Origin of the sequence: Lentzea sp. NPDC051213, assembly GCF_044455585.1 — a bacterium.
Classification (GTDB): Bacteria; Actinomycetota; Actinomycetes; order Mycobacteriales; family Pseudonocardiaceae; genus Lentzea.
Map to the genome: position 1 here is coordinate 509,030 of NZ_JBITEX010000003.1, position 230,686 is coordinate 739,715.

General features: G+C 69.1%; 185 protein-coding genes and 1 pseudogene (2 of these 186 cut by a window edge). 92 read left to right on the top strand and 94 right to left on the bottom strand.

The annotated features are described in order from the left end of the window. The 4 genes in view from sbnB to ACIA8G_RS15580 are tightly spaced (each overlapping or abutting the next) and all read left to right on the top strand, a layout consistent with a single transcriptional unit that may run on beyond the window. On the top strand, positions 1–659 hold the 3' portion of the coding sequence (gene sbnB, locus ACIA8G_RS15565) for a 2,3-diaminopropionate biosynthesis protein SbnB (RefSeq protein ID WP_396419114.1). 370 nt of this gene lie to the left of the window's left edge; the window shows 659 of its 1,029 coding nt (coding positions 371–1,029); its start codon lies off the left edge, out of view; it ends in the stop codon at positions 657–659. Further along, complete coding sequence (locus ACIA8G_RS15570; RefSeq protein ID WP_396419115.1) at positions 656–1,033, top strand: 3-hydroxyacyl-ACP dehydratase FabZ family protein; 378 nt, start codon at positions 656–658, stop codon at positions 1,031–1,033. Before sbnB ends, ACIA8G_RS15570 begins: the two co-directional genes overlap by 4 nt. After that, positions 1,030–1,488, top strand: a complete 459-nt coding sequence (locus ACIA8G_RS15575; protein WP_396419116.1) for a 3-hydroxyacyl-ACP dehydratase FabZ family protein — start codon at positions 1,030–1,032, stop codon at positions 1,486–1,488. The genes ACIA8G_RS15570 and ACIA8G_RS15575 overlap by 4 nt, the downstream gene beginning before the upstream one ends. Further along, the gene (locus tag ACIA8G_RS15580; RefSeq protein ID WP_396419117.1) at positions 1,482–2,708 is read left to right on the top strand and encodes an alpha/beta hydrolase family protein; all 1,227 of its coding nucleotides are present in this window, start codon (positions 1,482–1,484) and stop codon (positions 2,706–2,708) included. The genes ACIA8G_RS15575 and ACIA8G_RS15580 overlap by 7 nt, the downstream gene beginning before the upstream one ends. An 84-nt stretch (positions 2,709–2,792) precedes the next feature. Here ACIA8G_RS15580 and ACIA8G_RS15585 read toward each other — a convergent pair whose 3' ends face one another. The 8 genes from ACIA8G_RS15585 to ACIA8G_RS15620 form a co-directional block, all read right to left on the bottom strand. After that, on the bottom strand, positions 2,793–3,410 hold the full coding sequence (locus tag ACIA8G_RS15585; RefSeq protein WP_396419118.1) for a hypothetical protein: 618 nt from the start codon (positions 3,408–3,410) through the stop codon (positions 2,793–2,795). A gap of 202 nt (positions 3,411–3,612) precedes the next feature. After that, the gene (locus ACIA8G_RS15590) at positions 3,613–4,833 is read right to left on the bottom strand and encodes an MFS transporter (RefSeq protein ID WP_396419119.1); all 1,221 of its coding nucleotides are present in this window, start codon (positions 4,831–4,833) and stop codon (positions 3,613–3,615) included. Beyond that, positions 4,830–5,789: an ornithine carbamoyltransferase gene (locus ACIA8G_RS15595; protein ID WP_396419120.1), complete on the bottom strand. Its 960-nt coding sequence runs from the start codon at positions 5,787–5,789 to the stop codon at positions 4,830–4,832. Before ACIA8G_RS15595 ends, ACIA8G_RS15590 begins: the two co-directional genes overlap by 4 nt. Next, a complete protein-coding gene (locus ACIA8G_RS15600) occupies positions 5,777–12,997 on the bottom strand; it encodes an amino acid adenylation domain-containing protein (protein WP_396419121.1) in 7,221 nt (2,406 codons plus the stop codon). The genes ACIA8G_RS15595 and ACIA8G_RS15600 overlap by 13 nt, the downstream gene beginning before the upstream one ends. Beyond that, positions 12,994–17,853: an amino acid adenylation domain-containing protein gene (locus tag ACIA8G_RS15605; protein ID WP_396419122.1), complete on the bottom strand. Its 4,860-nt coding sequence runs from the start codon at positions 17,851–17,853 to the stop codon at positions 12,994–12,996. Before ACIA8G_RS15605 ends, ACIA8G_RS15600 begins: the two co-directional genes overlap by 4 nt. Continuing rightward, on the bottom strand, positions 17,850–18,065 hold the full coding sequence (locus ACIA8G_RS15610; RefSeq protein ID WP_396419123.1) for an MbtH family protein: 216 nt from the start codon (positions 18,063–18,065) through the stop codon (positions 17,850–17,852). The genes ACIA8G_RS15605 and ACIA8G_RS15610 overlap by 4 nt, the downstream gene beginning before the upstream one ends. A gap of 25 nt (positions 18,066–18,090) precedes the next feature. Further along, a complete protein-coding gene (locus ACIA8G_RS15615; RefSeq protein ID WP_396419124.1) occupies positions 18,091–19,479 on the bottom strand; it encodes a condensation domain-containing protein in 1,389 nt (462 codons plus the stop codon). 80 nt (positions 19,480–19,559) lie between these two features. Then, positions 19,560–19,730, bottom strand: coding sequence for a hypothetical protein (locus ACIA8G_RS15620; RefSeq protein ID WP_396419125.1), 171 nt, complete (start codon positions 19,728–19,730; stop codon positions 19,560–19,562). Positions 19,731–19,817: 87 nt separating this feature from the next. Between ACIA8G_RS15620 and ACIA8G_RS15625 the strand changes: the two genes are divergently transcribed. The 5 genes from ACIA8G_RS15625 (at position 19,818) to ACIA8G_RS15645 (ending at position 29,480) form a co-directional block, all read left to right on the top strand. Next, positions 19,818–20,813: a TauD/TfdA family dioxygenase gene (locus ACIA8G_RS15625; protein WP_396419127.1), complete on the top strand. Its 996-nt coding sequence runs from the start codon at positions 19,818–19,820 to the stop codon at positions 20,811–20,813. Between the two features lie 86 nt (positions 20,814–20,899). Further along, entirely contained in the window at positions 20,900–21,028 is a 129-nt protein-coding gene (locus ACIA8G_RS15630) for a hypothetical protein (RefSeq protein ID WP_396419128.1), read from the top strand. Positions 21,029–21,533: 505 nt separating this feature from the next. Further along, positions 21,534–24,017: a LuxR C-terminal-related transcriptional regulator gene (locus ACIA8G_RS15635; RefSeq protein ID WP_396419129.1), complete on the top strand. Its 2,484-nt coding sequence runs from the start codon at positions 21,534–21,536 to the stop codon at positions 24,015–24,017. Between the two features lie 59 nt (positions 24,018–24,076). Beyond that, positions 24,077–26,800: an AAA family ATPase gene (locus ACIA8G_RS15640; protein ID WP_396419130.1), complete on the top strand. Its 2,724-nt coding sequence runs from the start codon at positions 24,077–24,079 to the stop codon at positions 26,798–26,800. After that, positions 26,784–29,480, top strand: coding sequence for an AAA family ATPase (locus tag ACIA8G_RS15645; protein ID WP_396419131.1), 2,697 nt, complete (start codon positions 26,784–26,786; stop codon positions 29,478–29,480). The genes ACIA8G_RS15640 and ACIA8G_RS15645 overlap by 17 nt, the downstream gene beginning before the upstream one ends. A 75-nt stretch (positions 29,481–29,555) precedes the next feature. Here ACIA8G_RS15645 and ACIA8G_RS15650 read toward each other — a convergent pair whose 3' ends face one another. Further along, complete coding sequence (locus ACIA8G_RS15650; protein ID WP_396419133.1) at positions 29,556–29,996, bottom strand: hypothetical protein; 441 nt, start codon at positions 29,994–29,996, stop codon at positions 29,556–29,558. Between the two features lie 416 nt (positions 29,997–30,412). Here ACIA8G_RS15650 and ACIA8G_RS15655 point away from each other — a divergent pair, with 416 nt between their 5' ends. The 5 genes from ACIA8G_RS15655 (at position 30,413) to ACIA8G_RS15675 (ending at position 37,120) form a co-directional block, all read left to right on the top strand. Further along, positions 30,413–32,683 carry a nitrate- and nitrite sensing domain-containing protein gene (locus tag ACIA8G_RS15655; protein WP_396419134.1) on the top strand — a complete coding sequence of 757 codons (2,271 nt, stop codon included), beginning with the start codon at positions 30,413–30,415 and terminating at the stop codon, positions 32,681–32,683. Continuing rightward, positions 32,680–33,108 (top strand): roadblock/LC7 domain-containing protein, encoded by a 429-nt coding sequence (locus tag ACIA8G_RS15660; protein ID WP_396419135.1) that lies wholly within the window; start codon positions 32,680–32,682, stop codon positions 33,106–33,108. Before ACIA8G_RS15655 ends, ACIA8G_RS15660 begins: the two co-directional genes overlap by 4 nt. Then, positions 33,105–33,551, top strand: coding sequence for a DUF742 domain-containing protein (locus tag ACIA8G_RS15665; RefSeq protein WP_396419137.1), 447 nt, complete (start codon positions 33,105–33,107; stop codon positions 33,549–33,551). The genes ACIA8G_RS15660 and ACIA8G_RS15665 overlap by 4 nt, the downstream gene beginning before the upstream one ends. Further along, entirely contained in the window at positions 33,535–34,119 is a 585-nt protein-coding gene (locus tag ACIA8G_RS15670) for a GTP-binding protein (RefSeq protein ID WP_396419139.1), read from the top strand. The genes ACIA8G_RS15665 and ACIA8G_RS15670 overlap by 17 nt, the downstream gene beginning before the upstream one ends. Positions 34,120–34,405: 286 nt before the next feature. Further along, a complete protein-coding gene (locus ACIA8G_RS15675) occupies positions 34,406–37,120 on the top strand; it encodes an XRE family transcriptional regulator (RefSeq protein WP_396419140.1) in 2,715 nt (904 codons plus the stop codon). Positions 37,121–37,136: 16 nt separating this feature from the next. Here the strand turns inward: ACIA8G_RS15675 and ACIA8G_RS15680 are convergent, their stop codons facing one another. Continuing rightward, positions 37,137–37,580 carry a winged helix-turn-helix transcriptional regulator gene (locus tag ACIA8G_RS15680; RefSeq protein WP_396419142.1) on the bottom strand — a complete coding sequence of 148 codons (444 nt, stop codon included), beginning with the start codon at positions 37,578–37,580 and terminating at the stop codon, positions 37,137–37,139. A gap of 116 nt (positions 37,581–37,696) precedes the next feature. On the opposite strand from ACIA8G_RS15680, the gene ACIA8G_RS15685 reads away from it, so the two are divergent. Continuing rightward, a complete protein-coding gene (locus ACIA8G_RS15685; protein WP_396419143.1) occupies positions 37,697–38,524 on the top strand; it encodes an enoyl-CoA hydratase/isomerase family protein in 828 nt (275 codons plus the stop codon). Between the two features lie 17 nt (positions 38,525–38,541). On the opposite strand, the gene ACIA8G_RS15690 is transcribed toward ACIA8G_RS15685, so the two are convergent. Then, positions 38,542–39,033: a DUF4262 domain-containing protein gene (locus ACIA8G_RS15690; RefSeq protein ID WP_396419144.1), complete on the bottom strand. Its 492-nt coding sequence runs from the start codon at positions 39,031–39,033 to the stop codon at positions 38,542–38,544. An 83-nt stretch (positions 39,034–39,116) separates the two neighbouring features. Continuing rightward, positions 39,117–39,488, bottom strand: a complete 372-nt coding sequence (locus tag ACIA8G_RS15695) for a VOC family protein (protein WP_396419145.1) — start codon at positions 39,486–39,488, stop codon at positions 39,117–39,119. Positions 39,489–39,547: 59 nt separating this feature from the next. Between ACIA8G_RS15695 and ACIA8G_RS15700 the strand changes: the two genes are divergently transcribed. After that, positions 39,548–39,997: a MarR family winged helix-turn-helix transcriptional regulator gene (locus ACIA8G_RS15700; protein ID WP_396419146.1), complete on the top strand. Its 450-nt coding sequence runs from the start codon at positions 39,548–39,550 to the stop codon at positions 39,995–39,997. Here the strand turns inward: ACIA8G_RS15700 and ACIA8G_RS15705 are convergent. Beyond that, positions 39,994–40,785: a GNAT family N-acetyltransferase gene (locus ACIA8G_RS15705; protein ID WP_396419148.1), complete on the bottom strand. Its 792-nt coding sequence runs from the start codon at positions 40,783–40,785 to the stop codon at positions 39,994–39,996. The two genes, ACIA8G_RS15700 and ACIA8G_RS15705, sit on opposite strands and share 4 nt — an antisense overlap. A 77-nt stretch (positions 40,786–40,862) precedes the next feature. Between ACIA8G_RS15705 and ACIA8G_RS15710 the strand changes: the two genes are divergently transcribed. Together ACIA8G_RS15710 and ACIA8G_RS15715 are read left to right on the top strand one after the other, a co-directional pair. After that, the gene (locus ACIA8G_RS15710; RefSeq protein ID WP_396419149.1) at positions 40,863–41,786 is read left to right on the top strand and encodes an RNA polymerase sigma factor; all 924 of its coding nucleotides are present in this window, start codon (positions 40,863–40,865) and stop codon (positions 41,784–41,786) included. Positions 41,787–41,873: 87 nt separating this feature from the next. Continuing rightward, positions 41,874–42,743 carry an alpha/beta fold hydrolase gene (locus ACIA8G_RS15715; protein WP_396419151.1) on the top strand — a complete coding sequence of 290 codons (870 nt, stop codon included), beginning with the start codon at positions 41,874–41,876 and terminating at the stop codon, positions 42,741–42,743. Between the two features lie 75 nt (positions 42,744–42,818). Here the strand turns inward: ACIA8G_RS15715 and ACIA8G_RS15720 are convergent, their stop codons facing one another. The 5 genes from ACIA8G_RS15720 to ACIA8G_RS15740 form a co-directional block, all read right to left on the bottom strand. Beyond that, the gene (locus tag ACIA8G_RS15720) at positions 42,819–44,744 is read right to left on the bottom strand and encodes a PIG-L family deacetylase (RefSeq protein WP_396419152.1); all 1,926 of its coding nucleotides are present in this window, start codon (positions 44,742–44,744) and stop codon (positions 42,819–42,821) included. A 151-nt stretch (positions 44,745–44,895) separates the two neighbouring features. Next, on the bottom strand, positions 44,896–45,765 hold the full coding sequence (locus ACIA8G_RS15725) for a tachylectin-related carbohydrate-binding protein (protein ID WP_396419153.1): 870 nt from the start codon (positions 45,763–45,765) through the stop codon (positions 44,896–44,898). A 14-nt stretch (positions 45,766–45,779) separates the two neighbouring features. Next, a complete protein-coding gene (locus ACIA8G_RS15730) occupies positions 45,780–47,147 on the bottom strand; it encodes a hypothetical protein (protein WP_396419155.1) in 1,368 nt (455 codons plus the stop codon). Positions 47,148–47,166: 19 nt separating this feature from the next. Continuing rightward, complete coding sequence (locus tag ACIA8G_RS15735) at positions 47,167–48,210, bottom strand: hypothetical protein (RefSeq protein ID WP_396419156.1); 1,044 nt, start codon at positions 48,208–48,210, stop codon at positions 47,167–47,169. Between the two features lie 259 nt (positions 48,211–48,469). Then, complete coding sequence (locus ACIA8G_RS15740) at positions 48,470–49,945, bottom strand: alpha/beta fold hydrolase (protein WP_396419157.1); 1,476 nt, start codon at positions 49,943–49,945, stop codon at positions 48,470–48,472. A gap of 140 nt (positions 49,946–50,085) precedes the next feature. On the opposite strand from ACIA8G_RS15740, the gene ACIA8G_RS15745 reads away from it, so the two are divergent. Then, positions 50,086–50,355: a hypothetical protein gene (locus tag ACIA8G_RS15745; RefSeq protein ID WP_396419158.1), complete on the top strand. Its 270-nt coding sequence runs from the start codon at positions 50,086–50,088 to the stop codon at positions 50,353–50,355. 43 nt (positions 50,356–50,398) lie between these two features. After that, positions 50,399–51,772, top strand: a complete 1,374-nt coding sequence (locus ACIA8G_RS15750) for a PLP-dependent aminotransferase family protein (protein ID WP_396419159.1) — start codon at positions 50,399–50,401, stop codon at positions 51,770–51,772. Here ACIA8G_RS15750 and ACIA8G_RS15755 read toward each other — a convergent pair. The 7 genes from ACIA8G_RS15755 to ACIA8G_RS15785 form a co-directional block, all read right to left on the bottom strand. Further along, positions 51,769–52,644: a hypothetical protein gene (locus ACIA8G_RS15755; protein WP_396419160.1), complete on the bottom strand. Its 876-nt coding sequence runs from the start codon at positions 52,642–52,644 to the stop codon at positions 51,769–51,771. The genes ACIA8G_RS15750 and ACIA8G_RS15755 overlap by 4 nt on opposite strands. Beyond that, positions 52,641–53,807 (bottom strand): FHA domain-containing serine/threonine-protein kinase, encoded by a 1,167-nt coding sequence (locus ACIA8G_RS15760; RefSeq protein ID WP_396419161.1) that lies wholly within the window; start codon positions 53,805–53,807, stop codon positions 52,641–52,643. The genes ACIA8G_RS15755 and ACIA8G_RS15760 overlap by 4 nt, the downstream gene beginning before the upstream one ends. A 4-nt stretch (positions 53,808–53,811) precedes the next feature. Further along, positions 53,812–57,264 carry a protein kinase gene (locus tag ACIA8G_RS15765; protein ID WP_396419162.1) on the bottom strand — a complete coding sequence of 1,151 codons (3,453 nt, stop codon included), beginning with the start codon at positions 57,262–57,264 and terminating at the stop codon, positions 53,812–53,814. Then, complete coding sequence (locus ACIA8G_RS15770; RefSeq protein WP_396419163.1) at positions 57,264–57,941, bottom strand: DUF7019 family protein; 678 nt, start codon at positions 57,939–57,941, stop codon at positions 57,264–57,266. Before ACIA8G_RS15770 ends, ACIA8G_RS15765 begins: the two co-directional genes overlap by 1 nt. Before the next feature lie 86 nt (positions 57,942–58,027). Further along, complete coding sequence (locus tag ACIA8G_RS15775) at positions 58,028–60,112, bottom strand: M6 family metalloprotease domain-containing protein (protein WP_396419164.1); 2,085 nt, start codon at positions 60,110–60,112, stop codon at positions 58,028–58,030. A 77-nt stretch (positions 60,113–60,189) separates the two neighbouring features. Then, the gene (locus ACIA8G_RS15780) at positions 60,190–61,521 is read right to left on the bottom strand and encodes a sensor histidine kinase (protein WP_396419165.1); all 1,332 of its coding nucleotides are present in this window, start codon (positions 61,519–61,521) and stop codon (positions 60,190–60,192) included. Between the two features lie 8 nt (positions 61,522–61,529). Beyond that, entirely contained in the window at positions 61,530–62,198 is a 669-nt protein-coding gene (locus tag ACIA8G_RS15785; protein WP_396419166.1) for a response regulator transcription factor, read from the bottom strand. 157 nt (positions 62,199–62,355) lie between these two features. On the opposite strand from ACIA8G_RS15785, the gene ACIA8G_RS15790 reads away from it, so the two are divergent. Beyond that, entirely contained in the window at positions 62,356–63,573 is a 1,218-nt protein-coding gene (locus tag ACIA8G_RS15790; protein ID WP_396419167.1) for a glycosyltransferase, read from the top strand. Continuing rightward, positions 63,570–65,594 (top strand): ArnT family glycosyltransferase, encoded by a 2,025-nt coding sequence (locus ACIA8G_RS15795; RefSeq protein ID WP_396419168.1) that lies wholly within the window; start codon positions 63,570–63,572, stop codon positions 65,592–65,594. The genes ACIA8G_RS15790 and ACIA8G_RS15795 overlap by 4 nt, the downstream gene beginning before the upstream one ends. Positions 65,595–65,634: 40 nt before the next feature. Here ACIA8G_RS15795 and ACIA8G_RS15800 read toward each other — a convergent pair whose 3' ends face one another. The 4 genes from ACIA8G_RS15800 to ACIA8G_RS15815 are packed head-to-tail and all read right to left on the bottom strand — an operon-like array spanning position 65,635 to position 69,803. Continuing rightward, entirely contained in the window at positions 65,635–66,039 is a 405-nt protein-coding gene (locus ACIA8G_RS15800) for a hypothetical protein (protein WP_396419169.1), read from the bottom strand. A 17-nt stretch (positions 66,040–66,056) separates the two neighbouring features. Continuing rightward, a complete protein-coding gene (locus tag ACIA8G_RS15805) occupies positions 66,057–66,836 on the bottom strand; it encodes a hypothetical protein (RefSeq protein ID WP_396419170.1) in 780 nt (259 codons plus the stop codon). Between the two features lie 35 nt (positions 66,837–66,871). Then, on the bottom strand, positions 66,872–67,012 hold the full coding sequence (locus ACIA8G_RS15810; protein ID WP_396419172.1) for a hypothetical protein: 141 nt from the start codon (positions 67,010–67,012) through the stop codon (positions 66,872–66,874). Between the two features lie 10 nt (positions 67,013–67,022). Further along, entirely contained in the window at positions 67,023–69,803 is a 2,781-nt protein-coding gene (locus tag ACIA8G_RS15815) for a hypothetical protein (protein ID WP_396419173.1), read from the bottom strand. A 112-nt stretch (positions 69,804–69,915) separates the two neighbouring features. On the opposite strand from ACIA8G_RS15815, the gene ACIA8G_RS15820 reads away from it, so the two are divergent. Both ACIA8G_RS15820 and ACIA8G_RS15825 read left to right on the top strand, forming a co-directional pair. Then, complete coding sequence (locus tag ACIA8G_RS15820; protein ID WP_396419174.1) at positions 69,916–71,226, top strand: DUF2252 domain-containing protein; 1,311 nt, start codon at positions 69,916–69,918, stop codon at positions 71,224–71,226. 117 nt (positions 71,227–71,343) lie between these two features. Beyond that, positions 71,344–71,949, top strand: a complete 606-nt coding sequence (locus tag ACIA8G_RS15825) for a DsbA family protein (RefSeq protein ID WP_396419175.1) — start codon at positions 71,344–71,346, stop codon at positions 71,947–71,949. Between the two features lie 7 nt (positions 71,950–71,956). Here ACIA8G_RS15825 and ACIA8G_RS15830 read toward each other — a convergent pair whose 3' ends face one another. After that, the gene (locus tag ACIA8G_RS15830; protein ID WP_396419176.1) at positions 71,957–72,838 is read right to left on the bottom strand and encodes a diguanylate cyclase; all 882 of its coding nucleotides are present in this window, start codon (positions 72,836–72,838) and stop codon (positions 71,957–71,959) included. 273 nt (positions 72,839–73,111) lie between these two features. On the opposite strand from ACIA8G_RS15830, the gene ACIA8G_RS15835 reads away from it, so the two are divergent. The 4 genes from ACIA8G_RS15835 (at position 73,112) to ACIA8G_RS15850 (ending at position 77,040) form a co-directional block, all read left to right on the top strand. Further along, positions 73,112–73,819, top strand: coding sequence for a hypothetical protein (locus ACIA8G_RS15835; protein ID WP_396419177.1), 708 nt, complete (start codon positions 73,112–73,114; stop codon positions 73,817–73,819). 70 nt (positions 73,820–73,889) lie between these two features. Beyond that, a complete protein-coding gene (locus tag ACIA8G_RS15840; protein ID WP_396419178.1) occupies positions 73,890–74,447 on the top strand; it encodes a hypothetical protein in 558 nt (185 codons plus the stop codon). Next, complete coding sequence (locus ACIA8G_RS15845; protein WP_396419179.1) at positions 74,434–75,648, top strand: MAB_1171c family putative transporter; 1,215 nt, start codon at positions 74,434–74,436, stop codon at positions 75,646–75,648. The genes ACIA8G_RS15840 and ACIA8G_RS15845 overlap by 14 nt, the downstream gene beginning before the upstream one ends. Beyond that, the gene (locus tag ACIA8G_RS15850; RefSeq protein WP_396419180.1) at positions 75,649–77,040 is read left to right on the top strand and encodes an NAD(P)/FAD-dependent oxidoreductase; all 1,392 of its coding nucleotides are present in this window, start codon (positions 75,649–75,651) and stop codon (positions 77,038–77,040) included. Here ACIA8G_RS15850 and ACIA8G_RS15855 read toward each other — a convergent pair. Continuing rightward, positions 77,018–77,497, bottom strand: coding sequence for a VOC family protein (locus tag ACIA8G_RS15855; protein ID WP_396419181.1), 480 nt, complete (start codon positions 77,495–77,497; stop codon positions 77,018–77,020). The two genes, ACIA8G_RS15850 and ACIA8G_RS15855, sit on opposite strands and share 23 nt — an antisense overlap. 84 nt (positions 77,498–77,581) lie before the next feature. On the opposite strand from ACIA8G_RS15855, the gene ACIA8G_RS15860 reads away from it, so the two are divergent. Beyond that, the gene (locus ACIA8G_RS15860; protein WP_396419182.1) at positions 77,582–78,535 is read left to right on the top strand and encodes a helix-turn-helix transcriptional regulator; all 954 of its coding nucleotides are present in this window, start codon (positions 77,582–77,584) and stop codon (positions 78,533–78,535) included. A 731-nt stretch (positions 78,536–79,266) separates the two neighbouring features. Here the strand turns inward: ACIA8G_RS15860 and ACIA8G_RS15865 are convergent. Next, positions 79,267–79,755 (bottom strand): DUF4262 domain-containing protein, encoded by a 489-nt coding sequence (locus ACIA8G_RS15865; RefSeq protein WP_396419183.1) that lies wholly within the window; start codon positions 79,753–79,755, stop codon positions 79,267–79,269. Between the two features lie 143 nt (positions 79,756–79,898). Here ACIA8G_RS15865 and ACIA8G_RS15870 point away from each other — a divergent pair, with 143 nt between their 5' ends. Then, a complete protein-coding gene (locus ACIA8G_RS15870; RefSeq protein WP_396419184.1) occupies positions 79,899–82,970 on the top strand; it encodes a hypothetical protein in 3,072 nt (1,023 codons plus the stop codon). After that, positions 82,971–86,105, top strand: a complete 3,135-nt coding sequence (locus ACIA8G_RS15875) for a TIR domain-containing protein (protein WP_396419185.1) — start codon at positions 82,971–82,973, stop codon at positions 86,103–86,105. It begins immediately after the preceding gene. Between the two features lie 56 nt (positions 86,106–86,161). Here the strand turns inward: ACIA8G_RS15875 and ACIA8G_RS15880 are convergent, their stop codons facing one another. Beyond that, positions 86,162–92,380, bottom strand: a complete 6,219-nt coding sequence (locus ACIA8G_RS15880) for an SdrD B-like domain-containing protein (RefSeq protein WP_396419186.1) — start codon at positions 92,378–92,380, stop codon at positions 86,162–86,164. A 425-nt stretch (positions 92,381–92,805) separates the two neighbouring features. Between ACIA8G_RS15880 and ACIA8G_RS15885 the strand changes: the two genes are divergently transcribed. Genes ACIA8G_RS15885 through ACIA8G_RS15895 form a run of 3 tightly spaced genes read left to right on the top strand, consistent with a single transcriptional unit; the run spans position 92,806 to position 95,222 of the window. Beyond that, positions 92,806–93,315: an RNA polymerase sigma factor gene (locus tag ACIA8G_RS15885; protein WP_396419188.1), complete on the top strand. Its 510-nt coding sequence runs from the start codon at positions 92,806–92,808 to the stop codon at positions 93,313–93,315. Then, positions 93,308–94,360, top strand: coding sequence for a hypothetical protein (locus ACIA8G_RS15890; protein WP_396419189.1), 1,053 nt, complete (start codon positions 93,308–93,310; stop codon positions 94,358–94,360). Before ACIA8G_RS15885 ends, ACIA8G_RS15890 begins: the two co-directional genes overlap by 8 nt. 58 nt (positions 94,361–94,418) lie before the next feature. Beyond that, positions 94,419–95,222, top strand: a complete 804-nt coding sequence (locus ACIA8G_RS15895; protein ID WP_396419191.1) for an SAM-dependent methyltransferase — start codon at positions 94,419–94,421, stop codon at positions 95,220–95,222. 7 nt (positions 95,223–95,229) lie between these two features. On the opposite strand, the gene ACIA8G_RS15900 is transcribed toward ACIA8G_RS15895, so the two are convergent. Continuing rightward, the gene (locus ACIA8G_RS15900) at positions 95,230–96,840 is read right to left on the bottom strand and encodes a ricin-type beta-trefoil lectin domain protein (protein ID WP_396419192.1); all 1,611 of its coding nucleotides are present in this window, start codon (positions 96,838–96,840) and stop codon (positions 95,230–95,232) included. A 162-nt stretch (positions 96,841–97,002) separates the two neighbouring features. On the opposite strand from ACIA8G_RS15900, the gene ACIA8G_RS15905 reads away from it, so the two are divergent. The 7 genes from ACIA8G_RS15905 (at position 97,003) to ACIA8G_RS15935 (ending at position 105,246) form a co-directional block, all read left to right on the top strand. Next, positions 97,003–97,509 carry a SigE family RNA polymerase sigma factor gene (locus ACIA8G_RS15905; RefSeq protein ID WP_396419193.1) on the top strand — a complete coding sequence of 169 codons (507 nt, stop codon included), beginning with the start codon at positions 97,003–97,005 and terminating at the stop codon, positions 97,507–97,509. Next, positions 97,506–98,429, top strand: coding sequence for an LCP family protein (locus tag ACIA8G_RS15910; protein ID WP_396419195.1), 924 nt, complete (start codon positions 97,506–97,508; stop codon positions 98,427–98,429). The genes ACIA8G_RS15905 and ACIA8G_RS15910 overlap by 4 nt, the downstream gene beginning before the upstream one ends. Positions 98,430–98,515: 86 nt before the next feature. Further along, positions 98,516–101,284: an AAA family ATPase gene (locus ACIA8G_RS15915; RefSeq protein WP_396419196.1), complete on the top strand. Its 2,769-nt coding sequence runs from the start codon at positions 98,516–98,518 to the stop codon at positions 101,282–101,284. A 143-nt stretch (positions 101,285–101,427) separates the two neighbouring features. After that, positions 101,428–102,351 carry a hypothetical protein gene (locus ACIA8G_RS15920; RefSeq protein WP_396419197.1) on the top strand — a complete coding sequence of 308 codons (924 nt, stop codon included), beginning with the start codon at positions 101,428–101,430 and terminating at the stop codon, positions 102,349–102,351. 63 nt (positions 102,352–102,414) lie between these two features. Continuing rightward, positions 102,415–102,936, top strand: coding sequence for a TetR family transcriptional regulator (locus ACIA8G_RS15925; RefSeq protein WP_396419198.1), 522 nt, complete (start codon positions 102,415–102,417; stop codon positions 102,934–102,936). Between the two features lie 28 nt (positions 102,937–102,964). Further along, positions 102,965–104,050 carry a nucleotide disphospho-sugar-binding domain-containing protein gene (locus tag ACIA8G_RS15930; RefSeq protein ID WP_396419199.1) on the top strand — a complete coding sequence of 362 codons (1,086 nt, stop codon included), beginning with the start codon at positions 102,965–102,967 and terminating at the stop codon, positions 104,048–104,050. Between the two features lie 50 nt (positions 104,051–104,100). Further along, entirely contained in the window at positions 104,101–105,246 is a 1,146-nt protein-coding gene (locus ACIA8G_RS15935) for a glycosyltransferase (protein ID WP_396419201.1), read from the top strand. Between the two features lie 22 nt (positions 105,247–105,268). Here the strand turns inward: ACIA8G_RS15935 and ACIA8G_RS15940 are convergent, their stop codons facing one another. The 6 genes from ACIA8G_RS15940 to ACIA8G_RS15965 form a co-directional block, all read right to left on the bottom strand. Beyond that, complete coding sequence (locus ACIA8G_RS15940; RefSeq protein ID WP_396419202.1) at positions 105,269–105,652, bottom strand: STAS domain-containing protein; 384 nt, start codon at positions 105,650–105,652, stop codon at positions 105,269–105,271. Positions 105,653–105,752: 100 nt separating this feature from the next. Further along, positions 105,753–106,121 carry a response regulator transcription factor gene (locus tag ACIA8G_RS15945; protein WP_396419203.1) on the bottom strand — a complete coding sequence of 123 codons (369 nt, stop codon included), beginning with the start codon at positions 106,119–106,121 and terminating at the stop codon, positions 105,753–105,755. After that, a complete protein-coding gene (locus ACIA8G_RS15950) occupies positions 106,118–107,131 on the bottom strand; it encodes a PAS domain S-box protein (protein WP_396419205.1) in 1,014 nt (337 codons plus the stop codon). The genes ACIA8G_RS15945 and ACIA8G_RS15950 overlap by 4 nt, the downstream gene beginning before the upstream one ends. Positions 107,132–107,147: 16 nt before the next feature. Further along, positions 107,148–107,516 (bottom strand): ATP-binding protein, encoded by a 369-nt coding sequence (locus ACIA8G_RS15955; RefSeq protein WP_396419206.1) that lies wholly within the window; start codon positions 107,514–107,516, stop codon positions 107,148–107,150. 70 nt (positions 107,517–107,586) lie between these two features. After that, positions 107,587–108,207, bottom strand: coding sequence for a response regulator (locus tag ACIA8G_RS15960; protein WP_396419207.1), 621 nt, complete (start codon positions 108,205–108,207; stop codon positions 107,587–107,589). Positions 108,208–108,212: 5 nt separating this feature from the next. Further along, the gene (locus ACIA8G_RS15965; RefSeq protein WP_396419208.1) at positions 108,213–109,220 is read right to left on the bottom strand and encodes an FAD-binding oxidoreductase; all 1,008 of its coding nucleotides are present in this window, start codon (positions 109,218–109,220) and stop codon (positions 108,213–108,215) included. A gap of 70 nt (positions 109,221–109,290) precedes the next feature. On the opposite strand from ACIA8G_RS15965, the gene ACIA8G_RS15970 reads away from it, so the two are divergent. Continuing rightward, positions 109,291–110,163 carry a LysR family transcriptional regulator gene (locus ACIA8G_RS15970; RefSeq protein ID WP_396419209.1) on the top strand — a complete coding sequence of 291 codons (873 nt, stop codon included), beginning with the start codon at positions 109,291–109,293 and terminating at the stop codon, positions 110,161–110,163. 205 nt (positions 110,164–110,368) lie between these two features. Beyond that, complete coding sequence (gene tuf / locus ACIA8G_RS15975) at positions 110,369–111,550, top strand: elongation factor Tu (protein ID WP_396419211.1); 1,182 nt, start codon at positions 110,369–110,371, stop codon at positions 111,548–111,550. A gap of 78 nt (positions 111,551–111,628) precedes the next feature. Here the strand turns inward: tuf and ACIA8G_RS15980 are convergent, their stop codons facing one another. The 9 genes from ACIA8G_RS15980 to ACIA8G_RS16020 are packed head-to-tail and all read right to left on the bottom strand — an operon-like array spanning position 111,629 to position 118,591. Further along, on the bottom strand, positions 111,629–112,048 hold the full coding sequence (locus tag ACIA8G_RS15980; protein WP_396419212.1) for a hypothetical protein: 420 nt from the start codon (positions 112,046–112,048) through the stop codon (positions 111,629–111,631). Between the two features lie 29 nt (positions 112,049–112,077). After that, entirely contained in the window at positions 112,078–112,665 is a 588-nt protein-coding gene (locus ACIA8G_RS15985) for a DUF6766 family protein (RefSeq protein ID WP_396419213.1), read from the bottom strand. A 29-nt stretch (positions 112,666–112,694) separates the two neighbouring features. Then, positions 112,695–113,645 carry a TIGR03557 family F420-dependent LLM class oxidoreductase gene (locus tag ACIA8G_RS15990; protein WP_396419214.1) on the bottom strand — a complete coding sequence of 317 codons (951 nt, stop codon included), beginning with the start codon at positions 113,643–113,645 and terminating at the stop codon, positions 112,695–112,697. Beyond that, entirely contained in the window at positions 113,642–115,399 is a 1,758-nt protein-coding gene (locus ACIA8G_RS15995; RefSeq protein ID WP_396419215.1) for a thiamine pyrophosphate-requiring protein, read from the bottom strand. The genes ACIA8G_RS15990 and ACIA8G_RS15995 overlap by 4 nt, the downstream gene beginning before the upstream one ends. Then, positions 115,396–116,118 carry a metallophosphoesterase gene (locus ACIA8G_RS16000; RefSeq protein WP_396419216.1) on the bottom strand — a complete coding sequence of 241 codons (723 nt, stop codon included), beginning with the start codon at positions 116,116–116,118 and terminating at the stop codon, positions 115,396–115,398. Before ACIA8G_RS16000 ends, ACIA8G_RS15995 begins: the two co-directional genes overlap by 4 nt. Then, entirely contained in the window at positions 116,115–116,363 is a 249-nt protein-coding gene (locus ACIA8G_RS16005; RefSeq protein ID WP_396419217.1) for a BON domain-containing protein, read from the bottom strand. The genes ACIA8G_RS16000 and ACIA8G_RS16005 overlap by 4 nt, the downstream gene beginning before the upstream one ends. Beyond that, complete coding sequence (locus ACIA8G_RS16010; RefSeq protein ID WP_396419218.1) at positions 116,326–116,916, bottom strand: nucleotidyltransferase family protein; 591 nt, start codon at positions 116,914–116,916, stop codon at positions 116,326–116,328. Before ACIA8G_RS16010 ends, ACIA8G_RS16005 begins: the two co-directional genes overlap by 38 nt. A gap of 36 nt (positions 116,917–116,952) precedes the next feature. Next, positions 116,953–117,459, bottom strand: a complete 507-nt coding sequence (locus tag ACIA8G_RS16015) for a GNAT family N-acetyltransferase (protein WP_396419219.1) — start codon at positions 117,457–117,459, stop codon at positions 116,953–116,955. Positions 117,460–117,475: 16 nt separating this feature from the next. Continuing rightward, positions 117,476–118,591, bottom strand: a complete 1,116-nt coding sequence (locus ACIA8G_RS16020; protein ID WP_396419220.1) for an RNA-guided endonuclease InsQ/TnpB family protein — start codon at positions 118,589–118,591, stop codon at positions 117,476–117,478. 283 nt (positions 118,592–118,874) lie between these two features. Between ACIA8G_RS16020 and ACIA8G_RS16025 the strand changes: the two genes are divergently transcribed. After that, positions 118,875–119,108, top strand: coding sequence for a zinc-ribbon domain-containing protein (locus tag ACIA8G_RS16025; RefSeq protein ID WP_396419221.1), 234 nt, complete (start codon positions 118,875–118,877; stop codon positions 119,106–119,108). 61 nt (positions 119,109–119,169) lie between these two features. Here ACIA8G_RS16025 and ACIA8G_RS16030 read toward each other — a convergent pair whose 3' ends face one another. After that, positions 119,170–119,754 (bottom strand): DUF998 domain-containing protein, encoded by a 585-nt coding sequence (locus ACIA8G_RS16030; protein WP_396419222.1) that lies wholly within the window; start codon positions 119,752–119,754, stop codon positions 119,170–119,172. A gap of 132 nt (positions 119,755–119,886) precedes the next feature. Here ACIA8G_RS16030 and ACIA8G_RS16035 point away from each other — a divergent pair, with 132 nt between their 5' ends. Together ACIA8G_RS16035 and ACIA8G_RS16040 are read left to right on the top strand one after the other, a co-directional pair. Further along, complete coding sequence (locus tag ACIA8G_RS16035; RefSeq protein ID WP_396419223.1) at positions 119,887–120,570, top strand: SRPBCC domain-containing protein; 684 nt, start codon at positions 119,887–119,889, stop codon at positions 120,568–120,570. Beyond that, positions 120,567–121,394: an alpha/beta fold hydrolase gene (locus ACIA8G_RS16040; RefSeq protein ID WP_396419224.1), complete on the top strand. Its 828-nt coding sequence runs from the start codon at positions 120,567–120,569 to the stop codon at positions 121,392–121,394. Before ACIA8G_RS16035 ends, ACIA8G_RS16040 begins: the two co-directional genes overlap by 4 nt. Here the strand turns inward: ACIA8G_RS16040 and ACIA8G_RS16045 are convergent. From ACIA8G_RS16045 to ACIA8G_RS16055, 3 genes are read right to left on the bottom strand one after another with little or no spacing between them, the layout of a single operon-like run. Next, positions 121,304–122,509 (bottom strand): MFS transporter, encoded by a 1,206-nt coding sequence (locus tag ACIA8G_RS16045; RefSeq protein ID WP_396419225.1) that lies wholly within the window; start codon positions 122,507–122,509, stop codon positions 121,304–121,306. The two genes, ACIA8G_RS16040 and ACIA8G_RS16045, sit on opposite strands and share 91 nt — an antisense overlap. A 28-nt stretch (positions 122,510–122,537) precedes the next feature. Further along, entirely contained in the window at positions 122,538–123,116 is a 579-nt protein-coding gene (locus tag ACIA8G_RS16050) for a Pr6Pr family membrane protein (RefSeq protein WP_396419227.1), read from the bottom strand. Positions 123,117–123,139: 23 nt separating this feature from the next. Then, a complete protein-coding gene (locus ACIA8G_RS16055; protein WP_396419228.1) occupies positions 123,140–123,538 on the bottom strand; it encodes a DUF2000 family protein in 399 nt (132 codons plus the stop codon). Positions 123,539–123,587: 49 nt separating this feature from the next. Here ACIA8G_RS16055 and ACIA8G_RS16060 point away from each other — a divergent pair, with 49 nt between their 5' ends. Together ACIA8G_RS16060 and ACIA8G_RS16065 are read left to right on the top strand one after the other, a co-directional pair. Continuing rightward, positions 123,588–124,349: a helix-turn-helix domain-containing protein gene (locus ACIA8G_RS16060; RefSeq protein WP_396419229.1), complete on the top strand. Its 762-nt coding sequence runs from the start codon at positions 123,588–123,590 to the stop codon at positions 124,347–124,349. A 4-nt stretch (positions 124,350–124,353) separates the two neighbouring features. Further along, positions 124,354–126,951: a BTAD domain-containing putative transcriptional regulator gene (locus ACIA8G_RS16065; protein WP_396419231.1), complete on the top strand. Its 2,598-nt coding sequence runs from the start codon at positions 124,354–124,356 to the stop codon at positions 126,949–126,951. Here the strand turns inward: ACIA8G_RS16065 and ACIA8G_RS16070 are convergent. Genes ACIA8G_RS16070 through ACIA8G_RS16080 form a run of 3 tightly spaced genes read right to left on the bottom strand, consistent with a single transcriptional unit; the run spans position 126,920 to position 129,296 of the window. Beyond that, entirely contained in the window at positions 126,920–127,942 is a 1,023-nt protein-coding gene (locus ACIA8G_RS16070) for an FAD-dependent monooxygenase (RefSeq protein ID WP_396419233.1), read from the bottom strand. The genes ACIA8G_RS16065 and ACIA8G_RS16070 overlap by 32 nt on opposite strands. A gap of 42 nt (positions 127,943–127,984) precedes the next feature. Then, a complete protein-coding gene (locus tag ACIA8G_RS16075; RefSeq protein ID WP_396419235.1) occupies positions 127,985–128,587 on the bottom strand; it encodes a DUF305 domain-containing protein in 603 nt (200 codons plus the stop codon). A 4-nt stretch (positions 128,588–128,591) separates the two neighbouring features. After that, a complete protein-coding gene (locus ACIA8G_RS16080) occupies positions 128,592–129,296 on the bottom strand; it encodes a lytic polysaccharide monooxygenase (RefSeq protein WP_396419236.1) in 705 nt (234 codons plus the stop codon). A gap of 341 nt (positions 129,297–129,637) precedes the next feature. Between ACIA8G_RS16080 and ACIA8G_RS16085 the strand changes: the two genes are divergently transcribed. Continuing rightward, positions 129,638–130,180: a DUF305 domain-containing protein gene (locus ACIA8G_RS16085; protein WP_396419237.1), complete on the top strand. Its 543-nt coding sequence runs from the start codon at positions 129,638–129,640 to the stop codon at positions 130,178–130,180. Positions 130,181–130,239: 59 nt separating this feature from the next. After that, positions 130,240–131,187, top strand: a complete 948-nt coding sequence (gene pip, locus ACIA8G_RS16090) for a prolyl aminopeptidase (protein WP_396419238.1) — start codon at positions 130,240–130,242, stop codon at positions 131,185–131,187. Here the strand turns inward: pip and ACIA8G_RS16095 are convergent. The 5 genes from ACIA8G_RS16095 to ACIA8G_RS16115 all read right to left on the bottom strand — a co-directional run bounded on the left by ACIA8G_RS16095 (position 131,184) and on the right by ACIA8G_RS16115 (position 139,275). Continuing rightward, positions 131,184–132,710: a tannase/feruloyl esterase family alpha/beta hydrolase gene (locus tag ACIA8G_RS16095; protein ID WP_396419239.1), complete on the bottom strand. Its 1,527-nt coding sequence runs from the start codon at positions 132,708–132,710 to the stop codon at positions 131,184–131,186. The two genes, pip and ACIA8G_RS16095, sit on opposite strands and share 4 nt — an antisense overlap. 46 nt (positions 132,711–132,756) lie before the next feature. Further along, positions 132,757–134,730 (bottom strand): amino acid transporter, encoded by a 1,974-nt coding sequence (locus ACIA8G_RS16100; RefSeq protein ID WP_396419240.1) that lies wholly within the window; start codon positions 134,728–134,730, stop codon positions 132,757–132,759. 27 nt (positions 134,731–134,757) lie between these two features. Then, positions 134,758–136,887: a diguanylate cyclase gene (locus ACIA8G_RS16105; protein ID WP_396419241.1), complete on the bottom strand. Its 2,130-nt coding sequence runs from the start codon at positions 136,885–136,887 to the stop codon at positions 134,758–134,760. 106 nt (positions 136,888–136,993) lie between these two features. Next, the gene (locus ACIA8G_RS16110) at positions 136,994–138,823 is read right to left on the bottom strand and encodes a molybdopterin cofactor-binding domain-containing protein (RefSeq protein ID WP_396419242.1); all 1,830 of its coding nucleotides are present in this window, start codon (positions 138,821–138,823) and stop codon (positions 136,994–136,996) included. Further along, positions 138,820–139,275, bottom strand: a complete 456-nt coding sequence (locus ACIA8G_RS16115) for a (2Fe-2S)-binding protein (protein ID WP_396419669.1) — start codon at positions 139,273–139,275, stop codon at positions 138,820–138,822. The genes ACIA8G_RS16110 and ACIA8G_RS16115 overlap by 4 nt, the downstream gene beginning before the upstream one ends. 80 nt (positions 139,276–139,355) lie before the next feature. Here ACIA8G_RS16115 and ACIA8G_RS16120 point away from each other — a divergent pair, with 80 nt between their 5' ends. The 9 genes from ACIA8G_RS16120 to cobF all read left to right on the top strand — a co-directional run bounded on the left by ACIA8G_RS16120 (position 139,356) and on the right by cobF (position 152,005). Then, entirely contained in the window at positions 139,356–142,034 is a 2,679-nt protein-coding gene (locus tag ACIA8G_RS16120) for a BTAD domain-containing putative transcriptional regulator (protein ID WP_396419243.1), read from the top strand. 258 nt (positions 142,035–142,292) lie between these two features. Further along, positions 142,293–142,955: a DUF2306 domain-containing protein gene (locus tag ACIA8G_RS16125; protein WP_396419244.1), complete on the top strand. Its 663-nt coding sequence runs from the start codon at positions 142,293–142,295 to the stop codon at positions 142,953–142,955. Positions 142,956–142,981: 26 nt separating this feature from the next. Beyond that, on the top strand, positions 142,982–143,617 hold the full coding sequence (locus ACIA8G_RS16130) for a peptidylprolyl isomerase (RefSeq protein ID WP_396419245.1): 636 nt from the start codon (positions 142,982–142,984) through the stop codon (positions 143,615–143,617). 507 nt (positions 143,618–144,124) lie between these two features. After that, positions 144,125–145,252, top strand: coding sequence for a GNAT family N-acetyltransferase (locus tag ACIA8G_RS16135; RefSeq protein ID WP_396419246.1), 1,128 nt, complete (start codon positions 144,125–144,127; stop codon positions 145,250–145,252). Beyond that, positions 145,249–146,388, top strand: coding sequence for a hypothetical protein (locus ACIA8G_RS16140; protein WP_396419247.1), 1,140 nt, complete (start codon positions 145,249–145,251; stop codon positions 146,386–146,388). The genes ACIA8G_RS16135 and ACIA8G_RS16140 overlap by 4 nt, the downstream gene beginning before the upstream one ends. Next, complete coding sequence (locus tag ACIA8G_RS16145) at positions 146,385–148,865, top strand: acyl-CoA reductase (protein ID WP_396419248.1); 2,481 nt, start codon at positions 146,385–146,387, stop codon at positions 148,863–148,865. The genes ACIA8G_RS16140 and ACIA8G_RS16145 overlap by 4 nt, the downstream gene beginning before the upstream one ends. A gap of 2 nt (positions 148,866–148,867) precedes the next feature. Next, on the top strand, positions 148,868–150,091 hold the full coding sequence (locus ACIA8G_RS16150) for a phenylacetate--CoA ligase family protein (protein WP_396419249.1): 1,224 nt from the start codon (positions 148,868–148,870) through the stop codon (positions 150,089–150,091). Further along, positions 150,085–151,248 carry an MFS transporter gene (locus ACIA8G_RS16155; protein WP_396419250.1) on the top strand — a complete coding sequence of 388 codons (1,164 nt, stop codon included), beginning with the start codon at positions 150,085–150,087 and terminating at the stop codon, positions 151,246–151,248. Before ACIA8G_RS16150 ends, ACIA8G_RS16155 begins: the two co-directional genes overlap by 7 nt. A 13-nt stretch (positions 151,249–151,261) precedes the next feature. Continuing rightward, entirely contained in the window at positions 151,262–152,005 is a 744-nt protein-coding gene (cobF, locus tag ACIA8G_RS16160) for a precorrin-6A synthase (deacetylating) (RefSeq protein ID WP_396419251.1), read from the top strand. A gap of 31 nt (positions 152,006–152,036) precedes the next feature. Here the strand turns inward: cobF and ACIA8G_RS16165 are convergent, their stop codons facing one another. Further along, the gene (locus ACIA8G_RS16165; RefSeq protein WP_396419252.1) at positions 152,037–152,564 is read right to left on the bottom strand and encodes a TetR family transcriptional regulator; all 528 of its coding nucleotides are present in this window, start codon (positions 152,562–152,564) and stop codon (positions 152,037–152,039) included. Between the two features lie 114 nt (positions 152,565–152,678). Here ACIA8G_RS16165 and ACIA8G_RS16170 point away from each other — a divergent pair, with 114 nt between their 5' ends. From ACIA8G_RS16170 to ACIA8G_RS16180, 3 genes are all read left to right on the top strand, one after another. Next, positions 152,679–153,494 carry an oxidoreductase gene (locus ACIA8G_RS16170; protein ID WP_396419253.1) on the top strand — a complete coding sequence of 272 codons (816 nt, stop codon included), beginning with the start codon at positions 152,679–152,681 and terminating at the stop codon, positions 153,492–153,494. A gap of 59 nt (positions 153,495–153,553) precedes the next feature. After that, positions 153,554–154,444, top strand: a complete 891-nt coding sequence (locus ACIA8G_RS16175) for a helix-turn-helix domain-containing protein (RefSeq protein WP_396419254.1) — start codon at positions 153,554–153,556, stop codon at positions 154,442–154,444. A gap of 177 nt (positions 154,445–154,621) precedes the next feature. Beyond that, on the top strand, positions 154,622–156,397 hold the full coding sequence (locus ACIA8G_RS16180; protein WP_396419255.1) for an alpha/beta hydrolase: 1,776 nt from the start codon (positions 154,622–154,624) through the stop codon (positions 156,395–156,397). Positions 156,398–156,450: 53 nt separating this feature from the next. Here ACIA8G_RS16180 and ACIA8G_RS16185 read toward each other — a convergent pair whose 3' ends face one another. The 3 genes from ACIA8G_RS16185 to ACIA8G_RS16195 form a co-directional block, all read right to left on the bottom strand. Beyond that, complete coding sequence (locus tag ACIA8G_RS16185) at positions 156,451–157,146, bottom strand: PP2C family protein-serine/threonine phosphatase (protein WP_396419256.1); 696 nt, start codon at positions 157,144–157,146, stop codon at positions 156,451–156,453. Positions 157,147–157,248: 102 nt separating this feature from the next. Beyond that, complete coding sequence (locus tag ACIA8G_RS16190; RefSeq protein ID WP_396419257.1) at positions 157,249–158,121, bottom strand: DNA-3-methyladenine glycosylase family protein; 873 nt, start codon at positions 158,119–158,121, stop codon at positions 157,249–157,251. A gap of 293 nt (positions 158,122–158,414) precedes the next feature. Next, positions 158,415–159,128 (bottom strand): response regulator, encoded by a 714-nt coding sequence (locus tag ACIA8G_RS16195; RefSeq protein ID WP_396419258.1) that lies wholly within the window; start codon positions 159,126–159,128, stop codon positions 158,415–158,417. 204 nt (positions 159,129–159,332) lie between these two features. On the opposite strand from ACIA8G_RS16195, the gene ACIA8G_RS16200 reads away from it, so the two are divergent. Then, positions 159,333–161,741, top strand: a complete 2,409-nt coding sequence (locus ACIA8G_RS16200; protein WP_396419259.1) for an ATP-binding protein — start codon at positions 159,333–159,335, stop codon at positions 161,739–161,741. A gap of 238 nt (positions 161,742–161,979) precedes the next feature. Then, entirely contained in the window at positions 161,980–163,596 is a 1,617-nt protein-coding gene (locus ACIA8G_RS16205) for a glycosyl hydrolase family 18 protein (protein WP_396419260.1), read from the top strand. A gap of 71 nt (positions 163,597–163,667) precedes the next feature. Here ACIA8G_RS16205 and ACIA8G_RS16210 read toward each other — a convergent pair whose 3' ends face one another. The 5 genes from ACIA8G_RS16210 to ACIA8G_RS16230 form a co-directional block, all read right to left on the bottom strand. Continuing rightward, on the bottom strand, positions 163,668–164,750 hold the full coding sequence (locus ACIA8G_RS16210) for a serine hydrolase domain-containing protein (protein WP_396419261.1): 1,083 nt from the start codon (positions 164,748–164,750) through the stop codon (positions 163,668–163,670). 2 nt (positions 164,751–164,752) lie between these two features. Then, entirely contained in the window at positions 164,753–165,850 is a 1,098-nt protein-coding gene (locus ACIA8G_RS16215; RefSeq protein ID WP_396419262.1) for a serine hydrolase domain-containing protein, read from the bottom strand. Positions 165,851–165,927: 77 nt separating this feature from the next. Then, a complete protein-coding gene (locus tag ACIA8G_RS16220) occupies positions 165,928–167,004 on the bottom strand; it encodes a serine hydrolase domain-containing protein (RefSeq protein WP_396419263.1) in 1,077 nt (358 codons plus the stop codon). 54 nt (positions 167,005–167,058) lie between these two features. Next, entirely contained in the window at positions 167,059–168,150 is a 1,092-nt protein-coding gene (locus ACIA8G_RS16225) for a serine hydrolase domain-containing protein (protein WP_396419264.1), read from the bottom strand. A 73-nt stretch (positions 168,151–168,223) separates the two neighbouring features. Further along, entirely contained in the window at positions 168,224–169,504 is a 1,281-nt protein-coding gene (locus ACIA8G_RS16230) for a M14 family zinc carboxypeptidase (RefSeq protein ID WP_396419265.1), read from the bottom strand. 225 nt (positions 169,505–169,729) lie between these two features. Between ACIA8G_RS16230 and ACIA8G_RS16235 the strand changes: the two genes are divergently transcribed. Continuing rightward, entirely contained in the window at positions 169,730–169,867 is a 138-nt protein-coding gene (locus tag ACIA8G_RS16235) for a hypothetical protein (RefSeq protein WP_396419266.1), read from the top strand. 18 nt (positions 169,868–169,885) lie between these two features. Then, positions 169,886–170,650: an alpha/beta fold hydrolase gene (locus tag ACIA8G_RS16240; protein WP_396419267.1), complete on the top strand. Its 765-nt coding sequence runs from the start codon at positions 169,886–169,888 to the stop codon at positions 170,648–170,650. On the opposite strand, the gene ACIA8G_RS16245 is transcribed toward ACIA8G_RS16240, so the two are convergent. Together ACIA8G_RS16245 and ACIA8G_RS16250 are read right to left on the bottom strand one after the other, a co-directional pair. Continuing rightward, entirely contained in the window at positions 170,632–172,812 is a 2,181-nt protein-coding gene (locus ACIA8G_RS16245) for an ATP-dependent RecD-like DNA helicase (protein ID WP_396419268.1), read from the bottom strand. The genes ACIA8G_RS16240 and ACIA8G_RS16245 overlap by 19 nt on opposite strands. Before the next feature lie 10 nt (positions 172,813–172,822). Beyond that, a complete protein-coding gene (locus ACIA8G_RS16250) occupies positions 172,823–173,794 on the bottom strand; it encodes a carboxyl transferase domain-containing protein (protein ID WP_396419269.1) in 972 nt (323 codons plus the stop codon). 145 nt (positions 173,795–173,939) lie between these two features. Between ACIA8G_RS16250 and ACIA8G_RS16255 the strand changes: the two genes are divergently transcribed. From ACIA8G_RS16255 to ACIA8G_RS16275, 5 genes are all read left to right on the top strand, one after another. Then, positions 173,940–174,614 (top strand): response regulator transcription factor, encoded by a 675-nt coding sequence (locus ACIA8G_RS16255; protein ID WP_396419270.1) that lies wholly within the window; start codon positions 173,940–173,942, stop codon positions 174,612–174,614. Positions 174,615–174,637: 23 nt separating this feature from the next. Next, positions 174,638–175,609: an ATP-binding protein gene (locus tag ACIA8G_RS16260; protein WP_396419670.1), complete on the top strand. Its 972-nt coding sequence runs from the start codon at positions 174,638–174,640 to the stop codon at positions 175,607–175,609. 443 nt (positions 175,610–176,052) lie between these two features. Continuing rightward, entirely contained in the window at positions 176,053–177,504 is a 1,452-nt protein-coding gene (locus tag ACIA8G_RS16265; protein ID WP_396419272.1) for a DUF4153 domain-containing protein, read from the top strand. 100 nt (positions 177,505–177,604) lie between these two features. Next, entirely contained in the window at positions 177,605–181,354 is a 3,750-nt protein-coding gene (locus ACIA8G_RS16270) for a Pls/PosA family non-ribosomal peptide synthetase (protein ID WP_396419273.1), read from the top strand. Next, positions 181,351–182,547, top strand: a complete 1,197-nt coding sequence (locus ACIA8G_RS16275; RefSeq protein WP_396419275.1) for a M1 family metallopeptidase — start codon at positions 181,351–181,353, stop codon at positions 182,545–182,547. Before ACIA8G_RS16270 ends, ACIA8G_RS16275 begins: the two co-directional genes overlap by 4 nt. Here ACIA8G_RS16275 and ACIA8G_RS16280 read toward each other — a convergent pair whose 3' ends face one another. Continuing rightward, entirely contained in the window at positions 182,548–182,904 is a 357-nt protein-coding gene (locus ACIA8G_RS16280; protein WP_396419276.1) for an Imm8 family immunity protein, read from the bottom strand. Between the two features lie 68 nt (positions 182,905–182,972). Between ACIA8G_RS16280 and ACIA8G_RS16285 the strand changes: the two genes are divergently transcribed. The 3 genes from ACIA8G_RS16285 (at position 182,973) to ACIA8G_RS16295 (ending at position 185,864) form a co-directional block, all read left to right on the top strand. After that, positions 182,973–184,055, top strand: coding sequence for a mechanosensitive ion channel family protein (locus ACIA8G_RS16285; protein ID WP_396419277.1), 1,083 nt, complete (start codon positions 182,973–182,975; stop codon positions 184,053–184,055). Positions 184,056–184,141: 86 nt separating this feature from the next. Beyond that, positions 184,142–185,488 carry an MFS transporter gene (locus tag ACIA8G_RS16290; protein ID WP_396419278.1) on the top strand — a complete coding sequence of 449 codons (1,347 nt, stop codon included), beginning with the start codon at positions 184,142–184,144 and terminating at the stop codon, positions 185,486–185,488. 100 nt (positions 185,489–185,588) lie between these two features. After that, entirely contained in the window at positions 185,589–185,864 is a 276-nt protein-coding gene (locus ACIA8G_RS16295; RefSeq protein ID WP_396419279.1) for a hypothetical protein, read from the top strand. Positions 185,865–185,915: 51 nt separating this feature from the next. On the opposite strand, the gene ACIA8G_RS16300 is transcribed toward ACIA8G_RS16295, so the two are convergent. Both ACIA8G_RS16300 and ACIA8G_RS16305 read right to left on the bottom strand, forming a co-directional pair. Next, positions 185,916–189,149, bottom strand: a complete 3,234-nt coding sequence (locus ACIA8G_RS16300; protein WP_396419281.1) for a S8 family serine peptidase — start codon at positions 189,147–189,149, stop codon at positions 185,916–185,918. Between the two features lie 250 nt (positions 189,150–189,399). Then, positions 189,400–189,918 carry a hypothetical protein gene (locus ACIA8G_RS16305; protein WP_396419282.1) on the bottom strand — a complete coding sequence of 173 codons (519 nt, stop codon included), beginning with the start codon at positions 189,916–189,918 and terminating at the stop codon, positions 189,400–189,402. A gap of 100 nt (positions 189,919–190,018) precedes the next feature. Between ACIA8G_RS16305 and ACIA8G_RS16310 the strand changes: the two genes are divergently transcribed. Then, entirely contained in the window at positions 190,019–190,708 is a 690-nt protein-coding gene (locus ACIA8G_RS16310) for a hypothetical protein (RefSeq protein ID WP_396419284.1), read from the top strand. A 279-nt stretch (positions 190,709–190,987) separates the two neighbouring features. On the opposite strand, the gene ACIA8G_RS16315 is transcribed toward ACIA8G_RS16310, so the two are convergent. Continuing rightward, positions 190,988–191,407 (bottom strand): cupin domain-containing protein, encoded by a 420-nt coding sequence (locus ACIA8G_RS16315; RefSeq protein ID WP_396419285.1) that lies wholly within the window; start codon positions 191,405–191,407, stop codon positions 190,988–190,990. A gap of 71 nt (positions 191,408–191,478) precedes the next feature. On the opposite strand from ACIA8G_RS16315, the gene ACIA8G_RS16320 reads away from it, so the two are divergent. The 4 genes from ACIA8G_RS16320 (at position 191,479) to ACIA8G_RS16335 (ending at position 195,015) form a co-directional block, all read left to right on the top strand. After that, positions 191,479–193,134: an FAD-binding dehydrogenase gene (locus ACIA8G_RS16320; RefSeq protein WP_396419286.1), complete on the top strand. Its 1,656-nt coding sequence runs from the start codon at positions 191,479–191,481 to the stop codon at positions 193,132–193,134. A 93-nt stretch (positions 193,135–193,227) separates the two neighbouring features. Next, positions 193,228–194,007: a S1 family peptidase gene (locus ACIA8G_RS16325; RefSeq protein WP_396419287.1), complete on the top strand. Its 780-nt coding sequence runs from the start codon at positions 193,228–193,230 to the stop codon at positions 194,005–194,007. Between the two features lie 55 nt (positions 194,008–194,062). Continuing rightward, the gene (locus tag ACIA8G_RS16330) at positions 194,063–194,551 is read left to right on the top strand and encodes an NADPH-dependent FMN reductase (protein ID WP_396419288.1); all 489 of its coding nucleotides are present in this window, start codon (positions 194,063–194,065) and stop codon (positions 194,549–194,551) included. Continuing rightward, on the top strand, positions 194,548–195,015 hold the full coding sequence (locus ACIA8G_RS16335; RefSeq protein ID WP_396419289.1) for a flavin reductase family protein: 468 nt from the start codon (positions 194,548–194,550) through the stop codon (positions 195,013–195,015). The genes ACIA8G_RS16330 and ACIA8G_RS16335 overlap by 4 nt, the downstream gene beginning before the upstream one ends. Here ACIA8G_RS16335 and ACIA8G_RS16340 read toward each other — a convergent pair. Beyond that, positions 194,997–196,433 carry a tryptophanase gene (locus ACIA8G_RS16340; protein ID WP_396419290.1) on the bottom strand — a complete coding sequence of 479 codons (1,437 nt, stop codon included), beginning with the start codon at positions 196,431–196,433 and terminating at the stop codon, positions 194,997–194,999. The genes ACIA8G_RS16335 and ACIA8G_RS16340 overlap by 19 nt on opposite strands. 68 nt (positions 196,434–196,501) lie before the next feature. After that, positions 196,502–198,193, bottom strand: coding sequence for an FAD/NAD(P)-binding protein (locus tag ACIA8G_RS16345; protein WP_396419291.1), 1,692 nt, complete (start codon positions 198,191–198,193; stop codon positions 196,502–196,504). Between the two features lie 190 nt (positions 198,194–198,383). On the opposite strand from ACIA8G_RS16345, the gene ACIA8G_RS16350 reads away from it, so the two are divergent. From ACIA8G_RS16350 to ACIA8G_RS16365, 4 genes are all read left to right on the top strand, one after another. Next, positions 198,384–199,481: an LLM class flavin-dependent oxidoreductase gene (locus tag ACIA8G_RS16350; RefSeq protein ID WP_396419292.1), complete on the top strand. Its 1,098-nt coding sequence runs from the start codon at positions 198,384–198,386 to the stop codon at positions 199,479–199,481. Continuing rightward, positions 199,478–199,945, top strand: a complete 468-nt coding sequence (locus tag ACIA8G_RS16355; RefSeq protein WP_396419293.1) for a GNAT family N-acetyltransferase — start codon at positions 199,478–199,480, stop codon at positions 199,943–199,945. The genes ACIA8G_RS16350 and ACIA8G_RS16355 overlap by 4 nt, the downstream gene beginning before the upstream one ends. A 253-nt stretch (positions 199,946–200,198) precedes the next feature. After that, on the top strand, positions 200,199–202,232 hold the full coding sequence (locus ACIA8G_RS16360) for a putative bifunctional diguanylate cyclase/phosphodiesterase (protein ID WP_396419294.1): 2,034 nt from the start codon (positions 200,199–200,201) through the stop codon (positions 202,230–202,232). Positions 202,233–202,298: 66 nt separating this feature from the next. Next, positions 202,299–203,132, top strand: coding sequence for a S1C family serine protease (locus tag ACIA8G_RS16365; protein ID WP_396419295.1), 834 nt, complete (start codon positions 202,299–202,301; stop codon positions 203,130–203,132). On the opposite strand, the gene ACIA8G_RS16370 is transcribed toward ACIA8G_RS16365, so the two are convergent. The 4 genes from ACIA8G_RS16370 to ACIA8G_RS16385 all read right to left on the bottom strand — a co-directional run bounded on the left by ACIA8G_RS16370 (position 203,129) and on the right by ACIA8G_RS16385 (position 206,500). After that, the gene (locus ACIA8G_RS16370; RefSeq protein ID WP_396419296.1) at positions 203,129–203,530 is read right to left on the bottom strand and encodes a type II toxin-antitoxin system VapC family toxin; all 402 of its coding nucleotides are present in this window, start codon (positions 203,528–203,530) and stop codon (positions 203,129–203,131) included. The genes ACIA8G_RS16365 and ACIA8G_RS16370 overlap by 4 nt on opposite strands. Further along, positions 203,527–203,748 (bottom strand): hypothetical protein, encoded by a 222-nt coding sequence (locus ACIA8G_RS16375; protein WP_396419297.1) that lies wholly within the window; start codon positions 203,746–203,748, stop codon positions 203,527–203,529. Before ACIA8G_RS16375 ends, ACIA8G_RS16370 begins: the two co-directional genes overlap by 4 nt. A 211-nt stretch (positions 203,749–203,959) precedes the next feature. Further along, a complete protein-coding gene (locus ACIA8G_RS16380) occupies positions 203,960–205,192 on the bottom strand; it encodes a class I SAM-dependent methyltransferase (RefSeq protein WP_396419298.1) in 1,233 nt (410 codons plus the stop codon). Next, positions 205,193–206,500 (bottom strand): FAD-binding oxidoreductase, encoded by a 1,308-nt coding sequence (locus ACIA8G_RS16385; protein ID WP_396419299.1) that lies wholly within the window; start codon positions 206,498–206,500, stop codon positions 205,193–205,195. 113 nt (positions 206,501–206,613) lie between these two features. Between ACIA8G_RS16385 and ACIA8G_RS16390 the strand changes: the two genes are divergently transcribed. Further along, positions 206,614–208,143, top strand: coding sequence for an acyl-CoA dehydrogenase family protein (locus ACIA8G_RS16390; RefSeq protein ID WP_396419300.1), 1,530 nt, complete (start codon positions 206,614–206,616; stop codon positions 208,141–208,143). Here the strand turns inward: ACIA8G_RS16390 and ACIA8G_RS16395 are convergent. The 5 genes from ACIA8G_RS16395 to ACIA8G_RS16415 all read right to left on the bottom strand — a co-directional run bounded on the left by ACIA8G_RS16395 (position 208,140) and on the right by ACIA8G_RS16415 (position 216,594). Beyond that, positions 208,140–210,584 carry a hypothetical protein gene (locus ACIA8G_RS16395; RefSeq protein WP_396419301.1) on the bottom strand — a complete coding sequence of 815 codons (2,445 nt, stop codon included), beginning with the start codon at positions 210,582–210,584 and terminating at the stop codon, positions 208,140–208,142. The genes ACIA8G_RS16390 and ACIA8G_RS16395 overlap by 4 nt on opposite strands. Positions 210,585–211,007: 423 nt before the next feature. Then, the gene (locus ACIA8G_RS16400; protein WP_396419302.1) at positions 211,008–212,159 is read right to left on the bottom strand and encodes an acyl-CoA dehydrogenase family protein; all 1,152 of its coding nucleotides are present in this window, start codon (positions 212,157–212,159) and stop codon (positions 211,008–211,010) included. Between the two features lie 5 nt (positions 212,160–212,164). After that, positions 212,165–214,078 (bottom strand): acetyl/propionyl/methylcrotonyl-CoA carboxylase subunit alpha, encoded by a 1,914-nt coding sequence (locus ACIA8G_RS16405; protein WP_396419671.1) that lies wholly within the window; start codon positions 214,076–214,078, stop codon positions 212,165–212,167. 2 nt (positions 214,079–214,080) lie between these two features. Next, on the bottom strand, positions 214,081–215,670 hold the full coding sequence (locus ACIA8G_RS16410) for a carboxyl transferase domain-containing protein (protein ID WP_396419303.1): 1,590 nt from the start codon (positions 215,668–215,670) through the stop codon (positions 214,081–214,083). A 138-nt stretch (positions 215,671–215,808) separates the two neighbouring features. Next, a complete protein-coding gene (locus ACIA8G_RS16415) occupies positions 215,809–216,594 on the bottom strand; it encodes an SGNH/GDSL hydrolase family protein (protein ID WP_396419304.1) in 786 nt (261 codons plus the stop codon). Positions 216,595–216,758: 164 nt separating this feature from the next. On the opposite strand from ACIA8G_RS16415, the gene ACIA8G_RS16420 reads away from it, so the two are divergent. Next, the gene (locus tag ACIA8G_RS16420; RefSeq protein ID WP_396419305.1) at positions 216,759–217,334 is read left to right on the top strand and encodes a TetR/AcrR family transcriptional regulator; all 576 of its coding nucleotides are present in this window, start codon (positions 216,759–216,761) and stop codon (positions 217,332–217,334) included. Between the two features lie 84 nt (positions 217,335–217,418). Next, positions 217,419–217,883, top strand: a pseudogene (locus ACIA8G_RS16425) (hypothetical protein); the annotation flags it as partial. Between the two features lie 1,354 nt (positions 217,884–219,237). Here the strand turns inward: ACIA8G_RS16425 and ACIA8G_RS16430 are convergent. The 4 genes from ACIA8G_RS16430 to ACIA8G_RS16445 all read right to left on the bottom strand — a co-directional run bounded on the left by ACIA8G_RS16430 (position 219,238) and on the right by ACIA8G_RS16445 (position 222,855). Further along, positions 219,238–220,302, bottom strand: a complete 1,065-nt coding sequence (locus tag ACIA8G_RS16430; protein WP_396419306.1) for an acyltransferase family protein — start codon at positions 220,300–220,302, stop codon at positions 219,238–219,240. Continuing rightward, positions 220,299–221,003: an alpha/beta hydrolase gene (locus ACIA8G_RS16435; RefSeq protein ID WP_396419307.1), complete on the bottom strand. Its 705-nt coding sequence runs from the start codon at positions 221,001–221,003 to the stop codon at positions 220,299–220,301. The genes ACIA8G_RS16430 and ACIA8G_RS16435 overlap by 4 nt, the downstream gene beginning before the upstream one ends. Before the next feature lie 62 nt (positions 221,004–221,065). Beyond that, a complete protein-coding gene (locus ACIA8G_RS16440; RefSeq protein WP_396419308.1) occupies positions 221,066–221,719 on the bottom strand; it encodes a response regulator in 654 nt (217 codons plus the stop codon). Further along, positions 221,716–222,855 (bottom strand): sensor histidine kinase, encoded by a 1,140-nt coding sequence (locus tag ACIA8G_RS16445; protein ID WP_396419309.1) that lies wholly within the window; start codon positions 222,853–222,855, stop codon positions 221,716–221,718. The genes ACIA8G_RS16440 and ACIA8G_RS16445 overlap by 4 nt, the downstream gene beginning before the upstream one ends. Positions 222,856–222,975: 120 nt before the next feature. Here ACIA8G_RS16445 and ACIA8G_RS16450 point away from each other — a divergent pair, with 120 nt between their 5' ends. After that, the gene (locus ACIA8G_RS16450; RefSeq protein ID WP_396419310.1) at positions 222,976–223,482 is read left to right on the top strand and encodes a hypothetical protein; all 507 of its coding nucleotides are present in this window, start codon (positions 222,976–222,978) and stop codon (positions 223,480–223,482) included. Here ACIA8G_RS16450 and ACIA8G_RS16455 read toward each other — a convergent pair. Then, complete coding sequence (locus tag ACIA8G_RS16455) at positions 223,454–224,566, bottom strand: erythromycin esterase family protein (RefSeq protein WP_396419311.1); 1,113 nt, start codon at positions 224,564–224,566, stop codon at positions 223,454–223,456. The genes ACIA8G_RS16450 and ACIA8G_RS16455 overlap by 29 nt on opposite strands. 79 nt (positions 224,567–224,645) lie before the next feature. Here ACIA8G_RS16455 and ACIA8G_RS16460 point away from each other — a divergent pair, with 79 nt between their 5' ends. Both ACIA8G_RS16460 and ACIA8G_RS16465 read left to right on the top strand, forming a co-directional pair. Continuing rightward, positions 224,646–225,347: a TioE family transcriptional regulator gene (locus ACIA8G_RS16460; RefSeq protein ID WP_396419312.1), complete on the top strand. Its 702-nt coding sequence runs from the start codon at positions 224,646–224,648 to the stop codon at positions 225,345–225,347. Between the two features lie 4 nt (positions 225,348–225,351). Continuing rightward, a complete protein-coding gene (locus ACIA8G_RS16465; RefSeq protein ID WP_396419313.1) occupies positions 225,352–226,359 on the top strand; it encodes a Gfo/Idh/MocA family oxidoreductase in 1,008 nt (335 codons plus the stop codon). A gap of 66 nt (positions 226,360–226,425) precedes the next feature. On the opposite strand, the gene ACIA8G_RS16470 is transcribed toward ACIA8G_RS16465, so the two are convergent. Next, positions 226,426–227,103 (bottom strand): NUDIX domain-containing protein, encoded by a 678-nt coding sequence (locus ACIA8G_RS16470; protein WP_396419314.1) that lies wholly within the window; start codon positions 227,101–227,103, stop codon positions 226,426–226,428. Positions 227,104–227,152: 49 nt separating this feature from the next. Here ACIA8G_RS16470 and ACIA8G_RS16475 point away from each other — a divergent pair, with 49 nt between their 5' ends. Both ACIA8G_RS16475 and ACIA8G_RS16480 read left to right on the top strand, forming a co-directional pair. Then, the gene (locus ACIA8G_RS16475; RefSeq protein WP_396419315.1) at positions 227,153–228,100 is read left to right on the top strand and encodes an SPFH domain-containing protein; all 948 of its coding nucleotides are present in this window, start codon (positions 227,153–227,155) and stop codon (positions 228,098–228,100) included. After that, the gene (locus ACIA8G_RS16480; protein WP_396419316.1) at positions 228,097–228,948 is read left to right on the top strand and encodes a hypothetical protein; all 852 of its coding nucleotides are present in this window, start codon (positions 228,097–228,099) and stop codon (positions 228,946–228,948) included. The genes ACIA8G_RS16475 and ACIA8G_RS16480 overlap by 4 nt, the downstream gene beginning before the upstream one ends. On the opposite strand, the gene ACIA8G_RS16485 is transcribed toward ACIA8G_RS16480, so the two are convergent. Continuing rightward, on the bottom strand, positions 228,880–230,157 hold the full coding sequence (locus ACIA8G_RS16485) for an MFS transporter (protein WP_396419317.1): 1,278 nt from the start codon (positions 230,155–230,157) through the stop codon (positions 228,880–228,882). The genes ACIA8G_RS16480 and ACIA8G_RS16485 overlap by 69 nt on opposite strands. An 87-nt stretch (positions 230,158–230,244) precedes the next feature. Between ACIA8G_RS16485 and ACIA8G_RS16490 the strand changes: the two genes are divergently transcribed. Then, positions 230,245–230,686, top strand: partial view of an SGNH/GDSL hydrolase family protein gene (locus ACIA8G_RS16490; protein ID WP_396419319.1) — the 5' portion only. It continues 440 nt past the right edge of the window; 442 of the gene's 882 nt are visible here — the first part of the coding sequence; its start codon is at positions 230,245–230,247; its stop codon lies beyond the right edge, outside the window.

Sequence of the window (230,686 nt, forward strand, 5' to 3'; positions counted from 1 at the left end):
CGGCGGCCCTGGCGGCCGACCGGCTGGCCAAGGGGCGGGTCCGCCCGGCACGGGTCGGGTTCATCGGGACCGGGCTCATCGCGCGCTACATCCACACCTACCTCACCGGGACCGGGTGGGACTTCGACGAGGTCGGCGTGCACGACCTGTCGATCGAGCACGCGACCGGGTTCAAGTCCTATGTGGAGGGTTCCGGCGGCCGGGCGCGGGTCCGCGGCAGCGCCGAGGAGCTGATCCGCGAGTCCGACCTGGTGGTGTTCGCGACCGTCGCGGGCACGCCGCACGTGCACGAACCGGCGTGGTTCGAGCACAACCCGCTCGTGCTGAACGTGTCGCTGCGGGACCTGGCCCCGGAGGTCATCCTGTCGGCGGTCAACATCGTGGACGACGTGGACCACTGCCTGAAGGCCGACACGTCGCCGCACCTGGCCGAGCAGCAGGTGGGCCACCGGGAGTTCCTGCACGGCACGCTCTACGACGTGCTGACCGGCGCGGTCGACGTGCCGGCCGATCGGCCGGTGGTGTTCTCCCCGTTCGGTCTGGGAGTGCTCGACCTCGCCGTGGGCAAGCACGTCTACGACGAGATCGTCGCGGCCGGTGAGCTGCAGGTCGTGCCGGACTTCTTCTCCGAACTGCACCGCTACGGGTCGCCACGATGACCGGCATCGTCCTCGGCGAGGTCGTCGCGACCACCGCGACGACCGGGCCGTCGACCGCCACCGTCAGCATCGGCGCCGACGAACCCGTTCTGGCGGGCCACTTCCCGGACTTCCCGATCTTCCCCGGCGTCTGCGTCGTCGAGTGCGTGCACCGCGGCGCCCGGTTGACCGCTCCCGCCGAAGCCGGGCGCGTCAGGCTCGTCGCGATGGAGTCGGTGCGCTGGCTCGCCCCGGTGTTCCCCGGCGACACGCTGACCATCACGGTGGACTGGCGCGGGGAAGACCCCACGTGGTGGTGCACCGGGCAGGCGAGCACGGCAAGCGGGGTCGCGGCCGTGGTCCGGCTGCGCTACCAGGCCGGAGCGGCCCGGTGATCGACGTGACGGACATCAGGACGTTGCTGCCGCACCGCTACCCGATGCTGCTGGTCGACCGGGTGACCGAGCTGGTCGCGGGCAGCCGGATCACCGCGATCAAAGCGGTGACGTGCAACGAACCCTGGTACGCCAGGCTGACGAACGACGACGACCACGGATACCCGGAGATGCTCCTGGTCGAGTCCTGGATGCAGGCCGCCGGTCTGCTGATCCTGCTGGCACCCGGCCGGTCCACCACGCCCGGCGAGGTGATGCTGGCCGGGAGGCTGTCCGGCGTCGAGTTCCACCGGCAGGTGCTCCCCGGCGACGTGCTCAGGCACGACGTCCGGATGGTCAAGGACCTGGCGCACACCGTGATGGTGGAAGGAGAGTGCACGGTCGACGGCGCGCCGGTGCTCACGGTGTCCAGGGCACTGCTCGCATTCCGCCCAGAAGGAGCCGTCCAGTGGTAACGCGGGACATCACGTTCGTCAGCGGTGAGCTCACTCTGCAGGGCACGGTCCACCTCCCGGCCGAATCAGCCAGCCGCCCCGGCGTCGTGCTGGTGCACGGCTCCGGACAAGGGCTGGGCTCGCAGTTCCGCGCCGAGGCCGAAGCCTTCGCGAACGCGGGCATCGCCACCCTCGTCTACGACAAGCGGACGACCGGCTACTCCTCCACCGGCCGCGACTACTCGCTGCTGGCCGGCGATGCGCTCGCCGCCGTCCGGGCACTGGCCGCGCAACCCGGGGTCGACCCGGCGAAGGTCGGTCTGTGGGGGTTCTCCGAGGGCGGCTGGGTGGCGCCCCTCGCCGCGTCCCGTTCGGCGGACGTCGCGTTCGTGGTGACGGTCGGCGCGAACGGCCTCACGCCGAGCAGGCAGCAGGCCTGGGCCACCGAGTCGTACCTGCGCCGGCACGGGATCACCGGATCGATGCTCAAGGCCATCGCGGACACCGGCATGCGGCAGATCGTCGCCGCCGGGCTGTTCCCCGAGGCGCACTACGACACGGTGCCGGTGCTCGAGCGGGTGCGGCAGCCGGTGCTGGCGATCTGGGGCGAGCTGGACCGCCTCACCCCGCCGGGGGAAAGCCTGGACATCTTCCGCCAGGCCTTCGAACGCAGCGGCAACAAGCGGTGCACGCTCCGCACGCTCCCCGGTGCGGAACACGCCGCGCACCTCACCACCGACGGCTACGACCGCCTGCCCGAGTTCGCCCCCGGCTACCTCGACCTGGTCACCTCGTGGATCACCGACGGGGCCACCGGCGCCACCACCGACCCCCCTGCCCACCAGGACGTCCGGAGCAAGCCCGTCGCCGGGGTGGCGTGGTGGGAGTCCGGTCCGGCCCAGATCGGCGCCCTGGCACTGTTCGTGGTCGCTTTCGCCGTCGGTGGCGTCCGCGGGCCCGGCCGCTGGGGTGCCCGTTTCGGGCTGGCCGCCGTGCTCGGCTGGGCCGGCTACTTCTTCAAGCTGACCACCACCGAGAACCCGGCCCTCGGCCCGGTCGTCGGCGGCCGTTCGGTGCCCTGGCTCGTTCTCCAGCTGCTGTCGGCAGGCGTGCCCGCGGCGACCGTGCTGACCGTGCTCCGCGGCCGCGGCACGCGGACCGGGCTCCGGATCCGCCTGCTCACCTTCGCCGGCGCCGCGTTCGTGCCTTGGGCTTCCTACTGGGGCCTGCTGAAGCGCTGACGGGGCTTTGGTTTGGCGCGAAAAGCACGTTCGGGCCACTAGACGGCCCGAACGTGCTTCTCGCGCCAAGAAAGGCATGTCCTGTCAGCCGCCGATCGCGGCGAGCACGAGGGTCGTGACCGCCGCGGCGGACAGCAGCAGGCTGATCTGGGGCTGGTGCCAGGTGGCAGGGGTCCGGGTCTGACGCGGCCGACGCGTCTCAGGCACCCCGAACCACAGGCGGACCTTGGCGAGCAGGGTGGGCATCGCGGGCAACGAGCCGGCGACCGCGACGGCCACGACGACGGCGGGCGAGTAGCCGGACAGTGACGTGAACGCCTGGCTGACGGCCACGTGCAGGCCCGCCATCGAGACGACACCCGCGGCCGTGCACACGACGACGGACTGCCCGGTCGTGGTCCTCGTGGTGTCCATGGTGCGGAGCTGAGCACCAGGCCTGCGGGCCAGCTTGGCGAGCTTCACGCTCTCCCGCCTCAGCCGGAACAGCGAGTGGTCGACCCCGACCGCCGTGCCGACCCCGAGCATCACCAGAGCCACGCCGGTCGCGGACGGCAGGACCAGCGCCAGCACCGCCGACAGACCCACGGCCGATCTGAGCGTGGACAACCCCACGGGTGCGGGCAGGCCCGCCGTGATCACCGCCCCGAACGTGCACAGGACGATCGCCAGCCAACCAGGTGTGTCGAGAAGCGCGGTGCTCATCCCCGACCTTCCGTTCGACGGTTCGTTGCCTGTCCAATGGTGGTCGGGCCGGCCCCACCGGTCAGTGGTGGACGCACCCCTGTCGAGGTAGGGCTTGCCCTACGCCCGTTGTGGCACCTCGAAAAACGAGGGTGAACAGCACGGAAGCCGGGAGGGTGTGGACGTCACCTCCCGGCTTCCCGGTTCTCGCTCACCGTGCCCTTCAGCCGGCGGGCGACCGCACGCTGGGACTGGCCGTCGCGGCCCCGGTCAGCAGCAGCATCAGGCCGCCGATCGCCAGCACCGTCGTGGTGACCCCGAGCGACTCCAGGGCGAAGCCGCCCAGCAGCGAGCCGAACGCGAGCGGGCCGTAGGACAGCAGGGAGACCACGCTGGTCACCCTGCCGAGCAGCTCGTCCGGCACGATCCGGACCAGGTGAGCGCCGACGGCCACCGTCCACACCGCACCGACGTACGAGGTCGCCCCGTACAGGAAACCCAGCGCCACGGCGTTGTGGGTGAACGCGATGAACGGGACCAGCAGCGCCCACGCCAGGTTCGCGCCGATCACCAGGCGCGGCAGGGCGATCCGGCGGATCCACCAGGTCGCGTTCAACGCACCGAACACCCCGCAGACGCCCGAGACCGTGAAGATGACCGCCGCGGCCACCTCCGAGCCGCCGTCCTGTCTGACGATGACGAGCAGCGCCAGGAACATGACCTGGAACAGCAGGTTGCTCACCGCGATCAGCCCGGCGCAGGCCCTGGCGAACTTCTGCCGCCACAGCCATCTGACGCCCTCCGCCAGTTCGGCGAACACCCGCCGCCGCCCGGTGGCTCGTGGGGCCTGGAGCTTCTTCTTGATCAGCAGCACGGTGCCGAGCGAGAACACGTGCGCGACCGAGGTGAACAGGAACGGCGCCCACTGGGCGAGGCCGGCCAGGACTCCGGCGACGGGCTGGCCGAGCATGCCCGACGCCCGCTCGCGGGCCTCGTTGCGCGAACTCGCCAGGTTTAGCTGGTCCTCGTCCACCACGCTGCGCAGCGCGGCCCGTTCGGCGATCCGGTACACCACCGTGAGACTGCCCTCGACGAAGGCCACGACGGCCAGGTGCCAGAGCCCGAACCCGCCGAACAGCACCACGACCGGGATGCTGCCGACCGCCAGCACCCGCCCCAGGTCGCACACGACCATGAGCCTGCGCCGGTCGAACCGGTCGACGACGATCCCGGCGGGCAGCTGGACCACCACGTAGGGCAGTTGCGCGGCGAAGGCGACCAGGCCCGCCAGCGGCGCGGACCCGGTGGCCCACAACACGATCAGCGGGTACGCGAAGGTGCTGACGCGGGAACCGAGGAACGAGATCCCCGCGCCGCTCCACAGCAGCAGGAAGTCCTTGTTCCCCCGAAGGCTGACCGCCTGCCGGCCCGTCTCGGTCGTCACGCGCCGAAACCGCCTCTTCCTGCCTGGCACCAGTCCAGTACCGCCATGGCGCTGTGCAACTTGTTCGTCGCCTGCGCGAAGGCGATGCTGGCGGGTCCGTCGAGGACATCTGCCGTGACCTCCTCACCCCGGTGGGCGGGCAGGTCGTGCATGAACACCGCCCGCGGACTGGACTCCCAGAGCCCGGAGTGCACCTGGAACGGCGCGAAGATCGTGCGCCAGTCCGCGTCCGGCTTCGTGGTGCCGGTCGTCTGCCACCTGGAGGTGTAGACGACGTCGAACCCGCGGGGCAGGTTCGCCATGTCGTGCCGTTCGACCACCGAGGAGTCGTAGCGCTTCGACTGATCCGCGACGACGTCGTGGAACTGCTCCGCGAGCCCGTAACCGGGCGGGGTGCGCAGTTCCAGCTCCACACCGCGGAACCGGCTCAGTGCGAGGGCGAGGGCGGAGGCGGTGTTGTTGCCCTCACCCACGTAGAGGACGCGCAGTCCCTCGATCCGGCCGAAGTGGCGCAGCAGGGTGGTGAGGTCGGTGAGCGCCTGGGTCGGGTGCTCCTCGACGTTCATCGCGTTGACCACCGCCATGTCCGGCTGTGCGGCGAGTTCCGCCAACCGGTCGGCGGTCAGCACCGTGCGCGCGACCAGGACGTCCAGCATGCCCGCGAGCACCTGTCCGGTGTCCGCCAGGTTTTCCCCGGTGTTCGTCTGCAGATCCCCCGGCCCGTAGGTGATCACGCGGGCGCCCAGCCGCAGCGCGCCGCTGGAGAACGCGGTGCGCGTGCGGGTCGAGGTCTTCTCGAAGAAGACGCCCACGATGTCGCCGGCCAGCGGCAGGGAGGACGGCCGCCGGTCCCGCGCGAAGTCGACCCCGCGTTCGAGGATGTACGCCAGGTCCACATCGGACAGGTCGTTGATCGACAGCAGGTGTCGTGCCCGCGCCGTTTTCAGTGCGTCCACCGGATTCCCTCCTCGGTCATGACGGTGTCGATCAGCTCGGCCAGCTCGGCGGCCCTGGAGGGCTGGAGGATCCCGTCGTGATCGCCCGCCACCCGGTGCACCCGCAGACCGCCGGCGGCCAGTTCGTGCCAGCGGGCCAGGTACGTCGCGTAGGACTGGTCCCGCAGGACCCCGTGCTTCTCGTGCGCGCACTCGTCGGTGACCACCAGGTGCACCGGGGTCGTGATGCTCGGGTAGCGGTAGGTGTACATCGCCGCGGTCAGCATCCGCGTCCGGTCGACCTGGCGCCGGATGGTGTCCACATCGGACTCGGCTGGTGACAGGCCCGCGATCGCGAGCAGTCCGGCGAACTCGTCGTCCGCCGGCGGGACGCCCTGATCGAACAGTTCGGCCAGTCGTTCGGTCAGCCAGTCCTTCCGCACCGGGCTGACCGCCGTCGCCGGGTCACCGATCGGGTCGATCAGGACGACAGCCGTCGCGGGCGTTCCGGCGGCGGCCAGCTGCCTGCCCATCTCCCAGGCGAGCGTGGCACCGGAAGACCAGCCCAGCAGGAAGAACGGGCCCTCCGCGGACATCTCGCGCAGGTATCGCGCGCTCAGCTCGCCGAGGTCGACCGGACGGTCACCGATCGACGCGGGCGCCTCGAACACCGCCACCGAACCGTCCGTGCCGATGTGGTCGGCCAGCGGCACTAACCAGTGCCCGCTGCCGCCCTGCGGATGCGCGCAGTACAGCGCGGGCCGGTTCCCCTTCGGCCTGAGCCACGCGAGCGCCCGTTCGCCCGCCGGGTTCGGCCCGGCAGCAAGCAGACCGGCCAGACCGGCGATCGTGCGGTGCTCGAAGACGTCCCGCACCGACACGGCGAAGCCGCCGGAGCGCAGCGCCGACACCAGGTTCAGCGTGCGGATCGAGTCGCCGCCGAGAGCGAAGAAGTCGTCCTCGACACCGATCTCGCCGAGACCGAGCACCTTGCTCCAGACCTCTGCCAGCCGGGCTTCGGTCTCGCTGCGCGGCGCGACAGGCGCGGTGGCCGCCACCGAGGCGCGGTCCGGGGCGGGCAGTGCCTTGCGGTCCACCTTCCCGTTGGGCGTCAACGGCAGCGCGTCCAACACGACCAGCGCGGAGGGCACGAGGTGGTCGGGCAGGATCGCGCCGATGTGCTCGCGGACGGAGCCGGTGTCGATGTCGCCGACGACGTAGCCGACGAGCCTGGCCTGGTCCACCTTGGCCGCGGCGTCCCGGACACCGGGAGCGCCCATCAACGCGGCCTCCAGCTCCCCCAGCTCGATCCGCTGGCCGCGGATCTTGACCTGGTTGTCCCGTCGCCCGACGAACTCCAGCTGGCCGTCCGGGCGGTGCCGGACCCGATCACCGGTCCGGTAGAGCAGGTGGCCGGGGTCGGCCGAGAACGGGTCGACGACGAACGCGCGCGCCGTCCGCTCCGGGTCGTGCAGATACCCGTGGCCCACCCCCGCACCGCCGACGTGCAGCTCACCGAGGATGCCGACCGGCACCGGCTGCCGATGGACGTCCAGCACGTACAGCCTGGTGTTGCGGATGGCCTTGCCGATCGGCACCAGCGGCCGGTCGAACGCGGTCCCGCTGGTGAGGAAGGCGTGCGTCACGTCGTCCGAGCACTCCGTCGGACCGTAGGCGTTGACCATTTCGACACAGGGGAACCGGGCGAACCACCGCACGCAGAGCTCGGGCGGCAGGGCCTCACCGGTCACCAGCAGCCAGCGCAGCCCGGCCAGGTCCGGGACGGGGACACCGGCGTCCCAGCCGTCCAGCGCGGCCCGCAGCAGCGACGGCACGACCTCGAGGATCGACACCCGCTCGTGCTCGACCCGCGAGAACAGCTCGGCCGGGTCGGCTGCGTGCACCTTGCTCACCACGCGCACCTGGCCGCCGACGATCAACGGCGCCAGCATCTGCCACACCGAGACGTCGAAGGTCAGCGGGGCGTTCTGCACCACCACGTCGCACTCGCCCATGTCGAGGTCCTCGACCTTGGCGAGCAGGTGGTTCACCATGCCGCGCCGGTGCACCATCGCGCCCTTCGGCAGTCCGGTAGATCCGGACGTGTAGATCACGTACGCCAGGCCCAGCTCCCCGTCGGGCGGCGACTGGGGCACCCACTCGTCGTGCGGGTGCTCAGCCTCGCCGAGCACCCGCACGCGGACCGCCAGGCCGGCGGTCGCTGCCACGGCGTGCTCGCGGTGATCCGGGCCCACTAACAGGATCCCCGCGCCACTGCCGGACAGCAGCTTGGCCGTGCGCCCGACCGGCACCGCCGGGTCGAGCGGGAGATATGCGTGACCGGCGCCCATCACGCCGAGCACGGCCGCGACGAACCGGGCGCCGGGGTCGTCGAGGATCGCGACCAGCGAGCCGGGCTCGTCACCGGTCAGGCACTCCGACACCGCGCTCGCCCGCCGAGCCAGCTCCTCGTAGGTCAGCCGGTGGGTCTCGTCGACGACGGCGACGGCGTTCGGCGTCACACGCACGAACTCGCGGAACCGCTCGACCACGCCCTCGTCGGACAGCGGCCGTTCGGTGCGGTTCCACTCGGTCAGCAGCGTGCGGCGCTCCGCCTCCGGCAGGAACGTGACGTGCGCGTCCCCGTCGAGGTCGAGGATCATCGCCTCCAGCACCGACCGGTACATCGCGATCAGCCGCTCGCCGTTCTCCTTGGTGAGCACCTCGGTGTTGGTGTGCAACAGGATCACGTCGCTCATCGCGGCGATGGTGAGCGCGAACTCGTTGGGGCTGTCGTCGATCACCGACTCCGGGTCGACATGACCGGTGTCGATCACGTGGAAGTCCAGGTAGATGAAGAACGTGTCGATCAGCCGTTCCGCCGCGCCGGCCTCGCGGTGGATCTCGGGCAGCGGGAAACGCCGGTGCGGCCACAGCCCGACGTGCCCGGCGAAGGTCTCCTGGACCAGCTCGCGCCAGGTGCCCGCCGACCGCGTGAACGGGAACGGCACGGTGTTCAGGTACATGCCGTGCACCCGGTCCGCGCCGAGGATCTCCGGTCGCGCGTCGCACACGAGACCGGTGAACATCGTTGCCTCGTCGGTGAGCGTGCTCATCACCTTGAGGTAGGCGGAGTGCAGCACGCTCTTGAGCGAGACGTCGGCCTTCTTCGCCACCGCGCGCAGGTCGCCCATGATGTCCGCGCAGGGAAGTTCCAACCGGTAGGACTCGCGCGGCACGCCTTCACCGCGCCACGCCGACGGCAGCTCGAACTTCGGGTGCCTCGCGACGATGTCGCGCCAGTACTCCCTGGACTCGGTGGACTCCAGCGACTCCAGCTCGGCGGCGACGTAGTCCGCGAACCGCACCTCGGGCATCGGCGGGGCCTCCACCTGCCCGCCGGCGCGGATCTGGTGGTAGGCGGTCAAAAGCTCCATCAGCAGCGAGTGGTAACTCCAGCCCTCCAGGATCACGTGGCACTCGGTGATGGAGATCCACCAGCCGTCGTCGACCACGTGCACGAAGTACCGCAGCAGCGGCGGTGCCGCGACGTCGAACAGCGTCGCGCGCTCCTGCGCGGTGAACTCGTGGAGCACGGCGGTTTGCGCAGCAGTGTCCATGCCGCGCAAGTCGCGCGAGCCGATCGGCATCTCGGCGGTGGCGTGCACCAGCTGCATCGGCACCGAGTACCCGATGGCGTCCAACGAGGTCCGCAAGATCTCGTGCCGCTCGACCAGGCTCGCCGACGCGTCCCGCAGGGCCTGCTCGGAGAACGGGTGTTCGTCGGTGATCTTGAAGGAGCAGACGTTGTGGTAGATGTTGTCCGAGCCGCCCACGAGCATCTCGACCAGCATCCCCGCCTGCACCTTCGACAGCGGGTACGCGTCCACCACGCCGGGTCCGACCAGGGCGCGATCGGCCTGAGAGATCAGCTCGAACGGCTGGACCAGTCGCGTGGCGGGCGCCGGATTCGTTTCCCCGTCGACGAACTCGGCGAGCCGGGCGATCGTCCGGTGCTCGAAGACGTCCCGCACCGCGACGGTGAAGCCGTTCACCTTCAGCATGCCGACGAGCGCCACGGCGCGGATCGAGTCGCCGCCGAGGTCGAAGAACCCGTCGTGGACGCCGAGCGTGTCGATGCCGAGCACCTCGCGCCACACGGCCGCGATCCTCGTCTCGGTCACCGTGCGCGGCGCGACGACCTCGACGTCGGAGCGGATCGCGGACTCGTCCGGCGACGGCAGCGCGCGCTGGTCGAGCTTTCCGTTGGTGGTGAGGGGGAACTTCGCCATCGACACGAACGCCGAGGGCACCATGTAGTCCGGCAGGGTGCGGCCCAGCAGCGTGCGCAGCTCGCCGGGGTCGATCACGGCCGCCCCGGCGGGCACGAGGTAGGCCACCAGTCGCTTGTCGCCCGGCTCGTCCTCCCGCAGCACCACGACCGCGTCGCGCACCGACGGGTGCTCCGCCAACGCCGAGACGATCTCGCCCAGCTCGATCCGGAAACCGCGCAGCTTGACCTGGTGGTCGATCCGGCCGAGGAACTGGAGGCTGCCGTCGGGCATCCTGCGGGCCAGGTCGCCGCTGCGGTAGAACCGCTCCTCGTCGAGGACACCGGTCACGAACCGCTGTTCGGTCAGCTCGGGCCGGTTGAGGTAGCCGCGGGTGACGCCAGGACCGCCGACGTACATCTCGCCGGGCAGGCCGATGGGCACCAGTTCGCGGTGCTGGTCGAGCAGGAGGATGCGGGTGTCGTCGAGCGGGTACCCGATCGGGTTGCCCGCGCCCGGCGCGAAATCGCCCTCCACCAGGCGGTGGAACGTGGAGTGGACGGTCGTCTCGGTGATGCCGTACATGTTGATCAGTTCCGGTTCGGCGCACCCGAACCGGTCGACCCACGGCGCCAGGTCGGACAGCTCGAGCTTCTCGCCCGCGAAGACCACGGCTCGCAGCGCGAGTCCGGCGAGCCGCGGATCGTCGAGTCCGGCGGCGGTCACCAGCGACCGGAACGCCGACGGCGTCTGGGACAGGATGGTCACCCGGTTGGCGACGAGCAGGTCGATGAAGTCGTCGGGCGACCGCGACACGTCGAACGGCACGACGACGAGCCGGCCGCCGTGCAGGAGCGCGCCCCACATCTCCCACACCGACACGTCGAACGCGTAGGAGTGGAACATCGACCAGACGTCGTTCCCGTCGAAGCCGTAGTGCCGCCGCGACGAGGTGAACAGGCGCAGGACGTTGCCGTTGGTCACGCAGACGCCCTTGGGACGTCCGGTCGAGCCGGACGTGTAGATCACGTAGGCCAGGTCGCCCGGTGAGCCCGCCGGCTCGGGGTCGGTCTCGGGCAGCGCCTCGAGGACCCGCGCGTCGTCGTCCAGCACCACCACGGTGCCCGCGTGGATGTCCCGCACCATGTCCAGGTGCCGGGACGTGGTCACGACGACGGACGCGGCCGCGTCGGAGACCATGAACCGCAACCGGTCGGCCGGGTAGGCCGGGTCCAGCGGCAGGTAGCCCGCCCCCGACTTGGTCACGCCGACCAACGCCGGCACCAGGTCGTCGCCGCGTTCCAGGCAGACCCCGACGAGCGATTCGGCGCCCACGCCCAGGGCGCGGAGGTGGTGGGCCAGGCGGTTGGCCCGTCCGTTCAGCTCGGCGTAGGTCAGCTCCGCGGTACCGCACACCACGGCGACCGCGTCCGGCGTCCGGGAGACCTGCTCCTCGAACACCGCGCGCACGGGGCGGTTCGGTCCGGCGACCTGGTCCACCGGTTCGCCGGTGAGGACCTCGAACTCCTCGTCCAGCAGGAAGTCCAGCTCGCGCACGGACGTGCCGGGGTCCGCCGCGATGCTGTCCAGCAGGCGGGTGAAGTGCTCAGCCAGCCTGCGTACCGTGGCGGCGTCGAACAGGTCGGTGGAGTACTCGATCTGACCGCCGAGCCCGCCGTCGGGCAACTCGGCGATCTGCATCGCCAGGTCGAACTTGGCCACCTGCCGGGAGAGGTCGACGTGGTCGATGCGCAGACCCGCCACCTCGACGCCGTTGGCGGGCACGCCGTGCATGGTGAACGCGACCTGGAACAGCGGGGTGACCGACATGTCGCGCTCCGGCTGGATCTCGTCGACCAGGCGGGCGAACGGCACCGCCTGGTGGTCGAACGCCTCCAGGACGTTGATCCGGTTGCGCACCAGCATGTCCTGGAAGGACGGGGATCCCTCGATCCGCATCCGGAGCACCAGGTTGTTGATCACGTAGCCGAGCATCCTGGTCAGATCGGGATGTGTGCGGCCGGACGCGACGGTGCCCACGGCGACGTCGTCCTGACCGGTGTACCGCGCCAGCAGGCACTGAAAAGCCGTCAGCAGCACCATGAACGGCGTCGCGTTGTGCTCCTTCGCGAGCACGTCGAGCGCCCCGACCGTCTCGGACCGGACGCTGAACGGGACCGCGGCGCCGTGCCAGCGGCGCACCGCGGGCCGCGGCCGGTCCGTCGGCAGGTCGAGCCGGGGCAGGTCGGCCAGCGCGTTGCGCCACCACCACAGGTGGTGCTCCAGCGCGTTGTCGGACTGCCATTCCTGTTGCCACGCGGCGTAATCCGCGTACTGCACCGTGACGGCGGGCAGCGGCGAGGGCCTGCCGGCCGTGAACGCGGCGTAGAGCGCGCCCAGCTCGGTCAGCAGCACTTCCTGGGAGATCGCGTCCGACGCGATGTGGTGGAAGACCGCGACCATCAGGTGCTCGGTGGCACCGATTCGCAGCAGGGTGATGCGCAGCGGGAGGTCGTGTTCCAGGTTGAACGGGATCAGCGCGTCCTGCTCGGCCCTCGCCGTGGCGGCGGCCTCACGCTCCTCCGGCGGCAGGTCGCCGAACTCGACGACCGTCCACAGAGGAGGCTCCGGGGGCAGGACCACCTGGGTGGGCTCACCGCCGACGACCTCGTAGCGGGTGCGCAGGATCTCGTGCCTGGCGACCAGCTCGCCCCAGACCCGCCGCAGCGCCGGCTCGTCCAGCGGCCCGCGCAGCCGCAACACCAGGGGCACCAGGTACTCCGGGCCCTCCGGGTCGAGCTGGTTGAGGAACCACAGCTGGCGTTGCCCGAAGGACAGGGGCAGCGGCCGGTCCCGATCGGCCCGGCCGATCGAGACCCTGTTGCCGATCAGCCCTCCGGCCATCCGCAAGCGGATGAGCTCTTCGCGGAACGCCTCAGTCCCCTGCCCTGCGCTCATGTCTGCCATCCCTCGGTCCGCATCGTCTCGGCCATCACGTCGGCCGCGCTGAGCCGGTCGACGTCAGCCCTGATCTCGTTCTCGACCGCGCTCGCCAGACCGGCGATGGTCGGCTGGTCGAACAGCACCCGGATGCCGATCTCGACGCCGAACCTCTCCTGGATCGTGGAGACGACCCTCGTCGCGGAGATCGAGTGCCCGCCGAGCTCGAAGAAGTTGTCGTGCACGCCCACCTCGGCGTGCAGCACCTCAGACCAGATGTCCGTGATCGCGCGCTCCAGCACGGTTCGAGGCGCCTCGCCACCTCCGTCAGCCCGTGTGCCTGCCGTGGGCAACGCCCGGTGGTCGACCTTCCCGTTGGCGGTCAGCGGCAGCGACTCCAGCGGCACGAACACGTCCGGGACCTGGTGCCGCGGCATGGACTCCACGAGCGACTCGCGCAGCCCGGACACGCCGTCCCCCACGTAGTAGGCGACCAGCCGGTCCTCGCGCAGCACGACCACGGCCTCCCGGACGTCCGGGTGCGCCAGCACGGCCGCCTCGACCTCGCCGAGCTCGACCCGGTAGCCGCGGATCTTCACCTGGTCGTCCGCGCGGCCGCGGAACTCGACCGCGCCGGTCCCGGTCACCCGGCCGAGGTCACCCGTGCGGTAGAGCCGCGCGCCGGGCGGTCCGTACGGGTCGGGAACGAACTTCTCCGCGGTCAGCGCCGAGTTGCCCACGTAGCCTCTGGCCACGCCGACACCGCCGACGTAGATCTCCCCGAGGGCGCCGATCGGTGCCGGGTTCAGGTGCTCGTCCAGCACGTACATCGTCGTGTTCGGGATCGGCCGCCCGATCGACAGGAACTCACCGCTCCACGGCTCGCCGGCGTGGAACACCGAGTTGCCGACGGTGATCTCGGTGGGGCCGTACTCGCCAGCGAACCGGGCGTCCGGCTGACCGGTCACCTCGCGCCAGCGGTCGGCCATCGCCGCGGGCACCCGATCGCCCGCCGCGATGACCAGGCCCGCCAGCGGACTCGGCGCGCGAGCCGCCAACTGGTGCGACACCAGCTCCAGCTGGGCGGGCGCCATCTTCATGAAGCTGAACGGGCCGGCGTCGGCCAGCATCGCCCCCAGCTTGGTGAGGTCGACGTCCTGCGGGAGCAGGTGCACGGGCTGACCGGTGATCAGCGGCGTGTACAGGTTCGGCATGCCCAGGTCGTAGGCGATCGACGAGAACACCGGCGCGCCACCGGTTCCGTGCGCGGCGTAGGCGTCGACCGTCCACAGGAGATAGTTCGCCAGCCCGAGGTGGGTCACCGCGACGCCCTTCGGACGACCGGTCGAACCCGAGGTGTAGATGACGTACGCGAGCCGGTCCAGGTCGTCGGGCACCGGCGGCGCCGTACCGGACGCGGTGGCGATCTCCGCGTGGTCGCCGTCGACCAGGACCGTCGCGCCCGTGAAACCGCCGGCCAGCACGGCGAGCCGCGTGTCCGTGAGGAGAACCTCGGCTCGAGAGTCGGCCAGCACCAGTGCCACCCGGTCGGCCGGGAACGACGGGTCCAGCGGCACGAACGCCGCACCGGCCTTCCACACGCCGAGCAGGCAGGCCACCAGGTCGACGCTCCGGTCGAGCAGGACGCCGACCACCGACTCCGGCCCGGCCCCGCGGGCGCGCAGCACGGTGGCGAACCGGTTCGCGCGCTCGTCCAGCTCCGCGTACGTCGTCGGGTGGGTGGTCACCAGCGCGACCGCGTCCGGCCGCCGGGCCGCCTGCGCCTCGAACAACCGGTGCACGGGCAGGTCCGCGACAGGACCGGCCGTGTCGTTCCACTCCCGCACCAGCAGGTCGTGCTCAGCGGGCGTCGTGATCTCCACCGCCGACACCGGGCTGTCCGGTGCTGCGGTGAGGGTTTCGGCCAGGCGGACGAAGTTCGCCGCCATCCGCTCGACCGTGGCCTCGTCGAACAGCGCGGTCGCGTACTCGAAGACGCCCTGCAGGCTGCCGTCGCCGTGCTTGCGCATGATCAGCGTGAGGTCGGTCTTCGCGGTCGTCCAGATCGCCCGCATCGTCTCGGTGTCGACGGAGTCGGAGTTGGTCGACGACAGCGCCTCGTCGTGCAGGTCGAAGATGACCTGGTACAGCGGAGTCCTGGACAGGTCCCGGTCGACGCGCGCCTGTTCGACGAGCCGCTCGAACGGGATGTCGGAGTGCGCGAACGCGGCCAGGCAGGTGGCCCGGACCGCCGCCAGCGCCTCGGTGAACGTCTGCTCCGGGCGCACCGCGGCACGCAGCACCAGCGAGTTGAGGAAGAAGCCCACGACCTCGCCGACCTCGGGGCGGGTGCGCCCCTCGATCGGCGTGCCGACCGCGACGTCCCAGCCGCGGCTGTAGCGGGCCAGCAACACGTGGAAGACGGTCAGCAGGGCCATGAACGGGGTCGCGCCCTGCTGCCTGCCCTGCTCGACGAGCGCCTTCGCCGTCGCGGGCGGCACCGTGAACTCCAGCGCGGCGCCCCGCGAGTCCCGTTCCGCCGCACGCGGGCGGTCGACGGGCAGCTCCAACGGCCGCAGGCCGTCCAGGGCGGTCTTCCAGTATTCGGACTGGGTGGCGAACACGTCGTCGGTCAGCGCCTGCCGTTGCCAGATCGCGTGATCGGCGTACTGGATCGACGGCGCGGGCAGCTCCTCGCCCGCGCACAGCCGCCCGAACTCCTCGGCCAGCACGACCACGGACCGGCCGTCGCACGCGATGTGGTGCGCCGTCACCAGCAGGGTGCCAGCGCCGCCGGGCCCGCGGACGAGCAGCGCCCGCCACACCGGGCCGTGCTCCAGGTCGAAGCCCAGCGCCAGTTCCGCGCGGAACAGGGCGACCGGATCCCCCTCGACGGTGCGCAGGTCGACCGGCGTGGGCGGATCGATGACCTGGTAGGGCTCACCGTCCTCCAGCACGTACCGGGTCCGCAGCACCTCGTGCCGGGAGGCCAGGGCGTCCAACGCCTTCCGCACGGTCGCCTCGTCGGTCTCGGCGGCCACGTCCAGGAAGAGCGGGACGGTGTACTCCGGATCGCCCTGCCGGAGCTTCTCCAGGAACCACAGGCGTTGCTGCCCGAAGGACAGCGGCACGCGCGGGCCTCGCGGCCGCGCGACCGGGGGCGGCGCCGCACTGTCCTGTTCGGACAGAAGCCGCGCCTGCGCGCGCACGGTGGTGGAGGCGAAGAGGGTGGCCATCTCGACGCGGCGGCCGGAGATCGCGCGGAGCCGTTCGGCGAGCTGGGTGATCAGCAGGGAATGCCCGCCCAGCTGGAAGAAGTCGTCGTCGAGACCGATCCGGTCGGCGGCGAGCAGCTCGGACCAGATGTCGGCGACCATCCGCTCGGGAACCGTGGCCGGCCGCACGTAGGCGAGTCCGCGGACGTTCTCGGTGATGTCGAGCGCTCGCAGCGCGGTGCGGTCCACCTTGCCGCTCACCGTGAGCGGCAGGGTCGCGACGAGCATGAACACGGTCGGGACCAGGTACTCCGGGAGGCGCTTGCGCAGGAACGCGCGCAGCTCGGCTGTGCCGACCTCGTCGTCGGCGACGACGTAGGCGACGAGCCGCTTGCTGCCCTGGTTGTCCGGCACCCCGAGCACGACGCAGGCGTGCACACCGGGGTGCGCCTGCACCGCGATCTCGATCTCGGCGGGCTCGATCCGGACACCGTTGATCTTGAGCTGGTCGTCGAGGCGCCCCAGGTACTCCAGCACGCCGTCCGACCGCCACCGCGCTCGGTCGCCGGTGCGGTAGAGCCGGGAGCCGGGCGGGCCGATCGGGTCGGGCACGAACTTCTCCGCGGTCATCGCGGGCCTGCCGAGGTACCCCATCGCGACCCCCGCGCCGCCGAGGTGCAGCTCGCCGGGCACGCCGATGGGCGCGAACTCCCCGTTGTCGTCCAGCACCAGGACGTGGGCGCCGGTGATCGGCTTGCCGATGGGCACCGGCCCGGAGGTCTGCGCGGGATCGCACCGGTGCGCGGTCACGTCGATGGCGCATTCGGTGGGGCCGTAGGTGTTCCACGTCTCGACCGGGAGCTGGGCCCAGAGCTGCTGGAGCAGCTCGGCGTGCAGCGCCTCGCCCGCCGAGAACAGCAGCCGCAACGACGTGCAGTCGCGCAGAGCGGGTTCGGCGACCAGCAGCCGCAGCACCGAGGGCACCACCTGCAACACGGTCACCCGGTGCCGCACGACCGCCGCGAGCATCATGGCCGGGTCGCGTTCGGCGCCGACGGGCGCCAGCACGACGGTGCCGCCGCTCACCAGTGGCGCGAAGACCTCCCACGCCGCGGCGTCGAAGCTCAGGTTGGTCTTCTGCAGGATCCGGTCCGCCGCCGACAGCCCGTGCGTGCCGACCGTCCAGCCGACCCGGTTCGCGATGCCCGCGTGGGTGATCACGACGCCCTTGGGCTTGCCGGTGGAACCGGAGGTGTAGATGACGTAGGCCGCGTCACCCGCGGTGGCCGCGCTCGCCGCCACCTCGCCTGATTCATCCACAAAGGACTGAAGTGACTGCGCGGTGAGCACCAGCTCGCAGCCGGTGTCGGCCAGGATGGCGGCGAACCGCTCCTCCGGGTGCTCGGGGTCGAGCGGGACGTACGCGGCGCCCGCCTTCCAGATGCCCAGCAGCGCCACCACGAGGTCGGCACCTCGGCGCATGCGGACGCCGACGATCGAACCCACGCCGTGACCGTTGGCGCGCAACGCGGCGGCGAGCAGTCCGGATCGGCGGTCCAGCGCGGCGTAGGTGATCTCGTGCCGGTCGTCGAGCACCGCCACCGCGTCCGGGGTCGTCCTCGCCTGCTCGGCGAAGAGGTCGGGCAAAGTGGGGTTCACGCGCTTTCCATTCCGACTCGTCGGCGCAGGCTCGACGGCCTCAGGTCCGTCCACTCCCGCGAGATGCGGTCGAGGCAGTCCTCGCGGTTCGCGGGCGCTCCGTCGGCCGCCCAGCCCGCCGGTGGTTCGCGGTCGGCCGGCCAGATCGAGTACTGCTCCTCGTCGTTCACCACGACCCGGTAAGCCGGACCGCTGCCGTCTTCGTCAGTCATGAACCCCTTGTCCTTCCTGGAGTTGTCAGCGGCCGGTCGCGAAAGCCAGCAGACGGGCGCGTTCGGACTCGTCCGTCAGCGGGACGTCCACCACGCGCTGGTCCGGGTCGGCCGCGGCCGCGCGGAGCAGCCGCACGAAGTGGTCCGAAAGCCTGCGGATCGTGGCCTCGTCGAAGAGATCGATGTCGTACTTGAAGTCACAGCGCACCGACGAGACGGTGCGGACGACCTCGAGGGTCAGGTCGAACTGGCCTTCCTGCTGGCCGACACCGATGGTGGACAGCCACAGTCCCGCGTAGTCCATCTCGAACCCGTGGCCTCCCGCGGCCATCTCCATCAGCGACTTGGCGCGACCGACCGAGACCATGCTCACCATCACCTGGAACAACGGGCTCGTACCGGGCAGCCGGGGCAGGCCGAGTGCCTTCGGCAGCAGGGCGAACGGGTAGTCCACGTGCGCCATGCCCGCGACCAGCTGGCGGTTCACCTCCGCGGTGACGTCGCTGAACGTCGTCCCCGCCGCACAACGCGCGCGCAACGGGATCGTGTTGGTGTAGAAGCCGGGAACGCCCTTGCGGTCGAACCCGAATGTCGACGTGGCCGCGCAGCCGAGCAGGAAGTCCTGTTGGTGCGTGTGGCGGTAGAGCAGCGTCTGGAACACCGCGAGCAGGTGCCGCACCGGGGTCACCCGGTTCGCGCGGGCCGCGGGGACGAGCCCCACCACCACGTCGTCGGGCAGCATGATGTCGACCGACGCGCCCCGGAACCGCTGCCGCGCCGGACGCGGCCGGTCGGTCGGCAGGTCCAGCAGGGTCGGCGCGCCCGCGCAGACGTCCCTCCAGTGGCCCACCAGCACGTCGGCCCGAGGCGAGTCGAGCAGCTTGCGTTCCCTGGCGACGAAGTCGGCGTAGGTGAGGGTGAGCGGCGGCCAGTCGGGCCGTCCGCCGGCCAACAGGGCCTGGTAGGCGTCGAGAATGTCCTGGAGCACCACCACGAGCGACGGGAGGTCCATCGCGATGTGGTGCGACACGAACACCAGCGCGGCGTTGTCGGCCGCCACCCGCAGCAGCACGAGCCGGCACGGCGCGCCCGCCTGGAGCCGGAACGGCCGGGCGACCTCGTCGCGGACGAGCCGCACCAACTCCTCGTCGTCGATGCCCGGCACGTCGCGCACCTCGAGGCCGAACGGCCCGGTGTCGCTGATGATCCGGCGCGGCAGGCCCTCGACCTCGGTGAAGACCGAGCGCAGGACACCGTGCCGCTCGGCCGCCATCGCCGTCGCCCGCGCGAGGGTCGGCACGTCGATCCGGGTGTGCACCCGCATCGGCCACGCGACGTTGTAGACCGCGCTCTCGGGCGCCATGCGATGGATGAACCACAGCGCTTCCTGTCCGACGGACAACGCGCATTCCACGATGACAACCTCCGGGTGGAAGTGCCGAACCCGTTACGACACAAGTGCTCCGTCGCAACGAGTTCGGCGGTTCAGCGTCCTCAGCCGTTGTTGTTCACGTTGTTGACGTTGTTGTTCAGGTTGTTGTTGTTGACGTTGTTGTTCATGCGATTCACCACCTTGGGGGCGTTGTGCGAGACCCCGGAAGCCTTCGCGAAGTCTCGGATCAGCCAGGCGGTAACAACGATCTCCGGCACCAGCCGGGAGCACATCGCCCATCGTGCTACTCCGGATTACGCCCACGTCCTTGACAACATGGGCGATGTGGCACGCGGCGGCCCTGTCCACTCTGGACGACCATGACGACTCAACTGAACGTCGGCAGCACGCTGCTCGATGACGTGAACCCCGTGGTGCTGAACAAGAGCGATCGGCAGGCCGTCCGACGGCTCGCGGCAGACCTCACCCTCGACCCGGACGCGGCGATCGACACGACGGAGTGGATGGACCAGGCGCGCGAGTTGTCCAATCAGCTGCCGCTGGGGCTGCGCGAGTCCCTGCGCCGCTTCCGCCGCGACCCCGGCAGGGAAGGCGTCCTGCTCGTCCGGGGGCTGCCGGTCATGGGGCCGAACGCCGTCCCGACCCCGAACGTCGCGGGCTCGGTGCAGCGCAGGCCGACCGAACCGGCCGGCGCCCTGGTGCTGGCGTGCATGCAGGTCGGCGACGTGGTCTCGTTCCGCCAGGAGAAGGGCGGCGCGCTGGTCCACGACGTCGTCCCGGTCCCCGGCCAGGAGGACTTCCAGGGGAACGCGGGGTCGGTCACCCTCAAGATGCACACCGAGAACGCGTTCCACGAGCACACCCCGGACTACGTCGCGCTGCTCTGCCTGCGCAACGACCACGACAACGTCGCGGGACTGCGCACCTCGTGTGTCCGGCGGGCGGTCGAGCTGCTGCCCAGGCAGATCCGCGAGGTGCTCGGCCAGCCCCGGTTCGTGACCAGCCCGCCGCCGTCCTTCGGCAACACCGTCAGTTTCGCGGGACCGCGCCCGGTGCTCGAAGGCGATCCTGAAGACCCGAACATCCGGGTCGACTTCTCGGCGACCGACCCGGTGGACGTGGTGGCGGCGACCGCCCTCGACCAACTGCGCGAGGCCTTCGACCAGGTGCGGCGCACGTTCATCCTGCAGCCGGGCGACCTCGCGATCGTGGACAACCGGCTCTCCCTGCACGGCAGGACCTCGTTCCACCCCCGCTACGACGGGGAGGACCGCTGGTTGCAGCGCGTGTACATCCAGCTCGACCCCAGGAGGTCACGGGTCGCCCGCGCCGGAGGCGGGAACATCCTGACCTGACTCCTGCCTGCGCAGGAGTCGACGGCGCCGCCGGACGGTGGCGGCGCTGGCGGGCGCGGCACGGTGGCCGGCGCCGCGCAGCACCCGTGCGTGGCTTCCGCTCCGATCCTGTCGGTCACCTGTCGGTGACCCGCCACCCCGCGCACGCCACCGACGACAGCGGCCAGGGCCTGATGGGGCGGCTCTCCGTGCCCTGCGAGCACCGGACGTCCTGATCAAGCCCTCACCGGACCGCCCGCGCGCGGATCGGCCGAATTCCGTGCGGCAGCGCCGATTCGGTGACAAGGCCGCTGATCCGGTAGTGCCCCGATCGACTGGGCAACTAAGACTTCCCGCGTATTGAGACGAAAGGCGTCACGACCGCGCATTCGACCACAGCAATAGAACCTGAATGCATTTCATGTTAGCTGATAGATTTCGAAAACGGTTTCATTCCCGCTCGAGGCCATGGTGAGTAGAATCTTTGCGCTGTTCGCGCCACGTACCGCACAAGAAACTTGACGAGTCAAGATTCGTCCAGGCGGAACGAGTGGTGCCGACACGGGGCCCCTGTTGACATAGGCCCGACATGGTCCCGACATGGTTCCGCAGAAGGAATCGTCTATCCCGACGATAGAATCAATTTTCACCGGACGAATGCGCGAATAGCCGCTAGTGTAGTTGTCACTGCGAGGCCGCCGCATAGCAGTTTGTTCGCATTGTGTCTGTTGGAGGCTGGCCGTGTCCGTCGCACCGATTGGCCGAGGCAATGAGCTAGAGGTGCTGGCTGATCGGATGGCGTCTGTTCGGGAGGGCCACGCGCAGGCGGTGGTGGTCCGCGGCCCGGCCGGGATCGGGAAGGCCGCCCTGCTCGACGCGGTCCTCGCCGGACCGTGGTGCGACGACGCGATGGTGCTGCGCACGATGTGCGAGCGGACCGGTTCCCAATGCTCGACGGTGCGCGCGCTCTTCGCGCCGCTCGGGCTGCCGTCGTCGGTGCTCACACCCGACTCGCTGCACCAGTTGACGGTCAACCTCCTGAAGGACCGTCCGCTGGTCATCGTGCTGGACGAGGCGCAGCGGTGCGACACGCGTTCGCTGCGCTGGGTGGAACTCCTGCTGCGGCTGTCGGTCAACCTGCCCCTGCTGCTCCTGCTGTCGGAGCGCACCGGCGAGCCTGTCAGGGGCGAGGCGGTGCGGGCGGAGATCGCCGCGCACGAGCGGTACACCACCCTCGACCTGGCGCCGTTGCCCTCCGGTGCCGAGCTCGGTCCCAGGTCCGGGTTCAGCCAGGCCGTGGCGAGGGCGATCACCGTGCTCGGCACCGCGGAGCCGGAACTGGTCGGCGCACTGGCGGGTGTCCCCGACCAGCAGGTCGCCGCCGCGATCGACGACCTGCGCGCGAACAGGCTGCTGACGATGAAGGGGCAGGCCACCGACGCCTCGGCCCTCGACGGGTTGTCCTCGGACGAGCTGGCCGACCTGAGGACCCGCGCCGCCCGGCTGCTCAACGACGCCGGGTACCCCGCGGGGCGGGTCGCGGACCAGCTGGTGTCGCTGCCGTTGATCGGCGAGCGGTGGATGATCGACACGCTGCGGGACGCCGCGCACCGGGCGTGCGCGCGCGACGCGGCGCGTTACCTGCTGCCGGTGCTGGCCGCGGAGCCGCTCGACGTCGACGTCCGGGTCGAGCTGGCCGACGCGCTCTGCCAGTCGGCTCCCCCGTCGGCGCTGCCGCTGTTGAGGGAGACGCTGGGGATGACGTCGGACGTCCGCGTCCGCGCGAGGGTCGCGCTCAGGTTCGCCCAGGCCTCGATCACCGTCCAGCGCGCGCAGGAGGGGTTCGACGTCCTCAACGGGGTGCTGAAGGAGCTGGAAAGCGAACTCGGGGACGCGCCCGGCTCGGCGGACCGGGACCTGCTCATGCTGGTCTGGACCGCGCTCCTGCTCACCGGCATGGCGGAGAAGTCCACCTTCGCCGCGGTCCAGGCCCTGCGCATCCAGGCACCCGCGGGCGACACGCCGGCCGAGCGTCGACTGCTCGGCGTGCTCGCCCTGGCCTCCGCGAGCGGCGGCGGATCCGTCGAGTCGACGGTGGCGCACGCGCGGCAGGCACTGCGGCTGCGCCAGGTGGAGCTCGACGGGTTGTCGTTCCTCACCTCGGCCGAGGTGCTCCTGCTCGCCGGCGAGTTCGCCGAGGCTCTCGACGCTCTCGACCTGGTGGTCAACGCCTGCAGGCGGCTCGGGGAGGCGTCGTTGCACTACGCGGCGCTGGCGTTGCGGTCGGCCGCGTGGGCGGACGTGGGCGGACTCAACGAGGGCGCGGTGGACGCGCGGGTCGCGGTGCGGATGGCCGGCCGGGAGGACTGGGAAGGCCACGCGGCGAGACCGCGGATCGCACTGGCGTCCATCCTGGTCAAGCAGAACGACGCCGAAGGGGCCAGGGCGGTGCTGCCACGACTGGGCCAGCTCGTCAGCTACTCGCCGTGGTTCTGGATGGCCAGGGCGGAGATCGCCGTGGCGGAAGGCGACCAGGAGGGCGCGCTGGAGGACCTGCTGGCGTGCGGCCGCATGCTGGACGAGGCGGGCATCGTCAACCCGCTGCTCGCGCCGTGGCGGCTGGACGCCGTCTGCCTGCTGATGGAGTCGGACCAGCCTCAGCGAGCGATGGCGATCGCCGAGCAGTGCGAGGAACTCACCCGGTCCTGGAGCACGACGCAGAGCGTCGCGCGCGCCCTGCTGGCGCGCGGAGTGGCGACACCGGGACGCCGGGGCATCGCCCTGCTGGAAGAAGCGGTCGAGCTGCTGGACACCTCGCCCGCCCGGCTGCTGCACGCCAGGTCGGAGTACCTGTTGGGCCGGGCGCGGTTGGGGCTCGACGACGTCAAGGGCGCCCGTCTGCACCTGCGCCGGGCCGTCGACTCGGCGGCGCGCTGCGGCTACCGGCGCCTCGCCGTCGTCGCCCGCGACCACCTCGTCCTGGCGGGCGGGCGGATGGGGCCGTTCGCCGTCGCACGGGTGGACGCGTTGACGGAGAGCGAGCGGAAGGTGGCCGTGATGGCGGCGAACGGCATGTCCAACCGGGAGATCGCCGAGTCGTTGGTGATCTCGGTCCGCACGGTGGAGACCCACCTGACCGGCACCTACCGCAAGCTCGGGGTGGCCGGGCGCGCACATCTGAAAGCGGCACTGCGGATGGATCCGGTGGATCGATTATCCCCGTGAGGAGGTCTGCCAGATCGGGCAGGACAACGCTGTCTGCCGAAACCTTCGAGGGGGTCGTCGTGAGTCCGAAGTCGCCTGGTCGTCAACTTCCGCGGTTGGGTGCCGATCACCAGCTCGTCGAGCGGGACACCGAGCTGGCGGTCCTGCGCCGCGCGGTGTCGGACGCGTTGTCCGGCGAGGCTTCCGCGGTCGTCATCAGAGGACGGACCGGTCTCGGCCGAAGCGCGCTGATCAGGTGGGCGGGCGCGCACGCACGGCACAGCGGATGCCGCGTGGCCGTCGGGCACTGCTCGTGGACGGAGACCGAACAGGGCTTCGGCCTGGTCGCGCAGCTGGATCCTGGTGCCCCGGCGCCCACCGAGTCGATCCCGGTGCTGTGCCGGAACTTCCTCGACCGCAACGAGGACCGGCCGCTGCTGCTCCTGGTCGACGACGTGCAGTGGATCGACGAGGAGTCCGAGCACTGGCTCCAGGTGCTGCTGCGGAACCTGGCGGGCACCCCGCTGGCCCTGGTGCTCACCACCAGCGAACCGTTGCGGCACACCTGGGACCAGGTCTTCCGCTCGAACACCTCGGTACCGGTGCGGGTGGTCGACCTCGCCCCGCTGCGCGCGGACGGCGTGCGGACCCTCATCGAGCAACGCCAGGGCGAGCCCGTCCCAGAGTGGTTCGCCGAGGGGGCCGTGGACGCGACCGGCGGCAACCCGTGGGTGCTGCACGCGGCGCTCGACGACGTCGTCCGCGCCGGGCTGTCGCCGCTGACCGACCACGTCGACGAGTTGACCACCCGTGCCGACGAGGCCAGGGGCGACCAGATCGCGCACCTGGTCGACGGGCTGCCCGGCGAGGTGGTCGAGATGCTCCGCGCGATCGCCGTGTGCGGCCAGGACGTCGGGTTCGAGCTGGTCTGCTCGCTCGCCGGGCTGCGGGAGGTGCCTCCCGCGGTGGCGCTCGGCAGGCTGGTCGACGCGGGGATCGTGACCGACGAGCGGGCGCCGCGGATGGTCGACGCCATCGGCGTGAAGCGGGTGCTCGCCGGGATGAGCGTCCGCCGGCGCGAAGACCTGTACGCCAAGGCCGCGGAACTCGGCTACCGCACCGGGATCGCCGACGTGGGTCTGGCCAGGATGCTGCTCGGCGCGCGTCGCGTCGGCGCGGACTGGGCGGTGTGGGCGCTGTGGTGCGAAGCCGGTCGGAGCGCGTCGCGTGGCGACCACCGCGCCGCCTCCGCACTGCTGGCCAGGGCCCTGCGCGAACCGATGGACGACCTGCGCCGGGTGCGGCTGCAGATCGAGCTGGCCGTGGCCGAGGTCTTCGGACTCCCGGACTCCAGTGACCGCAGGCTCGTCGGCGTGCTCGGGACGGTCGGCGCGCAGGCCGCGCGGCACCGGCTGCACGCCGCGGACCTGTTGCTGGGCAGAGGAGATGTCGACGCGCTCCAGCGCGCGGTCATCAAGGTGTGCGACCGGCCGGGCATCACCGAGTCCGAGCGCGCTTCACTGAACTCCCTGTACTGGCTGGCCGAGGACGCCCCGCACGACGCGCCCGAGATGAGGCAGCCCGCGGTCCGCGAACTGCCGGAGCACCCGTCGGATCCGGACCGGGCGGGCGTGGCGGCCTGGGAGGTGCTGGTCAAGGGCAGGGACCTGGTGGGCGCGCGGGCGTTGGCGTTGGCGGCGCTGACCGACCGGCGGCCCGACCGGCTCGTCCTGCCGCGGCTCCAGGCCTGCCGGACGTTGGTGCTGACCGACGACGTGCGGATGGCGGCGGCCGGACTGGAGACGGTGATCGCCGACGCGCGCAGCCGCGGTGCCCACGTGCTGACCGCGACCACGCTCGTGCGGCGCGCGGAACTGCACTCGCGGCTCGGGTTGCTGGACCAGGCGACGGCCGACCTGGAGGAGGCGCTCGCGATGGTGCCGCTGCACAGCTGGCACCCCATGAGACAACCGTTGATCGTGTCGGCGCGGGCCATGGTGCACCTCGAGCACGGGAGGTGGGACCTCGCCGAACAGGTCGTCGACATGTCGTGGCCGGGCGGGGTCGAGCGCGGGTCGGCGTGGATCCGGCTGCTGTTCGTCAAGGGCCTGGTGTGCCTGCACGCGGGTGAGCCCCGGCTCGCGCTGGAGCACTTCCACGAGTGCGGGCGCAGGCTGCGGGCGCGGCAGTGGGTGAACCCCGCGCTGGCGGCGTGGCGGTCCCAGGCCGCCCTCGCGCACCAGGCGTGCGGCGAGACCGAGGAGGCGATCAGGCTGGTCGACGAGGAACTCGGCCTCGCCGAGCGCTGGGGTGCGCCGAGCGTGGTCGGCGCCTCGCTGATGTGGGCCGGGATGGTCATGGAAGGCGCGGACGCGGATCGGAACACCGCGCGGGCCGTGCGGGTCCTGCGCGGTGCCCCGTGGCGCCTGAGGTACGCGGAGGCAGTCGTCGAGCTGGCCGAGCTCAAGCTCAAGACCGGGATGACGGCGGACGTCGTGCCGTTGCTGCGGAAGGTGACGGAGCTCGCGGCGGTCCACGGCGTGCGGCCGCTCGGCTGCCGGGCGCACGAGTTGAGCACCAGGATCATGTCGGTGCTGTCCCCGTCCGAGCGACGGGTCGCCGGGCTGGTCACCCGAGGCCTGTCCAACTCGGACATCGCGCTCGGGCTCGCCGTGACCAGACGCACGGTCGAGGCACACCTGACCAGCATCTACCGCAAGATCGGCGTCGCCGGGAGAGCCGAGCTGGGTCCGGCGCTGGACCTGGTGGGCGAAGGGGGTGATCTGGATGCTGTTGGAGCGTGAAGCCGAGTTCGACCAGGTCGAAGAAGCCCTGCACCAGGCCATCGCGAGCAGCGGATCCCTGCTGGTGATCGGCGGCCCGCTCGGCAACGGCAAGTCGTCGTTGCTGGCTGCCCTGCCCGATCTGGCGGCGGAGCACGGGGTGCGGACGCTGTCGGCGAGCGCGTCGGCGTTGGAGAGCGACGACGAGTTCGGGTTGGTCCGCAGGCTGCTCGGCGTGGCGGCGCCCGCCGACGACCCGCTGAGCCTGGAGAGGCGGGTGCGCGAGTGCACCGCCGCGCAACCGCTGATGCTGCTGGTCGACGACCTCCAGTGGGCGGACGAGGTGTCGCTGCGATGGCTGGGCAGCCGGGCCAGACGGCTGCACGGCTTGCGGCTGCTGGTGGTCGTCTCCATCAGGGAAGGTGACCTCGGCGCGGAGGTCCCGCTGGTCAGGGACCTGGTCGCCGCGGCGTCGAGCGTGCTGCGGCCCCCACCGCTGTCGGTGAGGGCGATCAGGACGCTCGTGCGCGAGCACTTCGGCGAACCGGGGGACGAGGAGTTCGTGCTGGCCTGCCACGAGAGCACCGGTGGCAACCCGATGCTCCTGTGGTCGGTGCTGCAGGACCTGGTCGACCGAGGGTGCCGGCCGCTGGCGGACAGCGCGGGCAAGGCCCGCACAGCGCGTCCGCTGTCGCTGTGCGACTGGTTGGACCCGTGCCTGCGCGCGCAGCCGTACTCGGTGCGCGCCCTCGCCAAGGCGATCGCGGTGCTGGGCGACGGCGCGGACGAGGACCTGGCCATCCGGCTCGCGGGCCTCGACCCCGTTGGAGCCGTGGAGGCGTTGCGCTCCCTGCGCAGGCTGGGACTGCTCGCCGCCGACTGGTCGCCAGGATCGATGCTGCGCTCCGTGCGGGACGCGGTGCAGCGGTCGATGGCGGTCGACGAACGCGAGCGCATCCACGCGGGTGCGGCGAAACTGCTGCACGAGCACGGTTTCCCGGCCGAACAGGTCGCGGCACAGCTGCTGGTGGTCACCGCGCCCCAGGGTCCCTACGCGATCGACGTCCTGCGTTCTGCGGCGGACACGGCACTGCGCAGGCGGGCGCCCGAGTCGGCCGCCCGCTACCTGCGGCGCGCGTTGCTGGACAGCTCCGTCGACGGCGAGGACCGCGGCAGGCTGCTGGTCGAGCTGGCCACGGCGACCCGCGGCATCGACACCGCCGCGTCCGTCCGGCACATCTCCCAGGCCGTCCCGCTGCTGAGATCACTCCGCGAGCGCGCGGCCGCGGTGGTCCGGCTGGCACCGTCGGTGCTCGGCGCGGCCACCCGGCCGGTGCGGGACCTGATCCGGGACCTCTCGGACGAGCTGGGCGTCCCGGCCGGGTTGGTGGGCGTGGACCGCGATCTCGCGCACCGGCTGGAGGCACGGGTCCGGCACGCGGACGTCGGCCACCGGATCGGCCTGGAGGGAGCGGTCGAGCGCCTGCGCGGACTCGGCCACGTGCCGAGCGTGGAAAGCGGGGGCGAACGGGAGCTGCTCACCGTGCTCCTGCACGCGACCACGATCGCGATGCGGGCGAAGGCGTCCGACGTGGCCGCCCTGGGCGAGACGATCCTGGCCCACGAGCCCGCCTCCCTGGCCCACGTCTACACCGCGATGCCGCTCCTGGTCACCACCCTGGCGACGGCCGACTCGCTGACCGAGCTGTCCTCGTGGCTGGACGTGGCAGAGGAGCACGCGCGGGAGCAGGGCGCGACGACCGAGCGGAACTTCATCGGTCTCGAGCAGTCGTTCGTGCTGATGCACTCCGGCCGGATCGAGGAGGCCAGGGCGCGCGCGGTCGAGTCGCTCGAACCGGACGCGTTCGACTGGGACATGGCGGGCCCGCTGGCCATGATCACGCTGGGCTCGGTGGCGCTGGAGACCCGTGACGAGTTGCTGTGCGAGCGGCTGCTGGCCCGCTACGACGAGGCGGCCACCGCTGACCACAGCCTGTCGGCGGTGATGCGGATGGTGAGCGGATCGGTGGTCGCGGCCCGCGGCGACACCGCGACCGCCCTCGAGCAGTTCCTCGACTGCGGCAGGCAGCTGGACCTCGCGGGCTGGTCCAACCCCACGCTGTTCCCGTGGCGGGCCTGGGCCGTCGGGCTGCACGAGAAGCTGGGCGACGTCGACGCGGCCATCGATCTGGCCGAGGAGGAGTACGGGCGGGCGTACGCCTGGGGTGCCCCGGCCGCGAAGGGGCGCGCGCTGCGCGTGCTCGGGAGGCTGATCGGCGGCGGTCGTGGCGTCGCGATGCTGCGCGAGGCGGTGGACGTGCTGGAGCAGTCGGCCAACACGGCCGAGCTCGCCAAGTCGCTGATGTCACTGGGCAGGCTGCTCAGCGAGACCGACCGCCGCAGCGCCGAGGAGTACCTGGCGCGCGGCCACCGCCTGGCGACGGTGGCCGGGCTGATCGACCAGACCGCGGCCGAGTCCGCGGACGCCCCGAGCCCGCACCCCGTCGCCGCGACCTCGGGGTTGACCAAGACCGAGCTGAGGGTGGCGAAGCTCGCCGCCGAGGGGCGCACGAACCTGGAGATCGCCACGCGGTACGGGGTGAGCCTGCGGTCCGTGGAGAAGCACCTCACGAACCTGTACCGGAAACTGGCCATCCGCGGCCGGGCGGATCTCGCGGAGGTCATCGGCCTGACCGGCTGACCGGGCGGTGATCACGCTCGGGCCCGGCCGCGGCCCGAGCACCGGCAAGATCGTCCACTCCGGACACGGCGACCTTCAGATTCCTTTTGGGACGGCGAGGATCCGGCGCGTGGTCGCCACCACGGTGCAGACCGACGGGAGCACGTGCCTCGGTCCCGGTTCCTTGACCCATCGCCAATCCGTGCCCGGAGTCGGGATCACTGTGTGAGTACCTGCGCGCTGCACGCCGGGCAGATCGATGGCCAGGCCTGGCGTGGCCGGCTGGGTGAGGAAGGTCCAGAGCGTGCCGTCGGGGTTCGCGATGACGGGGCCCGAGAGCATGGCGATGCCGAGTTGGGTGTGGACCTGGGTGGCGAGAGGGGCGGGCATGACGATCGCGTCGAGGGTTCGCCCCAGCGCGATGGCGAGGTGTCGCTCGTGGATCGAGATGCTCACCGGCCAGCCGAACCGCTCCTCGTAGTGCATGCGGGCCGTCGCGAGGTCCAGGAGCCATTGAGGCAATGCGGAAGTCTTCATTTTTCACACACCTGCCGGGTCGCAGCGATGTCATGTTCAGGTATAAGCGACAGGACCCGGCAATGGCGAAAAGGGGCGGTAAAGAACTGCGCGCTTCTGCGACCGGGCTTCGGTGAATAGTCGCACCGGCGCGACGGCGCGGTATGTCGGAGATGGTGACGTGCGGTTTACATTCCTTCACATGGTATTAACTCGAACCGCTGTCACCGATAGTGATGGTGCGATCACCCTGACCTGGGGTTACGCCGAACGGTAGCCGATCGCCGTCACCAGGGGTAATAGATGGGCGGGCTGGTCCACCGTTCGTCGTATTGACAGTGTTTTGACCTCGTGCAACGTTATCGCGTGCCCAGGCGGGGGCAATGGCCGGGAATCGTTTTCGTGGGCGGATGTCGATTCCACAATCGGAGGACGCTGTGAACGCACGCCACCAGTCAGCGTCCGGCATCGGCGCACCTGCCGAACTCTTCAAGCGGTTGATCACGCCGCGGACGATTCGCCACCGGTTGACTCAGATCCTCCTGGTGTCGTTGGCGCTCGTGCTGGCCCTGCTCGGCGTGACGATGGTCGGTCAGTTCGCCGACTACTCCGCCGCCTCCAACACTCAGAAGGCTGTTTCGCTCGCGCTGACCGTGCAGGACGTGGCGCATGAACTGCAACGCGAGCGCGGACTCACCAACGGCATGCTCGGCGGCGAGTCCCGCTACGCCGCGACGATGGGTCCCCAGCGGGAAGCGACCGACAAAGCGTTGGGAACGTTGAACAACGCCGTCGCGGACGACAGCACGCCCGGTGCACCCGCGGTGCGCGCCGCGCTCGATCGGCTCAACCTCCTGGTCACGACCAGGCAGAACGTGGACGCGGGTCGTGCTGACAAAGCCGCCACGTTTCAGTGGTACACCGCCGGAATCGCCGCGCTGAACGAGGTCGAACCCGGTCTCGACCAGGCGCGCGACTCGGACCTCAGGCGCGGCTTGCAGGCGCTCGGTGCGCTTGGCGCGGCCAAGGAGGCCACCGCGCAGGAACGCGGATTCCTCAACGGTGTCTTCGCCGCGGGCCGTTTCGGTGCGGGCGAGTACATCCGCTTCACCGAGATCCGCGCGGCCAAGCAGGTCGCGCTCGCGGCGTTCCAGCGCGACGCCGGCGTGGCCAGGCGGGCCCAGTTGGACGGCAGTCTGAAGACCGAACTCGCTCTGAAAGCCGCCGACTCCGAGACAAAAGCCGTCGCGTCGGCGCAGGGGCCGATCGCCGAGCGCGTCGATCCTGTCGAGTGGTGGACGCAGATGACCTCGGTCGTCGACCAGATGCGGGAGGTGCAACGCGCGGTCGGCGAGGATCTCCGGCAGCGCGCGGCCGGCCTGCGCGACGACGCGACCGGTGCGTTGGTCGTGTTCCTGATCCTGGCCGTGCTCGCGATCTGTCTCGAGGTGGCGTTGGTGGTCGGCAGTCTGCGGTCGATCGTCCGGCCGCTGGCCGTACTCGCCGCGGAGGCGCACGACATCGCTGCCCGGCGGCTGCCGGACTCGGTGGCCAGCTGGCACGCGCCGGGCGCGAGTACGCCCGCTCCGCCGGAACCGGTGCGCGCGCCTGCCCGTGCCGGGGATGAGATCGCGTCGGTCGCGCATGCTCTGGATCGGGTGCAGAGCACGGCTTTCGAACTGGCCGGCGAGCAGGCCCTGTTGCGCCGCAACACCACCGAGTCGCTGGCCAACCTGGGCAGGCGCAACCAGAACCTGGTCCGCCGACAGCTCGGCTTCATCAGCGAGTTCGAGCGCGAGGAGCTCGACCCAGCGGCGCTCGCGAACCTGTTCGAGCTGGACCACCTCGCCACCCGCATGCGCCGCAACGCCGAGAGCCTGCTCGTGCTCGTCGGCGAGCAGAGCCCGCGGCGGTGGGCCGAACCGCTCGCCATCACCGACGTCATCCGTGCCGGACTGTCCGAAGTGGAGGATTACCGGCGGGTTGCGCTGCGCCGCGTGGACACCGTGCACGTGACCGGCGCGGTGGTCAGCGAACTGGCGCACATGCTGGCCGAGCTGATCGAGAACGCGCTCGCGTTCTCGCCGCCGGACCTCGAGGTGGAGATCCACGGCCGGCGCCTGGGCGACCAGTACATGCTCGCGGTCGTCGACCACGGCGTGGGCATGTCGCGGGAGCAGCTGGCCAAGGCCAACGCCCGGCTGCGCGGCGAGGAGGACTTCATCGTCGCGCCGACCCGGTTCCTCGGCCACTACGTGGTCGGCAGGCTGGCCGAGCGGCTCGGCATCGAGGTCGAGCTGACCGTGTCCCCGGTCAGCGGAATCGTCGGCCGGCTCCTGCTTCCCGCGGAAATCCTCGCCGACAAACCTGTGGTCGCACCAGCGGTCGTACCGGCGCAGGCACCGGCCGAACCGACCGGGGAGATCAGGTGGCCGGTGGTCGAAGCGGACGTCCCCACCACCAACGGCACCGCCACCGCGGTGCTGCAGCGACCACCACGCGTCGAGACCCCCGAGCCCAGCCGGACCACGCGCAACGGCCTGGTGAAACGCAACCCCAGGAACAAGACCATCGAAGCCAGGCCGAACCCGCCCCGCCCGGCCCACGTCGCGGTGGAGGAGCGGTCGCCCGAGGAGGTCCGCACGATGCTGACCCGGTTCCGCTCGGCACATCAGCGCGGCACCGACGAGATCGAGGAGTCCCCGTGACGGCCGACGTTCGGCAGAAAGACCCGCAGACCTTCAACTGGATGATGGTCAACTTCGTGCGGAGCACCGACGGCGTGCGCGACGCCGTCGCGGTGTCGTCCGACGGGCTGCTGATCGCCATGTCCGACGGTCTGACCCGCGACGCGGCCGATCGGCTGGCCGCGATGGTGTCCGGGCTGGTCAGCCTGTCGCGCAGCGCGGCGCGCAGCTACGACTTCGACGGCCTGAAGCTCGTCATGATCGAGATGCAGCGAGGTTTCCTGCTGGTGTCGGCGATCGCGGACGGCAGCAGCGTCGGCGTGATCGCGGACGCTTCCTGCGACATCGGCCTGGTCGGCTACGAGATCGCGGTGCTCGCCGAACGCGCGGGCACGTTGCTCAACCCGGCGCTGATCACAGAACTACGAGAAACCCTGCGGCGATGAACTTCGAAGACCCACACCGGCTCCCGGATCCCAGGATGATCCCGGCGAGCCGACCGCAGTCCTGGTTCGAACCGGCCGCCGACGCGCCTGCGGACCCGCGCCAGATCAGGGAGTCCGAAGTGGACGAACTGGTGGTGCGGCCGTTCATCGTCACCAGCGGGCGGACCCGGCCGGTGCGCGACGACCTGCGGATCGAGACGTTGGTGCAGGCGCAACCGGCCGCGTTGTCCGCCCCACTGCAGTTCGAAGAGCGCGCGATCGTCCGCCTTTGCCAGCGGCCGCTGTCGACCGCGGAGATCGCGTCGGCGCTGGGGGTGCCGATCGGGGTCGCGCGAGTGGTCATCGGTGACCTGGCCACGGCCAGGCACGTGTCGATCGCGGAGTCCGGTGAGCTGCCGCTCGCCACCATCGAAAGGATGCGCGACCTTGTCCGGGCGCTCTGACCCCTCACGCGGCCCCTCCTCGGCGAAGATCGTCATCTCCGGCGGGTTCGGGGTCGGCAAGACCACCTTCATCGGCGCGATCTCCGAGATCGAGCCGCTGGTCACCGAAGCGGCGATGACCGAGGTCGCGGTCGGCGTCGACGACTCCGGCGCGTTGCCGGACAAGCACACCACCACGGTCGCGCTGGACTTCGGCCGGATCACGCTGGACGAGTCGCTGATCCTGTACCTGTTCGGCACACCGGGCCAGGACCGCTTCGTGTTCCTGTGGGACGACCTGGTCGACGGCGCGCTGGGCGCGATCGTGCTGGTGGACACCCGCCGCGTCGAGGACTGCTACCCGGTGCTGGACTACTTCGAGGTGCACGGCACGCCGTTCATCGTCGCGGTCAACCATTTCGACCAGGCCCAGATGTTCGACCTCGACGAGGTGCGCGAGGCATTGGGCGTGGATCAGCACATTCCACTTGTCGCTTGCGACGCGCGAGACCGCGAGTCGGTCAAGGAAGTCCTCGTCGCGGTGATCGAGCAGGTGTTGCTGCAACGGTTGAGCGGCGCCAGGGCATAGGCGTTTCGGCGTTGGCGGGGCGAAGCCCCCACCCCAGTCGGGGGCTTCGCCGCCTGTCCCCCCGGATCCCCGGCGGGGGCGCGAGGCCGTTCACTCGGAAGGCCCGGCGATGAGAGTGCGCTGAAAGCCGGGCAGCACGAAATGCCGGGCGCAGCGCTCCTGTCCGGCTTCGATGACACCCCCAATGCTGGCCATCGAAGCCGGACGTGTGGTGTATAGCGTGGTTGTGTTGTCAGGCGCCGGAGAGCGACGCACCTGACAACTCGATCCGAGGGGAAGACGTCAGGTGCCAAGACCAGAGCGACCGCTGGAGCTCGATGGGACCCCTCTTGTCGAGTTCGCCGTTGACCTGCGGCTTTTGCGTCAGGACGCGGGCGGCCCGTCCTACCGCGAGCTCGGGAAGCGCGGCGGCTACTCCGCGACGACGCTCGCCGAGGCCGCGGGCGGGCGCCGGTTCCCCACTCTGGAGGTCACGCTCGCCTACGTCCGCGCGTGCGGCGGCGACATCGAACTCTGGGAGCAGCGGTGGCACTCTCTCGCGGCCGAACTCAATGCGACGGTCGCTATCGAGCCGGACGTCGCCGAGCCGGACGATGACGACGAGGCGCCCTATGTCGGGTTGTCCGCCTATCGCGCCGAGGACGCGTCACGGTTCTTCGGCCGGGAACGCCTTGTCGAAGATCTCCTCACTCGTGTGCAACGGCAGAAATTCGTCGCGGTGTTCGGCCCGTCCGGGTCGGGAAAGTCGTCGTTGATTCGCGCGGGACTTCTTCCGCAGCTGCCGGCGCACATTCTTCTGACGCCGGGCGAACATCCGTTGCAACTGGTGCCCGGTTTCCCGGCCGACCAGGAGACCGTGATCGTGGTCGACCAGTTCGAAGAGGTCTTCACCCTCTGCCAGGACCCGGACGAACGGTCTCAGTTCATCGCCGAACTGCTCAGTCGCAGAGCGGTGCTCAGCGTGCGGGCGGACTTCTACACGCACTGCTGCATGATCCCCGAGCTGGCGGCCGCGCTGCAGGACGCCCAGTTCACCGTCGGCCCGATGACGGCCGAGGAGCTGCGCCAGGCGATCACGTTGCCCGCGATGAAGGCGAACTGCACGGTCGAGGGCAACCTCGCCGCCACGCTCGTCGCGCACGCCCACGGCCGGGCGGGTGTGCTGCCGCTGCTGTCGCACGCGTTGCTGGAGACCTGGCGTCGTCGCAGCGGAAATCGGCTCACGCTCACCGGATTCCAGGCCGTCGGCGGCATCGACGGGGCGCTCGCGAAGACGGCCGAGGCGGTCTACGGCTCGTTCGACGCACGCCAGCAGGACCGCGCGCGGGACCTCTTCCGGCGCCTGGCCGTGCTGGGCGAGAGCACCGAGGACACCAAACGCCGCATCTCCCCCGCTGAGCTCGACGACGACCAGGACACCGCCGTGGTGCTGGAGAAGTGCACCGCCGCACGGCTCGTCGTGCGCGACACGGAGAGCATCGAGATCACCCACGAGGCGCTGATCCGCACGTGGCCACGGTTGCGGGAATGGCTGAGCAGCGACCGCGACGGGCAGCGCGTGCACCGGGAGCTGACCCACGCCACCGAGGTGTGGGAACAACTCGACCGCGACCGCAGCGCGCTGTACCGGGGAGCCCGGCTGGCGATCGCCCGCGAGTGGGCCACCCGATCTCAGGCGCTCACGGCTCGCGAACGGGCGTTCGTCGAGGCCAGCACCGATGCCGAAGCCGAGGAACACGTGCTCGCCCGGCGCCGGGCGAAACGCCTCACCTACCTGGTCGGCGTGCTCGCGGTGCTGTTGACCGTCTCGGCGGCGACGACGATCTACGCCGTGCGGGCGCGCAACGAGATCACGTCGCAACGCAACAGCGCGATCGCCCAGAACCTCGCGTCCGAGGCGGTGGTGGAGCACCGCGCGAACCCGTCGCTCGGGCTGCAACTCGGCCTCGTCGCGCACAACCTCGCCGCGACCCGCAAGACCCGTGACGGCGTGCTGAGCACCCTGGCCACCGTCGTGACCGCTCACGACGAGGCGGTCTACGCGGCGACGTTCAGCAAGGACGGCACGCTGGCGACGGCGGGCCGCGACCGGCTGATCCACCTGTGGAACGTCGACGACCGGCGCAAACCGGCGCGGCTCGGCACCCTCACCGGCCACACCGGCGCCGTACGCGCCCTGTCCTACCGCCCGGACGGAAAGGTCCTCGCGTCCAGCGGCGACGACGGCACCGTGCGGCTGTGGAGCGAGCAGCAGCAGATCGCCGTGCTGACCGGCGAGGGGGCTGTCCGCGCGGTCTCGTTCAGCCCGGACGGGCGCACTGTCGCGGTCGGCTCCAGCACGGGCGTGGTGCGGCTGTGGAACGTCAGCGACCCGCGCAACCCCGTCGAGACCGCCGTGCTGCGGGGCCACACGGACGCGGTGCGCGGGGTGGCGTTCAGCCCCGACGGCAGGACGCTCGCCACCGGGAGCGACGACCACAGCGTGCGGCTGTGGCAGGACGGCGCCGAGATCGCGACGCTGTCGGGCAACCGGATCGACGTGTACGACCTGACGTTCAGCCCGGACGGGCGCACGCTCGCGGTCGGCAGCGGCAACGACAAACCCGTGCGGCTGTGGGACGTCTCCGACCCCCGCAAGCCTTCCGAGCATCCCGCGCTCATCGGCCACGAGGACGTCGTCGGCAGCGTCGCGTTCAGCACCGACGGGCGCACGCTCGCGTCCGGCAGTGACGACCGCACGGTGCGACTGTGGGACGTCAGCGATCCCCGGCACGTCACCGAGATCGCCACCCTGACCGGAGCCGCCATCGCCGTCGCCGACATCGCGTTCAGCCCGGACGGCCGGACGCTGGTGTGGACCATGTTCGATCCGACCATGCGGCTGCTGAACGCGAACCTCGACGCCGCGATCGCCGAAGCCTGCGACTCGGCGGGGCCGCGCCTCACCGAGGACGAGTGGCGCCGGCACGTTCCGGACGTCCCGTACACCCCACCCTGCTGACCGGCCCGCCAGGTCCCTACTCGGGAGCGGCGAAGACGACCTCGCTGACCGGCACCTCGTTGCCGGCGTCGTCCAGGAACGCCACGCGCACCGGCCGATCTCCGTGGCGCGTGCGCCGCAACGCCGATGGTCCAGAGGGCCGCGGCAGGTTGCTGTCACCCCACTGCTGGAAGGCGGCCAGCACGATCAGGAGGTTCTTCCCCGCGGCCGTCAGGTGGTAGCTGTCCCTGGGCCTGCTGCCCGCCTCCTGGTAGGTGCGGGTGTCGATGACGTCCGCGTCGATCAACGACTTCAGCCGTGCGCTGAGCAGGTTCGGCGCGATCCCGAGCGCCTCGCGGATCTCGCTGAACCGGTGATGACCTCGGAAGATCTCCCGAATGATCAGGAGCGACCAGCGTTCGCCGAGGATCCCGACACTCCGCTCGATCGAGCACGCAGGCTCGTCGGAATAGACCCTCATGCCGCTCATCCTAGCCGAACTTGTGAACTGAAACTCAGCAATCATCACTCCTATCTGAGTTGTGTTTATATATCCAGACTGTAGAGTGGAGACTCAACCGGAACGGAAGTAGGACCATGAGCCAAGACGCCGTCCACGTGCAGGAGATCTCGCCCGCGTACTGGCAGGTGACCTTCGACAACCCGCCGCTCAACGTCGTCGACACCGCCTTCCTCGCCGGCCTGCGCGAGGTCGTGGACCGCATGGAGGCGAGCGACGAGGTCCGCGTCATCGTGTTCGACAGCGCCATCGACGACTTCTTCCTCGCGCACTTCGACATGACGGGCCAATCCGTGCCCGCCGCACGCGAGATCGGCCCGTCCGGCCTGCCCGGCATGACCGACCTGTTCACCCGCCTCGCGTCCGCGCCGGTCCTGTCGATCGCGAAGATCCGCGGCCGGGCCCGCGGCGCGGGCAGCGAGTTCGCCCTCGCGTGCGACCTCCGCTTCGCCAGCGAGGAGAACGCCGTGCTGAGCCAGCCCGAGGTCGGGGCAGGCGTCATCCCCGGCGGAGGCGGCGTGGAACGCCTGGCACACCTGGTCGGCCGCGCACGCGCGCTGGAGATCATCATCGGCGCGGACGACTTCGACGCGCGGACCGCGGAGCGCTACGGATACATCAACCGCGCGGTCCCCGACGCCGAGCTGGACGCGTTCGTCGACGCGTTCGCCCGCCGAGTCGCCTCCTTCGACAAGCGGCCCGTGGCCTCCGCCAAGCAGCTCACCGACCGGGTGACGCTGCCCGCGACCGAACACCTGCTGGAGAGCCAGACCGCCTTCGGCAGGGCGCTGGCCTGGCCGGAGACGCAGCAGCGCGTGGCCAAGCTGTTCAAGAAGGGCATGCAGCAGCCCGGCGACCTCGAGATCCGCTTCGGTCACCACCTCGCTGACCTTCTCGAGGACTGAGGGCTGGCCGCGCCCTCTCAGGCAGTCGGTGGGTCGGCGGTGTGGCGCGACCGCATCCCGAGGACCGGCTGCCCACCTCGGCCGCCGCGATAGCCGCGGTCCCACGGCCACCGACCCCGATCGTCCGCGTGCACCAGTTGCAGAGCACGCAGTTCGGTGCCGTAGAGCTCGACCGCCATCCGCAGATGCGCGGAGGGCTCGGACAACTCGACGTACTCGATGAGCGGCCCGCCGATCAGTTCGACCTGCACGCCCGCCGCCGGCACGTCGGCGTGCAGCAGGTGGGCCGCGACGGCGTTCAGCAGTTCTTGTGACCGGTCGAGCGCGAGGCCCGTCACCACCAACTCCGGCCTGCCGTGCGCGGTGAGGCCCACCGTGTAGGCCCACGGCGGATGCACCCGATCTCGTTCAACTCCTTGTACCGCCCAGCCGCACTTGCGGATGACCGCGCGCAGATTTTCGAGGTAGTCGCTCAGTTCGGCGGTGGGATGGTCGCAGGCCCAGCACATGGTTCCTCCTCGGCATCGTGGATGTGACACCACTATGCCGACGAGCACCGACAAGATCGTCCACTGCGGACACCGGCCAGACCTCAAGCCTTGTCGTGGATGGTGATCGCGTACCCGTCCGGGTCGGAGAAGGCGAACGTGCGACCGAACGGCCCGTCGAACGGCGCCGTCACGATCGGGACGCCGTCGATGACCAACTGGTCGTGCAGGGCTTGCGCGTCGTTGGCGTGCAACCACAATGCGACCCCCACGCCCGGACGTGGGTGCACCGCGTCCAGGTCCACCCCCGGCAGTGGCTCCCGCACCGCGAACGAGATCGGCGCGGTGTCGAACACCACCGCACCGGGCGGGTTGGCGGGCAGCCTGTGCAACCCGAGGTGAGCCTCGTAGAACGAGGCCGCGCGCTCGAGGTCGCGCACCTGCAGGGCGAGGAAATCTGGTCCGGTCACAGTCATGTCGTCCTCCACTCGGATGTCAATGTACTGACATCCGAACGGTATGTCATCATGCTGACATGGGTCAAGGCGAGATGGTCGGTCCGCTGGACAAGGCAGTCGGTTACACGTTGAAGCGAGCGGCTGTCGCGCTGCGCACCGCCATGGACGCCGCCCTGCGTCCGCTGGATCTGACCGTGCCCCAGTACTCCTGTCTCGAAGTGCTCTCACAACAACCGGGACTGTCCAACGCGGAGCTGGCGCGGGCCGTGTTCGTCACCCGCCAGTCGATGAACCTGGTGCTGCGCGGACTGCAGGACCGCGGACTGGTCACCCGGCCGGCGACCGCGCCGCACGGCAGGGCCCTGCCCAGCGAGCTCACCGTCGCCGGCCGCGCGCAGCTACGCGCCGCCAGCAGCGTCGTGCGTGCGGTCGAACAGCGGATGCTCACGCCGTTCTCCACAGCCCAGCAAGACCGGCTGCTGCACGATCTCGCCGTCTGCGTCGACGCGCTCGCTCCCCACGACTAGAGCCCTTTCTCCGTCCACCGCCAGTCCTGCCGCTGATACAGGTCCTGCAGCCCGGCTCGCCGCAGGTTGTTCAACGACCTGTTGCTCTGCCCCGGCTCGGGCACACCGGTCTCCGCGACGACCCATCGGCAGCCGGCCTCGTGCGCGGCCTGCGCGCGGGCCGCGATCAAGGCCGACTGGGCGCCGCGACCGCGGTACTCGGGCAGCGTGCCGCCCGTGTTGATGGAGCCGACGTCGCCGTGCACGAGCAGGTTGCCGCCCGCGACCATGGTGTCGCCGTCCCACGCGGCGAAGCCGTGGAAGTCCGGGTTCGAGACGCTGTTCGCGACCATCTCCGACAGCGGTGTGCCTGGGGCGCCGAAGCTCTTGAGGATCACCTCACCCCACTCAGCGGCGTCGCTCTCGGCGACTCGGGTGATGCGGAAGTCGGTCTTGGCGATCTTGACGTCGCTGGTCGCGCACCCCAGCTTCACGATCGAGCCGGCCTCCTCGAGGCCCACCTCGGCTGCGAGATCGGTGAACGAGTCGGGAAGGACGTGCGGCGCGAACTGCAGGACCGCCGTCGTCGCGTCGCAGGACCGGTAGAAGTCGAGGATGCGCTCGACCAGCTCCGGCGTGACGGTCTCGGTGAACCCCAGCGCCTTGCTCCAGTACGAGATGGGGTCGTGGCGCATGTGCAGGGCGACGCCGCCCGCGAGCCGGACCGCGGTCACGCCGAGAGACTCGGGCGCGGCGGCTTCGTACTGGTACATGAACTCCGCTTCGGCGGATTCGCTTTTCTGCTGCATGCCCATCCCGATGCGAGGCGCGGCTCGGAAGTTCGAACCTGGGGAAGTGTCGTGGCTCACATTCGTACACTCGTGCTGTGCACGCCAGCGAGGGGCTTCCGGACGCCGAGTTGACGCTGTGCGCGCAGGCAGGTGATGTCGCCGCTCTGGGCGTGCTGCTCCAACGGCACCAGGCAGGCATGAAGGCCGTGGCGCTGACGGTGCTGGGGCACCGGCCTGAGGCGGACGACGCGGTGCAGGACGCCGCGCTGACGGCCCTGCGTCGCATCGGGGACGTGCGTGACCCCGCGGCGGTGGGCGCGTGGTTGCGGGCGATCGTGCGCAACTCGTGCCGGATGCGGTTGCGCAGCGGCATCGACTCCGGAATCCCGTTGTCCGACACCTTGATCTCGGCGGAGCCGAGCCCGGACCAGGTCGTCGAGACGCACGCGCTGCAGGACTGGATCTGGACCGCGATGGGAGAGCTCTCCTCTCCACTCCGCAAGGTGCTGATGCTGCGGCACTTCAGCGGGGTGACCGCGTACGAGCACATCGCCGAGGCGTGCGAACTGCCCGTCGGCACCGTCCGGAGCAGGCTCAACCAGGCGCGGACCAAGATGGCCGCGGCCTTGCTCGCCACCGCCGACAGCACGCACGACAGCGCTGCCGATCTGAACGGGGCGACGCGTCGCGAGGCAGTGGAGACCCTGGCCGCGGCGGAGGCAGGGCGGTTCCACGAGGTGGCCGCCGAACGGTGGTCCTCCCGGTTCAAGATGGTCGGCGGGCGCGGCCAGCAGTACGGACTCGATCAGACTCTCGCCGCGATGGACCGCGACCTCGAAGCGGGCGTGCGGCAACGGCCCGTCAACACGATCGCCGGGCGCGACGTCGCCATCTGGGAGATGGACCTGATCAGCCCGCCGGACGATCCGGAGCACTGCCCTCCGTCCGTGGTGTGGCTGATGACCATCGGGGACGGCCAGGTCCAGCGACTGCGCCTGTTCCACCCCGACCGAGGGTGACCTGGATCACCACGCCGAGTTCGAACTTCGTCCCCTGCTCCGCATCTCGTCTGTGTCGCAACGGCACTGACGAAATCGGAGACGATCGTGAACGCACTGACGCCGGGACCGCACTCCGTCGACATCGACGGCGTGTCCCTGAGCTACCACGTGGCGGGAAGTGGCCCGGTGTGCCTCGTACACCCCGGCGGCCCGGGATTCGTCTGGCAGTACCTCCAGATGCCGGCCGTGGAGAAGCACCTGACCACGGTCTACATCGAACCGTTCGGCACCGGCGAGTCGGGCCGGCTCGACACCCACCCGCACGGCTACACGCGTGACCGCTACACCAGGGCGGTGGCCGGCCTGATCGACCACCTCGGTCTGCCCAAGGTCCACCTGCTGGGCCATTCCCACGGCGGTTTCGTCGCCCAGCACTGCGCCCTGCACCTCGCCGACCGGCTGGCCGGGTTGGTGCTCTACGAGAGCGCTCCCGCAGTCGGCCAGGAGCACTTCGCGGAGGCCAGCCGCAACCTGACCGACTTCGTTGAACGGCACGCCGCGACCGACGTTCTCGAGGCCTGGCAGTCGGTGGGCGGTGTGGCGAGCGACGACCAGTTCACCGCTGTGGCGCGCCGTCTGCTGCCGGCCTACTTCGCGGACTACCAGGGGCGCGCCGAGGAGTTCGCCGATTTCGCGGCCGGGGTCGCCGGCACCTTCATCTCGGGGCTCGATGAGCTGGGCGTGCCGACTCAGATCGATGATCGCGAGGTGTTGGGGTCGATCGACGTGCCCACTCTCGTTGTGGTGGGGCGGCACGACTTCATCTGCGGGCCTCGGTGGGGGACGGAGTTGCACGAACGCATTCCCGGGTCGCGGTTGGTCGTGCTGGAGGAGAGCGGGCACTTCGGGCACATCGAGCAGCCCGACGAGTTCGCCCGTGCTGTGGCCGACTTCGTGCTCGCCACGCCGGCGTAGACAGACGGCGCGAAAAGCACGTTCGTGCCACTAGACGGCCCGAACGTGCTTTTCGCGCCAAAACGGCCGCGGGCGTTAGTTGCCCGCCTGCTGCCAGTCGCCGAACGGACTGGTGGCCCCAGGCGTGGACTGCTTGCGCTCGTAAAGCACGGCATCCCCGCCAACGATCAGCACGCGCACGTTGCCCATAGCGTCGCGCACAGCGGCCGGACCGACCTCGGCGTAGCCGCCCAGGTCCTCCCACGGCGAGAACGTGTTGCCGTTGGTCTGCCGCGCCACGCTGATGCCGTAGTCGTCGTTGCGCGCGAAGGCGAGCACTCGGCCGGTGGCCCCACCGGACGTCACCGCCGCGACCGGGCCGACGCCGCCCTGGCCGCCGAGGTGCGCGATCGCGCCGAACGTGCCGTTGCTGGTGAGTTCGGCGATCGTGCCCACGGCGCCGTCGCCGTGCTCGCGGACCAGGGTGCGCACCTTGTCGCCGTCCAGCGCGATGCCGGGCGCGTGCGTGCTCTCTGACGTGATCGGCTTGAACTCGACCCCGGCCCCGTTGTTCTGGTGCCAGTGGTTGAGCTTGCCGTTGGCGTCGGTGAACAGGTGCATCCTGCCGGTCGACGAGGTGAAGCCGACGGGCGGCGACAGGTTGATGCTGCCGTCGCCGGGCAACGCCTCCCAGGCGCTGAACGATCCGTTGCTCTCCTGCCAGGCGTTGCTCACGCCGTTGGACTGGTTGATCGCGAACAGCTCCAGCCCGCCGGTGCCGTTGAGCACGAGGCCCGGCGTGCCGTATGCGGGGTTGGCGCCGTCCGGGTTGCCCACGTTGACCCAGGTGCCGAAACCGCCGCCCGGTGCGGACTGGCCGGCGGTGAGGATCGAGCCGCTGTCGAGGTCCAGCACGGCGACCTGCACGCGGCCGGATCCGTTGAGCGCCACCGCGACGCCCGGTGCGAACGTGCCGCCGCGCAGCATCTCCGGGCCGACCCAGGCGCCGTTGTTGGCCTGGTGCCACCACATCAGCGAGTCGCCCGCCGCGACGAACGCGTGCAGCGTGCCGGTGCCGTCGACGATCGCCCACGGCGCGGCGACCGGCCAGCGGTGGTAGTTGCGGAAGACGTGCTCGTCGAACGCGTCCCCGGTGTTCGGGTCGAGCTCGGCGTACGCGCTGTAGGCCGCGGCCTTCGGGCCGAGCAGAGCGTCCGGCACGTTCTTGGGCGCCGCGCCGATGTTGTAGCAGCGGTACCGGGTGAGCAGGACGAACCCGCGCCCGTTGGTTCCCTCGTAGGTCTTGACGGCCTTCGTCGCGAACTTCGCCGCGTGGATGTGGTCGGTGTGTTCGGTGGGTTCGCCGGGCAGGGCGAGGAGCGGCTGCGGGTCCTGGATGCGGATCACGGTGGGCTGGTACTCGTCGAGCAGCCCGACCAGGACGTTGTGCACGTCCGCCTGGTTGTACCACTGAGCGTCCTCGACCGGGCCGCCCGTGGGCAGGATCGCCGGGCAGGCGAAGTTCGGGTCGTTCCAGAGGTTCGCCAACGCCGTCGGGTTCGCCGGGCTACCGCCGTCCGGCAGGTTCAGGTAGATGAGCTGCACGTTCGGCGCACCGACCAGCGTGGCCACCTCGATGACCATCGTGGCGACTTCCTTGGTCTCGCGGTGCCACTCGTTGGGCTGGCCCGCGAGCGACGCGTACGCGGAGCGCTGTCCCTCCCGCAGACGCGCCGACAACTCCTCGGGAGTCAGAGGCGGAATCTTGGAACCGTCGTCCTCGTCACTGGTCAGGACGATCGTCCGGGCCGGCTGTCCAGAAAGGATGGACGGCTGGATGTCCGGGTTGACGAACAGAAGATCGTCGTCGGAGTGAGCGACGATCGTGACGAAGCTTCCCCCGGTGGGCAGGCTGCGGGCCCCGGCCGGCGCGGCGAACGCGACGCCGCTTCTGGCCAATGCGGTTGCGGCGGCGGCAGTGGCTCCTGCGGCCAGCACTGTACGTCTGCTGACGTGAGTCATAGCGAATCCCCCAGATTCGTTTTGTGTTCAGCACTCCTCATGACGTGCAGCACCGGGGGAGGTTGCGCCTAGGTCCAGACCACTCGCAGGGGATGCGCAAAAGGTCCCGCCGTGGACAGGCTCCACGGCGGGACCGGATGGCGCAACCGAGTTAGTTCTTCTTCACCTGGTTGAGTCGGGTGATGACGGCACCGCCGTCCTGCGGGCCGAAGGAGTTGCAGGCGGTGTCCCAGGGGAACCGGCTGCAGGCGTTGGACTGCACGACGACATCCTGCTCGGAGTTCCACCCGCTGCCGATGCTCTTCCCGGCGGTGGACTTCCACACCTTGGTGACCGGGTTGTAGCTCCACCAGAGCAGGTTGCCGTTGTTGGCGTTGACGGAGTAGAACACCTCGCCACCGGGCGAGCTGAAGTTCTTCATGTTCTGCCAGCCGGTGAGGACCTGGGCGGTGGGCTTGACCCACTTCGCGGTGGCGTTGGTCCAGAAGTCGATGTGGTAGCGCCACAACGCACCGGCGGCGGTGCGTGCGTACACCACGCCGCGACTGGTCGCGATGATCGCGTTGTACTGGGTGAGCCCGGTGTCCAGCAGAGCATCCTGCACGGCCCACTGGTGGGTCGCGAAGTTGTAGTAGTGCGCCTTGAGGTTGCCGGCGGCGTCCAGCGTGTAGATGACACCGTCCTCGTCGACCGAGATCCGGTACCGGGTGTTCGCCGCGGAGTAGGCCCACCCCTGCCCGAGGACCTTGTACTCACCTGCCCCCGCGATGTCGTCCCAGTTGGTTCCGTTGTAGTGCAACAGTCTCAGCTCACCACCGGTGGTGATGCTGAACATCCATCCGCTGGGGCCGGCGAGCACGCGGCCCTGCCAGCCGGCACCGACCTGGTAGCTCTCCCCCCAGGCGAAGGTGCCGGTGGCCGGTGTCGAGTGTTCGAACAGGTACAGATCGCCGGCCGTGTCGCACGGGTAGACCGGAGCGAGGCCGTAGCGGGCCGACAACGTGGTGCTGGGTCCTGGCATCTTTCACTCCCCCCTCAGAGGTTCAGCATGTTCGTGCACGCGTCGACGATCAGGCGCTCGGTCGACCCCGGTGCGGCGGCGCCGCTCGGGGTGAACTTCAGCGGTGCGGGCCAGGCGTAGAAGGTCGTCCACGAGCCAGGGCCGGACATCGTCGAGTCGTCGGTCCAGCCGGCCTCGTAACCGAAGTGCTGCGACTCGCCGGACTGCAGGACGCCGTTGCCCGCGACGTAACCCTCGCACTCGTTGGCGTAGCCCATGATCCAGAGCCAGCCCGGGGTCTGGGCCTGCAACTTCACCTCGTACTCCGAGAGGACCTCGTGCGCGAGCGCGAGGATGTTGAGACCGCCCAGGTTCCAGCGCTGGATGGGCATCGGGAGCACGCGGTCCAGGCCGTCGCCGTGGATGTAGTCGAGCATGCGCTCGGCGTGGCGGAACGCGAAGTCGTCGTTCGGGAAGTCGTCGAGCCGCTGGCTGTAGGCGTTGCGGGCGCGGATCACCGCGGCCGGGTCGCCGAGGTCCACGGACAGCGGGAGGTTGAGCTCGCTGTAGAAGGTGGTCATCGGGCCGTTGACGGCGTTCCAGCCGCCGGAGTTGACCATCTGCACCACCGCGTTGCCCAGGGTGGTGCCGAGGTTGGTGACCTGGCTCGCCTGGTGCGGGTCGTTGGGTTCCTGGTCGCCCGCGGCGCCCTGGAAGAACAGCGCCTGCACGCCGAGCGCGTTGCTCACCACATCTGTTGCGGCACCGGGGAAGTCGCTGCAGAAGACGCGGTCGTTGCCCCGCGACACGGGGTGGCACGCGTATCCGAAAAGGACGGTGAACAGGCTGTTGTTGCTCGTGCGGCGGGCGATCAGCGCGGAGATCGTGGTGAGGGTGTGCGGTTCCTCCGCCCGGTTGTGGCCGATCGTCGTGCTGCCTTCCTTGTACCACAAGGTGACCGGCGTGCGGGCCATCGCGAGGGTCTGCTGCACGAGGGCGATCATCTGGTTCATGAACACCGTGGTCGTGCCCTCGATCGCGCTGATGTCCGCGGCCGAGAGGCCCATCATCACGTACGGGTCCGGCCGCGTCGTGCCGATCATCGGGCCGGAGTGGGTGTGGCTGACGATGATCAGGAAGTTGCCGTTGTTGTTGCCCACCAACGGCACCACCGCTGACCTGATCGCCCAGTGGACGTATCTCGGGATGCTGACGACGTCGATGCGCAGCATCACCTTGGGGCCCGCGCCGTCGTCGATGACGACGCACTGGGCCCGCAGCCTGCGGTCCACCTGGCCCTGGTTGCCGCGCGGCGCGCCGGCGTAGCCGCCCATCCAGAGACTGGGGTAGGTCGGCCAGGTCGGGGTGTAGTCCAAAGTCTTGACGGCCATGGAGAAAGGCATCGCGGGTTTCCTCCGGCGCTCAGGCGGTCTCGACGAACGCGACGCAGGTCGGCGTGTTCGAGTTGGGGGTCGACAGCGAGTTGTCCGGCTTACCGGTCGAGGTGTCCGCGGATGTGGCCTTGCGGTTCTTCTTGTCCAGCACGAACGCGCGGCCGCCGTCCTTGCTCATCGCGAGCGGGCCGTTCGCCTTGCCGTTGACCTCTTTCGTCCTCACCTTGTTGGAGTTGACGTTCACCGTCACCAGCTGGGAGTCCGTGTTGCGGCCGGTGTAGAGGCTCACCACCGCGAACGTCCCGTTCGGGTGCACCGCCAGACCACCGGGGATGCCCTCCAGCGGGGTCGAACCCGACTTGCTGCCACGCAGGTCGAACGTGATCAGCTCCCGCGGTGCCGCGACGTACAGGCTCTTGCCCTTGGGATCGACGGCGAGCTGCAGCGTCCGGCTCTCCGTCTTGAACCCGCCCGACACCGCGTTCCTCGCGGTGTCGACGATCGTGATGCCCTTGCCCCGCTCGTCCCCGACGAACAGCTGCGTGCCGTCCGGCGTCAGCGCCAGCGTGTGCGGCAGCAGACCAGCCTGGATCCGGGCGCGCACCTCACCGCTCGCGGCGTCCACGACGGCCACGTGCCCGCGGGAGCCACCCCCACCGCTCGACCCGGTCGCGACGTACACGACCTTGCCGTCGGGCGAGACGACAACGTCGTTGGCGAACCCGCCGACCGCGATCTCTCCGGTCACCCTCGCGCCGTCCACGTCCACGACGCTCAGGCCCGGCCCGAAGATCGTTGCCACGTAAGCCCTCAGCCCGTCCGGCGAGCCCGTGATCCCGTTGGGCTGGCCGTTGACGGCGACGACCGTCGGTGTACCGGTCAGGCCGGGGTCGGCCAGCTGCAGGATCCCGTTGCCCAGCGGGTCGACGCTGCCGATCAGAAGCTTCTTGCGGCCGGCCGCCGCGACGGCGGCTCCGGCGAACAGGCTCTGACCGACGATGCCTGCCGCGGCACCGCCAAGTGCGGCCGTCAGAAGCGTTCGTCGGGATAGAGGTCGGTACTCAGATGTCATGTCGTCGGCCCCCTCTGGTCCAGCTCGACTGGTTGAGGCTTCGACAAACTGGGCCTGTTCGTTATCACTACGAGTGACCATATCCAGGCCTGTGACTAAGTTGAGACCTTTCATAGACGATGGATACGCACAGTGCACGTGGCGTCACCTGGCGCGTTTGACCAGCGCTTCTATTCCATGCCAGGGAAGGGACTTTGTGCTCTGTCAGCTTCGCGTTGTCTGATGTACACGCGCGCGATGGCTACCCATAGTGATGGTCTCACACCTGACCCGGGCAGGTACCGGCGGAGGTCTCTCCGGTCCGGAAGAACCGGACAGCCTTCTCGCCGCAATCGATGCCCCACAACGAGCCGTGCGTGCTGTCGACCACGGTCAGCAGCGCACCACCGATCCGCCGCCGCATCTGCTCCGCCCAGACGTGCGGCGTGGTGGTCTCGTACCGGTGGCCGACGAGCTGCAGCGGGCTGGACGTCCGCTTCAGCTGCCACGGCTGCGCCGGCAACGGCCAGCCCGCGCACCAGTTGCCGTACCCGGCACCGTTGCGGAAGAACGGGTACGTCTCCTGCCGGTGCTGCACCTGACGCCACGCCTCGTCGACGTCCGGAGCCTTGCCCTGGTCGTTGCACACCACGGCGCGCTGCATCAGCAGGCCGCCATGCGGCACCGGTCGCAGGCCGAAGCCCTCGTTCTCCGGTTCATCACCGGTCAGCGGCGGCACACCACCGTTCTGGAGCGCCACGATCGACTCGGCCACCTGCTGCCAGTGCACCCGCTTGTACGACAGCATCGCGCGCACCGAGCCGCCGGTGTACCTGCGCGGCTGCCCGCCGGGCGGCGTGACCGTGACCGGCTCGCGGTCGAGTTTCGCGACCAGGTCGCCGATCGACCTCGTCACCGCCTGCGGGGTGGCGCCGAGGCGGAACGCCGCGTCCCGCTCGGCGAGCCAGCCGGCGAGCACCTCGTAGTCGGCCTGCTTGGCGGCGGCCGCCCCGAGGTTCATCGTCTCCAGCGTGAAGTCCGGCGGCATCACCGAGTCGAGCACCATCCGGTCGACGCGATCGCTGTGGTGACTGCGGTAGACGGCACCCAGCGCGGTGCCCCAGGAGATGCCGTAGAAGCTGATCTTCCGCTCGCCCAGCGCGGCGCGGATGAGGTCCATGTCGTCGGCGACGGTCCTGGTCGACAGGCTCGCCAGCAGTTCGCGGTCGTAGCCGACGCACCGGGCGTTCGTGCGCGCGTTGCGCTCGTAGTCCTGCCGGAACTGCTCGGCCGGGCTCGCCTGCGGGTCGGGCTCGGGGCCGTCCTCGGGCGTGGCATCGCACTCCACGCCACCGCTGAACCCGACCGCGCGCGGATCGAACCCGATGAGGTCGTGATCGACACCCAGATCGGCGAGCTTCGTCTGCATCATGTTGAGCGGCATGGCGATGCCCTGGTTGCCGGGGCCGCCGGGATTCATCAGCAGCACGCCGCGCCGCTTCGCCGGATCGGTGGCCCTGATGCGGCTGATGGCGAGGTCGATGGTGCGACCGTGCGGGCGGGCGTGGTCGATCGGCACGGTGACCTCGGCGCACTCGGTGCGGTTGTCGTCCGGGTACCAGTTCTGGTGGACCTGCCGGCACAGCTGCCAGTTCAACGTGGACGGTGCGGCGGTGGCCTGCCCGGTGGTGACGAGGGGGACGACGAGCGCCGCTACGGCTGCGCAGCGGCCCACGACCTGGAGTGAGTTCGACATCGGCCTTCTTCCGGAATCTGGCTGGCACCCGAAAGAGCAGGAAGATGATCTGTGCGCGCGGATCATGCGCGTGGATGATCCGGAGGTACGACCGGAGGTTGACCCAAGACCGCGGCCGCCGGGCTGAAGCGGAGGTAGCCGTGTTCCGCACGCTGTGGATCGTCGTGTTCACCCCGATCCTCATCGGACTGCTGGCCGCCGGGATCTTCGGCCACCCGGTGTTCCTCCTGGTGTTCGTGATCTGGCTCGGCGTGGTGGCCTGCGTGCTGCGGGCCGAAGCGCTCAACGCCAGGGCACGAGCCACACAGGCCCCCAGCCCCGGCCTGCTCGGGGCGCGGGCCGGGTGGCTGCTCCTCGCGCTCGTGCTCATCTTCGGCAGCGCCGGTCTGATCCGGGTGGTGCTGGGCTAGCGCCGGCCTGTCACAAACCGGTGATCAACGTGGTCTTAGTGGCATGACCAGTGTGGATCTGCACCTGGACGTCCGCGCACCGGGTTTGCTGGCCGGGCTGATCGAGGCGCTGCGCGACGCGGTGCGCACCGGCCGGCTCGCGCCGGGCAGCACGCTGCCCTCCAGCCGCCGGCTCGCCGAGGACCTCGGCGTGGCCCGCAACACCGTGGTCGCCGCCTACAAGGAGCTGACCGACGAAGGCTGGCTGACCGCCCGGCAGGGGGCGGCCACCCAGGTCGCGGACCGGGGCAGGGCCGTGACCGAGCACCGGCCGCCCGTCGCGAGACCTGTGCCCGGCGATCGGCCGCTGCACGACCTGCGACCCGGTTTCCCGGACATGTCGTCGTTCCCGCGCGCCGAGTGGGTCAGGGCCACCCGCCGGGCGATCGAACGGGCGCCCGGTAGCGCGTTCGCGGAGACTCCCCCTGCTGGGCGGATCGAGCTGCGCCGGGCGCTCGCCGACTACCTCGCCCGCGCCAGGGGTGTGTACGCCGCGCCGGAGCGGATCGTGATCTCTTCTGGGGCGTCCCACGGTCTCGCGCTGCTGGCCGCCGCCTTGCGGGCTCGGCAGGTCGAGACCGTCGCGGTGGAGGCCTACGGCCTGCCCCTGCACCGCGACCTGCTCGCCAGGGCCGGTCTGCGGACCCCTCCTGTGCCGCTGGACCAGCACGGCGCCCGGATCGATCGCCTGGCCGGCGGTGCCGTGCTGCTGACACCGGCGCACCAGTTCCCGACGGGCGTCGCCCTGGACGCGCGGCGGCGGGCCACCGTGGTCGACTGGGCCACCTCGACCGGCGGCCTGATCATCGAGAACGACTACGACGGCGAGTTCCGCTACGACCGCAAGCCGGTCGGGGCGTTGCAGGGACTCGATCCTGACCACGTCGTCTACCTCGGCACGGCGAGCAAGGCGATCGCGCCCGGCCTGCGCATCGGCTGGATCGTCGTGCCGGAGGCGATGATCGGCACGGTGCACCGGGTGCTCAGCGCCACGGGCGTGACCGGGGTGCTGGAGCAGCTCACCCTGGCCGAACTGCTCGACACGGGCGCTTACGACAAGCACGTGCGGGTGATGAGGAACCGGTACCGGGCGCGCCGGGACGACCTCTTCGCCATGATCGACGGCTTTGACAACGGGGTGCGCCTGCACGGGATCGCGGCCGGGTTGCACGCCCTCGTCGAACTGCCCAGGAACACCGAGAGGTCCACAGTGGACAGCGCGGTCGCCAGGCGCCTGGCGGTGCACGGGCTGGAGCCGTACCGGCATCCGGCGGTGCCACGCGACCGGGACGCCATCGTCGTCGGGTTCGGCAGCCCGACGTCCAGCGGCTGGCCGGGCGCACTCGACGCGCTGCGCCGCGTGCTGCCAGGCGGCTAACCGGTCAGCGTCCGCACCGCCGTCTCCGCCATCGTCCGCGCCTGGTCGGTGGTCGCGCCCTCGTTCTTCAGCTCGACCTGGGCACCTGCCCAGAAGTCGTTGTCGCGCACCGCACTCACGGCCGCTCGCGCACCGAACGCGTCCTGGGCGGTGCATTGCGCGGCAAATCCGGCGGCAGCGGTGGTGTGCCCGCAGTACATGCTCGTGTAGTCACGGGCGTTGCGGCGCAGCTCCTGCAACCGCGGACGCCACTGGAAGGGGTCCAGCGGCGGGCGGGCGAAGGTCACCTGGAGCCGGGTGCCGCCCTCGGACCACGTGCAGCTGCCCGGCAGGTCCCCCGGCCTGATGCCGGCGAACGCCGGGCGGAGCCGGTCGCACGAGAACGGCGTCGTGTCCGAGGGCAGCAGTGGCGACACCTCCGCCGTCACCAGGTACCGCGGCTCGTCGCAGTTCAGCGCGACCACCGAGCCGGAGACGCCAGGGCCCTGGTACTCCAGCGAGAACCGGCCGTCGGAGGCGGAGCTGTTGCTGCCGACGCGCCAGCCGCGTTCGCCGATCATCTTCTCGACGGAGGCCCTCAGGCCGGGCAACGAGGAGACCTTGCCCGCCGCCACGATCCGGTCCACGTCGGGGTCCGGCATGGCCAGCGTCGACTCACCAGGGGGAACCTCCACGCCGGATCCCGCGGGCAGCACCGACGCCGAGGCTTCTGTCACCTCACCGGGCAGCAGGAGGTCGAAACTCAGTGTGGCGACAGGCTTTCCCGACGACGCGATCGACGCGACCTTGCGGCAGTCGGGGGAACTCACCCTGGAATCAGATTGTCCACAAGAGACGACGAACAGGACCAGAACGACCACGACGAGCTTCACGAGACGCACCACCGATCCTGGTTCAGCAACCCCGCCAGCTCTGCGGCGGTGGCGGGTCCCGCACCGGAGGACTCGTCGAGCACGCGGTCGATCACGCCGGCAAGCGACTCCGGCACGGTCGCCAGGCGCTCCCGCACGGGCACCGGTCGCTCGCGCAGCACGACGGCGACCGGATCGACTCCAGGCGGGAAGTCGCGCGGCGCCGAGCCGGTGAGCATCCAGTACAGGCAGGCGGTGATCGCCCACAGGTCCACGTCGGGCCGCGCGTACTTGTAGTCGAGCAGCTGGCGTCGTGGCATGAAGGCGAGGCTGCCGTCGACCGCGCCGGTGAACGTGTGTCCCGACAGACCGGCCTGGTCGAAGGCCTTGGCCAGGCCGAAGTCCGCGATCTTCAGCAAGCCCGCCGCAGTGAGGAGGAGGTTCTGCGGCTTGAGGTCCCGGTGCACCAACCCGCGGGAGACCGTCTGACCACCATCCGCGAGACGCACCGGAATCTCGGCCGTGTGCGCATGACCGAGACCCTCCAACGCCTGCAGGGTCAACTCGACCGCCCTGGGCACCGGCAAAGTGCCGAGCTCCGCGACGCTGCCGCCCCGGCAGTACTCGCTCGAGTAGCCGAGCTGTCCGTTGTGGACAGAGCTGTCGTGGAACCGGACGATGTTCGGGTGCACGAGCGCCCTGGTGCACTCCATCTCGCGCACGAACGCGGTCCGCGCGGCGGGATCGACCTGTGCGGTCAGGGTTTTGAACGCGACGAGCTCACCGGACGCCGAGTGCCGGGCGAGGTGGACGACACCCTGCCCGCCGCGGCCGAGTTCCCGCGCGATCTCGAGACCGGGCGGCGACACCACGTCCGGATCCGAGTACACGGCGACGCGCAGGACCACGTCGCCGACGCGCAACCGATCACCGTGGACCAGCTCCCGGTCACCGTGCTCAGGCCCGAGCCGGATGTCGTTGAGGCGCGTGCCGTTGCGGCTGCCAAGATCGCGGACGTGCACCTTCGGCGGCCTGATCTCGACGACGCAATGTCGGCGGGAGACCTTCTTCTCCTCGACCGGAACCTGGACGTCGCAGGCCGACGACCGGCCGATCACGCACGACGCGCGATCGGTGAACACGTGCTCCACCTGACCGCTGGACAGGGTGACGGACCACGCCATCGGATCACCCGGCCGGCGGGAAGTCGAAGTCCCAGGCCAGTTCCCACACGTGCTTGCCGCTGCCGAGATCGGTGGTGACGAGGATGTTGCCGCTGCGGCTCAGCACCGCCTGGTCGATGCGCTCGCCGTGGCCGGGCAACGTGCGCAGGCACTGCCCCGTCCGCACGTCGAACACCCTGATCACGCGGTCCATCCCGGCACCGACGGCGAACGTCCCGTCGGCGCTCAGCGCGAGCGCGCTGGGCTCGCTGCCCATCGCCAGCGTCTGAACCCGTTGGCCGGTCAGGGGTTCCCAGACCACCATCCCGTCGCGTTCAGGCGTCATCGCGAGCCTGCCACCCTCGCTCAATCCGATCGGAGATCGACCGCTGAACGCCATGCCCGCGCAGTCCACCGCGTACAGGAACTCACCGGACTCCACGTCCCACACGGTCGTGCGCAGGCTGGTCGCGAGGATCAGGACGCGACCGTCCGAACCGAAGAACGGCAACTCACCGCCATCGCGCGGCGACAGGGTCCACTTCGGCTGCTCCGAGGCCACCTCGCGCAGCTGAACCTCACCCTCGTAGGTGCCGCCGCAGGCGACTGAGGCGGCGTAACGGCCGTCGGGGCTCAGCGCGATCGCGCGCACCTGGACATCGTGTGCGGGAATCGTGGCCAGGAGCCCGCCCGACGGCATCTCCCGCAGCCGCAGGGTGCCGGTCTCATCCCCGATCATGATCCGGTCACCGGACAGCGCGTAGGCGGTGATCTTGCCGAAGTCGTCGGTGAAGAGCTTCTTGCTCCCGTCCACCAGGCTGAGCCGCCGGATGGTGCCGGCGTTGGTCAGCACGACCACCCGCAGCCCGTCCGGGGTGAACTCCACGCGGTGCGCCATTCCGCTCTCACCCCGGTCGAACGTGTACGTCCGCTCCGCGCTCTCGATGTCCCAGATGTCCACGTGACCGGTCCACCTGCCGGTCGCCGCGTAGACGCCGTCCCACCGCACCGCCGCGCTGGCGGGCTGGGTGAACTCGCCGTGGCCTTCCACGTGGTAGAGCGGCCACACACCGATGAAACCAGCGCGACGTCCGTGCACGCCGATCTCGGCCCACGCCCGGCGCAGCTCAGGGCTGCGCGAGTAGCCGGGCAGGGTCCGAATCTCCCGCAGCACCTCGCCCGCGGCCGCGAACTCCTGCCGTTCGACGTGCCCGCGGCACTTCTCGGCGAGCCTGCCGAACGCGTCCTCCGCGCGCTCGAGTTCCTGTGCCGCACGGGGTTTCACGTAGCACCACGGCGCCCGGTAGCCGGGCACGGGCAGCGAGCGCAGGGACAGCGTGCCGTCGCGCCGGGCGAACACCACGACCCTGCCGTCCGAACTCGCCGCGACCGACATCCGGTAGCTGCCGTGCTCGAGCGTGCGCAGGCACTGCCCGGTGCGCGCGTCCCACACCTGGACCGGGTCGTCGGCCTCGCCGACCGTGATGAACGTCGTGCCTGCCACCACGAGCTTTCTCGACCATGCCAGGTGGTGCCGCGGCACCTCGGTCTGCACGACACCGCGCTGTGCGTCCCACAACACCAGCGGTCCCTGCGACCACACCGCCACGGCGTAGCGGCCGTCGGAGGAGACCGCACCCGCGTCCCGGAGGTTCACGACCTGCGGCACCGAGCCGCGCCCGCTGGCCACCGGAGCTTCCAGCTCGCGGCTGACGCCTCCGCGCACGGACCACGTGCGCACGCTGCCCGCCTGTTCGGAGTACCCGACCGAGGCGGAGACCACCTGCTGGCGGTCCTGGCTGATCGCCACCGACGTGACGGGGCCGAGATGCGCGGCCCAGGAGAAGAACTCGCGCGTCAGCTCGTCCGTCCACATGCGAACGTAGCCGTTGGCGTGGCCCGTCACGACGTCCTCGCCGTCCCGGCTGATCGCCACCGCGCTGAGCTGCGAATCGTTCAGGGACAAGGTCTTCCGCCGCTTGCGCCGCTCGAGGTCCCACAACTCCAGACCGGACGACCGGGCCACCACGGCGCGCGTGCCGGCGTCGTTCATCGCCATGCGCTTGATCGTGTCGCCGCGCCGGGTCAAGGTGCGCAACGGTTTTCTGGTCTCGCCGGGACTCCACAGCAGGAGCCGGCCCTTGCCGTCACCGGTCAGCACGACCTGTCCGGAGCGGCTGACCGCGACCGTCAGGAGCTCACGAACACGGGTGTCGATGTCGGCGCGCAGCTGCGGCGGCCGGGTCGCCAGCTCTGCCAGCGCCGCGGCCACATCCGCGGACTCCGGCTCGGCGGCCACGGCCTCCCGCAGCAGTCCGGCGGCCTGTTCGTCGTCGTGGCGTTCGAGGTGCACAGCGCCCAGCTGCAGCGCACCCCAGCCCGCCGGGGCCGTGGGTTCGGCCGCCCGCACCGCCTCCAGCTCGGCGACCACCTTCTCCCCGGTGTCGCTGCCGGACCGCCAGCGGTGCAGCGCCTGGTTGTAGACCGACGGCAGGTGGTGCGGATCGGCACCGACCGCCTGCTGCCACAACCGGTCCGCCTCCTCGGCCCGGCCGAGGTCCAGCAACGACAACGCGTGGTTGGACAGGCCGTCCGAGAGCAACCTGGCCGCTTTCGGCACCGGGCGCGAGTGGTCCGCGCCGAGCAGCTCACGGTGGATCTCCCGCAGCAGTTCCGCGACCACGCCCAGATCACCGGGACGGTCAGCAGGGTCTTCGGCGAAGCAGTCACGCAGGAGATCCACAACGGCGGGCGGGATGTCTCCGCCGTTCGCGAGGAACTCCTCCATCGCCCGGCCCGCGGCCGGACCGAACCTGCTCAGGCGGCGGCCGGCGAACATCTCCAGCACCGTCACCGCCCACGACCACACGTCGGTCGCGGTCGTCAGTCGCATGCCGCCGGCGAACTGCTCCGGTGAGCAGTAGGCCTCGGTCATCCCGGCGGCCGTGACGGTCGGCGGCACGTCCGGAGGTCGCTGCTCGTCGGCGAAAGCCTTGGCCAGGCCGAAATCGGTGACCTTCGCGGTGCCGTCCGGTTCGAGCATCACGTTGGCGGGCTTGACATCCTGATGCACGAGGCCGATCGCGTGCGCGTGGGCGAGACCCCACGCCGTCTGGACAGCGACGTCGAGCACTCGTTCCACGGTGTTCAGCTGTCCGCCGCGCACCGCCTCCCGCAGACTGCCGCCGTCGACCCATTCCGCGAACACCCTGGGCACGCCGTCGATCGTGCGGACGTACGCACAGCTCACCGTGTGCGGATGCAGTCCGAGCCCCACCCACGCACCGGCCTCGCCCTCGAACCTGGCCCGCCCGGCCGGGGTGCGGACCTGCTCGGGGCGTGGCGTCTTCACCGCGAGATCAACCTGCCACCCGAGATGGCGCACGCGGTGCACCACGCCCATGCCGCCGCTGTGCACGACGTCGCGCACCTCGTACAGGCCCAGCACGACGTCGCCCGGCTCCCAGCCGGCGCTCATCACTCAGCCAGAGCCACGAAGATCGGGCTGCCGAGCAACACCTTCATGCCCGGCTTCGGATCCAGTTCGGGATAGGGGCTCGGTCCGTGCGCGAGGCGCTTGGCCACGAACTCCAGCTCCTGCTCCGCCCCGCGCACCGTGCGGTTCGCCATGTGCACCGAACCGAGCGCGTTCGGCGGCAGCTCACCGCTCTCCGCGAGGACCGCGTCGAGTCCGGCGAGCAGGCCCGGCATCGACGACGGCGCGAAGACCACGTTCTGCTCCGGCTGGCCCTTGGTGCCGAGGACGTGCCCGGTCGCGCCGCCGAGGCCGAGCACGGTGTTCTCCGTGGCGCCGCTGAAGAAGACGACCGACGCGTCGCCCACGGGGCCCCAGCGCAACTTCATCCGGCCGCGGAAGTACTGGCCGGGCTCATCGACGGTGCCCACGTCGTAGTGGTCGTCGAGGTCGCGCACGACCCGCTCCAGCCTGGCCACCCGCTCGGACGCGGGTGTCTCGACCTTCCGCTTGGCGCTCACGACCTTGAGGCTCAGGCCGACCTCGCTGCTGCGCTTGCGCGCGAACGCCGGATCGACCTGTTCCAGCATCATGCCGACCTTGGCGTCGCTGATGTAGACGTAGTACCGCAGCGCCACAGCGCTACCCCCTCCGAACCGGCGGCGAAGCCCTTCCGTCACCGCAGGTTACTGAACGTGGCGGCTTCGCGCGGGAGTTCGGCACGGACGGTGGTCGCCGGCCCGGGAAAGGGCCGGCGACCTGACCCTTACCTCCCCATCACCGTGCAGGTGGAGGTCGCGGTCCTGCCCGGGTTGCTCTCCGACGTGGCCGTCAGCGTCACCTTCGCCGTCAACGGACCGCCGGTGCGCTGGGCGTGCACCGGCACGGTCACCTGGGCACCGAACTTGGCCGTGGCGAGCGCGTTGGGCACCGACACGGTCCAGCCGTTCTCCGCCTTCGCCGTCACCCGGTACACGTCACCGTCGACGTACTGGGTGACGGGCTCCGGGTGCTGTCCGCCGGGGGTGGCGGCGCGACCGGTGTTGATCACCGGGAAACGGCAGGTGGCGATCCCGTCCGGACCGGTGCCGGCCGTGGCCGGGTTGACCCGCACACCGCGCTGCTGCGGGCCCGCGCCGTCGAGCGACCGGATGGCCACCGTGTAGGACAGGACACCGCGGGAGTCGCGCTGCACGTCGAGGATGTAGAAGTGCAGCCGGTTGGCCTGGTCGACGAACTCGTACTCGCTGCCGGAGTTCGTGCCCGCGTGGAACAACGCGTCCGACAGCTGCCGGTAGTCGCCGATCGTGATGGGCACCTTGGTGCCGTCGGGCAGGACGTAGTCGGTCATGGCGATGTCCTGCGGGTTGGCGTCGACGACCCACGTGAACGGCGCCGCGTCCTGGTTCTTCGTCTTGGCCAGCAACACACCGGCGTCGGGCGTGAACGAGTCCGCGCCCATCCTGTCCACGACTTCGAGCGTGTAGTTGTTGTAGCCGCCGCCGTCGCAGAACGGGTTGGTCGAGACGTTGCACGCGGGCGTCTTGTCACCGGTGCCGAGCGCCAGGTTGATGCCCGTCAGGCCGGTCGTGCCGGGGTTGACCTCGCGGGCGGTGATCTTCGCGATGACCATGCCGGACTGGGGCAGGGCCTCCCGCGACAGGCGCAGCACGTTGCGCTCGTCGACGATGCCGAGCTTGATCTTGTTGCGCAGGGTCTGCTGCGCGCCCAGCGACGCACCGCCGGTGGCGGGAATCGTCCAGCGCGAGTGCGGGCCACCGGGACCGTTGAACGAACCACGCGACAGCATGTCCCACGGTCCGCTGTAGTCACGGCGCGGCGGGCTGCCGTACGGGTTGTTGTAGTTGTCGCCGATGCCGAGGATGTGGCTCAGTTCGTGCGCGTACACGCCCTGGCCAGAGCTCTCGGCCTGGGTGGACGAGCCACCGCCCGCGTTGGGCCAGATGGAAGAGCCCGCGGCCCACGAGGTCCAGTCGACGTAACGGGTGCGCGACCAGTTCGGCAGTGCGGGGTCCGGTGGCCCGAAGGCGTCGGTGACGTCCTCCTTGGTCCGGAACTTCATCATCCCGAACTCCTGCCAGGTACCGGACTCGTCCTGGCCCGCGGACAGGTAATAGATGAAGTCGTACCCGTTGGGCACCTCGCCACCGACGTCGGCGACCCACGCGGCCCTGCCGTCGGTGCGGATGTTGCGGTTGCACGAGTCACCGGCCGGGCACCCGGTGCCGCCCTGGAACTCCATGGCGTACTCGTGGTCCTTGCCCGGCATCGTGTACGGGCCGAACGCCTTCAGGTCGACGCCGTAGCGCCCGCCGGAGGTCTCCATCCAGTACTCGTGCACGGTGTGGCCGCGGTTGAGGCCGTTCGGCTTGTTCAGGAAGTCCTGGTAGAACTGCGCGACCTGAGCGCGCGGGACCCCGCTGGCCTCCGCGCTGGGGTTGCCGAACACCGTCGAGTTCTTCGGCTGCGTCACGACGAACGGCTGGTTCGGGTAGTCCAGGAGCACCAGCGCGCCCTTGAAGGTGCGCACCGAACCGCGGCCCGCAGGGTCGGCCCAGTTGGTTCCGGGGATCTTCTTGTAGTCCTGTTCCCACGTCATGTGGTCGGGGTTGACCCAGTTCTGCGGGTCGACGGGGCCGGGGAACCCGGCCTGCGCCGCCACGCGGGCGGAGTCTCTGGACTGTTGCCACGGCTGCTGCTGGGGCCAGTGGTCGAACTGCCAGTGGTGTGACGGCTCGTCAGGAGCGGCGGCGGAGTTGCCGGCGGTGAGCATCGCGACCGAGAACAGCGCGGTGATCAGCAGGGTAGAGCGCCGATGTATGCGGTCCATGGCACCACCGTGGTGCAGAGCCACCCGCGCCAGCCACCGTCGATCGGGCCGCTCGAACCCGTTGCCAGTTAACGGAATTAGGCGAGGGGCAGCTCGACCCGCACGGAGGCTCCGCGCGGACGTGCCAGGAACCGCACCGTTCCGTCGTGCACCGCGACCACGTCCGCCACGATCGCCAGTCCCAGCCCGGAGCCGGGCAGGGCACGGGCGGCGGGCGCGCGCCAGAACCGTTCGAACGCCGTCTCGCGGAACTCCGCCGGCAGGCCTGGTCCCTCGTCGCTCACGGTCAGCCACCCCGGCCGGGAGCGCACGGTGATGGTGGAGCCGGCCGGTGCGAACTTCACCGCGTTGTCCAGCAGGTTCAGCACACTGCGTTCCAGCGCGCCCGCGTCGCCGACCGTCTGCCACGGCACGGCTTCGACGTCGAAGACGTGGTCGTGGGCCCGGCTGCGGGCGCGGCGGACGGCGCGATCGATCACCGCGGCGACGTCGAGCGGAACGCTGGCCAGTTCGCGGTCGTCGCGGGCCAGCACCACCAGTTCGGTGATCAGGTCGCCGAACTCCCGGCTCTGGGCCTGGAGGCGGTCGAGGACCTCGGCGCGCTGGGGCAGCGGGCGGCCGGTGCGTTCGCTCAACGCCAGCAGGTCGATGTTGGTGCGCAAGCTCGTCAACGGAGTGCGCAGCTCGTGCGCGGCGTCGTTGACCAGATCTCGTTGGCGCCGGCGGGATTCGGCCAGTGCGGCGGTCATCGACGTGAACGCGCGGCCCAGCCGGCCCACCTCGTCCTGGCCGGACACGGTGACCGGCGTGGTGAGGTCCTCGGTGCGGGCGATGTGCTCAGCGGTCTCGGTGAGGCGCTCCATCGGCGCCAGGGCGCGGCGCGTCAGGAGCAGTCCTGCCGCCACTGCCAGCACACCGCCGAGCACGGACAAGCCGATGAGGAGGTTGGCCAGGTTCGCCATCGTGCCGTCGATCTCGGCGAGGCTGCGGCTGAGCACAAGGATCTCGCCGTTGTCCATCGGTTGCAGCAGAACCCGCACGGCCTTGCCCGATGCGGTCACGCCGTCGCGGAACGTCGTGGTGCTCACCCGGTCGTCAGGATCGGTGACGACCGGGTCGACACCGGGCGGGGCACAGGTGCTGCCGTCGATCCGGTACAGCTGGATGCCCTGCAGGAACGGCTGCAGTTCCTCGCTGGACGTGCCGGTGGCGCAGGTCAGCCGGAACCCCCGCCTCCCGCCGTCCGGGGGTGGCGGGAAAACGCGCGGCGGCAGGTTCGCCTGCAGCGACTGGTCCAGCTGGGTGCGCAGGTTGTGCGAGGTGCTCAGCCAGGTGACGACGCTGATCCCGGCGATCGTCGCGGCGACGACGCACGCGGTGATGAACGCGAGCCGGGTCCTCAGCAGCACCGGGCCCTTCACAGCGCGGCCTCGCGCAGGATGAAGCCCACACCCCGGACGGTGTGCAGCAGACGGGAACGGCCACCCGCCTCGGTTTTGCGGCGCAGGTAGCCGATGTACACGTCGAGGTTGTTGGTGCCCTGGTCGTGGCCCCACACGGCGTGTTTGAGGTGCAGCTTGGTCAGCACGCGGTCCGGTGCGGCCAGGAAGACCGCGAGCAGGTCGAACTCGGTGGGCGTCAGGTCGAGGCGGCCACCGGCCCTGGTGACCTCGCGGGCCCGCGGGTCCAGCGACAGGTCGGCGTAGCGGTAGAACCGGGGCAGCTCCGGGTGCCGGTTCTGCTTCAGCAACGCGCGGACGCGGGCCAGGAGCTCCTCCAGCGCGAACGGCTTGACCAGGTAGTCGTCGGCACCGGCGTCCAGACCGGTGACCCTGTCGCCCAGCGCGTCCCGTGCGGTGAGCATCAGCACCGGCAGCCGTTCGCCGGACGCACGCATCCGCCGGCAGGCCTCCGAGCCGTCCACGCCCGGCATCATCAGGTCGAGGATCGCCAGATCCACCCCGGTCAGTTTCCGCAACGCCTCCGCGCCGTCCGCGGCGGTGGTCACCTCGTAGCCCTCGAACTCCAGGCTGCGCCGCAGACTGTCCCGCACGTCCGGGTCGTCGTCCACCACGAGCAGTCGCATGCCGGCGACCGTAGCGCCGCTACCTGTGTGAATGCTGTGTCAACATCCTGGCTCTCACAAAACTCTCAGGGCAAGCCAAGGTCCCTCTCACGACCACCTCAGCACTCTCGGTACCAGAGCGGTCACACATCTGTGTCCACTGTGGAACGGAGAGCACATGGCGGTGAGAACCGCGCAAGCCACGGGGACGGTGGACATCATGATCCCCGTCTACAACGAGGAACGTGCACTGCCCGGCTGCGTCGAGGTGCTGCACGATTTTCTCAGGAAGCAGTTCCCGTTCGACTGGTCGATCGTGGTCGTCGACAACGCCAGCACCGATGGCACGCTGGAGGTGGCCAACGACCTGGCCAAGCGGTACGAGCGGGTACGCGTGCACCACCTCGACCGCAAGGGCCGCGGGCTCGCGTTGCGAGAGTCGTGGGGCGCCAGTGACGCGGCCGTCGTCGTGTACATGGACGTCGATCTGTCCACCGGGCTGGACGGGCTGCTGCCGCTGGTCGCGCCGCTGCTCAACGGGCACTCGGACCTGGCGATCGGCTCCCGGCTGGCGCCGGGCTCGCGGACGGTGCGCGGGCCGCGCCGAGAGCTCGTGTCACGCGCCTACAACGCGTTGATCCGGCTCACGCACGGCGCGCGGTTCAGCGATGCCCAGTGCGGCTTCAAGGCCGCGCGCACCGAGGTCGTCCGGCCGTTGCTGGGCCAGGCCCGCGACGAGGCCTGGTTCTTCGACACCGAGCTGCTGCTTCTGGCCGAGCACAACGGTTTGCGCGTGCACGAGGTGCCGGTGGACTGGGTCGAGGACGTGGACAGCCGGGTCGATGTGGTCGGCACCGCCATCGACGACATCAAGGGGCTGATCCGGGTTGCCAGAGCGAAGGCGAACGGCACCGCGCGCGTACTCGGCCTGCCCCAGCGGCCACAACCGAAGGCCATCCACCCCGACGCGGTGCTGAGCCGCAGCGAGGGCGGGCTGTCCTGGCAGGTGCTGTCGTTCGCGGTGATCGGCGTGCTCTCCACGCTCGCGAACCTGGCTCTGTACGGCGTTTTCCGGCAGTGGTGGCCGGTGCTGGTGGCCAACCTCGCCGCGCTGGTGATCACCACGCTCTTCAACACGGAGGCCAACCGCCGCTTCACCTTCACGGCCCGCAACACCTCCCGCGGCAAATCACATCTGCAGGGATTGGTGGTGTTCGGCCTCTACTACGCCTTCACCTCGGCCGCGTTGCTCGTACTGCACGCGGTTTCCCCCGACCCGCCCCGCACCCTGGAGCTGGTGGTGCTGCTCGGCTCGTCGGCCCTCGGCACGGTGGGGCGCTTCTTCCTGTTGCGGAGCTGGGTGTTCCGCCGGGACAACCGAAAGGACCAGGAATGACCGCCACTGCCGAAGTGGCCGCCGTCGCCGGCGCGTCAGCACAACCGGCACGGCCCGCCCGCTGGCCCGCCTGGGCACTCGTGGCGATCTGCGTGGTGGCAGGCGCGCTCTACGTGTGGGCGATCGGCGCCGGCCAGGCCGGCAACGCCTACTACTCGGCCGCCGCGAAGTCCATGTCGACGAGCTTCACCAACTTCCTGTTCGGCTCGTTCGACCCGGCCGGCGTGGTGACCGTCGACAAGCCGCCGATGGCGTTGTGGCCGCAGGCGATCTCGGTCTGGATCTTCGGGTTCCACGGCTGGGCGGTGTTGCTGCCGCAGGTGATCGAGGGCGTCGCGGCGGTGTTCCTGTTGCACCGCACCGTCCGGCTGTGGGCGGACGAGAAGGTGGCGCTGCTCGCCGCCCTGATCTTCGCGCTGACGCCGATCACGGTGGCGATCAACCGGGACAACAACCCCGACACGTTGCTCGTGCTTCTGCTCGTCGCCGCGGCCTACGCGTTCACCCGGTCGGTCAAGGCGACGGAGAGCAGGCCGCGGACGAAGTGGCTGCTGTGGTGCGCGTTCTTCATCGGCTGCGGGTTCCTCACGAAGATGCTCCAGGCGTGGATCGTGGTGCCCGGCTTCGCGCTGGCGTACCTGGTCGGCACTTCCGCACCGATCAAGCGGCGGATCCTGGACCTGCTGGCGGCGGGTGGCGTGCTGGTGGCGTCGTCGTTCTGGTGGGTGGCGCTGCACGCGTGGTGGCCGGGCTCCAAGCCGTACATCGGCGGCAGCGCGGACGGCGGCGCGTGGGACCTGATCATCGGCTACAACGGGCTCGGCCGGGTCTTCGGTGGCATGGGCAACCGGGGCTCGGGGGGTCAGCCTCCGCCAGGGGTGGAGATGGAGTTCGCCGGCCCCAGGGGCGGTGCGATGTTCGGCGGAGAACCCAGCGCTACCCGCATGTTCGACGCCTCGGTCGGCGGCCAGATCTCGTGGCTGCTGCCGTTGTGCCTGCTGGTGCTGGTGGCGGTCTCGGTCGCGGGCATGCTTCGTTGGCGTGCCAAGCTTCCTGGCAACCCGGCTGAGCGCGCGGGCTGGTTCATGTGGGGCGGCTGGCTGCTGGTGACGGCGGTGGTGTTCAGCTTCGCGCAGGGCATCTTCCACCCGTACTACACGACGATGCTCGCTCCGGCGGTCGCCGCGATCAGCGCCGCGGGTCTGATGATGTTCTGGCGGGCCAAGAGCTTCGTCCGGTTCCTGCTGCCGCTGGCGATCGCGATCACCGCGGCGTGGGCGTACGTCCTGATCTCGCGCGACACGTCGTGGCACGGGTGGACGCGGTGGGCGGTCGTGGGAGTCGCGGCGGCGGCGATCATCGCGTTGCTGGTGGGACTGCGCCGGGCCGGGCTGGTGGCCGCGGTGGTCGCGATGCTGCTGACGCCCGCGGTGTGGTCGACGGCGACCGCGGCGACGGCCAGCACCAACGGCGTGATGCCCGCGGCCGGACCCGCGATGCGGGATGGTGGCATGGGGTTCTACCGCGCCGGCCAGCCGCCAGGCGGAAACGGCCAGATGCCCCAGGGACAGCTGCCTCCAGGACCGAACGGCACGCAGCCGACCCGTCCGCAGATCGGGATGATGGGAGGCCCCGGCGGTGGCAACCGCGACGTGCTCACCGACGAGCAGCGGCGAATCCTCGACTACGCCAAGGCGAACAGCGGCGGCGCCGAGATCACCCTCGCCGTCGCGGGCTCCGCGCAGGGCGCGGCCCCGTACATCATGCGGTCCGACGAGGTCGTGATCGGCATGGGCGGGTTCTCCGGCTCGGACAACGCCCCGTCGGTGGACCAGCTCCAGGCGTGGGTCACCGAGGGCAAGCTGAAGTTCGTGCTCAGCGGCGGTGAGCGCGGTGGTGGTCCTGGCGGCGGCCGGGACGACAACGGGCGGCAGGCGTGGATCGGGCAGCACTGCTCCACTGTGGACCCGAGCGCGTACGGTGGCGGATCCACCCAGGCGCTGTTGGAGTGCAAGTCCTGAGAAAGCGGTGGTGGGCCGGGATTTCCGGCCCACCACGGGCTCAGCAGGACTGGTGCCGGACGTGCGCGTCCTCGTAGGTGGAGATCTTCTTGTACTGCCCGGCGGACAGGCTGAAGTCCCGCCACTGCCAGAAGCCCGGCGGCACCCACGCCGCGATCCTCCCGGAAGCGTTGCACGGCACCCAGAAGCCGTCCCAGTCCTCGCCTCGCGGGGTCTCGTCTCCCGGCGCCAGGTACATCCAGCGCGAGTCCGGCTTCGGGCCGGTGTCGCCCCAGTCCTTGATCGCCCAGAGGTGGTTGTTGCTCTCGTTCATGACCGAGCCGCAGATGTTGCCGATGCAGCCACCCATGGTCTCGAAGTCACCCGCCGGAGCGGCCTGCGCCATCCCGGCGGTCGACATCAGCGCGGCCGCCGCGAGTCCCAGTGCGGCAAGAGTTCGTTTCATCGCTTTCCTCCCCTTGGTCATGGCACGAGTGCCCATGCCTGCTGTGCGCTGGCTTTGCAGAACGCGAGCCAGCGGCTCTGCGTGGTGATCACGCCGTCGGAACCGGCCCGCGCGAGAGCCGCGGAGGAGTCGCGCTGGGTCTGCGGGCCCCAGTCACCGTCGATTCCCGTGGAGTAGCCCCAGATGTACTGGCACGCGGCCTGGACGAAGAGCGTCTGGGTGGCCGAGGACGTGTTGTAGCTGGAGTCGCCGCTGCCCGACACCGCGTTGTCGATGTGCACGTGGTTGTGGTGTTCGGCGTTGTCCAGGTACGAGATGACGTGCCGGAAGTGGTAATGCAGGCTCGCGAGCGTGCCCCAGTAGCGGATGCGGGCGACGCGCAGGGCATCGCCGGAGGAGTTCCGCCACTGGTCGTAGCGGCCGTTGAAGGCGGTGAACATCGCGCCCGTGTCGCGGTTCGTGATGAGCATGCGCGCGAGGTCGAACGCGCGGCCCTCACCGTGCATGCCGGGCTTGTTGACGTACGCGCCGTAGGAGTAGATCTTGTGCGGCGCGGTCCAGTGCTGCGGCGTCCAGTTGCGCCAGTGGACGTGCCACGTCTCCAGGCGCGAGTAGAAGCCGGGCTCGTAGCGGAACGACGTCGCGGCGCCGTTCACCTCGTAGAAGGTCGGTTGCGAGTTGATCTCGCTCTGGGTGACCAGGGTCGCCGCGGTGGCGCGGCCGGTGCCGAGCAGAACCGCCGCTGAGCCCGCCGCCGCTGCGGCGAGGATGCTCCGGCGCGACATGGATCCGTTCATGCCCAGCAGTTTTCAGCCGGGCACGAACGGAATCCCTAGTCCTGCGACCAGTCTTCGGCCGCGGGGACGCTGACCGGCGTCTCCTCGACGCAGGCCGGCTCTTCGTGCTCCGCCTCGTCCACGAGCCCGAGCATGCGATGCACCTGTTCCCTGCTTGCACCGAACATGAAGCACATGCCGTTGACGCTAGGCGCGACCGCGGGCCTGGGCTTCTCGATTCCTGCTCGCTATGCGCGCGCCGAGGCCGAACGCCACCAGCAACGCGCCGGCCAGGCCGATCCCGAGCAGTGACGCACCGGTCTTGGCCAGCACGACCTTCGGGGTCGGCTGCGCCGGACCGGCGGGACCGGTGGGAGCGGTGGGAGCGGCGGGGTTGTGGGGCGCACCCGGTTCACCTGGCTCACCCGGTTCGCCAGGGGTCGGCGGCCACGGCTCCTTCGTCTCGTCCGGCTCCAGGCGGATGTCCCGGGACATCCCGCCACCACCGACGACCTTGATCTCTCCCTGGGACGAGTCGGAGTACTTCCACTTCCCGTCGATCGACGCCTTGTACGGACCGGCAGGCACGCGCGGGATCGTCAGCTGACCGTTGGCATCCGGCACCCCATCGGCGACGACGGCGTTGCCGAACCAGTTGCGGAGCACCATCCGGACGTTCGGCACTCCTTCGCCCTCGTCGACCCGGTAGTTCTGGTTCTTGTCGTGGTAGAGCCGGACGTTCACCGAGCCGAACCCACCGGGCACGCTCGCCCAGGCCCTCCCGACGGGGAGGTCGTAGTTGCGGTCGACGTCAGGGCCGAACCGGCAGTACACCTGCACCTCGCCGAACTGGAGCGCCCCCTGGGGAACCTCCTCGACGACGGTGATCGTCTTCGTCTCACCGATGTCCACGGTCACGCCGCCGGCCGCCGGAGCGAGGTCGCCCCACTTCGGCCCCACGCCCAGGTAGCTCTTGTCGTACACCCAGCAGGCGGCCGTGATGCCGGCGATCGGGCGGTCACCCGTGTTGGTCAGCTTCACCGTGAGCCTGGCGGACTCACCAGGCTCGTAGGAGGCCTTGTCGAACGTCGTCGTCGCCTGGAGCACCGCGGCGGTCGACCGTTCGGCCCGCACCGAGAGATCCACTCCGGCGGGCGTCACGAGCACGCTGCGCACCGAGGTGTCGCTGTCGGGCACCTTCCACCCGTAGATCGTGTAGTTGAGGACCCATCGACCACCCGGCGCGTCCTCGAACACGAACCGGCCCTCCGCGTCCGTGACGCGCGTCGCCGCGTACCGCGGAACGGCACGGGAGATCCTGACCTCGGCCCCTGCCAGCGCCTCACCGGGATCCTGCTGCCCGTTGTGGTTCTTGTCGCCGTACAGAACGCCGCGCACGTCACCCACGACGAACGTGATCGTGGTGCTGCCGGAGAACCAGTCCTCCCTGTTGTCCTTCCTGCCGGCGTACTCCAGGTAGTGCTCGAGCTTCAGCGTCTGCGGTTCGGGCCGCCAGTCGTTGATCGGGCTCACCGCGACCACCGTCCGCGTCTCACCCGGTTCCAGCCGCAGGCCGGGGCCACCGGGCTTGAGGGGGCCGTAGTCGGTGATGTCCTCCCTCGGGTTGCCGATCAGCGCCCACGGCAGGCGCACCCGTTCCGCGGCCTGCTCCCCCGCGTTCGTGATCGTGAACTTCATCCGCATGGTCTCGTGCGACTGGTAGTTCGGCTTGTCGAACTCGAGGGTCGTCCGCAGGGCCGCCTTGGAGGTCGGCGCCGGGTACATGAAGTACGTCGTGGTGGAACCCGGCGCGTAGACGTACACCTCGTACGGAGCGCCGCCGACGGTGAAGGACCACGGGCTGGACGGCACGGCGTGATACGAGCCGACCGGCACGTCCTTGAACGCGACCACGCCGTCCGATCCGCTGACGACGCTGGCGACGTCGGTGCCGCTGACCGGATCGCGCAGGGTGACCGTCGTGCCGCTGATCGCCTCACCGTCGTCGAACTCGCGGTTCTTGTTCTTGTCGTCGACGAGGACCATCGTCTTGCCGCCCTTGCCGCCGGTCACCTTCACACGGGCGGAGACGGACACGCCGTAGTTGTCGGCGGCATCCGGTGCGAAGTTGCACAGGAGCAGGGCCTCACCCCAGTCGCGAGCACCCACCGGCACGGTCTCGTTGATCACGATCGTCCGCTGCTCTCCCACCGCGAGCGTCACCCCGCCGCCGCGCAGGACGTCCCACTCGGGCCCGTGGCCGAGGTGGTGCCCGACCCCGGTCTGGGTGCAGTCCGCCTGGATGCCAGTGATCGGGTGACCACCGGTGTTGGTGAGCGTGACCGTGATCCGCGCGGTGGCCGGGTAGGCGTAGCCGGCCTGGTCGAACGACGCGGTCGCGGTGAAGAGCTCGGCGTACGGCCGCTGACCGGGAACCGTCAGTTCCGCGGTCTGGTTCGCCTCAACGGTGACGTGCGCACCGCCGGACGGGATGTGTGCTTTCCAGCCGTCGGGCAGTTCGTAGTACAGCCGGTACCTGCCGACCGGGATGCCGGTCAAGGACGCGCGGCCGGACACGTCGGTGAACTTCGTGTGGTCTCCGCGGGAGTCGAGCAGCGAGACCTTCGCGTCCTTCAACGCCTCGCCCAGGTCGAGCGTGCCGTTGCGGTTGGCGTCGGCGAAGACCACGGCGTTGACGTTGCCGGTCTGGGCCACGGCTTCGGTCCTGGCGGGTGGCGCGGTGGTGGACGGCGGTGCCGGTTGCGAGGTCGGCGCCGGTGGCTCCGATGGTGGTAGAGGTGGTTCTGACGTCGGAGGTGGTGGTGTCGTGGTCTCCGTTGGTGGCGGCGACGCCGATGTGGACGGAGGAGCCGGCGGATCGGTCTCCTGGGCCAGTGCGGTCGTGGCGATGCCGCCGAGCGCGAGCATCGCGGCTGTGGTCAGCGCACCCAGTCCGAGCAGGGCGCGGCCGACTGTTCTGTTGGACAAAGTTGATCCCCCATGTATCAACGGCAGTCTTCCTGCCGATTTCCCAATGCACCGCCTTCCCGGTTTGTTGAGTTCTCCGGCCGCCGTGGCCGGATCAGAGGTGAGGGGTCTCATGACCGATCGCGGGGACCGCATCGTGAGCGTGCTCGAGGACGCCTTCGCCGGGCTGATGAAGGCCGACCCGGCCGCGTTCCGGCACAAGTTCCGCAAGATGGCGGCCGAACCGTTCACGTTCTACCGGGGCAGCGCGTGCCTCTTCTACGCCGACATGGCCGAACTGCCGGACGAGTGGACCGATGAGCGGACCAGCCGCATCTGGATCCAGGGCGACCTGCACGCGCAGAACTTCGGCACGTACATGGACTCCGAGGGCACGCTGGTGTTCGACGTCAACGACTTCGACGAGGCGTACCTCGGCTCGTTCACGTGGGACGTCCGCCGGTTCGCGGCGAGCATGGCCCTGCTCGGCTGGCGCAAGGCGTTGCCGGACAGCGCGATCATCGACCTGATCCGCACCTACGTGGCGGCCTACGTCGGCCAGGTCCGCTCGTTCGCCGAGCGCCCCGGCGACGAACTCTTCAGCCTGCGCCTGGACAACACCGAGGGCGCGCTGCACCGCGTGCTGCAACGGGCGCGGCTGGCCACCCGGATCGGCCTGCTGGAAGAGAAGACCGTCATCGTCGACTACGAGCGCACGTTCCGCCACGACCGCGAGGGCATCCACGACCTGTCGCCGTCGGAGCGCGAGGCGGTGGGGCGGGCGTTCGAGTCCTATCTGGACACCATTCCCAAGGGCAAGCGGGCCAGCAGCCGCACCTACGCCGTCAAGGACGTGGTGGGACGCAGCGGGTTCGGCATCGGCTCAGCCGGTCTGCACGCGTACAACATCCTCGTCGAGGGCCGCTCCCAGGCGCTGGAGAACGACGTGGTGCTGTCCATGAAGCAGGCCAACGTCGCCGCGCCCAGCCGCATCGTGGCCGACTCGCGCATCCGGTCGTACTTCACCGACCACGGCCACCGGACGGCCGTCTCGCAGCGGGCCCTGCAGGCGCACGCCGACCCGTGGCTCGGGCACACCGAGATCGACGGTGTCGGCTACGTCGTGGCCGAGCTGTCGCCGTACGAGGCGGATCTCGACTGGTCCGACCTGACCGAGCCCGCGGACATGCTGCCGGTGCTCGGCTACCTCGGGCGCGCCACGGCGAAGATGCACTGCGTCGCCGACGAGGACTCCGCGCAGACCCTGGTCGACTTCCAGTGCGAGGAGGCGATCGCGGCGGTCATCGGGGGCCGGGAGGCCGCGTTCGCGGACTCGATCGTGGAGTTCGCGCTGGAGTACGCGCAGCAGACGCGCGAGGACCACCGGCTGTTCGTGGACGCGTTCCGGGAGGGGCGGATCAAGGGGGTCGGCTCGACCGCGTGAGGCTGGCCTGGGACCACGCCGAGCGGTGGCCGGCCCAGCAGGCCATCACGATCTTCACCCACCGTTGATCCTGGTCACAGCGGAAATATCTGGCCAGCCCGACAGTTTGTACTGGTCGTGAAGCTCGTCTACGTCTTCGACGCGTACTGCGGCTGGTCGCACGCCTTCTCCGGCACCCTCCAGGCCGTCACCGCCCGCCACCCCGACCTGCCGGTCGAGGTGATCTCCGGCGGCCTGTTCACCGGCCAGCGGCGGGTGCCGATCCGCGAGTTCGGGTTCATCAAGGACGCGAACGTCCAGGTCACCGCGCGGACCGGGGCGCGCTTCGGCGAGGCCTTCGACCGCCTGCTGGACGAGGGCTCGTTCGTCATGGACTCCGAGGCCGCCGCGCGGGGCCTGATCGCGCTGCGCCAGGCCGCGCCCGCACGAGCCGCGGAGCTCGCCGTCGCGATGCAGAACGCGTTCTTCCACAACGGTTCGAGTCTGTCCGATCCGGACACCTACCGGGCGATCGCTACCGACTTCGGCCTCGACGCCGACGCGGTCGTGGCCGCGTTCGAGAGTGGACGGCCGGAAGAGGACTTCCAGCGCGCTGCCCGGCTCGGCGTGAGCGGCTTCCCCACGCTGATCGCCGTGCGCGGCTCCGACATGTTCGCGCTCGCGCGTGGACACGCCACCGCCGACGAGGTCGAGGAGCGTCTGACGGCCCTGAGCCAGCGGTAGCCGGCTGTCAGTGCGCCAGGCCGTGGTGGCGGCTGGTCCACGCGGCCACGGCCGGCAGCACGTCGTTGATCCACTCGCGGGCCGCGGCGGTGAGCTCGTAGCGCGCGGCGCGGCGGAGCACAAACCCGTTGTCCTGCAAGCGCTCCAGAGTGCGGTACACCTTCGGGCCGAGGGCAGGGACGAGCTCCTCCACCGCCTTGGCACCCTCGGACAGGGCGACCAGGACGTGCGGCAGCAGGTCGTTGCTCATCAGGTCCTGCAACGTGAGCAGGTGCTTGAGGGCCGAGGTGTCCGTGTTGCGCTCGGCCGCGAACGCGCTGTGGTCGTGCACCTGGACGCGCGCACGGCCGTTGCGCTTCGCGCGCTGCAACGCCGCGTCGGTCTCGCGGACGAGGTCGATGAGCGTGTCTTCGCCGCCGGGGACGTGCGCCGCTACGCCGATGGACGCGGTCTGGCCGTAGAGGGTGAGGCCGTAGCCGTCGTTCGTGGTGACCTCGGTCTGCAACGCGCGGATGCCGCGCAACATCCGTTCGGCAACGACAGCCGCCTCGCCTGCGGTGGTTCGCGGCAGCAGCACGAGGAACTCGTCACCGCCGTACCGGCACACGAGGTCTGCCGAGCGCGTGTGCTTCGCGAGCACTTCGGACACATCCGTCAGCACGACATCGCCCGCGGGGTGACCGTATTCATCGTTGATCTTCTTGAAGCGGTCCAGGTCGATCATGAGGAGCGCGACCTGCTCCCACCGGCGTTGCGCACGGCGGTACACGGCGGGTGCCTGGTCGTCCCAGCCCCAACGGCCGAGAAGACCCGTCAGGCGGTCCGTCGCCCACGCGCCTACTGGCTGCGCGCAGGAACCGCAGCGTGAGGGAGCGCTCTCATCGTGCACGTGAAGAGAGCGGGCTGCACCATCATGGTTCACCGGAAGCCCCATCCGCACAGTCGTCATGAGTCCCCCCAGACTTCAGCTCTGACTGGCCCGAGCTGCCCCTTTCAACTGAGGTGACGTCGTTCGGGTCAAACGCGACACAACAGTGGAAGCGGCGGACTGTGATCATAGGGCTACACACAGGTGGATTCAACCCCTGTGATGCCATATGCTCTGCGGGTTCCACAACAGTGGAATGATCGCTGGCCAGGGGTCGCTCAGCGGAGGTGTGGCGTGAGGCCGTTCGCCGAGGTGCTCAACGAGCTGTGCAACAACCCGCCCAACCGCCAGGGCAAGGTGACCAACGTAGCGCTTGCCGCCGCGGTCAAGGAGCGGGGCGGCGACATCGGGCACGGCTACATCTCGCAACTGCGGCTCGGGGTCAAGGACAACCCGACCTGCCAGGCGATCGTCGACCTCGCCGGCGCTTTAGGTGTGCACCCCGCCGTCTTCCTCGGTGGCCGGGGCGAGGTCCATCCCGGTGAGCGGCCTGGTTGGCGCGCGCACGCGGTGAGCACGCTCTTCGAAGCGGTGCACCCGCCGGACCGCGGGCCGTGGTCCCCGGAGGAGGTCGCGGCCTCGATCAGCTCGTCCGGGCAGTACGGCAGCATCTCCGCGAGCTACATCCGCGAGCTGATCAGCGCTACCAGCGACAACCCGCGCCTCAAGCACATCCTCGGGCTGGCCGACCACTTCGGCGCCGACCCCGCCTACTTCTTCGACGACGACCTGGCCGCACGGGTCGACTCGGAGCTGACCGACTTCCTGGCGCTGCGCGAGCTCGGTGTGGTCGAGTTCGTCACCCGTCTGGCCGAACGCACGGGTCAACTCTCCCCACAGGCCAGGGCCGCTGCGGTAGAAGGGTTCCGGCAGGCCCTGGAGGTCGGCGAGGGCTGGACGTTCCCGATGAAGGGCCGACGAACGCCCCCGGATCAGACGTGACGCCGGTGTGAAGATCTCTGTCTGGTCCGCCCCGAGAGACGCCACAGCAGACATCGAGAGGAGGCGACGGGTGAACCGCAGGAAACTGCGCAAGCTGGTCGACGAGGCCGCCCGTGACCTCGACCTGCCGCCCGACGCCACGCACAAGGACGCGAGCCGCCGCGTGTGCGAGCTGATGAGCGAACGGCTGGGGCGCCCGGTCGACGTCCGCTTCGCCGCCATCACGAACGCGGTCTGCCTCAGCGGCGCGACGGCGTTGCTCGAGAACGGCACCTACCTCGTCATCTGCGCAGACTCTCCGTCCTGGTACCACCGTCTGCACGTGCTGCTGCACGAGTTCGCCCACGTGTTGCTGGAGCACCAGCCCGTGGCGCTGAGCCGCAGCGAGGGCATGCGCAAGCTCGCGCCGCACCTGTTGCCTAGGATGGCGCAGATCATCGCCGGGCGGACGACGCTGACCGAGGACGAGGAGCGCGATGCCGAGAACCTCGCCGACCACCTGCTGGAGATCCTGACCGAACACCGGGTGTGGGCCGACACGGCCGCCACCGAGGCTGCGCCGCACGTGCGGCGCGTCGCCGAGTCTCTCGAAGGAAGATCACGCTGGGTGCGACGTGGCGATCTTTAACCTGATCTACCTCTCGTGCGGCATCGTCGGCCTGCTCCTCCTCGCGTACAAGATCCGGGCACTGCGCTCGAGCTGGGGCAGTCCGCGCGTCGTCGCGTTGATCTCGACCGTGTTCTTCTCGGCGTTCGCCGTGCTCTTCGCCGCCCCCGCGAACATCACCTGGATCAACTGGGTGAGCGGGATGCCGAACTTCGCCGCGTTGATCGTTTATAGCCTCGTGGTCTGCTTCGCCGGCGCCGCGTTCGCGTTGGTGCTGTACTGGCGGTACCCGCCGGAGCAGGCGTGGCACCGCGTCCGGCTGATCATCATCAGCTACGGCTCGATCGTCGCGGCGATGATCGTGCTGTTCTTCAAGTCCGAGGTCGGGGAAGAACGCCAGGTCGACTTCGACACCTTCTACGCCACGCAGCCCACGGTGGCGGTGTTCCTGTTCATCTACCTCGTCGCCACGATGGTCGGCTGCGGCGGACAGGCCTACCACTGCTGGCAGGGCGCACGGGACGAGGCGATCTCCGCACGGCCGTGGCTCGCGCGCGGCCTGCGCTGGTACTGCTTCGCCGGGCTCTTCCCGGTGGCGTTCGCGGTCATCAAGCTCTTCGTGCTGCTGATGGACTGGGTCGGTGAGCGCAGCTTCGACGTGCTCAGCATGACCGCGCCGCTGATGGCGTCGCTCTCGATCTTCCCCCTCGTGATCGCGATGGCGCTGCCGGTGTTCGGGCCGCGCCGGCCGTCACCATCGCTGTGGGTGCGGCGCTGGCGGACGTACTTCGCGCTGCGGCCGTTGCACCGGGCGTTGGTGCACGTGAACCCCGGCATCGTGCTGATCGCGCCGGGCAAGTTCCTCAACCCGCACCACCGGGTGCGCCGGCAGATCATCGAGCTCAACGACTGGCGCTGGGCGCTCACGCCGTACTTCGACCTGTCCGTCGGCGAGACCGCGACCTCCCTCGCGCGCCAGGCCGCGCTGCCCAAGGACGAGCTCGCCGCCGTCGTGGAGGCCGCCCAGCTGCGGGCCGCCGGGTCCGGTGGACGCCGCAAGCCCGCCAAGCGCCGGCCGGCCGCGGAGATCGTCGACGGCACCGACCTCGCCACCGAACACGACAGGTGGGTGCGGATCTCGCGGGCGTTCCAGCACTCGCCGATCGTCGTCGCCGCCATCTCCGACGCCGCACGCGTGGACGCAGCAGGGGGAAAAGAGTAGATGGCACCCACACACGCCGTTGTCCTCGGTGGAGGACTCTCGGGCATGCTGGCGGCCTCTGTCCTCGTCAGACACGTGGACGAGGTCACCGTCGTGGAGCGCGACAAGTTGCCGGACGGCCCCTCGCCGCGATCCGGTGTGCCGCAGGCGAAGCACGCGCACCTGCTGATGTCGGGCGGGGCACGGGCGATCGAGACGGTGCTGCCGGGAACGATGGACGCGCTGGTCGCCGCCGGTGCGCACCGGATCGGCGTGCCGAACGACCTGGTGTCGCTGAGCGCGCAGGGATGGGTGCCGCGGTTCCCCGAGATGCAGTTCATCGTCTCCTGCAGTCGTGGCCTGCTGGACTGGGTCGTGCGCAGCCAGGCGTTGCGGGACAACAAGATCTCGGTGCTGACCGGTACCGAGCCGGTGTCGCTGCTCGGTGATCGGCACGCGGTCACCGGGGTCCTTGTCGAGGACCGCGTGTCCCGCGAGCAGATCTCGCTGGAGGCCGACCTCGTGATCGACGCAACCGGGCGGAACTCCCGGTTGCCCGCCTGGCTCACCGACCTCGGCCTGCCCGAGGTCCACTCCGAGAGCGTCGACTCCGGACTCGCCTACGCCACGCGGATCTTCCGCGCGCCGTCCTCCGCGTCCTCCGGCTTTCCGATCGTCAACGTGCAGGCGAACCCCCGTGACCCGCATCCGGGCTGCACGGCGACCCTGCTGCCCATCGAGGACGGCCGGTGGCTGGTCACGCTGTCCGGCACCCGTGGCGGCGAGCCCACGACGGACGAGTCGGAGTTCGTCGCCTTCGCCCGCTCGGTCCGCAACCCGGTCGTCGGTGAGCTGATCTCGCAGGCCGAGCCGCTGTCGCCGGTGTACGGCTCGCACAGCACCGCGAACCGGCGGATGTTCTTCGAGCGCTTGAAGTCCTGGCCGTCCGGCATTCTCGCGCTGGGCGACTCGGTGGCCACCTACAACCCCGTGTACGGGCACGGGATGTCGATCGCCGCGCAGAGCGCCCTCGTGCTGGACGCCGAACTGCGGTCCGGCCTGGTCGCCGAGACCGCCCAGCGGGTGCAGCGCGGCATCGCGAAGGTGGTCGACGGCGCCTGGGCCATGGCCACCAACCAGGACATCCTGTATCCGGGCGCGGTCGGCAAGCCGTTGCCGCTGACCGGGCGGGTGCTGCAGCGCTACGTGGACAGGCTGGTGCGCACCGCGACGACCGAGGCGCCGGTGACCAGGGCGTTCCTCGACGCGTTCACCCTGTCCGGCCCGATGGCCCGGCTGGTCAGCCCGGCCGTGATGTGGGCGACCATGCGTGGGCCGCGGCGTTCGGTGTCGCCGGAGCCCACGCTGACCGCGGCCGAGCGGGAGCGGGTCACCGGATCGACGTCGGCGTGAAGTCCGCGCTCTGCACGTAGTCCATGGCCTTGGCGAACGCCGGGTCCGCGAGCCTGGCGTTCAGCTCGTCCTCGGTCGGCTCGGCGACGCGCTGGTGGATCCACCACAGGTTGCCGAACGGATCTTCGAAGCGGCTGACCCGGTCGCCCCAGAACAACTCGGTCGGCTCGGTGATGACCTTCGCGTTGCGAGCCGTGGCGCGCTTGAGGATCTCGGCGTCGTCGGCGACGTAAAGGCGGAGGAACGACGGCGTGTCCGGCCAGTTCGGCTTGTCGAAAAGCATGACGACCGAGTCACCGATGCGAACCTCGGCGTGACCGATGGCCGGCGCCTCACCGACGCGGCCGAGATCGGTCGCGTCGAAGACCTCGACGATGAAGTCGATCAGCTCGGCCGTGTGGCCGTTGGTGATCAGCCACGGCGTGACGGTGTGGTAGCCCTCGGGCACGACGTTCATCGGGTCCATCCCCTCGTTGGTTGAGACGACCGTATTCCGGATGTAGGACAATATCGGTCCTAGTTCTGAACTAGATTTGCCGGCATGAGTGATGCGGCCCGGTTGTTGCGTCTGCTGTCGCTGCTGCAGACACCCCGCGAGTGGCCAGGCAGCGAACTGGCGGCCCGCCTGGAGGTGACCCCGCGGACGGTGCGCCGCGACATCGACCGGCTGCGCGACCTCGGCTACCCCGTCGAGGCCACGATGGGCATGCTCGGCGGATACCGCCTGGTCGCGGGCAAGGCCCTGCCGCCCCTGCTGCTGGACGACGAGGAAGCCGTCGCCATCGTGGTCGGCCTGCGCACAGCAGCACGACAACCGGTGGCAGGCATCGCCGAGGCCTCATCGCGAGCGCTGGCGAAACTGCAGCAGGTGCTACCGCCCCGCCTGGCGCGCCGCGTCTCGTCGCTGACCTCGGCCACCGCACCCGGCGCTGCCTCGTTCGCCTCCCTGGTCGACCCGGCTCAGCTCACCGTGGTCGCCGGAGCCGTGCACAGCCGCGAACGGGTGCGGTTCTCGTACGTGGCCCATGAGGGTGTCGTCTCCAAGCGGCACGTCGAGCCTGTTCAGTTGGTAGCGCTCGGCCGGCGCTGGTACCTCCTCGCTTTCGACCTGGAACGGGATGACTGGCGGATCTTCCGGCTGGACCGGGTCTCCTCGGCGCTGGCTACGGGTGCGCGGTTCACGCCCCGCGTGCCGCCTGGCGGGGATGCTGCGGAGTACGTGACGCAGAAGATGTACGACGCGGCGCCTACCTATCGGGCTCGCGCGACGTTGCGGCTGCCGGTGGGGCTGGCTCGGGCTCGTCTTGCGGACTTCGCTGGGGAGTTGGAGGCCGTTGACGATGAGTCGTGTCGGTGGCACAGCGTTGAGGACACGGTTGATTACCTCGCTTTTCGGCTCACCTTGCTGGGGTGTGAGTTCACCGTGGATGGGCCGGTTGAGTTGGTTGAGCATTTGCGGGGGCTTGGGGAGCGGATTTCGCGGTCGGTGGGGTAGCGGCGGCTCGGGCGCGGTTGACGGGGTAGCTGGCGGGCACGGTTGGTGGGGTGGCGGCGGGCTTGGGCGGCGGCTGGTGGGCTAGTGGCGGACTCGGGCGGCCGGTGGGCTAGCGGTGCGTTGGGGCGCGGCCGGTGGGGTAGCCGGCGGACTCGGGGGCAGTCGGTCGGGTAGCCGGCAGGCTCGGGCGCAGCCAGTCGGGTAGCCGGCGGACTCGGGCGCAGCCGGTCGGGTAGCCGGCGGACTCGGACGCAGCCGGTCGGGTAGCCGGCGGACTCGGACGCAGCCGGTCGGGTAGCCGGCGGACTCGGACGCAGCCGGTCGGGTAGCCGGCGGACTCGGGCACGGCCGGTGAGCTAGCCATGCGCTGGGACGCGGCCGGTGCGGTAGCCGGCGGACTCGGGCACGGCCGGTGAGCTAGCCATGCGCTGGGACGCGGCCGGTGCGGTAGCCGGCGGACTCGGGCGCAGCCAGTCGGATAGCCGGCGGACTCGGGCGCGGCCGGTGAGCTAGCCATGCGCTGGGACGCGGCCGGTGCGGTAGCCGGCGGACTCGGGCGCAGCCGGTCGGATAGCCGGCGGACTCCGGCACAGCCGGTGGGCTAGCGGTGCGCTGGGGCGGGGCTGCTCGAGGCTCGGGCCACCAGTTCGGGACGCGGGCCCGCCAAGGCGCCACCCACCCCAAGCGCACCGGCCTCTACGCACCCCAGCAAGAACCACCGCAGCACCCGCTCACCCACCACCCCGACTAGGCGGACGAGCTCTAACCCCCAACACCGGCTGCCCTCCCACCACCCCGGAGTACTCGCGATCCCAAGGCCACCGCCCCTCCAAATCCGAATGCACCAACTGCAACGCCGAAATCCGCTCCCCGAACAACCGCGCAGCCACCAACAGGTGAGCCCAAGGCCGCGCCACCGCCACAACCTCCAACAGCGGCCCACCCGCCAGCGCAAAACGCTGCCCCGGCGACGGCAGGCAGCGGTGGGCGAAGTGCTCGGCCGCGTCGTCCAGCAGCCGACCCGCCTCGAGCGGCGCCATGCCCGTCACCACGAGCTCCGGCAGGCCGCGCGGCGACAGACCCACGGTGTACGCCCAGGGCGGATGGGCTCGGTCTCGTTCTATCGCCTGCACCGCCCAGCCTCGGGCGTCGATGCAGCGGCGCAGGGTCGTCAGGTGGTCTTCCATGCGGCTCGCGGGGTGGTCGCAGTCCCAGCACATCGCGGTCTCCTCAGATCGAACGTGATGGGTCCAGTGTGGCGAGAAGCACCGACAAGATCGTTTGGGCAGTTCGTGGACAGAAAGTGGACAAACGATCTGACGGCCGTCTGGATCGTTAATCTGCGACGCACGGAGGATCGTCCATGCGCCAACGAACGCTTCTCATCACGTTGGCCGTTGTCGCACTCATCGCGGCCGCGGGCATCGTGGTCGTGCTTGTGCCAGATGACGCTGCGGCACAACGGCAGCAGCCGGGTTTCACCGTGTCCTTCGCAGCGGCGGAGGGGGCGTTCAGCGAGGACGAGAGCGAGCGGAACGACCAGATCAGGGACTGGGCCCGCATCGGGCTCGCCTCGCACCTCGAGCTGGACACCGACCGCCTGCGCGACGCCACGTACGACACGTTTCCCATCAGGGACAACGGGTTCGCCGACCTCGCACGGCAGCCGACCGGGCCGGGACGGGCGCTGGCCGACGGCGACACGCTGCACCTTCTCGTGCCCCGCGATGATGTCAACGACAAGCGCACCGCCGGACTGCTGCTGGACCAGCACCGCACCGACACGGGCACCGATCCGGAACGCGTGCAGGTCCACCGATACGAAATCCGCAGCGGCACCATCGACATCATTGATGGCGATCCCCAGAGCACCAACGACTTCCGCGCGCAGAGCGGGTACGTCAACTCACGCATCAACGACGCGAACGCACTCGCCACATTCCTCGCGACCGCGAAACACCTGTCCACACTGGAGATTCGCGACGGCGAGGTGTGGGCGGGCGGCTGGAACTGGGCGGGACCGGAACTCACCGCAGACGACGTCTCTGTGCTGCAACGCGCCTACACGAAGCACGAACAGCCGGCGTTCTCCCTGGACCCGCCGGACGACGACCCGACAGAGCAAGACGTACGCGCGGTCCTCAAGAACATCGCACCGGAGATCACAGAACGGCTCCTCGCCGGGGAGATCGACCCGCAACTGGTCGAGCTGGCCATCTTCGGCCAGGCGACACCGGAGGAACTACGAGGTCTCCCCACAGACCGCACGGACCTGTGGACGATGTTCAACCTGCTGCGCGGCCGCCCGCTGTACAACATGGCCCGCTACGAAGGCGGCATCGCCGGCACCGAAGTCGGCATGACGCTCTTCTACACCGACCTGATCGCCAAGCAGTGGGTCGACGGCGTCGGTGACGGTGTGCCGACCATCAGCGGGTTCCTGCCGGACAGCAAGGCGGTCACCCCGCCGAGCCACTGCGCCAAGGAGCCCGGCGCCGAAAGCGGGCGGTTGTGGTTCGGGCAGAACGACTCCGCGTTCGGATTCACGAACGACAAGGCCCACCTCGGTGCCCAGTCGACGCGGCTGTTCTCGCGATCGGACGGCGAGGTGGGCGAGGTCGAGCCGACCTACGCGTTCGGCAGGGGGCTCCGGTGGTGGGACCAGCACTACCAGGCCGTCGCCGACTACGAGCCGCAGTACGCGCGGCTCGACCAGATCATGCGCTGGAGCGGCGCGCTGGAGTGGTTGACCGGCAAGGGAAAGCAACTCCCGCTGACCACGCCGCGCAGCGATCTGAAGTTCGCCGAGTGGTACAAGAGCCGCGATGATCTCAAGGAACGCGGCGACATCCGACCGGTGCAGCCCCCGTCGGCCACGCAGGAAGCCGTCCTGACCAAACCGTCGAAAGCCTTCCAGAACTGCGGCTTCTACGGCGTCCGCGGCGGGGTCTCGCTCGGCGACCGGATCGCCCGCATCGGCGACGGCTTCAAGGCCGACCTGCCGGAACCCGTGCGCCGCGCCGGGCCGAAGGACACGAACTCGGTCCTGAGCAACGGCAACGGCAAGATCACGGACGTCACCGTCGAACTCTCCCCTGCTGGCCGGCGCCAGGTCGTCGACAGCGTCGAACGCACCCTCAGCACCGCCAACGGAACAGCCGAGGTCCGCACGGCCGCGACCGGCCGCCAGGTGATCCCGCTCGGCGAACTGAAGGTGCTGCAACCAGCGACCTCACTGCGCCAGCTCGCCACCACCCTCAAGGCGGAGAAGGGAAGGATCGACTACCAGGTCGACTACCAGGGCCAGCGCCTCGGCACGCTCGTCGCCGACAAGACCCGGTCGTTCATCTCGCTCAGTTGGGCGGCAGGCCCGCTCCAGCGGATGATCAAAGCGCTGCAGCCGGTGCAGAAGGGCAAGGACTTCAAGGACCACGTCTTCTACAGCCAGCGCGACGCGAACGGCCTGGTGCAGCACCGCATCGGTGGCGCGGACGAGCCGTGGCTCGTGTTCGGGCCGGACGGCCCGGCCGGCGAAGGCCTCGCGCTGAGGGTCGGGGTGCCGAACGCCCAGGGCCCCACCGGTCACCTGCTGGCGAAGCTCGCGCCCCGAGGGCCTCCGACCGGCGGGTACATGACGATCGCCGCCGCTCCGGACGGGCCACCGGTCGTGCAGTTCGGCAACACCCCGCCGAGCGGCAGCCAGTACCAGGTCCGCACCCCTGACGGACGCACGTCCGCCCTGTACGTCCACGACGGCAAAGCCACCGTCGCCAGCGCCGATCCCCTGCTGGGCCACAACGGATCGGTCGAAGGCGCCGCCATGCTCCGCGACATCGCGGACGTGCTGGCCAAACCCGGCGAGACCGACGCACTGCTCACCGCCGTCCGGTTCGGCGACGTCGGCGCCATGATCGGCAAGCAGGAGATCTTCCTGAGCCCACCGGGACACCAGTGGTCGACCAGGGTCCTCGAAGCGCTGAACGGCGAGACGTCCGTGTCCATGCGCATCACCGACGGCAAGGCGATCCACGTCGACAAATCGCCGCTGCACCGCGTCAGCACCCAGCAGCTCACGCTGGGCGAGGTGCTGAACTCCCCCGGCACCACGTTCTACGTCAACGAGAGCTTCCTGGCCTCACTGCCCACAAAGGACGGCCCGGTCGTCGCCGACGCACTCCCCCAGAACCTGACCGTCACGGTCCGCGAGGTCACCAAGGAGAACCGGCAGGCAGTTCCCGCTGACGTACAACAGCACCGCGGCGCGGACTGGATGCGGATCGACACGGCACCGCGGATCGGCACGCCCACCGGGCTCAACATCGTGATCACCCTTCCCTCCGCACCCCCCAGCGGCACGAAGAGCCCGGCGAACCCTGCCGCGCGCATCGTGCTGATCTGCCCGGAGGACGACGGCGCGAACGGCTGCGGGGACTGAGTGGAGATCGAACCGGGCACGCCCCTCGCGAACGCGATCCTCCGGGCTCAGGCCGCCGTCCGCCGCGGCAACGTGCACGGGACCGACCACTGGTACTCGGTGGCCGCCAAGATCAGCCTGATCGTCGCCTACGACCACTGCGCCGCCCTGCTCGGCCTGGGCGCGCTCGCACTGGCCGCCCAGCGCTGCGACGAGTACCTGGTCGTCGCGCCGAACATCGAGCTGAGGGTGCTCAGGGCCCAGATCCGCAGCGCCGCGACGGATCACGCCAGAGCCGAGCTGGACGTGCGGGAGCTGCGCAAGGAGGAGCTCACCGAACTGCAGCAGGCGATCCTCGCGCGGGTCGCCGCGCTGGCCGCCGCCGACCGCTACGACCACCCCACCGCGGAAAGCGAGCTGGACGCCGCCGAACGCCACTTCCGCCGCTCCGGTCACCCCGAGTTCCTGGAGCACATCGGCAACGACCGGCTGCTCCTCGACGTGCGCAGGGGCGCCCAGTTCCCGAAGATCGACGGCCAGGCACCGCGCACCCCGGCCCAGTTCCTCCAGCGAGCCGCGGCCCTGCGCCGGGAGCTGCGGTACGAGGAAGCACTCGCGCTGATGGTCCGCTGCGTCACCGGCTACGAGATCGAACCCGCCCTGCGGTTCGCGGTCCTGTACGAGCTGACAGTCCTGCTGGTGATGACCAGGCAACCGGGCGCGGCCCGCAAGCTCTTCCCGTTGCTGGTCGCCGCAGCGGGTCCCGAGGCGCTGTCACGGCTCCCCGACGCCACCCAGACGCTCAGCCCCGAACGCCGCCTGCACCACGTCCGCCGCCTGGTCGCGGACGACCGGCTGATCGAGGCGGAAGGCCTGCTGGAGGAGGGCGGCACCGCGCTGTGGCACCTGACCGCGGCGGAACTCGCCTACGCCAAGGGATTGCTCGAAGAGGCCCTCCGCCACTTCCACGAGGCCGTGCTCCGCACGGACCACGCCGAGCTGAAAGCGCTGGCACTGCGCAAACTCGGCGACACCTACGCCGACGCCGGCCACGCGGACGAGGCCGCCCGGCACTGGGCCGAGTCCCACCACATCGAAGAAGACGTTGCCGACCAACAGGAAACGCCCGGCACCAAGATCAGGATGCTGCGTGCAGCACGCGACGAGCACGACGGCCGGGTGCTGGCCGCGGTCCGCCGCGTCGAACGCGAAGGCAGGAAAGCGCTGGCCGGCCTGGTCGTCGCGGTCGAGGCGGCCCGTGGCGCGTCGATCCTGGACGAACCTCGCGACCTCCCCCGCTTCACCGATCTGCCGGCGGCACAACGGTGGCTCGGCAAGGTGACCGCGCAGCTACCGCGCGACCAGGTCGTGTGGATGATGCACGCCACCCCGGACCAGCTGCACCACGTGATCATCGGCCGCCGGGTCGTGCACTTCGCGACCGACGTCCACATCAGCGCGCTCACCGAGACGATCCAGCGGCTCAAGGCGTGGAACCCGCGACACGACCCGGCGATCCTGGGCAGACTCCTCGTCGAGCTCACCGGGCTGGTCGCGCTGGCGGACGTCATCGGGGCCCTCCCGCAGAAGACCACCCGGATCGCCGTCGTGGCAGGCGATCTGCTCGCGGACATCCCCCTCGCCGGCCTGCCGGTGCCCGGCACGAGACTGCACCTCGGCCAGACGCACGCGCTGTCCAGCCTGCCCTGCCTGTCCGCGCTACCACCGCTCAAACGCCGCTCCCGCAGGCAACGCGGCGACAACACGGCGATCTTCACCCCGGACCCGTCGCTGCTCGCGGCCAGGGCACCGGGCGCGAAGTTCACCGAGGTCACCGACCTCGAGCGGGAGCTCAAAGAGCATCGCTACCAACGCATCCGCATCGTCGCCCACGGCAGCCACGACCGCATGCACCCCGAGCGGTCCTGGCTGCGCTTCGGCAACGAGCGGGTGACCGCGGAAGCGCTGGGAACCATGGACTTCAGCGCGTGCGGCACGGTGGTGCTCGGTTCCTGCGAGTCCGGCATGGCGCAGCCGAGAGGCCGCGACGAGCAGGTCGGCATCGTCCGCGCGGTCATCACCGCCGGCGCCTCGTCCGTCCTCGCTGCCCGCTGGCTGGCCGAGCAGGAGGTCGCCGCGCTCGTCCTCGACGCCTTCGACCGCCACCTCGCCAAATTCCCCAGAGACCGCGCACTGCAGCTCGCACTGAGGGAGGTCGCCGACCGGCACCCCGCCGACTGGGCGTGCTGGTCCCTCTACGGCGATGCAGGCGTTCAGACCAAAGCGGGCCCGCTCCGCAGAAGACTCAGGAAGAACGGAGAACCCGTGCCGCTCGAGACCCGCCCCAAGGTGTTCCTGTCGTTCGCCGGCAAGGACCGCCCGCACGCCGAGCAGCTGCGTGCCGAGCTGGAGGCACGCAGCGTCAACGCCTATCTCGACGAGAACGAGATAGCGCCGGGCGAGAACGTGGTCAGCGCCATCAACGAAGCGCTGGCAACGTCGGACTACTACGTGCTGCTGTGGTCGGCGAACACCCCGCAGCGCGAGTGGGTGACCAAGGAGTGGACCGCGGCGTTCAACCTGGAGATGACCCGCCGCCGCGCCTTCCTGTTCATCGTCCGGCTCGACGAGGAACCGCTGCCGCCGCTGCTCTCACCCCGCAAGCACATCGACCTGCTGGACGCGGCCGACCGCCTGGTCGCGACCTGGCGCGCGGACCGCAAGTCGGAACTGCCGGTGTTCCCGCAACCCGTGCCGCCGACGCCGACCGGCCCGACCGTCGCGATCTCGGTGCGCAGCCACGACCTCGGCGTCACGCACGTCGTCATGACACCGCTGCACCTGACCGGAGCCGCGCTGTACCGGGCGGTGTTCGCCGCGATGCAGCTGCCGAGCGAGCAGTCCACCTTCGACGGCGCGATCGGGATGCGGTTCTCCTACGAGCTGTACCAGCAGAACGAGTCGATCCCGGACGACCAGTCCACTGTGGAGCTGACCTCGGACGTCGTGGACATCGCGGTCCGCGTCGAGTCGTTCGGCCCGCGCGGACCGTACAACAACAAGGAGTTCCTTCCCGACGAGGAGGCACAGGGGGCTCTCGACGTCGACCAGCAACGAATGCTTCTGGTCGCTGCCTTCCGCCATCTCCTTCCGTAGCAAGGGAAAGCACGACCCCGGCGGCGAACGCCGGGGCCGTGCTCCCGCTACTCGAATCAGACCCTGCGACGACGCCCCATCAGGAGCAGGAACGCGCCGCCGATCAGCAGAGCCAGACCGGCACCGAGCCAGCCCCAGACCGACGCACCCGTGGCGGCGAGCGGCGGCTTGGGCAGCAGACCCGCGTCGAGCGTCAGGTCCGCCCGCTTGTTCGGGCCGAGCTTGACGACGTGGGTGCATCCGGTCGCCGGGTCGGCGTCGGAGTCCTTCCCGTCGTCACCGGCGTTCGGCCTGGTCAGCTTGCGACCGGCGACGAGACCCGACTGCGGATCGGCGTTGAAGCAGACCTTGTACTCACCGTCGGGCAGATCGGTGAACAGGTACTTGCCGTCCTTGTCGGTCTTGCTCTGCGCCACCGGCTTGCCGGCGCCGTCCTGCAGGAACACCGGCAGATCCGGCACGCCGGGCTCGCCGGGATCCTGCCCCCCGTTGGAGTTGTTGTCGTACCAGACGAAATCACCAACGCGGTTGGTCGGCGGCACCAGACCCAGGTCGAGGGTCGGGTTGTCCCGCTTGCCCACGCCCACGGTGACCGGTGGCGTGCAACCACTTGCGGGGTCGACGTCCGAGTCCTTCGCGTCGTCGCCGGTGTTCGGCTTCGTCGCGACCCAGCCGGCCTGCTGGCCCGGCAGGGCACCCATCTCGAAGCAGACCCTGTAGGTCCCGTCCGGGATGTTCGGGAACTCGTACTTGCCGTCCTTGTCGGTCTTCACCGGATCGCCGACGGGCTTGCCCTTCTCGTCGACCAGCTTCACCGGCACACCGGGCACGCCGGGCTCGCCCGGATCCTGCACGCCGTTGCGGTTGGTGTCGGACCACACGAAGTCACCGATGCGGTTCGGCGGTGCGACCAGACCCGCGTCCATCGTGTAGTCACGGCGCTTGCCCACGCCCACGGTCACGGGCAACGTGCACCCGGTCGCCGGATCGGCATCGGAGTCCTTCGCCTCATCGCCCGAGTTCTGCTTGGTGAGCGTGTAGTCCGCCACCGCCGCAGGCAGGTTCTTGATGTCGAAGCACACCTTGTACGTGCCGTCCAGCAGGCCGTCGGTGAAGTAGTACTTCCCGTCCGGGCTGGTCTTCTTCGTGCCCAGCTCCTTGCCCTGGGCGTCGAACAGCTTGACGGTCACGCCCTCGACGGGCTTCTCGCCCTCGTCCTGCAGACCGTTCTTGTTCGCGTCGATCCACACGAAGTCACCGACACCGTTGGCCGGCGGGTGAATGCCGGCGTCCACGGTCAGGTTCTCGCGCTTGCCGACACCGAGCTCCACCTCGGGGGCGCAGCCGGTGGCCGGGTCGGCGTCCGAGTCCTTGCCGTCGTCGCCGACGTTCGGCGTCGTGTACACGAAGTCCTTCACCGCGTCCGGCATCGGTCCGAAGCACACCGTGTACTTGCCGTCCGGCAGGTCCGGGAACTCGTACTTGCCGTTCGGGTCGGTGATCGTGGTCTTGTCACCGGCCTTCACGGGAACGCCGGGGACGCCGGGCTCGCCGTCGTCCTGGACGCCGTTCTTGTTGTCGTCACGCCACACCAGGTCGCCGAGCTTGTTCGGCGGGGACACCAGACCCAGGTCCAGGGTCAGGTCTTCCCGCTTTCCGGTGCCCAGCGTGGTCTCCGCCGTGCAGCCGTCGGCGCCCGCGTCGGAGTCCTTCGCGTCGTCACCACCGGCGTTCTGCAGCGTGACCTTGTAGTCCTTCACCACCGCGGGCAGGTTCGCGAGGTCGAAGCACACCTTGTAAGTGCCGTTCGGCAGGTCGTTGAACAGGTACTTGCCCTCGGCGTTGGTCGTGGTGGTGGCGCCCGTGTTCAGCTTGGCCGTCACGCCCGCGACCGGGATGTCCGACGCGTCCTGCAGACCGTCCTTGTTGACGTCGACCCACACGTAGTCGCCGAGGCGGTTCACCGGCGAGATCAGACCCATGTCGATGGTCGGATCCTCCGGCTTGTCCACGTTCAGCTCGACCTCCGGCGCGCAACCCGTTGCCACGTCGGCATCCGAGTCCCTCGCGTCGTCGCCACCCTCGTTCGGCTTGGTGACCTGGTAGTCCGCGACCGGCCCCGGCAGAGCGGCGAGGTCGAAGCACACCTTGTACTTGCCGTCCGGCAGGTTCGGGAACTCGTACTTGCCGTTCGGGTCGGTGGTCGTGGTCTTGTCACCAACCTTCACGGTGACCCCGGGAACACCGGGCTCGTTCGGGTCCTGGACGCCGTTCTTGTTCTCGTCGAGCCACACCGTGTCGCCGAGCTTGTTCGGCGGCCTGATGCCGAGGTCCAGCGTGAGGTCCTCGCGCTTGCCCGCACCGAGCGACGTCGGCGGCGCGCAGCCCTCGGCGTTCGCGTCGGAGTCCTTCGCGTCGTCACCGCCCGCGTCGGGACGGGTGACCAGGTAGGACTGGTACGGCGCCGGCATGTTCTTGATGTCGAAGCACACCGTGTACGTGCCGTCCGGGAGGTCCGGGAACTCGTACTTGCCGTTCTCGCCGGTGGTCGTGGTCTTGTCACCGACCTTGACGGTCACGCCCGGCACGCCCGGCTCGTCACCGTCCTGGACCCCGTTGCGGTTGATGTCGACCCAGACGTAGTCGCCCAACTTGTTCGGCGGGGAGACGAGACCCAGGTCCAGCGTCAGGTCGACGCGCTTTCCGGTGCCCAGCGTGGTTTCCGCCGTGCAGCCGTCCGCACCCGCGTCGGAGTCCTTCGCGTCGTCGTTACCGGCGTTCTGCGTGGTGACCTTGTAGCCCTTCACCGCCGCAGGCAGGTTCGCGATGTCGAAGCACACCTTGTAGGTGCCGTCGAGCAGGTTGTCGAAGAGGTACTTGCCCTGCGCGTCCGTCGTCGTGGTCGCGCCGGTGGACAGCGTCGCCTTGACGCCCTCGACCGGGATGTCCGACGCGTCCTGCAGACCGTCCTTGTTGACGTCGATCCACACGTAGTCACCGAGGCGGTTGACCGGCGGGATCAGGCCGAGGTCGATCGTCAGGTCCTCCGGCCGGTCCACGTCGAGCTTCGTCGGCGGGGCGCACCAGGTGTCGGCGGCCGCGTCCGAGTCCTTCGCGTCGTCGGAACCGGCGTTCGGGGTGGTCGGGATGTAGTCCGCGACCGGCGTGGGCAGGTTCGTCTTGTCGAAGCAGACCGTGTACTCGCCATCGGGCAGCTTGTCGAAGAGGTACTTGCCGTCGGCACCCGTCTTGGTGGTCAGGTCACCGGCCTTCACGGTCACCCCGGCCACCGGCAGTTCGCCGTCGTCCTGCTGACCGTTCTTGTTGACGTCGATCCACACGTAGTCGCCGAGCCTGTTCGGCGGCCGGATGCCCGCGTCCAGCGTCAGGTCCTCGCGCTTGTCGGGGCCCAACGTCGTGGTGTGCGTGCACTTCGTCGCCGGATCGGCGTCGGAGTCCTTGTCGTCGGCGCCCGCGTTCAGGCGCGTCAGCAGGTAGCCCGCGTACTCGGCCGGTGCGGTCGAGATGTCGAAGCACACCTGGTAGGTGCCGTTGGGCAGCTGGTCGAACAGGTACTTGCCGTCCGCTCCCGTCGGCTTCGGCTGGCCCACCTGCGTGCCCGCGCCGTCCTTCAGCGTGACGGTCACGCCGGGCACACCCGGTTCGTCGCCGTCCTGCAGGCCGTTGCGGTTGGTGTCCTTCCAGACGAGGTCGCCGAGCCTGTTGTTCGGCGGCACGAGGCCCGCGTCGAGCGTCAGGTCCTCGCGTTTGGCGGCGCCCAACGTCGTCGTCGCGGTGCAGCCGTCGACGGCATCCGCGTCCGAGTCCTTCGTGTCGTCGCCGGCGTCCTTGCCGGTGAAGACGTACCCGGCGTACTGCGCGGGCAACGTCGACAGGTCGAAGCAGACCTTGTAGACACCGTCGTCGAGCTGGTCGAACAGGTACTTGCCCTGCGCGTCCGTCAGCTTCGGCTGGCCGACCTGCGTGCCGTCACCCTTCTTCAGCACCACGGTCACGCCGGGAACACCCAGCTCGCCGGTGTCCTGCAGACCGTTCTTGTCGGTGTCGACCCACACGAAGTCGCCGAGCCTGTTGGTGACCTTCGCGACGATGCCGGCGTCGACGGTGTGGTCGACCGAACCCGGCTTGCCGATGGTCACCTGGGCCTTGCCCGCGGCGTCCACATTGGAGTCGATGACCCGGTCGGGGCCCGCCTCCTTGGTCGTCCACTTCAGATCGGCCTGGTTCGGAGCACCCGGCAAGGTGGCCGCGTTCACCCCGGTCAGGTCGAAGGTCAGGTTGTAACAGGTGTCCGGCTTCAGGCCATCGGCCGTCCCGAAGTAGTACTCGCCCTTGGCGTTCGTGGTCTTCGGCTGCAGCGCGGCTCCACCGCCGGTGCACGGCGTCGCCGTCACCTTCACGCCGGGGATCGCGGGCTCGTTGCCGTCCTGCGTGCCGTCACCATCGGTGTCGAACCAGGCGCGGTTGCCGAGCTGGACGGGCGCCAGGTCGCACAGCGCCTCGAGGTCGGCGAGACCGTTCGCCTTGCCCCAGCCCTCGGTGTTCTGGTTGGAGATCTCGTACGAGTTGGAGTGCTGGGCGTTCTCCATCGTGCCGTCGGCGCGGTTGAACCAGCCGACACCACCCGTGACGATGGTCAGCGGGTCCATGATGATCGCCGGCATCCGGTCGGCGGACTTCACCAGCGCGGTCGCGCCCTGCGACGTTTCGTGGTGCGGGTTGTAGTCGGCCGTGCCACCCCAGAACTCGCCCGGGTAGTACTCGATGACGTCCGCGGCCTCGTTGCCGGAGTTGCCGTTGGTGCGGTTGTTCGGGCAACCGCCGGTGCCCTCCCAGTTGTAGGTGTTGCCGGACTTGCAGGCGCGGTTGAGGTCACCGCCGCTGAAGCCCTCCCAGCCCTTGTTCGGCTCCTGGCCGTTCGGCGCGGGCATCTCGAAACCGGTCATGTCACCGAAGCGGTCGCGGAAGTCGAGCACCAGGTCGCCGTTGGCCTCGACCTCGATGTCGGTGAGCAACGCCATCGGCCGGGCCGCGCAGTTCGGGCAGTCCTGGTTGCCCTTGAGGATCTGGGCCCAGCTGTCGTTCCACGGCAGCCACTTGTTGCTGCCCGGCACCAGGTTCGACGCGTAGCCGCGCGGGAAGTTCAGCGACTTGTTGACGGCCGCGGCACCGAACGCGCCGTTCTGGAACGGGTAGACGACGGCCTTCATGTCGTTGGCGTTGTTGGAACTCTGCGCGGAGCAGACGCCGCCGAGGTAGATGACGCCGTCGCGCACCGCCAGAGCGCCCGGCCGCCAGTCGCCCGCGTTCGCGCACGCGCCGGCCGGCGTGGCGTAGGAAGCCTTCGGCGCGGCCGCCGTCGCCTGGGTGGCGTCGTAGACGTAGAGCTTCTTGTCGGCCATGTTGACGACGTAGAGCTCGCTGCCGTCCTCGGACAGGTCCAGGTCACCGAGCGACTCGGTGCCGGGAACGCTGTAGAACGGCCCGTCGAAGTTCGTGTTCATGTTGTGCGGCTTGGTACCGGCGTCCGGCACCTTGGTGAACAGCGACGCCGAGCCACCGGTGGACGGCGTCACGTAGATCGCGCCCTGACCCTCGGGACCGTAGGCGGCGAGCCGCTTGGCGAACGCGCCCGCGAAGATCCGCTTGTCCTGCTTGCGGTACGCGAGACCGAACACCGTGCCGATGTCGCTCTGCTTGAGCAGCTGCGTCGGCGCCGGCGCCTTCTGCCGCGCGGTGAACGGGAACGAGATCAGCGAGCGCGCGTTGTTGTCGGCGCCCGGCTTGACCGCGTTGCGCTGGCAGGCCGTGATGAGCGTCGGGGTGGACTGGCAGTAGTCGGCCGGGTTCCACAGCGCCGTCGTGACGCTCACGTTCTTGTTGCCGGAGACGTCCACGAACATCGTGTTGCTCTCGAGGCCGGTACCCGCGGGGGCGGGCTTGAGCACGCTGCCGGCCGGAGGGTTCACCTGCACGCGGTACTTGCCACCGCTCACCGGGCCGAGCCCCACGGTCACGTTGCCGTCCGCACCGGTCGTGCCGGTCGCGGACTGGCCCGCGGGGTCGGTCACGACGACGGAGGCACCGGCCACGCCGACTTCGAGCGCGGCCTCGTACGTGCCGTTCGCGTTGACGTCACGGATGACTTTCACGGTCAGCGAACCGTCGCCTGGACCGGCTTGCGCCGCTGGGATCACCACGGCGGACGATGCGGCCACGAGCGCGGCGAGCGCGGCGGCGAGCGGGCGTTTCACGAAATCGCTCCTAGGCAGCAGGTCGGGGGGCACACTGCGGGAATCTGGAAAGTGCCACCGTTTCCGCAGGTCCGCCCGTCGTTGACCACGCTCGGGCATCCACTTGTCGCTCTTCTCGGTGAACTTGCCGCCCGTACCCGGCCGCCTGATATCCGTTTTCTGTTGCGGTCCGTAGACCGTTCTCCCCATGTCGGGTGTATTGCGCTTCACGATCGTGAATTCGCGTTTAGACCAGGACGTTGCGGAGAGCGACTGTCCACTGAGGAGGTTCGCTCCACCGGGTCATCTCTGATCGCGCAGGTCACGGCTTGACCTTTCGGCTGATGACTCTGAACGGGTGAATCCCCACTTCGGACTCAGCTTTTCCTGGTTTCAGCGCCTGTAACCGGTGAAGGTCGCCTGCGGGCGCTTAAGGACACGAGCGGATGCTGAAGGGAAGACCGTTGAGCACACCGGAGCCGGTCGACGACCAGGGCTTCGCCGACTTCTTCCGCAGCTGCCTGCCCGTGCTGACCAGGACGCTCGCGGCGCTGACCGGCGACACCCGCGTGGTCGAGGACGTGGCGCAGGAGGCGTTGCTGATCGCACGCCACCGGTGGGACGACATCCGCTCGTACGACAAACCTGAGGCGTGGGTGCTGAAGGTGGCACTGAGGCTGATGCGCCGCTGGCAGCAGCGCCACCAGTGCGAGACGCCCCTGGTCGCGGTGCCCGCGGTCGATGCGCTCGACCAGGTGCACGAGGTGGAGGCGGTGCACTCCGCCCTGCGGCAGCTCTCCCCCAGGCACAGCGAGGTCGTGGCGCTGCACCACCTGCTCGGCTACTCGATCAGCGAGATCGCGTCCGTGCTGATGGTCGGCGAGTCGACCGTGCGCACGCACCTCACCCGTGGCCGCGCCGAGCTGCGGCGGATCCTGGGAGGCAGTGATGACTGAGAGGACCGACCGGCTGCTGGCCCGGTTCGAACTCGACGAGGCGGTCGAACGGCTCTACCGCGCGGGCGAGGCCGCCGAACGGGCCGGAGACCTGCGCGAGGCGGCCGTGCGGTTCCGGGTCGTCGCCGACCAGCGCCTCGGTGACGCGGCCGTACGGCTGGCGCGCGTGCTGTTCGCACTCGGCGAGAACACCGAGGCCGCACGGTGGTGCCGGCTCGCCGTGGCCGACGGGTTCCCCGAGGCCGACGAGCTGATCCAGGAGAACTCCGAGGCCAGGCAACGGTTTCTGGAGCACGCGGCCAGGGTGATGGTCGGTGCGCCGACCTTCGACTGGCTGCCCGCGGAGGCGCCGTCCGAACGCATCGCCGCGGAACGAGTGCAGGCGCGCACACGGGCGTTGCGCGAGCTGGACCGGCGCTACGGCGGGATCGCCTGCCACGCCTCGGTGCTGGAGCACCTCGCCGCCGTCGAACCGCAGATCGTCATCGGGGACGCCCCGACCTGGACAGCGGTCGCGGAGGTGCACGAACTGGCGGGCTGGACCGCGTTCGACAGCGGGCTGCCCGGCGTGGCGCTGCCGCACTTCTCGCGGGCCCTGACGCTGGCGAGGCAGGCGGAGAACGAGTCGCTGATCGCCTCCGTGCTGACACGGGCCGGACGAATGTTCCTGCACCACAACGCACCTCAGGAAGCGCTGAAAGCGTTCCAGCTCGGTTTCGTGGCCGCGCACAACTCGTGGACAGACCAGCGCGACCTGACCGATCCCGCGCGGGCAATCGCGTCACTCACAACAAAAGTTGAGACATATGGCGAGGAACGCGTGCGTGCCCGCACGATCGCGTTGACCGTGCTGGCCCGCAACCACCTCGCGATCGGTGACACGGCCACTGCCGGCGAGTGCGCCGGCGAAGCCGTGGCAGCGGCGAAGAACCTGCGTTCGGTGCGCGCCGACGACCAGCTGCGGTGGCTGGACCACGAAGCCCGCGTCGCCGGCGCGTCCGGGCTGGTAGAGCAGATCTCGGCCCGTTTCGCGCGCTGTGACTGACGTTTTCACCCGATCCGGGCCGATACACGCGTGCGCGCAAACGGGTAGGTTCTCCGGCATGGCCGAGCCTTTTTCGTGGGTCCCCACAGGAATCAACACGGATGTGCCCAGCGCGGCACGGGTCTACGACTTCCTGCTGGGAGGTGGCCACAACTTCGCGTCGGACCGCATGGTCGGCGAGAAGGTGCTGCAGGTGCTGAAGGACGGCCGCGCGATCGCGTCGTCGAACAGGTCGTTCATGCGCCGCGCGGTCCTGCTGATGATGGAGCAGGGCATCACCCAGTTCCTCGACCTCGGCTCGGGCATCCCGACGGTCGGCAACGTCCACGAGATCGTGCAGCAGGAAAACCCCGACGCACGCGTCGTGTACGTCGACTACGACGAGGTGGCGGTCTCGCACAGCCAGCTCATCCTGGAAGGCAACGACAACGCAGGCGTCGTGCAGGCGGACATGTGCCGGCCGGACGACGTCCTGTCCGACCCGGTCGTGAAGGACCTGATCGACTTCTCCAAGCCCGTCGGCCTGCTCATGGTCGCCGTGCTGCACTTCGTCTCGGACGAGAAGGGCCCGGCCGAGGTCGTCGCCCGCTACCGCGACGCCATGCCGGCCGGCAGCCTGATCGCGCTGTCGCACCTGACCGCGGACTTCAAGCCGCAGGAGATGGGCGCCGTCGTCGAGGCCATGAAGCACAGCCGAGACCCGATGTACTTCCGCTCGCACGCGGACTTCGAGCCCATGTTCGCGGGCATGGAGGTGCTCCAGCCGGGCGTCGTCGCGGCACCGAAGTGGCACCCCGAGCTCGGCCCGGCCGGAGAAGGCGGCCCCGAGGACGTGTACGTCGGGGTCGGCCGGAAGCTCTAGCCCTGCGCTAGCGGAACTTCCAGACCTGGGCTGCGGACGCGTTACAGCTCCAGATGTTCAGACGCGTTCCCGGCGTGCTCGACGCGCCGGGGTTGTCCAGGCACAGCCCCGACTGCGGGTTCTGCACCGTGCCGTCCGGACGCACGCGCCATTGCTGCGCACCGGTCCCGTTGCACTCCCACAGCTGAACGATCGTGCCGTTGACGGTGCCGCTCTTGTCGACGTCCAGGCACTTGCCGGAGATCGCGATGGTGCCGTCCGCGACGACGCGCCACTTCTGCGCATAGGAGTTGTTGCACTCCCAGATCTGCACCGGGTTGCCGTTGTCGCTGCCGCCGCCGTTGTTGTCCAGGCAGAGGTTCGACGGCAGCTCGACGGAACCGGCACCGGAGGGAAACCGCTCGGTCGGCAGCGCCGGCGTGTTCGAGTGGTAGAAGTCGATGGCCAGGTAGTTCGCGGTCTTGCGGGCCGCGGGCTCGCAGAAGCGGCGGGCGCGGTCGGCGGCCTTCGAGTTGTCCGTCGCGACGGTGCCTGACATCGGGACGTCGCGGAAGTGGTTCATGACGAAGAGCGGGCGGAAGCCGGCTTCCGTTGCGGTGAGCGGCTTCTCGCCCCAGCGGGAGTAGCAGGACCAGTCGGAGGCGCCCGCACCGGAGCCCATCGACCAGTAGTTCTCGACGGTCCAGTCCTTCTGGTACAGCACGCCCGAGTTCTCGCGGCCGTCCTTGCTGTGGTCGGTGAAGATGAGCAAACGCTTGCCACTGGCCCTCATCTGCGACAACGTCGGCCAGCCGTTCTCCCGCACGCCCTCGGCGCGGTAGAGCACGTCGTTCAGACCGCTGACCTTGGCGAGCTCGGCTCGCAGCACGTCGGCGGAGACGTAGTCCTCCAGGAAGACCGTGACGACCTCGGTCGGGCGTGACTTCAGGAAGTCGACGATGCGCTTGATGTCGACGTTGAGAGCGACGGGCTTGCTGACGGCGGTACAGCTGTTGTGGCAGAGGATCGCGCCGTCGGACGTCTGGTGGATGTCGAGCATGAAGCCGCGGACGCCGTCGCCCAGCTGTTGCACGATGCCGCGGGACTGGTTCGGGGCGATGTTGCCGAAGGTGAAGCCACCGTCGACGCCGTTCGCGTAGGCGTTGTGGGAGGTCAGGAACGTCATCTGGTCCAGGCGCGGGTCGCTCGGGGCCGGGACGCGGACGGGGTTCACCGGCGTGAGGAACCAGGTGTCGTTGCCGGTGCCGACGCGGACCTGGTCGGTGCCGGAGGCGATCAGGTAGCGGGACGAGCCGGGGTCCTTCAGCCGGTAGCGGTCCTGGTCGTCGAGGGTGGCGACCCACTGGGCGTCCGCGCTCGAGCAGCTGACCATCTGGGCGGCGTCGCCGGAGCGGCCGAGGCACTGGCCGCCCTCGGACAGCGTGCTGCCGTTCCAGGTGAACTGCTGGCGGTCCTCGTTGCCCTTGGGGCGGTGCTGGACCACGGAGGAGCCGGAGACGGCCGCGTTCTGGCCGGTCACGGCACTTTGCAGGTAGTACGAGCCGTTGGGTGCCGCCTGGGCGTCGACAGGGACGACGACCAGCAGCGACAACAGCGCGAGTGCAGGGATGATGCGCATGGGGTGCAGGCTCGCGGATCAACGTGAACGTGAAAAGGCTTCACACGGAATTCCGTCCGAACCGAGACATCTGTGGGCCAGGCCACACAAGCCGATGCAGCGGATCGAGGGGTCGCGGGGGTTTCCCGGACCGCCAACGACCACGGACACGAAGGGGGCGGCGTGGGGTTCGACCAGTTCGTCGCTGACCGGCTCGACCGGCTGCTGAGGTACGCCACCGCGCTCACCTGCGACAAACATCTGGCGCAGGACATCGTGCAGAACGTCCTTCTGCGCGCGCAGGGCAAGTGGGGACGCATCGGGGAGATGGACGTCCCCTATCTCTACGTGAAGCGCATGGTGACCAACGACTACCTGTCGTGGCGGCATCGCAGGGCCGCGCGGGAGATCGCCGTGGAACGCAGCGAGCTCGCCAAGCACGTGCCGTCCACGGCTGATCCGGCCGACGCGCACGCCGAACGAGAGGCCATGCGCGCACGCATCGCTGTCCTGCCGCGCAAGCAACGTGCCGCATTGGTGCTGCGGTTCTACGAGGACTGCTCCGACGCGGAGATCGCACAGGTGCTCGGCTGCACGGAATCGACCGTGCGCAGCCAACTCTCTCGCGCGCTGCAGACGTTGCGCGCCCACGAAATCGCCCGATCCGCCGCCCTGGGGGTGCACTCATGAACGACCTCATCCGCTCGGCCATCGCAGCGGAGGCCGAGGAGCGCGTCGACTCCCGGACCGTGCTGGCCGAACTGCACAAGCGCAATGCCCGCAAGCCGTTCGGCATGATCATCGGCGTCGCGACGCTGACCGTGGCCGCCGCTGCGGCGGCATTCATCGTCCCGACGGCCATCAAGAAGACCGAGGCCGCGCCGCCGGCGACGAGCCCGACAGCGCCGAGCACCGCGCAGAACGTGCTGCTCCTGGGTCTCGACGAGGTCGGCAACACGGACTCGATCGTGTACGCGCGATTCAGGGAGGACGGCACCGTGAGCGCCGTGTCGCTGCCGCGCGACGTGCTGGTCGGCCAGGAGAAGATCAACAGCCTGTTCCTGGCGGACCCGAAGAAGCTGACCAGCGCCGTCGAAGCGCTGACCGACACGAAGGTGGACCACTACGCCGCGATCAAGATGTCCGAGTTCGGCCGGCTCTCGTCGGCCGTGGGCGGTGTCGAGGTCTGTTTGAAAGCCGCCACCGAGGACGACATCAGCGGTGTGAACCTGCCTGCGGGCAAGTCGATCCTCCAGGGCAAGGACGCACTCGCGTTCCTGCGCCAGCGCCGCAACCTGCCCAACGGTGACCTGGACCGGATCAAGCGACTGCACGCGGTCCTCAGCGGGATCGCCGCGAAGGTCACCAAGGACAACGCGCTCCCTCTCGCACGCGAGATCAGCAGGTCGATCAGCGTCGACCAGGGGTGGGACGTGCTGGAGTTCGCCCAGCGGTTCCAGGGCCCGGTCAAGATCCGGACGACGATCATGCCGGTCGGCACCCCCAAGGACATGAACCCTCCCTACGAAGTCAGCCCTGGGACGGGGAAGACGTACGTCGGGAAGCAGTTCGCCGACCCGACGCCCACCGAGACCGGGTGCGTGAACTGACGTTCACACCAATGGAGCATCAAGTCGCCCCTTTGGACAGCCGATGACCAGCATGTAGCCCGCCGAATGGCCGCTACGATCACTCCGTGCGCGAACCCCTTGAGCGAGACCACGAGATCGCGCACATTCGTGAAGCTCTGGACGCGGCCACCCGTGGTGAGGGTCGTGTCGTCGTCATCGAGGGCCGTGCCGGGATAGGCAAGACCAGGCTCGTGCGCGAGTGCCGTGAGCTGGCCAAGGAGCGCGGGTTCGGGCGACTTCAAGCTGTCGGCGACGCCCTGGAGAGCGCCATGGCGTGGGGCGTCGTCCGGCAGATGGTCGAGCGCTCGGTCACGCGGTACTCCGGCGAGATCAGGGAGAAGATCCTGGCCGGGCCGTCCGGGGCCGCGCTCAAGGCCCTGGACGACGCCGCGCTCGACCCCAGCGAGGCCGAGCTCGCCCGCACGCTGCACTCGTTGTGGTGGGTCGCGGTGGATCTCTCCTCCACCCGCCCGCTGCTGATCACGGTGGACGACGCGCACTGGGCGGACCTGTCGTCGTTGCAGTTCCTCGTCTACCTGTCCCGCCGGATCGCCGACCTGCCGATCGCGCTGGTCGTCGCGACCCGGCCACCCGCGGACAACTTCGGGCCGCTCGCGCAGCTCAGCGTGTCCGCGGACCGGTTGATGCCCCGCCCGCTCACCCCGGAGGCGATCCAGGCCCTGGTGGGCGGGCATCCCGAGGTGATCGCCGCGCTGCACGCGGCCAGCGGCGGCAACCCGTTCCTGACCGGGGTCCTGGTCGACGAGCTGCGGGCGCTCGGGCTGCCGCTGGACGAGCCCGCGACGGCCGAGCGGATCAGCGGGCTCGGGCCCAGCACCGTCTTCCGGGCCACGCTCGGCCGGCTGCCCGCGCCCGCCGTGGCGCTCGCGGGTGCGGTCGCCGTGCTCGGGTCGCACGCCGATCCGTGGCAGGCCGCCGCGCTGGCCGACGTCGCCGACCTACCGGCCGCCGTCGAGGCGCTGGTCGCGGCGAACGTGCTCGTCACCAGTGAGTACCTGGAGTTCGTGCATCCCGTGGTGCACGAGGCGGTGCTGACCGGCCTCGGACCGATCGCGCGCGCCTCGTTGCACGCGCGCGCTGCGACTTCCTTGTGGGAGGCGCACGCACCGGCGGATCGAGTGGCCGCGCATCTCGTGCACGCTCCTAAAGGGACCCTGCCGAACGCCGCGGAGGTGCTGCGCAAGGCCGCTTCCGCACTGCTCGCCGCCGGTGATGCCACGACCGCGGCGGCGCATCTGGCGCGAGCCGTGGACGAGCGCCCGGACGACGCCGGGTTGCGGGCGGAGCTGGGGCGGGCGTTGCTGCGGACCGGGGACGCGGTGAACGCGCACCGGCATCTGAAGGCGGCCGCGGTCGGGTTGCCGGACGCGGAACTCGTGGCGGCGGCCGCGTCGGCGACGGCGGTGATCGAGGGACCGGCGGCGGCGATCGACGAGCTGACCGAGGCCATCGCGGCCCGGCCGGACGGCGAGTCGCGGCTGCACCTGGAGGCACGGCTGGCGGTGTTCCGCTCGTTCCTGCCGGAGCAGCGGCCCACGGCGTCGCTGCACCTCAGCGGCTACGCGGGTCTGGCGGGCGGCACACCGGACGAACGCACGTTGCTCGGCCTCGTCGCGCAGATGGGGCGCTACGAGGTGTGGCCGCACGACGAGGTGGCCGCGACGGCGACGCGCGCGCTCGCGAACGGTGCGTACCTCGACGACGCGACGGGCAGCACGGACGCGATGGTGGCGTGGCTGGTCGCGTTGCTCGCGCTGATGGCCGCGGACGGCGTGGACACCGCACGGCGCGAGATCGACCGCGCCCGGCTGAAGGTGCGGGCGCACGGCTCGCCGGTCGAGTTCGCCATGGTCACCAACGCCTCGCAGTTCCTGAACTGGCGCTGCGGCAACATGCAGGTGGTCGAGGCCGAGGCGGAGGGCGCGCTCGCGGCCATCGCCCAGGAGGACCCGGTGTCGCAGGTGATCGGCCTGCGCGCGACCTCGACGCACTTCGCCGCCTATTCGGCGCTGGAACGCGGTGACGTCGCCGCGGCGCAGGCGGCGATGGACGCGTTCGACCTCGCGCACGCCGGGTCGCCGCCGATGATGCCGACGATCTGGCTGCACGAGGTGCGGGGCCTGATCGCGCTGGCCCGCGGAGACGCGGCACAGGCGCTGATCGAGGCCCACCGGCAGCGGGACGCGATGGCCGCGGTGCAGGTCGACCCGCCGACGATCCCGTGGCGCGGGGTGGCCGTGCGGGCGTTGCTGCTGCTCGGCGAACCGGCCGGGGAGCTGGCCGCGGAACAACTCGACGTGGCGCGCAAGTGGGGTGCCGCGACCGAGGTGGGCGCCGCGTTGCGCCTGCTCGCGCACACCTCCGCCGGGTCACGGCTGGAGCTGCTGACCGAGTCGGTGTCGGTGCTGGAGGGGTCACCGTCCCGGCTGGAGCTCGCCCGGTCGCTGGTGGACCTCGGCGAGACGCTGCGGGTGGCACGGCGGCGGACGGACGCGCGGGAACCGTTGCACCGAGCCATCGAGCTGGCCGCGCAGTGCGGCTCGACCGCGCTGCGAACGCGCGCTGTCGAGGCGTTGGAGGCCCTGGGCGACCGGCCGCGGCGGCAGATCGTGATGGGTGCCGAGATCGCGGGTACGGGGTCGCTGACCGCGTCCGAACGGCGGGTGGCCGACCTGGCCGCGGCCGGGAGGGCGAACCGGGAGATCGCGCAGGAGCTGTTCGTGACGCCGAAGACCGTGGAGAATCACCTCGGCCGGATCTACACGAAGCTCGGAATCGCAGGTAGACGGGATCTCGCTCGCGTTCTTGCCTAGTACAGATGCGGGTGGGGGTGGTCCTGATACACCCATCTTTCGCGGTTTCGAGTTGAGGGATCTCCCCTCATGCGTCTGGGGGTCTGCCTCGGCGAATCTTGTGTCACCACAGGGGAACACAAGATCTCGAAGGGGAAACCGAAATGATCCGCAACGCTCTGATCGCCGCCGCCGCTCTCACCGCCGTAGTCGCCCCCGCCACCGCGATGGCTGACCCGATCGTCGGCACCCCGGCACCGTGCGTCACCGCTTCCGACCTCACCGGCCCGGACTTCAACGTCCGCAAGTGCGGCGTGAGCGATGTGGACCAGTTCCGCGTCAACCTGGACAACAACGGCAACGCCTACTGCGGCCCGACCTCGCTGTACAACGTCCTGCACTACTGGGGCCACGTGAAGGGCGCGCCGATCGGCTGGGGGCCCACGAGGGTCAGTGACATCGACCCGCAGAAGCAGAGCGACTACGACCTCAACACCGCAGCCATCGGCAAGATCGGCTTCGACGCCAAGTACAACGGCGCCACCAACCTGACGAACCTGCGCACCGCGTGGGACATCGCCACCCAGCCCGCCCGTGACGCCGGCTGGCAGACCTCCCGGGGTGTCGTCAGCACGCTCGAGAACCCGGACTTCGCCGGTGACCTCGCCCGCAAGCTGAACGAGGGTCCCCTGCAGCTCGTGTACGGCCGCTACAAGGACGCTCCCGCCCCCTACTCGTTGCAGCGCAGCGGTGGCCACATCGTCACGGTCGTGTCCGCCACCGGCTCGTTCGGCGGCAACGTCATCAAGCTGAAGCTGGCCGACCCGGGCCGCGCGGCTGACCACAACAAGACCGCCGACTACCTGCTGACCCAGTCCGACTACGAGGCGCTCGACGTCACGCTGACCAAGCGCGTGTTCCAGCAGTACTCGCCGAGCAAGGACGACGAGAACACCGCCGAGGACGAGTCGATGGAGCCGGGCACCTACAAGTGGGTGACGCGCTGGGAGCTGACCGGCACGCGCTACGTCAGCGACACGACCCGTCAGATGGTCGAGGGCTTCAACTGGTTCGACATGGCCAAGTGATCACTGGTTCTTCCGGGGCCGCACCCTTCAGGGGTGCGGCCCCTTCGCCATAGCCTGATCACCATGGCCAGCCGCGACCGGGAAGAAACCCGCCGCCGGTTGCTCGACGCCGCGTTCGTGGAGTTCGCGGCCTACGGGTTCGGCGGCGCGCGCATGGAACGCATCGCCCGCATCGCCGGGTGCAGCGCCGGTCTCGCCTACACCTACTACGGCGGCAAGGACGCGCTGTTCGATGCCGTGCAGTGCGAGGTGGTGGACGCGGCGTTCGTGGAGTTCGACGCTCACGACCTGCCCGAGTACGCGGCCCGGTTGTACGACCGGCAGCACCGGCATCCTGAACTCGCCCGGCTCGCCACGTGGCACCAGCTGGAGCGGCCGGGCCGGGTCAGCCGGGCCGCCGAGGTCGAGGCGATCCGCCGGGCACAGCGGCAGGGGCTGGTGTCCACGTGCTTCACCGCGGAGCAGGTGCTCGCGCTGGTGCTGGCGATCGCATCGATGTGGTCCAACGCGCCGGACGACGGCTCGGACCACGTGGCGCGGCGGCGGACCGTCGAGGACGCGGTGCGGCGGCTGGTCGGGCCCTGACTCAGCCGGCTGCGGTTAGCCTGGCTGTATGCGCGTTCTCGTCGTTGCCGCACCGTTGCTGGGTCACGTCTTCCCGTTGATGCCGCTGGCCCTGGCCCTGCGCGAGGCCGGCCACGAGGTCGTGGTCGCGACCGGCGGCGAGGCACTGCGGGTCCGCGACTCCGGTCTGCACGTCGAGGAAGTGGTCCCCGCGGACGTCCGGTTCGGACCGATCGCGCTGCGCATCATGGTCACGCATCCGTTGGTGGCCAAGAGGGAGCTGCGCGGGAGCGGCAGGCTCGACTTCGTGTCCCGGCTCTTCGGCACGGTCGGGAACGCGATGACCGAGCCGCTGCAAGCCCTTGCCAGGCGGTGGAAGCCGGACGTCGTCGTGCACGAACCGCTGGCCGCCGCCGGGTCCGCGTTGAACGTGCCGTCGATCGTGCACGACGTGTCCTTGTTCGACGGACTGGAGCTCACCGCCGCCGTCGGGGCTCGGATGAAGGCCGAAGTGCGTTCCCCCGCAACGGTTCTGCGCACCGCTCCGCCGACGCTGGCGGAGTTCCCCGGAGGGCGGCTCATGCGGTTCGTCGCCTACAGCGGTGACGGCGAGGTGCCTGCGTGGCTCGCCGAACCGTCCGGCCGGCCGCGCATCCTGGTCAGCCGCAGCACGGCACCCGGTCCCGGTGCGGGCCGGATGATGGCGGCGGTCGCGAAGGCGGCGGACCGCGTCGACGCCGAGTTCGTGCTGGTGCGGCCGGCACGGACGGAAGGCCTGCCGGACAACGTCAGGACGGTCGGGTGGGTGCCGATTCCGCGCGTGCTGCCGTTCTGCGACGGCATCGTGCACCACGGCGGCGCCGGCACGGTGCTCGGCGCCTTGGCCGCCGGCGTGCCGCAGCTCGTCGAACCGGGCCCCGGTGACCGGACGGTGCACGCGAACGCGATCACCGGGCGGGGCGCGGGGCTGAAGGCGGGGCCGCGGGAGATCACGCCGGAACTGCTCACCCGGCTGATCGAGGACTCGAAGCTGCAGCGGGCCGCCGGTGAGCTGTGCGAGGAGATCGCCGAGATGCCGGCACCGGCGGACATCGCCGCTCAGTGGGAAAGCCTCGTCTCCGCCGAGATCGAGTAGGCCACTCGATATTTGCCCCACCGTAATAGAGCAACACCTAATGTGTTCGCGTGCGCATTCTCTTCTCGAGCTTAGGCTCGCACGGACACACATACCCCTTACTCCCGCTCGCGATCGCCGCCCGCGAGCAGGGACACGACGTTCTCTACGCCGTCGACCCCGGATTTCACCAGACCGTGGCAGAGCTGGGTTTCACGGTGGTCGATGCGGGCCTGAGCATCTGGGCGGCGTTCCGCCAGGCCAACGAATTGCACGGCACACCCGAGTTTCGACGCGAGATGTTGCGGCAAACGGCGGTCGACGCCTTCGGTTCCGTGCTGCCGAGGGCCTACCTGACCGACCTGGAACCGGTGCTGGAACACGACAAGCCCGACCTCGTCGTGTTTGAGATCATCAACCCCGGCGCGGGTCTCGCCGCCATGAGGGCGGGGATTCCGGCGGTGTGCCACGGTTTCGGCAAGATGGACGAGACCCTTGTCCCCGAGGCCATGAGCGACCTGTTCCTGGAGTACGTGACGGAACTCGGTATTACCTTGCCTGATGGGCATCATTATGGACTCGGATCACCTTATCTCGACGTCTTCCCACCGTCTTTGCAGGATCTGAGCTATCTCGCGGACGTCGATCGGATTCCGATGCGGCCGATACCGTTCGCCGAACCGGGCGAATTGCCCGAATGGGTGGCCGGGCACGCGAAGCCGCTGGTGTATCTGACGTTCGGCACGGCTTTCGCCAATCCCGACGTGCTGGGGACGGCGATCGCCGGGCTGGCCCACCTGGACGCCGAGGTGCTGGTCGCCACCGGGCCGCAGGTCGAGCCGTCCGCGCTGACCGACGTGCCGGGCAACGTGCACGTGCTGCCGTGGGTGCCTCAGGCGGATCTGCTCGCGCACGCAGATCTCGTCGTGCACCACGGCGGCGCCGGCACCACGGTGAGCTCGATGGCGGTCGGCCTGCCTCAGCTGGTCCTGCCTCAGGGGGCCGACCAGTTCCGCAACGCCGAGATCGTGGCGAACGCCGGACTTGGCGCCCAGCTCGTCGGCGAGGAGTTCACGCCGGACGCCGTCCACGAGGTGACGCGGAAGCTGCTGCAGGACAACGACGTGCACCGCGCGGTGGCGGGCATCGCCGCGGAGATCGCGGAGATGCCACACCCGGACGACGTCGTGCCGAAGCTCGTCGAGCTGGCCGGGTGAGAACCCGACCGGTGCCCGGTGACTACTCGCTGGGCACCGGTTTCAGCGCCGACACCGCCTCGTCCACCGAGTCGTGCAGGGACAGCACGTCGACCACTCCCGTCACCTGCAGTGGTCGCTTGACCGCGCGATGTGGTGCCACGACGTGGAAATCCGTGCCGTACTCGCCTGCGAGCTCGTGGGCCGTGATCAGCGTGGAGATGCCGGTCGAGCCGAAGAAGCTGACCCCGGTGAGGTCGGCGACCACGGCGGGACTGGGGGATTCGAAGCCGAGACGCAATGCGTCCAGCACGATGTCCGCGGTGTCGACGTCCATCTCGCCTTCCACCGCGACCACCACCACCCCGGCGAACTCTCTAGCACGCACGGTGAGCAGTGGAGACTCCTTGAACCGATCTTCGTTCACCAGTACTCCCCGGTGGCCGAAGCACATGTAGCTCGGACTCCGAGCACACTGCTGAACCCGGCTACCCACGACGTTACGACCGTTGCTTCCACACCACAACCTATTGCCCGCCCAAACGACGGACGGCGGCGACCAGCTCGGTGTTGCGGGCGCCTTTGGCCAGGTAGTCCATGACGCCGGCCCGGCGCATCTCGTCGACCGCGCCCGCGTCGGTGTAGGCGGAGAACGCCAGGATGCGTGTGCCGGGCGTCCGCTGCAGGATCTCGGTCGCCGCGTGCGAACCGCCGCCGTGCGGCATCCGCACGTCGAGCACCACCACCGTCGGAGCGTGCCGTTCGGCCAGTTCAACGGCCTCACGGGCGTCCGCGGCGACCGCGACCACCTCCATGTCGGGTTCGTCGTCGAGCACGTCGCGCAGGACGTCCCTGATCAGGGGATCGTCGTCGGCGATCAGCACCCGGAGGATCACGGCCGCACGTCCGGGAGCCAGAACTCGACCACCGTGCCGCCGCTCTCCTGTCTCATGACGGTGCACCAGCCGCCCGCAGCCTCCGCCCGTTCCCGCATCTCGATCAGGCCGAAGTGACCGGCGTTCGGGTCGAGATCGGGCAGGCCCACGCCGTCGTCGGTCACCCGCACCAGGAACCCGCGGTCCACTGTGGACAGCGTGGCGGTGACGGTCGTCGCCCGAGCGTGCTTGCGGACGTTGGTGAGCGCTTCCTGGCAGATGCGGAAGATCGTCACGGCCGCGTCGTTCGAGGGCTCGCGCTGGAGCGTGTTGCGCACCTCGCCCGACATGGCGGTGTCGGAGAGGTAGGCGACCAATGACTCCGTGAGCCCCTGGCGTTCGATGCCGGGCGGACGGACGCGGAACACCAGGTTGCGCAGCCTGCCGATGGCGTCGCGCACGGCGTCGTCGAGCTGCTCGACGGCCTCGCGGTGCTCCTCCGGGAGCTTGCGGGCGAGCAGCTGCAGCCGCATGTCGACGGCGACCATGGCCTGGATCGTGTCGTCGTGGACGTCCCACGCGATTCGCTGGCGTTCCTGCTCCTGCGCCTCGACGAGGTGCGCGAGCAGCCGGCGCCGATCGATGAGCTGCTGCTCGGCGCGCCGCCGTTCGGTCATGTCCCTGGTGACCTTGCCGAACCCGCGCAGCTCGCCGTCCTCGCCGCGCAGGGCCGTGATGATCACGTTCGCCCAGAACCGGGTGCCGTCCTTGCGGACCCGCCAGCCCTCGTCCTCGAGCGTGCCCTCCGCCCGCGCGACCCGCAGCTCCCAGTCCGGTTTGCCCGACTGCACGTCCTCCGGCGGGTAGAACGTGGAGAAGTGCCGCCCGATGATCTCGTCGGCGGTGTAGCCCTTGATGCGCTCGGCACCGGCGTTCCAGCTCACGATGTGCCCGCCGGGGTCGAGCATGAAGATCCCGTAGTCGCGGACACCCTGAACGAGCAGCCGGAACAGTTCCTCGCTCTCCTGCACGGCGTCATCATGACCGCTACGCCGTCAGCTCACACCAGACGACCTTCTGACCATCGCGTTCGGCGACGCCCCAGCGGGATCCGAGCTGGGCGACGAGCAGGAGTCCCCAGCTGCCGGCCCGCGGCGCCGGGTGGGCGTCGTCGTCGACGACCTCGACCAGCACCTGCCCCTCACCGCCGAGGATGCGCACGAGCGGACGCCCGCTGCCGTGGCAGACGGCGTTGGTGGCGAGTTCGCTGACGACCTGCACGACGTCCTCGTGGTTGCCGCGGTAGGCACAGGTGACGGTGGCGCGGCGAGCGAAGTCGCGGGCGAGTGCCACGCCGCCACGCCGGTCCTCGTCAGGGAGGGAGAACACGGCTTCGGTGAGCGAACTCGTGGCCACTGAATCACAGTGCAGCAGCGACGTGGATCGGTGCAGACGCAGGTGACTCAGGCCGTCTGGTGCAGTTGCATCAGTCGAGCAGGCCCTCGCGCCGGGCGATGGACACCGCCTCGAGCTTCGACCGCGCACCCAGCTTGTCCAGCACGCGCTGCACGTGGTTGCGTGCGGTGTTGCGGGCGACGCCGAGCCGCGTCGAGATCTGGTCGGTGCCCGCGCCGTCCGCGAGCAGCAGCAACGTCTCCTGCTCGCGCGCGGTCAGCGTGGCACCGGTGAGCTTGACCCGTCCGGTCAGCCGGTCCAGCACGCCGGCCAGCAGCTTCGGATCGAACACCGACTCGCCGGCCGCGACCTTGAGGACCGCGTCGACCAGCTCGTCGAGGCGCGCCGACTTGAGGATCAGCCCGGCACCACCGGTCTCGGCGACGCGGGCGGCGATCGACGCGGTCGCCTCGCCGGTCAGCACCAGCACCCTGGCGCCACCCGCGACGAGTTCCGGGATCAGCGCGGTGCCGTCGCCGTCAGGAAGCCTGCGGTCGAGGAGGACGACATCGGGCTCGCCACGGCGACTCTCCACGAGCGCCGCCGCGACGGTGGCCGCGCGGGCGATCACCTCGATCCCGGCACGTTCCAGCGCCAGCCCGATCGCCTCGGCCACCATGTCGTGGTCCTCCACGAGAACCACTCTGGTCATACCGATCAGCCTACGGCGTACACGAAGTTCTGCGACTTGCCGACCACAAATGGCCGCACCACGTCGAACACCTCTTCGTGCTGCTCGCGCACGTGCAGCCGGGGTGAGATCAACTTGAGCAGGTGGGTGGCGTCGATCTTCAGGGCACCGCCGAGCGGGACCAGGCCGAGGAAGATCGGCACGCTCGAGTTCGCGGCCGTTTCCCGGACGCGGTGCAGCACGTCCAGCGGCAGGTCGTTCAGCAGGACGTTGTCGCCCTGGTAGGTGTGCGGCGGCAGCGGGGCGCCGACGGCCTGCCCGAACGGCTTGGCGCTGAGCTCGTCGGTCAGCCTCGGCGCCACGCGGAGGTGGTCGACGCTGAACGGGCGGGTGCTCGCGTACGTCAGCCGCACGATGTCGTGGCCGGGGAAGGAAATGGTGGTGAGCGACGTCGTAACGTGGTCCGGCAGGTCCCACCTGTGGAACGCGTCGAACACAGCTTCCGCGTGCCGGGCGTCGAAATGCATCTCGCCGCTGTGCACCTGGCCGACCTCGAGGAGCTCGAACTCCAGCGCGGTGACGACATCCCCGACCTTCTCCGTGGTGCGGACGCGGTCCTTCGCGAAGCCGAACTCGCGGGCCAGCACGCTGTAGCCGCCGCCGAGCGTGTAGCCGACGACGCCGACGTCCGACGCGTCACCGCTGAGCGGGGCGAGACCGTGTGGCGCGGCCTTGTCGATGACCTGCTGCCAGACCGCGCCCGCCCCGGCCCTCGCGATTCTGGTGACCGGGTCGACGTGGACCTCGTTCATGCGCCTGGTGGAGATGAGGACGCCGGTGGCCGGGGTGGTGAGGCCGTGGCCGGTGGCCTGAACGGTGTGGTCCAGGCCGTGGGTTTCGGCGTACCGCAGGGCTTCTTCGACGTCCTGCGCGCTCTCCACCGCGAAGATCACCTGCGGCTCGTGCTTCAGGCTGGTCTGGAAGCCGCTGCGTTCGTCGTCGTAACCGGAGTCGCCGGGGTGGAAGATCTGCATGCCTTCAGCCTGGTCTTGCTGCGGTTATAAGTCCAAGATCTGGTTCTGCTGCTGGCTATAATCGTTGGTTATGGAGCTTCGCCAGCTGGAGTACTTTGTCGCGGTCGCCGAGGAGGCCTCGTTCACACGGGCGGCGGAACGGGTCCACGTCGCGCAACCCGGTGTGAGCGCGCAGATCCGGCGACTCGAGCGGGAGCTCGGGCACGACCTGCTGGACCGGTCGGGGCGCACGGTAACGCTGACCGACGTGGGCGCGGCGGTGCTGCCGTTGGCGCGGGCGGCGCTGGCCTCGGTGGAGTCGGCCAGGCGGACCGTGGAGGAGCTGGCCGGACTTGTGCGCGGCGTCGTGCGCGTCGGCATGGTGGTGTCGTGCGGGATCATGGACCTGCCCGAGCTGCTGTCGGCGTTTCACTCTTCGCATCCCGATGTGGAGATCACGCTGGTGGAGGCCAACTCCGACTCGCTGGTGTCCTCCCTTGTGGACGGTCAGCTGGACTTCGCCCTGGTCGGGTATTCCGGCGACGTGCCTGCCGGGCTGTCGGTCCGGGTGCTGGCCGACGAACCGCTCGTGGCCGCGGTCGCCGCTCCGGATCCTTGGTGTGACAGGGAATCCGTCACGGTGGAGGAGCTGCTCACGCGCGGGTTGATCAGCCTGCCGCCCGGTACCGGCCTGCGCGGGGCGCTGGACGCGGCCTGTGGCACGCGGCGGCCGCGGATCGCCTTCGAGGCGTCCGCGCCACCGATGGTGATCACGCTGGCGCAGCGCGGGCTCGGTCCCGCGATCCTGGCCGAGTCGATGACCGCCGGCCTGCACGCGGTGCGGATCACCGACCCGTCACCGCGGAGCAGGCTGTCGTTCGCGTGGCGGACCGATGCCCCGCACAGCCCGGCCGCGCGGGCGCTGATCCGGCTCGCGGAAAACCACGTGACAGCGAATCGGTAGCTCTGTCACGATCATGAGCATGTTCCTGACGGCTGAGCACAACACGTTCGCAGGTGTTCCTGCGGGCGCGCTCGCCGTTGCCTCGGCACAGCTGGCCGGCGCCCGACTCTGACCCTTCTCCAGTCCATCCTTCAGGACCGCTGGAGGAGGGTTGTAGCGGTTCATCGGTTCTGAACCTCCAGCTGTTATTCCGAGGATTAGGGCAATGAAGCAAGAGTTCGTGCGCGCCAAGCCGCACCTCAACATCGGCACCATGGGGCACGTCGACCACGGCAAGACCACGCTGACCGCCGCGATCACCAAGGTGCTGTCGGAGATGGACCCCTCCGGCACCACCTACACGGCGTTCGACCGCATCGACCGCGCGCCGGAAGAGGCGGCCCGAGGCATCACCATCAACATCGCGCACGTCGAGTACGAGACGCCCACGCGTCACTACGCGCACGTCGACATGCCCGGCCACGCCGACTACGTGAAGAACATGATCACGGGGGCGGCGCAGCTGGACGGTGCGATCCTGGTGGTGTCCGCCGAGGACGGCACGATGCCGCAGACGCGTGAGCACGTGGTGCTGGCGCACCGCGTGGGCGTGCCGTACGTGGTGGTGGCGCTGAACAAGGCCGACGCGGTGAGCGACCCGGAGCTGCTCGACCTGGTGGAGCTGGAGATCCGCGACCTGCTGTCCAGGTACGGCTTCGACGGCGACGCCACGCCGGTGGTCCGGGTGTCCGGCCTGCGCGCGCTGCAGGGCGACCCGGAGTGGACCGCGTCGGTGGTGTCGTTGCTGGAGGCCGTGGACACGCACGTTCCGGTGCCGTCGCGTGACCTGGACGGCCCGTTCCTGATGCCGATCGAGAACGTCATGACCATCACCGGTCGCGGCACCGTCGTGACCGGCGCGGTGGAGCGCGGCGTGCTCGGCCTCGGCGACACGGTCGAGGTGCTCGGTCTCGGTTCGGCCGTGACGTCCGTCGCCACCGGCATCGAGACGTTCGGCAAGCCCATGCAGCAGGCCCAGGCGGGAGACAACGCCGCGGTGCTGCTGCGGGGCGTGAAGCGCGGCGAGGTCCGGCGCGGCCAGGTCCTGGCCCTGCCGGGCAGCGTGGCGCCGCACACCCGGTTCCGCGCGAAGGTGTACCTGCTCTCGCACGCCGAGGGCGGCCGGCACACCGGAATCGCGTCGAACTACCGCCCGCAGTTCCACTTCCGCACCGGCGACGTCGTCGGAGTGGTGGAGCTCGACAGGACGCTGGCCATGCCAGGTGACACCGTCGAGGTCACGGTGGAGCTGGGCAAGGCGGTGGCGATGGACACCGGGCTCGGTTTCGCGATTCGCGAGGGCGGCAAGACCGTGGGTGCCGGCACGGTCGGCGAGATCCTCGCTTAGGGCGGCGGTGACGACCCGAGAAGGTGGTCGCGCTGCCTTGGAGAGCGCGGCGGGACGGCTTGTCCCGCCGCGCTTTCGTCATGCCACTAGCTGTTCTCGCAGATACGCGTTGTCGTGGGTTGCGATCGAGCGGGTCAGGTAGAGCTCGTCGAGCGGCCGGACGAGCATGAGCAGTTCGCGGGCCGCCTTGGTGGGCAAGGTGAGCAGAGCACAGCGCAGAATCGCGCGGTTCCAGTCCGGTTCCTCGTACTCACAACAGGGACAGAGCCCGTAGTCGAAGTCGTTGCCGGCGATCGCACGGATCGGTCCGTGCACGAACCTGGTCCAGGCGGCGAGTGCCCGGGCGATCGCGCCGGGGTGGAAGTGGGTGCGTTCGAACGTGGCGATGGCACGTGAGGTGGGTGCGGAAACCCCGGCTACTCGGGGAATCGGCCGTCCGGGCGTTCGCTGCCGCAGCGGCAGACGGGCGCGGACCTGATCCGGGCGCCTACGCGGCATGGCCCTTTCTGGTCGTCATGGCAACGACCCTAGCCCGACCTGTCACCCACCGGCTTCGATTCGGGCGAACCGCGCTGCCGCAGGTGCACGCTGAGAATCGCCATCGAGGCGATGGCGAGGAACTCCGACTGCCAGTTCTGCAACGAGCGGTTCCAGAAGTCCGCGCTCAGGAAGTACCCGCCCAGGCTGGTCTGCTCCGCCAGCGGATCAGCGTTGTTGGCGTACCAGCCCGCGATCCACTGCATCGTCCACGAGAACAGGAACAACGAGAGCATCGCCAGGCCGAGCGAGTTCTCGTACAGCCAGTGATGTGTGCGCTTCGGCCGCAGACCGGCGTCCTCCACGCGCTTCGACTCCGGTGAGCCGCGCTCGACCAGCCAGACGGTGGCGGTGACGTACAGGAAGAACTGCAGGTACTCCGACTGCCAGTTCTCCACGACGTCGACCAGGAAGTCGGCGGAGAACAAGTACGAACCGAGGGACAGCAACGGCTGACCCAACGCGGCCTGACGCTCGTTGTAGTCGGCATGCCCGGCGAAGAACTGGCCCACCAGCGCCGCGAGGAAGAGCCCACCGAAGACGAGCGTCAGGCTGTGCTCGCGCAGGAATCTCCTCATAGGACCGAATTCCCTGCGCACACCAGGAACTAAACATCGATCAACGGCACGACTTCCTTCGCCCAGAACTCGAAGAACTCCCGCTGGGACGGCCCGATCTGCTGCACGTAGACCTCGTCGAACCCGGCCTCGGCGAACTCCTTGATCTTCTCCGCGTACGGCTCCGGATCGGGCCCGCACGGGATCGATTCGCGGATCATGTCCGGGGTGACGAGCGATGAGGCCTGTTCGAAGTGGCGCGGGGTCGGCAGCACCTGGGCGAGCTCGCCCGGCAGGCCGTCGTTGGGCCACAGGCGATGCGCCGTCGCGACGGCGTCCTCTTCGGACTCCGCGTAGCAGACCTTCAGCCCGCTCTGCGCCGGGCCGCGGCCGCCTGCCGAGCGGTACTGCCGCACCAGGTCCTTGGCCGGACCGACGCAGATGTACCCGTCGCCGGACCGGGCCGCCAGCCGGACCGCCTTGGGGCCGAACGCGGACACGTAGATCGGCACCGGCCGTTCGGGCAGGGTGTAGATGCGGGCGTTCTCGACGGTGTAGTGCTTGCCGTGGTGGGTGACCTCGACGCCCTCGTGCAGCGTGCGGATGAGGCCGATCGCCTCCTCGAGCATCTCGAGCCGTACGTCGGCGGACGGCCAGTGCGTGCCGAGCACGTGTTCGTTCAACGCCTCGCCGCTGCCCACGCCGAGCACGAAGCGGCCTTCGCACTGGACGGCCGCCGTGGCCGCGGCCTGGGCGATCACCGCCGGGTGGATGCGGACGGTCGGGCACGTCACGGCTGTGGTGATCGGCAGGGAAACCCTCTCGGACAACGCGCCGATCGTGCCCCAGACGAAGGGCGACTGGCCCTGCTCGTCGTTCCACGGGTGGTAGTGGTCGGAGATCCACAGCGCCTCGAAGCCGTGCTCGTCGGCCATGTGCGCGTTGCGGATCAGGTCGCGCGGTCCGTGTTCTTCCGAGGAAAGGAAAAAGCCCAGCTTCACGGCAGCAACTCCTGGATCTTGGTCTGCAGGCCGCGGCGCAGCACGCCCCACGCGTCGGGATCGCCGCGCAGCACCGCCTCGGTCATGTCCTTGATCTGGTCGAACGTCGCGTGCGGCGGGATCGGCGGCACGTTCGGGTCGCAGCACACGTCGAGGACCACGGCGCCGGGCGACGCCAGAGCCGTCTCCCACGCCGGCCCCAGCTGGTCGGGCGAGTCGACCTCGATGCCCTGCAGGCCGATCGAGCGCGCGTACGCCGCGTACGACACGTCCGGCAGCTTCTGCGAGGGCTCGAACTTCGGCGCGCCGCCCATCGCGCGCAGCTCCCACGTGACCTGGTTCAGGTCGTTGTTGTGGAACACGCAGATCACGCAACGGATGTTGTACTGCCGCAACGTGAGCAACTCCGCCATGCCGTTCATCTGCATCGCGCCGTCGCCGACCAGCGCGATCAACGGGCGGTCGCCGTGCGCGAACGCGGCCCCGAGCGCGTACGGAACAGCGCACCCCATCGTGGCGAGAGTTCCGCTCAACGAAGACCGCACACCACCCCGGATGCGCAGCAGCCGCGCGTACCAGTTCGTCGCGGAACCCGAGTCGGCGGTGACGATCGCGTTGGCGGGCAGGCGTTTCGACAGCTCGGAGACGATCCGCATCGGGTTGACCGGGTCGGCGGGTACGAGCGCCTGCCGCTCCACGACCTCCCACCAGCGTTCGACGTTGCCCTCCACGGTGGACCGCCACGAGCGGTCGCTCTTGCGCTCCAGCAGCGGGATCAGCGCGCGCAACGTCTCCCGCGCGTCACCGACGAGGTTGACCTCCGTCGGGTAGCGCATGCCGATCGCACGGCCGTCGACGTCGATCTGCACGCCGCGCGCGGCACCGAACTTCGGCAGGAACTGCGAGTACGGGAAGTTCGAGCCGACGATCAGCAACCGGTCGCAGTCCCGCATCAGCTCGTACGAGGGCCGGGTGCCCAGCAGGCCGATCGACCCGGTCACGAACGGCAGGTCGTCGGGCAGCACGTCCTTTCCCAGCAACGCTTTCGCCACACCGGCACCAAGAAGATCAGCGACCTCGACCACTTCCGCGGCGGCGTCACGCGCGCCCTGGCCGATCAGGATCGCCACCCGGGAACCGGTGTTCAGCACCTCGGCCGCCCGCCGCACCTCGTCGTCCGCCGGGACGACGCGGGAGGACGGGCGCGACGGCGGGCTCGACGGGATGTACTTGAACTCGTGCTTGGGCGGCTCGTACTCCTGCTCCTGCACGTCGTTGGGGATGATCAGCACGGCCGGCGCGCGATCGGCCGCCGCCGTGCGCATCGCCCGGTCCAGCGCGTTCGGCAGCTGCGCCGGCACGTTCACGTCGACCAGGTAGGAGGCGACATCGCGGAACAACGAGTGCAGGTCGACTTCCTGCTGGTAGCTGCCGCCCTGCGCGGTGCGCGCGGTCTGGCCGACGATCGCGACGACCGGGACGTGGTCGAGCTTCGCGTCGTACAGGCCGTTCAGCAGGTGGATCGCGCCAGGTCCGGAGGTCGCGAGGCACACGCCCACGTCGGAGCTGAACTTCGCGTAGCCGACGGCGGCGAACGCGGCCATCTCCTCGTGCCGCGTCTGCACGAACTTCGGGTCGTTGTCCGCGTTGCCGAACGCCGCCACGATTCCGTTGATGCCGTCGCCGGGGTACGCGAAGACCTGCCGCACACCCCAGTCGCGCAACCGCTCCACGATGAAGTCGCCGACGGTCACGACGCGCTCCCTTCCAGCACGTACACCGTGTAGGCGGAGCGGATGATCGGCTGGGCGACGTTGCGCACCCGCACCCCGCCCGGCGTCATGCCCTGCTCGGTACCGAAGTGCGCGTGCCCGTGCACCGCGAGATCGGTGCCGGTGGCGTCGATGGCCTCGCCGAGCAGGTAGGAGCCGAGGAACGGGTAGATCTCCGGCGGCTCACCGCGCAACGTGTCCGGCACCGGCGCGTAGTGCGTCAGCGCGACCTTCACATCAGTGTCCAGTTCGGACAGTGCGCTCTCCAGCGACAGCGCGATGTCGCACGTGTGCTGGATGAACGCCTTCATCTCCCGCTCACCGAACGCGCTTCCGCACTTGCCGGCGAACCCGCCGCCGAACCCCTTCACACCCGCGATGCCGATCGAACAGCCGTGCGCGCGATGGGTGAACGTCGTGCCTTCCAGCACATGAATACCCTTGTCCTCCAGGGTCTTCGTGACCTCGAGGGGCTTGTCGTCGTGGTGGTCGTGGTTGCCGAGCACGGCGACGACCGGCACCGGGAGGTCTGCGAACTCGTCGGCGACGACGGCTGCCTCGGCGACCGTGCCGTGCCGGGTCAGGTCACCGGCCAGGAGCAGGATGTCGGCGTGCTCGCCGACCTTCTCCAGCGCGGGACGGAGATGACCGCGCATGTCCTCGCCGAGATGGATGTCCCCGACCGCGGCGACGCGGATCATCGCAGGTCCTCCTCACCGTCGGGCTCGCCCACCGGGGTGACCCGGACGTCGTTGAAGATCGTGAGCTCAGGCGCGGCCTCGTGCAGGACCTCTTCCAGGGCCGCACGGCGGTTCTCGCAGGCGACCTGGCCGGACAGCATCACGTGATCACCTCGCACGGTGACCCGGACGCCGAGTTCGGCGGTCCGCGGGTCCTCGGCCACCGCCCTACGCAGATTTGCTGCCAGGTACTGCTCGGAACTCATGGCCCCTCCCGATGATGTCCAGTCGTTCGATGAGCACCAGGAACGCCTCGGCGTACGGCGAGTGCTTGGTCTCCTCGCGCACGTGTTCCCAGTCGATCTGCTCGCGCAGCGCACGCGCGAACGGCAGCAGCTCGCTGAAGTCGCAGCGGTGCCCGTCCAGCACGAGCAGTTTGCTGATCAGCACGAACGTCGCGGGCATGACCGGCAGCATCACCGAACCGACCGGCATCTCCTCGGCCATCGCCAGGATCTCGTCGGTGACAACGCGTTCGTTCGGCCGGAACAGCAGGTCCACCAGCGAGTCGCCGTCGTAGACCTTGAGCAGCCAGTCCTCCGGGGGTTCCGCGGCACGCAGTCCGCGCGCCACGAGCACCCGCACGGCTTCGGCCGCGTCCTGCTCGCGCACGAGAAGATCGACGTCGTGCTCACTCGCCGGGCCACCACGCGCGTAGCCCGCGCATCCGCCCGTCAACGCGAACGGGATCTCCGCGCTGCGCAGGGCGTTGGCGACCTTGGTCAACGTACGCAGCAGCTCGTCCTGCACGTCGCTCATGCGCCACTGGTTACCCCGCGACGAGAGCCGTGAACCTCACGCCGGATCAGTGGCCAGCCGCGCGTGGCGTTCGGTGTCGAAGCGCTCGCCGTCGTAGAGGAGCCTGGCGCGTTCGAGGCCCTCGGCCACGAACCCCGCGCCGACCGCCACGCGACAGGAGGCCGGGTTGTCCACCCGGTGCGCGAGCTCCAGGCGGAACAGGCCGAGCTCGGTGAACGCCCACTCGCTGATCTCCCGGCAGGCACGCGTGGCCAGGCCCTTGCCGCGCGACTCCTCCCTCATCCAGTAGGAGATCCAGCCGGTGAGGTGACGGCGATCCACACTCGACACCGCGATGTTGCCGACCGGCGCGCCGCCGGCCAGGACGGCGAAGGAGTACGCCGTGTCCTCGGCCCGCCGCAGCGCCATCAGCTCGATCCAGTCCGCGGCGGCGTCGAGCGAGTCGAGGACGGAGGCGAACTGGCGGTCCATCATCGGCTCGCCGGCCGCGGCCAGCACGATCGGTGCGTCGTCCGGCCGCCACGGCCTCAGCAGGTTGTCCACCTGTCCACCCTGTCAACTACCCAGCCCTGAAGGGCTGGGCTTGCGTTCTCCGTGCCGCCACTGGGTGTGGCGTGCGGGCCACATCTACCTGTTGCCAGACAACAGGATCGGGCACGTTGACGTGTACCCACGCCGACCGTGCGCGATCTCTCACGTTCACAGCGGCGACGACATCGGCGGGTCCAGCGAGACCACACCGGCGACACAGAAAGGAGTCCCTTGTGGGACGGTTGGAGCGTTCGGTATGGCGACATCGTGGACACATCTGCGACGTGTAGCGCGCGTCCACTTCCAGCAACGGGACACCGGCCCGCCTCGCCTTGTAGGCGATGTGCGTGCCGAGCTGGCGGAAGGGCCAGGTGGTGAGGGTGGCTCGCTGGTGCCGGTGGAGCCGTACCCGATCGCGAATGCCGTCGAGCTGTTCGAGGGCGATTCCGCGGCCGGTGCGTTCGGCAACAGCCACAACCTGTTTGCTGATCTTGTGGTTCACGTGCGTCGCGTGACGGGCCTCCATACGGGCCCGGCGCTTGAGCCGACGGGTCGCGGACTTCGTGTTCTTCGCCTGGAGCTCGGCGCGTTTGCGGGCGTGCCAGCGGCGATACCGCGACAACCGGCGGCCCTGGTAGTTGTCGCCGTCGCTGGTAGTGGCGAGGTTGACGATGCCCCGGTCCACACCTATCCAGTCCACCGGCTCGAACCGTTCCCGCTCGGGAATCTCGCAGGTGGCGAGCAGGAACCAGGTGCCGTTCTCGCACACCAGGTCGGACTCGCCCCGCCGGTGCTCACGCATCGTCTTGAGCTGGCCGGGGTGGCCGGTGAACGGGATACCCCTCAGCCGACCATACACCGTCCAGATCGACACGGTCCGCGCGTCATGCTGCCAGGACAGACAGCGGTCATCGAACGGCTGCGCCGCCGCCGGGCGGAACCCGATCGGTGTCGACTCCGCCTTGGCCTTGCGTTTCCCGGCCAAGTTTCCCGCGCGGATGTTCGCGCGCAGCGTGGTGTGAGCATCCACCACCTTCTTGATCACGTGCTGGGCCACCTGCGCGCCCAAGCCACATGCTTTCAACTCGCCGTAGGTGTGCCTGCGCAACGCGTATTCACGAAACACCTGCTGGTCGAACGCCACCTGCTACACCCAGTCCGCGGCGCAATTGCAGGCGCGCAGGGTCGCCGCCAACGCCGCCGCCTGCGCGACGGTCGGCAGCAGCTTCACCCGTACCACCAGCTTCACAACCACGATGATACCGAACACATGTGCGAACCAACCCGGCTGGGGAGCGATCAGCGCATTCCTCCGGGCCATGAACGACCGGGTTCCAGAGACATGACATCTGCTGAAGATGGTGGACCGACTGCAACTCAGATCAGGCCTGAGACGTCATAGGGTCAGCCAATCCTCAGGAGCGCAGATGGTGATCTTCGGCTGGCGTACGACGATCCAGCAGCTGATGATGCTGACCTTGACGTGCGGGCACTGCCACCACCAGGCCGCGCACAGCCTGGTCAAGCGGTACACGAAGCCCACGATCTTCTTCATCCCGCTGTTCACGATCAGCCGCAAGTACGGGCTGCAGTGCACGTTCTGCGGCGTCGCCTACGACATCAGCACCGTGCACGCGAGGCAGCTCGGCGCTCACGTCTGAGCGCAGGCGGCACAACCGGGCGCGTCCTCGTCGGTGGTGACGCGCCCGCACTCCGGGCAGATCAGTTCGAGCAGGCAGGCCGGTTCAGCCTCAGGGACACGAGCGACGTCCACGTCCAGCCGATCGTCGCGACCACGTAGAGCAGCACCGTTCCGGAGGGGTTGCCGAGGAACGCCATCGGCACCACCAGGAGCACGCCGGTCAGGGCGCTCACCACCGCCAGCCATCCTCCGAGCCTACGCGCGAAGACGAAGCAGGCCCCGATCCAGCCGATCATCGCGAGCCCGAACGCGACCGCGTGCAGCAGGCCGTGCCACGACAACGACGTGGGCGGGGCGTCGGGTGTACCGACGGGAAAGCCCAAGGCAGGATCGGCGACGAACACCCCGCCGAGGATCATCCCCACACCCATCAGGCCGATCAGCCGCGCTCCCCACTTCGAGAACCGCGCCATGCCCGTGGCTGCGATGACGAACAGCGCGCCGCTGACGATGAAGTTCGCGATCTGGATCCAGCCGAGCGAACCGAGGCTGAGCATGCTGAACGGGTGGCGTGAGAGGTCGAAGCCCTCGCGGGTGAACGCCTGGGCGTACCCGACGACGAGGTAGAGCGGGCCGGCGACGACGCCACAGGCGATGCGGGACATGGGTTCCTCCTCAGTTGTCGATGGCGAGAACGGAACCACCGACAACTTTTTTTGTCAAGACTAGAAGCACTGTCTTGACGAATAGACTCGTCGGCGCCAGGATGGGAGCATGCAACGCCGGGAGGAGACCTGATGGGCCACGCGTTCGAAAGCACCGACGAGATCGAGACACCCGCGTCCGTCGAGGACGTCTGGGAGGCCATCGCGACCGGGCCTGGCATCGACTCGTGGTTCATGGGCCGCAACGAGGTGGCGAACGGCCAGGTCAAGCTCGCGTTCGGCGGCTACGAGCCGACCTCGAGCATCACCGCGTGGGACCCGCCGCTGCACTTCGCGCACGACAGCGGCAAGGCGCCGGACGGCCGGTTCATCGCCTACGAGTTCCTCGTCGAGGGCCGCGAGCACAGCAGCACCGTGCTGCGGATGGTGACGAGCGGCTTCCTGCCCGGCGACGACTGGGCCGACGAGTTCGAGGCGATGACGCTGGGCGGCGCGCTGTTCCGGCGCACGCTGGCCGAGTACCTGGGCCACTTCGCCGGCCGCACGGCCCGGCCGCTCACGGTCTTCGGCCCGATGGTCGACGACTGGGACGCGGCGTGGAAGAAGCTCGAAGCGGCACTGCCCGAGGTCCTGCCGGGCGCCGTCGAGTACCACCGCAACGCCCACACCCTCGGTCTGCGCACCGAACGGGGCATGTACCGCTTCATGCGCGGGTTCTTCGGCCCGATGATCGCCGCGCACCACGTCTTCGACGGCGACGAGTCCGAACAGGACTGGCAGCGCTGGCTCGACATCACCCTGGGAGAGACGAAATGACGCGCTTCACGACCTCTGCCGACGGCACCGAGATCGCGTACTCGATCACCGGTTCCGGCCCCGCGCTGATCCTCGTGGACGGCGCGCTCTGCCACCGGAAGTTCGGCCCGACGACCGAGCTGGCGTCCGTGCTGGACAAGAACTTCACCGTCTACACCTACGACCGGCGCGGCCGCGGCGAGACCGGCGACGGCGCCACGCCGTGGGCCCTGGAGCGCGAGGTCGAGGACATCGACGCGGTGATCAAGGAGGCCGGCGGCTCCGCGTTCGTCTTCGGCGTGTCCTCGGGCGCGGTCCTGGCGATGGAGGCGGCCTCCCGGCTGCCGGGCATCACCCGGCTCGCGCTCTACGAGGCACCGTTCGTCGTGGACGGCACGTACAAGCCGCGCCCGGCCGACGTCGTGCAGACGATGGACGGCCTGCTCGCCCGCGGTGACAGGTCCGGGATGCTGGCCCTGTTCATGAAGATCGTCGGCGCGCCCGCCATCGGCACCGCGATCATGAAGCTGACCCCGGTGTGGAAGAAGCTGAAGCTGGTCGCGCACACGCTGCCGTGGGATCTCCGCATCCTCGGTTCCGACGGCCGCGGCGAGCCGTTGCCGGCCGATCGCTGGACCGTGAAGGTGCCGACGCTCGCGATGGACGGCGGCAAGTCGCCCGAGTACCTCCGCAACGCCATGAAGAACGTCGCGGAGGTGCTGGGCCCGGACACCGAGTACCGGACGCTGCCCGGTCAGACGCACATGTACAAGTCGTCGGTCATGGCGCCGGAGCTGGTGGAGTTCTTCTCGCGAGCCCAGCGCACCGCGGGTCCCATCGCGTAGCCGGCCACGACGAACAGCCCGCCGACCAAGGCCCAGCCGAGCGCACCCCAGCCGAGCACGACGGTGGTGAGCAGGGCAGGGCCGACCATGCGGGCGACCGCCGTGCCGGTCGCGAAGAACCCCTGGTACTGGCCCTGCCGGTCGGCGGGCGCGAGGGTGAAGCTGATCTCCCACGCGCCGGAGGCGAGCATCATCTCGCCGAGCACCTGCAACGCGGCGGCGGCGATCAGCAACGCCGCCGCCGGCCACGCTCCGAAGCTGAACGCCGTGGCCGCGAAGACCGCGCACGAGGCGAGCATGATCAGCCCGGCGTGCCTGACGAGCCTGGACGCCTGGCCAAGACCGTTGGCGCGCTTGGCGATCCGCACCTGGAACAGCACGACGGCCGCGGTGTTGAGCACCAGCAGCGCGGCCGCCATCCACGTCGGCGCCTCGGTGCGCTGCACGATCCACAGCGGGATGATCAAGCTCAGCAACGGCATGTAGAGCAGCATCACCGCGTTGATCAGCGTGATCAGCGCGTACGGGCGGTCCTTGAGCACGTCGAACCTGCCCTTGGCCCTGGTCATCACGGTCTCCGGCAACGTGGCGAGAATCGTCGCCGCCGCAAGGAAACTGACGACGTCGAGCACGAACACGGCCGTGTAGGCGGCCTCGGTGCCGAGATGCAGCGCGAACCCGCCCGCCGCCGCGCCGATCGCGATGCCCGCGTTGGCCGTGGACTGGATCCGGGCGCGGGCTCCGGTGCGTTCCTCCGGCGTGGTCAGGCCGGCGAGCAGGGCCTGCCTGGACGCCTGGAGTCCGCTCTGGAAGCTCGCGTACAGGCACATGACCACCACGAACGCCGCGAAGTGCCGGGTGAACAGCAGGATCGCGATGCTCGCCGCGGTGGCGAGGGCGAGCACGACGGCCGTGGTGCGTGGCCCGATCCGGTCCGCGAGGTGCCCCAGCGCGACACCCGCGACGGCTCCGACGCCCCACGCCAGGGTCAGCGCCAGCCCGACCCTCGCCGCACTGAGGCCGACGACCTGGGTGAAGTAGAGGGCCGAGACGACGAGGAACCCGCCGTCCCCGATGGAGTTCGTCAGCTGCGCGTACGCGAGTCGCCTGGTCATGACTCTGACCGTAGGGCGACGATTGGCCCTAGTCGTGGGACAAGACCGGGCTGTTTCTCTGGGCCAATTTGGCACCGGCCCAGGAGACCAGGTACGCCAGCGCGCCGAAGATCACCGCGACGGACACGCAGGTCAGGGCCACGTCGCCGTAGCCGTGCTGGCGCGGGTCGAGGAACGGGTACGGGTACCAGTCCACGATCGGGCCCCTGACCAGCGTGTAGATCAGGTAGGCGAGCGGGAAGGCCAGCCAGGTCCATACCCGCGTGGTCCGCTCCGGCCGCAGCAGCCACTCCACGATCACGAGGATCGGCACGACGACGTGCAGCACCCAGTTCGCGTAGGCCGGTGTCTGCACGTCGACGTCCCGCAGCAGCACCGCGTACACAATGCCCGTCGTGGCCATGTAGAGCACGGAAGCACCTCTGAGCTGCGCCGACACCGGGCTGAACACTCCCAGGAGGGCCACGAAAGCGGCGATCACGTTCGACAGCACGGTGAAGTAGCTGAAGTGGTTGACCAGACGGAACTTCTCCCCCAGCACAACAACCAGGTACACCTCTGCCGAAAGAACCAGCAGAAACACGGCCATCCGGAGCAGTTTGATCACGAGGGCATTAGAGCGCGGTTCCGTCAGGGGTGCATCCGGGCGCCCTTGAAGATCTTGTCGACGGCGTTCTTCTGGCCGTGGACGGCGATCCCGACCAGATCGAGGTCCTGCGTGTGGACCTTGCGGACGGCCGCCCGGTTGTCGGTGTCGTTGCCGGTGGCGAAGAGGTCCGCGGTGAAGATCGCCATCACCTGGTTGCGGTTGAGGGCGCGCTCGTGGGCCTTGGTGAGCAGGTCCTTGTCGCCCTGCAGGACCACGACGGGCTGGCGGAACATCGGCAGGTATTTGACGTCGTCAGCGTCCACATAGGGCTCGCCGCGCAGCTCTTCCGGCAGCCCGCTGACGAGGAAGGCGGTGACGTTCAGGGCCTGCCAGCCGGCCAGGTCGTCCCGCAGCAACACAGCGATCTTGGTGTCGAACATGGACTCACGATCGCGGCAGCTCCTCCCCATCGTCTTGTACGTTTCTGACATGAGCGTCACGGCCTGGAAGCCGGACGTGGACGGCATCAAGGAAGTCTTCCACGCCTCCTTCACCACGCACGTCTACCCAGCGCACACGCACGACGCGTGGACGTTGATGCTGCTCGACACGGGTGCGGTGCGCTACGAGCTCGACCGTCACGAGCACGGCGCTCTCGTGGACGGCGTCACGCTGTTGCCACCGCACGTGCCGCACGACGGGCGATCCGCCTACCCGACCGGCTTCCACAAGCGCGTGCTGTACCTGGACGGCGACGTGCTGCCCGCCGACCTGATCGGCAAGGCCGTCGACACGCCGATGCTGGTCGATCCCCTGTTGCGGCAGCGGGTGCACCAGCTGCACCTCGCGCTGGAGGAGCCGCTCGAGGCGTCGAGCCGGCTGGCGCTGATCACCGAACGCCTCACGCACCACTTCGCGGGCACGTCACCGCAGGCGTGGGCGGATCCGACGCTCGCGGACCGGCTGCGGCAGTTGCTGGACGCCTCGCTGCCTGACGGGATCACGCTTGCCGAGGCCGCCACGGAGTTGCAGACCAGCCAGACGCACCTCGTGCGGGCGTTCAGCCGGAGGTTCGGGTTGCCGCCGCACCGCTACCTGACCGGCCGCCGAGTGGATCTCGCGCGCGGGTATCTGGTGGAAGGGCGGCCGGCGGCGGAGGCGGCGGTCCTGGCCGGGTTCCACGACCAGTCACACCTCACGCGGCACTTTCGCCGGGTGCTGGGTACGAGTCCCGGCCGCTTCGTACGCTGACACCGTGCACGTCGGCATTCTCGGCCCGGTAGAGGCGCACTCCCCGGACGGCAAGATCGCGGTGGGCGGCCCTCGGCCGCGCACCCTGCTCGCGTTGCTCGCGATCCGGGTGGGCGAGATCGTCCCGCTCGACCGGCTCGTCGACGAGCTCTACGGCCTGGAACCGCCCGCCGACGCCGCCAACGCCCTGCAGGGCCAGGTGTCGCGGTTGCGCCGGGCGCTCGGGGACGCGGCGCTGATCGAGTTCCACCCCGCCGGCTACCGGCTTGCGCTGGCGCCGGACCAGGTCGACGCGCAGAGGTTCGTCTCGCTGGCCACTGCGGGTCAGCAGGCGTTGGAGCAGGGTGATCCGCAGGCAGCGGAATCCCTTCTGGCCGAAGCACTTCAGCTGTGGCGCGGGCCCGCGCTCGCGGACGTCGACCTCGCCGATCACGCGACTCGCCTCTCCCAGCAACGATCCGCGGCGACCGGCGCGCTGATCGCCGCGCGGATCCGGTTGAACAAGGCCGACGTGCAGGAGATCCAGGACCTGGTCCAGCAGCACCCGCTGGACGAACGGCTGCGCGGCTACCTCATGCAGGCGCTGAACCAGCAGGGCCGCCAGGCCGAGGCGTTGCAGGCGTTCGAGGACGCCCGCCGGATGCTGGCCGACGAGCTCGGCACGGACCCGTCGGCCGAACTGCGGGCCGTCCACCTGCAGATCCTGCGCGGGCAGACCCACCGCGAGCTCCCGGCGCAGATCACCACATTCGTTGGCAGGCAGGACGAACTGCGCCGAATCGCGTCCCTGACCTCACGGCTGGTCACGCTCACCGGCCCCGGCGGCGCGGGCAAGACCAGGCTCGCGCTGCAGGCCGCTTCCCCGGCCGCGGTCTTCGTGGACCTGGCCCCGGCCAAGGACGTCGGGGCGGCCACGCTGCAGGCGTTGGGGCTCAAGGAAACCGTGCTGCCACCGGAAGAACGCCTCACCCTGGCGCTGCGCGAACGCGACGGGGTGCTGATCCTGGACAACTGCGAGCACCTGATCGTGCAGGCCGCCGCGCTGGCCCAGCACCTGCTCAGCACGTGCCCGCGGCTGCGCATCCTCGCCACGAGCCGGGAGGCGCTCGGCATCACCGGCGAGACCCTGTGCCCGGTGCCGCCGCTGAACCCCGAGCAGAGCGTGGCGCTGTTCACCGACCGCGCCCGCCTGGTCAACCCCGCCTTCGTGCCGGACGAGCACACGGCAGCGATCTGCCGCGATCTGGACGGGCTGCCGCTGGCGATCGAGCTCGCCGCGGCACGCACCCGCACGCTGACCACGCAGGAGATCGCCGACCGGCTGAACGACCGATTCCGCTTGCTCACCAAGGGAAATCGCGCCGCCGCGCCACGGCACCAGACGTTGCGCGCCGTCGTGGAGTGGAGCTGGGACCTGCTCGACGACGACGAACGCGACCTGGCCGCCGCGCTCGCCACGTTCAGCGGCGGGGCGAGTTTGGAAGCCGTGGAACAGGTCTGCCGGCACGACCTCGAAGTGCTGGAAGCGTTGGTGGACAAGTCTTTGGTGGAAGCCGCCGACGGCCGCTACCGCATGCTGGAGACCATCCGCGAGTTCTGCGCCGAGCACAAGCGCGTCGACGCAGAGCACGCCGCCTACTTCGGTGAACTGGCGCAGCGCGCGGATCCTGAGCTGCGCCGGCGACACCAGCTGGAGTGGTTCAGCCGGTTGAGCGCGGAGCACGCCAACCTGTTGCAGGCCGTCGAGTGGACCAGCACGCACGCACCGGACCAGGCTCTGCGGCTGATCAGCGACCTGGCCTGGTACTGGTACGTGAAGGGCAGCCGCACCGAGATCCAGGCCACCGCCGAGAGACTCCTCGCCGCGGTCGAGGAACAGGACACCGAGGGGTACGCGATCCTGCTGGTCCTGGCCGACTCCGAGCACGCGCTGAACACCCTCCTGCGGGTCGAAGGCCCTGTCCGGCAACCGTTCCTGCTCATCGCGTGGGCCATGCTCGCCGGCCCGCCGGATCCCGGCGCACCGCGCATCCCGCTCCAGGACGAGGTCGAGCAGAGCGAGGACCCGTGGATCCAGGGACTGATCGGCTTCAGCAACGCCTACACCGACTGGGCCACCCACGGCGACCGCCCGCGCGCGATGGAGATCTCTCGCGCGGCGTTGAAGAAGTTCCAGGACCTGGGCGAACGCTGGGGCGCCGCCCAGGTGCTGGACATCCTGGCGAACCTCACCGAGGACCCGCACGAAGCCCTCGCGCTCACCGACGAGGCCCTGCGCGCCATGACCGAGCTCGACGCGAACGAGGAGCTGGCCGAGCTGCGGGGCAGGCGCGCCGACCGGTTGCTCGACCTCGACCAGGACGAGGCCGAGCGCGACTACCTCCAGGCGCTGGAGCTGGCGACTCAGGCAGGTCTCTCGGCCACGCGGGCGTTGGCGAACGCCGGGCTCGCCGAGATCGCCAAGCGCAAGGGAGACCTGGCGACGGCGGAACGGCTTCTGCGCGAGGCGCAACGGGAACTCGGGAGCGGATGGATGCACGTGCCGGCCAAGCAGCACGTCGAGGCCGCACTCACCGCGCTGGAACGTACTCGGGAAGCTTGATGGCCGTTGCCCGTTGCATGTCGACGCGCGCGAACATCGGCATCTTGGGCAGCAGCCCGAACATCCTGTCCCGCGCCCACAACCCGAGCCGCGTGCTGGGCGCCAGGAACCGTCCCGTGTTGCCCTGGCAGCCGTGCGCATACGGTCCGATCAAGGCCTCGTACCGCGCGAACGCGTCTCCGCCGGCCGCCATCTCCCCCGCCAGCACGTAGGAACTGACCACGGCGACCCCGGTTCCCATGCCTCCCAGCGTGGAGCCGTACCCGGCGTCACCGATCAGCGTGACCCGCCCGGAACTCACCGCCGGCATCCGCACCCGGCTGATCGAGTCGAAGTAGACGTCCGGAGCGGTCAGCGCGTCGGTCATCAGCTCAGGCGGTACCGAGGACTTGAACATCAACCACCCAGGCGCGGCCACATATCCCGGCGCGCACACCATGTCGCGGTCATCGCCGTCCGCGTCCCAGATCGCGAAGTAGTAGCCCTGGAACGTCGGCCGGTACTCCGGGAACACCAGCCGCCGCACCGCGGACCGCATTCCGTCCGCCCCGATGACGAAGTCGAACCGCCGCGGCTGCCCGTGCGCGAACGTCACGTCCACACCGGCGCCGTCGTCGTGCAGCGACGTGATCCAGTCGCCGAACACGTATTCCGCATCAGCCGCGCTGTGCTCGTACAGCAGCCGCGACAGGTCACCGCGCCGGATCTCCACCTCGCCGGCCGTAAACCACGCCGGCAACCGTGACCGGACCCGTCCGTCAAGACCGCGGAACACCATGTCCCGCGGCGAGGTCTGCGCCTCGAACACCGCGTCCAGCACGCCCATGTGCCGGAGCACCGACAGGTGCGCCTCGCCGCGGAAGTCCACGGCCTGGCCGCCAGGCCGCAGGGCCGGCGCCCGTTCGACCACGACCGGTGAGAAGCCGAAGCGCGCCAGCCAGTAGGCGAGCGCGGGCCCGGCGATGCCTGCTCCCGAGATCAGTACGTCCATGCCAGGAAGGCAACGCCGGCCCGCTGACCGAACGCCTACCGTTCACTGTTCGCCGATGAGACCCAGCATCTGCGCGATCTGGCCCTGCCGGGTGTTGGTCACCCGCTCGGCGTACGCGACGGCCTCCGGGTTCGAGCCGTCCTTCGCCATGGCGCGGGCCATCTCGACGGCGCCGCCCTGATGACCGGTCATCAGGTTGAGGTAGGTGAGGTCGAACTCGGCTCCGTTCTTCTCCTTGATGTCGCTGATGACCTTGGCGTCGAGCAACGGCAGGCCACCGTGCGCTGCGTGCACGTTCGGATCGCTCGACGGGGTCTCCGGTTTGCCCCAGAGCTTCAACCAGGACTTGAGCATGGTGAGCTCCTCGCGCTGGGTCACGTCGACCGCGCCCGCGAGTTCCTTCACCTTGGGTTTCGAGCCTTTGGCCATCGCCACCTGCGAGAGGTCGATGCCCTGTTCCAGATGGGCCACCATCATCTGCGCGAACATCACGTCCGCGTCGTTGAACCTCGCGCTGGCGGCGGGAACGGGTGGTGCGACGGAGGTCGACCCGTGCCCGTGACCCTGCTGGGTCTCCGGCACGATCGCCTCTCCGTCGCACCCCGCCAGCGCCAGGATCGCGGCCGCGATCACCAGGCGCCTCATCAGATCAGATCCGCTCCCACAGCGACGCCGCGTTCGGCGGTTCCCAGCCGGTCAGCGACGTGTGCGCCTGACGGCAGCGATAGCTCGCTCCGCCGTAGGTCACCGTCGCACCGGTCGCGTACGCCGTGTTCGCCGCCCACGTGCCACCGGCAGGCGGAGGCGTCGGCGGGTTGCTGGTCGGCGGGTTCGGGTTGCCGCCACCACCGATCTGCAGGTCGATGCAGGAGTAGAACGCCGCGGCGGTGTCGCCGATGTTCCAGATCGCGTAGAGCTTCTGGCGGCCGGTGAACCCGCCCAGGTTGATCGTGTGCGACACGTTCCCGACCGGGGCGGCGTTGCCACCGTCGACGAAGCCGACGCGGGTACCGCCGATGTAGTACTCGTAGTCGCGGGTCCGGTGCCGGGCGGTGAACGCCCAGCTCAGGGTCAGGCTGGAGCCGGTGCTGTGCACCTGCCAGCCCTTGTTGTCGTTGTCGAGCTCGGCGAAGTCGCCACGGGCACCACTGCAGTTCTTCAGGCCCTTGGGACCTTCCGCGCTCTGCGGTTCGTAGGTGGGTGCGCCACAGCTGATCGTCTTGGCCGCACATTGCGCCGACCGGCTGGCCGGTGACGACACGTAACCGTGCGCGCTGGCCGTACCGACCGGCGCGACGAACAGGAACACAGGGACGGCCGCGAAGAGCACAGCCGCTTTTCGGGTGAGTTTCATCTTCCGAACTCCTTGGATCGTTCCCAGGCGGGGTAGTCCCCGTTGCAGGGGTGGGAACCGGGAGCGATCTCGATCGCTCGCCGATCAAGTTTCGGTGTGGTCTAGACCATAAACCGGAGTTCGGAAAGTGGTCAAGCAGTCACTCGGTGCGAACAAGAAATCGGTGCCTGTCAACAAGTCCACGCGCACAAGTGGTCCTACCGTTGACGAATCAGGTCACAGGACCAGACCAGTGGCCCCACTGGTCTGCTGATCCAAAGCACTTAGGTTGCGGAACTTTCACTGAACCGGACATCTCGGCCACCCGTATCCCTCGTCAGGGAACACCGACGGGAGGCTTCATGCGTGCGCGTCTGCTCATCATCGTGCTAGGTCTGCTAGCGCTGACGGGCTGTTCGATGACCGGGGGCGGTGCCTCGGGCGAACCAGCGGCCAACGAGGCGGATGCGACGTTCTCGTTGCGGATGATCCCTCACCACCGCCAGACCATCGACATCGCCAAGGTCGCCATGGAGCGGTCGAAAGACCAGTTCGTCGTGGACGTCGCCGACAAGATCGCCACCGCCGAGTCGGGCGAGATCGAGCAGATGGCCACCTACCTGCGGTCCTGGAACATCCAGGTGCCCGGCGACGACCCGCACGGCACGCACAAGATGGCCGGCATGATGACCGCCAAGGACGTCGAGACGCTGAAGGGCGCCCAGGGCAAGCAGTTCGACGACCTGTTCCTCGCCACCCTCTCGCGGCACCTGCGCAGCGGCGTCGACATGGCCAAGGACGCGCAGGCCAAGGGCGAGCACATCGGTTCCAAGGCACTGGCCGGCAAGATCATCGTGTCGCAGAGCGAGGTCCTCGACCAGATCTCGGCCAAGCAGAAGTCCTGACGCCACAAGGGCTTCAAAACTGGCAGGCGGCTGATGGGCCCCGTCAATAGGCTGGGCCCATGTATCCCCGGATCGAGCCCTACGACCAGGGCATGCTCGACGTCGGCGACGGTCAGCTCATCCACTGGGAGGTGAGCGGCAACCCCGACGGCAAGCCCGCGGTCGTCTTCCACGGCGGCCCGGGATCGGGGTCGAACCCGCGCTGGCGCGAGGACTTCGACCCCGCCCACTGGAAACTGGTGCTCTGGGACCAGCGTGGCACCGGGCTGAGCACGCCGCCCGTCAGCGACCCGGCCACCAGCATGGAGCACAACACCACCCAGCACCTGATCGACGACGCCGAGAAGCTGCGCGCGCACCTCGGCATCGAGAAGTGGCTGCTGATCGGCGGGTCCTGGGGCTCGACCCTGATCCTCGCCTACGCCATCCAGCACCCGGACCGGGTCAGCGAGATCATCATCCCGGCGGTCACCACCTCGCGCCCGGAGGAGCACGCCTGGATCACCCGCGGCCTGGGCATGTTCTTCCCCGACTACTTCGAAGCGTTCCAGAACGGCGTCCCCGAGGAAGACCGCGACGGCAACCTGGCCCTGGCCTACAACAAGCTCCTCAACTCCCCAGACCCCGAAGTCCGCGACAAGGCCGCGTGGGACTGGAACAAGTGGGACATGGCCACGGTCACCGGCGGAGACAACGACTTCACCGGCTCGCGGTACGAGGACCCGGTCATGCGCTACCAGCTCGCGCGGACCGTGACCCACTACTGGGGCAACGAGGCCTTCCTCGAACCGAACTACATCTTCGACAACCTGGACAGGCTCAAGGGCATCCCCGGCATCCTCATCCACGGCCGCAACGACTTCGGCGGGCCGCTGCACACGCCGTGGGAGGTGGCGAAGAGGTGGCCCGACGCCGAACTGGTGATTCTGAACGACGCCGGCCACGTCATCATGGAAGGCAACAGCATGGATCACGCTGTCACTGCTGCGGTCGACAAGTTCCGTTAAGGCGCAACGGGTCCGGGTCGGTGATACAGGTCCTCACCGGCCCACCGGATCCGGTCGGGCAACCCGAATCCGGGCGCGGCAACGAAGTTCGCCGCGTCGTTGCTGCTTCCCGAGCCGTCGTACTCGGCCCGCAACGGGTACGGGAACACCGGCCGCGTCCGCCCCGGCCCGGTGGCGATCACCTTCTCCGGCGCCCTGCCGCCCTCGACCCACGAGACGAGCTCGGGCAGCGGGTCGAACGTGGTCAGGGTGTCGCCACCCGTGCAGTGCTGCACCGACGGCACGATGAACAGCCGGGCCCAGTCCGGTTGCCTGCCACCGGTGAGCCGCTGCCAGTAGTCCAGCGTGCCCTCGGCCGGGATCGCCTGGTCGGCCGCGCCGTGCCAGATGATCAGCTTGCCGCCCGAGCGGCGGAACTCGCGCAGGTCGAGCGACAACGCGTTCGCCTTCACGGTTTCCGGTACCAGGCGCCGGAACTCGCGCTGGGTGAACTCGAAGGTCTCCAACGAGGAACCCGGCTGCCCTATGGGGTAGACGAGGTTCTTCAACCCGTTGTCCGCGAGCTGGCCGGACAACGAGCCGCCGAACTCCGGCCGCGGGTTCATCCACCACTTCCAGCCCTGCTCCGAGCCGTACGGCTGGCCGCCTGGGTAGAGGCGCACCCGTTCGTCGGACAGCCCGGCGTAGAGCCGTTTCACCCGCGCGATCTCGTCGTCGGTCAGCTGCCCGGCGAGGGTCGCCGGGTCGAACCGGCACAGCCTCGGCTCGTCCAGCTGGCGGTCCTCCAGCCCGTCGAGGCCATCGCACGCGTCGATGACGGCGTCGTGCAGGACGTCGATCTTCTCGTTCGGGATCGTGTTGCGGGTGACCCACACCTGGTACCCGATCAGGCCCGTGTAGGGCGCCGCGGGCGCTGCCGCGACGATGCCGTCGAAGTCGTGCGGGTAGCGCTGCGCCAGCACCAGTGCCTCGCGGCCGCCGTTGGAGCAGCCGGTGAAGTACGACTTGCGCGGACCCTTGCCGTAGAACTGGCCGATGAGGTGCTTCGACACCTTCGACACCACGTGCGGTGCGCGGAAGAACAGGTCGTCGCGCGCCTTCTGGTCCTTCGCCCACTCGGTGTCGAACGGGTTCCCGTTCGGCCACTCGTGCCCGTCGTCGGTCGCCGCCACCGCCGCGTCACCGAAGGACGGCCCGCACTTCGGAAAGGCCGGATCGTCGATGAGCCCGCAGAATCCGCCACATCCGTACTGGACGTAGCGTCCCCGGTAGGTCTGGGTCGGCAGCTTGAGCTGGAACCCGACGTTCGGCTCGATCTTTCCGCGCACGTCGCAGAACTCGGTCGTCCCCGCGACGACCACCGCTGACGTGACACGTGTTTTCGCATCCGGCACAGCAAATTCGCGCACCAGGTCGGCGCACTCGCGCACCGGCCGGACGGTGTCGCTCGCGGCGACGGCAGGAGCGATCCCCGCCGTGAGCAGCGCAAGCGAAACACCTGCTATCAGGAACTTGCGGAACATGGCGTCCTTCCCCCTGTAGACGGACGTACAGGGGAAAGTCTGGCAGCTATCCGACGTGCACGCGTGGGCGTCGAGTCGGATCTTCCTCCGTCGAGCGGATGATCTCCCGTACGACCGGAGGTGTATCTCCGCGGCCGAGAATCAGGTACCGGAACAGGTGTCCCAGCGGATTCCCTTCCGACCACTCGAAGTGCGCGTGCGGGATCACGCCGGTGGAATCGCGCAACGCCAGCAGGATCGCGGCGATCGCGTTCGGCGCGGCGGGTGCGGAGGCACGCAGGACCCGGTGCCCGTCGACCTCGACGCCGCGCACGCACAGCACGTTGCTGAACGCCGACGGGTCGACGATGTCGATCTCCAGGAAGATCACGTCCGCGCTGCCGGGCACCGGGTTCATGCCGCGCTGCTCGGACTCCTTCTCGTCGTACTCGGCCTTGTCGCCGGCCTGGCGGCGGTTCGCGATCAACGTGATGCGGTCGTCGTGCGCGATGGTGTCGGTGATGTACTGCCGCGCGTTCTCGTCGAACTGGATCTTGTCCACGCGCAGTTCGGTCGTCCGCGACACGCGGGAGATCAGCGAGATCACCACGATGCCGATGATGAAACCGAACGAGATCGTGATGCCGTCCGGCTTCTCGATCACGTTCTCCACCAGCGCGTACAGCAGCACCAGCGTCAGCACGGTGAACCCGATCGTCGCGCCGCGCTGCTTCTTGCGCCACGCCGAGACCGTGACCGCGAACGAGCCGGACACCATCATCGCCAGGATTCCGGTGGCGTACGCGCCGGCCTGCGCGTTCACGTCGGCCTTGAAGATGATCGTGATGATGATGCAGATGATCGTGTAGACGATCACGACCGGCCGGACCGCGCGGCCCCATTCCGGTGCCATGCCGTAGGAAGGCAGGTAGCGCGGCACGATGTTGATCAGGCCGGCCATCGCCGACGCACCCGCGAACCACAGGATCAGGATGCTGCTGATGTCGTAGACGGTGCCGAACACCTCGCCGAGCAGCTCGTGCGCGAGGTAGGCCAGCGCGCGGCCGTTCGCCGGGCCGCCTGCAGCGAACTTGTCCTGCGACACCAGCACCGTCGTGATGAACGACGTCGCCAGCAGGTACACCGACATGATCAACGCGGCCGTGGTGAGCAGCTTGCGGGTGTTGCGCACCCGGCTCTCCAGGCGCTCCTCCGGCGTCTTACCGTCCGCGGCGACCAGCGGCATCATGCTGACGCCCGTCTCGAAGCCGGACAGACCGAGCACCAGCAGCGGGAACGCGAGGATCGCCGGCCCGATCACGCCGAAGAGCCCGTCGCCGTGCGAACCCAGCGCGGAGATCCAGCGGTCGAGAGCGTCCGGCGTGGCGAAGACCTCCACGAGGCCCACCACGGCGACGACCGCGTTCAGCGCCAGGAACACCGCCACGAGCGGGATCGCGACGCCCACGGCCTCGCTGAAGCCCATCAGGAACACGCCGCCGAGGATCAGCAGCAGCACGATCGTCAGGATCATCTCGCTGCCGTGCAGCGACTCGGGGACGTTCGGGTTCTCCAGCGCGTGCACCGAGGCGTCGGCCGCGGACAAGGTGATCGTGATGATCCACGACGTCGCCACGAACCCGAGCAGCACCAGCACGAAGATCTTGCCGCGCCAGAACGGCAGCAGGTCCTCGAGCATCGCGACCGAGCCCTGGCCGTTCGGGCTCTCCTTGGCCACCCGCCGGTACATCGGCAGCATGCCGAGCAGCGTCAGCAAGACGATGAGCAACGTCGCGAGCGGCGACAACGCGCCTGCCGCCAGTGCCGCGATGCCTGGCAGGTACGACAGCGTGGAGAAGTAGTCGACGCCGGTCAGCGTCATGACCTTCCACCACGGGTGCGGCTTCGCGTGCGACTCGTCGCTCTCCGGGCCGCTCGGCGCCACCCGGTCGGCGAGCAACCACCTGGCGACCGGGCCGCCCGGCGGTTCCGGCCGTTCAGGGCTCGGCACCTCGGCGGGGACGGCGTACTCCGTGCTCATGGCGCAGAGCATGCCATCCCCGGTCGATCATGGCCGGAAGTCCGCCGGCATGCCCGCCTCTTGAATGGACAAACCGGACGGACGGAGCATTCCGATGCTGCCCTGCGTGTGCAGATCCAGGAACAGGTCGACGACGTCCGGGTCGAACTGCTTGCCCCGGCCCGCCCACAGCTCGCGCCGCGCGCGGTTCTCGTCCAGCGCGGTCTGATGTGGACGATTTGACCGCATCGCGGCCCAGGCCACGCAAACGGACAGGATTCGGGCCTCTGCCCTGATGTCCGCGCCGCGCAGCCCGTCCGGGTAACCGGACCCGTCGTACCGCTCGTGCTGCTGTTTGATCACGTGCGCCACGCCCGCGAACCCCGGCACCATCCGTGCGAGCCGGTAGCCGAAGTCCGGGTGCTGGCGCAGCAGCCGCCATTCCTCCTCGGAGAGCGCACCCGGTTTGGTGAGCACGACCTCCGGGATGATGATCTTGCCGATGTCGTGCAGGCGGCCGGAGAGCTGCGCGACCCTGATCGTGGGCGCGTCGAGCCCGAACTCACCGGCGGCCACGCCCGCCCAGCGCGACACCGAGCGGCTGTGGTCGTAGCGGTGCAACCAGCCGTCCACCCGGTCGGCGACCTGGCAGAGGAACTCCGCCATCGCGCCGTCGGTGTCCGGGTCGACCGCGGGCAACGGCTCAGGGCCGACCGCGATCCGGTTGCGCCCGGCCGCCTTCGCCGCGTACAGCGCGCGGTCGGCGATCACCACGATGTCGTCGGGGCCGTCGCCGTGCGTCGGGAAGCTCGCCGACCCCACGGACACCGTGACGGACAGCGGGATGTCGTCGTTGCCGGAGTTGACCGGGATCGGCTTCTCCGCCACCCGTTCCCGCAGCCGGTTCGCGATCACGGACAGCCTGCCGGGACCGGCCTCCGGGACGAGCAGGGCGAACTCCTCGCCGCCGTAGCGCGCGAGCACCTCACCCGACCTGGACGCCGCGCGCAGCCTGGCCGCGACCTCCATCAGCACGTCGTCGCCCGCGGGGTGGCCGTAGTTGTCGTTGATCGACTTGAAGCGGTCCACGTCGATGATGAACACCGCGACCGAGCCCTCGCTGCGTCTGGCGCGCGCGATCTCCAGCGGCAGCTGGGCTTCGAAGAACCTCCTGGTGTGCAGCCCGGTGAGGCTGTCGGTGATCGCGAGCTTGCGCTGGTCCGCCACGAGACCGGCGAGCCGCGCGATGATCAGCAACGACAGCAGGCCGCTGCCCGCCGCGACCACCAGGATGTCCTGCGTCGAGTCCGCCACGTCGTGCACCAGCATCAGGATCGGCGCGGCGAGAGCGGCCGACGACAGCGCGATGATCCGGCCGCGGCTCAGCCCGACGTCCTTGACGTGCGCGCGGTCCACGAGCCGCGCCATCGTCGGGTGCAGCGCTGCCGCACCCATGCACAGGTTCGCCGACAACCAGATGGCGTCGAGGAAGTTGCCCGCGTGGTAGCTGCCGTCGAGGCGCTGCAGCACGTAGATGGTGTCCGCGGCCAGGATTCCCAGCAGGTTGGCCGTGAGCAGGACGAACGCGCGCGGCCGCGGTCCGGCGCCGAAGATTAATCTGAGTGCCACCACGAAGAGCGCGAGATCCATCATCGGGTACCCGAGCGACGCGATCTTCACCAGAACCGGTGACGTGAGCCGCGCCTGCGGGCCGATCACGTACAGCCAGGAGGCCATGCCCGCGACGACCGCGAGCACCGCGGCGTCGAGCAGGCTCGGGAGGTCGAGTCCTGGCGTGCGGCGGCGGATCAGCAGGATCACGCCCGCCACCATCAACGGGTAATGGCCCAGGTAGAAGATGTCCGCGTACGACGGGTAAACCGTGTAGTTGAAGACGTAGTGCGATGTGTAGAACGTGAGGTCGGCCATCGCGTAAACGACCTGGCTGAGCGCCAGGAACACCCACGGCCGTCTCCATTGCGGACGGTTGCGCTTCACTCCGGCGAATGTCGCGACAGCGGCCGAGGCGCTGATCGTGCAGTAGAGCACCACTCGTACCGTTTGTCCCGTTGTCCCCGCAGGGCTGACCGGAATCAGGTAGTAGACACCCAGCAGCAGGTGACCTGCCGCCAGGTACATCCACCACACTCCGGTCTGGCCGGTACGGAAGATGGTCACCCGAGACCCCTCGTTCTACGACTTGGTACAGCCAGGTGATGATGCCCGACTTGGGATGATCGCGGCACCGCCGTTACTCCAATGAGGTGACCCACTAATACGGACGCTACCGCAAATCACCGTTCTGCTTTCTCTGCGAGAGAAATCCCAGTGCCGCTGCGGCAGCCGGGTATGCCAGCTCACCCAATCCGCCCACGGGCTCGTCCGATGCCACGACGACCACGTTGATCTCGGGTGTGTCGCCGATCCTCGCCCACGGGTAGTCCCCGAACGATTTTTGCACGACTTTTCCCTGCTTGACCGTGATTCGCGCACCTTTCGTGGTGGATACCGCGTCCATGATCGCGCCTTCGACCTGGTGGCGGACACCCGAGGGGTGCAGCGCCTGGCCCACGTCCACCGCCGCCGTGACTTTAGTGCTGCCGTCATCTCTCGTTTCAGCGATCACCGCGACGACCGAACCGAAGTTCTCATGACACGCAACGGCTTGCGGCTCTCCGTCGTGCGCTTCCGCCGCCGCTTCGAGCGTTTTTCTGACCCGCTGGTCAGTCAGCAGTTCCAGCCGGCGTTCCAGCTGGTCGTACGGGGTTTGGAGCTCACTCAAGAACATCTCTTCCGCATAGCCGAACTGGCCCGCGTAGACACTTCGCCAGAAACCCGTTCTGATCGGCGCCTTCGAGATCTTGACGTTGACTTCACCCTCCACGTCGTACGGGTAGTGGTCGCCCATCATCTTCACGAGCGCCGGGTTGTTCGTCGCTTCCACCGCTGCGAGAGGCCAGGTGGAAACAGCGTGCTCCCGCCAGATCGGTAGACCTTCGTCGTTGACCGTTGCTCGTATGCGGTGAACGGACAACGGGCGGTACGAGTCGTGCCGGATGTCGTCATCTCTGGTCCACAGCACTTTCACCGTCTTGCCGGTGTGCCGTGCGAGTTGGACTGCTTCCAGCACGAAGTCGTTCTCGAACTTCCTGCCGAACGCGCCGCCCGCCCGCGTCGGGATCACCCTCACCCGTGCGAAGTCTTCTTCGAGCTGGTTCCGCAGCCAGTCGGGGGCCTGGGTCGGTACCCACACGGTGACTTCCTCGTCATCCGCTTTCGCCGTTGCCGTCGGCGGTTCCATCGGGGCGTGCGCGAGCATCGGCAGCCGGTAGAACTTCTCCACGAATCCGGCCTTCGGCTTCTTTCCTTTCGGCAGTGCGGCTTCGAGGTCCTCCATCCACCGGTCGCTGTCCGCTTCCGGCGTGCCGCCCTCCCAGAACGTTTCGAGGTCGTCCCTGGCTTTGATCGCGGTGTACGTGTCTTTCGCGACCAGCGCGAATCCGTTCGCGAGCGGGACCACCTCGGCATTGCGCACCTCGGCGGCGTCGAAACCCGTTGGGATGGCGCCGATCCACGGTGGCCTGGCGATCACCGCGACCAGGTCGGCCCGCTGGTCCACGCCGAACGCGGCCTTCCCGGTGACGAGCGCGGCCCGGTCGACCCGTTTGACATCGGGATTGCCGAGCGTCTTCCACTCGTGCCGCGGGGTCAGCCGCACGTCGGTCGGCGTGAGGGTCGCGGCCTCCTCGGCGAGTTCGGCATAGCTCAGCGTGCGCTGTCCGCAGTGGACGAAGCCGTTGTCCGCGCGGCACTCGTCCTCATCGGTCTGCCAGCGCATCGCCGCGGCCTTGACCAGCAGGTGGCGGACGGTGGCCGCGGCGGTGCGGATCGGCTCGTGGATCGACTGCATCGTGTTGGAGTTGGCCGAGATCTGCCGGCCGTAGGTCTCCGGATCGCCTTCGGCCTGCTCGATCTCCAGAGCGTCGACCGGGACCTTCAGCTCTTCGGCGACCATCATGGCGACCGCGGTGCGCACGCCCTGGCCGGTGTCGGGAACCGGCACGGTGACCGTGATGCGGCCGGATCCGGGTTCGACGCGGACGAACGGGTTCACGCTTCGGCTCGCATTCGTTCGGCGGCCCTCTTGATGGCCCTGCGGATCCGCGGATAGGTGCCGCACCGGCAGACGTTGTCCCGCAACGCCTCGTCGATGTCCTCATCGGTCGGTTCTGGGTGCTTGGCCAGCAGCGCGATGGTCGCCATGATCTGGCCTGGCTGGCAGTACCCGCACTGCGCGACGTCCTCGTCGAGCCACGCCTGCTGCACCGGGTGGCCGGTGATGCCGTCGATGGTCTGGACGTCCTGTTCCCGCATGTCCGCCACGGCGTGCTCGCAGGGCCGGAACGCCTGGCCGTCCACTATGGACGTGCACGCCCCGCAGGCCCCGACCCCGCAGCCGTACTTGGTGCCGGTCAGGCCCAGGTGGTCGCGAAGCACCCACAGCAGAGGCGTTTCCGGTTCTGCCTCGACGTCGTGGATCTCTCCGTTGATGTGCAGCCGGTACATCGTCACGTCACCGAGCGTAGCGGCCCGAGCACTGTCGTGGATGCGGCGAGCAGGTGCGATCAACGGGATATCGTGGGCCCGTGGACGGCGTTCGGTTCGGGGTGCTTGGGCCGCTGCTCGTCACCCACGAGCAGCGGGACGTACGCATCCCCGCAGGTCAGCCCCGTCAGGTCCTGGTGCTGCTGCTCCTGCACGCCGGGCAGACGGTGAGCGTCGACCACCTGATGTCGATCTTGTGGGACGGCGACCCGCCGCCCAGTTCGCGCAAGGCCGTGCAGGTGCACGTCTCGCAGCTCAGGAGAGCCCTCAAGGACCTGCCCGGGGTGCACCTGGAGTGGTCGCGGCAGGGCTACCGGCTGGACATCCCGCCGGGCTCGCTCGACCTGCAGCTCTTCCGGGACACCGAGGATCCGGACGAGGCACTGCGCCACTGGCGCGGCCCGGCGCTGGCCGAGCTGACCACGAACACCCAGCTCGCGAACCAGCTCGAAGAGGAGCGGCTCGCGGCGATCGAGCGACGGATCGACAAGGCGATCAAGGCCGGCCGCCACCTCGAGGTGATCGGCGAGCTGACCGGGTACGTCGACGAACACCCGACCAGGGAACGGCTGCGCGGCGCGCTCATGGTCGCGCTGCACCGCGGCGGGCGGCAGGCCGACGCGCTCAGGACGTACGACGACGGCCGGCGGCTCCTCGCCGACGAGCTCGGGCTCGATCCCGGGCCGGAGCTCCAGGAGCTGCACGCGGCGATCCTGCAGGGCGACCTCCCCACCGTCCCCCGCGAGCTGCCGAAGGCGCCGGACCCGTTCGTCGGGCGCCGCGCCGAACTCGAGCTGATCACCGGCAGCGACGAGACGGTGATCGCCGTGCACGGGCCGGGCGGGCAGGGCAAGAGCGCTCTCGCCACCACGGCGGCGCACGCATTGGCCGCCCGCTTCCCGGACGGCCAGCTGTACGCCGACCTGCACGGCGCCACGCCGGGCCGCTCGCCGCTCTCCCCCGCCGAGGTCATCAGGAGGTTCCTGCGGGCGCTCGGCACGCCACCGCTCGCCGTGCCGACGGACGTGTCGGAGGCCGCGGCGCTCTACCGGTCGGCGCTCGCCCGGCGCAAAGTCCTGATCCTGCTGGACAACGCGGTGGACGCGGCCCAGGTCGGCCCGCTGCTGCCGGGCGAATCCGGCTCGGCCGTGCTGATCACCAGCCGCCGCATGCTGGCGACGCTCGGCGCCAGGCACATCGCGCTCGACCCGTTGCCGGAGCAGGACGCGATCAAGCTGCTGGACGACGACGCCTGTGACGACTCTGGGGCGGCCAGGCAGGTCGCGAAGGCCTGCGACTACCTGCCGCTCGCCCTCACGATCGCGGCCGCGCGGCTGCGCTCGCGGCCGGACTGGACGACCGCGACGCTGGCGAAGCGGCTCGCCGACCAGCGCCACCGGCTCGACGAGCTGCGCTTCGACGATCTCGGGGTGAGGTCGAGCTTCCAGCTGAGCTTCGAGGGCCTGAGCGACAGCTCGACCAGGGCGTTCACCCTGCTGTGCAGCCTCAACGTGCCCACCGTCAGCGAGTCGGCCGCGCAGGCGCTGCTCGGCCAGGACGACGTCGACCGCGCGCTGGACCCGTTGGTGGACGCCAAACTCGTGGAACCGTGCGGACCGGAGCGGTACCGGGTGCACGACCTCCTGCGCCTGTTCGGTGCCGAGCACGACAACCACGAGAAGCACGCCGCCCTCACCCGCGCGCTCACGCACTACCGCGAGACGTTGACCGCAGCGCTCAAGAAGCTGCGCCCGCACGCGTACGGCGCACTCACGAACTCCGCGTCCCCGCAGGACATCGACGAACCGCTGCGGTGGCTGACCGACGAGGCCGAGAACCTGCTGGCGGCAGCGCGATCCACGACGAGCGAACCGGCACTGGCCGAGCATGCGCTGGCGATCGCGCACATGCTGTACCCGCATCTGTTCAAACAGGACAGAGTGGCCGACCTGATCGAGCTGGGCCACATCGCCGCCCAGGCCGCGCGGACCATCGGCACCTCGCAGGCGTTGCAGACCGCGCTCCTGGTCCAGTCGGCGGCCAACCGCAGGATCGGTGCGTTCGACACCGCACGCGCCCAGCTGGAAGAGGTGCTGGAGGCACGCGCCGACGACCCGTTCGGGCAGGGCCGCGCACTCACCGGCATCGGCACGATCCAGCGCGAGCTGGGCGAGCTCGACGGGGCACAGGACACGCTCACCCAGGCGATCAAGCTGACGACCGAGCACGGACCTGCTGGCGCACAACGGGTTCCGCTGTCCGCCCTGGCCCACGTGCACCAGGTCGCCGGACGTTACGAACAGGCGCTCGAAGCCGCCACCGAGAGCCTCGCCCACGCACACCAGGACGCCGCGGGAACGGCGTACGCGCTGGCGTCGCAGGGACAGGCGCTCTTCAAGCTCGGCCGGCTGGACGAGGCGAAGGCCGCGCTGGACGAGTGCATCGAGCTGTGCCGGGCGACGGGCGAGCACAACGACGAGTGGCAGGCCCTGCTGTGCCGCGCGGAAGTGTTGCTGGCTCAAGGAAAACCCGATGCGGCCGCGGCGGACGCCGAGCGCTGCCTGCAGATCACGAGTGCGCGCGGTGACCGTTACGGCGAGGGCGTCGCTCACCGGGTGCTCGCGAGGGCAGGCCGGGAGGAGCACGCGGACCGGGCGGCCGAACTGCTCGGCACACCCGGTCTGCGCAGGGACAATCTCTTGGACAGCGTTGTCGGCTGATCAGCGCTGTCGGCTTGCGTACGAGGAAGGTCAGTCGGTGATGTAGCCGGTCATGGCGCGCCCCCTCAGCAGTCGCTCGACGCGAGGCGGGCAGTGCGGTGGACGCCGGCGGAGCAGTTCGACTTCATGGCGCTGACACTGCTGATCTGCGCTCACAGCGACCTGACAGCTCCTGCCGGTCGGCTGTCAGCGGGGTGTCAGAAGGCCACGTCAGCCAGCGGTGCGCGATCGGTCAGCGCCGCAGGTGATCGTGCTCGCATGACGTGGATTCGGAAGCCTTGGGTGGGCCCGCTGGCCTTCGTGGTGGTGGCGTTCGTGGCGTTCTCGCTGCCGCCCTACCTGACCGGTGATCGGTTGCAGGCACGCGTGCAGTCGGACTGGGGGCCGCACTACCCCCTGCTGGTGATGCACGTCGTGTTCGCGACGGTCGCGATCCTGGCGAGCGTGGTGCAGATCTGGCCGTGGTTCCGCGGCCGCTTCCCCGCGTGGCACCGGCGCATCGGCCGGGTCTACGTGTGGGGCGGCGTGCTGCCGGCGGGCCTGTCCGGCCTGGCGATCGGGGTGAGCGCGCCGTTCGGGCCGGTCGCGATGGTCAGCAACGTGCTGCTCGCGGTGCTGTGGCTGACGTTCACGTGGCTGGCGTGGCGGGCGGCGAGGCGGCGGCAGTTCCGCGATCACCGGAAGTGGATGATCCGCAGCTTCACGCTGACCATCTCGATCATCACCAACCGGATCTGGGGTGTGGTGGCGTTCCTGGCGCTGGCCGATCGGATTCCGGAGGCGGAGCTGCCGCACGCGATCGCCGGGATCGCGACGTGGCTCGGCTGGACGGTGCCGTTGCTGATCTCGCAGTGGTGGCTGGAGCGCAAGCCCGCCGGCCGCCGCACGCCGGTTGAACAGCGTGAAACCGTTCCCGTCTGACGTCGTGGCGGCTACGGTCGGCAGTCATGAGGCTACTGCTCGCTGTGTTGATGATGGTCGTGCTGGCGCCCGCCACCGCTCAGGCGGCGCCGCCGACCGCGAAGTGCGAGTTCATCCCGACGCCGGAGAACCCGGCCGCCCGTCCGGTCGGGCCGCCGCCGTCGGTGGTGCCCGCGAAGGGCACGGTCACGGTCAAGATCGTGACGAACTACGGCGTGGTGATCGCGAAGCTCGACCGCGCCAACGCGCCGTGCGGCGTCGAGAACTTCGCGCACCTGGCGCGGAACTGGTTCTACACGCTGACGCAGTGCTGGCGACTCACCAACACCGCGCGGCTCGGCGTGCTGCAGTGCGGTGACATCTACCGCGCGGAGGAAGGCGGTCCCGGCTACCGGTTCGCCGACGAGGTGACCGGCAAGGAGACCTACCCGCGCGGCACCATCGCGTACGGCAACCAGGGACCCGGCACCAACGGCAGCGAGTTCTTCATCGTGCACTCGTTCGCCAACATCAAGCCGGTCTACACGGTGATCGGCCACGTCACCCACGGCATGGACACGCTCGACCGGATCGTCGCGGCCGGCATCGTGCCGCAGCCGGACGGCCTGCTCGACGGCGCACCCAAGAAGCCGGTCAGGATCCTGCACGTCCTGGCGCACTGAGCGCCGCCAGACCCTCCCGACGACGCAGCGCACGTGCCACCGGCACGTGCGCTGCGTTCTGCTCGGTGGCGGATCGTCGGCATCGCCGAGGAATACGTGGACAAGTCCCCGGCCACGCGGCCGCGCTGCTTGAGTTGGCACGGGAATAGCGCGACGAGAACGACGAATGTTGACATGTGAGCGAAAGTCACAAACCCGGGAAAGCGACCTCGCTCACACCGGTGATCAAAGCTTCAACCAGTAGGTACTCACCCGGAAGGGGCAACGGGACCATTTGAGATTAAGGCGGACTTGATATTACGTGTGATCCCCCTCGCCCCCCGGAATCAATTGCGCTGCTCTAGCGCTTCTCTCACCTGAACGGCGGTTGTACCAGCCAGTAGCCTTGGTAATAGGTCAACCCCCCGCATTAGCAACAAGTCGGTCAGGGCGCCCGCCAGCTCCATGCATCGACACATTTCGCGCGCGCCCGAACGGGCTCCGTTGATACGAGGAGGCACAGAGGTGGTGGCACCCGAGTTCGAGCCGGCTCAACTCGACGACATCGATGATCTTCTGAAGGTGTACCGGCGGGCGCACGGAGCGAACTACCCGATCGCGATGGGCACCGACCCCGAGGTCATGGCCGCCGAGATCGAGGCCGAGCACACCACGTGGCTGGTGTGGCGTCAGAACGGCCGGGTCGTCGCCTCCATCACCGGGCACGTCGAGGCGCAGGACAGGATGGGCAAGATCGCCGGCCTGGTCGTCGACCCCGCCGCGCAGGGCGGCGGCATCGCGCACCACGCGGTCGGCCAGATCACCGACCACATGCTCGCGAGCGGCAAGATCGACTCGGTCTACGGCACGGCCCGCACTGTGCACATCGCGCCGCAACGGGTGTGCCTGCGCAACGGATTCCACCCGCTGGGTCTCGTGCCGAACCTCTTCAAGCACGCCAAGCGCGAGACGATGGCGTTGCTGGCCAAGCACCGCGACGGCGTGCTCGACAACCGGGCCGAGGTGCACAAGGTGCCTGCCAGCCTGGAGAAGCTCATCATGGCCGCCCACCGGACGATCGGGCTGCCGGTGCTGCCGGAGTTCGTGCGGGACACCGACTTCCCGGCCGTCGAGCCGTCGAGCCTGGAGGTCATCGACGCGCCTCAGTTCGTGCAGCGGCACTTCGAGCGGACGATCAACGACCCGGCGCGCCGGTTCTACCCGATGCACAAGCCGAACGTGCTGCTGGCCGACGAGGACGGCGACTACCAGATCTACGGCCACCTCAACCGGCACGACGGCTACTGCACGATCTTCGGCAGCACCCCCAGCGCCATGGCCGTCGTGCCGCACCTCGGCGGGGTGATCGACACGCTCGCCGCCATGGGCGCGCCGCACGTCGAGACGCTGGTGCCACTGCACGAGTTCGAAGAGCTGAGCGCGCTGCTGGCGTTCGGTTTCCTGCCCGTCGCGCTTTACCCGGCGATGCGCAGGGACGGCGACCACTACCACGACTACGTGGTCATGGTGCACACGCCGCAGCCGCCCGATTTCCGCGGGCTCACCATCGACGAGGCGTTCCGGCCCTTCACCGAGCAGTACATCGAGCTGTGGACGCAGAAGTTCCTCAACACAAACGGAGTTTTTCGCGCATGAACCCGCACCTCGGACCGGCAACGGTGCCCGATTCGAGCCTTCAGGCCGTTCAGGCATTGTGCGACATCGCGGCGCCGTACGACCACAGCGACGACGCCCTGTTCCTCGAAGCGATGAACGAGTCGAACCGCTGGCACGCCCAGCGCAACGACTTCTTCCGCAGCCTGTGGAACGGCAAGCCCATCAAGGACATCACCGAGCAGCCGTTCGTGCACGCGAACTTCTTCAAGATGCACGAGGTGCTGTCGGTGCCGCGCGACGAGGTCGTCGTGCACGCCACCTCGTCCGGCACGACCGGGCAGAAGTCGCAGATGTTCTGGGACGCCTGGACGTTGCGCGCCGGTCAGCGGATGGTCGCGCGGATCTACGACCACAACGGGTTCATCGACGACTCCGAGCCCGTGCACTACCTGCTCAACCTGAACCAGCCCACTCCGTCGGTGAAGATGGGCAGCTCGTTCACGGGCCAGTTCATGACCGACTTCGCGCCCGTGCAGTCGGTGGACTACGGCCTCGCGCACACCGGCACCGGCCACGAGTTCGACGCGTTCGGCAACATCCGGGCGTTGCAGCGGTTCGCCGAGGACGGGTTGCCGGTGCGGATCTTCGGGTTCCCCGCGTTCCTCAGCTTCACCATCGACCGCATGCAGGCCATGGGCATCGAGCCGGTGCGGTTGAACGAGCGCTCGATGGTGTGGTTCGGCGGTGGCTGGAAGGGCAACGCCGACAAGCAGATCTCCAAGGCCGAGCTGCGCGCCAAGGTCACCGAGATGCTCGGCATCCCGGACGAGCGGATCCGCGACAGCTACGGCTCGGTCGAGCACTCCGTGCCGTACGTCGAGTGCGCGCACCACAACCTGCACGTGCCGACCTGGTCGCGGGCGATCGTCCGCGACGTCCGGACGCTGGAGCCGTTGCCGTACGGCGAGTCCGGCTACATCCAGTTCGTTTCCCCGTACATCACCTCCGCGCCCGCGCAGAGCGTGCTGATGGGTGACCTCGCCGCACTGCACGCACCTGAGGAATGCGGTTGCGGCAACGAGACCCCGTGGTTCGAGATCCTCGGCCGCGCCGGCGTCTCCCGCAACCGTTCCTGCGCCATCGCGGCCGCAGAGCTCCTGAAGGGCAAGTCATGAAGCGGCACTACTGGCAGGGTGAGTGGGTCGACGGGGAGGCCGTCACCAGCAGGCTCGACACGTTGGACGACCGCACCCAGCAGATCATCACCGGCCCGCGGCTGAGCCCGCTGGTGGTGCTCGCCGCCGCCGAGAAGCTGGTCGGGCAGCTGGACCAGCACCGCGCGGCTCTGGTGTCGTGGGGTCTCGACGAGCTGGAGATCGAGGAGACGCTCGACGCGTTGCAGCACGCGATGAGCCGTCCCGAGCTCGAGCGCAAGCTCCAGCGCGAGCTCGGCAGCCTCGACCCGGCGCGGCTGGTCCGCTTCGACTTCCGCACGCCGACCTACGAGGCCTGGGTGCCGCTCGGGCTGCTCGCCCACGTGACGGCGGGCAACGCGCCGGCCGCGGGTGTGCTGAGCGCCGTCGAGGGCCTGCTTTCCGGCAACCTCAACGTGGTCAAGGTCGCGTCGGACGACCCCGGCTTCACCGCCGAGGTGCTCGCCGCGCTGGCCGCGCTGGACACCACCGGCCAGATCGCCGCGCGGCTGATCGTGCTGCACTTCTCGTCCTCGCAGACCGACTGGATGACGCGCATGCTCGGCGCGGCCGACGCCGTCGCGGTCTGGGGCGGCGAGGAGGCCATCACCGGCGTCACCGAGCTGGTCCGGCCCGGCACGCGGGTGATCGACTGGGGCCCGAAGCTGTCGTTCGCCTACCTGACCCGCGACACGTGGTCCGATGTGGACGCTCTGCACGCGGTGGCGGCGGACGTGTGCCAGCTGGAGCAGCAGGCCTGCTCCAGCCCGCAGGTGATCTACCTCGACACCGAGGACCCTGCGGAGGTGTTCGCGTTCGCCGAGCGCTTCTCCGCCGTGCTGGAGCTGACCGGCCCGCCGACCCGCGAACCCTCGCAGGCGGAGTGGGCCGAGATCACGAACACCGTGGTCGTCGCCCAGCTGGAGGAGCACCTCGGGCTCACGAAGGTGCACACCGGTGAGCACTGGCGGGTGATGGCGGACGTGCGGTCCGCGCTGCGCACCTCGCCGCTGTACCGGTCGGTGTGGGTGAAGCCGCTGCCCCGCAAGGAGATCACCGCCGTGCTGCGGCCGATGCGCCGTTACCTGCAGACCGTCGGCCTCGCGGCCGGGCGCCCGGACACCGCGCTGCTGGCGCGGGCGTTCGTGTCGGTCGGCGCCCAGCGGGTCACCACGCCCGGTTCGATGCTCGGCGGCTACAGCGGCGAACCGCACGACGGCGTGTACGCGTTGCAGCGCTACAGCAACCGCGTGTCGGTGCAGCTCGACGACCGGTTCGTCACGGACGCCTCGCTGGACGAGCTCGCCGAGTCGAACCAGCTGCCGGTGCCTTCCGTCGCGGTGACGGAGAAGGCGGACTTCGAGTCGCTGCAGGACCGGCCGGCGGACGTCTACTTCCGCAGCGGCGGCAGCTCCGGCGCACCGAAGCTGTCCGCGTACACGTGGGCGGACTGGGACGAGCAGATGTGGGTCGGCGCCGAGGCGTTGCTGGCCACCGGACTCGACCCGCGGCACGACCGGATCATGAACCTGTTCTTCAACGGGCACATGTACGCGAGCTTCGTCAGCTTCTTCTCCGCGCTGGAGCGGATGAACGCCGTGCAGTTCCCGATGGGCGGCGAGTGGGGCCAGCTCGACTCGATCGCGCAGGCCATCGTGGACAACCGCGTCGACACGCTGCTCACCGCGCCGTCGTTCGTGCAGCGCCTGTTCGCCGAGCACGGCGAGCAGCTCAAGGAGTACGGCGGCATCCGCAAGATCTTCTACGCGGGTGAGCACTTCGGCGCGCAGGCCATCGCCCGGCTGCGCGAGGAGTTCGGCATCGAGATCATCCGTTCCGCCGCCTACGCCACCGTGGACGCGGGCCCGGTCGGCTACCAGTGCCAGGCGTCCAGCGGCAAGGTGCACCACCTGTTCACCGGGCTGCACACGCTGGAGATCCTCGACCCCGAGTCGGACACCGCGGTCGCCGCCGGGGATCCCGGACGGCTCGTCTTCACCACGCACACGCGGCGTGGCCAGCGCCTGGAGCGCTACGAGATCGGCGACCTCGGCCGGTGGGTCCCCGGTGACTGCGAGTGCGGTCGCCGCACGCCGCGGTTCGAGCTGCTCGGACGCACCGGTGACGTCTTCCGCGCGGCCGCGCAGACGTTGAACTACCGGAGGTTCCTCACGATCCTCGAGGACGAGTACAGCTACTCGGGCGCGTTGCAGATCGAGCTGAACGAGGACTCCACCGGCGAGGAACTGGTGGTGCGCCTGGAAGACGGTCGTGCGCCGGAGACCGCCGCCACCGAGATCACGTTGTTGTCCAAGTACGCCGAGGTTGCCGAGGCGGTGGAGCAGGACAAGCTGCTGACCGTGCGCGTGGAGAACGCGCCGCTCGCGGACTTCCAGCGAACCCGCAGCAGCGGCAAGCTGATCGGCGTCGTCGACCAGCGCAGCAGCAGGAGCGTGTGACGATGTCCGTACTCGACCTCATCTGTTACGCCCGCTCGCACTCTCCGTTCTACAAGGACCTGTACGGCGGCATCGACTCCTCGGCCACGCTGGCCGACCTGCCGGTGATCGACCAGGCCGCGTTCTGGGCCGCGAACACCATCCGGAACAACCAGGTGCTGACCCGCACGCACACCGACGGCCTGATCTTCAAGACCGGCGGCACGACCAAGGCTCCTCGGGTGTCCTTCTACACCAACGAGGAATGGGACGCGATGTGCCGCACGTACGCGGAAACGCTGCCCGCGACCGGGTTGCGGCACGGCGACCGGGTCGCGAACCTGTTCGCGGCCGGCGAGCTGTACTCCAGCTTCATCTTCGCGTTGAACGCGCTGCAGAGCTCGCCGATCGACCTGGTGCAGCTGCCGATCACCGGCAGCGCTCCGGTCGAGTTCACGCTGACCACGATGCAGGACTTCGACGCGTCCGTCGTCGCCGGCTTCCCGACGACGTTGTGCCGGCTGGCCAAGCACGTCGTCGCCGAGGCCGGCTCGCTGCCCCTGGTGCGGCTGATCCTGTTCAGCGGTGAGGCGTTGTACGACGACCAGCGCGCGTTGCTGTCGTCGGCGTTCCCCAACGCCGAGTTCCGGTCGTTCGTCTACGGCAGCGTGGACGGCGGGATCATCGGCACGGCGGTCCTCGGCACGGAGGACCCACGCGTCTTCCGCTCCTTTGTGGACAGTTCGGTGCTGGAGATCGTCGACGTCGAGACCGGCGAGGTGATCACCGCGCCCGGCCGGCCCGGCCGATTGCTGCAGACGGACCTGACGCGGCGCTTGCAACCGATGATCCGGTACCCGGTCGGTGACATGGCCGAGTGGGTGGACGTGAACGAAGGCGTCTTCCGGCTCCTCGGGCGGGCGGACGAGGGTGCGCGGGTCGGTCCCGTGACGTTGCACCTCGATCACCTCCGTGCCGCCGTCGACAAGGCCGGCGTCGCGCACACCGGCGTGCAGATCGTGATTCGGCGCGTGGACGCGCGGGATCAGCTCGTGCTGCGGGTGGCCGGAGCTCCTCAGGACCTGGTCGAGGCTGTGCGCGCCGAGGTCTACGTGATCAGCCCGCGGTTCGAGCTGCAGGTCGGGCGCGGCACGGTCGCTCCGCTCGAGGTGGAGTGGGTCTCGGCGCTGGAGGTCAATCCCCGCAGCGGGAAGACCGTCCGGCTGATCGACGAACGCCCGTGCTGACCCGCGACTTCCGGCTGGTGTGGCTCGGCCAGGTGCTGAGCCAGGGCGGTACCCGGCTCTACCAGATCGCCCTGCTGTGGTGGCTGCTCGAACAGATGCCCCCGTCCTCCCGCGGGCTGGCCGCCGGCGCGTTCCTCGTGGTCGGCGTGCTGCCGTCGCTGACGCTGGTCGGCTACATCGGGCGGGTCATCTCGCGGGTGCCGTCGCGGACCGTGATGCTGCGGGCCGAGGCGGTCGCGTTCCTCGCGGCCTCCTCGTTGCTGCTGCTCGGCAACCCTCCAGTGTGGAGCGTCTACGTCGTCGGGCTGGTGCTGGCGACGTGCCAGGCGTTCTTCGACCCGACCCTGATGAAGGCGTTGCCGGAGCTGGTTCCCGCCGCGGACGTGCCGCGAGCGGTCGGCTACGGCTCGTCGACGCAGCCCGTCGCGAACTTCGCCGGCGCCGCCTTCGGTGCGGTTCTCCTCGCATCGGTCGGGTTCCAGGGTGCGATCGCGGTCAACGCGGCGACGTACCTGATCTCGGTCGCGTGCCTGCTGCTGGCCCGGTTCGCCCCGGCTCCCGGGGCCGCGTCCGGCGAGCGCGGCACGTGGGCGTTCCTCGGCACGTTGCCGGGCGTGAAGCCGGTGTTGCTGGTCTTCGCGGGCGTCAACTTCTTCTCGACGCCGACCGTGCTGGTGCTGCCGCTGTACACGAAGTCCGTGCTGGGCGCGGGCGCCGGAGCGTTGGCGCTGCTGGAGTCGGCGGTGTGGCTCGGGTTGATCGCCGGTGCGTTGCTGGCGCCGCGGATTCCGGTGCGGGGTTCGGTGACCTCGTTCGGTGCGGTGTGCGTGGCGCTGTTCGGCGTCTTCCTCGCCGTGCCCGGTGTCGTGGTGTCGCTGCCGATCTACGTGGTCGCCTTGGCGTTGAGCGGGTTCTGCCTCGGCGTGTGCAACGTCAAGTTCATGACGCTGTTCCAGCAGATCGTTCCGGCTGCGTCGAAGGGCCGCTTCTTCGCGGCGCTGACGGCGGTGCTGAGCTTCACCTACCCGGTGGCGTTCCTCAGCTTCGGCGTGTTCGGCGACCTGCTCGGTGCCCAGGTGCTGGTCGTGGCGCAGGGTGTCGGCCTGCTCGCGTTGGGCGCCGTGCTGGCGCGCGTTCGAGAGCCCGTGCCCGTGTAGTTAGTGTGTCCGGGTGCGAAAGATCCTGGTCATCGGTATCGGCGCGGGCAACCCCGACCACCTGACGCTGCAGGCCGTCAAGGCGTTGCAGACGGTCGACGTGTTCTTCGTGCTGGACAAGGGTTCCGTCAAGCAGGAGCTGGTCGACCTGCGGCAGTCGATCCTGGCTGCTCATGTGACGGGCCCGTACCGCGTGCTGGAAGGCCGCGACCCGGAGCGTGACCGCACGGCCACCGACTACGTCGGCGCGGTCGACGACTGGCGCCGGGCCCGCGCGGACGTGTGCCAGGAGCTGCTTTCGCAGCTGGGTGCCGACGAGGTCGGGGCGTTCCTGGTGTGGGGCGACCCTTCGTTGTACGACTCGACGCTGGCGATCCTCGACGACCTGCTGGGCCGCGGTGCGGAGTTCGAGGTCTCCGTGATCCCCGGTGTGACCTCGGTGGCCGCGCTGACCGCAGGCCACCGCGTCTCGCTGAACCAGGTCGGCAAGCCCGTGCAGATCACGACCGGTCGCCGGCTGGCCGCCGCGTGGCCCGCGGACGTGGACGACGTGGCCGTGATGCTGGACGCGAAGTACTCGTTCGAGGGCGTTGACCCCGACACGTGGATCTACTGGGGCGCCTATCTGGGGATGCCGGACGAGATCCTGGTGTCCGGGCGGGTCGGTGACGTGGCGCCGCGGATCCGGGCGTTGCGTGATGAGGCTCGCGCGCGCAAGGGCTGGATCATGGACACCTACCTGCTGCGCAGGACCTGAGCCTGCTTTTCGGCCTTTCGGCCTTTTCGGCCTATTCGGCGACGAGCCGGCGGACCGACTGCTCGACGAGTGCCCGGTTCGCGTTCGGCGTGCTGAACGCCAGGATCGACATGTGCACGACCAGATCCAGCAGGCTCGAGGCATCGAAGGCCGCGGAGATCTTGCCGTCCAGCTGCGCCTTCGCGACGGCCTCCACCTTGTGCCGGTATGCCTCTTCCTCCGCCTTCGGGATGGCGTCGAAGCCGTTCTCCAGCCGGTGGTAGGCCGCGAGCCGCAGCAACTGCGGCTGCTCCAGGTAGAAGTCGAACAGGCGACCCGCGTAGCCCGGCAGGTCCTCCGGAGTGATGGGGACGGCCGCGATCACGCGGTCGATCTGGATCCTCAGCAGCTCGTCGAACAACCCTTCCTTGCTGCCGAAGTAGGCGTAGATCATCGCCTTGTTGCAGCCGGCCTTGGCCGCGATGCGATCGACCCTGGCACCGGCGATGCCGTGCTGGGAGAACTCCTCCAGCGCCGCTTCCAGCAGTTTCGCCTTGGTCGCTTCCTTGTCCCTCACCACACCCCCATTCTAACCAACCGGTTGGTAGAAGCAACCAACTAGTTGGTTGACACGCGGCCGCAGGCGTGGTTGCCTGAGACTAAGCAACCAACCAGTTAGTTAGGAGCGGGAGCCATGAAGGTCGCACTGGTCACGGGTGCCTCGTCGGGGATCGGTGAGTCGACGGCGCTGGAGCTGCAGAAGGCGGGATACACGGTCTACGCGGCGGCGCGCCGGGTGCAGCGGATGGAGGGCCTGGCCGCGCAGGGCGTCCGGGTGCTCGAGATGGACGTCACCCAGGACGAGTCGATGGTCGAGGGCATCAAGAAGATCATCGCCGAGACCGGGCGGATCGACGTGCTCGTGAACAACGCCGGGTACGGGTCGTACGGCGCGGTCGAGGACGTGCCGCTGGACGAGGCGCGGTACCAGTTCGAGGTCAACGTGTTCGGGCTGGCGCGGCTGGTTCAGCTCGTGTCGCCGCACATGCGCGAGGCCGGGAGCGGCCGGATCGTGAACGTGTCGTCGATCGGCGGGCGCATCTACGAGCCGCTCGGGGCCTGGTACCACTCGACGAAGTTCGCCGTGGAGGGGTTGAGCGACTCGTTGCGGCTGGAGCTGAAGCCGTTCGGGATCGACGTGGTGGTGATCCAGCCCGGCGGGATCAAGACCGAATGGGGCGGGATCGCCGTCGAGAACATGCAGAAGACGTCGGGCGGCGGTGCCTACGCGGGTCAGGTCAAGCAGCTGTCCGGGCTGTTCTCGCAGGCCGATCGCGGCTCGGAACCGAAGGTCATCGCGGACGTCATCGTCAAGGCGGCACAGGCCCGCCGGCCGCGCACGCGGTACGCCGCCGGGTTCGGTGCGCGGCCGATTCTGTTCGCGCGCAAGGTGTTGTCCGACCGGGCCTTCGACGCGATGTTCCTCGGGGCGATGCGGCGCTTCGCCTAGCGCCTGAACGACCTGGTCTGAGCAGGTACCTTCGGTTCAGAACCACCGAGGGGAGTCGTGTGCACGAGGGGCTGTCGCAGGAAGCCGAGCAGCTGTACCTGGAAATGTTGCGCGGCAAGACGAGCGAGCCCAGTGCGGTGCACGAGGAACTCGAACGGCTCGGACTGCTGCGCAACGACGAGGTGCGCCCGCCGAGGTCGGCGCTGGCAGCGATCGCGCTGAGCCACGAGGCCGCGGCCATCCGGGCCAGGGAGACCGCCGAGGTGCTGGCCGCCGCCTATGCCGAGCGCGGCGCGACCGAGGTCGACTTCGTCGAGGTCCTCAAGGACGCGGGCGAGGTGATCAGCGCGTTCGAGGAGATGCAGAGCCAGGCCAAGACGGAGATCCGGGCGCTGGATCCCGGTTCGTACCTGAGCCCGCAGCCGGAGGCGAGTCCCGCACAGCCTCCGGCGCTGGCCCGCGGCGTCGCCTACCGGGTGGTCTACGACTCCTCACTCCTGCAGACGGAACTGGGGTACGCGTCGGTGCAGGGAAGCATCGCCGCGGGCGAGCAGGCACGGGCGTTTCCTGGCGTGCCGCTCAAGCTCGTGATCGCCGACTCGGACCGGGCGTTGATCGCGGTGCCGACGGTCACCGGCGGGAACGTCGTGGCACTTCTCATTCACCCGTCCGTGCTACTGAGCGCTCTCGTCGAGCTGTTCGAGGCGTTCTGGCGGATGGCCGTGTCGATCACTCCTGGCAGCCAGGAAGACACCCAGGAAGAGCCGACCACCGCGACCCGGCGGCTGATGGCGCTGCTCAGTGCCGGTCTGACGGACGAGTCGATCGCGCGCGAGCTCGGTGTCAGCGAGCGGACGGTGCACCGACGAGTGAGCCGGTTGCAGCAGTTGCTGGGCGCGCAGACGCGGTTCCAACTCGGCGTGCAGGCGTCACGGCGCGGGTGGCTCTAGTCACCCAGCGTCAGTACATGAGGGTTGTTCATCACTCTGTGAACACCTTTCGTGACAGTTTTCAGACATGGCGACTTTCTGCCACCCCTCGCGAGTGTCAAACGAGGGAAAACCCCTTCCTCCCCTGACGAAAGCGCGGTCTCACCAAGGCCGTGCGGGGGCAGGAAGGGATCGACCGTGAGGAAGTACTTCAGAGGCGGCATCGCCGCGCTGACAGGGGCACTGGTCGCCACGAGCATCGCGCTCGTGCCGGCGACGGCGAACGCCGCACCGAATCAGGATCCGGACACGGCCAAGCTCTCGGGCGCGCTGGCCACCCAGGCCGTCACGTGGGAAGACTGCACGTTCCCCGGCGTGGCGGAGGAGACCGTCAAGCGCTTCAAGACCGTCAAGGGCCTCGCCTGCGCCACCGTCCAGGTGCCGCGCGACTGGCACAACCCCGGTGACGGCAACACGATCGGCATCCGCGTCTCCAAGACCGAGACCGCGTACAAGGGCACCAGCCGTCAGGGCATCGCGCTGGTCAACCCCGGCGGCCCCGGCGGCTCGGGCCTGCCGTGGGGTGCGGCGATGGCGCTGCGCAGCCCGGTTCTCGCCGGCCAGTACGACTTCATCGGTTTCGACCCGCGCGGTGTCGGCCTCTCCACGCCGCTCAAGTGCAGCTACACGGTCCCGACCAGCACTGACGTCAACGTGGTGAACAAGGCGAAGGTCCAGGGCTGCCTGGAGAACCCCCTCACGCCGTTCATCACCACCGAGCAGACCGCCTACGACATGGACTTCATCCGTGTCCTGCTCGGCGAGAAGAAGATGAGCTACATCGGCTACTCCTACGGCACGTGGCTGGGCACCTGGTACGCCGCCACGTTCCCGGGCAAGGCGCACCGCTTCCTGCTCGACTCCGCCGTCGACGCCTCACAGCCGACCCTCGAGAAGACCTGGGACCTGCAGCCGCGCACCCGCGACCGCCAGTTCCAGGAGGCGCTGCTGCCGTACATGGCGCGCAACGACGCCGAGTTCGCCATGGGCACCGACCCGATGGAGATCCGCCGCAAGTGGGAGAAGGCCGGCGGCACCCGCGAGTTCCTCGGCATGCTGTTCACCGCCTGGTTCATCATCCCGGCGATGTACGACACCACCCAGTACCCGGTGGCCGGTTCGGCCGTCGCCGCGGTGATCGGTGACTCCGCGCCTGCGGGCACCGACTCGGAGAAGGTCTCCGCGCTCGTCACGAAGATGCTTGCGACGCCGGGCCTTTCGGCCGAGAACAAGGCATTCATCGCGAAGGGCAAGGAGAACGCGCTCGCCGCGATCGCCAAGAAGGAGCGCGTCGCGGTGAAGGCCACGACCGCGGCCGCCGAGGTCGAGACCTGGGACGCCACGTTCGAGGCGATCCGCTGCCAGGACGGTCAGTGGAACCAGAACCTGCACTACTGGAACTACTGGCTGGCCGACCTGACCGTGAACGCGCCGTTCATCGCGCCGTTCATGAGCACGCCGCTGTGCGCGTACTGGCCGACCAAGAACTCGATGCCGAAGCCGGACAAGAAGACGTTCCCGCGCCTGCTGATGGCCCAGAGCGAACTCGACGCCGCCACGGCGTACGAGGGCGGTCTGTCCACGGCGAAGGCGCTGCCGAACGCGAAGCTGATCAGCGTCGACAACGAGGGCTCGCACGGCCTGTTCCCGTACAACACGGACTGCGTCGACGACCCGATCGTCTTCTTCTTCCAGACCGGTGCGACCCCGCGCAAGCAGTTCACCGGCTGCCAGGCGCTCCCGCTGCCGAACGAGGACAAGACCTTCGAGGTCGGCGGCAAGCTCACCAACGGCAAGGTGAAGATCAAGATGATCACGCCCGCCGTCAAGGAGGCCAACAAGATCGTCCGTGACCTGCTCAGCGGCTCCGCCACCGCGGAGGCCGACGAGTCGGGCATGCCGGCCAACCTGTAACACCCTTTGAGCTGCGGCCTCCGGCACGTTGTGCCGGGGGCCGTTTCCATTCCCTAGCGCTGCCACCACTTCTTGCGGACCACGTCGGTGATCACGCAGGTGATGTTGTCCGGCCCGCCGTTGCCGTTCGCCAGCGCGATCAGCTGCCAGGCCGCCTCCGCACCGTCCTCAGTGTCCTGAAGAATCTCGTGAACCTCTTCTACGTCTGCATAATCCGTCAGCCCGTCGCTGCACAGCAGATACCGATCACCCAGTGAGGCCTGGTGCCACGACAGGTCCGGCTCGTGCGAGTTGCCGGACTGCAGCGCCCGCAGCACGTACGCCCGCCGCGGGTGATTTGCAGCCTCCTCCGGCGTCATCCGACCGGCGTCGACGAGCGCCTGCACCATGGTGTGGTCGTGGGAGATCTGCCGAAGGTCCCCCTCGCGCAACAGGTACGCCCGGGAGTCGCCGATGTGCGCCAGCTGGAAGGCGAGACCTTCCCAGCGCATCGCGGTCAGCGTCGTTCCGGCGCCCTGCGGAGCCTCGGCGTCGAGTCTGCGCGCGATCTCGGCCACCGCGGGACCGAGATCGCCCCGCCACGCGGCGAGGACGTTCACCGCGATGGCACTGGCCACTTCGCCGTGCTCGTGGCCGCCCATGCCGTCCGCCACGGCCTGAAGGTCCGGCCGGACGTAGACCGAGTCCTCGTTGTGCTCACGAACGAGCCCAGGATCGGTCGCCACGGCGATGCGCAGCTCGTGTGTCATGTGATCAGTACACCAGTTGCGAACTCACTCCGGCGCGAGCGACCGGTCCAAGACGGGTCCGGACAAACAGCTCAAGCCCGCACCCCAGTGCAAACCAGCAGCTCAACCCGGGATCCGATTCACCTCATGATCCCCAGTAGCCCACAAATGCTGCACAGCGTAAGCCCGCCAAGGCCGCCACACCTCAGCCCGCCTGACCAAGGCAGCCGGAGTCTCAGGCAGCCCCAAATCCCGGGCAGCCAACCGAATCCCCAGATCGGTGGGCAGGAACGCATCAGGGTCGCCCAACGCCCGCATAGCGATCGACTCCACCGTCCAAGGACCGAAGCCGGGCAACGACGTCAGCCACTCACGCGCGACCGCGCGGTCCGCTGACGGGCTCAGGTCCAATCCGGACCGGAGTGCGTCCAGCAGCGCGGCCATCGTGCGGCGGCGCGACTCGGGCATGGCCAGCTCGGCGGGATCGAACTCCAGCGGGAACAGGTAGAGGTCGCCAACCGGTGTGCCGTAACGCGATACGAGGCGCGCGGCGTGCGTGCGGGCCGCCTTTGTGGAGACCTGCTGTCCCAGCACGGCGCGGATGGCGAACTCGGCGCCGTCTACGGTGCGCGGTACGCGGCGGCCTGGCGCGCGGGAGACCAGTGGTGCCAGCAAGGGATCGGCGGAGAGTGCGTTGTCCACCGCGGCTGGATCCGTGTCCAGGTCCAGCAGAAACCGGCAAACGTCAACGGCGGCTTGGCGGTCGCGCGAATCGGAGAGTTCCAAAGTGCACGCGACGTGATCGGTAAAGGGTTGCAAAGAGGCGATCCCGCATCCAAAAGGGAGTCGCATTGTGCGCCGATACACACCGTCCCGCCATTCCTCCACACCGGGCACGGCGGTCGCGATCAGGTGCCCGAACAAGTTGTCCGGGCAAAGAGGTGCTTGAAACGACAAACGTTCCGGGAACTCCACTAGGCGCACGTCCGCAAGCATGTCCCCAAGAACACCACCAGGCACACCCGCAGGCACACCTCCACGCACACCCACAGGCACGTCCACAAGCGCTTCTACAGGCGCGAGAGCAGGCCCAAGAGCAGGCGCAACAGCAGACACACGAGCAGATGCGAGAGCAGGCACAAGAGCAGGCATGTCCGCAGCATGACGCCATTCCAAGCGAGACGCTGGCGGGAAAGGGACATCACTCTGGACGGGGCCAACCGGGTGACCTGCTTCGCGCCGCGAAAATCCGTGGCTAGTCTGACTGCTGCGCCGTGGAGAAGTCAGTTTCAGCAGGGAAGGGCGGCGTCGCGTGCGATGAGAGCGGCCTGGACGCGGTTGTCGCACCGCAGTTTTGTCAGCAGTCGGCTGACGTGGGCTTTGATCGCCCCCTCCGAGAGGTACATGAGCCTTGCTATGCGCGCGTTCGCCATGCCCTGTGCCAGATACACCAGCACCTCCTGCTCCCGCCGGGTGAGCAGGCCGATGCGGTTGCGGGCAGCGTCACGGCGTTCCGAGTCGGCGCCGGTGAAGTGGTCGACCAGTGCGCGCGTCGCGGACGGCGACAGGATCGCCTCGCCGGCGGCGACCACGCGGACCGCGTTCACCAACGCGTCGGGTTCGCCGTTCTTGAACAGGAAGCCCGCGGCGCCGGCGCGCAAGGCCGGGAACAACATCTCTTCTGTCTGCGGGGTGCACAGCATGATCACCTGTGTTCCCGGCACGTACCGGCGGACCATGCGCACGGCCCCGACGCCCTCCATGCCGGGCATCGCGGCGTCCATCAGCAGCACCTGCGGGCGGTGGCGCCGCGCGAGTTCGACCGCGCCGCCGCCGTCGCTCGCCTCGCCTACCACCACCACGTTGCCGGCGCGTTCCAGCACGCCGCGGACTCCTGTGCGGATCAGCACCTCGTCGTCGGCGATGCCGACGGTGATCGTGCGCGGCTTGTCCACCAGCTGCAGACCTGCGCTCGACCACGAGCTGCCCGTCGTCACCGTCATTCGCACTCCCTGTCAGACCGGACCAGTCACCAGTTTGTTCCCGAACGAGGATCTCGGGAAGGCAGGCATAACGAGCACAACGCGAACCGTCTCGCACGCGGACACGTGTAACGGGTTGCACGGGGCAGGTCACCACCCACGACCTGCGCAATCACCAGACCGAGACAGGGACTGCCTGCCGTTACGACTGGAGGAGAGAGACACATGATCAGCACTGGACGTTGCGCCCTGTGCGACAGCACGCTGCCTCCCGCCACCTCCGAGCAACGCAGGTCCTACTGCTCCAACGCGTGCCGCCAACGGGCGTATCGCCGCCGTGCGGCTGTTCCGGCGCCCACGCCCGCTACCAGGAAGAACCTGCGGGTGCTCGCGAACCTGCCCGCTGCCCGCGACACCTTCATCGGCCGTCAGCAGGAGCTCACGAAGCTCGACCAACTGCTGCGCAGGCATCGTCTCGTTACACTCGTGGGCAATGCGGGTGCGGGTAAGACCCGGCTCGCTCTGGAGGCCGCCGGCCGGTTGCGGCGCGGACGGACGGACAGGGTCCTGCTCGTCGAGCTCGGCGAGGTCGTCCACGGCACGGACGTGCTGCCGGCCGTCGCGTGTGCCCTCGGGGTGTTCGCGCAGCCGGACGAGCCGTTGCGCGACACGGTGCTCGAGACGCTCGTGAACATGAAGGTGGTCGTTGTCCTCGACAACTGCGAACACCTTCTCGACACGTGCGCCGAGCTCGCGGACCTCCTGCTCAACCGCTGCCCCGGCGTCCGCGTCCTGGCCACCTCGCGCGAAGCCTTGTGGATCACCGGCGAGGTCAGCTTCCACGTCGAGGGACTGCCCGTGCCGTCGACGGATCGGGACCTCGTCACGACCGCGGCGCCCCGCTCCGAGGCCGTGAAGCTGTTCGTCGACCGGGCGCGCGAGCGCAAGCCCGACTTCCGGCTCACTCCGGAGAACACCGCTGCTGTCGCCTTGTTGTGCGCGCGACTGGAGGGCATGCCGCTTGCGATCGAGCTCGCGGCGCGCTGGGTTCAGGTGCTGCCGGTCGCCGACATCTGCGACCGCATGGACGAACCGCTCGAGCTGCTGACCCTGGGCTGCCGCAAGTCCCCGTCGCGCCAGCGTTCCCTGCGCGAGGCCATCGACTGGAGCTACCAGCTGCTGGCGCCGGACGAGCAGTTCGCGTTGCGGCGGCTCAGTGTTTTCGACGGTGGCTTCGACCTGGCCGCCGCCACCGAGGTCTGCTCGTCGGAACGGTCCGCGGAACCGGTGCTGGACGTGTTGTCGCGCCTGCAGGCCAAGTCCCTGCTGACCGCGGTCCCCGGCACGACGCGATTCCGGCAGCTGGAGACGGTTCGGCTGCACGCACGGGAGAAACTCGTGACGGCGGGCGAAATGGACGTGGCCTTCGAGGCGCTGGCCCGCTGGTTCGCAGACCTCTCGGACGTGCTGATCACCTCACCGCTGTCCGTGCCCGCCGAGGTCCAGGACAAGCTCGACAACCACGTCGACAGCTTGCTGGGCACCGTCGAGTGGGCCGCCGAACGTTCCGACGAACGGTTGCTGCTGCTGACTTCCGCGTTGGCTGACTGTGCCGCGCGGCGAGGACGGCTGGGGCAGGCGCGGGTGATGCTGCGGGACGCGCTGCGGCGACCGTCCACTCGGGACGATTACCGATGTGTGGCGCTGAACCACGCTGCGCGTTTCGCGGCGGAGCAAGGTGATCACGACGAGGCGATCATGTTGTCCGGTGAGGCTTCCCGGCTGGTGCGGGACATCGGGCATCCGGCCTTGCAGATGAGCAGCCGGAGCACGCTGGCCGCGGTGCAGCAGTCGTCCGGCGAGTGGGAGGCGTCGAACGCGAACAACACCGAGTGCTTGCGGGTTGCCGAGTTGCTGGGCGAACCGTTGGCGCGCGCCACGTGTTTGGTGGATTTGGCGCGCACGGCGTTGTCGCTGGGCAAGCACGAACGCGCCGAGAAGGCCGTCATGAAGGCATTGCCCATCTCACGTACGTCCGGCGCGCCCGCCCGCATCGCCTCGGCGCTCAACACGCGTGGAGCGGTCGCGTTGGTACAGGGTGATCTGGACGAGGCGACGCACGCCTTCCAGGAGGCCCTGCGGATGGACGGGATGAACCCGTTGACCGCGCCCGACGCGTTGGAGGGGCTTGCCGTTGTCGCGCTGATGCGCGGCCAGGCCGAGCGCGCGCTGCGACTGGAGGCGACCGGGCGAGCCCTGCGGCGTTCTGTCGGGGTGGTGCCGGATCCGTTCTGGGCGGAGAAGGTCGCTGGAGCGATGCGCACGGCGCGGCTGATGCTGCCCGTTGCGAGCGCGGAGGCCGCCTCCACGCCGTTGTCCGATACGGAAGCCGAGGCGTTCATCCAGGACGAGGTGTGGCTGGACAGGACCGAGGCGGCGCACGACTCGTTGGACGACCACGAGCGGCGGGTGATCGCGTTGCTCGCCACCGGGCTGACGAACCAGCAGATCGCGAATCGGCTGAACGTGTCCGTGCGGACCGTGGCGTCGCGGTTGCAGCGACTGCGGGACAAGCTGGGCCTGCAGAGCCGCGAGGACATCGCGGCATGGGGAGCGGAGCGCGCCATCGGCTGACCAGCAGTTGGGCGTGAAAACCTTTACTGCAACGAGAAACACTTTGGCCTGGAACGAAAACAGGCCTCACCGGTCTTGGCGAGCCCGATTGGCAACCAAGTAGACAAAGACCGGACAGCAGGGGTGTCGCTAAACCGTTTTCGCTCTACTCCATTCGAGTGACGGCAGAGGTCTAGACCTTGACCTTCGAGTGGTCTAAACCACATCGTTCTCGCACCCCCTGCGACTGAGGAGACCGATGTCCAAGTTCCGATGGCATCTAGCTGCTCTCTTCGCGGCTCTCGCCGCGATGGTCCTCGGACTCGCCGTTGTGCCCGCCGCTAGCGGTGCCGGTGGCGTGTCCGCCACGTTCTCCAAGGGTTCGGACTGGGGAACGGGCTTCGAGGGCAAGTACACGATCACGAACAACAGCACGGCGGCCCTGACGTCGTGGACTGTCGAGTTCACGATGCCGGCCAACCACCGGGTCACCTCGCTGTGGGACGGCTCCTACACGACGAGCGGCCAGACCGTCACGGTCAAGAACACCTGGAACGGCAACATCGGCGCCGGCGCCTCGGTGAGCTTCGGCTTCAACGGCGCCTACTCCGGCCCGTTCGCCGCGCCCACGAACTGCAAGCTGAACGGTGGCTCGTGTGACGCGGGCGGGACGAACCCGACCACGTCGACCACGACGACCACCACCACGACCACTACGACGACCACGACCACGACCGGCCCGCCGCCGCCTCCCGGCAAGATCAACCTGGGCTACTTCGCGGAGTGGGGTGTCTACCCGGCGCGCAACTACCAGGTGAAGAACATCGACACCTCGGGTTCCGCGTCGAAGCTGACGCACATCAACTACGCGTTCGGCAACGTGGCCGGCGGCCAGTGCACCATCGGCGAGTCCTTCCCCGCCATCGAGAAGGCGATGACGGCCGCCGAGGCCGTGGACGGCGTCGCCGACACGTGGGACCAGCCGGTGCGCGGTAACTTCAACCAGCTGCTCAAGCTGAAGAAGAAGTACCCGCACCTCAAGGTGCTGTACTCGTTCGGTGGCTGGACCTGGTCCGGTGGCTTCGGCCAGGCCGCGCAGAACCCGGCCGCGTTCGCCGAGTCCTGCTACAAGCTGCTCGAGGACCCGCGCTGGGCCAACCTGTTCGACGGCATCGACATCGACTGGGAGTACCCGAACGCGTGTGGTCTGTCGTGCGACACGAGCGGCCCGGCGGCGTACAAGAACCTGATGCAGGCCCTGCGTACCCGCTTCGGTTCGAACTACCTCGTCACCTCGGCGATCACCGCTGACGGCTCGGAGGGCGGCAAGCTCGACAAGGCCGACTACGGTCCCGCGGCGCAGTACCTCGACTGGTACAACGTCATGACGTACGACTACTTCGGCTCCTGGCCGGGTGCACAGCAGGGCCCGACGGCTCCGCACTCCCCGCTGACGAGCTACAGCGGCATCCCGCAGGCAGGCTTCAACTCAGAGGCCGCGATCTCCAAGCTGCGCAGCAAGGGTGTTCCCGCCAGCAAGCTCCTCCTCGGCATCGGCTTCTACGGCCGCGGCTGGGCGGGTGTGACGCAGGCGGCTCCCGGTGGCACGGCGACGGGTGCGGCTCCTGGCACGTTCGAGCCCGGCATCGAGGACTACAAGGTCCTGAAGAACAAGTGCCCCGCAACGGGCACGGTCGCGGGCACGGCCTACGCGTTCTGCAACGGCGAGTGGTGGAGCTACGACACGCCGCAGACGATCGCGAGCAAGATCTCCTGGGCACGCAGCCAGGGCCTCGGTGGTGCGTTCTTCTGGGAGTTGAACGGTGACACCGCCAACGGCGAACTGATCACAGCGATGAAGAACGCCCTGGGCTAGGTTTTTCGGGGTTAGTCCTTCACAACGCCGGGAGGGGAGCTGGGTCAACCCAGCTCCCCTTTTGTTGTTCCCTAACAGAACACCGCGTCGAGCAGCTTGAAGTAGCCGTCGCCGGGTTCGCCGCCGTCGGCCGCCGCGGTGACCGACAGCGCCAGGCGCTTGGTGCCGTCGAGCGTGCTGATCATCTCGGCCCCGAAGCCGGGCATTCCGCCGTCGTGGCCGTAGATCGTGGTGCCACAGGACAACGGCGTCACCGAGACACCGAGAGCGTAGTTCGGGCTATTCGGCGTGATCTTGGTCAGTTCCTCCTGTTGCTTTGACTTGAGCAGCTTCCCGGCGAGCAACGCGGCCAGGAACGTGTCCACGTCGCGAGTCGTCGAGATCATCTCGCCGGCCGCCCCTCCCCACGACGGGTTCTGACGGGTGACATCGACCGGTTTGCCGTTCGTGTCGGGAAAGTAGCCGTGTGCGTGCGGTCCGGGAATGTCCGCGCTGTTGCGAGGCAGCACGGTGTCCTTGAGGCGCAACGGCTTCAGGATGCGCTGCTCCACGGCCTGCTGGTACGGTCTGCCGGTGAGCTTCTCGATCAGCAGCCCCGCGACGGTGTAGTTCGTGTTGGAGTAGCTGTACTTCGTGCCCGGCAGGAACCCGAGCGGCCGGGAGGTCCCGATGGCGACCAGCTCGCGCGGGTCCCAGGTCTTGAAGCGCATTCCGGGGAAACCGGCCGGGTCGAGCGGCAGGCTCTCCGTGTAGTCGTAGAGACCGCTGGTGTGCTGCAGGAGGTTCCGGATGGTGATGATCTCCCCGTCCGGCAGCAGGCCCGGCAGGTAGCGCGCGACCGGCGCGTCCAGCTCGAGCTTCCCTTCGCCGGCGAGCTGCAACACCACGGTCGACACGAAGGTCTTGGTGACGCTGGCGATCCGGAAGGTGCCGTTGTGCGGCACGGGTTTGCGAGACCCGTGTTCGGCCACACCCGACCTGACGGTGAACGTGTCCCTGCCGGTGACCCGACCCTGAATGCCGAGTGCGCCGCCGGTGCTGGTGAGTTTGTCGATGATCTGCTGCACGACCTCCCGCTGCTCCACCGGTGCCGCGGACGCGACACCGGTGGAGGCGAGCAGGGCGGCCGCGGTGAGTGCGACTACCAGCTTCATGTTCAGCAGAAGACCTCGTTGAGAAGGGCGTTGTAGGCCTGACCGGGGTCACCGGGGACCGGCGCGCTGGTCGCCGACATCTCGAGGCGCTTCTTGTTGTCCGGCGTGGTCAGCAGCTCCGTCGAGTATCCGGGGATGCCGCCGCCGTGACCCACGACCTTGGTGCCGCACGGCATGGTCAGCACGGCCAGGCCGAGGCCGTAGTTCGGGCTGACCTCCGTGGTCTTGTCGAGCTCCTTCTGCTGCGCGGGCTTGAGCAGCTTGCCGCTCGTCAAAGCCACGATGAACGTGTCCAGGTCCTTGGTCGTGGACACCATCTCGCCGGCCGCCCACGCCACCGACGGGTTGATGCGGGTGATGTCGGACGGCTTGCCGTTCACCGCCCAGTAGCCGTGCGCGTGCGGGCCCTTGATGTTCACGCTGTCGCCCGGCACCTCGGTGTCGTTGAGGTGCAACGGCTTCAGGATGCGCTGCTCGACGGCCCTCTCGTACGGCCTGCCGGTCAGCTTCTCGACCAGCAGGCCGGCGACGATGTAGTTGGTGTTGGAGTAGCTCCACTTCGTGCCGGGCGCGAAGTCGAGCGGCTTGCTCGTGGAGATCGCGAGCAGCTCCTTCGGGTCCCAGTGCTTGTAGCGGATCTTCTCGAACTCGGCCGGGTCGAGCGGAAGCGCGCTCGTGTAGTTGTAGAGGCCGCTGGTGTGCTGGAGCACCTGGCGGACGGTGATCTGCTTGTCGATCAGGCCGGGCAGGTAGCGGTCGACCGGTGCGTCCAGGTCGACCTTGCCCTCACCCGCGAGCTGCAGCAGCACCGTCGACACGAACGTCTTGGTGATGCTGCCGACGCGGAACCTCCCGTCCAGCGGCACGGGTTTGTCGCTGTCCAGCTCTGCCTTGCCGGAGCGGGCGGTGAAGCGCTGCCGCCCATCCGTGACGCGGGCCTGCAGGCCGAGCGCTCCGCCGCTCGACGTCAGCTGGTCCATGGCCTGCTGGACGACCTTGCGGTCGACGCTCGCCGTCTCCGTGCCGGCCGACGCGACCCCCGCGGTGGTCAGAGCCAGCAGGCTCGCTGCGGTCACTGTTGCTACCAATCGAATCCCCATGCGGTCCACCTTGCCCCCACCGCCCTGAGGCCGCATCAGACCTTGGGCTGAAGTCACCTCAGGGAGATCCCTTGCTCCTAGCAGAAACCCTCGTCGATGATCTCGCCGTAGGCGGGGTTCCCCGCGCTCGGCGCGCTGGTCGCGGACAGCTGCAGGCGCTTTCCGGTGTCGGGCGTCGTCACCATGAACGTGACGTAGCCGGGGATGCTGCCGCCGTGGCCCCAGATCCTGGTGCCGCACGACAGCGTCTGGACCTGGAGGCCCAGGCCGTAGTCGGGGCTGACGTCCGTGGTCCTGCCGATTTCCTTCTGCTGAGCGGGCCTGAGCAGCTTGCCGCTGGTCAACGCGACGATGAACGTGTCCAGGTCACGTGTCGTGGACACCATTTCGCCGGCGCCGTACGCCAAACTCGGGTTGATGCGGGTGATGTCGGTCGGTGTGCCGTCGACCGACCAGTAGCCGTGCGCGTGCGGGCCCTTGATGTTGACGTTGTCGCCCGGCACCTCGGTGTCGTCGAGCCTGAGCGGCTTCAGGATGCGCTGCTCGACGGCCTTCTCGTACGGCTTACCGGTCAGCTTCTCGATCAGCAGGCCGGCGACGACGTAGTTGGTGTTGGAGTACTTCCACTTCGTACCTGGTGGGAAGTGGAGCGGGTGGCTCGTGGCGAGGGCGAGCAGCTCCTCCGGCTCCCAGTGCCGGTAGCGGATCTGCTCGAACCCGGCCGGGTCCAGCGGGAGTTCCGGTGTGTAGTTGTAGAGGCCGCTCGTGTGCTGCAGCACGTGCCGGACAGTGATGTCCTTGTACGGCACCAGGCCAGGTAGGTAGCGGTCGACCGGGGCGTCCAGGTCGACTTTGCCCTCGCCGGCGAGCTGCAGCACCACCGTCGACACGAACGTCTTGGTGACGCTGCCGATGCGGAACCTCCCGTTGAGCGGGACAGGTTTCGCCGTGTCGAACTCGGCGACGCCGGAACGGGCGGCGAACCGCTGCCGCCCGTCCGTGACGCGGGCCTGCAGGCCCAGCACTCCCCCGCTCGACGTGATCTGGTCCATGACCTGCTGGACGGTCCCGCGGTCGGTGACCTCCGCCGACGCGGTGCCCGTGGTCAGCGCCAGAACGGTCAGTGTTGCCACTGCTGTGAATCGAATCCCCATGGCCGTCACCCTGCCGCCGCCGGGCGGAGGTGACATCGGACCCAGGTCCGAGTTTCAGCAGAAGACCGCGCCGAGGATCTTCTGCAGACCAGGAGAAGGATCGCCCTCACCCAGCGAGGTGTTGGCGTTCAGCGCGACGCGTTTCCGCAAGTCCGGCGTGGTCAGCACCAGCGAGCCGGAGCCAGGCACACCACCGTCGTGACCCCAGACCGTCGTGCCGCAAGGGAGGACCTGGATGCTCACGCCGAGGCCGTAGCCGGGGCTGACGGCCGTGGTCCTGGTGAGCTCTTGCTGCTGCGCGGGCCTCAGCAGCCTGCCGCTCGCGAGCGCGGCGACGAACGTGTCGAGGTCCTTCGTGGTGGACACGATGTTGCCCTCGGCCCAGAAGACGGACGTGTTGAACCGGGTGATGTCCACCGGCTTGCCGCCGATCGCCCAATAGCCGTGGGCGTGCGGGCCGTCAATCCGGTCGTTGTCGCCGGGTAGCACGGTGTCGTTGAGGCGCAACGGCTTCAGGACGCGCTGCTCGACCACCCGCTCGAGCGGCCTGCCGGTGATCTTCTCGATCAGCAGGCCCGCGACGACGTAGTTTGTGTTGGAGTACTTCCACTTCGTGCCGGGTCGAAACTCCAGCGGCCTGCTGGTCGAGATCGCGACGAGCTCCTCCGGTTCCCAGTGCCTGTACCGGATCTGCTCGAAGCCGGCCGGGTCGAACGGGAGCGCGTCGTTGTGGTCGTAGAGGCCGCTGGTGTGCTGGAGCAGGTCGCGGACGGTGATCTGCTGGTCGATCAGACCAGGCAGGTAGGTCTCGACGGGCGCGGCCAGATCGACTTTGCCCTCGCCCGCGAGCTGCAACACCACCGTCGACACGAACATCTTGGTGATGCTTCCCGCACGGAACTTTCCGTTGAGCGGAACGGGTTTGTCCTTGTTGAGCTCGGCCTTGCCGGAACGGGCGGTGAACTGCTCCCCGTCGCTCGTGGCGCGGAGCTGGACGCCGAGCGCTGCCGTCGCGACGACCTGGTCCAGCCCTTCCTGGACGACCTCGCGGTCGACGCTCGCGGTGGTGTCCGCGAGCGCCGTTCCCCCCGTGGTGGCGATCAGCAGGATCGCCACGGCGACTGTTGCGGTGAATCGGATCCCCATGGGAGTCCACGATGCCGGTGAGGGCGCTCGCCGGCTTCCTGGATCGCCCCTAGGGGTAGCTCAGTCACAGCCGCTAGTAGGGCTGGTGCGCCGCCTTCATGGCCGAACCGAGCATGGAACGCACTTTCGGCCAATGCACGTCCGCCTGGCACGAGTACGGCGGGACGAAACCGCCGCAGGTACCCGACGAAGCACCGATCTCCCACACGAAGCTCGGCACGCCGAGGTCGTCGTACACCCAGTCGTCGGTCGCACCGGACGCGTTGTAGATGAGCTCACCCGGCTGACCGGCCCGGAAACCCGAGAGCTGAGCCATGTCACCGGCCATCTTGCGCAGCGCGGCGTCGTTGCCCGTCTTCTGGGTGCTCCAGCCCCACGGGAAGAGCACGTAGTTCCCGTAGCTGTGCATGGAGATCACCGCACCGGTGGTGTCGGCGGCGGCCGCCGCGGTGTCTCCTGGCGCGCGGGTGTCGCGGTAGAGCTTGCGCCACAACGCCTCCAGCGCCTGGGTCTCCACCTCGGAGTCGGCCCGCGGGCCGCGGTAGGTGTCACTGCACTTGTTGGTCGAGGCGCCGACCTCACCCCAATGCGAGCCGGCGTTGCGGTTGAGGTCGACGCCGCGCGGGCCGTTCGTGCAGGTGCCGTTGGCGTTCTTGCGGTGCAGGACGGGTGAGTCGCCGCCGGACTCGACGATCTCGACGCCGTCGGGGTTGGCGATCGGGACGACCCAGACCTCCAGATCGCCGAGCAGCGCCGTGAGATCCGAGCCGCTGACCAGGTCGTCGATGAATCGCCACGCCATGTCGCCGGTGGTGATTTCGCGGGCGTGGAGTTGGCCCATCACGAACAGGCGCGGCTTCGGCGCGGTCGGCACCAAAGCGCAGTCACCTGGGCGTTTACGGGTGATGCAGACCGCTTTCAGGTCATATCCGCCGGAGCCCTGGGTCTTGCGCCACGAGTCGCCGTAGTCGACCACCGTCGCGAGATCGGGATGGGCCGCCGAGATCTCGTCGAGATGGGCGATATGCGCGGTAACCGTGCGATAGCCGCCGTAATAGGTCGTATCTCCGAGTGAGCGCGGGGCCCATTGAGACGAAGGCATCGCCGTCTCAATGGCAGGCCGGAAACCGTCGGCACGGAGTTTGTCAGCGGTGTGCGCGTCGCCGACGACGAAGAGGTCCTCTCCGTCGCGTTGCTCCACGACGTCATAGCCCAGGCCGAGCAGCCGTTGCGCGGAGTCACCGAGTGGAGCGGGCACACGCAGCACAAACGTCGCAGGCGGACCTCCGGCCGGCGCCGGCGAGGGGCTCAGGAGCAGGGCCAGGCTGGCGAGCAGGGCGAGGGCGGTCCGCATGATCGTCGATCATCGGCTGTCCGGGTGAGTCACGCCAGTCCGTTCGACCGACCGGATGATTACCGTCCGGTTCTTGAGACGGGGAAACCGGCCACTTGGCGGCGTGTGACGCAAATCAATAGTATTTCCACCAGCATCGCAGCGGTTATTGTGTCGACAGGCCGAAACCGACTCGAGTTCAGCGAGGTCCGCATACGTCTTGGGAAGGTAACAGGAGCGCCGACCATGGATCATCTCTACAACGACAACGTCGCTGAGATCTCCTACTACGGGTTGCCGGATCACCTGTACTTCCCCTGGCGCGGTTCCCTCGTGGACGACGACGAGGGGTTGGAGCCGACCATCGTCCGCAGCATGGACTGACCAATTCGGGGGTTCCCCATGTCCGGCCTGTCCACTGTCGTCAAGGGCACCGGCCCGGCTCTGCTGCTCGTGCACGGCGCGGGCGGCAGCATCCAGGCCAACTACGGCCCGATCCTCGGGACCCTCACCCAGTACTTCACCGTCATCGCGCCGGACCTGCCCGGCTCCGGCAGTTCGCCGAAGGCCGCGGGCGCTCTCGACCTGGCGAAGCTCGCGGACGACCTCGTCGACATCGCGGTCAAGGCCGGGCACGAGTCGTTCTACGTCTCCGGCTACTCGATGGGCTGCGCGGTCGCCGCCACGGTGGCGGTGCGGCACCCGGAGCGGGTGCGCGCGCTGGTGCTGAGCACGCCGTTCACGAAAATCGACGACGCGACCAAGGCGAAGATCAACGAGTGGAAGTCGCTGCTGAACGGGTCCCGCGAGGTGCTGTCGCGGTTCATCCTGTCGGTGATGTGCAGCAAGGAGTACCTGGCGAGGCTCACGCCCGCGCAGGCGGAGGGCTTCGCCGAGCTGATCGGCGCGAGCGTGCCGACCGGGTCGCCCAGCCACGTCGACCTGATCCTGAAGATCGACCTGTCCGACGTGCTGCCGCAGGTCACGCAGCCGACGCTGGTGATCGGCGCGTCCGGCGACCAACTGCTGTCGCGGGAGCTCGGCAAGGAGGTCTCGGACCTCATCCCCGGATCGAAGTACACCGACATCGCGTGTGGGCACGCGATCGCGCTGGAGTCCGCGATGCCGTGGGCGCGTCTGATCACGGACTACCTGACGTCGGTCTGAGTTGTTGTTCTGAGGCGGTGGGCCAATGCCGTGTGGCGGCGGCCCGCCCCAACGGTTCTGACGGCCTGGCCGATGGCTTTCTTGCTGCCCACCAGCACCACGAGCTTCTTCGCCCGCGTGACAGCGGTGTAGAGCAGGTTGCGCTGCAACATCATCCACGCGCTGGTCGTGATCGGGATGACCACGCACGGGTACTCGCTGCCCTGTGACCGGTGGATGGTCATGGCGTAGGCGTGACTCAGCTCGTCCAGCTCGGAGAACTCGTAGTCGACGTCCTCGTCCTCGTCGGTGCGGATGCTGAGCTTCTGCTCGACCGGGTCCAGCGCGGTGACGATGCCCAGCGTGCCGTTGAAGATGCCGTTCTTGCCCTTGTCGTAGTTGTTGCGGATCTGGGTGACCTTGTCACCGACCTTGAACACCCTGCCGCCGAAGCGCTTCTCCGGCAGGTTCTCGCGCGATGGCGTCAGTGCTTCCTGGAGCACGGTGTTGAGCGCGCCCGCGCCTGCCGGGCCGCGGTGCATCGGGGCGAGGACCTGGATGTCCTTGCGCGGGTCGAGCCGGAACTTGCGCGGGATGCGGTTCGCCACGACGTCGACGGTCATCGTGGCGGCCTCTTCGGCCTCGTCCGTGCTGAACAGGAAGAAGTCCGGAAGTCCTTGCACCAGCGGGTAGTCACCGCTGTTGATGCGGTGCGCGTTCGTGACGACGCCGGACTCCTGGGCCTGGCGGAAGATGTGCGTGAGGCGGACGTTCGGGATCGGGCTTCCCTGTGCCAGCACGTCTCTGAGCACCTCGCCGGCGCCGACGGACGGGAGCTGGTCGACGTCGCCGACCAGCAGCAGGTGGGCGCCGGGCGGGACGGCCTTCACGAGTTTGTTGGCCAGCAACAGGTCCAGCATCGAGGCCTCGTCGACGACGACTAGATCGGCGTCGAGCGGGTGGTCTCGGTCGTACGCCGCGTCGCCGCCCGGCCGCAGCTCCAGCAGCCGGTGGACGGTGCGGGCCTCGTGGCCGGTCAGCTCGGTCAGGCGCTTGGCGGCGCGGCCGGTCGGGGCGGCCAGCACGATCTTGGCGCGTTTGGCCTGGGCCAGGCGGACGATCGAGCGGACGGTGAAGCTCTTGCCGCAGCCGGGGCCGCCGGTGAGCACCGCGACCTTCTGCGTGAGGGCCAGTTTGACCGCTTCCGCCTGGTGCTGCTCGAGGTCGGTGCCGAGCCAGGCGAACGCCTTGTCCCAGTCGACGCCCGCGAAGCTCGGCATCCGGTCGTTGTCGGCGTGGAGCAACCGCTTGAGCTGGGCCGCCATCGAGATCTCCGCGCGGTGGAACGGGACCAGGTAGACGGCGATCTCGTCGTCCGGCAGCTCCTCCCGGACGACGCCCTCCTCCTCGACGAGCTCGGCCAGGCAGTCGATGACGAGGCCGGTGTCGACCTGGAGGATCTTGATGGCGTCCGCGATGAGGGCCTGTTCCGGCAGGTAGCAGTTGCCGTCGGTGGTGGCCTCGGAGAGCGTGAACTGCAGGCCTGCCTTGACCCGTTGCGGGCTGTCGTGCGGGATGCCGACGGCCTTCGCGATGACGTCGGCGGTCTTGAAGCCGATGCCCCAGACGTCGCTCGCCAGCCGGTAGGGCTCCTCTTTGACGACCTCGATGGCCTTGTCCGTGTACTGCTTGTAGATGCGGACGGCGAGGCTGGTGGAGACGCCGACGCCCTGCAGGAAGACCATGACCTCCTTGATGGCCTTCTGCTCCTCCCACGCCTCCGTGATCAGCTTGGTGCGCTTCGGGCCGAGCTTCGGGACCTCGATCAACCGCTCGGGCTCGTGCTCGATGACGTCGAGCGAGGCGACCCCGAAGTGGGTGACGATCTTGTCCGCGAGCACCGGGCCGATGCCCTTGATCAGGCCGGAACCCAGGTAGCGGCGGATGCCCTGGATCGTCGCGGGCAGGATCGTCGTGTAGTCGTCGACGTGGAACTGCTTGCCGTACTGCGGGTGTGAGCCCCAGTGGCCGCGCATGCGGATGGACTCGCCCGGCTGCGCGCCGAGGAGCGCGCCGACGACCGTCACGAGGTCGCCGCGGCCGGTGTCGACCTTGGCGACGGTGTAGCCGTTGTCCTCGTTGGCGTAGGTGATCCTTTCCAGGACCGCTTCGAGGACGTTCATGCCGGGAAACCTACAGCGGGATGTTCCGGTGGTGACCACGCCGCAGCGGAGCCCTGGAGAAGGCGTCGACCAGGGCCCGCCGGGTGTCGCGCGGGTCGATGAGCTCGTCCACGCCGTCCTTCTGCGCGCCCGGCCAGGCGAAGACCCTGGTGGCGCCGAGCGAGCGGGCGTTCATGGTGACGTTCGCGGCGCCCGTGACCAGGGTGATCCTGGGGACGACCGACTCCGCGAACGCGTGCAGCAGCTTGGCGCCGCTGCGGACCTCCCTGCCGGGTTCAGGAGAGCCCGCGACCACGACGAGCGGGATGCCGAACGCGTCGCACATGCGCACGAAGCGCGCGGCTTTCTCGGCGGCCGGTGCGTCCAGCGGGCCGGACTCCGCGACGACGCCGATCGTGCGGCCGCTGAGCCGGCCGAGACCGATCTGGAGGTTCCGGCCGATCTCGTTGCGCAGTGGCAGCAGCGGGGTGTCGAGGATGGCGTCGAGGGGCTCGTCCGGTTCGAGCGGACCTGGTTTCGGCGCCCGGCCGAAGTCGCCCTGCTGCCCCAGCAGCGCGACGACCTGGCGGGTCATGAACGCCGCCTCGTACTCGGTGGTGACGAGGACGTCGGCGATCTCCGGGTCGGTGGACACGACGATGTCGTGCAGTGCCGGCCCGTACGCGGCGGTGCCGTCGATGCGCTCCAGCACGACCGCGACCTGCGGAACCCAGCCGGACGCCCGCGTCATCGCGGCGAACACGCGGCCGATCTCCTCGATCTCCTCGCTGTCGGTGGCCTTGGAGTTGCACCACGAACCGACGACGGGGCAACCGTCGCGGACCGCGTGGTCCACCGCCGCGACCACGCCATCTGCGGTGGGGGTGTCCAGAGAGGCTGCCTGGTACGCGTACGCGGGGGCGCCGTGGACGTCACCGCGGGCGTACACCGACCCGAACCACGTCGCGGAGTCGGGATCGAAGAGCGCGTTGAGCCCGGCCATGTTTCGGAGCCTAATTAAATGGTTCGCTTTGTTAACAGTGCGCGCGTTCCTCCGCGCGGTAACTCGGCGGTAACCGCGTGGGTCTGCACACGATCTTCACAAGTTGTCCCGGCGTCCTCCACGACATGCCCATAAAGTCCCCGTCATGACAGGTCAGCGCCGGGTGCTCGTCGTGGAGGACGACATCACGATCGCCGAGTCCGTGGCCGTGCGGCTGCGCGCCGAGGGGTTCGTGGTGTCGGTGGCTCACGACGGGCCGTCGGGGGTCGCTCAGGCCGCCGCGTTCCTGCCTGACCTGGTGGTTCTGGACGTGATGCTGCCGGGCTTCGACGGGCTCGAGGTGTGCCGCCGGATCCAGGCATCGCGTTCGGTGCCGGTGCTGATGCTGACGGCGCGGGGGGACGAGACCGATCTGCTGGTCGGTCTCGCCGTGGGGGCCGACGACTACCTGACGAAGCCGTTCTCGATGCGTGAGCTGGCGGCGCGTGTGCACGTGCTGCTGCGGAGGGTGTCGCGGGCTGCTTCGTCTACTTCTATGGAGCTCGGGGATCTGGTCATCGATCTGGCCGGCCGCCGTGTGCGCCGCTCAGGCGTCGAGGCGCATCTGACGCCCACCGAGTACGACCTGCTGGTGTTCCTGGCCGAGCGGCCTTCGGCCGTGCAGGCGCGGGAGAGGTTGCTGGCGGAGGCGTGCGGATGGCACGAGGGGGCGTCGTCGCGGACGGTCGACAGCCACGTGAAGGCGCTGCGGCGCAAGCTCGGGGCCGACCTGATCCGGACCGTGCACGGGGTGGGGTACGCGCTGGAGGTACCCAGGTGAACAAGCTGCTGGGTCTGCTCGACATGTTGCCGCGTCCGCTGGACTCGGTGCGGTCGATCAAGCTCAAGCTCGGGATCGTGATCGTGGTGTCCGGGTGCGTGTCGTTCGCCTACTTCCGGTACGTGACGGGGTGGTTGCCGCCACGGACGACGTTGATCGCCCTGGGGCTGGGGCTGCTGACTTCGCAGTTGCTGGCGCACGGCATGACTTCTCCGTTGCGGGAGATGACTTCCGCGGCCCGGTCGATGGCTTCCGGGGATTACTCGCGGTCGGTGCGTGCGACCTCGTCCGACGAGGTCGGGCAGTTGGCCGAGGCGTTCACGGTGATGGCCGCCGACCTCGCCGCCGCCGACCTGCAGCGGCGTGAGTTGATCGCGAACGTGTCGCACGAACTGCGGACGCCGATCTCGGCTTTGCAGGCCGTGCTGGAGAACGTGGTCGACGGGGTGGCGGTCGCCGATGCCGCGACCATGCGGACCGCTTTGGCGCAGACCGAGCGCCTGGGGCGCCTTGTGTCGGAGCTGCTGGACCTTTCGAAGATCGACGCCGGGGTGCTTTCGCTGAACCGGGAGTCGTTGTCGGTGGCTGCGTTGGTCGCCGATGTGGTGGCGGAAGGGGCCGTCGCGGCTCCTACGGCTTCCTTTGAGGTGTCGGTTGATTCTGGGCTTTCGGTTTTCGCTGATGGGGAACGGCTGCACCAGGTGCTGGTGAATCTGGTGGACAACGCTGCCCGGCACGGACCCACCGGGGGGTTGGTGTCCGTGACCGGGTATTCGGCTGATTCCTGTGTGGTGCTGGAGGTTCGGGACGAGGGGCCGGGGATCGCGCCGGCTGATCGTTCGCGGATCTTCGAGAGGTTCACCCGAGGGGAGAGGGCGGGCGGTGGCGGGACGGGGCTCGGGCTCGCCATCGCCCGGTGGGTGGTGGATCTGCACGGAGGAACGATCGCTGTGGTGGACCCCGGGTCGTGCATCCGGGTGACTTTGCCGCGCTGACCACAACTTTCTTTGTCGCACCGCGTCTGGTGTGACGGTGAAGCACGCCCTTTTTGGGCTGGGAGAGTGACATGACTGACTCGACGCATTCGCCTGATTCCGCTGGGTCTTCTGGGGGCTCCGGGGGTTCTGGGGCTTCTGGGCCTGGGGATGGCTCGGAAGACGTTGCTGCGCGGAAGCGGTATCGGAACTTTCGGAAGGTTGGGTACAGGCCGGTGGCCGGGGGTGGGGAGCCGGCGGGGCCTGGGGGTTCGCCGGCTCCCTCGGAGGACTCGGAATCCGAGGCTGTTTCGGAGGTTTCGGGCGCTACGAAGGCTTCAGAGGCTCCAGCCGAACGCCCTGCCGAAGCCCCCAAGCCAGCCCAGGTCGCCACCGCCACCCTCCCCCCGCCCTCCCCGTGGCAGGGCCAGCCCCGCTACCCCACCCCGGCAATGGCGGGCCAGGTGATCAGACCCACCCCGACCCCGCTCATGCCGTGGTGGCAACCACCAACGACCGGCGCCCCCTCCCAGGTCCTCCTCGTCGGCCTCATCACGGGCCTCGCGGCAGCCTTCCTGGCCCCGCCCAACAACGGCATCGGCTGGTTCCTGGCAGGCCTGTTCGGCGTCGGCGGAGTGCTGTTCTACGCGGGCAAACCGACGGTTGAGCGCGCGCTCTGGCTGGCGGCGGCGCTGGCGTTCCTGGCGATGGGCTTCCTGCGCGCGGCGGAGTGGATCTTCCCGCTGTGCGTGCTGGCCTCGTTCCTGTGCGGCTCGATCGCCATGGCTGGCGGGAAGACCGTTCGTGGGCTCGTGTTCGGCGCGTTCGGCGTCGTTCTGGCCGGGTTGCGGTCGATTCCGTGGGTCGGGAAGGGGCTGTCCAGGCGGGGGCCGATCGGCATCCGGCCGTTCGTCTCGGTCGGTGTCGCGCTGGTGTTGCTGGTGATCTTCGGGTCATTGCTCGCCGGGGCGGACCAGGCGTTCAGCGACTTCCTCGTCGGCCTGGTGCCGGACCTCGACATCGGCGTCTACGTGCGGATGGGGTTCTACGGAGTTGTTGCGGCGCTTGGCGCCGTGGGTGCGTGCTACCTCGTGGCGGCTCCGGCGCAGATCAACGAGGACGCCGAGGTCAAGCCGGGGTCGTTGCGGCTCAAGGACTACGGGCTGCCGGTGGGTGTGCTTGTGGTGCTGTTCACCGGGTTCGTGGGCACGCAGCTCGCGGTTCTGTTCGGTGGCGAGGCTTACGTGATGCGGACGGCGGGCGTCACGTTCGCCGAGTACGCGCGTTCCGGTTTCTGGCAGCTGTTGTGGGTCGCGATTCTCACGCTCGGGATCATCGCTGGTGTCGCGCGGTTCGCGGCGAAGAAGACGTCGCAGGAACAGTTGTGGCTGCGGATTCTTCTCGGCGCGCTGGCCGTGCTCACACTTGTCATCGTCGCGAGTGCCTTGAGCCGCATGTGGTTCTACCAGCAGGCGTACGGGTGGACGGTGCTGCGGCTGCTCGTCGCGGCGTGCGAGGTCTGGCTCGGGCTGGTGTACGTGATGGTGATCGCAGGTGGGATCACGTTGCGCGCCAAGTGGTTGCCGAAGGCGATCATCGGGACCGGGACGGCGTTCTTCCTCGCGGTCGTGGTGATGAACCCCGAGCGGGTGGTCGCCGACTACAACGTCACGCGGTTCGAGGCGACGCAGAAGATCGACACCGTTTACCTGTCGCGGTTGTCGGAGGACGCGGTGCCGGCGCTGCTCCGGTTGCCGGAGCCGCAACGCTCGTGTGCCTTGCGGTTCTTGAAGGATCGCAACGTCGAGGCGGACTGGCGAGAGTGGAATCTCGCGCGCCACAACGCTCGCACGTCACTCGAAAGTGTTGCGGTGACTGAGCTCACCTGTGAGTCGGCCTACCTCGGCGAGAGGTAGTACGTTAACTGGCGGTAAAGTGGCCGGTCTGCACGTTGCCGAGAGGGTGAGAAGTGACGCTGAAGTGATGATTGCGGCCGAACCCGTTGTTCTTCGATCGATGTTCACGGCAGGCGAGGCGCCCACCCCGCGCACACTCCTGGACATCCTGCGCACGAGTGCCGAACTGCACCCGGAAGCGCTGGCCGTCGACGACGGCACCGCCGCGCTCACGTATCGCGCGCTGATCTCGGAAGTACTGGAACTCAAGGAAAAGCTCGCCGCCGAAGGTGTCGGGGTTGGTGACCGGGTCGGCATTCGCGTGCCGTCCGGCACCGCCGACCTCTACGTCTCGATCCTCGCCACCCTCGCGGTGGGCGCCGCTTACGTGCCCGTCGACTTCGAGGATCCGGACGAGCGAGCCGAGCTCGTGTTCGGTGAGGCGGGCGTGTCCGCTGTGCTCGGCGAAGGCCGAGCCATCGTGCTGCACGGAACGCCCATCGGCGTTCCCGGCGAGCCCTCGCTCGACAACGACGCGTGGATCATCTTCACGTCCGGTTCCACCGGCAAGCCGAAGGGCGTCGCCGTGACGCACCGTTCGGCGGCCGCGTTCGTGGACGCCGAAGCGCGGCTCTTCCTGCAGGACGAGCCGATCGGGCCGGACGACCGCGTACTGGCGGGCCTGTCGGTCGCCTTCGACGCGTCGTGCGAGGAGATGTGGCTCGCGTGGCGCTACGGCGCCTGCCTGGTGCCCGCGCCCCGTTCGCTGGTGCGCACCGGGATGGACCTCGGCCCGTGGCTGGTAGAGCAGGAGATCACCGTCGTCTCCACGGTTCCGACGCTGGCCGCACTGTGGCCGGTCGAGGCGCTGGACGACGTGCGGCTGCTCATCTTCGGCGGCGAGGCCTGCCCGCCGGAACTCGCCGAGCGCCTTGCGGTCGACGGCCGCGAGGTCTGGAACACCTACGGGCCAACGGAAGCGACCGTCGTCGCCTGTGCCGCGCAGATGACCGGTACCGGTCCCGTGCGCATCGGCCTGCCGCTGGACGGCTGGGAACTCGTCGTGGTCGACGCGGCCGGCGAGGTCGTGCCGATGGGCGAGTCCGGCGAACTGGTGATCGGTGGCGTCGGCCTGGCCCGCTACCTGGACCCGGCGAAGGACGCCGAGAAGTACGCGCCGCTGGCCTCGATGGGCTGGGACCGCGCGTACCGCAGCGGTGACATGGTCCGCGCCGAGCCGGAGGGCCTCGTCTTCCTCGGCCGCGCGGACGAGCAGATCAAGCTCGGCGGCCGGCGCATCGAACTGGGCGAGGTGGACGCGGCGCTCGCGGCGCTGCCCGGTATCGCCGGTGCCGCTGCCGCCGTGCGCACGACGCGTGGCGGCAACCAGATCCTGGTCGGCTACGTGGTGGTCGACGGCGAGTTCGCCCCGGGGTTCGACCAAGAGGCGGCCATCGAGCAGCTGCGGGGCGAGCTTCCCGCGGCTCTGGTGCCGCTGATCGCGGTCGTCGACACGTTGCCCACGCGCACGTCCGGCAAGGTCGACCGCGCCGCACTGCCGTGGCCGCTGGCGTCGATGGACACCGCGGGCGTGGTGTTCTCGGGTCTCGAGGGCTGGCTCGCGGAGCAGTGGGCGGCGGTGCTCGGTTCCGGGCCCGCTTCCGAGGGCGCGAACTTCTTCTCGTCCGGCGGTAGCTCGCTGGGCGCCGCACAGCTGGTCTCGATGGTCCGCACGCGGTACCCGAGCACCTCTGTGTCGGACATCTACCAGAACCCGACGCTGTACAAGCTGGCGCGCCGCCTGGAGTCGTACGGCGACACGGCGGAGGTGCACGAGGTCGCGCCGACGCCGCGATGGACCGGCATCGTCCAGACGCTGCTGATGATCCCGCTGCTCACCATCGCCGGTGCGCGGTGGGTCGTCGGGCTGACCGCGCTGTCGAACGTCCTGGGCTGGACCTCCGTTTCGTGGTGGTGGGTCGCCGCCGGTTTCGCGGTGTTCATCAGCCCGGCGGGCAAGCTCGTGGTCTCCGCCGGTGGCGCGCGGTTGTTGCTGCGCGGCGTGAAGCCCGGCACGTACCCGCGCGGCGGCTCCGTCCACATGCGACTGTGGACCGCCGAGATGCTGGCGCAGATGTCCCGTGCCACCGAGCTGTCCGGCTCCTGGGTGACGCACTACGCGCGAGCGCTGGGCGCGAAGATCGGCCCCGGTGTCGACCTGCACTCGTTGCCGCCCATCACCGGCATGCTGAAGGTCGGGCGCGGCGCGGCCGTCGAGCCCGAGGTCGACCTGTCCGGCTGGTGGCTCGACGGCGACCGGCTGAAGCTGGGCCGGATCCGGATCGGCGCCGGCGCGACGATCGGCGCGCGCAGCACGCTGTTCCCCGGTGCGAGGATCGGCAAGCGGGCCGAGGTGGCGCCGGGATCAGGCGTGGTCCGCTCGGTGCCGACCGGCCAGCGCTGGTCCGGCGTGCCCGCGACCCGCGAGGGCAAGGCATCGCGCTCGTTCCCGTCGCGTCGCCCCACCCGCTCGTACTTCTGGAACTTCATGTACGGCGTCTCGTCGTCGTTGCTCGGCGCGCTGCCGTTGCTGGCGGCGGCTCCTGCGCTGCTGTACGTGCTGCGTCAGCCGGTGACGCTGACGTCGGCGCTGTGGGACGTGCCCGCGGCTTCGGCGATCTGGTTCGGCTCGTACGCGCTGCTGGTCCTCGTTTCCGTGCGGCTGCTCGGCATCGGCATGAGCGAGGGCCACTACCCCGTGCACAGCCGCGCGGCGTGGCAGGCGTGGACGACCGAGCGGTTGATGAACAACGCGCGCTCGGCCCTGTTCCCGCTGTACGCCTCGCTGTTCACACCGGTGTGGCTGCGCCTGCTCGGCATGAAGGTCGGCCGCGGCGTGGAAGCGTCCACCGTGGTCGCGCTGCCGAAGATGACCCGAGTCGGCGACGGCGCGTTCCTGGCCGACGACACGATGGTCGCGTCGTACGAACTCGGCGGCGGCTGGCTGCGCATCGCGAACGCCCGCGTGGGCAAACGAGCGTTCCTCGGCAACTCGGGCATGACCGCGCCCGGCCGCAACGTGCCGAAAGGCGGGCTCGTCGGCGTGCTGTCGGCGGCTCCCAAGCGCGCCAAGGCCGGTTCGTCCTACCTGGGCATGCCGCCGATGAAGCTGCCGCGCTCGGCCGAGGTCTCCGACCAGTCGCGCACCTTCGACCCGCCCAAGCACCTGATGTGGGCGCGGGCGCTGGTCGAGCTGTGCCGGTTCGTCCCGGTGATGCTGAACGTGGCGTTGGTCGTGCTGGTCCTGTTCGCTCTGCGCGAGTTCGGCCTGTGGTGGTCCGGCGTCGTGCTGCTGGGCGCCGGCGTCGCCGCCTGCCTGGTGGCCGTGATCGCCAAGTGGGTGCTGGTCGGCCGCTTCCGCGTGCGCGAGTACCCGCTGTGGTCGGCGTTCGTGTGGCGCAACGAGCTGGCGGACGCGTTCGTCGAGGTGCTCGCGGTGCCGTGGCTCGTCGGGTTCTCCGGCGGCACGCCGCTGATGAACCTCTGGCTGCGTTCGCTGGGCGCCTCGGTGGGCCGTGGCGTGTGGTGCGAGTCGTACTGGCTGCCCGAGGCAGACCTCGTGTCACTGGGCAGGGGTGTTTCGGTCAACCGCGGCTGCGTCGTGCAGACGCACCTGTTCCACGACCGGATCCTGCGCATGGACCGGGTTTCGCTGGCAGAGGGCGCTACTTTGGGCCCGCACGGCATCGTCCTGCCTGGAGCCTCGGTGGGCGCTCACACCACGATCGGACCCGCCTCGCTCGTCATGCGCGGAGAGGATGTACCGTCGGGAACCCGTTGGCTGGGCAACCCGATCTCCGCGTGGACATGAGCTTCTCCGTACATCATTACGCACTAGAGCTTGACTACAAGCCGCACTCCGCACGCCTTGCCGGGCGTGCGGTGCTGCAGGCTTCGTGCACTTCCCTGTCGTCGTTCGAGCTGTCCTTCGGCCCGCTGCGGATCTCGAAGGTGCTGGTGAACGGCAAGCCCGCGCGCTATGTGCACTCTTCAGGTGTCCTACGCGTACGCGCCGCCGTGCGCGGCTCGTTCTCCGTGGAGGTCCGCTACTCGGGGATGCCCGTGCCGGTGCACACTCCGGAATGGGGCGACCTCGGCTGGGACCACCTCACCGACGGCGCGATCGTGGCCTCACAACCGGTCGGCGCGCCGTCGTGGTTCCCGTGCCTGGACGACCCTTCCTCCAAGGCCTCCTACCACCTCGAAGTGACCGCGCCCTCGCCGTACATGGTGGTGTGCAACGGAGTTCTGGTCGACGGCAAGGTGTCCGGCAGCACGACCCGCTGGACGTACTCGATGGCCGCACCGATGGCGACCTACCTCGCCACCGTCCAGATCGGACAGTACGTCGAGGTGCTGCCCTCGGTGTGGGCACCGGCCCGGCTGCGCCGCCTGGTCGCGCATGACTTCGCCCGGCAGGACCAGATGATCGCGCTGTTCTCGTCGCTGTTCGGGCCGTATCCGTTCGCCAGGTACTCGGTCGTGGTGACCGACGACGATCTGGACGTTCCCGTTGAGGCGCAGGGGCTTTCGACGTTCGGCGCGAACCACGTCGACGGCCGGCGCGGGTCCGAGCGGCTGGTGGCGCACGAGCTGGCGCACCAGTGGTTCGGGAACTCGGTCGGGATCGCCGCGTGGGAGCACATCTGGCTCAACGAGGGCTTTGCCTGCTACTCGGAGTGGTTGTGGTCCGAGGCATCCGGCGGGCGGTCCGCTGATGCTTGTGCCGCTGGGGCCCGGGAGTTGTTGCGGCGGCTGCCGCAGAACCTGGTGATCGGGCGGCCGCCGCGGGCCGACTGGTTCGATGACCGGGTTTACAAGCGCGGGGCTCTTACGTTGCATGCTTTGCGTGGGGCTATGGGGGATGACTCGTTTTTTGCGCTGTTGCGGGAGTGGTGTGCGCGGAATCGGCACGGGTTGGTGACCACTGAGGACTTTTTGGCGCTGGCGGGGCATCGGGAGCTGTTGACGCGGTGGCTGTTCGAACCTGGGCTGCCTGTCTAGTCACGCTGACGAATAGTCCTCGAACTCGTAGTGCCCGAGGCGGGTCAGTCGCTCAGCGACTTCGGACCAGGAGTCGGCCTCGACGCGTTCGATCGCCGCTCTGACCGCGTCGAGGATCTCGCTGATCTTTGCCGTGCCGACGATTACCAGCGACCTGCCGAAGAGGACTCGTTGCGCTGACACCGTCGAGCTGAGGCTGGCGAGGGTGCACACGTTGAGCTCTAGTGACTCCTCGCCCTCCGCGCCTACCGGGCCGACTATCGCCTGGAGCAGGAAGGAGAAGTCGTCCGGGTCGTCTGGACGGAAATCCTCCAGGTCCACGTCGGGACTCATGAAGTACCTCACAGCCGCTCTCATGCCGCCATTCTGCCTGTTCAGTCCTGCTTGGAGCTGGGTATCCCGCACGAAACTGGAGGAGGAACGACGTGCTTTTCGTCGTGCTCGGCTGCTCGATAGCGTTCGCATTGCTGGTGGTGGAGGTGATCCACCGCCTGGTGCGCCGCTTCACCCACAGCGGCAAGATGTACCGCCCAGGCCAGGTGTTCGGAGCGTTGCTGGCCGCACAGATAAGCCTGAGCGTGTACCCCATGGACCTGCCGGTCGTGCTGCACGCGCTGGGAATCGCACTGATCCTGGCCGGCGCGTGGCTGTTGGCGGCGCTGATCAGCACCCTTGTGGACATCTCACTCTCGAAGGTGCGCACCGATGTCACCGACAACCGGCACGCGCGGCGCGTGCACACGCAGATCACCCTGGTCCGGCGGCTGGTGCTGGTGGTCATCGGCGTGCTGGCGGTCGGCGCCATCCTGATGACCTTCCCCGGTGCACGGGCCGTCGGGTCGACCGTGCTGGCGTCCGCCGCGGTGATCGGTGCGGTGGCGGCGTTGGCGGCGCAGTCGTTGCTGGGCAACATGATCGCGGGGATGCAGATCGCGTTCAGCGATGCGGTTCGGCTGGATGACGTCGTGGTGGTCGAAGGTGAGTGGGGGCGCGTTGAGGACATCACGCTGACCTACCTGGTGCTGCACCTGTGGGACGACCGGCGGCTTGTGCTGCCGACCTCGTACTTCTTGAAGACTCCCTTCGAGAACTGGACTCGCACGCAGTCGGCGCTGCTCGGGACCGTTGAGCTCGATCTCGACTGGACGGTGCCGGTGGACGCCATGCGGCAGGAGATGCGGTCCATGCTGGAGGGCAGCGACCTGTGGGACGGGCGGGTGTCCGTGTTGCAGGTGACGCAGGCCGTGCAGGGGTTCGTCCGGCTCAGGGCGCTGGTCAGTGCGGCTGATGCCGGGAAGTTGTGGGATCTGCGCTGCCTCACCAGGGAGCACCTGGTGGATTGGGTGCAGCGGCGGCACGACGGGGCGTTGCCGCAGGTGCGGACACGGGCGATCACGCGGTCGGCCAAGCCGTCGCCCGCCGGCGACCAGCACACGGATGCTCGGGTGTTCGGGGAGAGCGCCGATGGGGCTCAGCGGGAGCAGGCGTTCGCCGGGCCCAAGCCGTAGAGCGGGCCAGGACGTCCTCGAAGGCCCCATCGCAACCCTGAGTTGCTCGCTGTGACGATCCGCGAGGCATCCACCACACTGAGTGCATGAGAACTGGGGATCAGGTCGTCCAGGGCCTGCCGTGGCGGTGGCGCGCGCAGGGCACGATCTTCGTCATCGGCGGACTCGGGTTCCTGTTCGACGCGTGGGACGTCACGCTCAACGCGTTCCTGATTCCGCTGGTCAGCGCCGAGTGGAACCTGTCGCTCGCCGAACGCGGGTGGGTCGGCACGGCCAACCTCATCGGGATGGCAGTCGGCGCGTTCGCGTGGGGTGCGGTCGCGGACACCATCGGGCGCAAGAAGGCGTTCAGCCTGACGATTCTGATGTTCTCGGTGTTCACGGTCGCGGGCGCGGCGTCGCCGGACTTCGTGACGTTCTGCGCGTTCCGGTTCCTGGCCGGGGTCGGGCTCGGCGGGTGCATTCCGGTCGACTTCGCGCTGGTCGGCGAGTTCACGCCGGCCAGGGTGCGCGGGCGGGTGCTGGCGGCGATGGACGGGTTCTGGCCGCTGGGCGCCACGCTGTGCGGGCTCACCGCGGCCTACCTCGCTGACCTGGGCAGTTGGCGGCTGCTGATGCTCACGATGGTGCTGCCCGCGCTGTTGCTGTTCTGGATTCGGCGCGGAGTGCCGGAGTCGCCGATGTTCCTCGTCGCCAAAGGACGCCCGAACGAGGCCAAGCAGGTCATCGACGACCTGATCGCCAAGACCGGGGCGCCGGAGGAGGAGTGGCGGCTGCCCGAACCTCAGCAGGTCCAGCGCCTCTCCCCCGGGGCGATGGTCACGCAGCTCAAGGACATCTGGCGGTTCGACCCGCGACGCACAGCGGCGCTGTGGCTGCTGTTCCTGGCCGTGTTCCTGCTGTACTACGGCGCTGTCACGTGGCTGCCGAGCATCCTGAAGGCGCAGGGGTATGGCACGTACGCGGCGTTCATGGTCACGACGCTGACCGTGGCGGTGGGCATCGTCAGCGCGCTGATCAGCGCCTGGCTGGTGGACGCGTTCGGGCGCAAGTGGGTGATCGCGGTCAGCGCGCCGCTCGCGGCGGTCGCGCTGGTCCTCTTCGCCTGGCAGATCGACGTCGACGCGGCGGCCAGGACGTGGATCACGCTGTACGGGATGTTGATCCAGATCGCGATTCCCGCGCTGTACGCGTTCGCGCCGGAGCTGTACCCGACGCACCTGCGGGCCAGCGGGTTCGGGTGGGCGTCGACGGTCAGCCGGATCGGGGCCGGGTTCGTCCCCGTGCTGTTCGGGGCGCTGTTGTGGCCTCGGCTGGGGCTGGCGATGACGTTCGCGGCGATCGGTGCCCTGGTGGTGGCCGCGGTGGTCGTGATGATGTTCGCGGTGCCGGAAACCCGGATGCAACCGCTCGCGGAGCCCGTTCCGTCCTAGGCGCATGAGAAGACCGCTCGCCGTCGCGTTCTGCGCGCTGGCTCTCGGAAGCTGTGGTACGAACGGGTCTCCAGCCGTGCCGTTGGCGGAGGTACCGACCGTGTCTTCAGCAACACCGGACAAGAACCGGATCGAGCAGGCGAAACGCGACGGCCACCTCACCGTGCCACTGATGATCTCCGTGCAGCCGGGACGCAGCGAGGAGGTCGAGCAGGCGTTGACGAGGCTGGGCGCGACCGTCGAGGCGCGCGATCCCAGAATCGGCTACCTGCGGGCCGAGATGCCGGTGGACAAGGTGGAAGACACGTACCTTCTCGCCGGTGTGTCCAAAGTGGACGTGGACGAGCCGCTCGGCAACAAGCTCCCAGAACCGTAGAAAGCCCCAGGATCACGTGGACCCTGGGGCTTTCTGCGTTTTCAAGAGCGACTAGCTGACGGACTGCACGACCACGGCACCGCGGCCGACGACGTTCTCGTCCGCCGTGCGCACCTCGAGCTCACCGCGCAGCACGCGGCCGGCACCCGGCTGGCCGAGCGGGGTGATGACGCCCGCCACGTTCCAGGAGGAACCGGCGGCGCGGTCGGCGTTGCTGTCGGTCACGCTCAGCGTGCCGAGGCCGGCCGAGGTGTAGACGTCGAAGTAGTCGTACTCCGTGGTGCCCGCGGGCACCGCGTAGCCGTCCACCTGGACGCGCCAGAGACCGGCGGCAGGGTTGTTGACCGTCGCCGACTCCTCGGAGTCCGCGTCGGCCGACTGACCGGCGACCACGCACGTGCCCGTGGTGCAGTTCAGCACGAACAGGTCGAGGTCGGCGGCCTGGTCGGCGGTGTTGCCGATCGTGGCCGTGAGCCGCGACGTGCCCGCCGGAACCTGGATGTCGAAGAACTTGGTCTCCAGGTTCGCGATCGACGGGCGGTCCGTCTTGGCGCTGCCGACCGTGCCCGCCGCGAGCCGGCCGTTGAACACGGCCTGCGTGTTCGTGACGGTGTAGCTGCGGTTGATCGGGGTGCCGATCGTGCCGGACGCGATGGTGTCCGGGTTCGGGCTGATCGACGTGCCGAGCACGGACGCGGTCACCGAGTACGGCGCCTCAGCGGCGTCGGAGGTGCGGCGCGCCTCGACCACGATCTCCCAGACACCGGCCATCGGGTTGGTCACCGTGCGGCTGGTGGGGGTGCCGCCGACACAGCCGGCGCCCGCGTCCGGGTTGTAGCAGTTGGTCGAGCTGGTCACGTCGAGCGGCACGCCCTGCGGGGTGAAGCGCAGGAAGCGGACCTGGCCCTTGCCGGCCTCGGCACCGCCACCGGTCAGGTCGATCTTCAGCGCGCTCGTGCCCTTGGGCACGTTCACGAAGAGGCTCGTCGACTGGTTGCGCGCGATCGTGCCGGACTTCGTCGCCGAGAACTTGTTGGCGGCGTTGAAGTTCTCCGCCGCGAACACGGCGTTCAGGGTCTGCACGTCGACGCCGGGGGTCTCCGGGTTGTCGAGCTGCAGCACGGCGCTGTGCGCACCGGAGGTCTTGGCCTTGACCTTGACCGGGAACTGCACGGGCGTGTTCAGCGGCAGGCTGACCGTCTTCGGCGCGGTGAACGTGCCGTCGTTGCCCTTCCAGGAGACCTTGTACAGCTCCTCGTCGTGGCCCGTGGTGCGGGTCAGCGTGTAGGTGCGGGTGTACTCCTGGCCCGCCGTGACGCCTTCACGGTCGTGGATGCCGACACCGACGTTCGGGGTGGCGAGCAGTCCACTGAGGACGGTGTTGACCGCGACGGACGTGGTGACCTTGTCCGGCACGGAGTGCTTGTCCAGCAGGGTCCACGCGGCGTTGGTGTTGAACAGACCGGCACCCTGCTCGTAGGCACCGAGGGTGCTCACGAAGTTCGCGCTGCGCTGGATCGCGAAGCGCAGCTCGGCGCTGGTCGGCTTCTGGCCGTTGTGCGTGGCCTTGAACGCGCTCACGAGCAGCGCTGCGGCACCGGTCGCCTGCGGGGCGGCCATCGAGGTGCCGTTGAACATCGCGTAACCGGCCGGGAGGGTGTAGGTACCCGCCACCGGGCCGGGGTTCTGCCAGCGCGGCGTGGTGGAGATGGCCGAACCCGGCGCGACGATGTTCGGCTTGAAGCCGCCGTCCTCAGCCGGGCCGCGCGACGAGAAGCCGTGCAGGTTCTGCTTCTGCGCGGTCGTCGAGCCGTAGTTGGAGAGCCAGGTCTCCTTGGTGATGTACGAACCGACGCTGACGGCGTCCGTGGCGACCGACGGGTCACCGACGGTGTTCGCGCCCGCGCCCGAGTTGCCCGCCGAGATGAACAGCTGGACGTTGTACTCGTTGATCGTGCGGTTGTAGAGCTCCGCACGGGCGTTGTTGCCGTCGTTGAGCGCCGGGAGGCCACCGATGGAGATGTTCACGACGTCGGCGCCGTTGCGCGCGGCGTAGAGGACACCGTCGATCAGGCCGGAGCTGGTGCAGGCCGGCGTGGAGAGGCAGGCCTTGATGGAGATCAGCTTCGCGCCGGGAGCGGCACCGGCCATCTTGCCGTCGAACAGCTTGTGCGCCGAGGTGATGCCGGCGACGTGCGTGCCGTGCGCGGCGGCCGAGATGCCCAGGTTGACGTACGGCGTGCCCGCGTTGTCGTAGATCGAGCGGTCGGTCTGCACGACGAACGCGACGCGGTCGACCACCGGGGTCGCGGGGTTGTCCGTGCCGAAGAAGCCGGAGTCCTGCTTGACCTTGTAGTCGATCATGCGCTTGTTGTTGGTGAAGTTGGCGTCGCCATCCGTGTCGACGAAAACTTCCTTCGTCGTGATGTCCTGGATGACGCCCCACGAGTCGAGGCGGTCGCCGTCGCGGTTGATGTCACCGCCGGTCTCGCTGCCCGCCCCGCCGAGGTCGCCCGCGATCTCGCGGAAGAGGCCGAACGAGTAGGGGCCGCCGGTCGCCGGCGCCGTCCACTCCTTGCCGCCCTCGGTGAACTTGCCGACGCGCCCGGTCTTGGTCATGGTGACCCAGGTGCCGTCGCCGGAGTTCGTGGCGTTCGCGTTGTACCAGTCGACGATCTTGCGCTCACCGGTGCTGGTCGTCTGCAGCGCCGGGGTGTCCAGGTCGACGCCGGAGTCGATCACGGCGATCGTGGCCCCGCGGCCGTCCCACTTCGGGTGCGCGGTGGCGAACTGGGCCGCCTGCGTGTCCTGCGTCGGCATGTACGGGTTGGTGCGCGGCGTCTTCGAGTCCGGCGCCTTCTGCGGGGCCGGGTTCTCCATGCCCTGCGGACGCGGGTCGTCGAGCGCGATGAGGCCGTCGACGTCGACCGTGTCGACCGACTTCAGCTTGGCGGCCTTCTCCGCGTTGTCACGCGGGATGGTCACCTTGACGTAGTCGACGTCCTTCTCGGTCTTCTGGACCGTGGCGCCGAGCGCCTTCAGCTCGGTGACCGCGGCGTCGGTCTTGCCTTCCTCCGCGGCGACCAGCAGGTCGACGGTCGGCTTGCCCTGGCGGGCGGCCTCGTCGACGAGCTCACGGTCCTGCTTGTCGAGCTGCTTGTCGGCAGCCGGCGTGGTCTGCGGCGCGTTCTGCGCCAAGGCGGGGGTGGCGGCGAAGCCGAACCCGGCAGTGCCCAACACCGCGGTCAGCAAGACCGTGCCGGTGCGGCGTCTCCAGTTCTTCACGGCGCATTTGCCCTTCGTGGGGTAAGAGTGCTGTGAAGCACATCTCTTCGCCTTACGAGGGGCAATCGTCGGATCGGAGTATTCTTCAGATCCACATTGGACTGTTCAGCGGCTTGTGCAGACAAGCACTTAGTGCTGCCGGTTCCGAAATAGCCGTGGAACGAGCAGTTCCTCTTCAGTCAAGAGCTGATAGAGGGGAATGTCAAGGCTGCGTCAACGGTGAATGCTCTTGCCCTGTAACAGGATCATGTCAGCGGACGATGGACCGATCACCATTTCCGCTGAATAGCGACCGCAATCGAGACCGCAGGCGACCGACGAGTCCCTGGCTGGTCGCGACCGCTTTCGGCTGCGCTCCGCACCGCGGGCAGTTAATGCGGTGCGCGCGCAACGCCGCGTTCAGTTCGGCCACGTGCCGCCCGGTCCGTTCGGGCACCGAGTCCTTTTTGATCGAGAGCAACGAGAGCTCGGTCAGCGTCGCCTTGCCGCGGTACCGCAGGCGGACGACCGGCGCGATCGTGTGGAAGAAGATGAGATTGCGGCGTCTGCTCGGTTCGATCGTCTCGACGTCGCACCACTCGATGGACGTGCGCCCGTCGAGGTTGCTCGACGTGATGCCGTCAGCGGCGAGCTTCGTGCCCATGCCGAAGCTGCGCCACGCGACGGTGCCGCCCATCAACGACCAGAGGCCGCCGAAGACGTAGCCGTACCACGGGCCGCCCGCCATCGCGATCGGTCCGCTCACGGCGACGCCGGCGCCGAGTCCCACGAGAACCCATCTCCACCTGGTGTGCATCTCCCTATCAGGTGTACCCGATTTCGCCTCGTCAGCGAGACGTGGCCGGTCAGAACCGCTAGCTTGCGCTCTCATGGACCTCAAGCCGGTCGCCGACGAGCTCTACGGGCTGCCCCCGAAGGAGTTCACCGCGGCCCGCAACGCCGCGGCCAAGCAGGCCGGCGACAAGGACCTCGCGAAGGCCATCGCCGACCTGCGCAAGCCGACCGTGGGTGCCTGGGCGGTGAACAGGCTGGTGCGGGACACCCCGCCGGGCCTGGAGGAGGCCCTGGGGCTCTCCACGGCGCAGCTGACCATGCGGGAGCTCGGCCGCAAGCGCAAGGAGCTGCTGGAGGCCCTGGTCTACCGCACGCTGGAGCTGACAGGCCCGCTCGCGGACGACGCCGTCACGCAGGTGCGCAACACCCTCACGGCGGCCATGTCCGACCCCGAGTCGGCCGAGCAGGTGCGGGCAGGGCACCTCAGCAAGACGCTGGAGTACTCGGGGTTCGGGTTCGCCGTGCCGGTGCCGGAGCCGCCGTCGGACGACGGTGAGGACGCGCTGGCCCGCAAGCGGCGCGAACGTGCCGAGAAGAAGCGGGCCGAGGCGCAGCAGGCGCTGGACGAGGCGGAGCAGGCGCTCGGGGAGGCCCAGGCCGACCAGCTGGCGGCGCAGCGGGCGTTCGACCGCGCGGCGGAACGGCTGGAGGACGCCAAGCGGATCACGTCGGGAGCGGAGAAGGCGCGCAAGGCCGCAGAACGCAAGCTCAACGACCTTTCGTGAGCGGGTGACCACGTACCGCTTTCGCTCCGCCTCGAACCTGAAGGCGAGCTGAAGGATTTGAGCCCGGTCACAGTCAAAGGCAACCGGAACACAGCGGTCCGGTTGTACGTTCAACAATGTGGTTGGCCGCTGGCGTTCGAGCCCGCGCCAGGGCGATCCGGCACCCCCAGGCCGGAAAAGCCCTTCCGCAGGCGATGTGTGCTCGCGCCGCGGCCAACCCGCCGTCGACCGGCACTCCGGAAACCCCCCTCACCGGTAGTGGCGGTCGGCGGCACCCGTCTACAGGTTGTACTGGTCGTGCCGGGCGTAGAAGGCCTCCAGCGCCTCCGGGTCGAGCCCCTTCGCCTCCCCGACCTCCAGGAAGAACTTCTCCCGAGCGATCCCCGGCGAGAACAGGATCAGCATCCGCACGGGAGCGTCGCTGTCGTTGCGGAACGCGTGCGGGCGGTTCGGCGGCACGTAGAGGAAGTCGCCCTCACCGCCCTTGATCCACTCGTTGCCGTCGAACAGCGTGATCTCGCCTTCGAGCACGTAGAACGACTCGGAGAAGGTCTTGTGGAAGTGCGGGCGGGCACCCGGCTGGTGGGCGTCCATCCGCCACTCGAACAGGCCGAACTCGCCGTTCGTCACCGATCCGGGCGCGACGAATCGGGTGGTCCTGGTGGTGAACCCCACCTCAGCGGCTGGCCGGAAGGTCATGTTCGTTCTCCCCAGAAAGTGAAATTAACTCAGGTCTCGTGCGTGACCTGCGGTGGATCTAGACTCGCCCGATGGCACATGACGCGGATGTCATCGTCGTCGGCGCGGGCCTCGCCGGTCTCGTCGCGACCGCAGAGCTCGCGGACGCGGGCCGCAAGGTCATCCTCCTGGATCAGGAGCCGGAAGCGACCCTCGGCGGCCAGGCCTGGTGGTCGTTCGGCGGGTTGTTCCTGGTCGACACGCCCGAGCAGCGCAGGCTCCGGGTCAAGGACTCGCACGACCTCGCGTTGCAGGACTGGCTGGGCTCCGCGGCGTTCGACCGCGACAGCGATCACTGGCCCCGGCTGTGGGCACAGGCCTATGTGGACTTCGCCTCGGGCGAGAAACGTTCGTGGTTGCACAACATGGGGGTGCGCTGGTTCCCGTTCGTGCAGTGGGCCGAGCGCGGCGGTTACCTCGCAGGCGGCCACGGCAACTCGGTCCCGCGCTTCCACGTCACCTGGGGCACCGGGCCGGGCATCGTCGAGCCGTTCGAGCGGCGCGTGCGCGAGGCCGTGGCGAAGGGGCTCGTGACGCTGAAGTTCCGGCACCGGGTCACCAACGTCAACGTCACGAACGGTGTGTGCGACGGCGTGGCCGGCGAGGTGCTGGAGCCGTCGCCGGTGGCACGCGCGGAGCCTTCGTCGCGCAAGGTCACCGGGGATTTCTCGCTGTCGGCGCAGGCCGTGATCGTCACGTCCGGTGGCATCGGCGGCAATCACGACATGGTGCGGCGCAACTGGCCGGAGCGGATGGGCACGCCGCCGAAGTTCATGCTGTCCGGCGTACCGGACTTCGTGGACGGGCACATGCTGGAGGTGACCCAGAAGGCCGGCGGCGCGATCATCAACGCCGACCGCATGTGGCACTACCCGGAGGGCATCGCGAACTACGCGCCGGTGTGGTCGCGGCACGGCATCCGCATCCTGCCCGGCCCGTCGCCGCTGTGGCTGGACGCGAACGGCGAGCGGCTGCCGATCCCGCTGTTCCCCGGCTTCGACGCGCTGGGGGCGTTGCAGCACATCACCACGAACGGGCACGAGCACTCGTGGTTCGTGCTGAACAAGAAGATCATCGGCAAGGAGTTCGCGCTGTCGGGCTCCGAGCAGAACCCGGACCTGACCGGCAAGGACACCCGCGCCGTGCTGAAGCGCGCGTTGCCGGGCGCGGTGGCGCCGGTGGAGGCGTTCGCCCAGAAGTCCAAGGAGTTCATCCAGGCGGGGACGGTCGCGGACCTGGCCCGCGGGATGAACGCGCTGACCGGTGACGACCGGATCGACGCGGCCGCGCTGGAGAAGATCATCGTCGAGCGCGACCGGCAGGTGACGTCGGGGCTCGGCAAGGACATGCAGGTCAACGCGATCCGGGCCGCGCGGCACTTCCTCACGGACAAGCTGATCCGCGTGGTCGAGCCGCACCGGTTGCTGGATCCCAAGGCCGGTCCGCTGATCGCCGTGCGGTTGTCGGTGCTCACGCGCAAGACGTTGGGCGGCCTGCACACCGACCTCTCGTCGCGGGTGCTCGACAACTCCGGGCAACCGGTGCCGGGGCTCTACGCGGCAGGTGAGGCCGCCGGGTTCGGCGGCGGTGGCGTGCACGGTTACCGCGCGCTCGAAGGAACCTTCCTCGGCGGCTGCCTGTTCTCCGGGCGGGTCGCCGGGCGTTCGGCGGCGGACGCGGTTTCCTAAGTTACACAACCGAACTGAGACAACGGGTTCGCCGTTCCTTGCGCAAAATGCCCTCTGCGGAAGGAACGGCGAATGCTGTTACGAGGTGGAATCGTGGCCGCCCTGCTCGTGCTCATGGCGGGTACGGCGGTCGCGGACCCGTCCATCCAGGTGGTCGGCGGCACGCGAGCGTCCATAAAGGACAACCCGTTCGCGGTGTACCTCGCCCCCACCGCCGACACGCGTGACCCGAGGTGCACCGGGGTGGTGGTCGCACCGAACAAGATCCTCACCGCCGCGCACTGCGTCGACGAGGGCGTGACCGGGCCGAAGCCGATCCCGTTGAACAAACGCGTCGTCGTGGCGGGCCGCGAGAACGTGCACAGCACCGGCGAAGGTGTCGTCGCGAAGCTCACGAAGATCGTCATCAACCCGAAGTACGACGGCATCTCGTTCGACTCGGCGGTGCTGACGCTCGACCGCGTGCTCACCCAGAAGCCGATCAGGATGGCCGGCGCCGCCGACCGCCACCTGTACGCGCCGGGAAAGTCCGCCACGGTCATGGGCTGGGGTGCGGTCAAGGAGGGCGGCAGCACCAACGGATACCTGATGAAGGCCCAGATCCCGATCCTCGAGGACGAGACCTGCCGGGTGTTCTGGGGTGACGACGGCGAGGGCAGCGACTTCTACGAGAACCGTTCGATGATGTGCGCCGCCGTCATGAAGGGCGGGATCGACGCCTGCAACGGCGACTCGGGCGGGCCGTTCGTCGCGGGCGGCAAGCTCATCGGCCTCGTGTCGAAGGGTCAGGGCTGCGCGCGGCCGGACCACCCGGCGATCTACGCGCGGGTCGACGCGATCAACTCGTGGGTCGCGAAGGAGATTCTGGCCTGATCCCGCGTGGTGGACGCGGGTTGACGCTCCCCCGCCTTGCGGCTGTGCTGGAGGCATGACGCAGATCGGTGTTCTGGTCGGCAACCCGCGGCCCGCCTCCCGCATGCTGCAGGCGGCCCTGACCCTGCGCGAGGCACTCGCCTCGACGCTGGGCGTACCCGTCGACGGGCCGGTCGTGGACGCGGCGACGCTCGCCTCCGCCGTGTTCACGGACGCGGACACGATCAAGGCCGCGCTGGCGGCGCTCGGCGAGGCGGAAGTGCTGGTGGTGGCCACGCCGACGTACAAGGCCGCGTACACCGGCCTGCTGAAGGCCGTGCTGGACCAGGCGCCGTCCGGGTGGCTGCGGGGCAAGGTCGTGGTGCCGTTGCAGATCGCGGCCTCGGACAAGCACGCGCTGGCCGTCGAGGTGCATCTGCGCCCGGTGCTGACCGAGCTGGGAGCCCTGGTGCCGCAGGCGTTGTTCCTGAACGAGGCTTCGTTGCCGGCGCACGTCACCGACTTCGAGCTGGAGGCCGATGTGCTGAAGGCGCTGGTCCGATGAAGGAGCAGCTGCGGGACGCGTTGAAGCACCACGCCCAGGCCGTGACGATCGTGACGGCTCACGGCGCGGACGGACCGGTCGGCACGACGATCAGCTCGTTCAGCTCGGTCTCGTTCGAGCCGCCGCTCGTCGTGGTGTGGATCGGCGAAGGTGCTTCGGTGTGGCCGGTGCTGCGGACCGCGCCGTTGTTCGCCGTGCACCTGCTGGACACCGCGCAGACCGGACTGGCGGATCTGTTCGCACGCAAGGGCGCCGACCGGTTCGGTGCCGGCACGCGGTGGCGGCCGGACGACGACGGCGTGCCGTGGCTGCTGGACGCGCCGGTGCGGCTGCGGTGCCGGACGTCGCGGCGGATCGCGGTCGGTGACCACGTGGCGCTGATCGGCGAGCCGCTGGACATCACGCACGCCGAGATCGCCGCGCCGCTGGTGCGGCACCAGGGGCGCTACACCTCGGTCGCCTGACGCACGCTGAAGCCGTTGGCGTGCACAAAATCCGGGAACTGCGAGGCCGGGACCGGTTCGAGGCGGCACTTGAAATGCCGCAGGATCGCCGGTGATTCGACCAGTCGGTAACCACGCATCCGCTCAGGGTTGCGCGCGATCGCCGCGATCGTCTCCGCGACGTACTCGAGATGGCTCTGCGTGTAGGTGCGGCGGGGCACCGCGAGCCGAACGAGCTCGTGCCTGGCGGGTTTGGTCAAAGTGCCGTTCTCGCTGATCGTTCCGTGGAAGAGCGATCCCAGCTCGACAGACCGCACGCCACCGGCGAGGTACAGCTCGACGGCCAGTGCGTGACCGGGGAACTGATGCGGCGGGATGTGCGGAAGCAGGCGACCCGCGTCTACGTAGACCGCATGCAGTCCCGATGGCCGTACAACGGCGACACCCGCGCCCTGGATCAGCTGTGCCAGGTAGTCCGTCGCCGCGGCCCGCGCGCGGAGGTACTCGGGGTCGGTGACCTCGCGCAGGCCCTGGGCGAGCATGTCGAGGTCGCGCCCGGAAAGTCCGCCGTAGGTGGGAAAGCCCTCGCTCGCGATGAGCAGTTGCTCGCAGCGGGCGGCCAGTTCCGCGTCCCGCAACGCCAGCATCCCTCCCATGTGGGCGATGCCGTCCTTCTTCAAGCTAGCCACGCAGCCATCGGCCAGTGCGAACGCCTCCTGTGCGACGTCGTACGGCCGCAGGTGCCCGTAGCCGGGCTCGCGCTGGACGACCAGCCACGCGTTCTCCGCGAACCGGGCCGCGTCAAGGAAGAACGGCGTGCCGTAGCGGCGGCAGATCTCGCTTGCCGCACGCAGGTTGGCCATCGACACGGGCTGCCCGCCGCCACCGTTGTTGGTGATCGTCATGATCACCAGGCCGACGCCGCCCGCGTTCGGAGAGCTGAGCGTTCGTTCGAGCTCCAGGACGTCGATGTCACCCTTGAACGGGTGGTCGCTGTCCATGTCGGCGGCTTCGGGACACGGCAGGTCCCGTGCCTCGCAGCCCAGCATCTCCACGTTCGCGCGCGTGGTGTCGAAGTGCGTGTTGCTGATGGAGACCTGGCCGGGTTCGAGCAACGTGGTGAACAGAATCCGTTCGGCGGCACGGCCCTGGTGCACGGGAAAGATGTGCGGATAGGACGTCAGCTCGGCGACGACGTCCCGGAACCGGTAGAACGAGCTACCTCCCGCGTACGACTCGTCGCCGCGCATCCCCGCCGCCTGCTGTTCCGCGGAGAGCGCACCGGTTCCCGAGTCGGTGAGCAGGTCGATCGTGACCTGGTCGGCACGCAGGTTGAACAGGTTGTACCCGGCGGCCGAGATCAGCTGTTCCCGCTCGGCGCGTGTGGTGATGGCGAGGGGCTCGACCACCTTGATTCTGTAGGGCTCCATCAGTTGCATGAGACCGACGCTAGGTGCGTCTGTTGCGAGCCACGTCTGTTCGACAGGAACGGTTCCGATGACCGGTTCTAATCACCTAGCGTGCGGAGAAGCGCACTTACGATGATGTCGTTCTGCCGGAACGCCGGGGCGTTCGTGTGCGGCCGCGCGAACGCCGCGAACGCCTTCCCTGTCGTATAAGGACCGACGGCGAACCGGACCGGATCCTCCTCTCCCTGCTCGTTGATCAGCCGGCCTTCCGCGGTCACCCGCACCAACCCGGCCGCGTCCTCGGAAACGTCACCGACCGCGCGCAACGACCGCAGCACCGGATCCTCCGTGCGGGACAAGGAGTGTGCAGGAAGCCGAGCCTCGATCAGGCCGTTGGCGCGCACCACGTCCGGTGTCGTCGGGCTGCCCGCGAGAAACGCACCGTCCACCGCCTCCACCCACATGTCGGCGCCGACGAACCGCACGATTCCCGCGCGGGACAACGCCAGCAGCTCCTCCAACCGGTCCGGCGGCGGGCCGGAGGCGAGGTAGCTGAAGTAGCCGTGCCACCAGCCGTCGTGCGGCATCAGCTGCGGCAGCTGACCGTAGACCGACAACAGGGCCAGAAACGCCCCCAGATCGGCGCTGTGCCGCGGATCCGAGCGGCGGGTCACGTCGGCCTCGATGTAGGACCGCAGGTGCTCCTGGAACTCCTCAGCGGTCGCGAACGTGAGTCCGGTCAGCGGACGGTCGAGGCGCTCGAAGTCGATCCGGTCGGCCGGATCGGGTACCGCCAGGACCTCCAGCTCGCGCATTTCCTCGCTGTACCAGTCCAACGCCGCGAACGCGGTCGCGAACTCCACGAAGGAGATCCCCACCAGGCCGGGATGGCCGGTGAAGAGTTCGTGGTAGTAGCCCCAGGCGATCTCCTTGGCCATCAACGGCCACACGTCGTCGCGGAAGTCGAGCCGCCACCCCCGCAAGGCGTCCGCGACGAAGAAGTGCGGTAGCGACGGACGAGTTCCCTGCAGTCGGTAGCCGGTCTTCGAGTGGTACGGGACACCGCGCCGCGAACCCACGTAGAGCGTCGGTTCCGCGCCAGAAGGGAGGTATTCGAGCCGATCGGTGCGCACGTACCGGCCGCCGCGCCCTTCGGTCAGCAGCACCATCAGGTCGACGAACGCGAGCCCGAAGCCGCGCAGCACCACGTCACCCTCGACCGCGGACAGGTCGGCGTCGGCCGAGTACAGCGGCGGCACGTAGACCAGGCCGTGCTGCGTCGCGTGGTCGGCGAGCTTGCGGTGCTCCGGTTCGGGTTCGGCGTCGAGGTGACCCAGAGCCAGCACGAGGACGTCCGCGTTCAGCGAGTCGCCGTTGTCCAGCCACACCCAGTTGCCGACGACCTTCAACGCCTTCGCCCGATGCACGGACACAGAGATGTTCGGTGGCAGAGATTTCCTTACGTGGTCGAAGAACCACGAGAGATACCGGCTCTGCACCTGGCGTGACGGGAACGACGTCGGTTCGACATCGGTCCACTCCGCCAGTGACGGACCGGGACAAATCGGGCCCGCGCCGTCGAACGAGGAGTCGGTGAAGACAGTCACGTCCTCGGCCATGGAGTTCATGCGCAGCAACGGGGATTGGGCGTGCCGCCACACCCGGCCCGCGCCCGGCGGGAACGGGTCGACGACGTGCACGGTCAGCCGCACCTCGGGCGACTGGGCCGCGATGCGTTCCAGCAGGCCGGCGGCACGGGGGCCGCCACCGATGATCACGAGTGAGCGCATGCGCGTCTTTCCGTTGATGGGCAACGAGAAACGAGCCGCGCCCCTCAACGCAACACCACCACAGTACCCCGCGCGTGCAAGCAAATCCCGCTCTGTGGACGTCGTTGCGGCGAACGAGATCCAGGTGTGCACTCGAAGGGCGTTTCCCTCGACGCGCCCAAGTTCCACTACCAGCTCTGGGGTATCGGCCATGCCAGTTGAGTTTCTCGGGATCGCCGCCACGAACGACGGGTCGGAGACGACACCGCGGTCCGGCGGAGCGTTCGACAAGGACTACACGATCAGGCTCGCGCGGGCACACGAGGACCACGGGTGGGACCGCGTGCTGTTCGCCTACGGGTCGGGCGCTCCGGAGCCCGCAGCGGCGGCGGCCTACCTCGCCACCAAGCTCGACAGGCTGCAGATCCTGCTGGCGCACCGGCCGAACGTGTCCTACCCGACGTTCGCGGCCAAGACGTTCGCGACGCTGGACCAGATCAGCGACGGCCGGATCACGGTGCACTTCATCACCGGCGGCACCGACCACGAGCAGCAGCGCGAGGGCGACTACCTGACGAAAGACCAGCGCTACAGCCGCACGCGCGAGTACATCCAGATCGTCAAGAAGGCCTGGACCAGCCGGGAGGCGTTCGACCACGAGGGCGAGCACTACAGGTTCGCGGACTTCGTGAGCGATGTCTTTCCGGTGCAGCAACCACGCCCGAACGTTTCGTTCGGCGGCTCCTCCCCTGCCGCGTATGCCGCGGGTGGTGCGGAAGCGGACATCTTCTGCCTCTGGGGCGAGCCGATCGAGGAGACCAGGCAGCAGATCGAGTCCGTCAAACAGGCGGCCAGGGATGCGGGCCGCACCGACGTGCCGAGGATCCAGGTCGCGTTCCGGCCGATCATCGCGCCCACCGAGGAACTCGCGTGGGAGAAGGCGTATCGCACGCTGGACCGGATCGAGGCGCGGAAAGCGAACGGCCCGCTGAGTCGCCGGCATTCGCTGACGAATCCGGAGAACAGCGGCTCGCAACGGCTGCTGGCCGTGGCGGAACGCGGTGAACGATTCGATCGGGCTTTGTGGACGCCCACAGCGAAAGCGACCGGCGGCGCCGGCAACTCCAACGCATTGGTCGGCACTCCCGAGACGGTCGCGCAGGCGTTGCTCGACTACTACGACCTCGGCGTGGACATCTTGTCGGCGCGCGGTTACGACCTGCTGGACGACGCGATCGACTTCGGCCGGTACGTGATTCCACTGGTGCGCGAAGAGGTCGCCAAGCGGGACCGGGCCAAGGCCGCATGACCACACTCGAAGTGCGCCGCGTCCGGCAGTCCGACCCGGACGCGGCGCCGTTGGTCGCTGAGCTGACGTACGAGTACACGTCCCGCTACGGGCCTAGGGGCGCCCAGGAGATGCAACGGCCGGCCGACGTGTTCGAGCCGCCGAACGGGCAGTTCCTGCTGCTCCTGGAGGCCGGCGAGGCCGTCGCGGGCGGGGCGTTCATGCGGCACGACGAGGAGACCGCCGAGCTGAAGCGGATCTGGACGCACTCGCAGCACCGCAGGCGCGGGCTGGCGCGCCGGGTGGTCGTCGAACTGGAGAAGGAGGCGCTGGCGTTCGGGTACCGCCGGATCTACCTGACCACCGGGCCCCGCCAACCGGAAGCAAAAGCGCTTTACCTCGCAACCGGTTACACACCGTTGTTCGACGTCGACGCCGATCCGGTGACAATCGGGCACCTCGCCTTCGATAAGCGGCTCGGGTGATTCGTTGGTTCAAACGAGTGAATTCTTGGATCAACCCAGGATTTGCGACCGGAACTCGGGGTTCGGTTGGACAGGTCTGGCGTGATCAGTAAGCTTGTTCGTTGGACCCACACCCGGTGGTGGTACTGGACGGGGCTGTCACCCGTTCGACCGAATCTGGCGGAAGTGGGTTGCGAGGCGTATCGAATGGCGCCCGACGATCGATCAACGGATCACACCGGTCCCCACGAATGGCCACCTGAGCTGAATGAACATGGTCGACAGCCGAGAGCCCGCCGTTCGCTGGGCGGCGGCGATCTCCAACACCCTTCTCGCGAACCTCACGCGCGAGAAGCTCGAGGAGCTGCTCGGCGGATTCGTCGAGCAGCTGCTCACCGGCGGTGTTGCCGAGGCTCGGCAGGTCGGGCGATCCCTGGTGGCGAACGACTTCATCGCCTCCTCGACGCTGGAACAGACGCTCGCGTACCTCGGTGACCACGCGCCCGTGACGCCGGCTCAGCTCGGCGCGCTCGCCGCGGGCTACGCGGAGGGGTTGCGCGACCGCACGCTGGACCAGCAGGAGATCAGCCGCACGGCCGCGATCAACACGATGCGTCGCGCGGAAAGCGCTGTCCGGGTGAGCGAGGCGAAATTTCGGGCGATCTTCCACAGCGCCGCGTTCGGGATCATCGTGAGCAGCCTCACCGGCGAGATCATCGACGTCAACGAGGCGTTGCTGACGATGCTCGACTACAAGCGCGAGGACATCCGCACGCTGAGCGGCCGCGACCTGGTGCACCCGGACGACCGGGTGGCGCTGAGAGAGATGGCCCAGCAGCTGATCGCGTCCGACCACGACAACATCCGGGTCGAGAAGCGGATGATCCGCAGCGACGGCGAGACGATCCAGACGCACATGGCGATCTCGTTGGTGCGTGAGGAAGATGGCGCGCCGCCGTACTTCGTGACGATGATCGAGAACATGAACGAGATGCGCGCGCTGCAGACGCAGCTCGTGCGGCAGAGCCTCAACGACATGCAGACCGGGCTGCCGAACCGGGCCCAGTTCCTCGGCTGGCTCGAGGGCGCGGTCGGCACGAAGGGGCCGGAGGCGCTGGCCCTGGTGCAGGTCGACATCGACGGGTTCCGCGGCGTGAACGACGCGTTCGGCCACGAGGCGGGCAACCGGGTGCTGATGCACGTCGCGACGCATCTGCGGGCGGTGTTCTCGGAGCAGGTCGGCAAGGTCGCGCGCATCGGCGAGGACGAGTTCGGCGTCCTGATCAAGGACCCGCAGGACGTGCGCAGCGTGATCGCCCTGGTCGAGGAGTTCACCAAGCAGCTCGAAGAGCCGATCTGGATCGGCGCGAACGGCGTCGGCGTGACGACCAGCGTCGGCATCGTGGCGAGGGCCGCCCGCGGTGGCGACGCCGTGGATCTGCTGCGGGCCGCGGACGTCACGGTCGGCTGGGCCAAGCGCGACGGCAAGGCCCAGTGGGCGCTGTACGACCGCGACCGGGACCTGCGCGACAAGGAGAGATACGCGCTCGCCGCATCCATCCCCGGCGCGCTGGAAGAGGGCCAGTTCCGCGTCGACTACCTACCGGTCTACTCGCTCGCCGACGGCTCAGTCCTCGCGCTCGAAGCGAAGATCGTCTGGAACCACCCGGTCCACGGGGTGCTGTGCCCCGACGTGTTCCTCGACCAGACCTCCGACAACGGCATGATCGTCCGGCTCGTGCGCTGGGCACTGGAGGACGCGTGCCGGCAGGCGGGCCAGTGGTACGAGACGCTGGGCTCGCGCACACCGGCGTTGTCGATCGACCTGCCGCCACGGCTCTGCCAGGAACCCGAACTCGTCGCCGAGGTCTTCCGCGTGCTGGACCGCACCGGCCTGCCCGCGTCGCAGCTGCGGTTCGAGCTGCACGAGCACCTGCCGGCGCTGCTGAACGACGAGCAGATGGAAGAGCTGACGATCCTGGCCGAACGCGGCGTGGGCCTCGTCCTCGACCAGATGAACGGCGGCAACGTCGGTGTCGACCGCCTCCGCCTGCTGCCGCTGACCGGCGTGAAGTTCACCGGCACCGTCGTGCACGGCCTGGACGCGGGCGCGAACCGGGTGGACGAGAGCGCGTCGGTGGCGCTGCTGCAGTGGGCGTCGATCCTGCGGCTGCCGCTGTACGCCGAGGGCGTGCGGACCGAGACCGAGGCACGCCGCCTGGCACTGCTCGGCGTCTCGGGCGGCCAGGGCTCGCACTTCGGGCCGCCGCTGTCGGCCGACGAGGTCTCCGGGCTCCTTCTCACGTAATTCTTATCAGGGTTTCTTTGGCTTTCCCCACAGGTTGCTCACATGATGGCGGTCCATCGTGGAGTCATGACCGAGCAGAGCTTCCCCGCGATGAGCGGGTCACTGGCAGAATCGCAGCCCGCCGTTGCGCCGGCGCCGAAGTTCTGGCGCCGCACGGCTCCTATGGTGACGGCGGCGGCGCTCGTCGCCGGCCTGTTCGGAGGTGTCACCGGAGCGGTGATCGCCTCGCCGGACGGCACCTCACCGAGCACTTCCGTCGTGGCGCAAACGGTCTCCAACACGTCCACACTGGACTGGAGCACGGTCGCCTCCGGCGTCCTGCCCTCGGTGGTGCAGGTGAACGTCGGCAACGGCCTCGGCTCCGGCGTGATCCTGTCGGCGGACGGCAAGATCCTCACCAACAACCACGTGGTGGCAGCGGCAGGCGGCCAGGTCACCGTCAAGCTCAACGACGGCCGCGAGGTGCCGGCCACCGTCGTCTCCACCGACCCCACGTCGGACCTGGCCGTGCTGCAGGCTTCCGGGGTGTCCGGGCTGACGCCGATCAAGTGGGCGAACTCGGACCAGGTGAAGGTCGGTGACGCCGTGATGGCCATCGGTTCGCCGTCCGGCCTGCAGGGCACCGTGACTACCGGCATCGTCTCGGCGCTGGACCGCAAGGTGACCGTGCCCGGCGAGACCCGGCGCTCCGGTTCCGTTTCGTACCAGGCCATTCAGACCGATGCGTCGATCAACCCCGGCAACTCCGGTGGTGCGCTGGTGAACGCAGCCGGTGAGCTGATCGGGATCAACTCGGCGATCTACTCGCCGGCTTCCAGCAGTGGTGAGGCCGGGAGTGTGGGGATCGGGTTCGCCATCCCGTCCAACCAGGCCAAGCAGATCGTGGACAAGCTGAGCTAACTGATCACGTCGAACGTGCACTTGGCCCCTGGAGCGGAGGCCAAGCGCACGTCGCACGTGATCAGCGTGGCGCGAAGCTGCTCGGCCAGCGCGACGTACGCGGCGTCATACGGGGTGATGTTGTCCCGCAGTTCCCACATGCGGGACAACAACGGCGCCAACGCCATCCGGCGCACGGGCAGGCCGGTCAGGTGCTGCAGCGCCGAAGGCACCGCCGCGGCAAGCGCCGGGGCGTTCCTCGACATCGTGCGCAACGCCGAAACCACCTCCACATCGAGGTGAGCAGGGGCGAACAAAGCGTGCCCAGCAGACATGCGGACGACCGTCTGTTGACGCCGAGGATCACTGGCCGAGTAGAACGCGGCCAGTACGGATGCGTCGACCACTGCGAGACTCATGAAGCGTCCCGCACCTCGCGCACAGCGGCTGTCGCGTCTTCCACCGTGATTCCGGTTCCGCTGGGTGGCTCGTAGGTCGCCAGGTAGTCGCCGATGCTCAGCACCTGGGCGACTTCGGACAACCTCTCCACCACGAACGCGTTCAACGACTGGCGGCTCGCTGCGGCACCGTCCGCGAGCGCCGCGTAGACCTCGTCCGGCACATCTCTCAGGTTCATCCGCTTCATGGTGCCATTGTGGCACCAATCGCCCCGATCGGGGCATCCACGTTGAGGCGAACCGGGTCTCCGATGCGCAGTTGCAGCAGGTCAAGGCGGCGGAAGCCGCTGTTTACCTGGTCACCGCGGTCTTCACGCCTGCGAGCCCCTGGACAAGCTCAGCTAATGGCGTGACTCAGGGCCGCGGCGGAGTGCCGCGGCCCTTCGACGTTCAGGACAGCCAGTCCGGCCGCAACGGCATGTGCGACACAGTCCCGTCCAGCTTCACCCCGAGCACCTGGTGCAGCTGGATGTTGTTGCGATCGAACCCGAGCCGCGAAGCAGCCAGGTACAGCCGCCACACCCGAGCCCGTGCCTCCCCGACCTCCTCCACGGCCTCGTCCCAGTGCGCGTCCAGGTTGCTGCCCCAGGCGGCCAGGGTGAGGGCGTAGTGCTCGCGGATGTTCTCCTCGTGCCGCACCTCGAAGCCGGTGTCGGTCATGAGCGACACGATGTGGCCGGGCCCGACGAGCTCACCGTCCGGGAAGACGTACCGGTCGATGAACGCACCCGAGCGGGCGCGCTGCTTGTTGTCCGGGCGGGTGATGCAGTGGTTCAGCATGCGGCCGCCCGGCTTGAGCTTGCCGTACAGCGAGGAGAAGTAGCCGGGGAGCTTGGCCTTGCCGATGTGCTCGGTGAGGCCGATGGACGACACCGCGTCGAAGCCCGTCTCGCGCACGTCGCGGTAGTCGAGGTGACGCACCTCGGCCAGCTCGGACAACCCTGCCTCGACGATCGCCTTCTGCGCCCACTCGGCCTGGTTGCGGGACAGCGTCACGCCGATGGCGCGCACGCCGTACTCGCGGGCCGCGTGCATGACCATGCCGCCCCAGCCGCAGCCGACGTCCAGGAGCCTCATGCCCTGACGCAGGCCCAGTTTGCGCGCCACCAGGTCGTGCTTGGCGAACTGGGCTTCCTCCAAAGTGGACTCCGTCGACGGGTACACCGCGCAGGTGTAGGCCATCGACGGGCCGAGGATCCACTCGTAGAACTGGTTCGAGACGTCGTAGTGGTGGGCGATGGCCTGCTGGTCGCGGGCCTTGGAGTGACGCAGGCCGCGCAGTCTTGTCTCCTGCGGTGGCGGGGCCACTCGGTGCGAGAGCCGGACGCCGCCGAGGAACCGCAGCAGCTCTACCCGTTGCAGCCACGGGATCTCCCGCAGCGAGAACTCGGACAGCTGGGCGAGCCCGGCGTGCACGTCGCCGAGGATCTCCAGGTGCCCGGTCACGTAGGCGCGCGCCAGGCCGAGCTCGCCTGGTGCGGAGGCCAAGTAGGACAAGGCTTCCGGCGTTTTGATGTCGATGGAGACCGAGGCACTCGTAGGTCCCGCGGTGCTGCCGTCATAAGCCTGGAAGCGAACGTCGCTGCCACCGGTGATGCTCTGGAAAATGGAGGCCAACCGCATTCATCGTCCCCTGACACACTTGGCGTACAGATCAGGCAAGCGGTTCGTCTGGTCGTACCGCGCCTTCACGGAGCGGTACAGCGAACCGTTGTAGTGCCGCCAGAAATCGTCCTCCTCGTAGTAGGAGTCCGAGTACAGCGACTTGTGCCCGCCCAGCCGCGCCACCTCGCGCTCGATCAGCCGGTTGCGGTCACCCATCCGTTCTCCCGGACGCACCGGGACCTCCGACCAGAACCCGACGTTGACGTACAGCACGTCCGGGTTCATCGGGTACAACGGCCAGCCCGTGGTGTCGCGCAGGCGCACGGGACACAGCCACACCGGTGCGATACCGATCTCGCGGTCGAAGAAGTCGAGGAAGTCGGGCAGCGCGCCCACCGGGATCTCCACGTCCTGGATCACCGGTTCGACGTCGGTGCGCGGCCGCAGCTGCCGGTGCTTGGCCACGAGCTTGCGGTACACGTCCGAACGCAGGTACCGCTTCGGCCACATCCGGCGCACCACGGGGTTCTGCGCGCCGAACGCGCGGGAGCACCAGAACCAGTCGGTGTCCCAGCGCCACAGGTAGTCGTGGATCGTCAGGTGGTCCGTGCGGCGCTTTTGGATGGACCGGTAGTAGATCTCGTTGCCCGTGTAGTCGGACGTGTACGGCGCGATGTCCGCGTAGTGGCCCAACGTCAGGTACATCTCGCCGCGCGAGAACACCGTGCCGTCCACGAAGTCGGCCGAGCCGTCCGCGCAGACCTCTTCGATCACCGCGGCGCATTCCTTGAAGGACCCGAACGGAACGTGCCGCAGCCGCACGTACTGGCGCACCGGCTCCAGCTCGATCTCCAGCCGCAGCGCGTACCCCAGCGTCCCGTAGGAGTTCGGGAACGCGCGGAACAGATCGTCGTCGGGCTTCGCGATCACGACCTCGCCGTCGCCGGTGAGGATCTCCAGCTCGCGCACGGACTCGTGCGGCAGGCCGTTGCGGAAGGACGTGGACTCGATGCCCAGACCGGCGACCGCGCCGCCGATCGTGATGGTCTTGAGCTGCGGCACTACCAACGGCATCAGGCCGTGGCGCAGTGTCGCGTCGACGAGATTCTCGTAGGTGGTCATGCCCTGCACCTGCGCGGTGCGTCCGACCGGGTCCACCGACAGCACCCGGTCGAACCTGCCGACGTCCAGCCCGCCCGACTGCTCGGCGCGGAACCGGAACAGGTTCGACGTCTTCTTCGCGAGCCGCACCGGCGCACCTTCGCGCATAGCGGCGTACTGCGCAGTCAGCGCAGACACGGCCGAGCTGTGCCCATGGTCACTCACGCTGACGACGTTATTCCTCGTCAGCGCCGTTGGCACGCCCAGTTGCCCGAATGGTCGAGTGATCTTCCCTCGGACCCTGCCGAAAGTTACTACCGAGTAGTAACGTGCGACACATGGCAACGCACGAGGTGACCAACCAGGTTCCGCCCTTGACCGGTCATGACGTCGCGGCCGATCCGGCGCTGCTCAGCTGGGTCGACGACGCCGACCTGCACGAACTCGGCAGGCTCGCGGGCAGCGACGAGTGGCAGGAGCGCGGCCGGCTGGTGAACACCTACCCGCCGGTGCTGCACACGCACGACCGGTACGGGAACCGGATCGACGAGGTCGAGTTTCACCCTGCCTGGCACGAGCTGATGAACGTGGCTGTTACGCACGGATTGCACGCGTATGTCGACGGTGGTCACTTGGAGCGTGCGGCCAAGTTCTACGTGTGGTCACAGGTCGAGGCCGGCCACGGCTGTCCGATTTCGATGACTTACGCCGCGGTGCCCGCTTTGCGCGTGGCGCCGGAACTGGCCGCGACGTACGAGCCGCTCCTCACCTCGCGCACCTACGACTTCGGACTGAAGGCACCGCTCGGCAAACGCGGCCTGATCGCGGGCATGTCCATGACCGAGAAGCAGGGCGGGTCCGACGTGCGGGGGAACACGACGGTCGCCCGGCCCGTGGCCGACGGCTATGTGCTGACCGGGCACAAGTGGTTCACCTCGGCGCCGATGTCGGACATGTTCCTGACGCTCGCGCAGGCCCCTGGCGGGCTGACGTGCTTCCTGGTGCCGCGGGTGCTGCCGGACGGTGCGCGCAACCGGTTCTACCTGCAGCGCCTGAAGGACAAGCTGGGCAACAAGTCCAACGCGTCCGCCGAGATCGAGTACCAGGAGGCGTTCGCCTGGCGGATCGGCGACGAGGGCCGCGGCGTGCGCACGATCATCGAGATGGTCAACATGACCCGTCTCGACTGCGTGCTGGGGTCGGCGGCGGGCATGCGGGCAGGGCTCCGGCAGGCTGCGCATCATGCGGCGCACCGCAAGGCGTTCGGGAACTACCTGATCGACCAGCCGGCCATGCGCAACGTGCTGGCGGATCTGGCCGTCGAGTCCGAGGCCGCCACGACGGCCGCGATGTGGCTCGCGCAGCACCGGCCGCGGCTCGGGCTCGCGGTGACCAAGTACTGGGTGTGCAAGCGTGGCCCGGCACACGCGGCCGAGGCCCTGGAGTGCCTGGGCGGCAATGGTTACATCGAGGACAGCGGCATGCCGCGGCTGTTCCGGGAGTCGCCGCTGATGTCGATCTGGGAGGGGTCGGGCAACGTCGCCGCGCTCGACGTCCTGCGCGCGATGCAGAAGGAACCGCAGACGGTGCAGGAGTTCCACGAGACCGTCAGCGGGGTCGACCCGCGCGTCGACAAGGCGCTCAACGAACTCGCTCTGTCCGATGTGGACGAGTCGCAGGCGCGGCGGGTCGTCGAGCGGATGGCGTTGATCCTGCAGGGTGCCCTGCTCGTCAAGCACGGGCACCCCGCCGTCGCGGACGCGTTCTGCGCCAGCCGCCTCGGCGGCGACTGGGGCAACGCCTTCGGCACGCTCCCGCGCAACACCGACTTCGCCGCGATCATCGACCGGGCTGTGCCGAAGCTCTAACCCGCGGGGCAGCCGTTGGCCTGGCGTGGCGAGTCCACGCCGTAAAGGTCACCGGTCAGGAAGACGCACGTGGGTTGCTGCTCGAAGTCGTGGATGTCGTTGATCTCCAGGATGGTGAAGTTGCGCTGCTGCCCCACCCGTGACACGGCGAAGTCCGTGCGTCCGGTGGCACCGTGGAACTTCAGCTCGCGGAACTCCCCGCCGACGGCACCGCGGTGCGGCGTGCCGCCCGGCTTGCCCTGCAACCGGCGCTGGGCATTGCGCACGGCGTCGAGAAAGAGCCCGGCCGCGTCGTAAGCCACGCCCATGTGCTCGCCCGGCCACGGCTTGCTGGGCTTGTCCTCGGGTGGCAGCGGGGCGTCCCTGATCTCCTGGGCGAGCCTGCTGTAGCCGGCGCAGAACGCGTCCAACGGCAGACCGCCGCGCACCTTCTGGTCCGGTTTGCCCTCCACGCAGGACTTGCCGGCGAGCACCACGAGCCCGGCCATGCTCACGTAGGACACGCGCATCCCGGCCAGCGAGTCGTGCACTCGGCTGGCCTTCTGCGCGATGAACCGGATGATGGCGTCGTCGGCGACGATGCGCGGCAACCGGTTCTTGTCGTAGCAGTCCTTGCCGATCGCCCGCAGGAACTCGCCGAAGTCCTCCTCGCGGCCCGCGAAGAACACGAGTTCGCTGGAGTGGTCCTCCCCGCAGAGCGACGACAGCTCCTGAGGGCTTCTGGACCACGGGTCGGCCACGTACCGCACGCCCGTGTTCGCCAGCTCGGTGCCCAGCATGTTGACCAGGTCGTCGAGGTAGACGTCGCCCCGGTTCAGCGGCGGGTGGTAGATCCTCACCACGCTCGCGCCGATGTGCTGCGCGTACCTGCGCACGAGATCGGCCTGCCGGGCGTTGCCGGGGATCAGCTGGAAGTACATCGCCGAACGGTCCGGCAGCGACGCCTCGGTGAGCGTGGTGCCGATGGTCGGCACACCGAGCGACCCGAGCTCGGTGATGACCTCCTGGGTCTCCGCGACGCTGCGGTCGAGCCCGATCACGCCGATGATGCTGGGATCCTTCTCCAGCAACGGGGTCAGCATGTCCCTCAGCACGTCGGGCGCCCGCTGCATCACCGCGCCGCCGTTCGCGATCACGATGCGCAGCAACGGTTCCGAGCGCGACCTGTCGTTCTGCTGCCGCTGTTTGAGCAGGATGCCCTCGAGTTCCTCGGCCCTCGAGTGGTCGGCGTCGGGGTTGGTGTCGCGGTGGGTGAGGCTGGAGAAGTAGAGCAGCGAGACGAACGGACGGCCGGGATCGGCGTCGTGCAGCCGTTCGGCCTCCGCGTTCTGCGCGAACACCGCCTGCTGCGTCCACCGCAGCCGTTCGTTCGAGCCGAACACCTGGCTGGCGTTGTCGCTGTAGCCCACGCATTCGGTGTGCCCGTCCACGTCCATCAGCCGGGTCGACACCCCCGGCGAGGTGGCCGAGCCGACGATCGAGCAGTTCGCCTCGATGTTGCTCTGCACCGTCACGAACCCCGGGATCAGCAACACCACGGCGACCGCCGCGATGATCGCCTCCAGCCGCCGCGACCGCGCGAGCCACCGCACCGGGGCCGCCTGGAAGGCCGGCGTCCCCTGCCACTTCTTCTTGTCCTCGCGCGGGAACGGCAGTCTGATCATCAGGTAGCGGGCGTCCGGTGCGAGCATCTGCCGTTTGCGCGGCAGCTCCTCCCGCCACGTCGCCAGCGCGTCCGCTGTCTCGTCCGGCGCCACCGCAGTGGTCCCGAGCTTCTGCGAGAGCGTCGGTTGCACCGAGCTCGCGGCGATCACCAGCAACGGGTCCAGCTCGCCGGTCTCGTTGCGCACGTCGTTGATCAGTTCGAGCAGCTGCCAGCCGCCGTTGTCCTTGCTCACCCCGTCGAGCAGCACCGGGATGTACGCCGTGCGGCGGAATCCGGCCCGGCGGAACCCGAACCGCCCACGCCGCCGCCGGAACGCGATCCGCAGGTCCTCCAGGAACGCGTGCACGAGCAGGAGCTTGATCTGTTCCTGGTTCTCGGACTCCCGCCGGCCCAGCGTGAGCCGCTCGGCGAACCCGAGGAACTCGATGGAGTGGTTGGGCAGCGCGAAGTTCTGCCCGCGCATGAACCACTTCGACTCCCGCGAGAGCCCCGGCACCCGCTTGCCGAGCCAGCGGAAGCCCGCCTTGCTGCCGACCCAGGCGACCAGCCCGAGCCCCAGCCGCGTCACGAGGTTCGGGATGAACGCGTCCACCGCGCGGTTCAGCGCCTCGCCGTGCTCGGCACTGCGGCCGGTCCACAGGCGCAGCAGCTCGATGACGCTCGCCCGGTCGTCCCGCCCCGGCTTGCGCGGCAGCTTCTTGCCGGTGAGCCAGTCTACGAGCCGGTAGTGGTCGAACCGGGTCAGCCGCTCACGGCCGACGTGGACCTCCGACAACTGAAAGGCCAGCTGATCCAGCAACGGCAGCAGCGGTGGCGTCTCACGCGACTCGGGTGGCCATCTTTTGGCAACTTCTGCAGCTGCCGCGGCCACATCGACATAGGCATGCGGTATTGCTGGAGAACCGGCGTCCAGCTTCGCTTCGAGAGCGCGCAGGAATGGCGTCGGACTGGCTTCGCTCTCCAGGTAGAGGAGCGGAAGCGGCTGGTCACCGACTACTTCCTCGGTCTTGCTCCGGTAGAAGAACCCCGGCCGGTCGCATAGGCCGTGAATGACCTCGAGGAGAACTCGTAATCCGGGGAAAACCGGTTCTGGCCGACTACCTGTCATCTGCACCCTCACACTCGTGCGGAAGGCAGACGACGGTAGCCGGACTCAGCGATTCACACCGGCACTTTCGTACTATTCAGCTGGATCGGACTAAAGTCCCAACTCGCGGGCGATCAGCATCTTCTGCACCTCGGAGGTGCCCTCACCGATCTCCAGGATCTTGGCGTCGCGGTAGAACCGCCCGACCGGGTACTCGTTCATGAACCCGTAGCCGCCGAAGATCTGCGTGGCGTCACGGGCGTTGTCCATCGCCGCCTCGGACGACACGAGCTTCGCGATGGCGGCCTGCTTCTTGAACGGCTCGCCGCGCAGCATCCGGGACGCGGCCTCGTAGTAGGCCAGGCGCGCCGTGTGCACGCGGGCCTCCATCTCTGCGATCTTGAACTGGATCGCCTGGTACGTGCCGATCTTCGCGCCGAACGCCTCGCGCTCGTGCGCGTACTTGACCGACTCGTCCACGCAGCCCTGGGCCAGACCGACCGACAGGGCGGCGATGGCGACCCGGCCCTCGTCCAGCGTCCGCAGGAACTGGGCGAAGCCGCGGCCACGCGTGCCGAGCAGGTTCGCGGCGGGCACGCGGCAGTCGGCGAACGACAGCTCGCGGGTGTCCGAGGCGCTCCAGCCGACCTTCGAGTACTTCTTCGACACCGTGAAGCCCGGCGTGCCGGACGGGACGATGATCGACGAGATCTCCTTGCGGCCGTCCGGCTGCGTGCCGGTGACCGCCGCGACCGTCACCAGGCCGGTGATGTCCGTGCCGGAGTTCGTGATGAACGCCTTGGTGCCGTTGATGACCCACTCGTCGCCCTCGAGGCGCGCGGTGGTCGCCAGCGCACCTGCGTCCGAACCGCTGCCGGGCTCGGTCAGGCCGAACGCGCCGAGCTTCTCGCCGGACGTCAGCGACGGCAGCCACTCCGCCTTCTGCTCGTCGGTGCCGAAGCGGTACACCGGCATCGCGCCCAGAGACGTCGCCGCCTCCAGGGTGATCGCGACCGACGAGTCGACCCGCGCGAGCTCCTCCAGCGTGATGCACAGGGCGAAGTAGTCGCCGCCCATACCGCCGTGCTCCTCGGGGAACGGCAGGCCGAACAGGCCCATCTGCCCCATCTTGGCGATGACCGGGTACGGGAACTCGCAGCGCTCGTAGTAGTCGCCGATGACCGGGGCCACTTCGTCGCGGGCGAACTCCTCGACGGTCTTGCGCAGGTCCTCGTACTCGCTCGGGAGCCTGAAGTCCAACATCTGTGTCACTCCTCGTGAGAGACGACGACGGCCAGCACCTGGTCGAGTGCGACCTGCTGACCTGCTTGCACGTTCACTTCGGCGAGCACGCCGTCGACGGGTGCCGTCACGGTGTGCTCCATCTTCATGGCCTCGACCACGAACAACGCTTGACCGGCGGTCACTTCCTCGCCGTTCTGCGCGCGGACGACCAGCACGGTGCCGGGCATCGGCGACTTCACCGGACCGCCAGAGGCAGCCGCACCTTCTGCGGCACCGACCAGGAACTCGGCCTCGGTCAACGCCCAGGAGGCGCCGTCGTGACCGAGCCAGAGCACGTCCCCGTCCCGCGCCATCGCGTACCGGCGCGACCCGACGAGCAGGTCCGCACCCTCGCGGCGGGCCCGCGCACGCACCGGTTCCCCAGCTCCCACAACGACTTCGTCGCCGCGCACGCGGACGTCGACGTCGTTGATCCGCCAGGTCGTCCACGCGTGCTCACCGACGCGCCAGCCGGACAGCTGGTCCCACGGGTCGTCGCCACTCGGCTCCAGCGACCGCTCCAGGCCGGCCGCGACGTACACGGCGTCCGGGATCTCGGCCGAGGTCAGCGAGTCGAGCTTGCGTTCGACCAGACCGGTGTCCAGTGCGCCGGAACGAACGTCCGGATCGCGCAGAAGTGCCCGCAGGAACGGAATGTTCGTCGTGACGCCGAGCAGCACCATCTGCCCCAGCGCGTGGTCCAGGCGCCGCAACGCTTCCTCACGGGTGCGGCCGTGCGCGATCACCTTGGCGAGCATCGGGTCGTAGTCCGAGCCGACGACAAGTCCCTCGTACAGCCCGGAATCCACCCGGACGTCCGTGGGCTCGTGCAACGCCAGCACCCGGCCGCCGGTCGGCAGGAAGCCGCGCGACGGGTCCTCGGCGTAGACCCGGGCCTCGACCGAATGCCCGTTCAGCTCAACGGAGATGTCCAGGACCTCGCCGGCGGCCACGCGGAGCTGCCACTCGACCAGGTCGACGCCCGTGACCATCTCGGTCACCGGGTGCTCGACCTGCAAGCGGGTGTTCATCTCCATGAAGAAGTAGTCGCCGGTCGCACCGTCCACGATGAACTCGACGGTGCCCGCGCCGACGTAGCCCACCGAACGAGCGGCGTCGACCGCGGCCGCGCCCATCGCCTCCCGCACCTCAGAGGTCAGGAACGGCGACGGCGCCTCTTCGATGATCTTCTGGTGCCGGCGCTGGAGGCTGCACTCGCGCTCACCGAGGTGGATCACGGTGCCGTGGGAGTCGGCGAGCACCTGGATCTCGATGTGCCGCGGGTTCGTGATGAACCGCTCGATCAGCAGCGTGTCGTCACCGAACGACCCGCGCGCCTCGCGCCGGGCCGACTCGATCGCCTCACGCAACGCGTCGCCGGAGTGCACCAGCCGCATGCCCTTGCCACCACCACCGGCGGAAGGCTTGAGCAGAACGGGAAAACCGATCTCCAGAGCCGCGTCGACGAGCTCGTCGTCGGACATGCCCTCACGAGTCCGGCCCGGCACCACGGGAACGCCCGCCGCCGACACGGTCAGCTTGGCGCGGATCTTGTCGCCCATCGCGTCGATCGCCGACGCGGGCGGTCCGACGAACACGATGCCCGCCTCGGCGCAGGCCGCCGCAAATGCCGTGTTCTCGGCCAGGAACCCGTAGCCGGGGTGGATCGCCTGCGCGCCAGTGGAAACGGCGGCCTGAACGATCTTCTCGATGGACAGGTAGCTCTCACGAGCCGCCGCGGGCCCGATCCGGACGGCCTCGTCGGCCAGCCGGACGTGCAACGCGTCGGCGTCGGCATCGGAGTACACGGCGACGGAACGGATCCCGAGCGACCGCAAGGCGCGGATCACCCGAACCGCGATCTCCCCGCGGTTCGCCACCAGAACGCTGTCGAACATCATCACATCCGGAAGACGCCGTAGGAAACATCGTCGATGGGGGCGTTCGCCGCGCTGGACAACGCCAGCCCGAGCACCATGCGGGTGTCGCGCGGGTCGATGACGCCGTCGTCCCACAGCCGCGCGGTCGAGTAGTACGGGTTGCCCTGGTCCTCGTACTGCTGGCGGATCGGCGCCTTGAACGCCTCCTCGTCGTCCGCGGACCACTCGGAGCCGAGCTGATCACGCCGCACCGTCGCGAGCACCGACGCCGCCTGCTCGCCGCCCATCACGGAGATGCGCGCGTTCGGCCACATCCACAGGAACCGCGGCGAGTACGCCCGGCCGCACATCGAGTAGTTGCCGGCACCGAACGAGCCGCCGATGATCACGGTGAACTTCGGGACCCGCGCACAGGCCACCGCCGTCACCATCTTGGCGCCGTGCTTGGCGATGCCGCCCGCCTCGTACTCGCGGCCGACCATGAACCCGGTGATGTTCTGCAGGAACACCAGCGGGATGGATCGCTTGTCGCACAACTGGATGAAGTGGGCGCCCTTCACCGCGGACTCACCGAACAGGATGCCGTTGTTGGCGATGATCCCGACCGGGTGCCCGTGGATGCGCGCGAAGCCGGTGACGAGCGTCTGCCCGTACTCCTTCTTGAACTCCTGGAACTTCGAGCCGTCCACGACCCGTGCGATCACCTCGCGCACGTCGTAGGGCGTCCGGGAATCCGTGGGCACCACACCGAAAAGATCGTCGGTGACGGCCGGAGCCTCGACGGGCGCGACGTCCCACGGACGCTGCACGCGCGGGCCCAGCGTCGAGATGATCGAGCGGACCATCCGCAGCGCGTGCGCGTCGTTCTCCGCCAGGTGGTCGGTGACGCCGGAGGTGCGCGAGTGCAGGTCGCCGCCGCCGAGATCCTCGGCGGTGACCACTTCACCCGTCGCGGCCTTCACCAGCGGCGGGCCGCCGAGGAAGATCGTGCCCTGGTTCCGCACGATGATCGCCTCGTCGCTCATCGCCGGCACGTACGCGCCACCCGCGGTGCACGACCCGAGCACGGCGGCGATCTGCGGAATCCCGCGCGCCGACATCGTGGCCTGGTTGTAGAAGATCCGGCCGAAGTGCTCGCGGTCCGGGAACACGTCGTCCTGCTTGGGCAGGAACGCGCCGCCGGAGTCGACCAGGTAGACGCACGGAAGGTTGTTCTGCAGCGCGACTTCCTGCGCGCGCAGGTGCTTCTTGACCGTGATCGGGTAGTAGGTGCCGCCCTTGACCGTCGCGTCGTTCGCGACGATCACGCACTCACGGCCGGAGACGCGGCCGACGCCGGTGATGATGCCCGCGGCCGGTGCCTCGTCGCCGTACATGCCGTTCGCGGCCAGCGGCGACAGCTCCAGGAACGGCGAACCGGGGTCGACCAGCGTGTCGACGCGCTCGCGCGGAAGCAGCTTGCCGCGGTCGATGTGGCGCTGGCGTGCCTTCTCTGGACCGCCGAGAGCGGCGGTGGCGAGCTTGCCGCGCAACTCGTCGACGAGCGCGGTGTGCTCCTTGGCGTAGCGGTCCGATGGCTCGGCGGCGCTGCGCAGGACCGGTGCGTCCATGCTCCCCAGACCTCAGGTTAGCGGGCGTTAACAAGGCCATGTTAACGCCCGCTCACCTAGCGGTCCACCGGAACGACTCGAGAGTGACCAGATCGCAGGTCAAGCACCCTATAAGGCACTCTCACGTTCCGGAATCACCTAGCCGATGACGGACCGCAGAGCGGGCAGATATCCGCTCTGATGACCGCCCCGGTTCGGGTGGTACGACTCCTCGACCGGCCAGCTCAGACTGTTCAGCCACCAGCTCGACGAGCAGATCTCGTGCCCCGTGAACGCCCCGCGCACGTCGATGTACTGGAACCCCGCGGCCGCCGCCCGCGCGCTGATGGCGTTGTGCAGCGCGTCGGACCCGGAGTTGATCGCCGCCCGCTTGGTGTCGCTCAGCCCGACGTTGCACGAACCCGGCACCTTGTAGAGACGCGGGTAGCCGAGCACGACCACGCGTGCCGACGGCGACTTCGACCTGATGGTGCCGTAGACGTTGTTCAGCAGGCCGGGAAGCGTGTTCGCGATGAAGGTCTTCGACTGGTTCACCCGGTTGGTGCAGTCCTGGTCCGACCCGAAGGTGCAGGTCGTGATGACATCCGTGAATCCGGCGTCGTTGCCGCCGACCTGCACGGTGACGAGGTTCGTCGACGCCACGACCGCGGCGGCCTGACTGATGACGTCACCTGTCTTCGCGCCCGAGCAGGCGACGGACTTGAAGCTCGCGGGAGCTGTCGCCGCAGCCCACAGGGCCGGATAGGCCAGCGGACCGCGCTTGCAGCTGCCGGTGGCACCGTCGTACGAGCCGGTACCCAGGCCGGATGCGTACGAGTCGCCGAGCGCGACGTAGTTGACGGGGGCGGCGCCGGCCGGGTTGGCGAGCGCGATGAGAGCCGCAGCGGCGGTGACCGCTGAAGCGATGAAGTGGGCAGGGCGCATCGAAGCCTCCCGAAGGGGCCGCAGGGATGTGATGCATTGCACGCCAATGGTTGCTCAGGTGTAAGGCCCGTGTGAAGTATTGGTCAAGAGTCAACATTTGGCTCTTGTACCTGCGGAAATTCCACCCATCGGACGTCGATGTGAACGCCTGCTAACCTCCCGATGTGGCCGATAAACCCTCACGTCGGGACCAGATCCTCAACGCCGCGGCAGAACTCTTCGCCCGTCACGGCTTCCACGGCGTGGGCATCGACGACATCGGCGCGGCCGTCGGCATCTCCGGCCCGGCGCTGTACCGCCACTTCAGGAGCAAGGACGCGATGCTCGGCGAAATGCTGACGTCGATCTCCGAACGGCTGCTCGACGGCGGCCAGACCCGCGTGGACGCGGCGACGAGCGCCGAGGACGCGCTGCAGGCTCTGGTCGGCTGGCACGTCGACTTCGCGCTGGACGACCCGGCGCTGATCACCGTGCAGATGCGCAACCTCGCCAACCTCACGGACCCGGACCGCCGGCGGGTGCGCGCCCTGCAGCGCCGCTACGTCGAGGTGTGGGTCGAGACGATCCGGCGGACCGTGCCGGAGTTCGACGAGCCGACGGCGCGGGCGGCGGCGCACGCGGTGTTCGGCCTGATCAACTCCACGCCGCACAGCGCGCACCTCGACCGCGTCCAGATGGCGGCCCTGCTGTCGCGCATGGCGCTCGCGTCGCTCACGACGCCGGTCGCCGTGAGTTCCTGAATTCGGCGTCCGATCGACGGATGACGTGCGGCTGACCAGGTGAACTGGCGATCAACCGAGACCGTTCCGTAACCTGGCGCGACAATGGGCGCTCGCACACTCCTCCTCCGACTCCCGGCCTGGTTCCGGTTCACGGTGATCACGCTCGCGGTGTTCGTGTGCGGGGTCATCGCCTCGCGGCCGGCGAACGGCGCCGACGAACCGCCTACCAGCGGTGACGTGATCGCCGCGGCCAACGCCGTCAGCGCGTTCACCGCGCCGTCCGCGACCCGTGACCCGCGGCTCAGCCTCCCTGCGGACTTCGCGAAGGAGCTCGGGCGCGATCCGAAGACGGTGGCGGCGCCGGACGGGACACTGCGGGTGGTCGACGCCTCCGGCGGGTGCTCCGGCCCGGCCGGCGACACCGAGTGGGACTTCAGCGTCGCGTGCAGCGCGCACGACATCGGCTACGACATGCTGCGCTACGCCGAGCACAAGGGGCACGCGCTCGCGCCGCAGGCACGCAAGGCGCTGGACGACCGGCTCACGACCGACCTGCACCGGCAGTGCGAGCTGAACCCGCGCGGGGCCGGGCAGACCTGTCACGCGGTCGCCGAGACCTACGCCATGGGGCTGAAGTTCAACTCGTGGCGGCAGCGGTGGGGGCCGCCGGGTCACGAACCCGTGGTGGCGTGGGCGTTCGGCAGCGCGGTCGTGGTGTTCCTCCTGCTGGCCCGCCTGCACGGCAAGCGCCGCCGCGAGGACCATCCCGCTGCGGAACAGCGGCCGTCGAACATCGAGCAGGACAGGTACGCGACTTTCCTGCGGCTCTTCAGCCTGGCGTTGCTCGTCCTCGGCGAAACCGTTGCCACGCTTGCCCATCTGCGCGGAGTCGGCACACCGTGGCTGTGGGCGCTGCAAGCCGTGCCGTTGTTCTTCTTCGCGGGCGGGCACGCGAACCTGCGGTCGTGGCAGGCGCACGAGGGCGGCCTCGGCTGCTGGGTGTCCAGCCGGACGTCGTGGCTGCTGCGGCCGGTGCTGGCGTTCGTGCTGCTGTGGGTGGTGCTGTTCGCGGCGCTGAACCTGATGGACGTCCGGGTCGACGCGTACAGCCGCCTGATCACGCATCCGTTGTGGTTCCTCGGGGTCTACCTGCTCGCGGTGGCCGCGACACCGGCCGCCGCGTGGCTGCACCAGCACTTCCGGCGCGCCACGCCGTTCGTGCTGATGCTCCTGACGCTCACGGTCGAGGTCGCGCGCACGTCGACGGACTGGAAGACCGGCGGGTACGTGAACCTGATCGTCGGTGCGTTGCTGATGCAGCAGCTCGGGTTCTTCTACGCGGACGGCACGTTGCAGCAGATCTCCCGGCGGGTGCTGGCGGCGCTGGGCGCGATCACGTTGCCCGCCTTGGTGTTCTTCAGCGGCTACCCGCGCTCGATGATGGTGCTCGGGGTCGCGCAGGTGTGCCTCGCCCTGCTGGCCCGCGGGCGGGTGACCGCGTGGCTCAAGGGCCGTTCGTGGCACGTCGTCGACTTCGCCCGCCGGGCCCCGATGACCGTCTACCTCGCCTACCTGGCCGGGGTCGGCGCGGTCGTCGGACTGCTCGGGCTGACGCAGGCACCGATCTGGCTGGTGGTCCTGCTGCTGCCGCTCACCCTGCTGTTCCACCGGTTCGAGGCCAGGCTGGTGCGGTTCCCGCGCCTGTCGCACGAGTCGCACCGGACCCGGCTCGCGACCGCGCTGGGCGTGCTGTTCGGGACCTTGGGCGTGCTCGGGTTCGTGGTGAGCGGGTTCCTCGGCGAGGGCGTGCTGGTGCTGCTGCCGGTGGACCCGTTGCAGAACCTCATCCACCTCCTGCTCGGCTGGTACCTGATCCACACCGCCCGCACCGGCAGCTGCGACACCCGGTTGCCGTGGCTGCTCACGGCGCTGGCGTGCGTACCGCCGATGCTGGCGCTGCAACCGCTTCCTCCGGTGGTGGTGCTGCACGCCGTGCTGATCGGCCTTGCAGTGCTCGGAGCCATCCCCAGGTCACGGCCGCGCACACCGGCAGCCACAGCAGTCGTTGCCACACCCAGTCCGGATGATCTGGTGGCTGCTGGAGCCCCGGCAACGGTCCCCACGCGCTGAGCGCCAGCGTCACGGTGACCAGCGCGCTCTGGTGCGCCAGGAAGATCCCCAACGCGCGTTTGTTCAGCCACCGCACGGGTTTCGTCGTGCCGAGCCGGGTGAGCAGCGGCGCGATCGTGAGCACCAGGCCGATCTGGGCCAGTGCCAGCGCGAGCGTGGCGTAGTTCGGCGGGTTCAGGTTCGAGACCGTGGCGCCGGGGATGCCGACGGCCGAGGTCGGGTAGCCGCCGAAGCTCGTCAGCAACGCGTACCCGAGCACGCCGATGACCAGCAGCGGCGGGCCGGGAATCCGGCGGCGGGCCAGCGCGTGGCCGAGCTGCCAGGCCGCCCACCACACCGCGTGCGGCAACACCAGCACCAGCGCGATCGGGACGAGCACACCCCAGGCGTACTCATCCAGCTTGCGCACCAACGGCTTCAGCGCCAGCAGGATCAGGTAGACGCCCAGGAACCACAGCGGGGTCGTGACCAGGTAACCGATGTTGAACGCGGTGCCCTGGTCGACGCCGCGCACGGTCAGTCCGAAGAGGACAGCCGCCCAGCAGCCGAGCATCAGCAGTGTCGGCAACGCGAGCTGCTTCAGCCTCGTGAGGAACGACGTCTGCGAGCGTGCGGCCGCGTAGCCACCGACGAAGAAGAACAGGCCGAGGGTTTGCAGCACCCAGCTGACCGGTGTGAGCTCGGGCAGGTGTTTCAGCGGACTATCTATGACCATGCCGGTGGGTGTGTCCACGAGGGACGTGACGAGCCAGTGGCCGAGCACCACCGTGATGACAGCGATCGCACGCACCGCGTCGATGAACGGATTCCGGCTGCCGGCCGCCGCAGCGATGTCGCCAGACACGGTGTCCTTCACAGCTGTTCCCCCGAAGCAATGCGGGTGAGCGCGGTGAGAGTCGCGCTACCCGGCTGGTAGTAGGTGTCGTGCTTGCCGCCCTCGAACCGCAGCACCGTCGCCCCGAAACCGTCCGAGGTGGGATCAGTGCCGTGCCCGAGGTCGAACAACCGGGCGTTGGGCACGAACCGCATCCAGTCCCCACTGGACCGCAGCGCCCACACCTTCGCCCCGGTACCCAGGTCGGCCGCGGATTTCGCCCGCACGCCAGGACTTCCGGTGAAGACGATGTTCGCGACGTCGAGGTCGTGCGCCGCGAGCGCGACCACGACCGAGCCGTAGCTGTGCCCGAAGACGTGGATGCGCGCGTTGGTGTGCAGCGCTCGCACGAAGTCGACGAGTGCGTCGGCTCCCTGCCGGGCGAGCCGGCCCGTCGCGGCGTCGACCCCGAGCCCCTGCGGTGTGCGGTAGCCGAGCCACGCGATCACGGCGAGGTCGTCGCGGTGCGCCTGCTCGTACAGGTCCGTCGCCATCTTGCCGACGGTGCGGTCGAACCGGTCGACGTCCACGTCGGATCCCGGCACGACGATCACGACGTCGCGTGCCGTGCCGAGGTCACCGACGACGGCGATCCGGCGCTGGACATCGGCTTTCCACTCCGTGACGGAGGGACCGACCGCGGGGACGGCGATCAGCAGGAGGAACAGGAGGGCTCGGCGCATGAACCGAAACTAGGAAGGTGACGAACCCCGGATCATCCCTCTGACGTGCTGTTTTATCGCTGCTACCCCGGTACTACGAGCCCGCTCTCGTAGGCCGCGATGACGGCCTGGGCGCGGTCGCGGAGGCCGAGTTTGGTGAGCACGCGGCTCACGTGCGTCTTGACCGTCTGCTCGGCGAGCACGAGGTGCGCGGCGATCTCGGTGTTCGACAGTCCCTGCGCGACCAGCACGAGGATCTCGGTCTCGCGTTCGGTGAGGACGTCGAGGCGCGCGGGCCGGACGCGGTCGGTGCGGCGGGACTTCACGAAGTCCTCGATCAGGCGCTTGGTGATGGACGGCGCCAGCAGCGCTTCTCCCGCCGCCACAACGCGGACGGCGTTGAGGAGCTCACGGGCGGGCGCGTGCTTGAGCAGGAACCCGCTCGCGCCGGCCTGCAACGCCTCGTAGACGTAGTCGTCGAGGTCGAAGGTGGTGAGCACCAGGACTTTGGTGTCGGTGTCTCCGTTGAGCAGCAGACGGGTGGCGGTGAGACCGTCCATCTCCGGCATGCGGATGTCCATCAGCACCACGTCCGGTTTGACGTTGCGCGCGAGGGACACGCCCTCCACACCGTTGCCCGCCGAGCCGATCACCTCGATGTCGTCCTGAGCGGCGAGCAGCGCGGAGAACCCCTCGCGCACCATCTCCTGGTCGTCGACCACGACCACCCTGATCACTTGTCCCCCAACGGAATCCGAGCGCGCACCATGAACCCGCCGTCGTCGGTCGACTTCACGGTCAACGTGCCGCCGTGCACCGCGACGCGTTCGCGCATGCCTACCAGGCCCTGCCCACTGCCACCGCCCATGGACGGTCCACCAGCGGTGTTTCGCACCAGCACGTCCAGCTGATCGCCGTTCTTGCGCACGTGGACGGACGCCGTCGAGCCGGGCGCGTGCCTGGTCGCGTTCGTCAGCGCCTCCTGCACGATCCGGTACGCCGTCAGCCCGACCGCCTCCGGCACGTCGTCCACGTCGACCTCGGCCTCGTCGCCCGGCCTGGTGAGCTCGGGGATGCGGCTGATGCCGGGCTGCGGCTCGCGTTGCGGCGCCTCGCCGTTCGTCCTGAGCACGCCGAGCAGCCGTTGCATGTCGGTGATGGCGTCCCTGGCCGCGCCGCCGAGTTCCTCGAACTCCTGCCGGGCTTCGTCGTTCAGATCCTTGAGACGGTAAGGCGCGGTCTCGCACCTGACGACCACCAGCGACATGTGGTGCGCCACGACGTCGTGCATCTCGCGCGCGATGCGGGCACGTTCCTCAAGGGCCGCCTTGGCGTCGCGCTCTGCTTCGAGGTCGCGTTCCGCTCTGCCGCGCGCGCCGAACAGGTAGACGACCGCCGCGATGGCCGGCACGAAGAAAGCCAGCGAGGCGTCGTGCGGTTCGGCGAACGGGACCAGCGCCATGCTGATCAACGTGGCCGTGACCACGATCCCCTGCGAGTAGAAGGCCGCCACCGCGACGAGGAGCGGCACCGTGCTCCAGTACTGGAAGGGAGCGGCACCGGCCCACTCGATCAGCACCGCGATCGGGACGAACCCGGCGGCAGCGAGTCGCCACGCGTACAGCGGCGACCAGATCAGCAGCACGTACGGACCCAGGGTGGCGAAGAAGATGAGCACCCACCAGCCGTCACCGCGTTCCGGTGCGCCGGCCGGGAGCGGCGTGTCCACGTACAGGACACTGCCCATGATCGCCCAGACGAGGCCGTAGATGACCAACGCGGCGAACGCGGGGATGCGGAAGCGGCCGAGCACTTTCGTGAGCGCTCGAGTTCGATCAGGACCGAAGACGGTTCGGTACAGCGCGCGGAACACCACCCGATGCTAGGTGGATTCGTGGAATGCCACATTGACCTGCGGAGTGACATACCCCGGTAGCACTCTGATCAAGATGGGGCATTGCGAACGCGTGACGCCGCGCGGTAGGCAGTACCTGTGAGACCACCACAGGATCCAGATCGCTGGTCACGGCTGACCGCCGTGGCCGGTGAGGCGCTGGCTGCGGCCAGGGCCGGCGAAGACGCTGTGGCGGTCGACCTCGTGACCGGCTACCTCAGCGGATCACCCGAGGGCAACGAGGAGATCAGGGAGCTCGTGCTCCTGCTGTTCGCCGAGTGCAGCTCGATGGTCAGCGCGCTCGGCTCCGGCGGCGCCACCCCGGTGAAGATGCAGGTCTTCGACGAGGAGGGCCGCGAGGTCCAGATCGACGACGCCGACCCGCCCGTGCGGACCGCCATCAGGGCGCTGCTGGCCGAAGTGCACGGTGACCAGGACGCGGCCTCGGAGCAGATCGAGATCGCCCTCGCCAACGGCCAACCGCAGGAGCTCGCGACCGTGGTCTTACAAGCCCTGCGGTGGACCCTGAAGCTGGCGATCGAGTGCGAGACGCGCGAACTGCCGGTCGCGCCGTGGATCACCGCGTCACTGGACGACCAACCCTGACGTGCAACAGCGCGTCCACACCGTCGAGCAGGTGCTGGTCGAGCGGGAAGTAGCCCATCACCTGCGTGGTGTCGGTGCGGTGCTGCCCGGTGGGTTTGTCCGCGGTGATGCCCCAGGTGGTGAAACGCGCCTGCAGCGCGCCTTCCAAGGTGTCTTTGTCCGGTTCACCGAGTCCGAACGTGTCGTTGCGGCCGAGCGTGCCCGCGATGACCGTGTACTGGTCCCCCAGCACGGGCGCCACGAGTGCGCCCGCGGAGAACCACTCGATCCGTTCGCCCGCCATCTCCATGGAGCTGCTGGTGCGCTGCAGGTGGGCGTTGTGCGCGAACGCGAAAGTGGGACCGCGCCCGGCCTCGATGCGCCGGATCTCCAGCAGGTTGCGCGCCATCACGCCGTCCCGCATGGCGCACAGGCGGTTCAGCCGCACGCCCAGCGGGTTCGGCTCCGCGCACTCCCGGTGGTACCGGAGCAGGCTCAGGCCGGCCGTCAGGTACGTCTCCGCGCGGACCCAGGCGTCGTCGGTGCTCTTCCGCGCGTGCAGCTGCTTGAGCATCGCGGTACCGATCTCACGCAGCCTGATGGCCTCTGGCGACCGTCCCGGTGACTGGGTCAGGTCGAGCACGGCCTCCTCGCGGCTCCACTTCTCGTCGTCGATCGTGAGATCCACGTCGAGGCCCAGGTAGTCGCGGGCGTGCTCCAGGTAGGTCCGCGGGCTGGGCGCGCTGGTCGTCTCGTTCTGGACGTCGAAGCCGTGGAACGACAACCGATCCTCTGCCGGTTTGTCCGAGTTGTACTCCCGCATCCAGGCGACCAGCTCGCGGTTGGCCGGCCACTCGCCGAAGCTGTGCGAGAAGCCCTCTTTCATGACCGTGTCGAGGTCACCGGGGCCGCCCTTGACGTAGTCGTCGACCAGGATTCCCCTGATCCGGCAGGTCTCCATGGTGATCGAGCGGAAGCCCAGACCGGCCAGCTGCTCGAACAGCTCGTTGCGGACCCAGGTGTGGGCGTGTTCCAGATGCGTCGGCTCGCCGAACGCCAAGAGCTCGGTGAAGGGGCTGAAGAACTCACGAATGTCCTGGCTCATGTGGCTCAACCGTAACATTGAAAGCTCTGTTGAGACTTTGGCTCATCTTTGGCAGGAATTCTCGCCTAAAGTCTCAACCGTGCGACCAACCGACCTAGCCCGTGAACACGGTATCTCGACCCAGGCGGTGCGCAACTACGAGCAGGACGGGTTCATCCCGCCCGCTGCCCGCACGGAGTCCGGCTACCGCGTCTACACCGAGGTGCACGCGGCCGCACTGCGCGCCTTTCTCGCGTTGATCCCCGCCTTCGGGCACGCGCGGGCGGGCCAGATCATGAACGCCGCCCACGCCGACGAGCTGGACGACGTGCTGCTGATGATCGACCGCGGCCACGAACAGCTGCTCCGCGATCGGGAAACCCTCGACTCGGTCAGCCGCGCCGTGCACGACCTGACCGACTTCGAACCGGTCCTGCAACCACGCTCGATCGGCGAGCTCGCCCGCCGCCTGGGCGTGACCCCGGCGACGCTGCGCGCGTGGGAGGACGCGAGCATCCTCACCCCTGATCGCGAGAGCACGGGCTACCGCGTGTTCCGCGCCGAGGACGTCCGTGACGCCGAACTGGCCCACCTGCTGCGCCGCGGCGGCTACCCGTTGGCGCGGATCGCCTTGGTGGTGCAGCAGATCCGCACGGCGGGCGGCACCGACACGCTGGCCTCCGCGCTGGCCGACTGGCGCGGCCGGCTGACGTCGCAGGGGCTGGCCATGCTCGCCGCGTCCGCGCGGCTCAACGACTACCTGCTCCAAAAGTCCGTCCCAGAGGCGGGGCACCTAGGCTGATCGCATGCGAACAGCTCTGGTCGGCTACGGACTAGGTGGGGCGGCCTTCCACGCCCCGTTCATCGCGGCAACCCCCGGCCTGGAACTCTCGGCCGTGGTCACCGCGAACCCCCGACGCCAGGCCGAGGTCGCAGAGCGCTACCCCGCCACCCAGCTGCTGTCCTCTCTGGACGAGGTGTGGTCCGGCAAGTTCGACCTGGTGGTCATCACCACCCCGAACCGGTTCCACGCCACCCACGCCCGCCAGGTCCTGGAACACGGCCTGAACGTGATCGTCGACAAGCCGTTCGCCGCCTCGGCCGCCGAAGCACGCGCGCTGGCGTCGATCGCGGCAGCGCGCGGCCTGATGCTCGTCCCGTTCCACAACCGCCGCTGGGACGGCGACTTCCTGACCGTCCGGAAACTGTTGGACGCCAAGACCCTGGGCGCGGTGCACAAGTTCGAGTCGCGCTTCGAGCGCTATCGCCCGGAGATCAAGTCGTCCTGGAAGGAATCCGGCGACCCGGCCGACCTCGGCAGCATCCTCTTCGACCTGGGCACCCACCTGGTGGACCAGGCCGTCTGCCTGTTCGGCCGCCCGCTTTCCGTGCACGCGGAGATCGCCACCGTCCGGCCTGGCGCCCGCGCCGACGACGACGTCTTCCTCTCGCTGTCCCACGAAGGCGGCGTCCGCTCGCACCTGTGGATGAGCGCGCTGGCCGCCGACCTCGGCCCGAGGTTCCGCGTGCTCGGCCACGACGGTGCCTACGTCAAGTACGGCATGGACCCCCAGGAGGAACGCCTCAAGGCAGGCGAAACCCCTGCTGGTGAAGACTGGGGCGAAGAGCCCGAGTCCGACTGGGGCACGCTGAACGGCAAGCCCCACAGCACGGAACCCGGTGCGTACCAAGACTTCTACGCCTCGGTGGCCGCCGGCACCGCCCCGGTATCGCCCCAGGACGCCGTAACCGGCCTGGAAGTCATCGAAGCCGCCAAGCACTCCGCCGCAACGGGCGACTCCGTCCGCCTCTGAGTGCACGCGGGGAGCTTTCGTGCACTGTGAGCGCACGAAAGGGCCCCGCGTGCGCACGGCAACAAGTCAGCCGCGCGTCAGTGGGGGGTGCAGTGCGGTGGCAGGCCCGCGGCGGAAGAGGGCGGCGGGCCGGCCACCGTCCCGTGTGGTCGTCTCCCCCGTGGGTTCCAGCAACCCGTCCACCCCGGTCACCTTCCGGTGGAAATTGCGCGGGTCCAGCGAAATCCCCCACACGATCTCGTAGACCCGCCGCAGCTCCGCCACCGTGAACTCCGGAGCGCAGAACGCTGCCCCCAACGGGGTGTACTCCAGTTTGGCGCGCGCCCGCTCCACCCCATCGGCCAGGATCGCGGCGTGATCGAACGCCAGTGCGCCCACCTCTGACACCGGCACCCAAGAGGCAGCCGCCGCATCGGTCCCCGCCACCGGCACCGGCAGGTCAGGCGCCAACGCCAGGTAAGCCACCGAGACCACCCTCATCCGAGGATCCCGCCGAGGCTCCCCGTAGGTGCCGAGCTGCTCGAGATGCAACCCGGACACCCCGGTCTCCTCCGCCAGCTCGCGCACGGCCGCGGCACCAACGGACTCAGCCACCTGAACGAACCCACCAGGCAACGCCCACCGCCCCTTGAAAGGCGCCTCCCCACGCCGGACCAGCAACGCACACAACGCCTCGGCCCGCACGGTCAGCACCACCAGATCGACCGTGACCGCGAAGGGAGGGAAATCACTTGGCGAGTACACGCCACCCAGTATAGGGTTATCGTCAGATTGACGACAAGGAGACGAGACGATGGCCGACATCAGCACCTACCCCGGACTCAGGCACCTCAGAGGAGCCCCGACGGTCCACATCAGACACGTCAACAAGGGCAAGCTCGTCCACGAGGGCACCGGCCTGAGCTTCTGGTTCCGTCCCAGAGCCGCGGTGCTGAGCGAGGTCCCGGTGGACGACCGCGAGCTCCCCATGCTCTTCCACGCCCGCACGGGCGACTTCCAGGACGTGACGGTCCAGCTGACCGTCACCTACCGCTGCACGGACCCCGAGACCGCCACGGCCCGCATCGACTTCTCGATCGACCCCGACACCGGCACCTGGCGCCAGGACCCGTTGAGCCAGATCGCGAACACGCTGACCGAGAGCACCCAGCAGCACGCCCTCAAGATCCTCGCCACGCTCGACCTGGAGACCGCCCTGCGCACCGGCGTCGAACGGGTCAAGGAGGCCACCGCGAGCAACCTCACCGCGGCGCACATCGGCCTGGAGATCATCGACATCCGCGTGGTGGCGATCCGCCCCGACCCCGACATGGAGAAGGCCCTCCAGACCACGATCCGCGAGCAGGTCCAGCAGGAGGCCGACAAGGCCACCTACCAGCGCCGCGCCATGGCGGTCGAACGCGAGCGCGCGATCAGCGAGAACGAGCTGCAGAACCAGATCGAGCTGGCGAAGCGCGAAGAGCTGCTGGTCGTCCAAAGAGGAGCGAACGCCCTCAAGAAGGCCGAGGACCACGCCAGGGCCAGCCGGATCGCCGACGACGCCAAGGCCGACGGCATCCGCAAGCTCGCCGAGGCCGAGGCCGCCGGCGAGAAGGCCCGTCTGGACGCCTACCGGGACGTTCCTCAGGGCACGCTGCTCGCGCTCGCCGCCAAGGAACTCGCGGGCAACCTGCCGGAGATCGGCAGCATCACGCTCACGCCGGACCTGATCCAGCCGATCCTGCAACGACTCGCGCGATGAGCCTCGCGCCGAGAATTGTGCTGGTGCACCGGCGCACCGAGCTGACAGAGTTGCTGGCACGGCATGGCACCCGCGGCCAGGTCGAGTTCTTCCTGAAGTCCCGCAACAGAACTCTGGACGAGGTGGTGGACCGTGACCAGCAGGCCCGCAGGGCGTTGGGAGAGGTCGGTGCCGCGATCCCGCTCGACTGGCGCCGTGGTGTGGTCGAGAGGCAAGACCTGTCGCGGTTCCTGTTCTCGCCCGAGGACGTAGTCGTCATCGTGGGGCAGGACGGGCTGGTCGCGAACGTCGCCAAGTACCTCGACGGCCAGCCCGTGATCGGCATCAACCCGGAGCAGGGCGTGCTCGCGAAGCACGCCCCCGGCGAGGCCGCCGACCTCCTCCACAACACCGGGAACACCGAAGACCGCACGATGGTCGAGGCACGCTCCGACGACGGCCAGACCCTCCTGGCGCTCAACGAGATCTACGTCGGCCACCCGAGCCACCAGACCAGCCGGTACCGCGTGCACGGCGAACGCCAGGCGTCGTCCGGCATTCTCGTCGGCAGCGGCACCGGCGCCACGGGCTGGTGCAGTTCCGCCCACCGGGAAAGGAAAAGCCCGCTGCGACTCCCCGGGCCGACCGAGCACAGGCTCGTGTGGTTCGTCCGGGAGGCGTGGCCGTCGCCGAGCACCGGGATCGAGCACACCGAGGGCGAGATCACCGACGGGCCGCTGGACGTCGAGATCGAGTCCGACGGGATGGTGGCGTTCGGCGACGGCATCGAGAGCGACGCGCTACGCCTCGGCTGGGGCCAGCGGCTGAGCGTCGGACTCGCCACTCGCCGGCTCCGCCTCGTGTGCTGAACCGATCACCAGCAGGCACACGCCGGACAGCACGGCGCCGGCGATGAGGTAGCTCGCGATCGCCCAGGTTCCGGTGCGCAGCAACGACTGCGCGACCAGCGGAGCGAGCCCGCCGCCCAGCACGGCGCCCAGCTGGAAGCTCAGCGCCACCCCGCTGTAGCGCACGCGGGTGCGGAACAGCTCGGCGAAGTACGCGGCGGACGGGCCGAACAACGCCGCCGAGCCCACGAACCCGAGCACCATCGCGAACGTGAACCAGCCCGAGTTCGTCAGCCAGAACAACGGGAAGGCGAACGCGGCCTGGAAGATCGCGCCGCCGAACATCACCGGCAGCCGGCCGATGCGGTCCGACAGCCACGCGAACGCGGGCACCGCGATCACCTGCGCCAGCGCACCCACCACGGTGGCCACCAGCAGGTCGTCCGCCGAGATCTTCAACGCCGTGCGGCCGTACCCGATCATGAACACGCTCAGCACGTAGATGAAGATCGTGAAGCCGAGGTTCACGCCGGCACCGAGCAGCACGACCCGCCACCGCGTGCGCAGGACCTCGGCGATCGGCAGCCGGGACTTCTCGGCCTTCGCGAACTGCGGGCTCTCCGACACCCGCAGCCGGATGTAGAGGCCGATCCCGACCAGCACGATCGAGAACAGGAACGGCACCCGCCAGCCCCAGGTCAGGAAGTCCGGCCCGGAAGCGCGGGACGACAGGTACATCGCCAGGTTCGCGAGCACGAGTCCGACCGGCGAGCCGATGAACACCCAGCTGCCGTACCAGCCCCACCGTCCAGGTGGCGCGTGCTCGACGGCCATCAGCGACGCACCGCCCTGCTCGCCGCCCATGAAGAAGCCCTGCACGAGCCGCAGCAGCACCAGCAGCAACGGCGCGAAGATGCCCACCTGTGCGTAGGTCGGCAGCAACCCGATCAACGCGGTCGAGATGCCGGTGACCGAGAGGGTCACCACGAGCATCGAACGCCGCCCGATCCGGTCACCGAGATGCCCGATCACCGCGCCACCCAGTGGTCGCGCGAAGAAGCCCGCGCCGAACGTCGCGAAGGCGAGCAGCACGCCCACGCGCGAGTCGAACTGCGGGAAGAAGATCTTGTCGAAAACGAGCGCCGACGCCGTGCCGTAGAGCAGGAAGTCGTAGAGCTCGATCGTGTTACCGACCGCGGATGCCACCGCTACTTTGCGTACCCCCGTCATCGTTCCAGCCTGGTCGAGGGATTGACAGTGCGCAATGGTCCGGTCACCCTTCGTCCTACGTTCCTACTCTTCAGTAACGAGGTAGCAATGACGCGCCGAGTGACTGTTGTTTCCCTGCTCACAGCCCTGATAGCGACGTTTCTGGTCCCGCACGCCAGCGCCGCGCCGAGGTATCGGAACTACGTTTCACTAGGAGATTCCTTCGTCTCCGGACCGTTCATCCCGCTGCAACGACTCGACCCGCTCTCGTGCTTCAAGTCGACCCAGAACTACCCGTCGGTGCTGGCGAGGAAGCTGGGCATCGCGAACTTCACCGACATCTCCTGCGGTGGCGCCCAGACCAAGGACATGGCGGGCGTGCAGAGCGGAATCCCCGGCCAGTCCGTGCCTCAGCTGTCCGCGCTGAAGGCCGATACGGACCTCGTCACGCTGTCCATCGGCGGCAACGACATCGGCTTCATGGACATCATCCTGACCTGCGCGGGGAAGAGCCTGCTCGACCCGCACGGTGCGCCCTGCAAGGCGAACT

What these genes read in the sequence shown, in the direction of transcription:
- ACIA8G_RS16230 (WP_396419265.1), bottom strand. Translation starts at nt 169,504, where the DNA reads ATGCGGACCGCCCTCGCCCTGCTCGCCAGCCTGGCCCTGCTCCTGAGC.
- ACIA8G_RS15625 (WP_396419127.1), top strand. Translation starts at nt 19,818, where the DNA reads ATGACGACTCAACTGAACGTCGGCAGCACGCTGCTCGATGACGTGAAC.
- ACIA8G_RS16220 (WP_396419263.1), bottom strand. Translation starts at nt 167,004, where the DNA reads ATGGGGATTCGATTCACAGCAGTGGCAACACTGACCGTTCTGGCGCTG.
- ACIA8G_RS16480 (WP_396419316.1), top strand. Translation starts at nt 228,097, where the DNA reads ATGAGCCTCGCGCCGAGAATTGTGCTGGTGCACCGGCGCACCGAGCTG.
- ACIA8G_RS16000 (WP_396419216.1), bottom strand. Translation starts at nt 116,118, where the DNA reads ATGATCCGCGTCGCCGCGGTCGGGGACATCCATCTCGGCGAGGACATG.
- ACIA8G_RS16055 (WP_396419228.1), bottom strand. Translation starts at nt 123,538, where the DNA reads ATGTTCGACACCAAGATCGCTGTGTTGCTGCGGGACGACCTGGCCGGC.
- ACIA8G_RS16075 (WP_396419235.1), bottom strand. Translation starts at nt 128,587, where the DNA reads ATGAGGCGCCTGGTGATCGCGGCCGCGATCCTGGCGCTGGCGGGGTGC.
- ACIA8G_RS15900 (WP_396419192.1), bottom strand. Translation starts at nt 96,840, where the DNA reads ATGCGCATCATCCCTGCACTCGCGCTGTTGTCGCTGCTGGTCGTCGTC.
- ACIA8G_RS16035 (WP_396419223.1), top strand. Translation starts at nt 119,887, where the DNA reads ATGGGCCACGCGTTCGAAAGCACCGACGAGATCGAGACACCCGCGTCC.
- ACIA8G_RS16025 (WP_396419221.1), top strand. Translation starts at nt 118,875, where the DNA reads ATGGTGATCTTCGGCTGGCGTACGACGATCCAGCAGCTGATGATGCTG.
- ACIA8G_RS16255 (WP_396419270.1), top strand. Translation starts at nt 173,940, where the DNA reads ATGACAGGTCAGCGCCGGGTGCTCGTCGTGGAGGACGACATCACGATC.
- ACIA8G_RS16280 (WP_396419276.1), bottom strand. Translation starts at nt 182,904, where the DNA reads ATGAGAGCGGCTGTGAGGTACTTCATGAGTCCCGACGTGGACCTGGAG.
- ACIA8G_RS16085 (WP_396419237.1), top strand. Translation starts at nt 129,638, where the DNA reads ATGCGTGCGCGTCTGCTCATCATCGTGCTAGGTCTGCTAGCGCTGACG.
- ACIA8G_RS16100 (WP_396419240.1), bottom strand. Translation starts at nt 134,730, where the DNA reads ATGAGCACGGAGTACGCCGTCCCCGCCGAGGTGCCGAGCCCTGAACGG.
- ACIA8G_RS16410 (WP_396419303.1), bottom strand. Translation starts at nt 215,670, where the DNA reads ATGGACGCACCGGTCCTGCGCAGCGCCGCCGAGCCATCGGACCGCTAC.
- ACIA8G_RS15665 (WP_396419137.1), top strand. Translation starts at nt 33,105, where the DNA reads ATGAACTTCGAAGACCCACACCGGCTCCCGGATCCCAGGATGATCCCG.
- ACIA8G_RS16030 (WP_396419222.1), bottom strand. Translation starts at nt 119,754, where the DNA reads ATGTCCCGCATCGCCTGTGGCGTCGTCGCCGGCCCGCTCTACCTCGTC.
- ACIA8G_RS15750 (WP_396419159.1), top strand. Translation starts at nt 50,399, where the DNA reads ATGACCAGTGTGGATCTGCACCTGGACGTCCGCGCACCGGGTTTGCTG.
- ACIA8G_RS16010 (WP_396419218.1), bottom strand. Translation starts at nt 116,916, where the DNA reads ATGAGCGACGTGCAGGACGAGCTGCTGCGTACGTTGACCAAGGTCGCC.
- ACIA8G_RS15735 (WP_396419156.1), bottom strand. Translation starts at nt 48,210, where the DNA reads ATGACATCTGAGTACCGACCTCTATCCCGACGAACGCTTCTGACGGCC.
- ACIA8G_RS16005 (WP_396419217.1), bottom strand. Translation starts at nt 116,363, where the DNA reads ATGAGTTCCGAGCAGTACCTGGCAGCAAATCTGCGTAGGGCGGTGGCC.
- ACIA8G_RS16350 (WP_396419292.1), top strand. Translation starts at nt 198,384, where the DNA reads ATGCCAGTTGAGTTTCTCGGGATCGCCGCCACGAACGACGGGTCGGAG.
- ACIA8G_RS16185 (WP_396419256.1), bottom strand. Translation starts at nt 157,146, where the DNA reads ATGACACACGAGCTGCGCATCGCCGTGGCGACCGATCCTGGGCTCGTT.
- ACIA8G_RS15910 (WP_396419195.1), top strand. Translation starts at nt 97,506, where the DNA reads ATGAACGACCTCATCCGCTCGGCCATCGCAGCGGAGGCCGAGGAGCGC.
- ACIA8G_RS15920 (WP_396419197.1), top strand. Translation starts at nt 101,428, where the DNA reads ATGATCCGCAACGCTCTGATCGCCGCCGCCGCTCTCACCGCCGTAGTC.
- ACIA8G_RS15980 (WP_396419212.1), bottom strand. Translation starts at nt 112,048, where the DNA reads ATGCCGCGTAGGCGCCCGGATCAGGTCCGCGCCCGTCTGCCGCTGCGG.
- ACIA8G_RS16475 (WP_396419315.1), top strand. Translation starts at nt 227,153, where the DNA reads ATGGCCGACATCAGCACCTACCCCGGACTCAGGCACCTCAGAGGAGCC.
- ACIA8G_RS16380 (WP_396419298.1), bottom strand. Translation starts at nt 205,192, where the DNA reads ATGCGGTTGGCCTCCATTTTCCAGAGCATCACCGGTGGCAGCGACGTT.
- ACIA8G_RS15695 (WP_396419145.1), bottom strand. Translation starts at nt 39,488, where the DNA reads ATGACTGTGACCGGACCAGATTTCCTCGCCCTGCAGGTGCGCGACCTC.
- ACIA8G_RS16095 (WP_396419239.1), bottom strand. Translation starts at nt 132,710, where the DNA reads ATGTTCCGCAAGTTCCTGATAGCAGGTGTTTCGCTTGCGCTGCTCACG.
- ACIA8G_RS16170 (WP_396419253.1), top strand. Translation starts at nt 152,679, where the DNA reads ATGAAGGTCGCACTGGTCACGGGTGCCTCGTCGGGGATCGGTGAGTCG.
- ACIA8G_RS16115 (WP_396419669.1), bottom strand. Translation starts at nt 139,275, where the DNA reads ATGTACCGGCTGCACATCAACGGAGAGATCCACGACGTCGAGGCAGAA.
- ACIA8G_RS15785 (WP_396419166.1), bottom strand. Translation starts at nt 62,198, where the DNA reads ATGCGACTGCTCGTGGTGGACGACGACCCGGACGTGCGGGACAGTCTG.
- ACIA8G_RS16360 (WP_396419294.1), top strand. Translation starts at nt 200,199, where the DNA reads ATGGTCGACAGCCGAGAGCCCGCCGTTCGCTGGGCGGCGGCGATCTCC.
- ACIA8G_RS15705 (WP_396419148.1), bottom strand. Translation starts at nt 40,785, where the DNA reads ATGCAGCAGAAAAGCGAATCCGCCGAAGCGGAGTTCATGTACCAGTAC.
- ACIA8G_RS15650 (WP_396419133.1), bottom strand. Translation starts at nt 29,996, where the DNA reads ATGAAGACTTCCGCATTGCCTCAATGGCTCCTGGACCTCGCGACGGCC.
- ACIA8G_RS16140 (WP_396419247.1), top strand. Translation starts at nt 145,249, where the DNA reads ATGAACCCGCACCTCGGACCGGCAACGGTGCCCGATTCGAGCCTTCAG.
- ACIA8G_RS16250 (WP_396419269.1), bottom strand. Translation starts at nt 173,794, where the DNA reads ATGGCCGGGCTCAACGCGCTCTTCGATCCCGACTCCGCGACGTGGTTC.
- ACIA8G_RS16330 (WP_396419288.1), top strand. Translation starts at nt 194,063, where the DNA reads ATGACGCAGATCGGTGTTCTGGTCGGCAACCCGCGGCCCGCCTCCCGC.
- ACIA8G_RS15885 (WP_396419188.1), top strand. Translation starts at nt 92,806, where the DNA reads ATGCTGAAGGGAAGACCGTTGAGCACACCGGAGCCGGTCGACGACCAG.
- tuf (WP_396419211.1), top strand. Translation starts at nt 110,369, where the DNA reads ATGAAGCAAGAGTTCGTGCGCGCCAAGCCGCACCTCAACATCGGCACC.
- ACIA8G_RS16130 (WP_396419245.1), top strand. Translation starts at nt 142,982, where the DNA reads ATGAGGCTACTGCTCGCTGTGTTGATGATGGTCGTGCTGGCGCCCGCC.
- ACIA8G_RS16195 (WP_396419258.1), bottom strand. Translation starts at nt 159,128, where the DNA reads ATGACGGTGACGACGGGCAGCTCGTGGTCGAGCGCAGGTCTGCAGCTG.
- ACIA8G_RS16205 (WP_396419260.1), top strand. Translation starts at nt 161,980, where the DNA reads ATGTCCAAGTTCCGATGGCATCTAGCTGCTCTCTTCGCGGCTCTCGCC.
- ACIA8G_RS15760 (WP_396419161.1), bottom strand. Translation starts at nt 53,807, where the DNA reads ATGGCGTGGTCCGTCACCCTGTCCAGCGGTCAGGTGGAGCACGTGTTC.
- ACIA8G_RS15800 (WP_396419169.1), bottom strand. Translation starts at nt 66,039, where the DNA reads ATGAAACGAACTCTTGCCGCACTGGGACTCGCGGCGGCCGCGCTGATG.
- ACIA8G_RS16390 (WP_396419300.1), top strand. Translation starts at nt 206,614, where the DNA reads ATGGCAACGCACGAGGTGACCAACCAGGTTCCGCCCTTGACCGGTCAT.
- ACIA8G_RS15965 (WP_396419208.1), bottom strand. Translation starts at nt 109,220, where the DNA reads ATGCAGATCTTCCACCCCGGCGACTCCGGTTACGACGACGAACGCAGC.
- ACIA8G_RS15860 (WP_396419182.1), top strand. Translation starts at nt 77,582, where the DNA reads ATGAGTGATGCGGCCCGGTTGTTGCGTCTGCTGTCGCTGCTGCAGACA.
- ACIA8G_RS15600 (WP_396419121.1), bottom strand. Translation starts at nt 12,997, where the DNA reads ATGAGCGCAGGGCAGGGGACTGAGGCGTTCCGCGAAGAGCTCATCCGC.
- ACIA8G_RS16235 (WP_396419266.1), top strand. Translation starts at nt 169,730, where the DNA reads ATGGATCATCTCTACAACGACAACGTCGCTGAGATCTCCTACTACGGG.
- ACIA8G_RS15720 (WP_396419152.1), bottom strand. Translation starts at nt 44,744, where the DNA reads ATGACTCACGTCAGCAGACGTACAGTGCTGGCCGCAGGAGCCACTGCC.
- ACIA8G_RS16125 (WP_396419244.1), top strand. Translation starts at nt 142,293, where the DNA reads ATGACGTGGATTCGGAAGCCTTGGGTGGGCCCGCTGGCCTTCGTGGTG.
- ACIA8G_RS15765 (WP_396419162.1), bottom strand. Translation starts at nt 57,264, where the DNA reads ATGAGCGCCGGCTGGGAGCCGGGCGACGTCGTGCTGGGCCTGTACGAG.
- ACIA8G_RS15930 (WP_396419199.1), top strand. Translation starts at nt 102,965, where the DNA reads ATGCGCGTTCTCGTCGTTGCCGCACCGTTGCTGGGTCACGTCTTCCCG.
- ACIA8G_RS16260 (WP_396419670.1), top strand. Translation starts at nt 174,638, where the DNA reads ATGTTGCCGCGTCCGCTGGACTCGGTGCGGTCGATCAAGCTCAAGCTC.
- ACIA8G_RS15895 (WP_396419191.1), top strand. Translation starts at nt 94,419, where the DNA reads ATGGCCGAGCCTTTTTCGTGGGTCCCCACAGGAATCAACACGGATGTG.
- ACIA8G_RS16145 (WP_396419248.1), top strand. Translation starts at nt 146,385, where the DNA reads ATGAAGCGGCACTACTGGCAGGGTGAGTGGGTCGACGGGGAGGCCGTC.
- ACIA8G_RS16045 (WP_396419225.1), bottom strand. Translation starts at nt 122,509, where the DNA reads ATGACCAGGCGACTCGCGTACGCGCAGCTGACGAACTCCATCGGGGAC.
- ACIA8G_RS16150 (WP_396419249.1), top strand. Translation starts at nt 148,868, where the DNA reads ATGTCCGTACTCGACCTCATCTGTTACGCCCGCTCGCACTCTCCGTTC.
- ACIA8G_RS15810 (WP_396419172.1), bottom strand. Translation starts at nt 67,012, where the DNA reads ATGTGCTTCATGTTCGGTGCAAGCAGGGAACAGGTGCATCGCATGCTC.
- ACIA8G_RS15725 (WP_396419153.1), bottom strand. Translation starts at nt 45,765, where the DNA reads ATGCCAGGACCCAGCACCACGTTGTCGGCCCGCTACGGCCTCGCTCCG.
- ACIA8G_RS15775 (WP_396419164.1), bottom strand. Translation starts at nt 60,112, where the DNA reads ATGGACCGCATACATCGGCGCTCTACCCTGCTGATCACCGCGCTGTTC.
- ACIA8G_RS16415 (WP_396419304.1), bottom strand. Translation starts at nt 216,594, where the DNA reads ATGCGCCCTGCCCACTTCATCGCTTCAGCGGTCACCGCCGCTGCGGCT.
- ACIA8G_RS16310 (WP_396419284.1), top strand. Translation starts at nt 190,019, where the DNA reads ATGGACCTCAAGCCGGTCGCCGACGAGCTCTACGGGCTGCCCCCGAAG.
- ACIA8G_RS16335 (WP_396419289.1), top strand. Translation starts at nt 194,548, where the DNA reads ATGAAGGAGCAGCTGCGGGACGCGTTGAAGCACCACGCCCAGGCCGTG.
- ACIA8G_RS15700 (WP_396419146.1), top strand. Translation starts at nt 39,548, where the DNA reads ATGGGTCAAGGCGAGATGGTCGGTCCGCTGGACAAGGCAGTCGGTTAC.
- ACIA8G_RS16455 (WP_396419311.1), bottom strand. Translation starts at nt 224,566, where the DNA reads ATGAGCCAGGACATTCGTGAGTTCTTCAGCCCCTTCACCGAGCTCTTG.
- ACIA8G_RS15680 (WP_396419142.1), bottom strand. Translation starts at nt 37,580, where the DNA reads ATGAGGGTCTATTCCGACGAGCCTGCGTGCTCGATCGAGCGGAGTGTC.
- ACIA8G_RS15970 (WP_396419209.1), top strand. Translation starts at nt 109,291, where the DNA reads ATGGAGCTTCGCCAGCTGGAGTACTTTGTCGCGGTCGCCGAGGAGGCC.
- ACIA8G_RS15925 (WP_396419198.1), top strand. Translation starts at nt 102,415, where the DNA reads ATGGCCAGCCGCGACCGGGAAGAAACCCGCCGCCGGTTGCTCGACGCC.
- ACIA8G_RS16400 (WP_396419302.1), bottom strand. Translation starts at nt 212,159, where the DNA reads ATGTTGGACTTCAGGCTCCCGAGCGAGTACGAGGACCTGCGCAAGACC.
- ACIA8G_RS15805 (WP_396419170.1), bottom strand. Translation starts at nt 66,836, where the DNA reads ATGAACGGATCCATGTCGCGCCGGAGCATCCTCGCCGCAGCGGCGGCG.
- ACIA8G_RS15645 (WP_396419131.1), top strand. Translation starts at nt 26,784, where the DNA reads ATGCTGTTGGAGCGTGAAGCCGAGTTCGACCAGGTCGAAGAAGCCCTG.
- ACIA8G_RS16200 (WP_396419259.1), top strand. Translation starts at nt 159,333, where the DNA reads ATGATCAGCACTGGACGTTGCGCCCTGTGCGACAGCACGCTGCCTCCC.
- ACIA8G_RS16365 (WP_396419295.1), top strand. Translation starts at nt 202,299, where the DNA reads ATGACCGAGCAGAGCTTCCCCGCGATGAGCGGGTCACTGGCAGAATCG.
- ACIA8G_RS16405 (WP_396419671.1), bottom strand. Translation starts at nt 214,078, where the DNA reads ATGTTCGACAGCGTTCTGGTGGCGAACCGCGGGGAGATCGCGGTTCGG.
- ACIA8G_RS16355 (WP_396419293.1), top strand. Translation starts at nt 199,478, where the DNA reads ATGACCACACTCGAAGTGCGCCGCGTCCGGCAGTCCGACCCGGACGCG.
- ACIA8G_RS15985 (WP_396419213.1), bottom strand. Translation starts at nt 112,665, where the DNA reads ATGAGGAGATTCCTGCGCGAGCACAGCCTGACGCTCGTCTTCGGTGGG.
- ACIA8G_RS15790 (WP_396419167.1), top strand. Translation starts at nt 62,356, where the DNA reads ATGGCGGTGAGAACCGCGCAAGCCACGGGGACGGTGGACATCATGATC.
- ACIA8G_RS16215 (WP_396419262.1), bottom strand. Translation starts at nt 165,850, where the DNA reads ATGGGGATTCGATTGGTAGCAACAGTGACCGCAGCGAGCCTGCTGGCT.
- ACIA8G_RS15585 (WP_396419118.1), bottom strand. Translation starts at nt 3,410, where the DNA reads ATGAGCACCGCGCTTCTCGACACACCTGGTTGGCTGGCGATCGTCCTG.
- ACIA8G_RS15730 (WP_396419155.1), bottom strand. Translation starts at nt 47,147, where the DNA reads ATGCCTTTCTCCATGGCCGTCAAGACTTTGGACTACACCCCGACCTGG.
- ACIA8G_RS15865 (WP_396419183.1), bottom strand. Translation starts at nt 79,755, where the DNA reads ATGTGCTGGGACTGCGACCACCCCGCGAGCCGCATGGAAGACCACCTG.
- ACIA8G_RS15890 (WP_396419189.1), top strand. Translation starts at nt 93,308, where the DNA reads ATGACTGAGAGGACCGACCGGCTGCTGGCCCGGTTCGAACTCGACGAG.
- ACIA8G_RS16345 (WP_396419291.1), bottom strand. Translation starts at nt 198,193, where the DNA reads ATGCGCTCACTCGTGATCATCGGTGGCGGCCCCCGTGCCGCCGGCCTG.
- ACIA8G_RS16080 (WP_396419236.1), bottom strand. Translation starts at nt 129,296, where the DNA reads ATGAAACTCACCCGAAAAGCGGCTGTGCTCTTCGCGGCCGTCCCTGTG.
- ACIA8G_RS15820 (WP_396419174.1), top strand. Translation starts at nt 69,916, where the DNA reads ATGACCGATCGCGGGGACCGCATCGTGAGCGTGCTCGAGGACGCCTTC.
- ACIA8G_RS16040 (WP_396419224.1), top strand. Translation starts at nt 120,567, where the DNA reads ATGACGCGCTTCACGACCTCTGCCGACGGCACCGAGATCGCGTACTCG.
- ACIA8G_RS16270 (WP_396419273.1), top strand. Translation starts at nt 177,605, where the DNA reads ATGTTCACGGCAGGCGAGGCGCCCACCCCGCGCACACTCCTGGACATC.
- ACIA8G_RS15740 (WP_396419157.1), bottom strand. Translation starts at nt 49,945, where the DNA reads ATGTCGAACTCACTCCAGGTCGTGGGCCGCTGCGCAGCCGTAGCGGCG.
- ACIA8G_RS15960 (WP_396419207.1), bottom strand. Translation starts at nt 108,207, where the DNA reads ATGACCAGAGTGGTTCTCGTGGAGGACCACGACATGGTGGCCGAGGCG.
- ACIA8G_RS16240 (WP_396419267.1), top strand. Translation starts at nt 169,886, where the DNA reads ATGTCCGGCCTGTCCACTGTCGTCAAGGGCACCGGCCCGGCTCTGCTG.
- ACIA8G_RS16210 (WP_396419261.1), bottom strand. Translation starts at nt 164,750, where the DNA reads ATGAAGCTGGTAGTCGCACTCACCGCGGCCGCCCTGCTCGCCTCCACC.
- ACIA8G_RS16340 (WP_396419290.1), bottom strand. Translation starts at nt 196,433, where the DNA reads ATGCAACTGATGGAGCCCTACAGAATCAAGGTGGTCGAGCCCCTCGCC.
- ACIA8G_RS16320 (WP_396419286.1), top strand. Translation starts at nt 191,479, where the DNA reads ATGGCACATGACGCGGATGTCATCGTCGTCGGCGCGGGCCTCGCCGGT.
- ACIA8G_RS16275 (WP_396419275.1), top strand. Translation starts at nt 181,351, where the DNA reads ATGAGCTTCTCCGTACATCATTACGCACTAGAGCTTGACTACAAGCCG.
- ACIA8G_RS15870 (WP_396419184.1), top strand. Translation starts at nt 79,899, where the DNA reads ATGCGCCAACGAACGCTTCTCATCACGTTGGCCGTTGTCGCACTCATC.
- ACIA8G_RS16290 (WP_396419278.1), top strand. Translation starts at nt 184,142, where the DNA reads ATGAGAACTGGGGATCAGGTCGTCCAGGGCCTGCCGTGGCGGTGGCGC.
- ACIA8G_RS15570 (WP_396419115.1), top strand. Translation starts at nt 656, where the DNA reads ATGACCGGCATCGTCCTCGGCGAGGTCGTCGCGACCACCGCGACGACC.
- ACIA8G_RS16225 (WP_396419264.1), bottom strand. Translation starts at nt 168,150, where the DNA reads ATGGGGATCCGATTCACCGCAACAGTCGCCGTGGCGATCCTGCTGATC.
- ACIA8G_RS15690 (WP_396419144.1), bottom strand. Translation starts at nt 39,033, where the DNA reads ATGTGCTGGGCCTGCGACCATCCCACCGCCGAACTGAGCGACTACCTC.
- pip (WP_396419238.1), top strand. Translation starts at nt 130,240, where the DNA reads ATGTATCCCCGGATCGAGCCCTACGACCAGGGCATGCTCGACGTCGGC.
- ACIA8G_RS15795 (WP_396419168.1), top strand. Translation starts at nt 63,570, where the DNA reads ATGACCGCCACTGCCGAAGTGGCCGCCGTCGCCGGCGCGTCAGCACAA.
- ACIA8G_RS16375 (WP_396419297.1), bottom strand. Translation starts at nt 203,748, where the DNA reads ATGAACCTGAGAGATGTGCCGGACGAGGTCTACGCGGCGCTCGCGGAC.
- ACIA8G_RS15610 (WP_396419123.1), bottom strand. Translation starts at nt 18,065, where the DNA reads ATGACTGACGAAGACGGCAGCGGTCCGGCTTACCGGGTCGTGGTGAAC.
- ACIA8G_RS16060 (WP_396419229.1), top strand. Translation starts at nt 123,588, where the DNA reads ATGAGCGTCACGGCCTGGAAGCCGGACGTGGACGGCATCAAGGAAGTC.
- ACIA8G_RS16070 (WP_396419233.1), bottom strand. Translation starts at nt 127,942, where the DNA reads ATGGACGTACTGATCTCGGGAGCAGGCATCGCCGGGCCCGCGCTCGCC.
- ACIA8G_RS16245 (WP_396419268.1), bottom strand. Translation starts at nt 172,812, where the DNA reads ATGAACGTCCTCGAAGCGGTCCTGGAAAGGATCACCTACGCCAACGAG.
- ACIA8G_RS15850 (WP_396419180.1), top strand. Translation starts at nt 75,649, where the DNA reads ATGGCACCCACACACGCCGTTGTCCTCGGTGGAGGACTCTCGGGCATG.
- ACIA8G_RS16485 (WP_396419317.1), bottom strand. Translation starts at nt 230,157, where the DNA reads ATGACGGGGGTACGCAAAGTAGCGGTGGCATCCGCGGTCGGTAACACG.
- ACIA8G_RS15620 (WP_396419125.1), bottom strand. Translation starts at nt 19,730, where the DNA reads ATGTGCTCCCGGCTGGTGCCGGAGATCGTTGTTACCGCCTGGCTGATC.
- ACIA8G_RS16435 (WP_396419307.1), bottom strand. Translation starts at nt 221,003, where the DNA reads ATGCGCCGAGCCCTCCTGTTCCTCCTGCTGATCGCCGTCCCCGCGGTC.
- ACIA8G_RS16370 (WP_396419296.1), bottom strand. Translation starts at nt 203,530, where the DNA reads ATGAGTCTCGCAGTGGTCGACGCATCCGTACTGGCCGCGTTCTACTCG.
- ACIA8G_RS15855 (WP_396419181.1), bottom strand. Translation starts at nt 77,497, where the DNA reads ATGAACGTCGTGCCCGAGGGCTACCACACCGTCACGCCGTGGCTGATC.
- ACIA8G_RS16190 (WP_396419257.1), bottom strand. Translation starts at nt 158,121, where the DNA reads ATGCTTGCGGACGTGCGCCTAGTGGAGTTCCCGGAACGTTTGTCGTTT.
- ACIA8G_RS16465 (WP_396419313.1), top strand. Translation starts at nt 225,352, where the DNA reads ATGCGAACAGCTCTGGTCGGCTACGGACTAGGTGGGGCGGCCTTCCAC.
- ACIA8G_RS15685 (WP_396419143.1), top strand. Translation starts at nt 37,697, where the DNA reads ATGAGCCAAGACGCCGTCCACGTGCAGGAGATCTCGCCCGCGTACTGG.
- ACIA8G_RS16315 (WP_396419285.1), bottom strand. Translation starts at nt 191,407, where the DNA reads ATGACCTTCCGGCCAGCCGCTGAGGTGGGGTTCACCACCAGGACCACC.